189 protein-coding genes, 4 tRNA genes and 1 riboswitch (1 of these 194 running past the window's edge) are annotated in these 189,507 nt (G+C 68.1%); of the genes, 72 read left to right on the forward strand and 121 right to left on the reverse strand.

What is annotated here, in order from left to right; translation table 11 throughout:
- Positions 1-349, reverse strand: the 5' end (the start) of a protein-coding gene (gene ugpB / locus VH569_RS06725) for a sn-glycerol-3-phosphate ABC transporter substrate-binding protein UgpB (RefSeq protein WP_423314673.1). The gene continues 1,007 nt to the left of window position 1, outside the view; only the first 349 of its 1,356 coding nucleotides appear in the window; it begins with the start codon at positions 347-349; its stop codon lies beyond the left edge, outside the window.
- Between the two features lie 308 nt (positions 350-657).
- A complete protein-coding gene (locus tag VH569_RS06730) occupies positions 658-2,265 on the reverse strand; it encodes an ATP-binding protein (RefSeq protein ID WP_423314674.1) in 1,608 nt (535 codons plus the stop codon).
- 264 nt (positions 2,266-2,529) lie between these two features.
- Here VH569_RS06730 and VH569_RS06735 point away from each other — a divergent pair, with 264 nt between their 5' ends.
- Positions 2,530-3,288, forward strand: coding sequence for a M48 family metallopeptidase (locus VH569_RS06735; RefSeq protein ID WP_423314675.1), 759 nt, complete (start codon positions 2,530-2,532; stop codon positions 3,286-3,288).
- Between the two features lie 22 nt (positions 3,289-3,310).
- Here the strand turns inward: VH569_RS06735 and VH569_RS06740 are convergent, their stop codons facing one another.
- Positions 3,311-6,583 (reverse strand): bifunctional diguanylate cyclase/phosphodiesterase, encoded by a 3,273-nt coding sequence (locus tag VH569_RS06740; RefSeq protein ID WP_423314676.1) that lies wholly within the window; start codon positions 6,581-6,583, stop codon positions 3,311-3,313.
- 433 nt (positions 6,584-7,016) lie between these two features.
- On the opposite strand from VH569_RS06740, the gene purB reads away from it, so the two are divergent.
- The 4 genes from purB (at position 7,017) to rarD (ending at position 10,254) form a co-directional block, all read left to right on the forward strand.
- Positions 7,017-8,312 (forward strand): adenylosuccinate lyase, encoded by a 1,296-nt coding sequence (gene purB / locus VH569_RS06745; RefSeq protein ID WP_109051283.1) that lies wholly within the window; start codon positions 7,017-7,019, stop codon positions 8,310-8,312.
- 162 nt (positions 8,313-8,474) lie between these two features.
- A complete protein-coding gene (locus VH569_RS06750; protein WP_012973287.1) occupies positions 8,475-8,714 on the forward strand; it encodes a BolA family protein in 240 nt (79 codons plus the stop codon).
- Positions 8,715-8,800: 86 nt separating this feature from the next.
- Positions 8,801-9,136, forward strand: a complete 336-nt coding sequence (gene grxD, locus VH569_RS06755) for a Grx4 family monothiol glutaredoxin (RefSeq protein ID WP_085088255.1) — start codon at positions 8,801-8,803, stop codon at positions 9,134-9,136.
- A gap of 191 nt (positions 9,137-9,327) precedes the next feature.
- The gene (gene rarD, locus VH569_RS06760) at positions 9,328-10,254 is read left to right on the forward strand and encodes an EamA family transporter RarD (protein ID WP_423314677.1); all 927 of its coding nucleotides are present in this window, start codon (positions 9,328-9,330) and stop codon (positions 10,252-10,254) included.
- 3 nt (positions 10,255-10,257) lie between these two features.
- Here rarD and VH569_RS06765 read toward each other — a convergent pair whose 3' ends face one another.
- Complete coding sequence (locus VH569_RS06765) at positions 10,258-10,920, reverse strand: TetR/AcrR family transcriptional regulator (protein WP_423314678.1); 663 nt, start codon at positions 10,918-10,920, stop codon at positions 10,258-10,260.
- Between the two features lie 165 nt (positions 10,921-11,085).
- On the opposite strand from VH569_RS06765, the gene VH569_RS06770 reads away from it, so the two are divergent.
- On the forward strand, positions 11,086-12,216 hold the full coding sequence (locus VH569_RS06770) for an alkene reductase (RefSeq protein WP_423314679.1): 1,131 nt from the start codon (positions 11,086-11,088) through the stop codon (positions 12,214-12,216).
- 193 nt (positions 12,217-12,409) lie between these two features.
- Here the strand turns inward: VH569_RS06770 and VH569_RS06775 are convergent, their stop codons facing one another.
- Positions 12,410-12,922 (reverse strand): hypothetical protein, encoded by a 513-nt coding sequence (locus VH569_RS06775; RefSeq protein ID WP_423314680.1) that lies wholly within the window; start codon positions 12,920-12,922, stop codon positions 12,410-12,412.
- A 312-nt stretch (positions 12,923-13,234) separates the two neighbouring features.
- Here VH569_RS06775 and VH569_RS06780 point away from each other — a divergent pair, with 312 nt between their 5' ends.
- The 6 genes from VH569_RS06780 to nifW all read left to right on the forward strand — a co-directional run bounded on the left by VH569_RS06780 (position 13,235) and on the right by nifW (position 18,339).
- A complete protein-coding gene (locus VH569_RS06780) occupies positions 13,235-13,630 on the forward strand; it encodes a HesB/IscA family protein (protein ID WP_423314681.1) in 396 nt (131 codons plus the stop codon).
- A gap of 71 nt (positions 13,631-13,701) precedes the next feature.
- The gene (gene nifU / locus VH569_RS06785) at positions 13,702-14,625 is read left to right on the forward strand and encodes a Fe-S cluster assembly protein NifU (protein ID WP_423314682.1); all 924 of its coding nucleotides are present in this window, start codon (positions 13,702-13,704) and stop codon (positions 14,623-14,625) included.
- A gap of 15 nt (positions 14,626-14,640) precedes the next feature.
- Positions 14,641-15,870 (forward strand): cysteine desulfurase NifS, encoded by a 1,230-nt coding sequence (gene nifS / locus VH569_RS06790; RefSeq protein ID WP_423314683.1) that lies wholly within the window; start codon positions 14,641-14,643, stop codon positions 15,868-15,870.
- Positions 15,871-16,005: 135 nt separating this feature from the next.
- A complete protein-coding gene (gene nifV, locus VH569_RS06795; RefSeq protein WP_423314684.1) occupies positions 16,006-17,127 on the forward strand; it encodes a homocitrate synthase in 1,122 nt (373 codons plus the stop codon).
- Between the two features lie 38 nt (positions 17,128-17,165).
- On the forward strand, positions 17,166-17,990 hold the full coding sequence (gene cysE, locus VH569_RS06800; protein WP_423314804.1) for a serine O-acetyltransferase: 825 nt from the start codon (positions 17,166-17,168) through the stop codon (positions 17,988-17,990).
- A 13-nt stretch (positions 17,991-18,003) separates the two neighbouring features.
- Complete coding sequence (nifW, locus tag VH569_RS06805) at positions 18,004-18,339, forward strand: nitrogenase-stabilizing/protective protein NifW (protein WP_376958403.1); 336 nt, start codon at positions 18,004-18,006, stop codon at positions 18,337-18,339.
- Between the two features lie 55 nt (positions 18,340-18,394).
- On the opposite strand, the gene VH569_RS06810 is transcribed toward nifW, so the two are convergent.
- Positions 18,395-18,697 carry a hypothetical protein gene (locus VH569_RS06810; protein ID WP_423314685.1) on the reverse strand — a complete coding sequence of 101 codons (303 nt, stop codon included), beginning with the start codon at positions 18,695-18,697 and terminating at the stop codon, positions 18,395-18,397.
- Between the two features lie 286 nt (positions 18,698-18,983).
- On the opposite strand from VH569_RS06810, the gene VH569_RS06815 reads away from it, so the two are divergent.
- Positions 18,984-19,394 carry a response regulator gene (locus VH569_RS06815; protein ID WP_423314686.1) on the forward strand — a complete coding sequence of 137 codons (411 nt, stop codon included), beginning with the start codon at positions 18,984-18,986 and terminating at the stop codon, positions 19,392-19,394.
- A gap of 100 nt (positions 19,395-19,494) precedes the next feature.
- Here VH569_RS06815 and VH569_RS06820 read toward each other — a convergent pair whose 3' ends face one another.
- From VH569_RS06820 to VH569_RS06840, 5 genes are all read right to left on the reverse strand, one after another.
- The gene (locus tag VH569_RS06820) at positions 19,495-19,788 is read right to left on the reverse strand and encodes a ferredoxin family protein (protein WP_109452087.1); all 294 of its coding nucleotides are present in this window, start codon (positions 19,786-19,788) and stop codon (positions 19,495-19,497) included.
- On the reverse strand, positions 19,785-21,086 hold the full coding sequence (locus VH569_RS06825; protein WP_423314687.1) for an FAD-dependent monooxygenase: 1,302 nt from the start codon (positions 21,084-21,086) through the stop codon (positions 19,785-19,787). The genes VH569_RS06820 and VH569_RS06825 overlap by 4 nt, the downstream gene beginning before the upstream one ends.
- 28 nt (positions 21,087-21,114) lie before the next feature.
- A complete protein-coding gene (locus tag VH569_RS06830; RefSeq protein ID WP_423314688.1) occupies positions 21,115-22,194 on the reverse strand; it encodes an electron transfer flavoprotein subunit alpha/FixB family protein in 1,080 nt (359 codons plus the stop codon).
- 25 nt (positions 22,195-22,219) lie between these two features.
- Positions 22,220-23,071 (reverse strand): electron transfer flavoprotein subunit beta/FixA family protein, encoded by an 852-nt coding sequence (locus tag VH569_RS06835; RefSeq protein WP_423314689.1) that lies wholly within the window; start codon positions 23,069-23,071, stop codon positions 22,220-22,222.
- Positions 23,072-23,297: 226 nt separating this feature from the next.
- On the reverse strand, positions 23,298-26,396 hold the full coding sequence (locus VH569_RS06840; protein WP_423314690.1) for a response regulator: 3,099 nt from the start codon (positions 26,394-26,396) through the stop codon (positions 23,298-23,300).
- A 210-nt stretch (positions 26,397-26,606) separates the two neighbouring features.
- Here VH569_RS06840 and VH569_RS06845 point away from each other — a divergent pair, with 210 nt between their 5' ends.
- Positions 26,607-27,452, forward strand: coding sequence for a BglII/BstYI family type II restriction endonuclease (locus VH569_RS06845; RefSeq protein ID WP_423314691.1), 846 nt, complete (start codon positions 26,607-26,609; stop codon positions 27,450-27,452).
- A gap of 40 nt (positions 27,453-27,492) precedes the next feature.
- Here VH569_RS06845 and VH569_RS06850 read toward each other — a convergent pair whose 3' ends face one another.
- The 7 genes from VH569_RS06850 to VH569_RS06880 form a co-directional block, all read right to left on the reverse strand.
- Positions 27,493-28,155, reverse strand: a complete 663-nt coding sequence (locus VH569_RS06850) for a LysE family translocator (RefSeq protein WP_377809931.1) — start codon at positions 28,153-28,155, stop codon at positions 27,493-27,495.
- 34 nt (positions 28,156-28,189) lie between these two features.
- The gene (locus tag VH569_RS06855; protein WP_423314692.1) at positions 28,190-29,086 is read right to left on the reverse strand and encodes a lauroyl acyltransferase; all 897 of its coding nucleotides are present in this window, start codon (positions 29,084-29,086) and stop codon (positions 28,190-28,192) included.
- Positions 29,070-30,068 carry a tetraacyldisaccharide 4'-kinase gene (lpxK, locus tag VH569_RS06860; protein ID WP_423314693.1) on the reverse strand — a complete coding sequence of 333 codons (999 nt, stop codon included), beginning with the start codon at positions 30,066-30,068 and terminating at the stop codon, positions 29,070-29,072. The genes VH569_RS06855 and lpxK overlap by 17 nt, the downstream gene beginning before the upstream one ends.
- 14 nt (positions 30,069-30,082) lie before the next feature.
- Positions 30,083-31,369: a 3-deoxy-D-manno-octulosonic acid transferase gene (locus VH569_RS06865; protein ID WP_423314694.1), complete on the reverse strand. Its 1,287-nt coding sequence runs from the start codon at positions 31,367-31,369 to the stop codon at positions 30,083-30,085.
- A gap of 135 nt (positions 31,370-31,504) precedes the next feature.
- The gene (locus VH569_RS06870; RefSeq protein WP_423314695.1) at positions 31,505-32,116 is read right to left on the reverse strand and encodes a LysE family translocator; all 612 of its coding nucleotides are present in this window, start codon (positions 32,114-32,116) and stop codon (positions 31,505-31,507) included.
- Between the two features lie 94 nt (positions 32,117-32,210).
- Positions 32,211-33,209 carry a glycosyltransferase family 4 protein gene (locus VH569_RS06875; RefSeq protein WP_423314696.1) on the reverse strand — a complete coding sequence of 333 codons (999 nt, stop codon included), beginning with the start codon at positions 33,207-33,209 and terminating at the stop codon, positions 32,211-32,213.
- Entirely contained in the window at positions 33,206-34,054 is an 849-nt protein-coding gene (locus VH569_RS06880; protein ID WP_423314697.1) for a UDP-2,3-diacylglucosamine diphosphatase, read from the reverse strand. The genes VH569_RS06875 and VH569_RS06880 overlap by 4 nt, the downstream gene beginning before the upstream one ends.
- A gap of 220 nt (positions 34,055-34,274) precedes the next feature.
- On the opposite strand from VH569_RS06880, the gene VH569_RS06885 reads away from it, so the two are divergent.
- Positions 34,275-35,246 carry a diacylglycerol/lipid kinase family protein gene (locus tag VH569_RS06885; RefSeq protein WP_423314698.1) on the forward strand — a complete coding sequence of 324 codons (972 nt, stop codon included), beginning with the start codon at positions 34,275-34,277 and terminating at the stop codon, positions 35,244-35,246.
- A 6-nt stretch (positions 35,247-35,252) separates the two neighbouring features.
- Here VH569_RS06885 and VH569_RS06890 read toward each other — a convergent pair whose 3' ends face one another.
- The 4 genes from VH569_RS06890 to VH569_RS06905 all read right to left on the reverse strand — a co-directional run bounded on the left by VH569_RS06890 (position 35,253) and on the right by VH569_RS06905 (position 38,114).
- Entirely contained in the window at positions 35,253-35,885 is a 633-nt protein-coding gene (locus tag VH569_RS06890) for a DNA-3-methyladenine glycosylase family protein (protein ID WP_423314699.1), read from the reverse strand.
- 48 nt (positions 35,886-35,933) lie between these two features.
- Positions 35,934-36,176 carry a phosphoribosylformylglycinamidine synthase subunit PurS gene (gene purS / locus VH569_RS06895; RefSeq protein WP_014246942.1) on the reverse strand — a complete coding sequence of 81 codons (243 nt, stop codon included), beginning with the start codon at positions 36,174-36,176 and terminating at the stop codon, positions 35,934-35,936.
- A gap of 54 nt (positions 36,177-36,230) precedes the next feature.
- Entirely contained in the window at positions 36,231-36,995 is a 765-nt protein-coding gene (gene purC, locus VH569_RS06900; RefSeq protein WP_042697247.1) for a phosphoribosylaminoimidazolesuccinocarboxamide synthase, read from the reverse strand.
- A 345-nt stretch (positions 36,996-37,340) separates the two neighbouring features.
- Positions 37,341-38,114, reverse strand: coding sequence for an NRDE family protein (locus VH569_RS06905; protein WP_423314700.1), 774 nt, complete (start codon positions 38,112-38,114; stop codon positions 37,341-37,343).
- Positions 38,115-38,367: 253 nt separating this feature from the next.
- Between VH569_RS06905 and VH569_RS06910 the strand changes: the two genes are divergently transcribed.
- Entirely contained in the window at positions 38,368-38,688 is a 321-nt protein-coding gene (locus VH569_RS06910; RefSeq protein WP_109051309.1) for a DUF1476 domain-containing protein, read from the forward strand.
- 58 nt (positions 38,689-38,746) lie between these two features.
- Here VH569_RS06910 and VH569_RS06915 read toward each other — a convergent pair whose 3' ends face one another.
- Complete coding sequence (locus VH569_RS06915) at positions 38,747-39,613, reverse strand: N-formylglutamate amidohydrolase (RefSeq protein WP_423314701.1); 867 nt, start codon at positions 39,611-39,613, stop codon at positions 38,747-38,749.
- A gap of 283 nt (positions 39,614-39,896) precedes the next feature.
- On the opposite strand from VH569_RS06915, the gene VH569_RS06920 reads away from it, so the two are divergent.
- On the forward strand, positions 39,897-40,850 hold the full coding sequence (locus VH569_RS06920; RefSeq protein ID WP_423314702.1) for a succinylglutamate desuccinylase: 954 nt from the start codon (positions 39,897-39,899) through the stop codon (positions 40,848-40,850).
- Positions 40,851-41,077: 227 nt separating this feature from the next.
- On the opposite strand, the gene VH569_RS06925 is transcribed toward VH569_RS06920, so the two are convergent.
- Positions 41,078-41,605 (reverse strand): CreA family protein, encoded by a 528-nt coding sequence (locus VH569_RS06925; protein ID WP_098740458.1) that lies wholly within the window; start codon positions 41,603-41,605, stop codon positions 41,078-41,080.
- A gap of 221 nt (positions 41,606-41,826) precedes the next feature.
- Here VH569_RS06925 and VH569_RS06930 point away from each other — a divergent pair, with 221 nt between their 5' ends.
- On the forward strand, positions 41,827-42,891 hold the full coding sequence (locus VH569_RS06930) for an AI-2E family transporter (RefSeq protein WP_423314703.1): 1,065 nt from the start codon (positions 41,827-41,829) through the stop codon (positions 42,889-42,891).
- Positions 42,892-42,919: 28 nt separating this feature from the next.
- Here VH569_RS06930 and VH569_RS06935 read toward each other — a convergent pair whose 3' ends face one another.
- Both VH569_RS06935 and VH569_RS06940 read right to left on the reverse strand, forming a co-directional pair.
- Complete coding sequence (locus tag VH569_RS06935; RefSeq protein ID WP_423314704.1) at positions 42,920-43,933, reverse strand: DUF6352 family protein; 1,014 nt, start codon at positions 43,931-43,933, stop codon at positions 42,920-42,922.
- 30 nt (positions 43,934-43,963) lie between these two features.
- Positions 43,964-45,013, reverse strand: coding sequence for an alpha/beta hydrolase (locus tag VH569_RS06940; RefSeq protein WP_423314705.1), 1,050 nt, complete (start codon positions 45,011-45,013; stop codon positions 43,964-43,966).
- A 169-nt stretch (positions 45,014-45,182) separates the two neighbouring features.
- Here VH569_RS06940 and VH569_RS06945 point away from each other — a divergent pair, with 169 nt between their 5' ends.
- The 5 genes from VH569_RS06945 to VH569_RS06965 all read left to right on the forward strand — a co-directional run bounded on the left by VH569_RS06945 (position 45,183) and on the right by VH569_RS06965 (position 49,298).
- On the forward strand, positions 45,183-45,761 hold the full coding sequence (locus VH569_RS06945) for a septal ring lytic transglycosylase RlpA family protein (protein ID WP_376958380.1): 579 nt from the start codon (positions 45,183-45,185) through the stop codon (positions 45,759-45,761).
- A gap of 465 nt (positions 45,762-46,226) precedes the next feature.
- On the forward strand, positions 46,227-46,676 hold the full coding sequence (locus VH569_RS06950; protein WP_012973248.1) for a MaoC family dehydratase: 450 nt from the start codon (positions 46,227-46,229) through the stop codon (positions 46,674-46,676).
- A 142-nt stretch (positions 46,677-46,818) separates the two neighbouring features.
- Complete coding sequence (locus tag VH569_RS06955) at positions 46,819-47,760, forward strand: bifunctional riboflavin kinase/FAD synthetase (protein WP_423314706.1); 942 nt, start codon at positions 46,819-46,821, stop codon at positions 47,758-47,760.
- A gap of 15 nt (positions 47,761-47,775) precedes the next feature.
- Entirely contained in the window at positions 47,776-47,952 is a 177-nt protein-coding gene (locus VH569_RS06960) for a hypothetical protein (protein WP_377809948.1), read from the forward strand.
- Between the two features lie 143 nt (positions 47,953-48,095).
- Complete coding sequence (locus VH569_RS06965; protein ID WP_423314707.1) at positions 48,096-49,298, forward strand: multidrug effflux MFS transporter; 1,203 nt, start codon at positions 48,096-48,098, stop codon at positions 49,296-49,298.
- Here VH569_RS06965 and VH569_RS06970 read toward each other — a convergent pair.
- A complete protein-coding gene (locus VH569_RS06970) occupies positions 49,264-49,830 on the reverse strand; it encodes an MgtC/SapB family protein (RefSeq protein WP_423314708.1) in 567 nt (188 codons plus the stop codon). The genes VH569_RS06965 and VH569_RS06970 overlap by 35 nt on opposite strands.
- Before the next feature lie 439 nt (positions 49,831-50,269).
- Here VH569_RS06970 and VH569_RS06975 point away from each other — a divergent pair, with 439 nt between their 5' ends.
- Positions 50,270-51,406, forward strand: coding sequence for a type III PLP-dependent enzyme (locus VH569_RS06975; protein ID WP_377809951.1), 1,137 nt, complete (start codon positions 50,270-50,272; stop codon positions 51,404-51,406).
- 214 nt (positions 51,407-51,620) lie between these two features.
- On the opposite strand, the gene VH569_RS06980 is transcribed toward VH569_RS06975, so the two are convergent.
- The gene (locus VH569_RS06980) at positions 51,621-51,833 is read right to left on the reverse strand and encodes a DUF1127 domain-containing protein (RefSeq protein WP_098740467.1); all 213 of its coding nucleotides are present in this window, start codon (positions 51,831-51,833) and stop codon (positions 51,621-51,623) included.
- 313 nt (positions 51,834-52,146) lie between these two features.
- On the opposite strand from VH569_RS06980, the gene VH569_RS06985 reads away from it, so the two are divergent.
- Together VH569_RS06985 and VH569_RS06990 are read left to right on the forward strand one after the other, a co-directional pair.
- A complete protein-coding gene (locus tag VH569_RS06985) occupies positions 52,147-52,860 on the forward strand; it encodes an HAD family hydrolase (RefSeq protein WP_423314709.1) in 714 nt (237 codons plus the stop codon).
- Between the two features lie 12 nt (positions 52,861-52,872).
- Complete coding sequence (locus tag VH569_RS06990) at positions 52,873-53,235, forward strand: cupin domain-containing protein (protein WP_423314710.1); 363 nt, start codon at positions 52,873-52,875, stop codon at positions 53,233-53,235.
- A 111-nt stretch (positions 53,236-53,346) separates the two neighbouring features.
- Here VH569_RS06990 and VH569_RS06995 read toward each other — a convergent pair whose 3' ends face one another.
- The 3 genes from VH569_RS06995 to VH569_RS07005 all read right to left on the reverse strand — a co-directional run bounded on the left by VH569_RS06995 (position 53,347) and on the right by VH569_RS07005 (position 55,674).
- Positions 53,347-53,580, reverse strand: coding sequence for a hypothetical protein (locus tag VH569_RS06995; RefSeq protein ID WP_423314711.1), 234 nt, complete (start codon positions 53,578-53,580; stop codon positions 53,347-53,349).
- A gap of 118 nt (positions 53,581-53,698) precedes the next feature.
- The gene (locus tag VH569_RS07000) at positions 53,699-55,201 is read right to left on the reverse strand and encodes a tripartite tricarboxylate transporter permease (RefSeq protein WP_423314712.1); all 1,503 of its coding nucleotides are present in this window, start codon (positions 55,199-55,201) and stop codon (positions 53,699-53,701) included.
- A complete protein-coding gene (locus tag VH569_RS07005; protein WP_098740472.1) occupies positions 55,198-55,674 on the reverse strand; it encodes a tripartite tricarboxylate transporter TctB family protein in 477 nt (158 codons plus the stop codon). Before VH569_RS07005 ends, VH569_RS07000 begins: the two co-directional genes overlap by 4 nt.
- 404 nt (positions 55,675-56,078) lie before the next feature.
- On the opposite strand from VH569_RS07005, the gene VH569_RS07010 reads away from it, so the two are divergent.
- A complete protein-coding gene (locus VH569_RS07010) occupies positions 56,079-57,083 on the forward strand; it encodes a tripartite tricarboxylate transporter substrate binding protein (protein ID WP_423314713.1) in 1,005 nt (334 codons plus the stop codon).
- 41 nt (positions 57,084-57,124) lie between these two features.
- Here VH569_RS07010 and queC read toward each other — a convergent pair whose 3' ends face one another.
- From queC to VH569_RS07030, 4 genes are all read right to left on the reverse strand, one after another.
- Positions 57,125-57,853 carry a 7-cyano-7-deazaguanine synthase QueC gene (queC, locus tag VH569_RS07015; RefSeq protein WP_423314714.1) on the reverse strand — a complete coding sequence of 243 codons (729 nt, stop codon included), beginning with the start codon at positions 57,851-57,853 and terminating at the stop codon, positions 57,125-57,127.
- Positions 57,854-57,941: 88 nt separating this feature from the next.
- Positions 57,942-59,858, reverse strand: coding sequence for a PAS domain S-box protein (locus tag VH569_RS07020; RefSeq protein WP_423314715.1), 1,917 nt, complete (start codon positions 59,856-59,858; stop codon positions 57,942-57,944).
- Positions 59,859-59,991: 133 nt separating this feature from the next.
- Entirely contained in the window at positions 59,992-60,807 is an 816-nt protein-coding gene (locus tag VH569_RS07025; RefSeq protein WP_423314716.1) for an alpha/beta fold hydrolase, read from the reverse strand.
- Between the two features lie 10 nt (positions 60,808-60,817).
- Positions 60,818-62,143 carry an O-acetylhomoserine aminocarboxypropyltransferase gene (locus tag VH569_RS07030; protein ID WP_423314717.1) on the reverse strand — a complete coding sequence of 442 codons (1,326 nt, stop codon included), beginning with the start codon at positions 62,141-62,143 and terminating at the stop codon, positions 60,818-60,820.
- A gap of 314 nt (positions 62,144-62,457) precedes the next feature.
- On the opposite strand from VH569_RS07030, the gene VH569_RS07035 reads away from it, so the two are divergent.
- The 3 genes from VH569_RS07035 to VH569_RS07045 all read left to right on the forward strand — a co-directional run bounded on the left by VH569_RS07035 (position 62,458) and on the right by VH569_RS07045 (position 66,289).
- Positions 62,458-63,501: an iron ABC transporter substrate-binding protein gene (locus VH569_RS07035; RefSeq protein ID WP_423314718.1), complete on the forward strand. Its 1,044-nt coding sequence runs from the start codon at positions 62,458-62,460 to the stop codon at positions 63,499-63,501.
- A 248-nt stretch (positions 63,502-63,749) separates the two neighbouring features.
- On the forward strand, positions 63,750-65,210 hold the full coding sequence (locus VH569_RS07040) for an ABC transporter permease (protein WP_423314719.1): 1,461 nt from the start codon (positions 63,750-63,752) through the stop codon (positions 65,208-65,210).
- A complete protein-coding gene (locus VH569_RS07045; RefSeq protein ID WP_423314720.1) occupies positions 65,207-66,289 on the forward strand; it encodes an ABC transporter ATP-binding protein in 1,083 nt (360 codons plus the stop codon). Before VH569_RS07040 ends, VH569_RS07045 begins: the two co-directional genes overlap by 4 nt.
- Positions 66,290-66,315: 26 nt before the next feature.
- Here VH569_RS07045 and VH569_RS07050 read toward each other — a convergent pair whose 3' ends face one another.
- Both VH569_RS07050 and VH569_RS07055 read right to left on the reverse strand, forming a co-directional pair.
- Positions 66,316-67,479, reverse strand: coding sequence for a carboxylate-amine ligase (locus VH569_RS07050; protein ID WP_423314721.1), 1,164 nt, complete (start codon positions 67,477-67,479; stop codon positions 66,316-66,318).
- An 18-nt stretch (positions 67,480-67,497) separates the two neighbouring features.
- Complete coding sequence (locus VH569_RS07055; RefSeq protein WP_423314722.1) at positions 67,498-68,355, reverse strand: N-formylglutamate amidohydrolase; 858 nt, start codon at positions 68,353-68,355, stop codon at positions 67,498-67,500.
- 119 nt (positions 68,356-68,474) lie between these two features.
- Here VH569_RS07055 and VH569_RS07060 point away from each other — a divergent pair, with 119 nt between their 5' ends.
- The 3 genes from VH569_RS07060 to VH569_RS07070 all read left to right on the forward strand — a co-directional run bounded on the left by VH569_RS07060 (position 68,475) and on the right by VH569_RS07070 (position 71,161).
- Positions 68,475-69,179 carry a hypothetical protein gene (locus VH569_RS07060; RefSeq protein ID WP_423314723.1) on the forward strand — a complete coding sequence of 235 codons (705 nt, stop codon included), beginning with the start codon at positions 68,475-68,477 and terminating at the stop codon, positions 69,177-69,179.
- A 127-nt stretch (positions 69,180-69,306) separates the two neighbouring features.
- On the forward strand, positions 69,307-70,224 hold the full coding sequence (locus tag VH569_RS07065) for a DMT family transporter (RefSeq protein ID WP_423314724.1): 918 nt from the start codon (positions 69,307-69,309) through the stop codon (positions 70,222-70,224).
- Between the two features lie 163 nt (positions 70,225-70,387).
- On the forward strand, positions 70,388-71,161 hold the full coding sequence (locus VH569_RS07070; protein WP_423314725.1) for a FadR/GntR family transcriptional regulator: 774 nt from the start codon (positions 70,388-70,390) through the stop codon (positions 71,159-71,161).
- Positions 71,162-71,254: 93 nt separating this feature from the next.
- On the opposite strand, the gene VH569_RS07075 is transcribed toward VH569_RS07070, so the two are convergent.
- The 26 genes from VH569_RS07075 to VH569_RS07200 form a co-directional block, all read right to left on the reverse strand.
- Positions 71,255-71,902 carry an adenylate kinase gene (locus tag VH569_RS07075; RefSeq protein ID WP_423314726.1) on the reverse strand — a complete coding sequence of 216 codons (648 nt, stop codon included), beginning with the start codon at positions 71,900-71,902 and terminating at the stop codon, positions 71,255-71,257.
- Positions 71,902-73,242, reverse strand: coding sequence for a preprotein translocase subunit SecY (gene secY / locus VH569_RS07080; RefSeq protein WP_098740484.1), 1,341 nt, complete (start codon positions 73,240-73,242; stop codon positions 71,902-71,904). The genes VH569_RS07075 and secY overlap by 1 nt, the downstream gene beginning before the upstream one ends.
- A 123-nt stretch (positions 73,243-73,365) precedes the next feature.
- Complete coding sequence (gene rplO / locus VH569_RS07085; RefSeq protein ID WP_098740485.1) at positions 73,366-73,851, reverse strand: 50S ribosomal protein L15; 486 nt, start codon at positions 73,849-73,851, stop codon at positions 73,366-73,368.
- Between the two features lie 4 nt (positions 73,852-73,855).
- Positions 73,856-74,047, reverse strand: coding sequence for a 50S ribosomal protein L30 (rpmD, locus tag VH569_RS07090; RefSeq protein ID WP_042694084.1), 192 nt, complete (start codon positions 74,045-74,047; stop codon positions 73,856-73,858).
- A 2-nt stretch (positions 74,048-74,049) separates the two neighbouring features.
- The gene (gene rpsE / locus VH569_RS07095; RefSeq protein ID WP_014246902.1) at positions 74,050-74,619 is read right to left on the reverse strand and encodes a 30S ribosomal protein S5; all 570 of its coding nucleotides are present in this window, start codon (positions 74,617-74,619) and stop codon (positions 74,050-74,052) included.
- Between the two features lie 12 nt (positions 74,620-74,631).
- Positions 74,632-74,994: a 50S ribosomal protein L18 gene (rplR, locus tag VH569_RS07100; protein ID WP_098740487.1), complete on the reverse strand. Its 363-nt coding sequence runs from the start codon at positions 74,992-74,994 to the stop codon at positions 74,632-74,634.
- A 5-nt stretch (positions 74,995-74,999) separates the two neighbouring features.
- Positions 75,000-75,533, reverse strand: coding sequence for a 50S ribosomal protein L6 (rplF, locus tag VH569_RS07105; protein WP_109154399.1), 534 nt, complete (start codon positions 75,531-75,533; stop codon positions 75,000-75,002).
- Between the two features lie 13 nt (positions 75,534-75,546).
- Entirely contained in the window at positions 75,547-75,945 is a 399-nt protein-coding gene (gene rpsH, locus VH569_RS07110) for a 30S ribosomal protein S8 (RefSeq protein ID WP_085088120.1), read from the reverse strand.
- 13 nt (positions 75,946-75,958) lie between these two features.
- Positions 75,959-76,264: a 30S ribosomal protein S14 gene (rpsN, locus tag VH569_RS07115; RefSeq protein WP_098740488.1), complete on the reverse strand. Its 306-nt coding sequence runs from the start codon at positions 76,262-76,264 to the stop codon at positions 75,959-75,961.
- Positions 76,265-76,279: 15 nt separating this feature from the next.
- Positions 76,280-76,822, reverse strand: coding sequence for a 50S ribosomal protein L5 (gene rplE / locus VH569_RS07120; protein ID WP_098740489.1), 543 nt, complete (start codon positions 76,820-76,822; stop codon positions 76,280-76,282).
- A 10-nt stretch (positions 76,823-76,832) separates the two neighbouring features.
- On the reverse strand, positions 76,833-77,150 hold the full coding sequence (gene rplX, locus VH569_RS07125) for a 50S ribosomal protein L24 (RefSeq protein ID WP_014246896.1): 318 nt from the start codon (positions 77,148-77,150) through the stop codon (positions 76,833-76,835).
- Positions 77,150-77,518 (reverse strand): 50S ribosomal protein L14, encoded by a 369-nt coding sequence (gene rplN / locus VH569_RS07130; RefSeq protein ID WP_012973215.1) that lies wholly within the window; start codon positions 77,516-77,518, stop codon positions 77,150-77,152. The genes rplX and rplN overlap by 1 nt, the downstream gene beginning before the upstream one ends.
- A 19-nt stretch (positions 77,519-77,537) precedes the next feature.
- Positions 77,538-77,792, reverse strand: coding sequence for a 30S ribosomal protein S17 (rpsQ, locus tag VH569_RS07135; protein WP_014246895.1), 255 nt, complete (start codon positions 77,790-77,792; stop codon positions 77,538-77,540).
- 12 nt (positions 77,793-77,804) lie between these two features.
- The gene (gene rpmC, locus VH569_RS07140; RefSeq protein ID WP_098740490.1) at positions 77,805-78,011 is read right to left on the reverse strand and encodes a 50S ribosomal protein L29; all 207 of its coding nucleotides are present in this window, start codon (positions 78,009-78,011) and stop codon (positions 77,805-77,807) included.
- Complete coding sequence (rplP, locus tag VH569_RS07145) at positions 78,008-78,439, reverse strand: 50S ribosomal protein L16 (protein ID WP_014246894.1); 432 nt, start codon at positions 78,437-78,439, stop codon at positions 78,008-78,010. The genes rpmC and rplP overlap by 4 nt, the downstream gene beginning before the upstream one ends.
- 12 nt (positions 78,440-78,451) lie before the next feature.
- Positions 78,452-79,201, reverse strand: a complete 750-nt coding sequence (rpsC, locus tag VH569_RS07150) for a 30S ribosomal protein S3 (RefSeq protein ID WP_098740491.1) — start codon at positions 79,199-79,201, stop codon at positions 78,452-78,454.
- Entirely contained in the window at positions 79,201-79,596 is a 396-nt protein-coding gene (gene rplV, locus VH569_RS07155) for a 50S ribosomal protein L22 (protein WP_014246892.1), read from the reverse strand. The genes rpsC and rplV overlap by 1 nt, the downstream gene beginning before the upstream one ends.
- Positions 79,597-79,599: 3 nt before the next feature.
- Positions 79,600-79,878 (reverse strand): 30S ribosomal protein S19, encoded by a 279-nt coding sequence (gene rpsS / locus VH569_RS07160; protein WP_012973209.1) that lies wholly within the window; start codon positions 79,876-79,878, stop codon positions 79,600-79,602.
- Between the two features lie 12 nt (positions 79,879-79,890).
- A complete protein-coding gene (rplB, locus tag VH569_RS07165) occupies positions 79,891-80,718 on the reverse strand; it encodes a 50S ribosomal protein L2 (RefSeq protein WP_098740492.1) in 828 nt (275 codons plus the stop codon).
- A 16-nt stretch (positions 80,719-80,734) separates the two neighbouring features.
- Entirely contained in the window at positions 80,735-81,052 is a 318-nt protein-coding gene (locus tag VH569_RS07170; protein ID WP_012973207.1) for a 50S ribosomal protein L23, read from the reverse strand.
- Entirely contained in the window at positions 81,049-81,669 is a 621-nt protein-coding gene (gene rplD, locus VH569_RS07175) for a 50S ribosomal protein L4 (protein WP_098740493.1), read from the reverse strand. The genes VH569_RS07170 and rplD overlap by 4 nt, the downstream gene beginning before the upstream one ends.
- A gap of 5 nt (positions 81,670-81,674) precedes the next feature.
- Positions 81,675-82,385, reverse strand: coding sequence for a 50S ribosomal protein L3 (gene rplC / locus VH569_RS07180; protein ID WP_098740494.1), 711 nt, complete (start codon positions 82,383-82,385; stop codon positions 81,675-81,677).
- Positions 82,386-82,445: 60 nt separating this feature from the next.
- On the reverse strand, positions 82,446-82,754 hold the full coding sequence (rpsJ, locus tag VH569_RS07185; RefSeq protein WP_012973204.1) for a 30S ribosomal protein S10: 309 nt from the start codon (positions 82,752-82,754) through the stop codon (positions 82,446-82,448).
- A gap of 542 nt (positions 82,755-83,296) precedes the next feature.
- Complete coding sequence (gene tuf / locus VH569_RS07190) at positions 83,297-84,487, reverse strand: elongation factor Tu (protein WP_109051341.1); 1,191 nt, start codon at positions 84,485-84,487, stop codon at positions 83,297-83,299.
- An 80-nt stretch (positions 84,488-84,567) separates the two neighbouring features.
- Positions 84,568-84,641, reverse strand: a tRNA-Gly gene (locus tag VH569_RS07195).
- A gap of 62 nt (positions 84,642-84,703) precedes the next feature.
- Positions 84,704-84,789: transfer RNA gene (locus VH569_RS07200), tRNA-Tyr, on the reverse strand.
- Between the two features lie 132 nt (positions 84,790-84,921).
- Between VH569_RS07200 and rlmB the strand changes: the two genes are divergently transcribed.
- The 4 genes from rlmB to VH569_RS07220 all read left to right on the forward strand — a co-directional run bounded on the left by rlmB (position 84,922) and on the right by VH569_RS07220 (position 89,045).
- On the forward strand, positions 84,922-85,857 hold the full coding sequence (gene rlmB, locus VH569_RS07205; RefSeq protein ID WP_423314727.1) for a 23S rRNA (guanosine(2251)-2'-O)-methyltransferase RlmB: 936 nt from the start codon (positions 84,922-84,924) through the stop codon (positions 85,855-85,857).
- 83 nt (positions 85,858-85,940) lie between these two features.
- Positions 85,941-86,016: transfer RNA gene (locus VH569_RS07210), tRNA-Thr, on the forward strand.
- Between the two features lie 555 nt (positions 86,017-86,571).
- Positions 86,572-87,897, forward strand: a complete 1,326-nt coding sequence (locus tag VH569_RS07215; protein WP_423314728.1) for an MBOAT family O-acyltransferase — start codon at positions 86,572-86,574, stop codon at positions 87,895-87,897.
- A gap of 11 nt (positions 87,898-87,908) precedes the next feature.
- Positions 87,909-89,045 carry an alginate O-acetyltransferase AlgX-related protein gene (locus VH569_RS07220; protein WP_423314729.1) on the forward strand — a complete coding sequence of 379 codons (1,137 nt, stop codon included), beginning with the start codon at positions 87,909-87,911 and terminating at the stop codon, positions 89,043-89,045.
- A gap of 19 nt (positions 89,046-89,064) precedes the next feature.
- On the opposite strand, the gene VH569_RS07225 is transcribed toward VH569_RS07220, so the two are convergent.
- Positions 89,065-89,412: a hypothetical protein gene (locus tag VH569_RS07225; protein ID WP_423314730.1), complete on the reverse strand. Its 348-nt coding sequence runs from the start codon at positions 89,410-89,412 to the stop codon at positions 89,065-89,067.
- A 150-nt stretch (positions 89,413-89,562) separates the two neighbouring features.
- Here VH569_RS07225 and VH569_RS07230 point away from each other — a divergent pair, with 150 nt between their 5' ends.
- Positions 89,563-89,823 carry a hypothetical protein gene (locus tag VH569_RS07230; protein ID WP_109051349.1) on the forward strand — a complete coding sequence of 87 codons (261 nt, stop codon included), beginning with the start codon at positions 89,563-89,565 and terminating at the stop codon, positions 89,821-89,823.
- Positions 89,824-89,927: 104 nt separating this feature from the next.
- Here VH569_RS07230 and VH569_RS07235 read toward each other — a convergent pair whose 3' ends face one another.
- A complete protein-coding gene (locus tag VH569_RS07235; RefSeq protein WP_423314731.1) occupies positions 89,928-90,512 on the reverse strand; it encodes a polysaccharide biosynthesis/export family protein in 585 nt (194 codons plus the stop codon).
- 350 nt (positions 90,513-90,862) lie between these two features.
- Positions 90,863-92,131: an outer membrane beta-barrel protein gene (locus tag VH569_RS07240; protein ID WP_376958344.1), complete on the reverse strand. Its 1,269-nt coding sequence runs from the start codon at positions 92,129-92,131 to the stop codon at positions 90,863-90,865.
- Positions 92,132-92,534: 403 nt separating this feature from the next.
- Here VH569_RS07240 and VH569_RS07245 point away from each other — a divergent pair, with 403 nt between their 5' ends.
- The 6 genes from VH569_RS07245 to VH569_RS07270 all read left to right on the forward strand — a co-directional run bounded on the left by VH569_RS07245 (position 92,535) and on the right by VH569_RS07270 (position 98,311).
- Positions 92,535-92,708: a hypothetical protein gene (locus VH569_RS07245; protein ID WP_158285612.1), complete on the forward strand. Its 174-nt coding sequence runs from the start codon at positions 92,535-92,537 to the stop codon at positions 92,706-92,708.
- Positions 92,709-93,076: 368 nt separating this feature from the next.
- The gene (locus VH569_RS07250) at positions 93,077-93,517 is read left to right on the forward strand and encodes a MarR family winged helix-turn-helix transcriptional regulator (RefSeq protein WP_109051352.1); all 441 of its coding nucleotides are present in this window, start codon (positions 93,077-93,079) and stop codon (positions 93,515-93,517) included.
- Between the two features lie 154 nt (positions 93,518-93,671).
- A complete protein-coding gene (locus VH569_RS07255; RefSeq protein ID WP_109051353.1) occupies positions 93,672-94,955 on the forward strand; it encodes an ABC transporter substrate-binding protein in 1,284 nt (427 codons plus the stop codon).
- Positions 94,956-94,986: 31 nt separating this feature from the next.
- On the forward strand, positions 94,987-96,834 hold the full coding sequence (locus tag VH569_RS07260) for an ABC transporter permease (protein ID WP_423314732.1): 1,848 nt from the start codon (positions 94,987-94,989) through the stop codon (positions 96,832-96,834).
- Positions 96,831-97,601, forward strand: a complete 771-nt coding sequence (locus tag VH569_RS07265) for an ABC transporter ATP-binding protein (protein ID WP_423314733.1) — start codon at positions 96,831-96,833, stop codon at positions 97,599-97,601. Before VH569_RS07260 ends, VH569_RS07265 begins: the two co-directional genes overlap by 4 nt.
- The gene (locus tag VH569_RS07270) at positions 97,598-98,311 is read left to right on the forward strand and encodes an ABC transporter ATP-binding protein (protein ID WP_423314734.1); all 714 of its coding nucleotides are present in this window, start codon (positions 97,598-97,600) and stop codon (positions 98,309-98,311) included. The genes VH569_RS07265 and VH569_RS07270 overlap by 4 nt, the downstream gene beginning before the upstream one ends.
- A gap of 31 nt (positions 98,312-98,342) precedes the next feature.
- Here VH569_RS07270 and VH569_RS07275 read toward each other — a convergent pair whose 3' ends face one another.
- From VH569_RS07275 to VH569_RS07305, 7 genes are all read right to left on the reverse strand, one after another.
- Positions 98,343-99,392 carry an ABC transporter substrate-binding protein gene (locus tag VH569_RS07275; protein WP_423314735.1) on the reverse strand — a complete coding sequence of 350 codons (1,050 nt, stop codon included), beginning with the start codon at positions 99,390-99,392 and terminating at the stop codon, positions 98,343-98,345.
- Positions 99,393-99,441: 49 nt separating this feature from the next.
- Entirely contained in the window at positions 99,442-100,269 is an 828-nt protein-coding gene (locus VH569_RS07280) for an ABC transporter permease (RefSeq protein WP_423314736.1), read from the reverse strand.
- On the reverse strand, positions 100,262-101,035 hold the full coding sequence (locus VH569_RS07285) for an ABC transporter ATP-binding protein (RefSeq protein ID WP_109051359.1): 774 nt from the start codon (positions 101,033-101,035) through the stop codon (positions 100,262-100,264). The genes VH569_RS07280 and VH569_RS07285 overlap by 8 nt, the downstream gene beginning before the upstream one ends.
- Positions 101,036-101,211: 176 nt before the next feature.
- Positions 101,212-101,559, reverse strand: a complete 348-nt coding sequence (locus VH569_RS07290) for a hypothetical protein (RefSeq protein ID WP_423314737.1) — start codon at positions 101,557-101,559, stop codon at positions 101,212-101,214.
- A 70-nt stretch (positions 101,560-101,629) separates the two neighbouring features.
- Positions 101,630-102,790: an ABC transporter permease gene (locus tag VH569_RS07295; RefSeq protein ID WP_423314738.1), complete on the reverse strand. Its 1,161-nt coding sequence runs from the start codon at positions 102,788-102,790 to the stop codon at positions 101,630-101,632.
- On the reverse strand, positions 102,787-103,650 hold the full coding sequence (locus VH569_RS07300) for an ABC transporter permease (RefSeq protein ID WP_423314739.1): 864 nt from the start codon (positions 103,648-103,650) through the stop codon (positions 102,787-102,789). Before VH569_RS07300 ends, VH569_RS07295 begins: the two co-directional genes overlap by 4 nt.
- Entirely contained in the window at positions 103,643-104,506 is an 864-nt protein-coding gene (locus tag VH569_RS07305; protein ID WP_423314740.1) for an ABC transporter ATP-binding protein, read from the reverse strand. The genes VH569_RS07300 and VH569_RS07305 overlap by 8 nt, the downstream gene beginning before the upstream one ends.
- 596 nt (positions 104,507-105,102) lie before the next feature.
- Here VH569_RS07305 and VH569_RS07310 point away from each other — a divergent pair.
- Positions 105,103-105,732, forward strand: coding sequence for a hypothetical protein (locus VH569_RS07310; RefSeq protein ID WP_395458531.1), 630 nt, complete (start codon positions 105,103-105,105; stop codon positions 105,730-105,732).
- Positions 105,733-105,885: 153 nt separating this feature from the next.
- Here the strand turns inward: VH569_RS07310 and VH569_RS07315 are convergent, their stop codons facing one another.
- A complete protein-coding gene (locus VH569_RS07315) occupies positions 105,886-106,149 on the reverse strand; it encodes a DUF3126 family protein (protein ID WP_098740518.1) in 264 nt (87 codons plus the stop codon).
- 333 nt (positions 106,150-106,482) lie between these two features.
- Between VH569_RS07315 and VH569_RS07320 the strand changes: the two genes are divergently transcribed.
- The gene (locus VH569_RS07320) at positions 106,483-108,222 is read left to right on the forward strand and encodes a caspase family protein (protein ID WP_423314741.1); all 1,740 of its coding nucleotides are present in this window, start codon (positions 106,483-106,485) and stop codon (positions 108,220-108,222) included.
- Between the two features lie 43 nt (positions 108,223-108,265).
- Here VH569_RS07320 and VH569_RS07325 read toward each other — a convergent pair whose 3' ends face one another.
- Positions 108,266-110,713, reverse strand: coding sequence for an ankyrin repeat domain-containing protein (locus tag VH569_RS07325; protein ID WP_423314742.1), 2,448 nt, complete (start codon positions 110,711-110,713; stop codon positions 108,266-108,268).
- Between the two features lie 218 nt (positions 110,714-110,931).
- Here VH569_RS07325 and VH569_RS07330 point away from each other — a divergent pair, with 218 nt between their 5' ends.
- The 4 genes from VH569_RS07330 (at position 110,932) to VH569_RS07345 (ending at position 114,280) form a co-directional block, all read left to right on the forward strand.
- Positions 110,932-111,822 (forward strand): ROK family protein, encoded by an 891-nt coding sequence (locus VH569_RS07330; RefSeq protein WP_423314743.1) that lies wholly within the window; start codon positions 110,932-110,934, stop codon positions 111,820-111,822.
- A 207-nt stretch (positions 111,823-112,029) separates the two neighbouring features.
- Positions 112,030-112,269 (forward strand): hypothetical protein, encoded by a 240-nt coding sequence (locus VH569_RS07335; RefSeq protein WP_246307340.1) that lies wholly within the window; start codon positions 112,030-112,032, stop codon positions 112,267-112,269.
- An 874-nt stretch (positions 112,270-113,143) separates the two neighbouring features.
- Positions 113,144-113,944 carry a trehalose-phosphatase gene (otsB, locus tag VH569_RS07340; RefSeq protein WP_423314744.1) on the forward strand — a complete coding sequence of 267 codons (801 nt, stop codon included), beginning with the start codon at positions 113,144-113,146 and terminating at the stop codon, positions 113,942-113,944.
- Between the two features lie 99 nt (positions 113,945-114,043).
- Entirely contained in the window at positions 114,044-114,280 is a 237-nt protein-coding gene (locus VH569_RS07345) for a hypothetical protein (RefSeq protein ID WP_098740522.1), read from the forward strand.
- A gap of 25 nt (positions 114,281-114,305) precedes the next feature.
- On the opposite strand, the gene VH569_RS07350 is transcribed toward VH569_RS07345, so the two are convergent.
- Both VH569_RS07350 and prfB read right to left on the reverse strand, forming a co-directional pair.
- On the reverse strand, positions 114,306-114,632 hold the full coding sequence (locus VH569_RS07350) for a peptidoglycan-binding domain-containing protein (protein ID WP_423314746.1): 327 nt from the start codon (positions 114,630-114,632) through the stop codon (positions 114,306-114,308).
- A 141-nt stretch (positions 114,633-114,773) separates the two neighbouring features.
- A protein-coding gene (gene prfB, locus VH569_RS07355; protein WP_423314747.1) for a peptide chain release factor 2 occupies positions 114,774-115,905 on the reverse strand; the annotation gives its coding sequence in 2 pieces (ribosomal slippage) (positions 114,774-115,835 and positions 115,837-115,905; 1,131 coding nt in all).
- A 384-nt stretch (positions 115,906-116,289) separates the two neighbouring features.
- Between prfB and VH569_RS07360 the strand changes: the two genes are divergently transcribed.
- Together VH569_RS07360 and VH569_RS07365 are read left to right on the forward strand one after the other, a co-directional pair.
- Entirely contained in the window at positions 116,290-117,726 is a 1,437-nt protein-coding gene (locus VH569_RS07360) for an MBOAT family O-acyltransferase (RefSeq protein ID WP_109051371.1), read from the forward strand.
- Positions 117,727-117,744: 18 nt separating this feature from the next.
- Complete coding sequence (locus VH569_RS07365; protein ID WP_423314749.1) at positions 117,745-118,869, forward strand: hypothetical protein; 1,125 nt, start codon at positions 117,745-117,747, stop codon at positions 118,867-118,869.
- Positions 118,870-118,940: 71 nt separating this feature from the next.
- Here VH569_RS07365 and VH569_RS07370 read toward each other — a convergent pair whose 3' ends face one another.
- Positions 118,941-121,478 carry a penicillin-binding protein 1A gene (locus tag VH569_RS07370; protein WP_423314750.1) on the reverse strand — a complete coding sequence of 846 codons (2,538 nt, stop codon included), beginning with the start codon at positions 121,476-121,478 and terminating at the stop codon, positions 118,941-118,943.
- 215 nt (positions 121,479-121,693) lie between these two features.
- Entirely contained in the window at positions 121,694-123,193 is a 1,500-nt protein-coding gene (locus tag VH569_RS07375; protein WP_423314751.1) for an N-acetylmuramoyl-L-alanine amidase, read from the reverse strand.
- A gap of 716 nt (positions 123,194-123,909) precedes the next feature.
- Between VH569_RS07375 and VH569_RS07380 the strand changes: the two genes are divergently transcribed.
- Both VH569_RS07380 and greB read left to right on the forward strand, forming a co-directional pair.
- On the forward strand, positions 123,910-126,933 hold the full coding sequence (locus VH569_RS07380) for an Rne/Rng family ribonuclease (RefSeq protein WP_423314752.1): 3,024 nt from the start codon (positions 123,910-123,912) through the stop codon (positions 126,931-126,933).
- Between the two features lie 102 nt (positions 126,934-127,035).
- Positions 127,036-127,587 carry a transcription elongation factor GreB gene (greB, locus tag VH569_RS07385; protein WP_423314753.1) on the forward strand — a complete coding sequence of 184 codons (552 nt, stop codon included), beginning with the start codon at positions 127,036-127,038 and terminating at the stop codon, positions 127,585-127,587.
- Positions 127,588-127,620: 33 nt separating this feature from the next.
- Here greB and thiC read toward each other — a convergent pair whose 3' ends face one another.
- The 15 genes from thiC to ffh all read right to left on the reverse strand — a co-directional run bounded on the left by thiC (position 127,621) and on the right by ffh (position 140,564).
- Complete coding sequence (thiC, locus tag VH569_RS07390) at positions 127,621-129,348, reverse strand: phosphomethylpyrimidine synthase ThiC (protein ID WP_423314754.1); 1,728 nt, start codon at positions 129,346-129,348, stop codon at positions 127,621-127,623.
- A gap of 130 nt (positions 129,349-129,478) precedes the next feature.
- Positions 129,479-129,613, reverse strand: a riboswitch (TPP riboswitch).
- Between the two features lie 77 nt (positions 129,614-129,690).
- Positions 129,691-130,674 carry a magnesium transporter CorA family protein gene (locus tag VH569_RS07395; RefSeq protein WP_423314755.1) on the reverse strand — a complete coding sequence of 328 codons (984 nt, stop codon included), beginning with the start codon at positions 130,672-130,674 and terminating at the stop codon, positions 129,691-129,693.
- A gap of 39 nt (positions 130,675-130,713) precedes the next feature.
- Positions 130,714-130,998 carry a hypothetical protein gene (locus VH569_RS07400; protein ID WP_423314756.1) on the reverse strand — a complete coding sequence of 95 codons (285 nt, stop codon included), beginning with the start codon at positions 130,996-130,998 and terminating at the stop codon, positions 130,714-130,716.
- A 32-nt stretch (positions 130,999-131,030) separates the two neighbouring features.
- On the reverse strand, positions 131,031-131,930 hold the full coding sequence (gene argB / locus VH569_RS07405; RefSeq protein WP_098740533.1) for an acetylglutamate kinase: 900 nt from the start codon (positions 131,928-131,930) through the stop codon (positions 131,031-131,033).
- An 82-nt stretch (positions 131,931-132,012) separates the two neighbouring features.
- Positions 132,013-133,311 carry a cation:proton antiporter gene (locus VH569_RS07410; RefSeq protein ID WP_423314757.1) on the reverse strand — a complete coding sequence of 433 codons (1,299 nt, stop codon included), beginning with the start codon at positions 133,309-133,311 and terminating at the stop codon, positions 132,013-132,015.
- Between the two features lie 12 nt (positions 133,312-133,323).
- Positions 133,324-134,007, reverse strand: coding sequence for a ribosome biogenesis GTP-binding protein YihA/YsxC (gene yihA / locus VH569_RS07415; protein ID WP_423314758.1), 684 nt, complete (start codon positions 134,005-134,007; stop codon positions 133,324-133,326).
- Between the two features lie 105 nt (positions 134,008-134,112).
- Entirely contained in the window at positions 134,113-135,840 is a 1,728-nt protein-coding gene (gene yidC, locus VH569_RS07420) for a membrane protein insertase YidC (protein ID WP_098741149.1), read from the reverse strand.
- A 55-nt stretch (positions 135,841-135,895) separates the two neighbouring features.
- Positions 135,896-136,225, reverse strand: coding sequence for a membrane protein insertion efficiency factor YidD (gene yidD / locus VH569_RS07425; protein WP_174472678.1), 330 nt, complete (start codon positions 136,223-136,225; stop codon positions 135,896-135,898).
- Positions 136,226-136,240: 15 nt separating this feature from the next.
- A complete protein-coding gene (gene rnpA, locus VH569_RS07430) occupies positions 136,241-136,627 on the reverse strand; it encodes a ribonuclease P protein component (RefSeq protein ID WP_098740537.1) in 387 nt (128 codons plus the stop codon).
- Positions 136,628-136,635: 8 nt separating this feature from the next.
- Positions 136,636-136,770, reverse strand: a complete 135-nt coding sequence (gene rpmH / locus VH569_RS07435) for a 50S ribosomal protein L34 (RefSeq protein WP_098740538.1) — start codon at positions 136,768-136,770, stop codon at positions 136,636-136,638.
- A gap of 101 nt (positions 136,771-136,871) precedes the next feature.
- Entirely contained in the window at positions 136,872-137,267 is a 396-nt protein-coding gene (gene rplS, locus VH569_RS07440; RefSeq protein ID WP_098740539.1) for a 50S ribosomal protein L19, read from the reverse strand.
- A gap of 41 nt (positions 137,268-137,308) precedes the next feature.
- The gene (gene trmD, locus VH569_RS07445) at positions 137,309-138,055 is read right to left on the reverse strand and encodes a tRNA (guanosine(37)-N1)-methyltransferase TrmD (RefSeq protein WP_423314805.1); all 747 of its coding nucleotides are present in this window, start codon (positions 138,053-138,055) and stop codon (positions 137,309-137,311) included.
- A gap of 59 nt (positions 138,056-138,114) precedes the next feature.
- Positions 138,115-138,696, reverse strand: coding sequence for a ribosome maturation factor RimM (gene rimM / locus VH569_RS07450; RefSeq protein ID WP_423314759.1), 582 nt, complete (start codon positions 138,694-138,696; stop codon positions 138,115-138,117).
- Between the two features lie 64 nt (positions 138,697-138,760).
- Positions 138,761-139,117: a 30S ribosomal protein S16 gene (gene rpsP / locus VH569_RS07455; RefSeq protein ID WP_063633821.1), complete on the reverse strand. Its 357-nt coding sequence runs from the start codon at positions 139,115-139,117 to the stop codon at positions 138,761-138,763.
- Positions 139,118-139,178: 61 nt separating this feature from the next.
- Entirely contained in the window at positions 139,179-140,564 is a 1,386-nt protein-coding gene (gene ffh / locus VH569_RS07460; protein WP_098741150.1) for a signal recognition particle protein, read from the reverse strand.
- 333 nt (positions 140,565-140,897) lie between these two features.
- Here ffh and VH569_RS07465 point away from each other — a divergent pair, with 333 nt between their 5' ends.
- Entirely contained in the window at positions 140,898-142,250 is a 1,353-nt protein-coding gene (locus VH569_RS07465) for a pentapeptide repeat-containing protein (RefSeq protein WP_423314760.1), read from the forward strand.
- A gap of 25 nt (positions 142,251-142,275) precedes the next feature.
- Here VH569_RS07465 and VH569_RS07470 read toward each other — a convergent pair whose 3' ends face one another.
- The 4 genes from VH569_RS07470 to VH569_RS07485 all read right to left on the reverse strand — a co-directional run bounded on the left by VH569_RS07470 (position 142,276) and on the right by VH569_RS07485 (position 146,783).
- Positions 142,276-142,920, reverse strand: coding sequence for a hypothetical protein (locus tag VH569_RS07470; protein ID WP_423314761.1), 645 nt, complete (start codon positions 142,918-142,920; stop codon positions 142,276-142,278).
- A 146-nt stretch (positions 142,921-143,066) separates the two neighbouring features.
- Positions 143,067-143,699 (reverse strand): hypothetical protein, encoded by a 633-nt coding sequence (locus tag VH569_RS07475; RefSeq protein ID WP_423314762.1) that lies wholly within the window; start codon positions 143,697-143,699, stop codon positions 143,067-143,069.
- Positions 143,700-143,730: 31 nt separating this feature from the next.
- Positions 143,731-145,059 carry a DUF2336 domain-containing protein gene (locus tag VH569_RS07480; RefSeq protein WP_423314763.1) on the reverse strand — a complete coding sequence of 443 codons (1,329 nt, stop codon included), beginning with the start codon at positions 145,057-145,059 and terminating at the stop codon, positions 143,731-143,733.
- The gene (locus VH569_RS07485) at positions 145,056-146,783 is read right to left on the reverse strand and encodes a sensor domain-containing diguanylate cyclase (RefSeq protein ID WP_423314764.1); all 1,728 of its coding nucleotides are present in this window, start codon (positions 146,781-146,783) and stop codon (positions 145,056-145,058) included. The genes VH569_RS07480 and VH569_RS07485 overlap by 4 nt, the downstream gene beginning before the upstream one ends.
- Before the next feature lie 235 nt (positions 146,784-147,018).
- Here VH569_RS07485 and VH569_RS07490 point away from each other — a divergent pair, with 235 nt between their 5' ends.
- The 4 genes from VH569_RS07490 (at position 147,019) to VH569_RS07505 (ending at position 150,618) form a co-directional block, all read left to right on the forward strand.
- Positions 147,019-147,774 carry a pyrimidine 5'-nucleotidase gene (locus tag VH569_RS07490; protein WP_423314765.1) on the forward strand — a complete coding sequence of 252 codons (756 nt, stop codon included), beginning with the start codon at positions 147,019-147,021 and terminating at the stop codon, positions 147,772-147,774.
- 122 nt (positions 147,775-147,896) lie between these two features.
- Positions 147,897-148,739: a 2,3,4,5-tetrahydropyridine-2,6-dicarboxylate N-succinyltransferase gene (gene dapD / locus VH569_RS07495; RefSeq protein WP_109047290.1), complete on the forward strand. Its 843-nt coding sequence runs from the start codon at positions 147,897-147,899 to the stop codon at positions 148,737-148,739.
- A gap of 138 nt (positions 148,740-148,877) precedes the next feature.
- Positions 148,878-150,026 carry a succinyl-diaminopimelate desuccinylase gene (dapE, locus tag VH569_RS07500; protein WP_423314766.1) on the forward strand — a complete coding sequence of 383 codons (1,149 nt, stop codon included), beginning with the start codon at positions 148,878-148,880 and terminating at the stop codon, positions 150,024-150,026.
- Positions 150,027-150,048: 22 nt separating this feature from the next.
- Entirely contained in the window at positions 150,049-150,618 is a 570-nt protein-coding gene (locus tag VH569_RS07505; RefSeq protein WP_423314767.1) for a hypothetical protein, read from the forward strand.
- Between the two features lie 47 nt (positions 150,619-150,665).
- Here VH569_RS07505 and cobT read toward each other — a convergent pair whose 3' ends face one another.
- Both cobT and VH569_RS07515 read right to left on the reverse strand, forming a co-directional pair.
- Entirely contained in the window at positions 150,666-151,691 is a 1,026-nt protein-coding gene (cobT, locus tag VH569_RS07510) for a nicotinate-nucleotide--dimethylbenzimidazole phosphoribosyltransferase (protein WP_174472664.1), read from the reverse strand.
- Between the two features lie 82 nt (positions 151,692-151,773).
- Positions 151,774-152,820 carry a transglycosylase SLT domain-containing protein gene (locus tag VH569_RS07515; protein WP_423314768.1) on the reverse strand — a complete coding sequence of 349 codons (1,047 nt, stop codon included), beginning with the start codon at positions 152,818-152,820 and terminating at the stop codon, positions 151,774-151,776.
- A 228-nt stretch (positions 152,821-153,048) separates the two neighbouring features.
- Here VH569_RS07515 and VH569_RS07520 point away from each other — a divergent pair, with 228 nt between their 5' ends.
- Both VH569_RS07520 and VH569_RS07525 read left to right on the forward strand, forming a co-directional pair.
- Complete coding sequence (locus VH569_RS07520) at positions 153,049-154,845, forward strand: acyl-CoA dehydrogenase (protein ID WP_423314770.1); 1,797 nt, start codon at positions 153,049-153,051, stop codon at positions 154,843-154,845.
- A gap of 213 nt (positions 154,846-155,058) precedes the next feature.
- Positions 155,059-155,505 carry a GFA family protein gene (locus tag VH569_RS07525; protein WP_423314771.1) on the forward strand — a complete coding sequence of 149 codons (447 nt, stop codon included), beginning with the start codon at positions 155,059-155,061 and terminating at the stop codon, positions 155,503-155,505.
- Positions 155,506-155,514: 9 nt separating this feature from the next.
- Here the strand turns inward: VH569_RS07525 and VH569_RS07530 are convergent, their stop codons facing one another.
- The 9 genes from VH569_RS07530 to ykgO all read right to left on the reverse strand — a co-directional run bounded on the left by VH569_RS07530 (position 155,515) and on the right by ykgO (position 166,954).
- Positions 155,515-156,831 (reverse strand): hydroxyacid-oxoacid transhydrogenase, encoded by a 1,317-nt coding sequence (locus VH569_RS07530; RefSeq protein ID WP_423314772.1) that lies wholly within the window; start codon positions 156,829-156,831, stop codon positions 155,515-155,517.
- Positions 156,832-156,914: 83 nt separating this feature from the next.
- Entirely contained in the window at positions 156,915-159,707 is a 2,793-nt protein-coding gene (locus VH569_RS07535) for a DUF2339 domain-containing protein (protein WP_423314773.1), read from the reverse strand.
- 133 nt (positions 159,708-159,840) lie between these two features.
- Positions 159,841-160,590, reverse strand: a complete 750-nt coding sequence (locus VH569_RS07540; protein WP_423314774.1) for a DUF72 domain-containing protein — start codon at positions 160,588-160,590, stop codon at positions 159,841-159,843.
- Positions 160,590-161,567, reverse strand: coding sequence for a cation diffusion facilitator family transporter (locus tag VH569_RS07545; protein ID WP_423314775.1), 978 nt, complete (start codon positions 161,565-161,567; stop codon positions 160,590-160,592). Before VH569_RS07545 ends, VH569_RS07540 begins: the two co-directional genes overlap by 1 nt.
- Positions 161,568-161,646: 79 nt before the next feature.
- Positions 161,647-162,354 carry a phosphatidylcholine synthase gene (gene pcsA / locus VH569_RS07550; protein ID WP_098740557.1) on the reverse strand — a complete coding sequence of 236 codons (708 nt, stop codon included), beginning with the start codon at positions 162,352-162,354 and terminating at the stop codon, positions 161,647-161,649.
- A gap of 189 nt (positions 162,355-162,543) precedes the next feature.
- On the reverse strand, positions 162,544-163,869 hold the full coding sequence (gene glcF, locus VH569_RS07555; RefSeq protein ID WP_423314776.1) for a glycolate oxidase subunit GlcF: 1,326 nt from the start codon (positions 163,867-163,869) through the stop codon (positions 162,544-162,546).
- 17 nt (positions 163,870-163,886) lie between these two features.
- A complete protein-coding gene (glcE, locus tag VH569_RS07560) occupies positions 163,887-165,089 on the reverse strand; it encodes a glycolate oxidase subunit GlcE (protein WP_423314777.1) in 1,203 nt (400 codons plus the stop codon).
- Positions 165,090-165,105: 16 nt separating this feature from the next.
- Complete coding sequence (locus tag VH569_RS07565) at positions 165,106-166,593, reverse strand: FAD-linked oxidase C-terminal domain-containing protein (protein ID WP_423314778.1); 1,488 nt, start codon at positions 166,591-166,593, stop codon at positions 165,106-165,108.
- Between the two features lie 235 nt (positions 166,594-166,828).
- Entirely contained in the window at positions 166,829-166,954 is a 126-nt protein-coding gene (ykgO, locus tag VH569_RS07570; RefSeq protein ID WP_012973122.1) for a type B 50S ribosomal protein L36, read from the reverse strand.
- Between the two features lie 664 nt (positions 166,955-167,618).
- On the opposite strand from ykgO, the gene VH569_RS07575 reads away from it, so the two are divergent.
- Positions 167,619-168,587, forward strand: coding sequence for a tripartite tricarboxylate transporter substrate binding protein (locus VH569_RS07575; RefSeq protein WP_423314779.1), 969 nt, complete (start codon positions 167,619-167,621; stop codon positions 168,585-168,587).
- Positions 168,588-168,675: 88 nt separating this feature from the next.
- Here the strand turns inward: VH569_RS07575 and VH569_RS07580 are convergent, their stop codons facing one another.
- Positions 168,676-169,620: a tripartite tricarboxylate transporter substrate binding protein gene (locus VH569_RS07580; RefSeq protein WP_423314780.1), complete on the reverse strand. Its 945-nt coding sequence runs from the start codon at positions 169,618-169,620 to the stop codon at positions 168,676-168,678.
- A 436-nt stretch (positions 169,621-170,056) separates the two neighbouring features.
- On the opposite strand from VH569_RS07580, the gene VH569_RS07585 reads away from it, so the two are divergent.
- The 9 genes from VH569_RS07585 (at position 170,057) to tyrS (ending at position 178,248) form a co-directional block, all read left to right on the forward strand.
- Positions 170,057-170,725, forward strand: coding sequence for a 4-carboxy-4-hydroxy-2-oxoadipate aldolase/oxaloacetate decarboxylase (locus VH569_RS07585; RefSeq protein ID WP_423314781.1), 669 nt, complete (start codon positions 170,057-170,059; stop codon positions 170,723-170,725).
- A 40-nt stretch (positions 170,726-170,765) separates the two neighbouring features.
- Positions 170,766-171,719: a hydroxyacid dehydrogenase gene (locus VH569_RS07590; RefSeq protein WP_377810031.1), complete on the forward strand. Its 954-nt coding sequence runs from the start codon at positions 170,766-170,768 to the stop codon at positions 171,717-171,719.
- A gap of 236 nt (positions 171,720-171,955) precedes the next feature.
- Positions 171,956-172,669 carry a response regulator transcription factor gene (locus VH569_RS07595; protein ID WP_423314782.1) on the forward strand — a complete coding sequence of 238 codons (714 nt, stop codon included), beginning with the start codon at positions 171,956-171,958 and terminating at the stop codon, positions 172,667-172,669.
- Positions 172,666-174,123, forward strand: a complete 1,458-nt coding sequence (locus tag VH569_RS07600; RefSeq protein WP_423314783.1) for a sensor histidine kinase — start codon at positions 172,666-172,668, stop codon at positions 174,121-174,123. The genes VH569_RS07595 and VH569_RS07600 overlap by 4 nt, the downstream gene beginning before the upstream one ends.
- A gap of 75 nt (positions 174,124-174,198) precedes the next feature.
- Entirely contained in the window at positions 174,199-174,420 is a 222-nt protein-coding gene (locus tag VH569_RS07605) for a hypothetical protein (protein ID WP_423314784.1), read from the forward strand.
- A gap of 17 nt (positions 174,421-174,437) precedes the next feature.
- Complete coding sequence (locus tag VH569_RS07610; protein ID WP_423314786.1) at positions 174,438-175,001, forward strand: cytochrome b; 564 nt, start codon at positions 174,438-174,440, stop codon at positions 174,999-175,001.
- 162 nt (positions 175,002-175,163) lie between these two features.
- Positions 175,164-175,991 carry a RadC family protein gene (gene radC / locus VH569_RS07615; RefSeq protein ID WP_423314787.1) on the forward strand — a complete coding sequence of 276 codons (828 nt, stop codon included), beginning with the start codon at positions 175,164-175,166 and terminating at the stop codon, positions 175,989-175,991.
- Positions 175,992-176,108: 117 nt separating this feature from the next.
- Positions 176,109-176,768, forward strand: a complete 660-nt coding sequence (locus VH569_RS07620; RefSeq protein WP_098740568.1) for a YcbK family protein — start codon at positions 176,109-176,111, stop codon at positions 176,766-176,768.
- 217 nt (positions 176,769-176,985) lie between these two features.
- Positions 176,986-178,248: a tyrosine--tRNA ligase gene (tyrS, locus tag VH569_RS07625; RefSeq protein ID WP_423314788.1), complete on the forward strand. Its 1,263-nt coding sequence runs from the start codon at positions 176,986-176,988 to the stop codon at positions 178,246-178,248.
- Between the two features lie 18 nt (positions 178,249-178,266).
- Here the strand turns inward: tyrS and VH569_RS07630 are convergent, their stop codons facing one another.
- The gene (locus VH569_RS07630; RefSeq protein WP_423314789.1) at positions 178,267-179,217 is read right to left on the reverse strand and encodes an MBL fold metallo-hydrolase; all 951 of its coding nucleotides are present in this window, start codon (positions 179,215-179,217) and stop codon (positions 178,267-178,269) included.
- Positions 179,218-179,407: 190 nt separating this feature from the next.
- On the opposite strand from VH569_RS07630, the gene VH569_RS07635 reads away from it, so the two are divergent.
- Positions 179,408-179,911 (forward strand): lytic transglycosylase domain-containing protein, encoded by a 504-nt coding sequence (locus VH569_RS07635; RefSeq protein WP_423314790.1) that lies wholly within the window; start codon positions 179,408-179,410, stop codon positions 179,909-179,911.
- A 6-nt stretch (positions 179,912-179,917) separates the two neighbouring features.
- Here the strand turns inward: VH569_RS07635 and VH569_RS07640 are convergent, their stop codons facing one another.
- The 10 genes from VH569_RS07640 to VH569_RS07685 all read right to left on the reverse strand — a co-directional run bounded on the left by VH569_RS07640 (position 179,918) and on the right by VH569_RS07685 (position 189,471).
- Positions 179,918-180,310 (reverse strand): hypothetical protein, encoded by a 393-nt coding sequence (locus tag VH569_RS07640; protein WP_423314791.1) that lies wholly within the window; start codon positions 180,308-180,310, stop codon positions 179,918-179,920.
- Between the two features lie 20 nt (positions 180,311-180,330).
- Positions 180,331-181,512 carry a type II secretion system F family protein gene (locus tag VH569_RS07645; RefSeq protein WP_423314792.1) on the reverse strand — a complete coding sequence of 394 codons (1,182 nt, stop codon included), beginning with the start codon at positions 181,510-181,512 and terminating at the stop codon, positions 180,331-180,333.
- Positions 181,513-181,525: 13 nt separating this feature from the next.
- On the reverse strand, positions 181,526-183,046 hold the full coding sequence (locus tag VH569_RS07650) for a type II secretion system protein GspD (RefSeq protein ID WP_423314793.1): 1,521 nt from the start codon (positions 183,044-183,046) through the stop codon (positions 181,526-181,528).
- A complete protein-coding gene (locus tag VH569_RS07655) occupies positions 183,034-183,540 on the reverse strand; it encodes a hypothetical protein (protein WP_423314794.1) in 507 nt (168 codons plus the stop codon). The genes VH569_RS07650 and VH569_RS07655 overlap by 13 nt, the downstream gene beginning before the upstream one ends.
- A gap of 125 nt (positions 183,541-183,665) precedes the next feature.
- Entirely contained in the window at positions 183,666-184,382 is a 717-nt protein-coding gene (locus VH569_RS07660) for a hypothetical protein (RefSeq protein ID WP_423314795.1), read from the reverse strand.
- A gap of 183 nt (positions 184,383-184,565) precedes the next feature.
- Positions 184,566-185,033, reverse strand: a complete 468-nt coding sequence (locus VH569_RS07665) for a hypothetical protein (protein ID WP_423314796.1) — start codon at positions 185,031-185,033, stop codon at positions 184,566-184,568.
- A gap of 27 nt (positions 185,034-185,060) precedes the next feature.
- Positions 185,061-186,590 (reverse strand): GspE/PulE family protein, encoded by a 1,530-nt coding sequence (locus tag VH569_RS07670; RefSeq protein WP_423314797.1) that lies wholly within the window; start codon positions 186,588-186,590, stop codon positions 185,061-185,063.
- Positions 186,578-188,215 (reverse strand): hypothetical protein, encoded by a 1,638-nt coding sequence (locus VH569_RS07675; RefSeq protein ID WP_423314798.1) that lies wholly within the window; start codon positions 188,213-188,215, stop codon positions 186,578-186,580. Before VH569_RS07675 ends, VH569_RS07670 begins: the two co-directional genes overlap by 13 nt.
- Positions 188,216-188,374: 159 nt before the next feature.
- Entirely contained in the window at positions 188,375-189,034 is a 660-nt protein-coding gene (locus VH569_RS07680; RefSeq protein ID WP_423314799.1) for a hypothetical protein, read from the reverse strand.
- A 360-nt stretch (positions 189,035-189,394) separates the two neighbouring features.
- Positions 189,395-189,471 (reverse strand) — tRNA-Met (locus VH569_RS07685).
- Between the last annotated feature and the right edge of the window lie 36 nt (positions 189,472-189,507).

The raw sequence follows: 189,507 nt of genomic DNA on the forward strand, positions 1-189,507 counted from the left end.
GGTAGACCGGCTTCACCGCCGGACCGGCGGCCATCATGGTGGCGGTCCCGACCTCGAACATCTGCACGATGTGCGGCGCGTTGCCGGCGCGGAAGGCGGCGATGGCCGCCTGCATCGTCTCCGGATAGCTGCCCTTGTAGGAGGCGTTGACCTGGACCGCCTGCTGGCTGTCGTTGAAGTCCTTGGCGATCTGCTCCAGCTGGCCGCCCAGCGGCTGCGGCAGGCCGTGCCAGAAATCGATCACGGTCTTCTGCTGCGCGAGAGCCGAGCCCGGCAGTGCGGCGGCGAACAGCAGGGCGGAGGTGGCGGCGGCGCCCGACAGGAGGGCAAGCTTGCGGCGGGTCAACATGCGGTGGGTCTCCCTATCCCGGTATGGTTCGCGGTTGTCATGAGGGCAACGGGTTGCCGTCCGGCGACGCTTTCGTGAAGTTTTGGTGGCAATCGCAGAGGCCGCTGCACACGCCAATGTGCGCGACGTTGTGTGCGATTGCGAAAAAGACCGGCAGCGCGATGATCGCTTTCGAAACTGTTTGGTTGCTCTAACCGTCACACTGCGCACGCATACGCGGGTCTGTCAAGACGCCGCATTACAGTTTTATGACGTGAAAATCGCAGCGATGGAATGTTGCAGAGCGAAAACGCGCAAGTGCGGAACGGCTAACGCTGACAGACGGCATCCGGCCAGCGGGCGGACGGCAGGGAACCGGCCCGTCCGGCCATCAGGCTGCGGCTCAGCAGGCGGCGCAGGGCGGCCGGATCGCAGGGTTTATGGACCAGGGGAAAGCCGCTGCGGTCGACGCTGCGCAGCCGGTCGGGATCGGTGTCGCCGGTGACGATGACGCCCGGCACCCGCCGGCCGCAGCGGGCACGGACCGCCTGGATGGCGTCGATGCCGGTCTCCGGCCCCGACAGGCGCAGGTCGGACAGCACGAGGTCGGGCGCCGCCGCACCGCCCTCCAGCCCGGCACAGGCTTCGTCGATGCCGCGGGCGGGGATGACCGCATAGCCCCAGCCGCGCAACAGCAGCCCGATCCCCTCAAGCTGCACCGCGTCGTCCTCGATCACCAGCACCGTGCCGGTCTCCATGGGTGTGGCAGCGGCGAAGGACGACTGGCCGGCCACCGGCTCCGGCTCGCTGTCGCCGGAGTTGTCGCCCGAGCGGTCGCCGTCATTGCCGGCCAGCGGCACCTCCACTGCAAAAACGGAGCCCTTGCCGAGCCTGGAGCGCACCGTCACCGGATGCCCCAGCACCTGCCCCAGCCGACGCACGATGGCGAGGCCTAGGCCAAGCCCCTGCTTGCGGTCGCGCCCCGGATTGCCGAGCTGGTGGAAATCCTCGAAGATCACGGCATGGTTGGACGGGTCGATGCCGACACCGGTGTCCCACACCTCGATGCGCAGGAACTCGCCGCGCCGCCGCGCCGCCAGCAGGACGCCGCCCTTCAGCGTGTAGCGCAGGGCGTTGGCCATGATCGGCCGCAGCAGCCGCTCCATCAGCGCCGGGTCGCTGGTGATGTCGGCGTCGAACGGGTGGATGTTGAGGCGCAGGCCCTTCGTCTCCGCCTCCGGGCCGAACTCCTCCAGCATCTTGGCGAACAGTTCGTCGACCGGGAAGGTCTGCGGCTTGGCGGTGACCAGCCCGGCCTCCAGCGCCGAGACCTCCAGCAGGGCGCGCAGCAGCGCCTCGCCGCCGAGGATCGCCTGCTCCAGCTTGTTCGCCAGCTCGATGGAGGCCGGATCGGTCAGCCGGCCGCTCAGCAGATGGTGGAACAGGTGCATCGCCTGGAAAGGCTGGCGCAGATCGTGGCTGGCCGCCGACAGGAACTTGCCCTTGGCGGTGCGGGCGCGCTCGGCATCGGCGCGGGCCTGTGCCGCCTCCGCCCTCGCTTCCGCCAGGGCGGCGGCCCCGGCATCGGCGACAAGAGCCACCGCGCCGGTGCGGCCATCGGCGTCCGGGACGGGCGTCAGCGCCAGCATGCAGGGAAAGCCGGGAAGCGGTCCGGTGGTTGAGGCCAGCGTACCGGTCGCCATCACCCGCCGCCGCAGTCCGTCGATCCCTTCGGCCGTTTCGGCCGGCAGCCCGGCCTCTGCCAGCGACAGCCCCTCCACCCCGCCCGGCGCATGGCCGGTCAGGGCGGCGAAGGCCGGATTCGCCACCAGCACGCGCCCGTCCTCGCCAAGCAGGGCCTGGGGAGAACCGTTGGCCGACAGCAGGGCGTCCAGCCAATCCTCACGTGACGGAGTTTTTCCAGGGATGAGGGGCATGGCATGTACTCGGCAATGCTAAGGGGGCGACCATAAGCAAACGAACATGTGAACCGGCAGCAAATGGGAGGTCTGGCGACCACCGCGTTACCTCTGCTTTATCTTGTGCCCCGATCGATCGTGTCAAATGTGACCTCAGTCGACCCCATAGGCAGGGATCGTTCGAAAGCCCTAATGCTTTAAGCCGAAACTGGGCCGCGGCACCATTCCGACAAAGGGCGGAGGATGCTTCCGCAGCCGGCGCCGGCCGCGCTATAAGACGGCATGGTGCAACGCCTCCCCGCCCTTTTGCGTCGCCGCAAGCGATCCGCCGCCCGGCCGCCCCAGCCGCCCCGCGCGCTGGAGATATCCGGCCTGCCGATTCCGCTGGAGCTGCGGGAAAGCGCGCGCGCGACCCGCATGACCCTGCGGGTCGATGCCGGGCGCGGGCTGGTCCAGGTGGTGGTGCCGGTCGGCGTGTCGGAAACCGATGCCCGCCAGTTCGTCGGCCGGCATGACGGCTGGCTGCGGGCGCGGCTGGCGGCGATGCCGCCGTCCCTGCCCTTCGCCGACGGCGCCAGCGTGCCCTATCTCGGCATCGAGCATGTCATCCGCCACGACCCTGCCATGCGCGGCCCGACGCGGATCGAGGATGGCGCCCTGCTGGTCGGCGGCCAGCCGGACCATGTCTCCCGCCGCATCCGCGATTTCCTGACCGCGGAGGCCAAGCGCGAGCTGGCGACCCGTGCCCGGCTGAAGGCCGCGACCATCGGCGCCCGCGTGGCGGCGGTCACGATCCGCGACACCAAAAGCCGCTGGGGCAGCTGTTCGTCCACCGGCCGGCTGTCCTTCTCCTGGCGGCTGATCCTGACGCCGGAACCGGTGCTGGATTATGTGGTCGGGCATGAGGTGGCCCATCTGCGCGAGATGAACCACTCGCCGCGCTTCTGGGCGCTGTGCGCCAGCCTGACGGACGGCAGCGGCGTGGACTGGCCGCGGGCCTGGCTGAAGGCGAACGGCACGCGGCTGCTGCGGTACGGGTGACGCCCGGCCCCCGATCGACCGCCTAACCCACCGGTTCGGCCACCCGCGGCTCGGCTGCGGCGGCATCGCGCCGGACGAACTCCAGGAAATCCTCGTAGGGCATCGGACGGCCCAGCAGATAGCCCTGGCACTGGTCGCAGCCCATCTCGGCGAGGCAGCCATACTGCTCCTCCGTCTCCACCCCTTCGGCCAGCGTCTGCATGCGCAAGCTGCGCGCCATGCCGATGACCGCCTCGGCGATGGCGCCGCTGTCCGGGTTGCCGGCGCGCAGGCCGCTGACGAAGCTGCGGTCGATCTTCAGCTTGTCGACGCGGAAGCGCTTCAGATAGGCCAGCGAGGAATAGCCGGTGCCGAAATCGTCGATGGCGACCGGCACGCCCAGCTCGCGCAGCCGCGCGAAGGTTTCCGACACCACGTCGGACTCGTCCATCAGGACGCTTTCCGTCACCTCCAGCTCCAGGGCCGAGGGCGGGATGCCGTAGGCCGACAGCCAGCCGGCCACCCGCTCCGCCAGTCCCGGACGGCGCACCTGCACCGCCGACAGGTTGACGGCGATCAGCAGATCGTGGTGGCGCAGCAGCTCGGCCGCGCGGCGGCAGGCCTCGCCCAGCACCCAATCGCCCAACGGCAGGATCAGGCCGGTATCCTCGGCCACCGGAATGAACTGGCCGGGCATGATCAGCGTGCCGTCGGGCTGGCGCCAGCGCACCAGCGCCTCCGCCCCGATCAGCCGGCGGCCGTCCATGGAGAACTGCGGCTGGAAATGCAGCTCCAGCTCGTTGTTGGCGAGCGCCCGGCGCAGGTTGCTTTCGGTCCACATCCGGTCGGAGGCGCGGCGGTTCAGCTCCGGCGTGAAGAACTGGTAGGTGGCGCGTCCGGCCTCCTTCGCGGCATACATCGCCATGTCGGCGCTTTTCAGCAGCCCGTCGATGCCGGTGCCGTCGTCGGGGTAGATGGCGATGCCGATGGAGGGCGTGACCTGCAACTCGTGCCCGTCGATCAGATAGGGTTCCGACAAAGCGTGCAGAACCTTGCGCGCGACGATGCCGGCGGCGTCGGGGCCGTCCATGTCGTTGATCAGGATGATGAACTCGTCGCCGCCCTGGCGGCTGACGGTGTCGCTCGCCCGCACGGTGGCGGTCAGCCGCCCGGCCACCTCGCGCAGCAGGTCGTCGCCGACCTGATGGCCCAGGCTGTCGTTGATCGTCTTGAAGCGGTCGAGATCGACGAACAGCAGCCCGACCCTGGTGCCGTGGCGCCCGGCGGCCAGCATGGCGCGCTCCAGCCGGTCGCGCAGCAGGAAGCGGTTGGGCAGGTCGGTCAGGAAATCGAACTGCGCCAGATGGCGGATACGCTCCTCCTGCGCGCGGGTCGCGGTGATGTCGCTGAAGGCGGCGATGTAGTTGGCGACGGCGCCGTCCTCGTTGCGGACCAGCTTGACGCTCAGCCACTCTGGAAACACCTCGCCGTTCTTGCGGGTGCTCCAGATCTCGCCGGCCCAATGGCCGCTCTCGCGCAGCTGAACCCACAAATCTTCGTAGAAGCCCGACGGGTTGCGGTCGGAGCGCAGGAAGTCGGGACCGCGGCCCAGCACCTCGTCGCGATCATAGCCGGTGATGCGGGAGAAGGCGTCGTTGGCGGCGACGATCTCCAGCTCTTCGTTGGCGACGAACATGCCCTCCGCCGCGTTGTCGAACACCTTGGCCGACAGGCGCAGCTGCCATTCCGCCCGCTTGCGCTCGCTGATGTCGCGGGCGATGGCCGAGTAATAGACGTCGCCCTCGTAGGTGATGCGGCTGGCGGTGACCTCAAGCTCCAGCGTGCGGCCGTCGGCGGTGCGGTAGGCGGTCTCGTAATGGCTGGCCGCATCCTCGCCCTCGGCGGCGAAGCGCTTCAGCAGGTCGGCCTGCCCCATCACGAGGTCTTCCAGCGTCCCGCCCAGGGCTTGGCAGCCGAAGGGATTGATGTAGGCGATGCGCAGGCCGGCGTCGGCGAGCACGACGATCTCCGACACATGGTCGATGAAGAAGTTGGCGAGATACAGCTGGCGCGCCCGTTCGCGCAGCATGCTGTCGCTGTGCCTGACCCGCAGCTGATAGCCGCCGACGATGCGCCGGATCCAGCCGGTGACCAGCCATGACACGCCGACCGACGCGGCCAGCGCCACGGCCAGCACCGCCACCGTGGTCCAGACGCGCTGGTTGACGCCGCGGCTGATCTCCGCCCGGCGGACCTCCATCTCCTTGCCGACATCGTCGATGTAGAAGCCGGCGACCAGGATCCAGCCCCAGACGCTGGGGGCCGAGACATAGGCCATCTTCGGCGTCGGCCGCGCGGTGACCGGGTGGATCCAGTCGTAGCGCAGTTCGCCGCCGCCCTGGCGTCCGAGTTCCAGCAGCCGGGTGACGAGGTCGCGCTCGGTCTTCCACGGCAGGTCGCGGGCGTTCATCCCCTCCGACGCCGGGGCGGTGGGCGACAGCAGCACCTGCCCGTCCTGGCGCAGCACGCCGACATAGCCGGTTTCCCCGAAGCGGAAGGCGCGCAGACGCTCCAGCGATTCGTGCTGCAACCGCGCCTCCACCGCCCCCAGCGCGTCGCTGGCGCCGATCACCCAGTCATAGGGTTCGAAACGGCGGACGAAGGCCAGCTTGTCCACCGCCGATCTGTCGCCGGTTTGGACCGGATCGTCCGGCATGCGCCAGCGATAGCGGGCGAAGCCGCGCAGGCTGGGATCCTGGACGGCCCGCATCAGCTCGCGCATCACGGCGGCCCCCTGCGGATCGGGGGCGGAGAAGGGAGAGGTCCCCTCCCGCGACGGGTCGACCGGCATCAGCACCGATTCGCCGTTCAGGTCGTTGATGAAGTAATAGCCGCGCCCGCCGGAGAAGCGCAGCGGCCGCAGCGTCTGCTTGATCGATTCCTTCACCGACGCTTCGGGCAGGATGTCCTTTTCCCGGTCATGGACGCTGCGGGCGATGGAATAGGCCTCGTCGACCTGGGCGCGCAGCTGTTCCTTCAGAAGCGGTTCGACGCGGGAGCGCATGTAGGCGAGGTAGGACTGCGCGTTCTCCACCTCCTGCACCAGGGCCTGATGCTGCTCCTCGACATAGCGCGCCTCGCTCTGCTGGAGGTCGTGCTCCAGGTCGGCCCAATGCTGCCAGACGAAGTAGAAGCCAAGCCCGAGGACGAGCGCCGACACCAGCGCCATCGACGCCAGGAATTGCAGGCGGTAGAGCCGGGCCTCGTCGGACGAGCGCGACGGCGCACGGACCAGCTCGGCGACGGGGTCGGACAAGAAGGGCTCCCTTCGGATGGCCTGTTCGGTGGAACTCGCGGAAACCGGCTGGGGCCGGTCCCGATGCGCTGTGCAAGTGTTGCTTAATGCTCGCGCGGATTCAACTGCAAGCAAATCAAATCCACCCGGGCGCGACTCTTTGACTGTTTTCCTCGCGTCTGGATGGACGACAGCGTACGGATCCGCATGTTGACAGGGAATTGACGGAAAGTGCGCCCGCGCAACGTTAGGCGCGGATTCCCTTAGGCTGGCAAGGATTCGCCCGTGAAGATTAATGCCGCCAACAGCGGAGCGGATCGGGCTGGGGGGCGGGCGGACGGATCGGGCCATCGCGAGGCTTTAAAACGCCCCCCGGCACCGCTATGGTCGCGCGCGCGTGCCGTCAGACCGCAGCCGCTCCTTTTCCAGCGCCAGCATCCTCCGGAGAGTGCCGATGATCCCCCGCTATACCCGCCACGAAATGGCCCGCATCTGGGAGCCGGAAAACCGCTTCCGCATCTGGTTCGAGATCGAGGCGCACGCCTGCGACGCGCAGGCCGAGCTGGGCGTGATCCCGAAGGAGGCCGCCAAGGCGGTGTGGGAGCGCGGCAAGTGGGAGATCGACCGCATCGACGAGATCGAACGCGAGACCCGGCACGATGTCATCGCCTTCCTGACCAACCTCGCCGAATATGTCGGTCCGGAAGCCCGCTTCGTCCACCAGGGCATGACCTCGTCGGACGTGCTGGACACCTGCCTCGCCGTCCAGCTGACCCAGGCCGCCGACCTGCTGCTGGCCGACATGGACGCCCTGCTGGCCGCGCTGAAGCGCCGGGCGTACGAGCACAAGAACACCGTCACCATCGGCCGCAGCCACGGCATCCATGCCGAGCCGACGACCTTCGGCCTGAAGCTGGCCGGCCACTACGCCGCCTTCGCCCGCGGGCGCGAGCGTCTGGTCCAGGCGCGCCAGGACATCGCCACCTGCGCCATCTCCGGCGCCGTCGGCACCTTCGCCAACATCGACCCGCGGGTGGAGGAGCATGTCGCCGCCAAGCTCGGCCTGTCGGTCGAGCCGGTGTCGACCCAGGTCATTCCGCGCGACCGCCACGCCTTCTTCTTCTCCGTGCTGGGCGTGATCGCGTCGAGCGTCGAGAATCTGGCGACGGAAATCCGCCACCTCCAGCGCACCGAAGTACGTGAGGCGGAGGAGTATTTCCACCCCGGCCAGAAGGGCTCGTCGGCGATGCCGCACAAGCGCAACCCGGTCCTGTCGGAGAACCTGACCGGGCTGGCCCGCATCGTGCGCTCCGCCGTCGTCCCGGCGCTGGAGAACGTGGCGCTGTGGCACGAGCGCGACATCTCCCACAGCTCGGTCGAGCGGATGATCGGTCCCGACGCCACCGTCACCCTGGACTTCGCCCTGGTGCGCCTGACCGGCATGATGGAAAAGCTGGTGGTCTACCCGGAGCGCATGCAGAAGAACCTGGACGACCTGGGCGGGCTGGTCTTCTCGCAGCGCGTCCTGCTGGCCCTGACCCAGGCCGGCATGAGCCGCGAGGACAGCTACAAGGCGGTGCAGCGTAACGCCATGCAGGTGTGGGAAAAGGGCGGCAACTATCTGGACCTGCTGTCGAACGACGCCGACATCGCCAAGCACATCGGCCGCGACAAGCTGGAGCCGATGTTCGACATGACCTACCACACCAAGCATGTCGACACGGTGTTCAAGCGCGTGTTCGGCGAATAACAGGCATCTCCTGTTGAACGAGGGGCATCCGGGCCGTTACGGCGTCTTCCGCAGGGCGGCAAAGACTTGCCGGTGGATGACAAACGGCCCGGCCGCACCTACTCTATTCCGATAAGCGTGTGCCCGGGCGGGGCAATCCTGAACAGAGCGAGGACCAGACCCATGGCGATGGAAGCCGCCACGATCGAAAAGCTCATCAAGGAGGGCATCCCGGACGCGGTCGTCGAGATCGCGGACCTGCGCGGCGACGGCGATCACTATGCCGCGCTCGTCACCTCCGCCGCCTTCAAGGGCAAGAGCCGGGTGCAGCAGCACCAGATGGTCTACGCATCCCTCCAGGGAAAGATGGGCGGCGAACTGCACGCCCTGGCGCTGACCACCGCGGTGCCTGAGGGCGCCTGACGCAAGGTGCCTGAGGGCGCCTGATCAAAGTTGCAACGGACAAGGCCCCGGCGCAGCCGGGCCTTAATCGGAAGGGTTATCAGGTCATGGTCGATCAGAACGTCGTCGAGCGCATCGAGCAGGACATCAAGAACAACGATGTCGTGCTGTACATGAAGGGGACCCCGGTGTTCCCGCAGTGCGGCTTCTCCGCCGCCGTCGTCCAGGTGCTGAGCCACACCGGCGTCAAGTTCAAGGGCGTCAACATCCTGGAGGACCCGGGCCTGCGCCAGGGCCTGAAGGAATACTCGAACTGGCCGACCTTCCCGCAGCTCTACGTCAAGGGCGAGCTGGTCGGCGGCTGCGACATCGTCCGCGAGATGTACGAGTCGGGCGAGCTGCAGACCCTGATGGCCGACAAGGGCGTCGCCACCGCCGCCTGACCGCAGCGCCGGTCCGGTGAGCAATGGAAAAGCCCCGCTCCGGCGGGGCTTTTCCATGCCCGGCACCTTTTCCATGCTGGGCACCGTCGATGCCCGACACCAGGATGACGTGCAGCGATGCCGGCCGCGCAGCCCGGCCATGCCCGGCGGCCCGCTGCCAGATTGCACAAACAATGTGCTAAACGGACGGTATGGCTCAGACCCCGCCGCCCGCCCAGGCCCCGACCTCCACAACCGCCGCGTTCGTCGCGGCGCTTGCCTCCTACCTGATCTGGGGGCTGGTCAACCCCGTCTTCTTCAAATCCCTGGGCGATGTCGGCGCGGTGGAGATCGTCGCCCACCGCGTGGTGTGGACCGTGGTGCTGGTCGGCGTCGGCGTGCTGGCGACCCGCGGGCCGGCGGCCGTCGTCGCCGCGGTCGGCAACTGGCGCCGGCTGGGCATTCTGGTGGTCACCACCCTGCTGGTCACCGTCAATTGGACCGTCTTCATCTGGGCGGTGGTGAACAGCCGGCTGGTCGAGGCCAGCCTGGGATACTTCATCAACCCACTGGTCAATGTGCTGCTGGGCGTGCTGTTCCTGAACGAACGGCTCAGCCGCGGCCGGATACTGGCGGTCGCCATCGCCGCGGCCGGCGTCGGCAGCCTCGTCGTCAGCTATGGCGCCGTGCCCTGGGTCGCGCTGTCACTGGCGCTGTCCTTCGGCTTCTACGCCCTGGTGCGCAAGAAGGCGGCGATCGATCCGGTGATCGGCCTGCTGGTGGAAACCGCCCTGCTGCTGCCGGCAGCGCTGGGCTATCTGCTGTGGCTGGGCAGCGATGGCGCCTTCGGCCATGGCTGGGGGGAGAGCACCCTGCTGGTGCTGGCCGGACCGATGACGGCGGTGCCGCTGGTGCTGTTCATGATCGGCGCGAGCAAGCTGACCATGACCACCCTCGGTCTGCTGCAATATGTCGGGCCGACCGGACAGCTTCTGCTGGGCGTGCTGGTCTATGGCGAGGCCTTCACCCACAGCCACGCCATCACCTTCGCCTGCATCTGGGTGGCCCTGGCCGTCTTCACCGCCGACGCGGTGCACAGCCACCGCGCCACCACCCGCGCCGCAGCAGCAGCGGAGTAGGCGTCAGCGCGGCGTCAGGCCATGGGCGATGGTGTGGGCCAGCGTGCCGACCATCGCGCAGATGCCGGCGTCGTCGCGGCCGAACACCACCTGATCGAGGAAGCCCAGCCCGAAGCTGAGCGTCGCGATGCCGGCCGCCACGTTGGCGAGGTCGGCGTCGGCGGCGATGGCGCCGCGCTCGCGATAGCCCTCCAGCCGTTTCAGCAGGCAGGGGATGCGGCTCTCCGACAGGGTGCGCGCCATCTCGTCCGCCACCGCCTGATCGACCAGGGCGCGGGCCAGCACGACGCGGGTGAAGTCTCGGCATTTCCAGCTGTGCTTCAGCTGCGCGTGCAGGAAGCGGCCAAGGTCGGTTTCCAGATCGTCGTCCGGCGGCGGCAGGTCACAGCCGCCCGCTTCCTCGCGCCAATAGCGCTCGACCACCGCCAACAGCAGCCCGCTCTTTCCTGAGAAATAGCGCTGGATCAGTTGTTCGTTGACCCCGGCACGGCCGGAGATCTCCCGCGTCGTCGCCGCGTCGAAGCCACGCTCGGCGAACACCACCTTGGCGGCGTCGAGCAGCGCGCTTTCCGTCGCGGCGCGGTCGCGCTTGCGCGCTCCGCCCTCGCAGGCGCCCTCGGTGCCGTTTCCGGGGCAACAGCCGTCGGCGTCAGTGCTTGCGTCCAAGACCCGTCCCTCTCCAGTCCGCCCCATCCGCGTCACGATAGGCGGCTTCATAATAAGTATGCAGATACATACTTGACAAGCGGCAGGCGTCGGTTCAAGTATGTACTCACATACATACAAGACCTCACCCCAAAAGCCTATTGCCCAACAGGGGGTATTCCCGCCATGCCGCACGGCAACGACACGCACAGCACCGCCACCCCGGATCTGTTCACCCCGCTGCGTCTCGGCGCAATCGAACTGCCGAATCGCGTCGTCATGGCGCCGATGACCCGCAGCCGCGCCGGCGACGGCAACTGCCCAACCGCGCTCACCGCCGAATATTATGCGCAGCGCGCGTCCGCCGGCCTGATCATCACCGAGGCGACGCAGGTCTGCGACACCGCCCAGGGCTATCCCAGCACGCCGGGCATCCACACCGACGCCCAGACCCTGGCATGGCGCGCAGTCGCCGATGCCGTGCACACGGCCGGCGGGCGGATCGTCACCCAGCTCTGGCATGTCGGCCGCATTTCCCACCCGCGCTTCCAGCCGAACGGCGCCGCCCCGGTCGCCCCGTCGGCCATCGCGGCGAAGGGCCAGCTCTACACCGGCGCCGGCATGGAGCCCTTCCCGGTTCCGCGCGCTCTTGAAACCGCCGAGATCCCTGCCCTGGTCCGCCATTTCGCCGATGCCGCCAAGCGCGCCGTCTTCGATGCCGGCCTGGACGGCGTCGAGATCCACGCGGCCAACGGCTATCTGATCGACCAGTTCCTGCGCGACAGCACCAACACCCGCACCGACCAGTATGGCGGAACGGTGGAGAACCGTTGCCGCTTCCTGCTGGAGATCCTGGAAGCGACGGCCCATGCGGTCGGCGCCGACCGCATCGGCGTCCGCCTGTCGCCGACCGGCGTGTTCAACGACATGAAGGACAGCGACCCGCTGCCGCACTTCCTGGCGATCACCAAGGCGCTGAACCCCTTCAACCTCGCCTATCTGCATGTGATTGAGGGCAAGCCCGGCCACCACATGGCCCCGCCGGAGGGGACGCCGCACGTGGCGTCGACCCTGCGCGCCGCCTACAGGGGTCCGTTCATCCTGAATGGCGGCTACGGCCGCGGTGACGCCGTCGCGGCGCTCGCCAACGGCGAGGCCGATGCAGTCAGCTTCGGCGAGGCCTTCATCTCCAACCCGGATCTGCCCGTGCGCTTCCGTGCCGGCGCCTCGCTGGCCGAACCGGACCGCACCACCTATTACGGCGGCGATGCCAAGGGTTACACCGATTACCCGGCGCTGGAATCCATCGCCGCCTGACAGGTTTGCGGCCCCGAATTCCGCCCCCCCGGAATCCCCAATCGGGAATCCCCAATCGGGGCCGCAATTCCTCTCGACGTGAGAGAGCGCGTCGTGAGCGCGTCGTGAGACGCAAATCCCCCCTGCCCCCGGCCCGGTTCCCCCCTGGGCCGGGGGGCTTCTTTTGGGGGGCTGCCTTATCGGGCCGGGTCGCTCACGCCGCCCCGCCCTCTCCCTCCAACCCGCGGGCAAGTGCTGCGATGGTGCCGTAGCCGACCTGATCGGCCGGGTCGATCTCCGCCATCTTGGCGAGGATCGCCAGCGCCTTGCCGCGGTTGTGGCGGCGCAGTTCGATGAAGGCCAGCGCCTTCATGGTGAACAGGAAGAAGCGCGCCGGTCCAGCCGCCGTCCAGTCGGTGGAACCGGCGGTCAGTTGCGACCAGTCGGCCGGAAAGCCGCCCTGGAGTGCCGCGGCATCCAGCCCGATGCGGGCCACCCGCTCCGCCTCCCCCAGCTTCTTGCGGTTGAAGTAGAATTTGTAGAGCGCGTAGAAGACCGGCAGCACCCGCGGTCCCTTGCGGTGGGCCTCCCACAGCAACGCCTCGCAGGCGTCGGGCACGTCGCGGACCTTCACCGCCTCCTGCAAAAGCTCGTCGATCTGTTCGGGCACGTCGCCGAAGGCCATGCGGCCGTTCGACATCCGGAGTTCGATCGGTTCGTCGCTCATCGCTTCCCTCGCCTGAATTTTTCCGCTGCTGCAATCAACCATCCGACGCACCGACGACGCCCCCATGGTAGGCGCGGGCGCGCCGGGAAAAACCACATTATTTTTGTGCGGCGAAGTGTCGCGGCTGTCGCGAATCCGACACGCGCCAAACCCGACAAAACCGTTTGTAGGCGAAACATTGTCGGACTTTCGCCATACCGATCCGACCAGGCAATCCTTTTACTTCAATAACTTGCCTATCTGGCACACCCCTTGCTTATGTCTCGTCAGATTGGCCGGCACCCCCGGCAACGCGGCTTGAGGAGGCGGGACATGGTGACTCTGACGGATGCGGCGGTCTCCACCCTGGAACGGGTTCTGGAAAAGTCCGGTGGCGCGGCGGCGGGCTTGCGGATCGCGGTGACCGATGGTGGCTGCGCCGGCCTGAAATACCAGATGGGGCTGGAGGCGACGGCCGGCGACGACGACACGGTTCTCAGCTTCGGCCCCGTCACCATCTTCGTCGACGCCAACAGCCAGCCCTTCCTGTCGGGCGTGGTCGTCGATTTCGTCGAGGGCATCGAAGGCTCGGGCTTCAAGTTCGACAACCCGAACGCGACGAGCAGCTGCGGCTGCGGCAAGTCCTTCTCGGCCGGCGACGGCAGCGGGGGCTCCTGCTCGACTTCGTCGTCGGGCTGCGGTTCGTCCGCCCCCTACTCGACCCACTGAACGTCCCCCGAACGGCTCTTCCAAGACAGCTCTTCCCCTAGGCGCGCACCCCACGGAAAGGCAGCAGCGACATGTGGAACTACACCGACAAGGTCAAGGAACACTTCTTCAACCCGAAGAACTCCGGTGTCCTGGACAGCGCCAACGCGGTCGGCGAGGTCGGCTCCATCACCTGCGGCGACGCGCTGCGTCTGATGCTGAAGGTCGATCCCGACACCCAGATCATCCTGGATGCGAAGTTCCAGACCTTCGGCTGCGGATCGGCCATCGCGTCCTCCTCGGCACTGACCGAGATGATCATCGGCAAGACGGTGGACGAGGCGCTGACCCTGACCAACCGGGACATCGCCGAGTATCTGGGCGGCCTGCCGCCGGAGAAGATGCACTGCTCCGTCATGGGGGCCGAGGCTCTGCGCGCCGCCATCGCCAACTACAAGGGCGAGGAGTGGGTCGACGACCACGAGGAAGGCGAGCTGATCTGCAAGTGCTTCGGCATCGACGCCGCCATGATCGAGCGCGCGGTGACCGTCAACGGCCTGACCTCGCTGGAGGAGGTCACCCACTACACCAAGGCCGGCGGCTCCTGCCAGACCTGCCACGAGAAGATCGAAGAGGTGCTGGAAGCGGTGATGGCGAAGACCGGCGCGCTGAAACCGGCCGCGAAGCACACCCCCGGCACCGTCGGCCTCGACGCCATCAAGCCGTTGCCGGCCAAGCCGGAGCCGGCCGCCGCACCCAAGCTGACCAACGTGCAGCGGATGCAGGCGATCATGGGTGCGATCGAGGAGATGCGTCCGCAAATCCAGCGCGACGGCGGCGACGTGGAACTGGTCGACATCGACGGCAAGGACATCTACGTCCGGCTGACCGGCGCCTGCTCCGGCTGTTCGCAGTCGGCCGGCACCATGATGGGCGTGCAGATGAAGCTGGTCGAGGCGCTCGGCGAGTTCGTGCGGGTCAAGCCCGCGTCCCTCATGCCGGCCCATGCGGGCTAAGGGGAGGAACCGGCGATGACCATTCCGAACGTGACCATTCCCAACCGGGGCGTCTATCTCGACAACAACGCCACCACCCGCGTCGATCCCGACGTGCTGGCGGAAATGCTGCCGCTCTTCACCGAACATTTCGGCAACCCGTCCTCGATGCACGCCTTCGGCGCCGCGGTCGGCGGCAAGATCGAATGGGCGCGCAAGCAGGTCCAGGCCCTGCTGGGCGCGGCGCACGACAGCGAGATCATCTTCACCTCGGGCGGCACGGAAAGCGACAACACCGCCATCCTGTCGATCATCGAGGCCTATCCGAAGAAGCGCGAGATCGTCACCAGCGTGGTCGAGCACCCCGCCGTGCTGGCGCTCTGCGACTATCTGGAGAAGAAGCGCGACTACAAGATCCACCGCATCCCGGTGGACAACAAGGGCAACCTCGACATCGACGCCTACCGGGCGGCGCTGTCGGATCAGGTCGCCATCGTATCGATCATGTGGGCCAACAACGAGACCGGGACGATCTTCCCGATCGAGGAGCTGGCGCAAATGGCCAAGGCGGTCGGCGCCATCTTCCACACCGATGCCGTCCAGGCGGTCGGCAAAATCCCGATGAAGCTCGCCGACAGTGCGGTCGACATGCTGTCGCTGTCCGGCCACAAGCTGCACGCCCCGAAGGGCATCGGCGCGCTGTACGTCAAGCGCGGCCTGCGCTTTCGTCCGATGCTGCGTGGCGGCCACCAAGAGCGCTCGCGCCGCGCCGGCACCGAGAACGCGCCGGCCATCGTCGGCCTGGGCGCCGCCGCCCACCTCGCTCTCACCCACATGGGCGAGGAGAACACGCGGGTGAAGGCACAGCGCGACCGTCTGGAACAGGCGATCCTGGCCGCCGTGCCGGCCTGCTTCGTCACCGGCAACCCGGACAACCGGCTGCCCAACACCTGCAACATCGCCTTCGAATACATCGAGGGCGAGGCCATCCTGCTGCTGCTGAACGAGCAGGGCATCGCCGCATCCTCCGGATCGGCCTGCACCTCGGGATCGCTGGAGCCGAGCCACGTGATGCGCGCCATGGGGGTTCCCTACACGGCGGCGCACGGCGCCACCCGCTTCTCGCTGTCGCGCGACACCACCGACGCCGAGATCGACCACGTCATCGCCGTGGTGCCGGGCATCATCGCCAAGCTGCGCAGCCTGTCGCCCTACTGGCAGCAGGAAGCCGGCAAGCCCAAAGAGTTCGCACCCGTTTATTCCTAACACCGAGATCGCAGGCCGGGTCGGTGGCCCGTCCCGGCACCCCGCCCGACGACACCCCGTCGGGGCGGGTCCCCGCCCCGGCCTGCGACACTTTTCAAAGGGGACAGGTCTTCCCCGCGCGCGAGGTGCCCCCCCATGCCCATCACCTTCGCCACCATCAACGACACCACGCTGCGCGACGGCGAGCAGACCGCCGGCGTCGCCTTCACGCTCGACGAGAAGATCGCCATCGCCAAGGCGCTCGACGCCGCCGGCGTGCCGGAGCAGGAAATCGGCATTCCCGCCATGGGCGAGGAGGAGCGCGAGGGCATCCGCGCCGTGGCGTCCTTGGGGCTGAAAGGCCGGCTGATGGTGTGGTGCCGCATGCACGACGCCGACCTGAAGGCGGCACTGTCCTGCAACGTCGGCTTCGTCAACCTGTCGATGCCGGTGTCGGACATCCACATCACCAGGAAGCTGAAGCGCAGCCGCGCCTGGGCGTTGGCCGAGATCGAGCGCCGGGTGAAGCAGGCGCGCGACCAGGGGATGGAGGTCAGCGTCGGCGGCGAGGATTCGTCGCGCGCCGACATGGATTTCCTGATTACTGCCGCCACGGTGGCGCAGGAGGCCGGCGCCCGCCGCTTCCGCTTCGCCGACACGCTCGGCGTGCTCGATCCCTTCCAGACGCGCGCCTGCATCGAGCGGCTGCGCCGGGCCACCGACCTGGAGATCGAGATCCACGCCCATGACGATCTGGGCCTCGCCAACGCCAATTCGCTGGCGGCGGTGCTGGGCGGCGCCACCCACGTCAACACCACCGTGAACGGGCTGGGCGAGCGCGCCGGCAATGCGCCGCTGGAGGAGGTGGTGGTGTCGCTGAAGCACCTCTACCACATCGACACCGGCGTCGAGACGCGGTCGCTCGGCACCATCAGCGATCTGGTGGAACGGGCCTCCAACCGGCCGGTGGCGGTCAACAAGTCGATCGTCGGCGCCGCCGTCTTCACCCACGAGGCCGGCATCCATGTCGACGGGCTGCTGCGCGACCGCAGCACCTACCAGAATTTCGACCCGGCCGAGGTCGGGCGCGAACACCGCATCGTGCTGGGCAAGCATTCCGGCACCGCGGCGGTGAAGCTGGCCTATGAGCGGCTCGGCATCGCCTGCGACGACGCCACCGCACAGGCGGTGCTACCGCGCGTCCGGGCGCTGGCCACCCGCGCCAAGCGGCCGCCGACGGCCGAGGAACTGCACGCCTTTCTGGAGGCGGCGACATGAGCAGATCCGAGCCCGGGAAATCCGAGTCGGGGGCCGGCATCGTCGCCCTGCTGCGCGAGGACGTCGCCTGCGTGTTCGACCGCGACCCGGCGGCGCGCAACGTCCTCGACGTGCTGACCTGCTATCCCGGCATTCATGCGCTGGTGATCCACCGCGTCGCCAACGCGGCCTGGCGGCGGGGGCTGCGCTGGCCGGCGCGTTTCCTGTCCTATGTCGCCCGCGCGGTGACCAACATCGACATCCATCCCGGCGCCCGCATCGGCCGCCGCTTCTTCATCGACCATGGCGCCGGCGTGGTGATCGGCGAGACGGCGGAGATCGGCGACGACGTGACGCTCTATCACGGGGTGACGCTGGGCGGCACGTCCTGGACCAAGGGCAAGCGGCATCCGACGCTGATGGACGGCGTGCTGGTCGGTGCCGGCGCCAAGATCCTGGGACCGATCACCGTCGGCGCCAGCGCGCGGGTCGGCGCCAATTCGGTGGTGACCAAGCCGGTGCCGCCGGGCATGACCGTGGTCGGCATCCCCGGCCGGGTGGTGCGGCCGGAAGCGTATAGCAAGCTGTCCGATCCCCATCTTGCCAATCACGGCATCGATCTGGAGCATCACCTGATGCCCGATCCGGTCGGCAAGGCCATCGCCTGCCTGATCGACCACATAAACCGCATCGAAGCCCGGCTCGAGGCCCACACCGCAGCGGAAACGTCACAGTTTCCTGCTAAAAGCATCCGCCTGTCGGAATTTCGCCTGAACGATATACGCGGCGATATACGTTTGGACGGTGTGGCCTGCAGCTCCTGCGGCAACATTTGCGACCAGGAGGGGTGCGCCCCCTCGCCTTCCACCCAGCAGCACGCGTGAGGAGCCTTCGACGATGAGCGATTTCACCGACGACCTCGACGATCTGGAAACCGCGGAAGACTTCCTGCGCTTCTTCCACGTCATCTACGACCAGCGTGTTGTGAACGTGAACCGTCTGCACATCCTGCAGCGCTTCCACGATTACCTGTCCGACGACATCGGCATGGAGGGGCTGGACGACGAAGGCACGGCGGCGCGTTACCGTTTCCATCTGGAACGCGCGTACCAGGATTTCGTCGTCTCCAACGCCATCGCGGAGAAGACCTTCAAGGTCCACAAGGAAGAGGCGCGCAAGATGGCCGACCGCTTCGTCCCGCTGGACAGCCTGCTGGGCACGCCGGTCGGCTGAACGCCGGCGCCGTCTGAGCGAACAGGTGGGGGCGCTTGGTGCGCCCCCTTTGTCGTCAGTGGATTTTGCTCTCGTTCGGGCTGCCGTCGCGCCGGTAGACATGGACGTGGTAGGCCGCCATCGGATTTTCATCGAGATAGCGCAGCAGCTCCTGCTCCGTCCGCGGCGTGGCGCCGCGGATCAGCACCTGCCAGGCGGGCTCCATCGTCGCGCGCATGGTCTCGCTGTGCGGCAGCATGATGAAGCCGGCCCATTCCGGGTCGAAATCGGCCAGATAGCTCTTGGTGTAGTGCTTCATCATCGCCGCGTCGTTGACGTTGACGTTTTCCATGTTCTCGAAACAGACACGCAGATCCATCGCCGGTCTCCTCATGCAAAAAGGCCGCAAACCCACCGATAGTCCCCGCCCAACAGCCTGCAAGGGACGGGTGCAGGTCCGCGATGCTCGCTCGTGAAAACAGCCGTAACAGTGAGATGGTACGCCGCAGGTGTGAAAAACAAGGGTTCGCCGACAGCCCAGGCGACGCTTTTCCACCGTCACCCATGCAAGGGACGCAGGCTGCACCATTGGTCATAATCCCGCGTTTTCAGGTTCGCCGATTGCACGACTCCTGTAAAATCGCTGTGACACTCCTTGCACGATCATGATGACCGACCCTTCGCCTGCCTCCGACACTCCCATCCGCATCCTTATCGTCGAAGACGAGAGCCTCGCCGCCATGGCTTTGGAGGAGGTTCTGGGCATGCTCGGATTCGCCGTCGTCGGGATCGAGGACAATGCGGACGATGCGGTCGCGGCGGCGGAGCGGCTGCGTCCGGACATCGTGATGATGGACATCCGCCTGCTGGGGCCGCGCGACGGGATCGAGGCCGCGGTGGCGATCCGCAAGCGGACCGGCATCCGCTGTATCTTCACCTCGGCCTTCGGCGACGCCGAAACCCGCCACCGCGCCGCCGAATGCGATCCCTTCGGCTTCGTCCGCAAGCCCTACTTCCCGGCCGAACTGCAACGGGCGCTGGGTCAGGCGACGGAGACGTTGCGGGGACGGGTTTAGAAAAGCGTCGGCGCAAGCCTGCTTCCCAAACACAAATCGGCCCCCGCGCGTCGCCGCGCGGAGGCCAACCGGTTCCGGGGAAAGGCACCGAAAGACCGGATCAGCCGAACTTGTAGCTGATGCCGTAGCCGCCACGCGGATAATCCCAGGCGATGTTGCCCTTGTCCTGGCAGACGACGCGGCAGGTGCCGCATTCCAGGCAGCCGTCAGTCACCAGCGTCACGCCGCCTGTTTCGTTCTTGCTGTAGCAGGCGGCCGGGCAGCAGAAGGTGCAGGCCTGCTTCTCGCAGGTCTGGCAGGCCTCCACGCTCTTGATCTGGATGTGCGGCCGACTCTCGTCGACGATGTAGCGGTTCTGATAGAGCTTCTCTTCGACCTTCACCATCATGGTCATCGCACGGCCCTCACCAGCTTGATTGCGTCACCGACCAGTCCCATCACCGAGCGACGCTTGATGAAGGACTTCATGATCTGCTTTTCCTTCGTCTTCTTGTCGATGCTGTCCACGGTGAACCAGTTGTGTGCAGCCGCGGTGATTTCGTCGGGATAGGCGCCGAAGAACTGCTTGTTGCCGTGCATGATGCCGGGCAGCTCGCGATACTTCTTCAGGTCCTTCATGATGAAGCTGTCGTCCAGCTTCTTCTTGTAGACGGCAAGGTTCGACGCGGTGAAGCCCTTGCCGGCGGCCTTCAGCTCGATCACCGTCTCCGCCGCCATGCGGCCCGACGCCATCGCGAGGTTGGAGCCTTCGCGGTGGGCGGCGTTGTTGAAGTGGGCGGCGTCGCCGACCACCATCCAGCCGTCGCCATAGAGCTGCGGAACCGCCTTGTAGCCGCCTTCCGGGATCATGTGGGCGGCGTATTCCTTCATCTCCGCCCCTTCGATCAGCGGCTTGATGACGGGATGCTTCTTCAGATCCTCGAGCATCTTGTAGGGCGGGCAGTCGCCGTTCTTGAAGTCGGAGATCAGGCAGCCGATGCCGATCGTCAGCGATTCCTTGTTGGTGTAGAGGAAGGCGGTGCCGACCATCCCTTTGGTCACCTTGCCCATGATCTCGATGACGACGCCTTCGTCCTCCTTGATGCCGAAGCGCTGCTGGATCAGCTCCGGATCGATGAAGAGGATTTCCTTGACCGCCAGCGCCACATTCTCCGGCGCGGCCTCGTCCTGCAACCCGGCGCGCTTGGCGAGCAGGGCGTTGACGCCGTCGGCCATGATGACGATTTCGGCGTGAATCTCGCCGCCCTCGCGGTCGGTGCGCACGCCGATGACCTTGCCCGACGCATCGCGGATCAACTCGGTCACCGTCGTCTCGCAGATCTGGAGACCGCCGACCTTGCGGATCTGCTCGCCCCACCATTTGTCGATGTTGGCGCGGATGATGGTGTAGCGGTTCGGCTTGTCGCTGTTGAAGGCTTCCGAGCGGTAGTTGGTGCCGACGTAATTGTCGTCGCCCAGCAGCCAGACGCGCTGTTCGATGATGTGGCGCTCGGTCGGGCAATCGTCCCGGAAATCCGGGATGATCTTCTCCAGCTCATGGGCGTACATGATGCCGCCCTGGACATTCTTGGCGCCGGGATACTCGCCACGTTCGAGCTGAAGCACCTTCAGCCCCTGCTTGGCCAGCGTGTAGGTCGCGGCGTTGCCGGACGGGCCGGCACCGATGACGATGGCGTCGAACTTTTCGACCATGTCGACAGGCTCCTTTCTCGTCCGGCGGTCAGCCGGCCATGCGGTTGACGGAGAGGCGGCGGCCGAAGGCGTCGGTCAGCGCCGGCAGGATCTTCAGCGCGTCGCCGACCAGACCCAGATGGGCGAAGTCGAAGATCGTCGCGTTCGGATCGGTGTTGATCGCCAGGATCAGGTCCGACTTCTCCATGCCGACCCGATGCTGGATGGCGCCGGAGATGCCGGCGGCGATGTAGAGCTTCGGCCGCACCGTCTTGCCGGTCTGCCCGACCTGACGGTCGTTGGTCGCCCAACCGGCCTGGACCAGCGGGCGGGTCACCCCGACCTCGGCGCCCAGAACCTTGGCGAGGTCGAAGACCAGCTTCATGTTCTCGACCTTGCCCAGCCCCTTGCCGGCCGACACGATGATGTCGGCGAAGGCCAGCTGCGCCTCGTTCTGCTCGCGGTCGGCGATGAAGTTCAGGACCTTGGTGACGATGTCCTCTTCGCGGAGATCCGGCTGGATTTCGATGACGCGGCCGGTGCGGGCGTCGTCGCGCTCCGGCATCGCCATCACGCGGGGGCGCACCGTCGCCATCTGCGGCCGGTAGGCCAGGGTTTGGATGGTGCAGAGCAGCGTGCCGCCGAAGGTCGGCCGGGTGGCGGCCAGCGAACGGTTGTCGGCGTAGATGTCCAGCTCGGTGCAGTCGGCGGTCAGACCGGTCGCCAGCGTGGTGGCGATGGCGCCGGCCAGATCGCGGCCCAGCGTCGTGGCGCCCAGCAGCACGATCTCCGGCTTGTGGGTGTTCACCACGTCGGTCATGACGCGGCAATAGGGGTCGGTGCGGTAGTCGGCCAGCGCCGGGTCGGTCACCTTGTAGACGATGTCGGCGCCATAGCCGATGGCGTCGCCGCAGATGCGGTTCAGGTCGGGGCTTTCGGCGCCCAGCACCACGGCGCCGACCTCCACCCCCAGCTTGTCGGCCAGCTTGCGGGCTTCGCCCAGCAGCTCCAGCGACACGGAGTGGACGATGCCGCGCTCCTGCTCCACGATCACCCAGACGTTCTGGTAAACCTTGAGGTGTTCGGGAAGCTGGAACTTGCGGCCCTGGGGCTTGCTCGGTTCGCTCATCGTCGGGTCTCCCGCGGATGGATCGTCAAAGCCCGGCCGCGGCGCGGGCGAGCAGGTCGCCAGCCAGCTTGGGCTGGGCGGCGAAGATGGCGTCGATGGCGGCAGCGGCCATCGCGTCGGGGGTGTCCGCATCGGCGACGATCATCTTCGCCTTCTCCGCCCGCGGCTTCGGCACGAACACCTTCGACACCACGGTCGGCGAGCCCTTCAGGCCGACGCGGCCCTCCTCGGCGCCGGTGAAGTCGCGGCTCCAGGTCTTCAGCTCGTAGCGGGCGGCGCGGAACAGATCGTCCATCTTGCCGAAGCGGATGGTGTTGGTGCCTTCCAGCATGGTGATCATGCAGGGGAGCTTCGTCTTCAGCACCTGCACGCCGCCTTCGGAGCGGCGCTGCACCACGATCTCCTTGGACGCGGTGTCCAGATCCTCAATCCTGGTGATGTAGGTCAGCTGCTCGAAGCCGAGGCGGGTGGCGATGCCGGGGCCGACCTGGGCGGTGTCGCCGTCCACCGTCTGCTTGCCGCAGAAGACGATGTCGACCGGATCCTCCTCCGCCAGCTTCTGGATGGCCGAGGTCAGGGCGTAGGAGGTGGCCAGCGTGTCGGAACCGGCGAACTTGCGGTCGGTCAGCAGCACCGCATCGTCGGCCCCCAGCGACAGCGCCTTGCGCAGCGAGGTCTCCGCCATCGGCGGCCCCATGGTCAGCACGGTGACGCGGGCGCCCACCTTGTCCTTCAGCCGCAGCGCCTCTTCCAGCGAGAACAGGTCGAAGGGGTTGATGATGGCGGGCACGCCCTGCCGCATGATGGTGTTGGTGACGGGATGGATGCGGATCTGGGCGCTGTCGGGCACCTGTTTGATACAGACGACGATGTGCATCCCGCTCTCCTTGGCTTCCGCTCTCGCTGTGACGCGCATGTGGGTTTGGGGCCGGCACCGGGCCGGGATACATCCCAGACAGCAAGCAGCGTGCCAGCCGGACGAGACCGGCCAAGCCACGGGAAACACTGGAGATTTTTAAAAGTCGGAAAGCGCCCTCCCCGTGTCGCAAAGGCGACAAGGGAACGCTGATGTCGGTTTCGCTACAGCCGCGGCGGGTGGGGACTCAGACCGTCTCGATGTGGGCGACGACCCGGTCCAGCTCCACGCCGACGCGGGCGACCATGTCGGCGATGCCGTCCAGCCGGTGGTCGATCACCGCCAGCTCCACCGCATCGGCGGCGGCGGCGAGGTCGCGGGCGCCGACGGTGCGCGAGGACCCCGCCAGCTTGTGGGCGGCCTGCCGCACCTCGTCCCAGATTTCGCCGGCCAGCGCGTCGACCAGCCAATGGTGCGAGGCGCTGTTGGAGGTCACGAACTCGCCAAGCAGATGCCGGACGAACTCGCTGTCGCCGTCGAACAGCGCGGTCAGCGCCTCGAGGTCGAGCGGCGGCAGGTCGGCAATGGCGGGGGCGGGGGCGGGCCGGGGCGAGGGCTGAGGTAGCGGTTGCTGCAACCCGCCGGTCACCGGCTCCCTGTTCTGCAACGGATCGTCCAATTCCTCTCCCTCCCCGGTTTCGCCGTCCGCCGGCGGCAGGAAACGGTCCACCACCCGGCGCAGGTCGGCAAGGCTGACCGGTTTCGCCAGCGTGTCGTCCATGCCCGCGAGAAGGCAAAGCTGGGCCTCGTTCTCCGTCGCGTTGGCGGTGATGGCGACGATGGGCAGGCGAGCGCCGCTTTCCCCCTCTGCGGCGCGGATGCTGCGGGCCAGTTCCATGCCGTCCATCTCCGGCATCTGGCAGTCGGTCAGCAGCAGGCCATGGCCGCCGGCCCGCCACAGGGCCAGCGCCTGGGCGCCGTCCTCCGCCGTCTCCATCACATGGCCGAGCAGGGTCAGCTGGCGCTGGATGACCTGACGGTTGGTCGGATGGTCTTCCGCCACCAGAATCAGCCGGCCACGCGCCCGCGCCTCCTCCACCGTGGGCAGGCGGCGGCGGCCGGCGGCCGGGGCGGCGGGCTCCGGCGCGGGTTGCCGGTCGGTGCGTCCACCCTCCCCCGCCGCCATCCGGCCGGCAGCGGCCAGGACGGCACGGACCAGCCCGACCCGCCGCACCGGCCGGCCGAGCACCACGGTGCCGGCACCGGAGGCCCCCAGTTCCGCCGCATCGCCGGAACTCAGCGCGTCGCCGCCGATCACCACGCGCCCGCGCACCCGGCCGCGCGGGTCGCGGTCCAGCGCCGCGGTGTCGCTGCCGAGCGTCGAGACCAGCACGTCGCAGGCGGCGGTCGGCAACAGGGTGCGCAAGGCGGCGGCCGCGTCGGCCGCCTCCACCACCTGGGCGCCGTCGGCATTCAGGTAGCGGGCGAGAAAGCCGCGCTCCTGCGCATCCGCCGCCAGGAGCAGGACGGTCACCCCCTGAAGCGGCGCCCGCTGCATCACCGCCAGCTCGTCCATCGCAACCAGATCGGCGGCGAAGGTGAACCAGAAGGTGGAGCCGACATTCACCTCGCTGTTGACGCCGATGTCGCCGCCCATCAGCTCGGCCAGGCGCCGGCAGATCGACAGCCCCAGCCCGGTGCCGCCGAAGCGGCGGGTGGTCGACGCCTCCGCCTGGGTGAAGGGGCGGAACAGGCGGGTCTGGTTCTCCCTGGAGATGCCGATGCCGGTGTCGGTCACCGCGACGCGGATGATGACGCGGTCGCCGTCGAACTGCGCCAGTTCCACCCGCACGGTGACCGAGCCCGACTGGGTGAACTTCACCGCGTTGCCGGCGATATTGAACAGCACCTGCCGGATGCGGACCGGATCGCCGACGACTTCCGCCGGCAGGTCGGGGTCGATGTAGGTGACAAGCGACAGCCCCTTGGCCCTGGCACCCGGCGCCAGCGTGTCGGCCACCCCCTCCACCACATTGGCGAGCGCCACCGGCACCCGCTCCAGGTCGAGCCGGCCCGCCTCGATCTTGGAGAAGTCGAGGATGTCGTTGATGATGGTCAGCAGGGCGCCGGCCGATTCCCGCACCACGCTGACCAGCTCGCGCTGGTCGCCGGTCAGGCTGGTGTGCTCCAGCAGTTCCAGCATGCCCTGGATGCCGTTCATCGGCGTGCGGATCTCGTGGCTCATGGTCGCCAGGAACAGCGACTTCGCCTGGTTGGCCGCCTCCGCCTCTGACCGCGCCGCCTCGGCCGCCACGCGCGCCGCCACCAGATCCTGCGTGCGCTCCGCCACCTGCCGTTCCAGGCTGCGGTTCAGCTCGGTCAGTTCCTCGTAGAGGTGGACATTGTCGAAGCCGATGGCGACCTTGGCGCAGAACACCTCCAGCAGCCGCCGCTCGTCGGCCGTCAGGGCGCGGCCATGCCCGAGATAGACCACGGTGTCGTGCCGGCGGGTGGCGGAGCGGAAGACCAGAACGCTGTGCCCGCGCTCGTAGCGGTTGCGGCCATCGGCCAGCGCCGCGATCACCGCCTGCGCCGCGTCGGGCGGCAACGCCAGGAAGAGCGGGATCCCTTCCATCCCGACATGGCAGCCGGCACCGCCCAGCACCAGCGGCTCCGCCGGCCGCGGCCCGTCGCACAGGCGGCTGACCAGCGCCACCCCGCCCGACGTCGGTCCATTGGCCGGCGGGCAGACGCCGACGATCTGGGCCACGGCATGGCGGACGAACTCCGCCATCGTCCGTTTGCCCAGCAGGGTCGAGGAGGAGTCCAGGATGCGCTCCAGCCCCTCCCGGTGATCCTCGATGGCGGTGATGTCCTGATAACCGCGCAGCGCGGCAACGACCGAGGTGAACAGCTTCTGCGCCGTCAGTTCGGTCTTCGATTTGTAGTCGTTGATGTCGTAGCTGAGGATGACGTCGCGTTCCGGCGCCTGCCCCGGCTGGCCGGTGCGCAGGATGATGCGCACACGGCGGTTGCTCAGCTCACTGCGGATGTAGCGGACCAGCCGCAGGCCGGCATCGTCGGATTCCATCACGACGTCCAGCAGGATCACCGCGATGGCCGGGTTGTCGCGCAGCACCCCGCGCGCCTCCGCCGCGGTGGCGGCCGACAGGAACTGCGCCGGGCGTCCTTCGAAGGTGAAGCCGCGCAGCACCATCTTGGTGGTGGCATGGATGGCCGGGTCGTCGTCGACGATCAGGATCAGCCAGGGTTCGACCGGCTCCGCAGCCTCGGCAACCGCCTCGACGGCGGGCTCCTCCTCCGCGAACAGGAATTCGTCGCTCATCACGGTCCCCCGGCGAACTTGCCGCGCCTTTTCCACCCCGACGCGCGGCCCAAAGCGCGCCCCAACGCGCTGGCGACCTTAGCATATGTCGGGGAATGACCGCCAGTCGGCCCCCTCCCATCGCCATCGGGTGGCCATCGGGCGGAAACGGTGGATTTGCCCGACGGCAGCCGCCATGGTGGCGCCGTTTTCCATCGCGCATGTGCCGTCATGACCCTGCTTGCCTGCATCCACGACAAGGCTCCGCTGATCGAGGCGCGGGATCCCGATCTGGGCGACCTGTTTCCGCCCGGCTTCCTCGACCTGTACGAGGTGCACAGCTATCGCAACGCCGCGCGTATCCTGGCCCATGCCTGCACGGCCGAGTTCCGCGAGATCACCGAACGGCTGATGGAGTTCCGCATCCGCACCGAGGACATCGTGGCGTCCGGCGGCAACAAATCGCAGATCGCCAAGACGATGGAGCGGATGCTGAACCCGCTGGGCTGGAACGAGACACGCATCCGCGGCGACCTGTTCATCACCAAGATGATCGTGACGCACGAGGAGAAGCGCCGCGTCGCCGGCAAGAACCGCGGCCAGACCGTCACCGAGCAGCGCCAGCGCGAGGAGCTGTACAAGGTCAACGGCTTCATCGACGGGCACAAGATCGACTTCGTGAAGGGGCGGGTGTCCTTCGATCTGGAATGGAACAGCAAGGACCAGACCTTCGACCGCGACCTCTACGCCGCCCGCACCTTCTACGAATGCGGCATCATCAATGCCGGCGTCCTGCTGACCCGCAGCGCCGAACTGATCCCGCTGTTCACCGAGGTGGCGCGGCGGGTCGAGATGAAGAACTTCCAGAACAAGTACGGTGCCAGCACCACCTGGATGAAGAAGCTGCTCTACCGCCTGGATGCCGGCCGCGGCGGCGGCTGTCCGGTGCTGGCGCTCGGCATCCGCCCGGCGCTGGTGTCGGATTTCGACGAATGGAAGGACAGCCACCCGGTGGTGCGGCAGGCGGCGACCTTCGACGTCGACACCGGGGCGGAGGACGAGGACGATCTGTGGTGAGGACGCCAGGGAGCCCTGTCCAGGGCCCTCACCGGCCTTCTCACGCGAACTTGCGGTCGGTCAGCAGCAGCCGCACCGCGAACCCAAGGAACAGCACACCGGCGATGCCGTCCAGCACCGTGCGGACCCGCGGGCTGGACAGGACGCGCCGTGCGGCCCCGGCGCTGAGCGCGGCGATGCCGACCAGATAGACACCGCCCAGCACCGAGATGATGTTGCCGAGGATGAAGGTCTGCAACGCCACATGGCCCAGGTCCGGGGCGATGAACTGGGGCACGAAGGCCAGTTGGAACAGGATGATCTTCGGGTTCAGCAGATTGGTCAGCAGCGCCTGGACGAAGACGCGGCCCGTGCCCGCCGGGGCCGGGGCCTCGATGGATGGAGCGGGCTCGGCACCGCGGCTGGTCCAGACGCTCCACAGCGACCGCAGGCCGATCCAGGCGAGATAGGCGCCGCCGGCATAGCGCAGCAGGTCGAACAGCGACGCCGACGCCGCGATCAGGGCGGAGATGCCGGCGGCGGCCAGCAGCGAATGCACGGTGTTGCCGACGCAGATCCCAATGGTGGCCACCACGCCCGCCTGCCGGCCATCGGCGATGCTGCGGGTCAGCACCAGAAGCGAATCCGGTCCCGGCGCCAGGACCAGCACGCAGACGGCGACCATATAGAGTTGCAGCAGGTGGAGGTCGAGCGGCAGGGTCATGGGGGGACGAACCTTGGGCGGGAGATTTGGGTGCTCAGTCGGGCCAGCGGCGGTGGATCCACAGCCATTGCGCCGGCTTGTCGCGGATCCAATCCTCCAACAGACGGTTCAGCCTTTCCATAAGAATTCGCGCATCCGCATTGCGGTCGCCGCTGGTCGGGTATTCCTCCGGCGGCAGGACGGTGAGGCGGAAATTGGCACCCTCCAGCCGCTCGGTCCGTGTGGGGCAAAGCGGCAGGTTCAGCTTGATACCCAGGACGGCCGCCGCCGGAGCGGTCATCGCGTCGCGGCCGAAGAAGGGCACCGGGATGCCGTCGTTCATCTTCTGGTCGATCAGCATGCCGACATGGCCGCCCCTGGTCAGATGGCGCAGCAGCATGCGCGCGCCGTCCGGCCCCTTGGGGATCTGGGGTCCCGACGCCACTCCGCGCAGCTTCAGCAGCAGCTCGGCGACGATCGGGTTGTTTGGGGCGCGGTAGACCGCACCGACCTCCAGCCCATGCAGGCGGGCGGCGACCGGCTGCACCTCCCAGTTCGCCAGATGGCCGGTAACGATGATGCCGGCCTTGCCGTCCTCGCGCAGCCTGTCGACGTGTTCCGCGCCGACCACCTCGACCCGCTCACGGCCGATCTGCTCCAGATGCGGGTATTCGGCGATGGTGCGGCCGAGATTGTCCCACATCCCGCGAACGATCGCCTCGATCTCCGCCCTGCCCTTCTCCGGAAAGGCGCGGGCCAGGTTGCGCCGGGCACGGGCGCTGTTGGGCAGCCACGGCCCCACCGTCCGGCCGATCCAGCCGCCGAGCGCCGATGCGCGGTCGAGCGGCAGCGCCCGGAACAGGCCGCAGACGCCATGGACCAGCATTCCCTCCACCGGGTAGCCGATGCGGCGCGTCAGCCATTTCTGCAACGGGCTACGCGGCTTGGCCATCGGGGCTTCCTTTCAGCGAGACATGTGTCAGCAACGCGGCGAGCGCGCCCTCGTCCGCCCAGCGCACCGACACCGGCAGGACGGCGATTTTCGCCCGCAACTCCGGCGGCAGGCGGACGGCGTCCTTGGCGGTGGTGACGGGCAAGGCGCCCAGCGCCGCGGCGCGGTCGATCAGCGCCGCCACCTCGGCCGGGCGGTAGGGATGGTGGTCGGCGAAGGGCACACGCTCCGCGATGCGGGCACCGAGCGCCTCCAGCGTCGCGAAGAACTTCTCCGGCCGGCCGATGCCGGCGAAGGCCAGCACGTCGCGGGCAACCAGACGCGCGGCGGCCTCCGGATCGGGCTCCAGCCGGGCCGCCAGCACCGGGAGCCCGCCGGCCAGCTCCGCCAGGGCGTGGCGGTCCTCGCCCAGGATCACCAGCGCATCGGCGCGGGCAAGGCCGTCGGCCACCCGCTCCCGCAGCGGCCCCGCCGGAACCAGCCGGCCGTTGCCGAAGCCGACCGCACCGTCGGCGACGATCAGCGACAGATCCTTGTGCAACGCCGGGTTCTGGAACCCGTCATCCATGACGATTGCCTTGGCACCGGCGGCAACCGAGCGCTCCGCCCCGGCCAGCCGGTCGCGCGCCACCCAGCAGGGCGCCGCCCCGGCCAGCAGCAGCGCCTCGTCGCCGACATCGGCGGCGGTATGGCGGCCAGGATCGACCGCCAATGGACCGGCCTCCCGCCCGCCATGGCCGCGGGTCAGCGCATGGACGGCGACGCCACGGGCCTGCAAGGCCGCGATCAGGGCCAGCCCGACCGGCGTCTTGCCGGCGCCGCCCGCCACCAGATTGCCGACGCAGACCACCGGAACGCCGACCCGGCGCGGAACGGTCCCGGCGATGCGCCGCCGCCCGGCCAGCCCATAGAACGCCCCCAACGGTGCCAGCAGTGTGGAGGCGAGGCCGGGTGGCCGGTACCAGAAGGCGGGGGTCTTCACGGCGGCGCGTCCCCTCAGGCAGCCGTCCGGATGCCGGCTGCGCCCAGCACCGGGGCCAGCGCCGCCAGCGCCCGGTCGATGATCCGCCGGTTGTCCGCGGTCACCCGCGCCGCACCTGCGACGATGCGGTCCCGCGCCCGGTCGTCGGTCAGCAGCCGGCGCGCCTCGCGGGTCAGCGCCTCGCCATCCGCCACCGGCAGGGCGCCGCCGGCAGCCTCCAGCATGTGGGTGATCTCGCCGAAATTGAACATGTGCGGACCATACAGCACAGCACAGCCGAGCTGCGCCGGCTCCACCGGGTTCTGTCCGCCATGGGGGATGAAGGAGCCGCCCATGCACACCACCGGCGCCGCACGGTAGAACAGCCCAAGCTCGCCCATGGTGTCGGCGACATAGACGGCATGCTCAGGCCCCGGCAGGCGATGCCCGGCGGTCCGCTGAAGAACCGGCAGTCCGCGCGCCCGCATCAGCTCCGCGATGGCATCGCCGCGATGGGCATGGCGCGGGGCGACGACTGTCAGCAGGCCGGGCAGCACAGGAGCCAGCGCGGCATGGACCGCCGCGGCGATCTCGTCCTCTCCCGGATGGGAACTGGCGAGCAGCCAGACCGGCCGGCCGGCCAGGGATGCCCGCAGCGGCTCCATCGCATCGGCAACGGCGGGGGGAGGCTCGGCGGAGAATTTCAGGTTGCCGACGCTGGCAACGCCGGAGGCGCCGAGCCGGCGCAGCCGTTCCGCATCGCCTTCGGTCTGGGCCAGCGTCACCTGGAAGGTCGACAGCAGGCCGCCGATCAGCCCGGGCACGTTGCGCCAGCGCGAGAAGCTGCGTTCGGACATGCGGGCATTGACCAGCGCGGCCGGGATGGAGCGGGCGCGGATGCCGGCCAGCAGGTTCGGCCAGATCTCCGATTCCGTCCACAGCACCGCGTCGGGCCGCCAATGGTCGAGGAAACGGTCGACCGCGCCCGGCAGATCGACCGGCACATATTGGTGGATCGCACGCTGCGGCAGCCGCCGGCCCATCAGCTCGGCCGAGGTGACGGTGCCGGTGGTCATCAGCACGGTCAGGTCGGGCGCGCCGTCCAGCAGCCGGCCGACCAGCACGAGGACCGAGTTCGCCTCCCCCACGCTGGCCGCGTGGATCCAGACCAGCGGACCGGCCGGCCGGGCTTGCGATGCCACGCCGAACCGCTCCGCCTGGCGCACGGAGTCTTCCTTGCCGGCGGCACGGCGCCGGTCGAGATAAAGGCGCACCGCCGGCCCGGCAACGGTCGTCAGGCCACGGTAGAGGGAATGCAGCATCAAGGTCCGGAACAGGAGACTTACGACAACGGGCGCGTTGCCGGTACCCCTGATACGGACCACCGGCGACGCGCCCGGCGGCACCTTAGCACGCGGCAGCGGTTCCGTAACAGGGGCCGGTGCGACGCAGATCCCTCAACGTTCCGCCAAAGCCAGCTTGGCGCCGAGCGCCGCGAAGGCGGCGGCAAAGCTGCGGCGCATCCAGGCCATCACCCGCGGACGGGAAACCACCTGATCGCGCACCGCGGCGGCGAACAGACCATAGACGACGAAGACCGCGAAAGTCAGCGCCATGAACACAGCACTGAGTTCCAGCATGCGCGCCAGAGGCTGAGGATCGGACTCGCTGACGAACTGCGGCAGGAAAGCCAGGAAGAAGATCGACAGCTTCGGGTTCAGCACATTGACCAGCACCGCCCGCAGGATCATGCGACCGGCCGTGCGGTGCGTCCGGTCCGCCTGGACACTGAGCGCGCCCTGCTCCTTCAGCGTCGCCCAGGCCATGTAGAGCAGATAGAGCACGCCCAGGATCTTCAGCCCCTGGAATGCCATCGCGCTGGTGTGCAGCAGGGCGGCCAGTCCCAGCACCGCCGCCGCCATGTGCGGCAGGATGCCCAGCGTGCAGCCGAACGCCGTCACCGCGCTAGCCCGCGCGCCCTGGGACAGCCCCGCCGCCAGCGTCAGCAGCACCCCGGTGCCGGGCGAGGCGACGACGATCAGGGAGGTGATCAGGAAGTCGGGGGTCATGGCCGGGGACCTCGCGCGGGTTGTGGTTCCGCGAAATGGAACCACGCCGCAGGGCCGCAGCCAAGCCGAATGAGCGGGGCTGTGCCCTCCCCGCTTATGCAAACGGCCGCAAGTTCGACAGGAACTGTTCTGCCGAGCGGCGCCAGGAGTAGCCCAGCGCATAGTCCCGGCAGGTCTGCGCCGGGATCGCCAGCGCCCCTTCGACCGCGCGCTTCAAATCCTCGTCCAGGCAGCCGGCGCCGGAACCGTCCACCACGTCCAGCGGTCCCGGCACCGGATAGGCCGCCACCGGCACGCCGGATGCCAGCGCCTCCAGCAGCACCAGCCCGAAGGTGTCGGTGCGCGAGGGGAAGACGAAGACGTCGGCGGCGGCGTAATGCCTCGCCAGTTCCTCGCCATGCTTGGCGCCGACCCAATGGACGGCCGGATACTTGCGCTGCAATTCCTCCCGCGCCGGGCCGTCGCCCACCACCACCTTGGTGCCGGGCAGGTCGAGGCGCAGGAAATCCTCCAGGTTCTTTTCCACCGCCACGCGCCCAACATACATCGACACCGGGCGCGGCAGATCGAGGAAGTCCTTGTCGCGGGGCCGGAACAGCTCGGTGTCGACGCCGCGGGTCCAGCGGCGGATGTTGGCGAAGCCGCGGGTCGTCAGCGCGTCCTCGATGGTCTGGGTCGCCACCATCACCGCCGAGGACGGCTTGTGGAAGCGGCGCACCACCGCATAGGACAGCGCCAGCGGGATCGGCGCGCGGTCGCGCACATATTCGGGAAAACGCGTGTGGTACGCGGTGGTGAAGGGCTTGCCGTGCTTCAGGCAATAGGACCGGGCGGCAAAGCCCAGCGGCCCTTCGGTGGCGATGTGGATGCAGTCGGGCAGCAGGCCGTCGATCATCGCCCACAACCGCCGCTTCGCCCCCAGCGCCAGCCGGATTTCCGGATATGTCGGCATCGGCAGGGTGCGGAAGCGATCGGGGCCGATCACCTCGACGCTGTGGCCCATCGCCTCCAACTCCCCGCGCACGGTGCCGATGGTGCGCACGACGCCGTTCACCTGCGGGTGCCAGGCGTCGCTGACGATCAGGATGTTCACGCCGCTTCCCGTTCCTTCGCCGTGAGTTCCTTCGCCTTGATCTTGCCGCCGGTGGGGCTGCTGCCGGGGCCGGTGGTGGCAAGCCGCTGCGCCATGACCTCCGTCCAGTGGATGATTTCCAGCGCGCCACTGTCGTGCTCGACCAAGGCGGTGCAGGACTCGACCCAATCGCCGTCGTTGCAATAGAGGATTCCTTCGATGTCGCGCATCTCGGCGGTGTGGATGTGGCCGCAGACGACACCGTCGACCTTGCGGCGGCGAGCTTCCTCACCCAGGGCTTCTTCGTATTTGCCGATGAATTCGACCGCGGTCTTCGCCTTGTGCTTCAGGTAGGCCGACAGCGACCAGTAATTGAAGCCCAGCTTGCGGCGCACCCAGTTGAACAGGGTGTTGACGTGCAGCAGCGTGACGTAGGCGTGGTCGCCGAGCAGGGCCAGCCACTTGGCGTAGCGCACCACCGCGTCGAACTTGTCGCCGTGGGTGATCAGCAGGCGGCGGCCGTCGGCGGTGGTGTGGACCCATTCGTCCACCACATGCACGCCGCCGAATTGCAGCCCGACATAATCGCGCGCCGCCTCGTCATGGTTGCCGGGGATGTAATAGACCTCCACCCCCTTGCGGGCGCGGCGCATGATCTTCTGCACCACGTCATTGTGGGCCTGCGGCCAGTACCAGCTTTTCTTCAGCCGCCAGCCGTCGACGATGTCGCCGACCAGGAACAGGTGATCCGATTCGGTGTGCTTCAGGAAATCGAGAAGCAGTTCCGCCTGACAGCCGCGCGTTCCAAGATGAACGTCGGATATCCAAATGCTGCGGTAACGCTTGACCGCTGGGACGGCGTCCATCTTCCGCTCCGTCGTCGCCATGGCCGATGGCCATCAAGACAACTGCCGTATAAAGGAAAGAGGCATGCCTTGACAACTATTTGAAACAGCCGCACCTATTCGTCACAACGATTTGGGCTATCGTCATACCGTCGCAGTTTTACTGTAATGGAACCGCCGCAAGCCCTTCACTGTTCTGCAACAGAAGGCGCACTTCGCGCCGGTCAGGGAGAGCGAATCGGTGCGCGACACGGTTCTGGTGGGCGAAAGCCCGGCGGTTGGCATGGGCAGCGGCGAGGATGCGGCCATCGACGTGCGGCGGCTGCTGGTGATCCACAACCCGACCGCCGGCGGCCGGCGGGCACGGCGGCTTCGCGCGGTGGTCGCCCGGCTGGAGGCGCGCGGCATCGGCGTCACGGTCAGGCCGACCGGCAGGCGCGGCGATGCGGAAGAGTTCGCCCGCGCGGCCGATCCCGCCGAGGTGGATGCGGTGGTGGCGGCCGGCGGCGACGGCACCATCAACGAGGTCATCAACGGGCTGGCCGCCCATGCCGAGGCGGGTCGGCCACTGCCGCTCGGCATCGTGCCGATGGGCACCGCCAATGTGCTGGCGGCCGAACTGGGCCTGACGATGGATGCGGAGCGCATCGCGACGGCGATTGCGGGCGGAAGGCGGACGATGATCTGGCCGGCGCAGGCGAACGGGCGGGTGTTCTCGCTGATGGCCGGGGTCGGGCTGGACGCGCGGGTGGTGGAGCGGGTCGATCCCAGGGTGAAGCGGCTGATCGGCAAGGGCGCCTATGTCGCCGAGACGCTGGTGCAACTGGCGACCCGGCCCGACCACCGCTATCGGGTCACCTTGGACGACGGGGAGGCACAGGAACTGGCGTCTGTCATCGTCGCCAAGGGGCATTTCTACGGCGGCCGCTTCATCTGCGCGCCCGATGCGCGGCTGACGGAGCCGGAACTGCATGTCTGCCTGTTCCCGCGCGGCGGGCGGCTGAACGCGCTGCGCTATGTCTGGGGCGTCACCGCCGGGCGGCTGGCGCGCTTTCCGGACTATCGGGTGGTGACGGCCAGGCGCGTGCGGATCGAGGGACCGGCCGGCGACGGGCTGTTCGCCGACGCGGTGCAGGGCGACGGCGACGTACTGGCTCGGCTGCCGGTGGAGATCGCGCTGGCGGGGTGGCAGTTGCCGGTGCTGGTGGGGTGAGAGCGATCACCGCGATGGCGGCAGCCCCCGCGCCGCCCTCGCCTGCTCCTGCAACGCCACGTAATGATGCCAGACCAGCCGCGCCGCCAGCGAGCGATGGGGCCGCCAGGGTTCGGCCACCTCAATCAGTTGTTTCGGCGTCGGCTTGTCAGCCCAGCCCTTCAGCCGCTGGACGCCCAGTTGGATCGCCAGATCGCCGATGGGCCAGATGTCGGGCCGGTCGAGCGTGGTCATCAGATAGACCTCCGCACTCCAGCGGCCGATGCCCTTCAGCGCGACGAGCTGGGCAATCGCCTCCTCGTCGGGCAGATCATGGATGATGTCGAAATCGAGCCGGCCGCTCGCCACCGCCTCGGCAAGGCCGCGGGCGTAGCCGATCTTCTGGCGGGAGAACCCGCAGGCGCGCAAGCTGTCGTCGTCCAGCGCCAGGATGGCGTCGGGGGTGACGGTGCCGCCCAGCCGGTCCTGCAGCTTGGCCCAGAGCGCCAGCGCCACCTTGGTGGAGAGCTGCTGCTCCATCACCATGCGCAGCAGGCCGACGAAGCCGGTCGGCCGGGTGAAGTCGCGGATCACCGGGCCGCCGACACGCAGGCATTCGGCGAAAATGGGGTCGAGCGCGGCCAGATGTTCAATGCTCATCTGCCGCGCTCCACTCCAGCAAACCGCTCAATCAAGGCTGACGGCGGATCAGGCCACCAGCTCGATGGCGTAGTCCTCGATCACGGTGTTGGCGAGCAGCTTGCTGCACATCGCCTCGACCTCTTTGCGGGCGGTCGCCTCGTCGGTGCTCTTGAGCTGCAGCTCGATCACCTTGCCGGCGCGGACGTCCTCGACGCCGTCGAAGCCCAGCGTGTGCAGCGCGTGCGCGATGGCCTTGCCCTGGGGGTCGAGAACGCCGCGCTTGAGGGTGACGTGAACCTTGGCCTTCATCGGATGTCCGCTCGCTTTACGGTGTTGGGTGGAGGGGTGGTTACTGGATGGCGGTCACTGGATCGTCTTTGGACCCTTGACGTCGCTCGGCCCGCCTTCCGGCAGGATGCCGAGGCGCCGCGCGACCTCCTGATAGGCTTCCTCGACACGGCCCAGATCCTGGCGGAACCGGTCCTTGTCCAGCTTCTCGTTGGTCTTGACGTCCCACAGGCGGCAGTTGTCGGGGCTGATCTCGTCCGCCAGGACGATCCGCATCTCCTCGTTCTCCCACAGCCGGCCGAACTCCAGCTTGAAGTCCACCAGCTTGAGGCCGATGCCGAGGAAGAGGCCGGACAGATAGTCGTTCACGCGCAAGCTGAGCGCGACCATGTCGTCGAGATCCTGGGGAGCCGCCCAGCCGAAGGCGGTGATGTGCTCCTCCGAGACCATCGGGTCGTTCAGCTCGTCCGACTTGTAGTAGTATTCGATGATCGACCGCGGCAGCGGCGTGCCTTCGGGAATGCCGAAGCGGCGCGACAGGCTGCCGGCGGCGACGTTGCGGACGACGACCTCGATCGGGATGATCTCCACCTCGCGCACCAGTTGCTCGCGCATGTTCAGGCGGCGCATGAAGTGCGTCGGCACGCCGATCTCGGAGAGACGGCTCATCAGATACTCGGAGATGCGGTTGTTCAGCACCCCCTTGCCGGTGATGACGCCCTTCTTCTGGTTGTTGAAGGCGGTGGCATCGTCCTTGAAGTACTGCACCAGGGTGCCCGGCTCCGGCCCTTCGAAGAGTACCTTGGCCTTGCCTTCGTAGATGCGCCGGCGTCGTGTCATCGCGTCTTCGTCCAAATACGTAAGGACCGGTCAAGCGAGCTTGCCGGCCCAGGAATGTGCCTGAGTGATATAGCAAGCCGGGTGCGCGAACACAACGACGGGGGCTGGAGGGCAGGATTGTGCGGTCGCGGATCCTGTGGGGTGCAGCGGCGGGGGACAAGATCTCCACGGATTTCACGGATGCGAACACGGATTTCACGGATGTGGCGTTCCGAACTCATGGCTTTCGGAAAAGGCCGAGATCTCGGCAAGCTCAGGAAAATCCGTGTAATCCGTGTTTAAATCCGTGACATCCGTGTCAATCTTGCCCGACGGCACGCAACCGACCCAGCAATCGAGCCCCTTTCACAGCTCCACCGGCGCATAGTCCACTGCATGCGGGCGGCCGGGGGCGAAGTGCCAGATCGGGTTCAGGTCGGGACGCTCCACCCGCGGCACCGCCAGAAGCGAACTGGACGAGGTTCCGAAGCCGCTGGGCAGCAGGAAATCCATGGCGCCGCGCTCGTCCGGCGTGCCCTCCCAGATGCGGCTGCCCATCAGCTCCGGCCAGCCGCCCCAGGCGAAGGTCTCCGCGTCGAGCGCGTCGAGGGTCGGCGGAATGGCGTGCTCGAACAGCGGGCGGTAGAAGGCGGTGCGCGGGTCCTGCGGGTCGTCCAGCTCGAAGGCGGTCAGCATGTGGACGCCGGCGGGGATCGACGACACCTCCGGCCGGTGGCGCGGGTTGGCGCCGCGGTGGACGACCAGGAAAGCGTCGCGGTTGTCAGCGATCACCAGATTGAACGGGCGGTAGGCACGGATGTCGAGATCGGCGAAGCTGCGCGCCGCATCGACGGCGTCGGCATGGTCGAGCGCATCCAGCACCAGTTCGCCGCGCGACCGCTTGCCGGCCTCCGGCCCCAGCGTGCCGAAGCGGTTGAGGATGACCGCCACCACCCCCTCGTCGTTCAGCCCCATCCAGGAGCCGCTCGCCAGCTCGTCCAGCCCGGCGACCACGTTGGGGCGGTCGGGCCAGTGGCGGGCCGGGGGCAGCCAGGGGCGTCCCACCATCTCGTCACGGTTTCCGGCGACGACCAGCGGCCAGGTTGCATCGGGTCGCCGCAGGAGAATCACACTGCACATGCCTTGCCCTGTCTTCAGTTGCGTTTGTGGGGGGTTGCGTCTGTGGGGGGTGCGTCTCTGGGGATGCCGGTCTTCGGCGGCGTCGGTATTCGGTGGTGACAGCCTTGGATGTCGCTTGGGGGTATCCCGCCACCCGGGGAGGACACTGCAGAATATCCGCGGGCGCGACGCGGCGGGAGAGTGACGACAGCCGCCTTCGGGCTATATTATCCTTATATAAGGGAGCGAAACCAATAAAGGAGCCTGGGTCCCCATGACGACCTTCGACGACCGCGAAAAGGCCTTCGAGAACAAGTTCCAGCACGACGAGGACCTGCTCTTCCGCATCCGCGCCCGGCGCGACCGGCTGGCCGGCGAATGGGCCGCCGACCTGATGGGGCTGTCCGGTGCCGACGCCGAGGCCTATGCCCGCCAGATCGTGGACACCGACATCGCAACCCCCGGCCCGCACGACATCCGGGACAAGCTGAGCGCCGACCTGCACGCCCGCGGGGTCGACATCTCCGACCACCGCGTCGAAAAGCAGATGGCGCATTTCCTGGACATCGCGCGCCAGCAGGTGACGCAAGCCTGATCGGATCGGGCCTCTGCACGTCCTTAGCGACCCCGCCGACCCGATCCCGGCGGGGCGCCTATTCCGCTGCGCGGTGCAGGACGCGCTGGCCGGCATAGTCGGCGATGCGGCGGATCAGCGTGTCGATATCACCCTTCAGCCGGGCGAACCCATCGTGGCGCTCCAGCGTCTCCTCGTTCATGTAGAGGCGCCGGTTGATCTCCAGCTGGATCGAATGGCGGCCGCGCGCCGGCTCGCCATAGCGCGCCAGCAGTTCCACGCCCTTGTAAGGATCGTTGATCGCCACCCGATGGCCGAGGCCGCGCAGGGTGTCCGCCACCAGCCGGACGAAACCCGGCTCGCTGGTGGTGCCGTCGCGGTCGCCGATGACGAAATCCACCGCCAGCGGATCGCGCCCGTCCGGCCGCAGTGACGATGGCATGGAATGGCAGTTGACGTGCCACGCAGCCCCGAACCGATCCGCCAGACCGTCCAGCGCCATCCGCATCTGGGCATGGTAGGGGCGGTAATAGCGGTCGATGCGGTCGGCAACCACCGACGCCGGCAGCTTCCCGTCATAGAGCGGAACGCCCGGCCGCAGCATGGCCCGGATCAGCCCCATGCCCAGCGTGCTGCGCGGGGTCGGACGCACTGGCAGCGGCAGGTCGCCGTCGATCATCGCCAGATCGATGTCGTCGATGGCACGGTTCACATCGATGCAAGTGCGCGGGAACAGCGCGCACAGCAGGGTGGCGCCATGGTCGGGTGCCGTGGCGAACAGCTCCTCGACATGGGTGTCCTCGGCCTGACGCAGCAGCGGATGCGGGCAGATCACCCGGAAATCGTCGGGATAGATGCTGCCGCTGTGCGGCGAATCGAACAGCACCGGAAGGCGCCGGCCGACCGGGTCGTTGCGGACCAGAACGTCATCGATCACGAAGCTCATCGACCGACCCCGACCAGATAGCCCCCAACCAGATAGCCGGAGTGGAACAACCGCCAGTTCAATTGCCGCAACGTCCACCGCCGCCCTTATCGATCCGGCGGATCCTATAACCCATGCGTCAACCCGCAGTCGACGGCCATTCGTCATGATGCTGCCATGCCGCCGCAACATTGCGCCAGGCGCATCAGCCAAAAAAACCACGGCGGCGCACCGGCCCGCACTGGCGTGGAGTCGCTTGGTTCGCCATACTGTTCGGAGCGCCCACCGCTGGCGAGCTTGCCGCTTGACCGACCCGCTCTTCGCCCCCGTAGAACTCACGCCACCGGACATCGCGCCCTACCGGCGCGGCAACACCGGCATCGATTACGTCACCAGCCTGTCGGCGGCAGAGCCCGGGCCGCATGTGGTGCTGAACGCGCTCGTCCACGGCAACGAACTGTGCGGCGCCATAGCGCTGGACGCCCTGCTGCGCATGGGACTGCGGCCGACGCGCGGACGGCTGACCTTCGTCTTCGCCAACACCACGGCCTACGCCACCTTCGACCGCCAGAACCCCTACGCGTCGCGCTATCTGGACGAGGATTTCAACCGGCTGTGGTCGCCGGAGCATCTCGACGGCCGGCGCGACAGCATCGAGCTTCGGCGCGCCCGCGCCCTGCGGCCCGTCTATGAATCGGCTGATCTGCTGCTCGATCTCCATTCGATGACGGCGGACACGGCACCGCTGACCCTGTGCGGACGGACCACGCGCGGGCGCGATCTGGCGCTCGGCCTTAGCTATCCGGCCTGGGTGGTGGCGGACGGCGGTCATGCCGGGGGCAAGAGGCTGATCGATTACGGCAACTTCGCCAAGCCCGAGGGGTCGCACACCGCCATCCTGGTCGAATGCGGCCAGCATTGGCGGGCGGAAACCGCGACGGTGGCGCTGGAAAGCTGCCTGCGCCTGCTTCTCGGGCTGGAGATGATAGACCAGCCGGCGAACGGTCCGCGCCTGCGCCCGCGAACCGATCCGCAGCGGCTGGTCGAGGTCACCGAGGCCATCACCGCCGCCAGCGAGCGCTTCCGCTTCACCGCCCCCTTCGTCGGGATGGAGGTGATCGGCCGCGCCGGCACCGTCATCGGCTGGGACGACGCCCGCGCGATCCAGACCCCTTACAACGACTGCGTTCTCATCATGCCCGCCCGCCGCGTGAAATCCGGCCAGACGGCGGTGCGGCTGGGGCGGATCGTCGGGTGAGGCTGGTCGATCCTTGCTAGGTCCTGCGGATGCGGGCAAAATCGACACGGATTTCACGGATTTAAAAACAGGGATTTCACGGATGTGGCATCCCTGAGCCTGGGTTTCCGGAACAAGCCTGAGCGGCCGCAAGCTCCGAAAAAATCCGTGTAATCCGTGTCTAAATCCGCGACATCCGTGTCAATGTTGCTCCCGGATCAGAGCCCTGCCAAATCGCCGGAAACCACTCATTTCACGGCCGGCTTGCCCTTCGTCCAGGTCGCATTCGCGCTGAACAGCGGCACGGTGGAGATCGAGGTCTTGGCCGAGGCGTCCTTCACCTGTCGGCTGTACACCACATAAACCAGCGTGTCGTTCGGCCGGTCATAGATGCGGCGGATGGCGATCGACTTGAAGATCAGGCTTTTCCGTTCGGAGAAGACCTCCTCCCCCTTCTGCGACAGGTCGATGTCACCGACGGTGACCGCCCCGGTCTGGCGGCAGGCGATGGAGGCGTTGGACGGATCCTCGAACCAGTTGCCCTTGCTCAGCCGGTCGATCAGGCTGCGATCGAAATCGACCAGATGGCAGGTGATCCCCTTCACCTTGGGGTCCTCGATGGCCTGGACCTGCAGGCCGTTGCCGGTCCAATCGTTGGAGAAGCGGCCGATCACGTCGTCCGCCGCCGCCGGTGACGGCAGCGTCAGCCCGGCAGTCAACAGGCCCAGAACCAAAAGGCCGGCGGAAACGTTCATCAGGGGAAACGGGCTGCGCATCGCGACTGGGTCTCCGGCAAGGACGGGCGGGGACCGCGGGCCGCGCGGTCCGGCAAAACACTCCCCTAGATCGGAGGATCGGGCGCCACCGTCAAGCGCCCACCTTCGGAGGTCCGGCCACCGCGATGACAGACCGCAGCCAGTTCGCCTCGATTCCCCCCGCGCATCCTCCTGCGCCAGAGGCTCCGCTCGCCGGAACGCCGGAACCGGCGACCGAGCCCGTGCCCCCGCCCGGTCATCGCCGCAATCCGCAAACCATCGCCACCGTTGGCCTGTTCGTCATCGCCCTGCTGTTCGCGCTGTATTTCGGGCGCGACGTGCTGCTGCCGATCATGCTGGCGCTGATCCTGAGTTTCCTGCTGCGGCCTCTGGTCCGCGCCCTTTATCGCGTCCGCGTGCCGGAAGGCATCGGCGCCGCCATCATGGTGGTATCGCTGTTCGGCGGCGTGCTGCTGGCGGTCTACACCCTGTCGGGACCGGCGGCGGAGTGGGTCAACCGCATGCCCCGGGTCATGCACGAGCTGGAGTTCAAGCTGGGCGACATCCGTGCCGGCATCGACCGCGCCCGCGAAGCATCGCGCCAGATCGAGCAGATCACCAAGGAGACCGGCAACCAGGCCGGACCGGCGCGCGAGGTGGTGGTGCGCGGTCCGACGCTGATGGAGCAGGCGGTCAGCCAGGTCGAAACGGTGCTGGCCAATGTCGTGATCCTGCTGGTGCTGCTCTACTTCTTCCTCGCCCGCGGCCGGCATTCGCTGGAGGCGCTGATCGGCACCATGCGCAACGTCGACGACCGCGTGCATTACGCCATGGTCGCGGCGACGCTGCAGCAGAACATCGCCGCCTATCTGCTGACCATCACCGTCATCAACGCGATCCTGGGGCTGGCGACCGGCCTGTTGATGTGGCTGTGGGGGCTGCCCAATCCGGCGCTGTGGGGGGTGATGGTGGCGCTGGCCAACTACATCCCCTTCATCGGCCCGGCGGTGATGACCGGTGTGCTCTTCCTAGTGTCGGTCCTGACCTTCGACGGCCTCGGCACCATCATCCTGCCGCCGCTGTCCTTCGTCGCGCTGACGACGATCGAGGGCAATTTCCTCACCCCGATGATCGTCGGCCGCCGGCTGTCGCTGAACCCCATCGCGGTGTTCGTGTCGATCCTGTTCTGGGGCTGGCTGTGGGGCATCCCCGGCGCGCTGCTGGCCGTGCCGATCCTGGCAATCCTGAAGATCCTGTTCGACGCGCACGAACCGCTGAAGCCGGTCGGGGCCCTGCTGGGGGACTGAGCGGGGCCAAGGCCCCCTCAAACCCCTTTCACGCCACCGAAGCCAGCGGCAGGTTCACCAGCAGGTTCTGCGGCTTCAGCTTCAGCCGCCGCGCTTCCGTCATCGCCAGCCCGAGATAGACCGGCCGGCCGGCGAGGTCAGGGCGCATGGCGGCGGGATCGGCGAAGTCCAGGCGGAACAAAGCGAGGATGCGGGCCAGCCGCTCCTCCCCCACATCGACCCCGTTGTAGAGGTCGTTGAGGATCGCGGTGGCGGCGCTGTCCAGCCCGACATGCCAGACCCAGCGGTCGTCGCGGATGTTCTGCACCGGCTGGATGCTGACCGCGACGCCCAGGAAATGCCCGACCCAGACCTCCAGCACGCGGGCCAGCGCGTCCAGCCCGGCGGCGGCGAAGGTGATGTCCAGCACGGTGTCGTGCCGGCCGTCGCGGCCCCAGTAGAGCGGGTGGTTGGTCTCGTCCAGAATGTCCAGCTCGACACTGCGCGGGGCGGTGCCGGCCTCCACGACGAGACGGCCGAGCGAGCCGAAGCCGCCGGAGGCCGCCATCGTCTCCACGATCTCGGCATCGGCGACGCGGACGCGACCATCCTCCACCGACACCGTCTGCTCGCGAAAGAACAGCTCCCCCGCCCGCGCCCGCAGGCCAGACGGCGTTTCGTCGAGGATGCCGCGCAGGATGGCGTGGACCAGCTGGTCGATGAACAGGCCGGGCACGCCGCGGGCGCCCTCGCGGAACAGGCGGATGTAGCAGCCCTCCAGCGTCCCGGCGGCGAGCAGCCGGTCGCGGAAGGCCAGCCAGACCTGGAAATTCTCCCGCGCGTCCGCATCGGCGATGGCATCGATCAGCGGAGCCGGCACGATCCGCGCCGGATCGTCCAGCAGGGCGGCGTGCAGCGTGCGCTCGGCGTCGCAGGCCTCCTCCGGCGGGCGCATCTCGGGCCGGAGCAGGTAGGCGCGCAGGAAATCGGGCGTCACCGCCAGATGGTTGTCGGCGTCGCGGGTCAACAGGTGGAAACCGGACGCCGTCCAGAAATCGGTCATGCTGCGGGGCACCTTTGGTCCTGAAGGCGCCTATCCGACGACAGAGCCGCCGGCCGGCGCAAGTGTCTTGTGCGAGGCCCCAGTGCCGAGGGTCCTGTCGAGAAAGGCGTCGATGTCCGCCCACACCCGGTCGCGGATGGCGTCGCCTTCCATCAGCAGCTCGTGCCGGGCGCCGGGATAGCCGACGAGATGGGCATCGCCGAGCCGGGCGGCCACCACGCGGTGGGCCTCCGCCCGCACCACCCGGTCCTCCGGCGCGCTCAGCAGCATCACCGGCGTGCGCACCCGTTCCAGCGGCAGGACGTGGCGCAACGCATCCTCGGCATCCAGGGCGGCGGCGACCCAGGCGAAGCTGACCCCACCGACGCGCAGTTCCGGCCGCTCGGCATAGGGGGTGTGGAAGGCGGCGTAGCGTCGCGGGTCGGTCGTGATCTTGTTGTCCGGACCGAAGCTCCCCTCCGCCGGGTCGTAATCGCCCTGGCCCAGCGCATAGCGCGCGCCCCAGCCGCAGGCGAGCCCGAGGCTGGCCAGCACCCGCACCAGCCAGCGCGGCAGCGGCCCGCTGTGAATGGCGTACATCGGCGCCGCCAGCAGAACGGCGGCGTAGCGGTCCGGATCGTCATCGGCATGGCGGACAAGCGCCAGCGTCGCCACCAGCCCGCCCATCGAATGGGCCAGCACGATCACCGGACCGCCCGTCTCGGCCGCGACCGGCGCCACCACCTGCCGATGGACCTCGTCGAGATCGTCCACCAGCGTCGCGAAATCGGTCAGGTGATGGATCTGCCGGTTGGGCAAGGGCCGGTCGGACAGTCCCTGGTTGCGCCAGTCGAACGCCACGACGCGGAAGCCGCGGGCAATCAGCGCCTCCGCGGTTTCGGCATATTTCTCGATGAACTCCGCCCGGCCGGTCAGCACCAGCGCCGTGCCGCGAGCCCGCTCCGGCATCGGCCAGACGGCGACGCGCAGCCGAACCCCGTCGGGCATCGCCACATGACGCATCTCAGCCGGGGCGGCAACACCATTGGCGAGGCGATCCGCCGCAAATTCGGATGCAGTCCAGGCGGCATCGTCGGCCATGCTTTCTCCCCTGACCGTTGTGTTGCGGACCGGAATGGCACCCCCGAGGGCAACCCACTCCGAATTCGTCAAGATATTAGAAACCAGAAATAGTGGCGATGTCTTGTATCGACTCCGCGAGGGAACTCTTTTCCTTGAATGGCGTTGGTCCGCCGTTGGAGGTGTACAGATGAAGACAACACACATCATCGTCCTGGCGCTGACCGCCGCGACCCTGAGCGGGACTGCCGTCCCTGTGCTGGCGAACGAGAAGGCCAAGGTTCCGCCCGTGCATGTAGAGCATGAGGATGGCGAGGAGATCCTCGTCCACAAGGGGGAAGCGTCGTTCTACAGCCAGAAGTTCCACGGCCGCACCACGGCGAACGGCGAAACGATGAACCAGAATAAGGCGACCGCCGCCTCGCGCACCCTGCCGCTGGGTTCCAAGGCCACCGTCACCAATCAGGAAAATGGCAAGAGCGTCGACGTCATCGTCAACGACCGCGGCCCCTATGTCGATGGCCGCGTGATCGACCTGTCGCGCTCCGCCGCCAAGAAGCTGGACATGATCGAAGACGGCACCGCCCCGGTGAAGGTCGAGGTCAAGCCGTCGGAACAGCCGACCGACACCGCCCGCGAAAAGGTGGAGGAGAAGGTCGACCAGCTGACCCCCGGCAATCAGGTCGCCCAGGGCGAGGGCAACCGGAACAGCGGAAACAGCGGCGGGAGCAGAAGCGACACAGTGTCGCACTCCGGCTCCGGCAAGTAATGCTGCGGCGCGGCGAAAAGGGCTTCCGATTCGCCGCGTCCACCGCCCTGATTTTATTGCATCGCCGAACCAACAGTCACCATACGGTCAAACCGTTGAAAAGAACGGGACTTCGCCATCGGTGCCTCAGCCGGTGGCAAAACAGTCGCACCCATGGCGCCACACCGGTCGGAGCGGTCCGAGTTTTTGCGATAAGCCCATGATCCGCCGTATTTTCTCCCGCAATACCTCGGTCCGTAAGTAATCCCTTACCGCCATGCCGGCTTCCATTGCGGCGAAGCCTGCCGGACGGAGCGGCCGGCTTCCTCGCCGACTTGTGCGGAACGTTAGAGATTTTTTTGCATTTTTGGAGGAGACGTGGTGCCATTCCCATCGCTGCGGTGCACACGACGCATTGCAGCGAACGGCACGGCGCCCGGGCGTCAGATGCCGGAACAGGCACCGAGAGAAAGAGGAATTGCTGCGATGGACGACGTGCGTCAGGTCCGCAAGGATACCGAAGGCTACTGCATCGAAGACCTGTCCGTCGGCATGACGGCCAGCTTCGCCAAGACGGTGACGGAAGCCGACATCGTCCTGTTCGCGGGTATTTCCGGCGACACCAACCCGGTCCACATCAACCAGGAATATGCCGCCACCACCATGTTCCAGGGCCGCATCGCCCACGGCATGCTGACGGTCGGCTTCATCTCGGCCGTTCTCGGCACCAAGCTGCCGGGGCCGGGCTGCATCTACATGAGCCAGACCTTGAAGTTCAAGGCGCCGGTCCGCGCCGGCGACACCGTCACCGCCCGCGCCACCATCACCGAGCTGATCCCGGAAAAGCGCCGCTGCGTCATCAAGACCGTCTGCACCGTCGGCGAGACCGTGGTGGTCGAAGGTGAAGCGCTGCTGATGGTTCCGTCCCGCGGCTGATCGCCTACGGCCAATACCCAGGCCAATCGGCCTGCCTGCGAGCGTAAAACACGCCGGCGCGTTTACCCCGCGCCGGCGTCGGTCTATATAGACGCCCGAGCAAGCGGACCCGCCGGGGTCCGCCCACAGCACCGGGGCGCGCATGCGACTGTACAGACACACCGCCGACCTGCCGGCCGAAGAGCGGGGCGCCGTCGTGGCGCTCGGCAATTTCGACGGCGTCCATCGCGGGCATCAGACGGTCATCGGCACCGCCCAGCGCCTTGCCGCGGAGCTGGGGGCGCCGTCGGCCGTCGTCACCTTCGAACCGCACCCGCGCAGCGTCTTCCGTCCCGACGACCCGCCCTTTCGCCTGACGCCCTTCCGCGTCAAGACCCGCCACATCGAGGCGCTGGGCGTCGACCAGCTGATCGTCTGCCATTTCGACGACGGCTTCCGCCACAAGACCGCGCAGGCCTTCGTCGACGAAATCCTGGTCGGCGGGCTGGGCGTGCGGCATGTCGTCTGCGGCTACGACTTCCTGTTCGGGCACAGGCGGTCGGGCGATCCCGCCTTCCTGCTGCAGGCCGGGCGCGCCCAGGGCTTCGGCGTGACCGAGGTCGGGCCGGTGTCCGACGAACAGGGCGGCGTCTATTCCTCCACCCGCGTGCGCGACGCGCTGACCGCCGGCCGGCCGCGCGAGGCCGCCCATGTGCTGGGTCATCCGTGGGAGATCGAGGGGCGAGTCGTCCATGGCGACCAGCGCGGCCGCACCATCGGCTTCCCCACCGCCAACATCGAGCTGGGCGAGTATCTGCGCCCGGCCTTCGGCGTCTATGCGGTGCGCGCCGGCATCGACCGCGCCGGCGAGACGGTCTGGCTGCCGGGCGTCGCCAATCTCGGCGCCCGCCCTACGGTGGACGGCACGGTGGCACGGCTGGAGGCCCACCTGTTCGATGTCGATCTCGACCTGTACGATCTGCATCTGCGCGTCCAGATGATCGATTTCCTGCGGCCGGAGATGAAGTTCCCCAGCTTCGATGCGCTGAAGGACCAGATCGTGCAGGATGCCGCCGCCGCCCGCACCGTGCTGGCGGCCGGCTGACAGGAGGGAAATCGGATGGAACGGGTCCTGATGCTGCTGTTCATGCTGAACCAGGGCGGCCCGACCACGCTGGAGTTCGCCAGCATGGAGCAGTGCAAGGCGGCCGAGCCGATCATCATCCAGAATTACCGCGAGATGACCGGCAACACCGTGCTGTCGCGCTGCATCCGCATGACGCTGCCGGCCAACTGACCGGGCTGGACGCGCGACAGGCTTGGCGACGGCATTGAACAGGCGGCCTGCGATCCGCGCTGGCGGCGGTGGTTTCCTCTGATACAGTGCCGCCCCGCCCCAGGCTTCCCGCCGCAAGCCGCCCCGAATCCCCCCGAATCCCCATGCCCCGTCCAGACTCCCTGACCATCCGCATCCTGCTGACGGCGCTCGTCGCCTTCGGCCCGCTGTCCACCGACCTGTATCTGCCGTCGCTGCCGACGCTGGTGCGGGTGTTCGGCACCGACGTCGCCACGGTGCAGCTGACCCTGTCGATCTTCCTGGTCGGCTTCGCAGTGTCGCAGCTGGTCTATGGGCCGATGTCGGACCGATTCGGCCGGCGCCCCACCCTGCTGGTGGGGGTGACGATCTATCTGGCGGCCAGCGCCGTCTGTGCCATGACCAGCAGCATCGATGCGCTGATCGCCGCCCGCTTCTTCCAGGCGCTGGGCGCCTGCTGCGGCCCGGTGGTGGCACGCGCGGTGGTGCGCGACGTGTTCGGGCGCGACCGGGCGGCGACGGTGCTGGCCTATATGTCGATGGCGATGGCGCTGGCCCCGGCGGTGGGGCCGATGCTGGGCGGCGTGCTGACGGAATGGTTCGGCTGGCGCGCCAACTTCGTGCTGCTGACCGTCTTCGCCTGCGGCATCCTGGCCGCCGTCTGGTCGTTGCTGGGCGAGACCAACGCGCATCGCGACGAGGACGCCCTGAGGCCAAGCCGGCTGGCGGCGAACTATCTGCTTTTGCTGCGCAACCGCGGCTTCCTCGGCTATGTGCTGGTGGTCGCCTTCTCCTACAGCGGCATCTTCTCCTTCATCTCCGGCTCCTCCTTCGTGCTGATCGAGCAGATGCACCTGACCCCGGCCCAGTATGGCGCCAGCTTCGGCGCGGTGGTGCTGGGCTACATGCTCGGCACCTTCCTGGCCGGGCGGCTGACGCCGCGGCTGGGCGGGGCGCGGATGATCCGGATCGGCACGCTGCTGTCGATGGGCGGCGGGCTGGTCGGCGGGGCGCTGGCGCTGGCCGGGGTGCTGCACCTGCTGGCCATCGTGGTGCCGGTCTTCCTGTTCATCCTGGGCACCGGACTGACCCTGCCGAACGCCAGCGCCAACGCCGTCGGTCCCTACGCCACCATGGCCGGGCTGGCCTCCTCACTGCTGGGCTTCGCGCAGATGGCCATCGCCGCGATCATCGGCATCGTCGTCGGCCACATGAACGACGGCACCGCCCTGCCGATGATGGGCGCCATCGGGCTGGTCGCCCTGGGTGCCCTGCTGGCGCACCGGCTGCTGGTCATCCCCGCGGCGACGAGCGGGCGATCCGCCTGATCCGGCCCTGACGGGAGGCGTGACGGGAAGTAGCGCGGCGCTTCCGGGTTTTCCCGGCATCGTCGCCGTCCTCCTTTCCCAACTGCGGGAAACGATCCAGCAGAAAGGTGAACAGGATCGTCACGACCAGGCATAGGCCCAGCGTCATCCCCGCCAGCATATAGTATCCGGCGCCGCAGGCGATCCCCAGCGCACCGGCCACCCAGATCACCGCCGCGGTGGTCGCCCCGCGCACGCTGTCGCCCGAGCGGAACATCACGCCGGCGCTGATGAAGCCGACCGCCTGGGCCACGCCCTGGATGACGCGGACGGGATCGCTCGGCCGCTCGTCCCCCGTCGCCTGCAGCCCGGCGTAAAGCTCCAGTGCGACCAGCGTGGTCAGGGCACAGCTGATGGATATCAGCGTATGCGTGCGCAACCCCGCCGCTTTGCCCCGCATCTCGCGGTCGAGTCCAAGCAAAGCGCCGCACAGGGCCGCCGCCAGCAGCCGTAGCCCGATTTCCCCGGCAGTCAGAACACTGGTCAAGCCCATGAAATTGCTCCGGTTTTTCTGCCCTCCAAACGGTCTGCCACTTTTTTGGGGCAGACGGCATTTTTCACTTTGCAATCGTTCGCGTTGGATCTATGTAACGCGAACTCGCAAGCGCACGTGCCGCTGGCCCGCCCCTCGGCGTCTCCGAGATGTGGTTATGCAACGACGTAACGCGTGATCCCCGACCGTCCCTTAAACAAGGCGGCGACTTGGAGGTTACGATGGTTGATGTTGTTGTGGGTGGGCGCGTGCTCACCCGTCTCCGAAATTTGCCGCTCCTGGACCATACGGACAGAACAGGGTTCTGTACGGGGAAATCCAGTATTGGCGGCTTGAGCGCCTGATCAGCTTTTTCAGTTGCTGATCGGCCCGCTCGGCCGCTCCGTTCCCCCCGACTTCGCCCGTTCCGTTCCATCATCTTGCGTCCCAGGAGACCTCGATGACCCAGAAGATTGCGCGCTTTTTCGAAGAGCAGCGCCCGCAGACCCCTTGCCTCGTCATCGATCTGGATGTCGTCGAGCAGAACTACAACGATCTGCACGACGCCCTGCCCGACGCCCGTATCTTCTATGCGGTGAAGGCGAACCCGGCCGCGGAAATCCTCAGCCTGCTGGCCCGTCTCGGCTCGGCCTTCGACTGCGCCTCGGTCCCGGAAATCCAGATGGCCCTGGCCGCCGGCGCCACCCCGGACCGCATCTCCTTCGGCAACACCATCAAGAAGGAAAGCGACGTCCGCCGCGCCTTCGAGCTGGGCGTGCGCCTGTTCGCCTTCGACAGCGAGCCGGAACTGGAGAAGATCGAGCGCGCCGCCCCCGGCGCCCGCGTGTTCTGCCGCATCCTGACCTCGGGCGAGGGTGCCGAATGGCCGCTGTCGCGCAAGTTCGGCTGCGACCTGAAGATGGCGCGCGAGCTGCTGCTGAAGGCCCGCGACATGAACGTGCAGCCCTATGGCGTGTCGTTCCATGTCGGCTCGCAGCAGAAGGACCTGATGCAGTGGGACCACGCCATCTTCCAGGTGGCGCAGTTGTTCCGCGAGCTTGAGGTGCTGGGCGTCGACCTGGGCATGATCAATCTGGGCGGCGGCTTCCCCACCCGCTACCGCACCGACGTGCCGGAATGCACCGCCTACGGCCAGGCGATCTTCGACTCGCTGCGCACCCACTTCGGCAACCACCTGCCGGAGACCATCGTGGAGCCCGGCCGCGGCATGGTCGGCAGCGCCGGCATCATCGAGAGCGAAGTGGTCCTGGTGTCGCGCAAGTCGGCCGAGGATCCGAAGCGCTGGGTCTATCTCGACATCGGCAAGTTTGGCGGTCTGGCCGAGACGATGGACGAGGCGATCCAGTATCCGATCGAGGTGCTGGGCGATGATCTGGAGAGCGACCGCGAGGCGGTGATCCTGGCCGGACCGACCTGCGACAGCGCCGACGTGCTGTACGAGCGTGCCGACTACAAGATGCCGGTGGACCTGAAGTGCGGCGACCGCGTGCGCATCCACGCCACCGGCGCCTACACCACGACCTATTCGGCCGTCTGCTTCAATGGCTTCGAGCCGCTCAAGCACTACTGCATCTGAGGATACGGGCGGGGAGTTGCCCTGCCCGGCTTCAGTCCGCCAAGAGAAAGCCCGCCTGCCGGTTCACCCGGCAGCGGGCTTTCTCTTTTTTGGCCGGCTGATTTTTGTGCAGCCTATTTTTTGAGCATTCCCAAGTATCGGACAAAGAAAAAGGCCGCCTCCGATCAACGGAAGCGGCCTTTTTCAGTGCGTTCGCCGGCCGGCGTACAGGCGCTCATTCGCGCCAGAACGGCTTCGACATCTCGCGCTCGGCATCCAGGCGGCTGAAGCCGATGTCCTGGAGCATACGGTCGTCCAGATAGCCCAGCTCGCGGCGGGTGACGACGCGCTGGCGCCACAGACCCAGCAGGTTCGAAGCGATTTCGACGACGTGGCCGAAGGTGGTGTTGGCGTGGCCGGTCTCGGCGGAGTGCAGAAGGGTTGCCATGATGGAGATTCCTGAGATGTCTTGTTTTGGAGGGTCCGCCGGTCGGCGATCACGTCCTCCTTGTGTGGAAATATAATTATGCTTCTTTGAGCCATGTTGCCACCCCCGACGGCAACATGCCCGCTTTGCAGGCAGCGAAGAACTCGCCATGGAATGTCACCGATCTGTGGCAAATTCGTCATTGCGGATACTTACCGTTCGTCAGACTGACAATAAAGGACCCCCACACCGGCACCCGCTGGACAAGGCAGACCGACTTGGGCGATGTATTGTTTTACTTACGGATCAATCCAGCAGACCAGTGGACAGGCTCATGAGCAGCATCCCCAGCCCCGCCGGCCAGCAGTTCGAGACCATCGGCTTCGATGGCGACGACACGCTCTGGCACAATGAATCGCTGTTTTCGATGACGCAGGACCGCTTCCGCGCCCTGCTGGCCCACACCGCCGACCCGACCGACCTGGATCGCCGCCTGCTGGAGGCGGAACGGGCGAACCTCAGCGTCTATGGCTATGGCATCAAGGGCTTCGTGCTGTCGATGATCGAGACGGCGATTGCCGTCACCGACGGCCATGTCCCCGCCCGTGACCTGCAAAGCCTGATCGACTTCGGCAAGGCGATGCTGGAGCATCCGGTGGAGCTTCTGCCCGGCGTGAAGGAGGTGGTGGAGACGCTGGCCGGCCGTCACCGGCTGGTGCTGATCACCAAGGGCGACCTGTTCGACCAGGAAAGCAAGATCGCGCGCTCCGGCCTGTCGGACCTCTTCCACGCGGTGGAGATCGTCAGCGAGAAGGACCCGGCCACCTACCGCCGGGTGATGGATCGCCACGGCATCGATCCGGCCCGCTTCCTGATGGTCGGCAACTCGGTGCGTTCCGACATCCTGCCGGTGCTGGCGACCGGCGCCCATGCCGTCCATATCCCCTATGCCATCACCTGGGCCCATGAAGAGGCCGAGGTGCCCGATGAGCATTACCGCCGGCTGGAGTCGGTCCGCGACCTGCCGGCATTGCTGGCCGACTGGTGAGGAACCCTGACGATGACCCTGTCCACTCCACTGTCGCTCTTGGCCGAGCTCGACGGCATCACGCCCGAAACCGGCGCACCGGCGGCCGAGCGCATCCTGTCGGGTGCGCCGGTCTTCACCAGTTGGAACAGCTACGAGTCGCCCGACGGCAAGCGGTTCGCCGGCACATGGCATTCGACGCCCGGCTCCTGGCGCATCGTCTATGACGAGTGGGAGTATTGCGAGATTCTGGAGGGCGAGAGCATCGTCGCCCATGACGATGGCCGGTCATGGGCCTTGAAGGCCGGGGACCGTTTCGTCATCGAACCGGGATTCCAGGGAAGCTGGACGGTGATCGCGGCCACCACCAAGCGCTATGTGGTGATCCTGCCCTGACCCGCCCGCCTAGAGTCTGTCTGGTGCTTATTGAAGCACCAGACAGACCGCAAGCTTTTGGTTTTCCGTGTGATTCACGCTTCAAGCGATTCCGCTTGAACCGACCACACTCTAGCCGGTGTTCTCGACCGACTGCTGGGCGGTGTTGTGGCTGAGGATGGTGACGGCCTTGCGCCCGATTTCCACCGCCAGCACGCCCAGGATGAGAACGGAGGCGACCAGCATCAGGCGGGCGATGTCGCGGGACCAGCCGCGCTTGCGGGCATTGGCACGGCGATGTGCGCGCTCTACGGCCCGCGCGGCGCGGCCAGGCAGACGCTGTCCCATCCAGGCGGTGGCGGCCATGATGCGCTCCCTCACCGTTCTCAACAATCGATATGCTTTTATATAAAATTTTATCTTGTTTGGCAAGGAGCGAGTCCCGCAGCGGATTGCCGCAGGACACGCTCACCAGAGGCGACGCTTACTCCTTGAAGGCCACCTCGCGCTGGCGGCGGAAGGCCGGCAGCAGGATCAGGGCCAGCAGGCTGGCAGCCACCGCCATCAGGCCGGCGCTGATCGGCCGGGAGACGAAGATGCCCAGGTCGCCATGCGACAGCAGCATCGCCCGGCTCAGATTCTCCTCCAGCAGCGGGCCGAGGACGAAGCCGAGCAGCAGCGGCGCCGGTTCGCAGTCCAGCTTCTTCAGCACATAGCCGAACAGACCGAAGCCGGCCATCATCACCACGTCGAAGACGTCGTTGCGCAGGCTGTAGGTGCCGATGCAGCAGAAGACCAGGATGGCGGGAAACAGGTAGGCGTAGGGAACGCGCAGCAGCCGCACCCAGATGCCGATCAGCGGCAGGTTCAGCACCACCAGCATGATGTTGCCGACCAGCATGCTGGCGATCATGCCCCAGAACAGGTCGGGCTGCTTGGTCATGATCTGCGGGCCCGGCGTGATGCCGTGGATCATCATCGCGCCGATCATCAGCGCCATCACCGCGTTGGACGGGATGCCGAGGCTGAGCATCGGGATGAAGCTGGCCTGGGCGCCGGCATTGTTGGCGGCCTCCGGCCCGGCGACGCCCTGGATCGCGCCCTTGCCGAAGGCGGCCGGATCGCGCGCCACCTTCTTTTCCAGCGCGTAGGAGGAAAAGGCGCTCAACGTCGCCCCGCCGCCCGGCAGGATGCCGAGGAAGGCGCCGAGAGCCGTGCCGCGCACGGCGGCCGGCCAGGCGTCCTTGAAGTCCTGCCAGCTCGGCCAGAGCCGGTGGATCGGCGACGGTTCGATGCCGCGCCCCTCCGTCTCCTCCAGATTGATGATGATGTCGGCCAGACCGAACAGCCCCATGGCGAGCGGCACGAAGTCCAGCCCGTCATAAAGCTGCGGGATGTCGAAGGTGAAGCGCATCTGGCCGGAATTGACGTCGGTGCCGACCATGGAGAGCAGCAGCCCGATCAGGATCATCGCCACCGCCTTGACGACGGATCCATGGGCGAGGATCACCGCGCCGATCAGGCCGACCAGCATCAGCGCCACATATTCCGAGGGCCCGAAGGCCAGCGCCACCCCGGCCAGCGGCGGACCGGCGACGGCGATGACCAGCGTTGTCACGACACCGGCGAACAGCGAGGCCAGCGCCGCGGTCGCCAGCGCCACGCCGCCGCGGCCCTGGCGCGCCATCGCGTTGCCGTCCAGGCAGGTCATGACGGACGAGGATTCGCCCGGCAGCTTCACCAGGATGGCGGTGGTCGAGCCGCCATACTGGGCACCGTAGAAGATGCCGGCCAGCATGATCAGCGCGCCGACCGGCGGCAGGTAGAAGGTGATCGGCAGCAGCAGCGCCACCGTCGCCGTCGGCCCCAGCCCCGGCAGAACGCCGATCAGCGTGCCGATCAGCGCGCCGAGGAAGCAATAGAGCAGGTTCATCGGCTCGACCGACACGCCCAGCCCGAGCCAGAGATTGGCGAAGACGTCCATCATGGCCAGATCTGGAGCGGCAGGCCCAGTCCCCAGGAGAAGATGGCGACGCAAGTGGAGGCCAGCGTGGCCCACAGCGCGGTGAAGGGACCCGGACGCAGCGGCCGGCCGGCCAGTCCGCCGATGCCGATCAGCGCCAGGATGGCGAGCACCAGCCCCAGCTTGTCGAGCAGGGCGGCGAAAGCCACCACAGCGACGGTGATGGCGACCGACGGCCGCCATGCCCAGGCCAGCGCCGCCGGCGCATCGGCGGTCAGGGCGCGAAACATCGTCGCGAGCCCGGATGCCAGCAGGAAATAGCAGACGAGCCGCGGGAAGAAGCCGGCCTGCATCATGGCCAGCGACCCGGCCTCCCAATTGCGCGCCAGCCACAGCCCGCCGAGTGCGATGGCCGCGAGCAGCAGCCCGGCCGCAAGGTCCTGGGGCGATCTCAGCCGGAAGGCAGCCGGCCGTGGCGATCTCAGGGTATGTGTCATTGGATGGATGTCCGCTCTCTCAGGCACGCGACGGCGAGTAGGCCGGATGCAGCGCTCTCGCTTCGTGGAACGAGTTCATCGGACGAGGGGCACGGGAGGGAGCGGGTCCGCCCCCAACCGGGCGCAGTCCACACTGGCCGCTCCGAACCCTCGGCACCCGAATCCGCGGGTTGCATTATTGCCCCGCGCCTCATCTCCGTCGAGTGTCATATGCATGCCGTTGCGCGCTTTAATTCGCGACATAAGGGAATTCTCAAACTTTATCCGCGGCATTTTGCGCCAGAACACCCTTTTAGATATCAATAAATTTAGTCAATACACGCATAAGCGCCGATGTGGACGCGGCTGCCAAAGCGAGCGGGGCCGGCGTCGGACGCATCGGCACGAAAGCAAGGGATGGAACGATGACAGCAGCGACCCGATTACTGCGCAAGGCCGGTGGCCGTGCCGCATCCCTTCTCGGCACGGTGCTGGCGGCGCTGGTTCTGTGCGCCGCGGCCGGCCCGGTGGCGCAGGCCGCCTATCCGGAGAAGCCGATCACCATGATCGTGGCCTATGGGGCCGGCGGATCGACCGACGTGACGGCCCGCATGCTGGCGCCCTATATCGAGCGGTATCTGGGCGGCGCCCGGATCGTCATCCTGAACCGCCCGGGCGCCGGCGGGGAAATCGGCTTCGCCGCCATCGCCGACGCCGTGCCCGACGGCTACACCATCGGCTTCATCAACACGCCGAACCTCATCACCATCCCGATCGAACGGCAGGCGCGCTATGGCCTCGACCGGCTGGACCCGCTGGTGAACATCGTCGACGATCCCGGCGTGATGACCGTCCGCGCCGACAGCCCCTTCCGCTCGGTCGCGGACGTCGTCGCCAATGCCAAAGCCAATCCGCGCGTTCTCACCGTCGGTTCGACCGGCATCGGCTCCGACGACCATCTCGCCATGCTTCTGCTGGAACGGCAGGCCGCGGTTCACCTCACCCATGTGCCGTTTCCCGGCAGCGCCGAGAACTACCGGGCGATGCTGGGCCAGCACATCCAGATCTGCGACCAGAATCTGGGCGAGGGGCTGCGCGGAATCGCCGGTGGCGATCCGGTGCGGATGCTGGGCGTGATGAGCCGCTCGCGCTGGGACATGGCGCCGGACCTGCCGACCTTCCGCGAGCAGGGCTATGCCATCGATATGGTGTCGATGCGCGGCATCGGTGCTCCGAAAGGCCTGCCGCCGGAGATCCGCCGCACCCTGATCGAGGCGGTCACCAAGGCCGCCATGGATCCGGAATTCCAGGCCAAGGCGCGCGAGACCTTCCAGCCGCTGCGCATCGTCGGCCCCGACGCCTTCGCCGCCGAGCTGAAGCAGCTGGACGGCGAGTTCCGCAGCCTGTGGACCGAGATGCCCTGGAAGTGACGGCCTGGATATAAGAACCGATTGCGAAACGATCCGGTCTGTTAAGCTTTCATTCCGGCATCGTAACGGATCGGGTCGGTCATTCCGGCTTCGGAAAAGCCCTTGAGACGCAGCAGGCAGCTGTCGCAGGCGCCGCAGGACAGCCCCTCCGGCGTCGGGTCGTAGCAGGAGTGGGTGAGGCTGTAGTCCACCCCCAGCTCCAGCCCGCGGCGGACGATGGCGGCCTTGTCCAGCGTCATCAGCGGCGCATGGATCTTGAAACGGCTGGTGCCTTCGACCCCGGCCTTGGTGGCGAGGTTGGCGAGTGTTTCGAAGGCCGCGATGTATTCGGGGCGGCAGTCGGGATAGCCGGAGTAATCCAGCGCATTGACGCCGATGAACAGGTCGGATGCCCCCAGCGTTTCCGCCCAGGCCAGCGCGAAGGACAGGAAGACGGTGTTGCGCGCCGGGACATAGGTGACGGGGATGCCCTCGCCCAGCCCGGCTTGCAGGTCGGCGGAGCTGTCGTGCTTCGGCACGGCGATGGAGTCGGTCAGGGCCGAGCCGCCGAAGGCGCGCAGGTCGATGTCGGCGATCACATGCCGCTCCACCCCCATCGCCGCGACCACCCGCCGCGCCGCCTCCAGCTCCACCGCATGGCGCTGGCCGTAGCGGAAGCTGAGCGCATTGACCCGATAGCCCTCGGCCTTGGCGATGGCGAGCACCGTCGTCGAGTCGAGCCCGCCGCTGACCAGCACCACCGCGTCCCTGACACCGTTCCGATCCGCCATCGCACACCTCTGCCTTTCCGAAACCGTCCGCCCGGCAGGGCGGACATCCCGCGACAGCTTCTGGCACATCCGGACGGCACAGGCCAGTTCAGGACATCGACGCCAGCAACTCCGCGATGGTCATGATGCGCGACGGCGGCAGCCGGATGGTGGCGGTACAGCCCTGCCCCGGCGCACTGTCCAACGTCAGCGTGCCGCCATGCGCCTCAACCAGACGCAGCGCCAGCGGCAGGCCGAGACCGATGCCTTCATGACGGCGGGTGACGGTCTGGTCGATCTGGCCGAAGGGGGTGAGCGCCTGCGCGACGTCCTCCTGCCGCATGCCGACGCCGCGGTCGCGCACCGTCAGCTCCACCCAGCCATCGGCGGCGAGCCCGGCGGACAGGCTGACCGCACCACCCGGATGGCTGAACTTGATGGCGTTGGACAGCAGATTCCTCAAGGCCTGCCCAAGGCGGCGGTCGTCGCCGCGGATCGGCGGCAGGTCGCCGTCGGCCGCCACATCGACCGTCACGCCCTGACGGGTGGCGTGGAAGCGCAGATCCGCCACCACGCGCTCGATCAACGCCGACAGGTTCACCGACCCTTCGACCAGCGAGAACCCGCCGGCATCGACGCGCGCCATGTCGAGGATGTCGTCGATGATCGCCAGAAGCTGTTCGCCGGCCTGGCGGATCGCCCCGACGCAGTCAGTCACCAAGTCATTTTGCCGCCCACCCGCCACGGCAGTCCCGGCTTGCGTCTCCAGCAGTTGGGAGAAGCCGATCACCGCGTTCAGCGGGGTGCGCAACTCGTGGCTCATCGTCGCGATGAAGGTCGATTTCGCCTGGTTGCCGGCCTCCGCCGCCTCTTTGGCGGCCAGAAGCTCGGCCTCGGCCCGCCGGCGCTCGGTCACGTCGCGAAGAATGGCGGTATAGACCCGCCGCCCCTCCACCTCGCTGGCGCTGACCGACAGTTCGACCGGAAAGCGGATGCCGTCGGCACGTTCCGCCTCCGCTGCGCGGTCGCGGGCGACCAGGGCGGTGGTCTGGCCGGGCGCGAACTCCAGCCGGATGCCGCCCTCCTCCCGCAAATCGGCCAGCGGGATCAGGCGGTCGAGCGGACGCCACAGCAGGTCGCCCGCCGCGACGCCGAACATGGCCTCCGCCGCACGGTTGAAGCTGAGCAGCACGCCCGCCTCGTCGACGGTCAGGATCGCGTCGGCGGCGGTGTCGAGAACCGCCTCGTTGCGCGCCTCCGACAGGCGGAGCGCGTTGGCGGTGAGCACATATTCGCTGACATCGGTGATGGTGGCGATGGTGCCGCCATCCTCCAGGCGGATGCGCTGGCACAGCACCCGGCGGTCGGCGCCCGTGCCGTCGGGATCGTGGAAGCGGAAATCGGTCGCCGCGGCATCGCAGCCCGAGTCCAGCCGCCAATCCGCCGCCACCCGCTCCCGGTCCTCCGGATGCACGGCATCGAGCCAGCCCCTGCCAAGCAGCCGGTCGGGCTCCAGCCCGGTGATCCCGGCCAGACGGGCATTGGCGAACTGCACCTGCCCGGCGGAATCGGCCTGCAATATGCCGACCGGCACCGCCTCCGCCAGGGTGCGGTAGCGCGCCTCGCTGGCGCGCAGCCGTTCCGACAGGGCGATGTGGTCGCTGATGTCGCGGATGTTCAGCACAAGCCCGCCGATGGCCGGGTCGGCCAGCTCGTTGCGGGTGGTGACCTCCAGCCAGCGCCAGCCGCCATCGGCATGGCGGAAGCGGAAAACGGCGCGGCCGCTGCTGCCCGCGGGAGCGTTCACGCGGAGTTGCAGCCGGTGCTGCGCCTCCTCCACATCGTCGGGATGGATATGCTCGCCGAGCGACGCGCCGGTCAGGGTCTCCGGCGCATAGCCCAGCAGATCGCCCGCGGAGTCGCCGATATGGCGCACACGCCCGTCCGGCGACAGCACCGCGACAAGCTCGCGGCGATCCTGGAACAGGCCGCCGATCCTGAGTTCCCTGGACAGGCCATCCTGCAAGACGACACCCCCGACCCTGATGCGGACGGCGGGATTGCGCTCGATCCCGCCGTCCGCAGGGTAATCAGAGGGCGTTAACGGTTCATGTCAGGATTAACCCGACTCCGGGTGCATGATTTCCGCGTTGAAACCCCTATCCCCGCCGCAGGGACAGGAAGGATGCCAATGATTCCAGCACCGCATCGGGGGACTCGGTCATCACCATATGCCCGGTCTGCGGCAGGACGACGACCTGCGATGTCTTGACGCGGGCGGCCAGCGACCGTCCGGCCTTCGCCGGGGTCATCTTGTCGAGCGCGCCCAACAGGAACAGCGCCGGACAGCCGACCATCGCAGCGGCATCGGCCCCCTGCCCATAGTCGTTGCAGGCGGCGAGATCGACGCCCAGCACGCCCGGACGCACCGAAGCCATCAGCTGGCGTCCGCCGGGGATCAGCGCCAGCCCCGGCGTCGGGCAACCGCCACCCTGGGCGCCGCCATGGCCGCGCGGGCCGGAGCCCCAGCCGATCACCATCTCGATGGCCGACTGTTCGCCGGCATGGGCCGCGGCCAGCAGGTCCGGATGGACCGGCATCCGTTCCGCCACGCCCAGCAATGCCACCGCCTCGACCCGCCCCTCATGGCGGGCGGCGGCGTCCAGCGCCACCAGCGCACCCATGGAGTGGCCGACCAGCACCGCCCGCTCCAGCCCGGCGGCGTCGAGCAGGGCGATCACCCAGTCGGCGATGGCGGCGATGCTGTCCAGCGGCTCGCCGCCGGAGCGGCCATGGCCGGGCAGATCGACCGCCAGGACGGAGCGGCCATGGTGGGCGAGATAGCGGCTTTGCAGGCTCCACACGCTGTGGTCCATGCCGGCGCCGTGGATCAGCACGACAGCCGGACGCGCGGGGTCGATGTCCCGGCCGCCGGTGTGGACGAAGACGGGGTTTCCGTTGACGGTCAGTTGCATGGCGCGGCCCTCAGCCCTTGGTGGCGGCGCGCAGCGCCTGCTTCAGATCGTCGATCAGGTCTTCGCAATCCTCCAGCCCGATGGACAGGCGGATCATGTCCTCCCCCACCCCGGAGGCGGCGAGCGCTTCGGCATCGAGCTGGGCGTGGGTGGTGCTGGCCGGATGGATCACCAGCGACTTGGCGTCGCCGACATTGGCGAGGTGCGAGAACAGCGTCAGCGACTCGATGAAGCGCCGTCCAGCCTCGCGGCCGCCGCCCTGCGCACCGGCCCGGATGCCGAAGGAGATGATCGAACCGGCGCCATGCGGCAGCAGCCGGGCGGCCAGCGCATGGTCGGGATGGTCGACAAGCTCCGGATAGGAGACCCAGGCGACCGCACCCTTCTCCGAATTCAACTCCCCTTCCAGGAAGCAGACGACCTTGCGGGCGTTGTGGATGTGGCACTTCATCCGCAGCGGCAGCGTCTCCACGCCCTGCAGGATCTGGAAGGCGTTCATCGGGCTCATGCAGGCGCCGAAGTCGCGCAGACCCTCGGCACGGGCACGGGCGATGAAGGCGGCCGGGCCGTACTCCTCGGCGAAATCGATGCCGTGATAGCCGGCATAGGGCTCGGTCAGGGTCGGGAACTTGCCCGACGCCTCCCAGTCGAAGCGACCGCCGTCGATCACCACGCCGCCGATGGCGGTGCCATGCCCGCTCAGCCACTTGGTGCAGGAATGCATGACCAGATCGGCGCCATGCTCGAACGGCCGGCAGAGATAGGGGGTGGTGAAGGTCGAGTCGATCAGCAGCGGAATGCCGGCATCATGTGCGATGGCCGCGACCTTCGGCACGTCCAGCACCTCCAGCCCGGGATTGCCCAGCACCTCGCCGAAGACCAGCCGGGTTTCCGGACGGATCGCGGCGCGGATGCCGTCGAAGTCGCGCGGATGGACGAAGGTCGTGGTGATACCGAAGCGCGGCAGGGTATAGGCCAGCAGGTTGCGGCTGCCGCCGTAGATGGAAGAGGAGGCGACGATGTGCCCGCCCGCCCCCATCAGCGTCATGATCGCGAGCGTCAGCGCCGCCTGTCCGCTGGCGGTGCAGACCGCGCCCACCCCGCCTTCCAGCGTCGCCAGCCGCTCTTCCAGCACCGCGACGGTGGGGTTGGAGATGCGCGAATAGATGTGGCCAGGCCGCTCCAGGTTGAACAGGGCCGCCGCCTGATCGACGTCGCTGAAGACGTAGGAGGAGGTCAGGTGGATCGGAACCGCCCGCGCCCCGGTTGCCGGATCGGGCTTCTGCCCCGCATGCAGGCTCTGCGTGTCGAACTTCAGGAACTTGGCGCCAGCCATGCTCCCCCCTCCCCTCGAAGTTGGCACCGAAAATTAAAAGAGGGCCGCCTGCGATGGAGCGGCCCTCTTTGCTTTTCAGCGTCTTATTTGCCAGCCCTGTTCAACCCGCATTCCTGCGGCATCGACGGTGCGGAAGCGTATGGAGACGTGACGCGCGCGTCAAGGCGGTTGGATCGACGAAAAAGCCCGCCAACGGACAAGTTTACGCGAATGAGAACAAGTTGCAACAAGTACCGGGAGGGACTAAAAGGCGGCGATGGCTCTGCCCACCGGGCTTGGCCCCCAGGCCAGGCCTGTCCGAAGAAGAGGTTGGAATGAAGATCTCCCGTTCCCGGTTCGTCCGGTCGCTCGCCCTTGCCTCCGCTCTCGCCGCCCTGCCGGTCGTGGCCCTCACCGGCACCGCTTCCGCCCAGGCGACGCCGAGTAACGACGGCATCACGGTCTACAACGCCCAGCACGCCAGCCTGACCAAGGAGTGGGTGGAGCGCTTCACCCGCGAAACCGGCATCAAGGTGACGGTGCGCAACGGCAGCGACATGGAGCTGGGGAACCAGATCGTGCAGGAGGGTGCCGCCTCCCCCGCCGACGTTTTCCTGACGGAGAATTCGCCGGCGATGGCCCTGGTCGATAATGCCGGGCTGTTCGCACCGCTCGGCGCCGAAACGCTGGCCCCGGTGCCCGAGAGCTTCCGCCCGGCCAACGGCCATTGGGTCGGCATCGCCGCCCGCTCCACCGTCTTCGCCTACAACACCGGCAAGCTGACGCAGGACAAGCTGCCGAAGTCGCTGCTCGACCTCGCCAATCCGGAGTGGAAGGGCCGCTGGGCCGCCTCGCCCGCCGGAGCCGATTTCCAGGCCATCGTCGGCGCGCTCCTCCAGCTGAAGGGCGAGGCGGCCACCGCCTCCTGGCTGAAGGCGATGAAGGAGAACGCCAAGCCCTACCGCGGCAACAGCGTCGCCATGAAGGCGGTGAATGCCGGCGAGGTCGAGGGCGCGGTGATCTACCATTATTATTACATCGGCGATCAGGCCCGCACCGGCGGCGAGAACAGCAAGAACGTCGCCCTGCACTATTTCCGCAACGGCGATCCCGGCGCGTTCGTCAGCATCTCCGGCGCCGGCGTCCTGGGCTCCAGCAAGAACAAGCGCGAGGCCGAGACCTTCGTGAAGTTCCTCACCGGCAAGGGCGGGCAGGAAGTGCTGCGCGACGGCGATTCCTATGAATACGCCGTTGCCGGCGGCATCGCCTCCAATGCGAAGCTGGAGCCGCTCGACAAGCTGCAGGCGCCGAAGGTCAAGCCGGAGGCCCTCAACAATAAGGCCGTCACCGACTTGATGACTGCGGCCGGCCTGCTGTAATCCAATCTGCCGTCGCCCGCGGCATCGAACCCGCGGGCGGCGGCAGTTCAGGCCCGTCCATCCGGACGGACCCGGAGCCGGTTCCGGAGTTCACCGTCATCGCTCTTCACCCGCACTCTTCCCAGCCGCAGGCGGACCGCGACCGCCCCACGCTCCACGCCGCGGCCTCCCTCGTCGTCGCGCGCCGTCCGCAGCGGGCGGGGCTGCCTGTCCTCGCCGTCACCTCGGTGGTCGCGGCGCTTGCGCTGATGCCGCTCGCCTTCGTCGTCTGGATCACCATCCAGACCGGATGGGACACGGTGGTCGAACTGGTGTTCCGCCGCCGGGTCGGCGAATTGCTGGTGAACACGCTGCTGCTGGTGCTGCTGACCCTGCCGCTTTCGATCCTGGTGGCGGTCACGCTGGCCTGGCTGACCGAGCGGTCCGACCTGCCGGGACGGCGGTTCTGGGCCTGGCTGGCGGTGGCGCCGCTGGCCGTACCCGCCTTCGTCCACAGCTATGCCTGGGTCACCGTTGCGCCCGGCCTGCATGGGCTGGCGGCGGCGGTTCTGGTCTCGGTGCTCGCCTACTCGCCGTTCCTCTATTTGCCGGTGGCCGCCCAGCTGCGCCGGCTCGATCCGACGATGGAGGATGTCGCCGCCTCGCTCGGCCACGGACCGTGGCGGGTGTTCCTGACGGTGGTGTTGCCCCAGCTGCGTCTGGCGGTCTGCGGCGGCTCGCTGCTGATCGGCCTGCATCTGCTGGCCGAATACGGCCTCTACGTCATGATCCAGTTCGACACCTTCACCACCGCCATCGTCGACCAGTTCCAGTCGGCCTACAACGGCCCGGCGGCGAACATGCTGGCCGGCGTTCTGGTGCTGCTCTGCATGGGACTGATGGGCGGCGAGGTGCTGCTGCGCGGGCAGGAACGCTACGCGCGCGTCGGCAGCGGCGCCGCAAGGCGGGCCGCCCCGGCCGAACTCGGCCGCGCGACCTTGCTTTGCCTGCTGATCCCGCTGCTGTTCGCTGCGCTCTCGCTCGGCGTCCCACTGCTGACGCTCGGCCGCTGGCTCGCCATCGGCGGCTCCCGCATCTGGCAGGGTGCCGACATCGGCGGCGCCATCGTCCAGACCGTCGCCCTGGCGCTGGCCGGCGCGCTGCTGACCACGCTCGCCGCCGCACCGATGGCCTGGCTGTCGGTGCGTGCCCCCGGCCGGCTCCAGCGGGTTCTGGAAGCCTGCCATTACTATGTCGGCTCGCTGCCGGGGGTGGTCGTCGCGCTTTCGCTGGTGACGATCACCGTACGGGTCGCGCTGCCGCTCTACCAGACCGTTGGCACGGTGCTGCTGGCCTACCTGCTGCTGTTCCTGCCGCGGGCCCTGGTCGGACTGCGGGCCAGCCTCGCCCAGGCGCCGGTCGAACTGGAGCGGGCGGCCATGGCGCTGGGCCGGACGCCGTTGCAGGCGGTGCGCCAGATCACCTTCCGGCTCGCCGCCCCCGGCGCGGCGGCCAGCATGGCGATGGTGGCGCTCGGCATCACCAACGAGCTGACGGCGACCCTGATGCTCGCCCCCAGCGGCACGCGCACGCTCGCCACCGAATTCTGGTCGCTGACCAGCGAGATCGACTATGCGGGGGCCGCCCCCTATGCGGTGATGATGGTCGCCGCGTCGTTGCCGATGACGATCCTTCTCCACATCCAATCGAAACGGGCCGCCGGACGATGAGCTTCCTTCAGGTTCAGGGACTGGGAAAACGGTATGGCGAGGCGGTGGCGCTGGAGGATGTCGACCTCTCGGTGCATGCCGGCAGCCGCACCGCCATCGTCGGCCGCTCCGGGTCGGGGAAGACCACGCTTCTGCGCATCGTCGCTGGCTTCGAATCCGCCGACAGCGGCCGGATCCTGCTCGACGGGCACCCGCTGATGGACGGCGCTGGCGTCGTGCCGGCCCACCGCCGCGGCATCGGCTATGTGCCGCAGGATGGTGCGCTGTTCCCGCATCTCAGCATCGCCGACAACATCGGCTTCGGGCTGGAGCGCGGCGATGCCGGCCGGCGGAGCCGCATCCTGGAACTGCTGGACGCGGTGGAACTCGATCCGCAAATGCTGGAGCGCCGGCCGCACGAGCTGTCCGGCGGCCAGCAACAGCGCGTGGCGCTCGCCCGCGCGCTCGCCCGCAAACCGGCCCTGATGCTGCTCGACGAGCCTTTCTCGGCGCTCGACACCGGCTTGCGCGACTCCCTGCGCCGCACCGTCGCCCGGGTGCTCTGCGAAGCCGGAATCGCGACGATCCTCGTCACCCACGACCAGGCCGAAGCGCTGTCCTTCGCCGATCAGGTGGCGGTGATGCGCGAAGGCCGCCTGACGCAGGTCGGCTCACCCCAGGAGCTGTATCGACGGCCGCGCGACCGCGAGACGGCAGCGTTCCTCGGCGATGCGATCATCCTGCCGGCGGATGTCGAAAACGGCTGGGCGAGTTGCAGTCTCGGCCGGCTGCCGGTGACCGCCGGCCCCCGACGCGGCGCGGGCGAGATCATGCTGCGCCCCGAGCAGCTCCGGCTGGTGATCGACGACCGCGACGCCCCGCCAGACACCAGAGAAAGCACTGCGGAAAGCTGGGGCCGGGTCATCGACGTCGAGTTCGGCGGCTCCGTCTGCAAGGTCGCGGTGGCGCTCGGCAATGTGCCGGGGCAGCGCAACCCGCTGCTCCTGCGCCATTCCAGCCTGGACCTGCCGAGGATCGGCAGCCGCGTCCGCATCCATGTCGAGGGCGAGGCGCATCTCTTCGACACGCCCCTGCGCTGACAAGTCTGTGGACGCCGGGGGGCGGATCAGGCGGTGACGCCCGCCGGTGACGGCTCGTCCCGCACCCCCACCATCGTCTCCTCCGCCAGCCAGTCCACCACCCGCCGCAAAGCCTCGTCCTCGCTGGCGCCATCGGCGAGCGCCGCCTGGAAGATCTCAATCTGCCGGTGCGCGCTGGTGCCGCGCCTGAGGATATCGCGCGCCCGCCCGACCTCGGCGGTGCATCCGAAATGCTCGGCATCTTCGCGGGTCAGGTCGATGATCTCATCCAGCAGGTCGGCATAGGGCACGATGCGGCCCTGCCCGAAATCGACCAGCCCGCTGTCCAGCCCATAGCGCTGGGCGCGCCAGCGGTTTTCCTCGATCAGCAGGTTCTTGTAGGGCCTCCAGGTGACGTTGCGCAGCTTCAGCCGCCACAGCATGCGCAGCAGGCAGCGATACAGCGCCGCCACCGTCACCGCATCGTCCAGCCGGGTGCAGATGTCGGTGATGCGCATCTCCAGCGTCGGGAAGCGCGAGGACGGGCGGATGTCCCACCACAGCTTGCTGGCATCCTCGATCACCCCGGCATTCACCAGCACCGCGACGTGGCTCTGGTACTCGCCATAGCTCTGGAAGCCGGCGGGCATGCCGGTGCGCGGCAGCTCGTGCCAGACGCTGAGCCGGTAGGAGCGGCGCTCCATGTCGCGCCCGCGCCAGAAGGGCGAGGAGGTCGACAGCGCCAGCAGGTGCGGCAGGAAATAGCGGACCTGATTCATCAGATCGATGCGCAGGTCGTCATCCTCGATCCCGACATGGACATGCATGCCGCAGATCATCAGCCGGCGGGCCGGCGCACCGAGGTCGCGGGCCAGCATGTTGTAGCGGTCGCGGTTGGTGTGCTTCTGCGGCTCCCACGCGGCGAAGGGATGGGTGGAGGCGGCGATGGGCGCCAGCCCGTAGCGGTCGGCCACCCCGGCCACCGTGCCGCGCAGTGCAGCCAGCTCGGCCCGCGCCTCGTCCAGCGTCTTGCAGACCGGCGTTCCCACCTCGATCTGGCAGCGCAGGAATTCCGGATGGATGCGGCCGGGCGCCTGTTCCTGGCAGGCTTCCAGCATCTCGTCCGGCGGGCTGGGCACGATGTCGCGCGTGCCGCGGTCGACCAGCAGATATTCCTCTTCCAGGCCGAGGGTGAAGGACGGTTCGGTCACGGTGCTTTCCATGCGGTGTCAGGCCCGGGGATAATGGTGGACGACCGTCAGCGACGGCAGGGAGAGCAGAGGTTCCAGCGCATCGCCGATCACCTGCGCCCAGAGATCGGCGCCCTCCGGCGTGGCGATCAGATCCTGCCGCACCTCAAGCAGGACATTGGGGTAGCCGGCGGGGGTCGCATGGGTCTCCACCGTGCCGCCCAGCGTGCCGCGGCCGGAATAGGGCTGGTTGTCGCCGACGCACCAGCGGTTGTCGGCCTTCAGCGCCTCGATCAGCGGCACCGGCAGGCGCGGATCGTTGTCCCACAGCACGCCGATGTGCCAGGGCCGCGCCACCCCGCGCATCGCCGGGGTGAAGCTGTGCACCGAAACCAGCACCGGCACCTGCCCGCGGGCGCGGATCGAGGCCACCGCAGCCGCGACCGCGGCGTGGTAGGGCTTGAACAGCGCCTCAACCCGCTGCGCCTGTGCCTCGGCGTCGAGCGCACGGTTGCCGGGGATCACCACATCGTCGCTGACCACCGGGATGGCGGTCGGATCATCCAGAGCCCGGTTCGGATCGATCACCAGCCGGGAGAATCCGGAAAGCACCGCGGTGGCGCCGAACCGCTCCGCCAGCCGCCGCGTCACCTCGGCAGCGCCGATGTCGTAGGCGATGTGGCGGCAGAGCTGCTCCTCCGGCAGACCGAGGTCGCCCAGCGACCGCGGAACCGCGCGCGATGCGTGGTCGCACAGCAGCAGCAGCGGTCCCCCGGCATCCGGGTTCAGCGTTGTCGCCGGCGGCGGATCGTCGGGGCCCAGCAGCGGAGGGAGACTGCGCGGCGCCGGTGCGGGCGCGGTGACGGGCTGGCGATGTTCGGAGGGTGATGTGGCCATATGCCACACTAACGCAACCGCCACGCCGGGCGGAAGCGCGGCCGATGGTGGTAGCTCGAACGGCAAGCTGGTAGGCTGTCCTTCCCTCTCCGCGCGAACCCACCCGGAAGACGACCCGCATGCTTCGCCTGCTTTCCCTCTGCCTTGCCGTGATGGCGCTGCTCAGCGCTTGCGGACCCGTTTATGAGACGCAGTACAGCCTCGTCCCGCCAAGCTCGGCCGAAGGTCGGCTCTGCGTCAACCAATGCCAGCAGAACCGCAACTATTGCCGGCAGAATTGCGGCATGTCGCAACAGGCCTGCGTGAACGAGGCACGGTCGCGCGCCCTCTACGAATATCAGGCCTACGTCAACCGCCAGCAGGCGGAGAAGAAGCCGATCAAGAAGTCGGTCGGCGATTTCGACCGCTCCTACTCCTGCGGCAACAGCAGCTGCGAAGCGCGCTGCGAATCCGACTATCGCGACTGCTTCGGCGGAAGCTGCGGCGGACAGGTGGTCGCCAAACGCGTCTGCACCGCCTTCTGCGACCAGGAAAAGCCGGCGCCCGTCGCACCGATGCTGAGCCCGGTGCCGCCGGGCGGCGTCCAGGCGCCGATGATGCAGGCACCGACGGGGGCCGCTCCGATGTCCAACAACGGTGGCTATGCCGCCGGTTCGTCGCTGTGCCAGCCCGGCATGCGGGTGTCGGTGGAATGGAAGGGCGACTGGTATCCGGCCACCGTCAAGGACCATCCCCGCAAGGACGGCCGCTGCCCGGTCCACTATGACGATTTCGGCTCGGAAGACGACGAGTCGGTCGCACTGCGCCGCATCCGTCCGCGCTGATCCACCGTTTCCCGGCCACTGTTTCCCCGGCCGCCGCCGGCAGCCTCCGGGAGAGTCCCGGAGGCGCACGGCAGCCATGACTTGCGTCCCGCTGGCCCGGTAACCGGGCGGCCGTTATAAGCGGTCCATGCCAGACGCCAGTGCCTTCCCAGCCGATCATGCGTACCGGACCCAGCGCATCGCCCTGATCGCGCTGCTGGTCGGCGCCTTGGGCATCGCCTTTGCCCCCATCTTCGTCCGGCTGTCGGAGGTCGGACCGGTCGCCACCGGCTTCTGGCGGACCGCGTTGGCGATGCCGGCACTGGGGCTATGGATGGCTGCCGAGTCGCGGCAACGGGACGGGCGTTCCAGCCGCCGCCCCTCCTCGGTCTCCGACTATGCCCGCCTGTCGTTGGCCGGCCTGTTCTTCGCCGGCGACCTCGCGATCTGGCACACCTCGATTCGCTACACCTCGGTCGCCAACTCCACGCTGCTGGCGAACTTCGCCCCGCTCTACGTGGCGCCGGCCGCCTGGTTCCTGTTCAAGGAGCGGATCACCCGCCGCTTCGTCATGGGCATGCTGCTGGCGCTGGCCGGCGCCATCGTGCTGATGGGCGAGAGCTTCCAACTCGATGCCGACCATCTGTTCGGCGATGGGCTGGCCCTGCTCACCGCCGCCTTCTATGCCGGCTACATCCTGTCGGTCGGGCGGCTGCGCGCGGAATTCTCCACCGCCACCATCATGACCTGGAGCGGCGCGATATCCGCCTTGGTGCTGTTGCCGATCGGCCTGTATGACGGCGAAGCGATGCTGCCGGCGAGCGCGTCCGGCTGGGCCGTTCTGGCCGGCCTCGCCCTGTTCAGCCATGCCTGCGGCCAGAGCCTGATCGCCTACGCCCTGGCGCATCTGCCGGCGTCCTTCTCGTCGGTCAGCCTGCTGCTTCAACCGGCGGCGGCGGCCATCCTCGCCTGGATTCTCCTGAGCGAGCCGCTGGGCCCCTTGCAGGCACTGGGTGCCGCGGTGATCCTCGTGGGCATTCTACTCGCCCGTCCCGGCGGCCGCTGACGCCCAGGTCCGGGCAGTTGCCCATTGCCATCGCCGCCATAGTTTTCCATCCCGTGGGCAAGGCGCCGCAGCACGGCGGTCGGGCATTGACCGCACCCGCCGGGACCGCTACCGGTATGACCATTCAGCAATGAACCGCCTTCCGACCAAAGGGGAACAACCCGTGCCCGGCACCGACGACAGCGTTCACGTCCCCTCCTCTTCCCAGCGCATTTCGGAATGGGTGGCCCAACAGCTCCTCGACCGCATTGCGCGTGGCGAGCTGGTGCCGGGGGAACGTCTGCCGGGCGAGCGTCAGCTGGCGGAACAGCTGCATGTCAGCCGGGTCTCCGTCCGCGCTGCGCTGCAGAAGCTGAAGACGCAGGGCTTCCTGACCGCAGTCCAGGGCGGTGGCACCCGTGTCGTGTCATCGGCCGGCATGATGGACGGCGCGCTGACGGCGATGGTGCGCAGCACCCACCAGAACCTGTGCGACCTCGTCGAAATCCGCATGGCGCTGGAGAGCTGGGCCGCCCGCCGTGCCGCGGAACGCGCGACACCGGAGCAGATCGACACCATCGGCCGCATCCTGGCGGCGATGAGCGAGACCAACCGCGACGGCGGACGTGCGGCGGATGACATGGACTTCCATGTCGCGGTCGCCCAGGCGTCCGGCAGCCCGGTCTACCTCCATCTGCTGTCGACCATCCGCGACATCCTCGGCAACATGGTCGAGATGAAGCACACCGAGCCCTTCATGGAAAACCATGAGTCGCTGATGATCGAGCATCACCGCGCCATCCATCAGGCACTCGTCCGCCGTGACCCGGACGGCGCCGCGAGCGCCGTCACCGCCCATCTCGGCTGGATCCTGGCGCGCTACCGCACGATGTCCGACCATTCCACCGGCGGCACCGACAGCGCGACCGACGCCTCCCCTTCGCCCAGCGCCGGCTGAAGCCGGCGGCCCGACAACAAGCCGGCAAAAAGAAAAGGCCGCAGCCATCCCGAAAGAGGCTGCGGCCTTGTCCTATTCGAACGGTAACGACCCTCAGCTGGCGAGGATCGCCCCGATCTGTTTGGTAACCTCATCGATGTCGGCCATGCCGTCCACCACATTCAGAACGCCGCGGCCCTGGTAATAGGGCAGGATCGGCGCAGTCTGCTGGTGGTACTGGCCCAGGCGGGTGGTCACCGTCTCCGCATTGTCGTCGGCGCGCCGCTTGAACTCGGTGCTGCCGCAGACATCGCAGACGCCCTCGACCTTCGGCTTTTCGAAGCTGTCGTGATAGCCCTTGCCGCACTTGGCGCAGGTGTAACGGCCGGTGATGCGGTCCACCAGCACGTCGTCGACCACCCGCATCTCGATCACGTGATCGAGCTTCAGGCCCTTCTCGTCCAGCATCCGATCCAGCGCCTCGGCCTGAGCGACCGTGCGCGGGAACCCGTCGAGGATGAAGCCGTTCTTCACGTCGGGCTTCGAAATGCGTTCGGCGATCATGCTAACCATCAACTCGTCCGGCATCAGCTTGCCGGCGGCCATGATCTCCTTCGCCTGCTGCCCGAGCGGCCCGCCTTCCGCCACCATGGCGCGGAGCATGTCGCCGGTCGACAACTGCACCAGACCACGAGTGTCTTCCAGACGGCGCGCCTGGGTCCCCTTCCCGGCGCCCGGCGGACCGAGCAGTATGAGGTTCATTACTTTCTCCCCCGAAGCTTCGATTTCTTGATCAATCCCTCATACTGGTGGGCCAGCAGGTGGGAATGAATCTGCGCAACCGTGTCCATCGTGACGGTGACCACGATCAGCAGGCTGGTGCCGCCAAAATAAAACGGAACCGAGTGCTGGGATATCAGGATTTCGGGGAGGAGACAAACCGCCACAAGGTAGGCGGAGCCGATGACCGTCAGCCGCGTCAGCACATAGTCGATGTGGTCGGCGGTGTTCTTGCCCGGACGGATGCCGGGGATGAAGCCGCCATACTTACGCAGGTTGTCGGCCGTCTCCGTCGGATTGAAGACGATGGCGGTGTAGAAGAAGCAGAAAAACACGATCAGCGAGGCGTAAAGCAGCATATAGAGCGGCGTGCCGTGCGCGACGTAGCGCGACACCGCCTGCAGCCACTCCGGCCCTTCGCCGCCGGCGAAGCCGACCGCGGTCAGCGGCAGCAGCAGCAGCGACGAGGCGAAGATCGGCGGAATGACGCCGGCCGTGTTCATCTTCAGCGGCAGGTGCGACGCTTCGCCGCCGAACACCCGGTTGCCGACCTGACGCTTCGGGTACTGCACCAGCAGACGGCGCTGGGCGCGTTCCATGAAGACGATGAAGAACACAACGCCGACCGCCATCACCAGCATCAGGATGATGAAGACGGTGGACAGCGCGCCCTGGCGGCCGAGTTCCAGCGTGTTGACCAGCGCGCGCGGCAGTTCCGCGACGATGCCGGCGAAGATGATCAGCGAAGTGCCGTTGCCGATGCCGCGGGCGGTGATCTGCTCGCCCAGCCACATCAGGAACATGGTGCCGCCGACCAGCGTGATGACCGTGGCGATGCGGAAGAACAGGCCGGGGTCGATGACCGCCGCACCGGTGGAACCGCGCATCGACTCAAGCCCGACCGCGAGACCGTAGGCCTGGACGGTGGCGAGAACGACGGTGCCGAATCGGGTGTACTGGTTCAGCTTCTTGCGCCCGGCCTCGCCTTCCTTCTTCATGGCCTCCATCTGCGGCGACACGGCGGTCAGCAACTGCACGATGATGGAAGCCGAGATGTACGGCATGATGTTGAGCGCGAAGATGGTCATGCGGTGGAGCGCACCGCCGGCCAGCATGTCGAACATCCCGAGGATGCCGCTGCCCTGCTGCTTGAAAACGTCCTGCAGGATGTGCGGATCGATGCCCGGAATCGGGATGTAGGTGCCCAGCCGATAGACGATCAGGGCCGCCAAGGTGAACCAAATCCGCTTTTTCAGCTCGGTCGCCTTGGAGAAAGCCCCGAAATTGATGTTGGCGGCAAGCTGCTCGGCCGCTGATGCCATGGTCCAATCCCTGTCCCGTAAGCGCGAACAGGGCGGCACTGCATGACGCAGGCCGCCCCTCGCGACTTCGCTTTTTGTAGTGCCCCGAAAGCCCGCGCGCAAGCACGGGCTTGTCGTGGAACTTTACTCGGCGGCTTCGGCGGCGGTAGCGGTCAGCGTGACGCTGCCACCCGCCTTCTCGACGGCTTCGATCGCCGACTTGGACGCGCCGGCGACCGTGAAGGAAACCTTCGCGGTCAGCTCGCCCTTACCCAGCAGACGGACACCGTCCTTCTTCACCTTGCCGGTGACGCCGGCGGCGTTGAGCGCCGCGGCATCGATGGTCTCGGCGGCGTTCAGCTTGCCCAGGTCGATGGCCTTTTGGACCATGCCCAGGTTAACCACCGAGTATTCCTTGGCGAAGATGTTCCGGAAACCGCGCTTCGGCAGGCGGCGGTGCAGAGGCATCTGCCCGCCTTCGAAGCCGTTGATCGCCACACCGGTGCGCGAGGTCTGACCCTTCACGCCGCGGCCAGCGGTCTTGCCCTTGCCCGAACCGATACCGCGACCGACGCGCATGCGCGCCTTGCGGGCACCGGCGTTGTCACGCAGGTCATTAAGCTTGGTCATGATCTCAGCCCTCGTTCTCGACGCGGACCAGGTGCGCGACCTTGGCGATCATGCCCCGCACGGCCGGAGTGTCCTCCAGCTCGCGGGTCCGGTGCAGCTTGTTGAGACCCAGACCGACCAGCGTTTCGCGCTGGTCGTGCTTGCGGCCGATCGGGCTGCCGATCTGGGTCACGACGACGGTCTTCTTCTCGCTCATGATCAGGCCTCCTGACCGGCGCCGGCCTCGCGACGACCGAGGATGTCGCTCACGCGACGACCACGGCGCGCCGCGACGGACCGCGGGCTGGTGACCTGGGTCAGGGCGTCGAAGGTCGCCTTGATCATGTTGTGCGGGTTCGACGTGCCGATCGACTTGGTCACGACGTCAGCGACGCCGAGAGCTTCGAAGATCGCGCGCATCGGACCACCGGCGATGATGCCGGTACCGGCCGGAGCGGCCCGCAGCACAACCTTGCCGGCACCGAAGTGGCCGTTGGTGTCATGATGCAGCGTACGGCCTTCGCGCAGCGGGACGCGGATCATGCCGCGCTTGGCCTGATCGGTCGCCTTGCGAATGGCTTCCGGGACCTCGCGGGCCTTGCCCGAGCCGACGCCGACACGACCCTTGCCATCGCCAACGACGACCAGAGCGGCGAAGCCGAAGCGACGACCACCCTTGACCACCTTGGCAACGCGGTTAATGCCGACGAGCTTTTCGATCAGCTCGCTTTCTTCCCGCTCGCGCGGCTGCCGGTCGCGGTTGTCCCGCTCCCCACGTTCACGTGCCATATCCGGGCCTCCTTAGAACGACAGCCCGCCCTCACGGGCGGCGTCGGCCAGGGCCTTGACCCGGCCATGGTAAATGTAACCACCGCGGTCGAACACGACCTCGGTAATCCCAGCGGCCTTGGCGCGCTCGGCGATCAGCTCGCCGATGCGCTTGGCAGCATCGACGTTGCCGCCGTGCTTGAGCTGCTCGCGCAGCTCCTTCTCGAGCGACGAGGCCGACGCGAGCGTCTGGCCGTTCACGTCGTCGATGATCTGGGCGTAGATGTGCAGATTGGACCGGAAGACCGAGAGGCGAACACGCCCGCCGGCCTTCTTGGCAATCTGCGCGCGCACGCGCTGCTTGCGGCGCTCGTGGAGTTGCTTTGGCTTCAGCATGGCGGTTACTTCTTCTTACCTTCCTTGCGCAGGACGGTTTCGGTCTCGTACTTGATGCCCTTGCCCTTGTAGGGCTCCGGCTTCTTCCAACCACGGATCTCGGCGGCGACCTGGCCGACCTTGTGCTTGTCGTAGCCGCTGACCGAGATGGCCGTCGGCTTGTCACACTTGATCGTGATGCCTTCCGGGATCGGGTACTTCACGTCGTGCGAGAAGCCGAGCTGGAGAACCAGCTCCTTGCCCTGCACGGCCGCGCGGTAGCCGACGCCGTTGATTTCCAGGTTGATCGTGTAGCCCTGGCTGACACCGGTGACCATGTTGTTGATCAGGGTGCGCGAGGTCGCCCACATGACGCGGGCGCGCTTGCTGTCGTTTGCCGGCTTCACCACCACCTTGCCGTCTTCCAGCGAGGCGGTGATGTCGTCGATCAGGGTCATGCTGAGTTGCCCCAGCTTGCCCTTGGCCGTGACCTGCTGACCGTCGACCTTTACGTCGACGCCAGCCGGGACCGGCACGGGATGCTTGCCAATGCGCGACATCTGCCAATCCCCCTTAGAACACGCGGCAGAGGACTTCACCGCCAACGTTGGCGGAGCGGGCCTCATTGTCCGACATCACGCCGCGCGGGGTCGACAGGATCGACAGACCGAGCCCGTTGTAGACACGGGGCAGGTCGGCGATCTTCGAGTAGACGCGACGGCCGGGCTTCGACACACGGGCGATCTGCTTAATGACAGGCTCGCCTTCGTGGTACTTCAGCTCGATCTTCAGGTTCTTGACGCCCGGACGCAGTTCTTCCTCGGACCAGCCGCGGATGAAGCCTTCACGCTTCAGAACTTCCAGGACGTTGACGCGCAGCTTAGACGCCGGGGAAACCACAACGGACATGCGGGCGTGCTGACCGTTGCGGATGCGGGTCAGCATATCGCCGAGCGGATCGCTCAAAGACATTCTCGGACCCTCCTTACCAGCTCGACTTCGTCATGCCCGGAATCTGGCCGGTCGAGGCCAATTCGCGGAGCGTGACGCGGGACAGCTTGAACTTGCGATAGAACGCGCGCGGACGCCCGGTCATTTCGCAGCGGTTCCGGATGCGCACCTTCGAGGAGTTGCGCGGCAGTTCGGCCAGCTTGAGGCGGGCAGCGAATTGCTCTTCCGGCGGGAGGGCCTTGTCGTTCGCGATTGCCTTCAGGCGCGCACGCTTGTTCGCGTACTGCTTGGCCAGCTTGGCGCGACGCTTGTTCTTTTCGATGGCACTGGTCTTAGCCATGGTCGTGCTCCAGCCTCAGCTCACGAACGGCATGTCGAAGCCCTTCAGGAGAGCCTTGGCTTCCTGATCGGTCTTCGCCGAAGTGACGATGATGATGTCCATGCCGCGGATCTGATCGATCTTGTCGTAATCGATCTCCGGGAAAATGATCTGCTCCTTGACACCCATGGCGTAGTTGCCACGGCCATCAAAGCTGTCACCCGGGATACCGCGGAAGTCACGGACGCGCGGCAACGCAATCGTCACCAGGCGATCCAGGAACTCGTACATGCGGTCGCGACGGAGCGTGACCTTGCAGCCGATCGCCATGCCCTCGCGCAGCTTGAACTGGGCGATCGACTTGCGCGACTTGGTCACCACCGGCCGCTGGCCGGTGATGGCGGCCATCTCGGCCACGGCGAGCTGGATCTTCTTGGAGTCGGCGACAGCCTCGCCGACACCCATGTTGACCACGATCTTCTCGATCCGCGGAACTTCCAGGTCGTTCTTGTAGCCGAATTCCGACTTCAGAGCGGCGCGGATCTTGGAATCGTAAACTTCTTTCAAACGTGCGGTCATGCCCGGGTCCTCACAGGTCAATGACTTCGCCGGACCGCTTGGCGACACGCACCTTGCGGCCATCCTCAAGGATCTTGAAACCGACGCGGGTCGGCTTGCCATCCTTGGGATCGACGTGAGCGAGATTGGAGACGTTGATCGGCGCCTCCATCTCGATGATGCCACCCTGCGAGCGGGCGCTGGCACGCTGGTGCTTCTTCACCACGTTCACGCCCTGCACAACGGCACGGTTCTCCTTGGGGAAAACCTTCAACACCTCGCCGGTCTTGCCTTTGTCGCGGCCGGTCAGGACAACAACCTTGTCCTTGGTCTTGATCTTGGCGGCCATTACAGCACCTCCGGCGCCAGCGAGATGATCTTCATGAACTTCTTGCCGCGCAGCTCGCGAGTGACCGGCCCGAAAATACGGGTGCCGATCGGCTCGCCCTGCTTGTTGATCAGCACGGCGGCATTCCGGTCGAAACGGATCGCCGACCCGTCCTCCCGACGCAGTTCCTTCGCGGTGCGGACGATGACGGCGCGATGCACGTCACCCTTCTTGACGCGGCCCTTCGGAATGGCCTCCTTGACCGAGACGACGATGACGTCGCCCACGGTCGCGACCTTCCGCTTGGACCCGCCAAGCACCTTGATGCACTGCACCCGGCGCGCCCCGCTGTTATCGGCGACTTCCAGGTTGGTTTGCATCTGGATCATTGTTTACGACCTTTCGTTATCACGCGGCGCCGCTGTCGGCGGCGGACTCCGTCACGACCGTCCAACGCTTGGACTTCGAGATCGGGCGGCATTCGATGATCGAAACGGTATCGCCGACCTTGAACAGGTTGCCCTCGTCGTGGGCGGCGTACTTCTTCGACTGACGAATGAACTTCTTGTACACGGGGTGCATGACACGGCGCTCGACAAGAACCGTAACGGTCTTGTCGCACTTGTCGCTGACCACCGTGCCCTGCAGAACGCGGCGAGGCATGGATGATCCCCCTTACTTGCCGGCGTCGGCGGAGCGGGCACGCTCGCCGAGGATGGTCTTGATGCGGGCGATGTCGCGGCGCACCGTGTTCACCCGCGCGGTGTTCTCCAGCTGGCCGGAGGCCCTCTGGAAACGCAGGTTGAACTGTTCCTTCTTGAGCTGGATGAGCTGATCGTTCAGCTCATCCGCGCTCTTCGTACGAATGTCTACGGCCTTCATGCCGCGGTCTCCTCGACACCGCCCAGGCGGGTCACCAGCTTCACCTTGATCGGCAGCTTCGCGGCCGCCAGAGCGAAGGCGGTTTTTGCCACATCTGCCGGCACGCCGTCCAGCTCAAACAGGATGCGGCCCGGCTTCACGCGAGCCGCCCAGTACTCCGGCGAACCCTTACCGGAACCCATGCGGACTTCGGCAGGCTTGGTGGAGACGGGGAGGTCCGGGAAAATGCGGATCCAGACGCGGCCCTGACGCTTCATCGCACGGGTGATCGCGCGGCGGGCCGCTTCGATCTGACGGGCGGTGATGCGCTCCGGCTCCAGGGCCTTGAGGCCGAAAGAGCCGAAGTTCAGGGCGGTACCGCCCTTAGCGTTGCCGTGGATGCGGCCCTTGTGGGCCTTACGGAATTTCGTGCGCTTGGGAGAAAGCATCGCTCGGCCCCTTTACTCGCGTTCGGAGCGCTCGGAGCGCTCGCGACGGTCGCGGCGATCGTGCCGATCACGGCGCGGCTCGCCGTCGGTCGACACCGGCTCGGTACCCATGCGCTTGTCCTGCGCCATCGGGTCGTGAGCCATGACCTCGCCCTTGAACACCCACACCTTGACACCGCAGGTGCCGTAGGTGGTCTTGGCAGTGCCCACACCGTAGTCGATGTCGGCACGCAGGGTGTGCAGCGGAACACGGCCTTCGCGGTACCACTCCATGCGGGCGATTTCCGCACCGCCGAGACGGCCCGAGCAGTTGATCCGGATGCCCTGGGCGCCCAGACGCATGGCGGACTGCACAGCGCGCTTCATGGCGCGACGAAATGCCACACGGCGCTCGAGCTGGCTGGCGATGTTCTCGGCGATGAGGCGAGCGTCGATTTCCGGCTTGCGGATTTCGACGATGTTCAGGCTCACCTCGCTGCCGGTCATCTTCGACAGCTCAAGACGCAGCTTCTCGATGTCCGCGCCCTTCTTGCCGATCACCACGCCCGGACGAGCCGAGTGAATGGTGATGCGGGCCTTCTTGGCCGGACGTTCGATGACGACGCGCGAGCAACCGGCCTGCTGCAGGCGACCCTGCAGATAGCCACGCAGCTTCAGGTCCTGGTGCAGCAGATTGGCGTAGTCGCGCTTGGCGAACCAACGGCTGTCCCAGGTCCGGTTGATGCCGAGGCGCAGCCCGATCGGATTGATTTTCTGACCCATTACTCGGCCCCCTCGGCAACGGCGGCGTCACGCTCGCGGACGATGATCGTCAGGTTGCTGAACAGCTTCTCGACCCGGGCGCCACGACCGCGGGCACGGGCGTGGAAGCGCTTCATCACCAGAGCGCGACCGACCGTCGCCGACGACACGTACAGACGGTCGACGTCGAGCTGGTGGTTGTTCTCGGCGTTCGCGATCGCGGCCTGCAGGACCTTCTTCACTTCGCCGGCGATGCGGCGCTTGGAGAAGGTCAGCTCGGCCACGGCACGGCTGGCATCCATGTTCCGGATGAGCTGGGCGACGAGGTTGAGCTTCCGCGGGCTGGTGCGGATCATCGGATTGCGGGCCAGAGCCTCGTTCTCCGCGATCCGGCTGGGATTGGCAGACTTGCCCATGGCTTACTTCCTCTTCGCCTTCTTGTCCGCCGCGTGGCCATAGAAGGTCCGCGTCGGAGCGAACTCGCCGAACTTGTGACCGATCATGTGCTCGGTAACCAGAACCGGCAGGAACTTGTGGCCGTTGTAGACGCCGAACGTCAGACCGACGAACTGCGGCAGGATGGTCGAACGACGCGACCAGATCTTGATGATCTCGTTGCGGCCCGAAGCCCGGCTCTTGTCCGCCTTCTTCAGCAGATAGCCGTCGACGAACGGGCCCTTCCAAACGGAGCGTGCCATCGTTCGACCTCCTTACTTCGAATGACGGCGGCGCAGGATCAGGCCATCCGTCTTCTTGTTGTGACGAGTCTTCTTGCCCTTGGTCGGCTTGCCCCACGGCGTGACCGGATGACGGCCGCCCGAGGTGCGACCCTCACCACCACCGTGCGGGTGGTCGATCGGGTTCATGGCGACGCCACGGACCGACGGACGCTTGCCCAGCCAGCGGTTGCGACCGGCCTTGCCAAGGTTGGTGTTCATCTGGTCCGGGTTGGACACGGCACCCAGGGTGGCCATGCACTCGCCACGAACCATACGCAGCTCGCCGGACGGCAGCTTCAGCTGGGCGTAGCCGCCGTCGCGGCCGACCAGCTGCAGGTAGGTACCGGCGGAACGAGCCACCTGACCACCCTTGCCGGCCTTCAGCTCGACGTTGTGCACGATCGAACCGACCGGGATGTTCTTCAGCGGCATCGCGTTGCCGGGCTTCACGTCGGTGCGCTCGCCGGAGATCACGGTGTCGCCGACCTTCAGGCGCTGCGGCGCCAGGATGTAGGACAGGGTCCCATCCTGGTACTTGATCAGCGCAATGAAGGCCGTGCGGTTCGGATCGTATTCCAGCCGCTCGACGGTGGCCGGAACGTCGAACTTGCGACGCTTGAAGTCCACCAGACGGTAGGTACGCTTGTGACCGCCACCCATGCGGCGCGCAGTGATGCGGCCGGTGTTGTTGCGGCCACCAGACTTGGTCAGGCCCTCGGTGAGGGTCTTGACCGGCTTGCCCTTCCACAGCTCCGAGCGGTCAACAATGACCAGCTGGCGGAGCGAGGGAGTAATCGGGCGGTATTGCTTCAGAGCCATCGGATCACACTCCCGCTCAGATGCCCGTGGTCACGTCGATCTTGTTACCCTCGGCGAGGGTGACGACGGCCTTCTTAAAGTCCGAGCGACGGCCGATGGTGCCGCGGAACCGCTTGGTCTTGCCCTTGGAAACCAGGGTGTTGACCGCGGTCACCTTGACGTTGAAGAGACCTTCAACGGCGGCCTTGATCTCCGGCTTGGAGGCCGTGAGCGGCACGCGGAACGTGACCTGGTTATGCTCCGACACCAACGTCGACTTCTCGGTGATGACGGGAGCGAGGATCAGGTCGTACATCCGCTCCTGGCTCACCGCAGGTTTCGACTGCTTGCTCATTTCAGGCGAGCCTCCAGTTGCTCGACCGCGTTGCGGGTCAGGACCAGCGTGTCGCGGCGGAGAATGTCGTAGACGTTCGCACCCTGCTCCGGCAGCACGTCGATCAGCGGGATGTTGCGCGAAGCCTTGGCGAAGTTGTCGTCCAGGTTCGAGCCATCGATGATCAGCGCCGAAGTCAGGCCGAGGGTGGCGAGACGGGCCGCCAGTTCCTTGGTCTTGTGCGTCTCGGCGGCCGCGGCCTCCAGGACGATCAGCTTGCCCTCGGCGGCCTTGGCCGACAGGGCGGTCTTGAGCGCCAGCTTGCGGACCTTCTTGGTCAGGTCGTGGGCATGCGAACGCACCACCGGCCCGAAGATGGTCGCACCGCCGCGGAACTGCGGCGAACGGATGGAGCCCTGACGAGCGCGGCCGGTGCCCTTCTGCCCATAGGGCTTCTTGGTCGTGCCGCTGATCTCGCTGATGCCCTTGGTCTTGTGGTTGCCGGAGCGGCGCTTGGCCAGCTGCCAGTTCACCATGCGGGCCAGCAGGTCGTTGCGGGTCGGCAGACCGAACACGGCGTCCGACAGCTCGATCTCGCCGACGGCTTCGTTGTTCAGATTCTTGATCGTGGCCTTCATGGCGCTCACTCCTGCGTCTCGGCCGGGGCTTCCGCCGCCGGAGCAGTCTTGATGCCGGCCGGGAAGGGCAGGCCTTCCGGAGCCTTCTTCTTGACGGCGTCACGGATGCGCAGCCAACCGCCCTCGGCGCCGGGGACGGCACCCTTGAGCAGGATCAGACCACGGGCTTCATCGACGGACACGACCTGAAGGTTCAGGACCGTGACCCGCTCGTCGCCGAGATGACCGGCCATCTTCTTGTTCTTGAAGACCTTGCCGGGATCCTGGCGGTTACCCGTCGAACCGTGCGAGCGGTGCGACACCGACACGCCGTGCGTGGCGCGCAGACCACCGAAGTTCCAGCGCTTCATCGCACCGGCAAAGCCCTTGCCGATGGAGGTGCCGGTGACGTCGACGAACTGGCCGGCGACGAAGTGCGACACCGACAACTCGGCACCGACCTCGATCAGGGCATCGGCATCGACGCGGAACTCGACAAGCTTGCGCTTGGGCTCCACACGCGCCTTGGCGAAATGCCCGCGCTCAGGCTTGTTGACGTTCTTGACCTTGATGGCGCCCGCGCCGAGCTGGACGGCGGTGTAGCCATCCTTTTCCTCGGTGCGAACGGCGACGACCTGGCAGCTGTCGACTTTCAGCACAGTGACCGGAACATGCTGGCCGTCGTCCGTGAAGACGCGGGTCATGCCGACCTTCTGCGCGATCAAACCGGATCGCATTGTTCTTTATCTCCTGACCAGGGACATCCGATTACCGGAGAGGTCCCTTACCAACCAAAATCAGAGCTTGATCTCGACATCGACGCCGGCGGCGAGGTCGAGCTTCATGAGCGCATCCACGGTCTGCGGCGTCGGATCGACGATGTCGAGCAGGCGCTTGTGGGTGCGGATCTCGAACTGCTCGCGCGACTTCTTGTCGATGTGCGGCGAACGGTTCACGGTGAACTTTTCGATGTGCGTCGGCAGGGGGATCGGGCCCCGCACGCGCGCGCCGGTCCGCTTGGCGGTGTTGACGATCTCGCTGGTCGACTGGTCGAGCACGCGATGATCGAACGCCTTCAGACGGATGCGGATGTTCTGGCTGTCCATGTCCAAACGTCCCTTGCACCTTCTAGCGATGACGCGGACGCGTCACCGGAACTCCACGAGCTAGCTTCGGGGCATCGCCGACAGCGCAAGGCCGCGCGCCGAACCACCGAAACGGGGGCCGACGGGCGACGCTGTGACCGATGCGACGGGCCGATACGAAAAAGAACATCCCCTGCGCGGGAAGCGCTGAGGGGATGTTCCGATCAGCAGACGGCGCGCCTCCCGTGGAGGCGCGCCGTGCTGTTCGTCTCGGGCTGCGTCTAGGCCGAAGCTGCCTACCACCAACCCAAAATCCAGAGGGCGTAATCTCTAGGCGTTCAGCGCCCGCGTGTCAATCCTGAATCTCCCCCCGGATCGGAGGAAGCTGGGTTGACAGGCGGACGGCTCCGAACACCGACGCCCGATGGCTAGAACCGGGCGGGCCGCCCTTCCTGCTCGCGCGGGGAAGACGGCCCGTCTCTTACATCCGACGGCGGGATCGCTCCCGCCGCCCTACCCGTCCACCTCCGGCGACCGCCTTGCAGCGGCTGCCGGATGGGTCATCACTCGACGATCTTGGCAACGACGCCGGCGCCGACGGTGCGGCCGCCCTCGCGGATGGCGAAGCGCAGGCCTTCGTCCATGGCGATCGGGGCGATCAGCGTCACTTCCATGGCGACATTGTCGCCCGGCATCACCATCTCGACGCCTTCCGGCAGCGCCACCATGCCCGTCACGTCCGTCGTCCGGAAGTAGAACTGCGGACGGTAGTTCGTGAAGAACGGGGTGTGGCGGCCGCCCTCTTCCTTCGTCAGGATGTAGGCTTCGGCCTTGAACTTGGTGTGCGGGGTGATCGAACCCGGCTTGGCCAGAACCTGGCCGCGCTCGACGTCCTCGCGCTTSGTGCCGCGCAGCAGAGCGCCGATGTTGTCGCCGGCTTGCCCGGAGTCRAGCAGCTTGCGGAACATTTCGACGCCGGTCACCGTCGTCTTSACCGTCGCCTTCAGRCCGACGATCTCGACTTCYTCRCCGACCTTCACGATGCCACGCTCGACACGGCCGGTCACAACCGTGCCRCGGCCCGAGATCGAGAACACGTCTTCGATCGGCATCAGGAACGGACGGTCGACCGGACGCTCCGGCTGCGGGATGTACTCRTCCACCGTCTTCATCAGCGCCAGGACGGCGTCGCGGCCGATCTCCGGCTGACGGTCTTCCAGAGCGCACAGCGCCGAACCCTTGGTGATCGGAATRTCGTCGCCAGGGAACTGGTAGGACGACAGAAGCTCGCGAACTTCCAGCTCGACCAGCTCAAGCAGCTCCGGATCGTCGACCATGTCGACCTTGTTCATGAACACCACCAGCGCCGGAACGCCGACCTGGCGCGCCAGCAGGATGTGCTCGCGGGTCTGCGGCATCGGGCCGTCGGCGGCCGACACGACCAGGATCGCGCCGTCCATCTGGGCGGCRCCCGTGATCATGTTCTTCACGTAGTCGGCGTGGCCCGGGCAGTCGACGTGCGCATAGTGGCGGTTCGACGTCTCGTACTCGACGTGCGCCGTCGAGATCGTGATGCCGCGCGCCTTCTCTTCCGGCGCCTTGTCGATCTGGTCGTAAGCGGTGAAGGTGGCGCCGCCGGACTCCGCCAGCACCTTCGTGATCGCCGCCGTCAGCGACGTCTTGCCGTGGTCGACGTGGCCGATCGTGCCAACGTTGCAGTGCGGCTTGTTCCGCTCAAACTTTGCCTTCGCCATCGCTTTGGTCTTTCGTTCCCGACGTTCCGGACGCACACAATGGCCCGGCCGAGATCGGTTTTCCGTGGCGCACGCGGGATTGGAGCGGGTGAGGGGAATCGAACCCCCGTCGTAAGCTTGGAAGGCTTCTGCTCTACCATTGAGCTACACCCGCAAGCATCCCGCCGGCGCGACCGTCCGGGGCAAACGCGATCACGGACAAGCCGTGGAAAGTAATGGTGGAAGGGGCTGGATTCGAACCAGCGTACGCGTACGCGGGCAGATTTACAGTCTGCTGCCTTTAACCACTCGGCCACCCTTCCAGTCCGCGGCCTGGCGATGCCCGCCGCGGAGTTCGGCAATATGCGAATTTTTCAGGCCTTGTCAACACGGGTTAAGCGGTTCACACCAGAAAAAATTCGGCCGCAGTCCGCTGCGGACCCCTCCCCTTCTTCGTGGGTATCATGACGCGCTCCAGACATCCCGGTTCCGACCCCTCCTCCGCCCGTCCCTCAGACCGCAACAGCGACCGCAGCGGCGACCGGTCCGGCGGCAGGCAGCAGCAAGGCGCATCTCCGCGGCAGGACGACGGGGACGAGGGAGCGCGTGGCGGCCGCAAGGCGGCAAAGGGAGGACGGGGGCCGGCGGCACGCGGCGTGCTTCTTTACGGACTGCACCCGGTGGCCGCTGCCTTGACCAACCCCGAACGGCGCATCCACCGCCTGATGGTGACCGACTCGGGCCGCGCCGCGCTGGAGCCGGCGATCGCCGCCGCCCGCGCCCAGGGTCTGCAAAGGCCGGAGGCCTCGCCGGCCGACCGGATGGAGCTCGACAGGATGCTGCCACCGGGTGCGGTGCATCAGGGCGTCGTCATCGATGCGTCTCCACTGCCCGATCTGGGCATCGAGGATCTGTGCAACGAGCTGGCCGGGGAAACATCGGCGATCATCGTGGCGCTCGATCAGGTGACGGACCCGCACAATGTCGGCGCCATCCTGCGTTCCGCTGCCGCCTTTGGCGCCCGGGCCGTCGTGGTGACCGAGCGCCATGCTCCGGAGACGACCGGCGTTCTCGCCAAGAGCGCTTCGGGTGCCTTGGAGGCGGTGCCGCTGATCCGCGTCACCAATCTGGCCCGGGCGCTGACCGATCTGCAACAGAACGGCTTCTGGTCGGTCGGGCTCGCCGAATCGGGGCCGTCGACGCTGGCCAAGCTGAATTTGACCGGCAAGACGGTGCTGGTGATGGGGGCGGAAGGCAGCGGCCTGCGCCGGCTGACCATGGAGCGCTGCGACGCCATCGCCCGACTGCCGACCGGCGGACCCGTCGGCAGCCTCAACGTCTCGAATGCCGCCGCGGTGGCGCTGTACGAGGTTGCCCGCCTGCGCGAGTGACCGAACCGCAAGGCTGTCTCGGTCAAGCGCTTGTTTACGCGGAAAAGGGACGCTAAGGTGTGCGTCCCGCAAGCGGCGGGCGCGCCGGATTAGCTCAGCTGGTAGAGCAGCTGATTTGTAATCAGAAGGTCACGGGTTCGATTCCTGTATCCGGCACCAGATTTTTCAACGGCTTAGCGCACCCCGCGCTAGGCCGTTTTGCTTTCCCAGGAAAAACTCGGCCGGGTGCCGGTCTGTCGAGGCGGGTTCGATCCGCCGACACGACGGACTCATCGGACATCTGGGCCGTCCAGTCGCTTGGAGTCCCACGCAGGGCAGTCCTCTTATCTGTCCCGCATCGCCCCGGCATACTGACGTTTCTGCCAAGCATCCGGCATCGACGCCCCATCCGGTTGCAACCAGAGGGCTTTCCGACCCTTTGCAGTCGCCAGGATGGCAACGCGCGCCGGGAAGCTCTTCCGGCCTGTCGCTGTAGGGTTGCACTGTTCCCGCATAGGTCTGGATACGGTACCAGATCTGGGTTATACCCCATGCCGCTCTGGACCGAAATGCCGCTTGAATTTGGAGTTCCGGAACCACAAGCGCGCAGCAGGTATAGCATAAGGGTGGATGATGGTTTTCAGCTCTATCGTATTTATCTTTTATTTTTTGCCAATTTTTATCTTTTGCTATTATTCCCTGCCGCTGAAGCACGGAACGCTGCTTTTCTTCAGCTTGGTTTTCTATGCGTATGGCGAGGTGATCTATACCTACGTCATGCTGTTGTCGATCCTCGTCAATTATGCCTTCGGGCTGTGGATCGCCGGCCAGGAGGGGCGGGGCCGCAAGCTCGCCATGGGTGCCGGCGTCGTCGTCAACCTGGGCATTCTCGTCTATTTCAAGTATCTGGGCTTCTTCTACGGGATGGTGGCCGCGCTGGTGCCCAACCTGTTCTCCGGTCCGCCGCAGGTGCATCTGCCGCTCGGCATCTCGTTCTTCACTTTCCACGCGCTGTCCTACCTGATCGACGTCTACCGCCGTCAGGTTCCGGTCGAGCGCAGCCTGATCTATGTCGCCGTCTACATCACCATGTTCCCGCAGCTCGTGGCGGGGCCGATCATCCGCTTCCATGACATCCGCGACGAAATCCACAACCGCAGGGTCAGTGCCGGGTTGTTTGCCGAAGGCATTCAGATCTTCGTGATCGGCCTCGCGCAGAAGGTGCTGATCGCCAACACGGTGGCGGTGGCGGCGGACCAGATCTTCGCGCTCGACCCGACGGGGCTGAGCCTGCCGATCGCCTGGCTGGGAATCGTCTGCTACACTCTGCAGATTTTCTTCGATTTCTGCGGCTATTCGACCATGGCCATCGGGCTGGGGCTGATGATCGGCTTCCATTTCCCGCTGAACTTCAACTACCCCTACATCGCCCAGTCGATCACCGAATTCTGGCGCCGCTGGCACATCTCGCTGTCGATGTGGTTCCGTGACTATCTCTACATCCCGCTGGGCGGCAACCGCGCCGGTCCGCTGGCCACCTACCGCAACCTGCTGATCGTCTTCTTCCTGTGCGGCCTGTGGCATGGCGCCAGCTGGACCTTCGTCGTCTGGGGCCTGTGGCACGGCGCCTTCCTGGTGTTCGAACGGCTGGGCATCGCCCGGATGCTCGACCGGTCGGTGCCGGCGGTCCGCCATGTCTACACGCTGCTGGTGGTGATGATCGGCTGGGTCTTCTTCCGTGCCGACACGCTGGACCATGCCTGGATCTTCCTGAAGGCCATGGCCGGCGCCGGCCAGCCCAGTCCTCTGGCGCCGCATGTCCTGCAGTTCCTGACGCCGGAAACCGTCACCGCGCTGGTCATCGGCGCGGTCGCCGCGACGCCGCTGCTCGGCCGGCTGGTGCGGGGCGGGCTGGATGCGGTGCGGAACGCGGCCGGCGGGCGCATGCTGGTCGGCACCGGCGAGGCGCTATACCTTGCCGGCCTGCTCGGCATGTTCGCACTGGCCGTCATGAGCCTCGCGGCCGGCACCTACAACCCGTTCATCTACTTCCGGTTCTGACCATGCGAGCGATGTCTCTCGGGATCGTGCACAGCACGCTTTTGCAGAAGCTGTGCATCGGGATTTTCCTGGCGCTCCTCCTGCTGCCCATGATCGGCCAGACGCTGTCCGTCGGAACCGGCGTGACGGCGACCGAGATGCGGGCGCCGAACGAGTTGCCCGGCCTGCCCGCCACCTTCAATGAGTTTTCCGTCCTGCCGCAGCGCTTCGAGGCGTGGCTGAAGGACCATTTCGGCTTCCGCAACGATCTCGTCCTCGCCAACAACTTCATCCGGGTCAAGGTCTTCGGGCAGAGCACCTCGCCGCTGGTCGTTCTCGGCCGGAACGGCTGGCTGTTCTACACGGGCGAGCATGCGCTTGAGCAGACGCGCGGCATCGACCGCTTCTCGCCGGAGGAGCTGGACCGCTGGATCGACGTGATGGAGCGGCGGCAGGCATGGCTGGCGGAGCGCGGCATCCCTATGTTGATGGTCGCGATCCCCAACAAGGAGCGCGTCTATCTCGAGGATCTGCCGGCCTGGGCCACCCAGGTGAATCCGGAAAGCCGGATGGACCAGATCGTGCGGCGGCTGGCGGAGCGTCGCTCGCCGCTGGTGTTCAAGGACATGACCGCCGACCTGGTCGCCGCGAAGAAGAGCATGAAGGTCTACCTCCAGGCCGACACGCACTGGACGGGCGATGCCGCCTTCGCCATCGGCTATCGGCGGATCGTGGAGTGGATCAAGACGGTCCGCCCGGATTTCACGCCGCTGACGCCGGCCGACATGAAGCAGGTCCACGTCATGCGCCAGGGCGTCGACCTCGACCTCGCCCGCATGCTGGGACTGGCCGCGGTTTATCAGGAAGAGGAAGTCCGCTACGAGTCCCTGAGGCCGCCCAAACTGCGCTCCAACGACGTCTCGATGCCGAACGGCATCGTCCAGAACATCCTGCGCGCCGACCTGCCGACGGCCCCCAGCGTGGTGTGGTTCCGCGATTCCTTCACCATCCCAATGTTCCCGTACATCGCCGAAAGCTTCAGCAAGGCGGTGGTCACGGAGCACAAGGGGCTGCGCTTCGACAAGGCGTTGATCGAGGAGCAGAAGCCGGATGTCGTCGTCTACCAGTTCGTCGAGCGCTCGCTCAACAACCCCGTCCCGGCGGAGTGAGCAAGGGTAGGCCGGGAGCCTACCCTCGCCAATTTGCGCCCCGGCGCTGACGCAGACGGGCCCTGCCCACGACGAGCATCAGGCCGAGCAGGGCCCCGCCGCATCCCATGAACGCCACCATCAGTCCGGCTCCGAAAGTCGGCGGCATTTCTCCGCTGATGGACCCGTCGGGCAGCACCGTCGGAGGCAGGCAGCACAGGACACTGGCCGCCCCTGCACTGCCGCCGGCGATCGGGATCGCGCAGCAGGCCCAATAGAGCCGCCGCCATCCGCGGACACGGACCGTCAGGACCGTCGCCGCAAGCAACAAAATCACTGCAATCGCCAGGATGCCGAACGCCAACAGCGTCAGTCCGGTGTCGGGCATCGGGCGCTCCCATGGCGTGGGGTGGTCTGGCCGGGTCTTACGATCACCGATAGCCTACCGATATGTCCCGGCGGGGAACCCCCGGCAGGGCGCGGCGGTTGGTGAAGGCATCGGAATGCCCCTCACGGCAGTTTGCGCGAAAGGCCGATCATGACCAAGCCCCATCCCGAGTCGGACGACCGGACGCCCACCACCCCCAGCGCGGAAGCGAATCGGATGCGCGCGGACATCGACCGCGGCCTGACCGGCGACAAGGTTCCCGCCACCGATCCCGCCGCAGCGCCGCTCGGCACCGATGACGAAGCCGCCGGCACCACCCCGCCGCATGGCATCTCCCGCGATGCGGTCGTTCCCGGCAGCCAGCGCATGCCGCCGGGGCAGAAGAAGGGCGGCGACACGCTCGACACCTGATCGGGAGCCCCGATCCGCAGACGGCAGAAAGCCCGGCCGGGTGTTCCCCGGCCGGGCTTTCTTGCGATTCGGCGGCGCACTGCCGCCGGCCTGGAAAGCGATGCTTAGAAGTAGCGCTCCGGAATGCGGACCACGTCGTCCGGCATCACCGAGGTGGTGATCGGAGCCTTGCGGATTTCCTTCTTGGGATCGCTGCCGCGGGTGATGAGGACGAAATCCTCCTTGGCGCGATAGGTGTAGCCGCCGGCCATCGCCACCGCCGACAGGGCGGTCATGCCGTTGACATACTGGTACTGGCCGGGATTGCGCACCTCGCCCAGGATGAAGAACGGACGATGGTTCAGCACCTCGACGCTGACCTTCGGGTCCTTCACATAGCCGGCGGACAGCCGGGTCGCGATTTCCTTCTCCAGGTCCCGGGTGTTGCGGTCCTTGGCCGAAACCTCGCCGATCAGCGGCATGGCGACCTTGCCGGTGCCGTCGACGCGGAATTCGCCGGACAGCTGCTCTTCGCCGAACACGATGACGCGCAGCGCGTCACCCGGGCCGAGACGGTATTCGCCGATCTGACCGGCGCTGGCGGTCTCCATCGGCGCGTCGTTGCCGCCGGCACAGCCGACCATTGCAACGGCGAGCGCGGCCAACCCGATCCCCTGGCCCAGCGCACGGATCACCTGACGTCGATTCATCCCTAAACCCTTTCCCTGGCTGGTGGATGCCTGCCACAGCGCCGGTCCGGCCCCTTCGACGGGTCGGTTCCGAGGAACCGCCCCATCCGCCGGCCGCCTTGCAGCGGCGCCCTTTGGTCACGCACCTGAATTCGGGTGGAGACTAGCAACTCGCAAGCGCTTGGGAAAAAGTGGAGAGGAATTACCGCCTTCGGATCTGTTCAGTACATCGCCATCGTTCATAAGAGCAGGCATAAGAAAAGGGCGCCCGTCATAGGACGGACGCCCTGCCCTGTTCAGCGGAACCTTTAGGACCTTCGGCCGGGACTTTCCCGGTCGGCCAACCCGATTCCGCCGGATTACCTGCTGGATTACATCTGGGCGCCGAGTCGCAGATAGATCAGGTTGTCGCTGTACTCGGCGGAGCTGATGTTGGAATTGCGCTTTTCGTAGGTATAGCCGCCGGTCAGATACAGGTTGCGGTTCATCTGGTAAGTGCCGCCGACGCCGGCCGTATAGACCTTGTCGTTGCGGTCGTTGCCGTTGAAGTCGTCCTGGCGGTATTGCAGGCGGCCGTTCAGCACCAGCGAGCGCAGAAGCTCGTGGTCGACACCCAGGGCGACCAGGGTGCGGGTGTAGCTGGAGGCGGTGCCGAAGCCGGGGCTGGCCGACGTCTCGCGCACCTGGCGGCTGGCGGTGGCGCTGATGCCGGTCAGCTGGGTGACCGCCCAGTTCACGCGCCCGCCGAAAGACAGGCCGCTGAAATCCTCCAGCCGCGAATCCTTGTAGTTGCGGACGAGGTAGCCGGCGAAGACCTCGCCGGTGATCAGGCCGGTCAGGTCGGTGGCCAGACCGCCAACCACCTCGTAGCCGTCCGAGTCGCGGTCGAGACCGAAGGAGTCGCGGTCGTTCTTGTGGCGGGTCCAGGAATAGGTGCCCTGGACGAAGGCCTCATAGCCTTCGATGAACTCATAGCCGACACGGCCGACCGACGCGTATTCCCAGCGGTCGCGGTCGCCCTGGCGGGCGACGCCGCCGCCGATCAGGTCGACGTCGTCGTAGGAGATGTACTGGGCCGAACCGGAAACGCGGGCGCGCAGGCGGTTGAAGCGCTGGGTGTAGCCTGCCTCGCCGCCGCTGGTGAGGAAGGTCACCGGCTCGGCATAGCCCTGCAGGCTGTTGATGTCGCCGCGGCCTTCGTGATTGCGGCGGTGGAACAGCTGGCCGTCCAGCGCACCGCCCTTGTTCACGTCGAAGCGGCCGTCGGCCTGCACGGCATAGTCCGTGTAGTTCTCGCCGGAATGGTCGCTGTAGCGGCCGGCATCGGCCGAGGCCGAGAAGTTCAGCGCGTGGGCCGAGAAGTCCGACTTGATGTCCAGCCGCGGCCGGACCGTCCAGATGACGTCGTCCTCGTGATTGTCGCGCGTGGCGTAGACGTTGGTGTCATAGGTGGCACCGGCTTCCACGCGCGGCAGGAACAGGAAGGAGCCGGCGCGCAGCCCAAGCTGCTCCAGTTCCGGCCGGCGGCGCTCCAGCACGGTTTCGCCACGCTGCAGGTCGTCCTGGGCGGCGGCGGGAAGCGACGTCAGCCCGGTCGAGGCGAGAGCGAGAGCGAGAAGGGAAAGGGTGCTGGTCTTCATGGAGTCACCGCGCTTGGCTGGGTTCGGTCGGCTCACTGGGCCGGGGGTCCGGCTCCTTGGTGGGAGGCGCGCCGCCGCCGGTCTTCGGCCAGAACCCCGGCCGGGACCGCTGCGGACGCATCCTCGGCAAAGACACAACAAACCGTGCTTCCCACGCAACAGTGAAGCCCATGCACCGCTGCTTTTGCCGACCCCTGTGGTGTGGCCGCAACAAAAAGCTGCCGGCCGGTCAGTGTCGCCTGAAACGGTGCTCTGCTTGATTTCAGCGTCTTTTTCAAATGGTCCTAAGATGAAGGTCATAGAGCAAAGAGGCGAAGCCGATGACGCAACAAGGGTCCTGCTTTGGAACCGCCCGCCCGGCGATGGGTTGTTCATCACGTTTCTTGACCCGCAAAGGTGCCGCATGACCCGCCGACTCGACACACCGCCCCCGCCGCCCTCGACCAAGCGCCCGCCCGACGCCACCACCCCGCCCTACACGCCGGGCGGCGTGACTCCCCCTGAAAAGGACGATGCGGCCAGCCCGGCCGAAAAGACCGCTCCGCCCGACAGCTACCCGCCCAAACGGACGCCCTGACCGAAAGCAGCCGGTGAAATGCGGCGGCGGCGGACGCGTATCGCGCCGCCGCGGTCATGAACCGGCGGTGCAGACCCTCCGAATTGCGACAGAATCCGTTCGCCGCTTATTTTCAGGCTTGCGGCGCTTCTTTTGTTGCGCAAGCGATGACATTCGCATTCCTGTGGCTCTATGCCGCATCTGCGAAGATTGCACTGCGCCCATTGTGTTTTCTACCCTTTCCATGAGGAACGCATGATGGACGCATCGGATGGTGACAGGCGGGAAACGCCGCGCCATCCCTGCCCACGCAGCCGGGAGCGGCGGTCCGTGTCCGCCCCAGCCTTCGCCCCGGACCGAAGGCGGGCGCGAACCACGGGCCCGTTGACATGGACGACTTCGGACGACTGCCTCCCGACGATTACCAGTTGGCCGGCCAGGTTCACCACCGCCTTCGCCGCGCCCATCAGCGTGCCTCGGCGATCTTCATAGACCTGATCGGCGATCAGCTGCTGACGCCCACCCAATGGGGGGCGCTGGCCACGCTGCATGCCGAAGGTCCGCTGTCGCAGAACCAGCTCGGCCGCCTGACCTACATGGATCCCGCCACGACCCAGGGCGTGATCCTGCGGCTGGTGGAACGCAATCTGGTGGAACGCCAGCCCGACCCGCAGGACCGCCGCCGCACCAGCGTCCGGCTGACCCGGATCGGCCAGGCCCTGGTCATAGACCTGATGGCGAACGCCGCCGCCGCCCACGAACAGACGCTGACCCCGCTGAGCGAGGAGGAGCGGGTGCAGTTCATGTCGCTGCTGGCCCGCCTGATGTAGGCGGCATCCGAGAGGGCACCTGCGGGAGGGGCACGGGCGGGAAAACCCCGATCAGTCGGTGACTTTTGCGCCGGGTTTGCTATGAACGCGGTGTGTTGCGTCGCACCGCGACCGGACACGCCGCTGGTCTCTTACGAACCGGGGTCCCCGCAGGATGAAGCACCGCCACCCGACCGCCTCGCCGCTGGCGAAGCTCCTCCGCCCCGCCGCTCTGGGCGCCACCCTGTCCGTCGCACTTGCGGCGGCGGCTCTCACTGCCGGTCCCGCCGCGGCTCAGTCAGCGAAGGAACCGGTGAAATTCTCCGGCGCACCCGTGCGGGTGGGCGAGATCAACAGCTACACCGGCCTGCCCGCCTTCACCATTCCCTATCGCCAGGGCTGGCAGCTGGCGCTGGAGGAGATCAACGCCGAAGGTGGCGTGATCGGCTGCTGCGAGCTTCAGGTCGTCTCGCGCGACGATGCCGGCAAGCCCGACGACGCCGTGCGCGTCGCGCAGGAACTGGTGACGAACGAGGCGGTCGACGTGCTGGCCGGCACCTACTTCTCCCACATCGGGCTGGCGGTCGCCGACTTCGCCGCGCGCAACAAGATGCCCTTCGTCGCGGCCGAGCCGTTGACCGACGCCATCACCTGGTCGAAGGGCAACCGCTACACCTTCCGCCTGCGCCCCAGCACCTACATGCAGGCGGCGATGCTGGTGGAGGAGGCGGCGAAGCTGCCGGCCAAGCGCTGGGCCACCGTCGCCCCCAACTACGAATACGGCCAGTCGGCGGTGGCGTGGTTCAAGCAGCTGCTGAAGGAAAAGCGCCCGGACGTCGAGTTCGTCGCCGAGCAGTGGCCGGTGCAGGGCAAGCTGGAGGCCGGACCGACGGTGCAGGCTCTGGCCGCCGCCAAGCCCGACGCCATCTTCAACGTCACCTTCGGCGCCGATCTCGCCAAGTTCGTGCGCGAGGGCGAGGGCCGCGGCCTGTTCCGCAACCGCAAAGTCGTCAGCCTGCTGACCGGTGAACCGGAATACCTTGAGCCGATGAAGGACGAGGCGCCGGAAGGCTGGATCGTCACCGGCTATCCCTGGGACCAGATCGACACGCCCGCCCACAAGGCCTTCGTCGCCGCCTACACCGCGCGCTTCAAGGAATCGCCCAAGGCGGGGTCCATCGTCGGCTACATCACCATGAAGGCGGTGGCCGCCGCCATCACCAAGGCCAAGTCGGCCAATTCCGAGCCGATCGTCGATGCGCTGGCCGGCCTGACCATCGACAGCCCGGTCGGCCCGGTGACCTTCCGCGCGTCCGACCATCAGGCGACCATGGGCGCCTATGTCGGCACCACGACCGTGAAGGACGGCCGCGGCACCATGAAGGACTGGCGCTACGCCGACGGTGCCAACTACCTGCCGCCCGACGACGCGGCACGCAAGATGCGGCCGGCGGAGTAAGGCGCCCGGTTTCCGGCGCCTCACCCCCCCCATGTCCTTCCTTCTCGTCCAGGCCCTCAGCGGCCTCGCGACCGCGGCGACGCTGTTTCTGGTGTCGTCGGGGCTGACCATTGTGTTCGGCGTGACGCGGATCGTGAATTTCGCGCACGGCTCCTTCTACATGGTCGGCGCCTATGCCGGCTGGTCGCTGATCGAACGGTTCGGCGGCACCCCGGCCGGCTTCTGGGGTTCGGTCGCAGCCGCGGCGCTGGCGATGGGCGTGCTGGGTGCGGCGATGGAGATCGGGCTGCTGCGCCGGCTCTACCGCTCGCCGGAGCTGTTCCAGCTGCTGGGCACCTTCGGTGTCGTTCTGGTGGTTCAGGACCTGACCGCCTGGGCCTGGGGGCCGGAAGATCTGCTGGGCCGACGCGCGCCGGGGCTGAAGGGCTCCATCGACATTCTGGACCAGCCCTTCCCGCTCTACGACCTCGTGCTGATCGGGCTCGGGCCGCTGGTGCTCGGGCTGTTGTGGCTGCTGTTCAACCGCACCCGCTGGGGCACCTTGGTGCGTGCGGCGACGCAGGACCGCGAGATGACCAGCGCGCTCGGCGTCGATCCGGCGCGGCTGTTCACCGGCGTGCTGTTCCTGGGCTGCGCGCTGGCCGGGCTGGGCGGCGCCCTGCAGGTCCCGCGTGAGTCGGTGACCCTGCAGATGGACATGGCCATCGTGGTCGAGGCCTTCGTCGTCGTCGTGGTCGGCGGCATGGGCAGCCTGACGGGCGCTTTCCTCGCCTCGCTGCTGATCGGGCAATTGCAGGCCTTCGGCATTCTGGTCTTCCCGCAGATCACGCTGGTGCTGGTCTTCCTGTTCATGGCGGTGGTTCTGGTGCTGCGCCCGCACGGTCTGCTTGGCCGGGCCGAGGAGGTGCCGCCGACCGCACCGGCCACGGTGACCGTGCCGCTGTCGGCCGGGCGCCATGCCGGGCCGTGGGCGCTGGCGCTGCTGGCACTTCTCGCCGCGGCACCGCTGGTCGCCGGCGATTACGCGCTGATCCTGCTGACCGAGGTGGTGATCCTCGCTTTGTTCGCCGCCAGCCTGCATCTGCTGATCGGGCTGGGCGGGCTGGTCTCCTTCGGCCATGCGGCTTGGTTCGGGCTGGGCGCCTATGGTTCGGCCCTGCTGGTCAAGCATCTGAGCGCGCCGATGCCGCTGGCACTGGCCGGGGCGCCGGTTCTGGCCGGGCTGGGGGCGCTGGTGGCCGGCTGGTTCTGCGTGCGGCGGTCGGGGTTGTATTTCGCCATGCTGACGCTGGCCTTCGCCCAGATCGTCTGGTCGATCGCCTTCCAATGGTATGCGGTGACCGGCGGCGACAACGGCATCCTCGGCGTCTGGCCGCCGGGCTGGGCGGCGGGCAAGGCGACCTATTACTGGCTGACGCTGGGCTTGTGCGGCGGCGCGCTGTGGCTGCTGCGCCGGGCGGCCTTCGCCCCCTTCGGCTACGCGCTGCGGGCCGGTCGCGACTCGGGATTGCGCGCCGAATCGGTGGGCATCGACGTGCGCCGCTTCCAATGGATGGCCTTCGTGCTTGCCGGTACCGCGGCGGGGCTGGCCGGCGGCCTCTATGCCTTCGCCAAGGGCAGCGTCTTCCCCACCCTGCTGGCGGTGCCGCAGTCGGTCGACGCGCTGGTGATGGTGCTGATGGGCGGCATCCAGACCGTCGCCGGGCCGCTCGCCGGTGCGATGGTGTTCCACCTGCTGGAGTCGGAAGTGATGAGCCTGACCGACTGGTGGCGGCTGGTGCTGGGCCTGATCATCGTTGCGCTGGTGCTGGTGTTCCCCAAGGGGATCGTTGGCTTCCTGTCCGGCCTACGGTCTTCCTTCGGGAGGAGGCGGGCATGAGCGAACCGCCCCTGAAGCCGCCTGGGAGCGAGTTGGTGGTGCGCGACCTGCAACGTTCCTTCGGCGGGGTGCAGGCAGTCGGCGGCGTGTCCTTCACCCTGCGGTCCGGCGACCTGCTGGCGCTGATCGGTCCGAACGGCGCCGGGAAGAGCACCTGCTTCAACCTGCTGAACGGGCAGCTGCGCCCCGACTCAGGATCGGTCAAGCTGGACGGCACCGAGCTGGTCGGGCTGCCGCCCCGGCGCATCTGGGCGCTGGGGGTCGGCCGCACCTTCCAGATCACCGCGACCTTCGCCTCGATGACGGTGGCGGAGAATGTGCAGATGGTCCTGCTGTCGCGCGCCCGCCGGCTGTTCGGGCTGTGGCGCCCGGCCGCCGCCCAGTTTTGCGAGCCGGCGCTGGCCCTGCTGGAGCGCGTCGGCATGGGACCCCAAGCCGACCGGCCCTGCGGCGTGCTGGCCTATGGCGACGTGAAGCGGGTCGAGCTGGCGATGGCGCTGGCGAGCGAACCGACGGTGCTGCTGATGGACGAGCCGACCGCCGGCATGGCGCCGGCCGAACGCCTCGCCCTGATGGCGCTGACGGCGGAACTGGTGCGGGAGCGCGGCCTCGCCGTTCTGTTCACCGAGCATGACATGGACGCCGTCTTCGGCCATGCCACCCGCGTGCTGGTGCTCGACCGCGGCCGGCTGATCGCGGAGGGCCCGCCGGATCGGGTGCGCGCCGACCCGCGCGTGCAGTCCGTCTATCTGGGAGGCGAGGCGTGAGCGAACCCCTGCTGACGGTCGACGGCCTCCAGGCCTGGTACGGCCGCGCCCACATCCTCGACGGCATCGCCTTGACGATGGGCCGGGGCGAGGTGGTGGCGCTGATGGGCCGCAACGGCGCCGGCAAGACCACCACGCTGAAGGCGATCATGGGTCTGGTGGAGCGGCGTGCCGGGGTGTTGCGCTTCGACGGGCGCGACCTGTCCGCCCTGCCCGCCCACCGCATCGCCCGGCTCGGCGTCGGCTATGTGCCGGAGGATCGCCGCATCTTCGCCGATCTGACGGTGGAGGAAAATCTGGAGGTCGGCCGCCAGCCGCCCCGCCCCGACGCGCCGGCCTGGACGCCGGAGAAACTCTTCGCGCTGTTCCCCAACCTCGCCGAGATGCGCGGACGCCGCGGCACCCGGATGAGCGGCGGCGAGCAGCAGATGCTGACGCTGGCCCGCACGCTGATGGGCAACCCGTCGCTGCTGCTGCTGGACGAACCGTCGGAAGGGCTGGCGCCGCTGATCGTCAGGCAGATGGCCGAGGCGGTGCGGCGGCTGAAGGCGGAGGGGCTGTCGGTGCTGCTGTCCGAACAGAGCCTGTCCTTCGCCTCATCGGTAGCCGACCGCGCCTGCGTCATCGAAACCGGCCGCCTGCGCTGGACCGGCACGATGACGGAGCTGATGGCGGACGATGGGGTGAGGGCAGCCTATCTGGCGGTATGACCGCCCCTCCCTCGCCCCCAGGAGAGGGATGTCACTGCCCGGCGACGCTGAGATCCATCACCGACTTCGGATCCAGCGCCTTGTCGACCTGACCTTCCGACTGCCAGAACTTCACCTGATTGACGATGTCGTCCACCAGCAGGCGGGCCTGCGGATCGACATAGGGCAGGCCGGCGGCGACGATGTCGGGCTTCTGCTTGGTGGCGTCGGCGATGATGCCCAGCAGCTCGTCATAGCCGGGGCCCTTCACCAGATTGCCGGACGCGTCCTTGCCGTTGAAGGCGGCGTGGTATTCGGCCAGCGCGGTCTTGTAGGCGCGGACGAACTTCTCGACCAGCAGACGGCGGTCCTTCATCGTCTTCGGCGCGGTGAACAGGGCGCCGAGCTGCCAGGGCGTCTCGTCGCCGACCCAACCCAGCATCTTGCCGGCGCCGTCGGCCACCAGCTGCCGCGACACGGTGGACGGCGCGATGATGGCGTCGACCTGTCCGCCCTTGAAGGCGGCGACCATCTTCGGCACGTCCTGCAACGGCACCATGGTCACGTCCTTGACCGTGAAGCCGTGCTTCTGCGCCAGCAGCCCGATCATGTAATGGAAGGTCGAGCCGACGGTGGTGATGGCGACACGCTTGCCCTTCAGGTCGGCCGGCGTCTTCAACCCGGCATCATAGGCGGCGTTGGTCGCGAGATAGGCGCTGAGGGGGAAGCCCGGCTCGTCGCGGCTCTGCGCGGCGATGATGGTGACCGCGCCTTTGGAGGCGAGGTTGTAGAAGCCGGCGGTCAGGCCGGTGACGCCGAAATCGGCATCGCCCGAGGTGACGGCGACCGGCACCTGCTGGGCCGAGGTGAACATCTTCAGATCGACGTCGAGCCCTTCCTTCGCGAAATAACCCTTGGCCTTGGCGATGAAGATCGGCCCGGAGGAGGACAGCGCCAGCACGCCGACCGTCGCCTTCTCCAGCGGCTGCGCCAGCGCGGTGGACATCAGGGTACCGGCGGCGAAGGCGGCCCCGGCGGCCAGGGACACGGTGGCGATCACGGCGCGCCGGGTGAGGCGAGCCACGGTCATGGCGGCGGTCATGGACGGAAATCCTCCCGATGGATGGTTCGGTTTCTTGGGGAAAAGCCGGTCAGCGCCAGTTCAGCAGGCGCCGTTCAAGCTGCGACAGCACCGTGCCGATGGCGAGACCGAGCAGCGACAGCACCAGCACCCCGGCCAGCAGCGTGTCGGTCTGCATCAGGTTGCCGGCCATCAGCACGAAGGCGCCGATGCCATATTCGGCGCCGATCATCTCCGCCGCCACCACCAGGATCAGCGCAATCGACGCGGTGATGCGGAAGCCGGCCAGGATGCCCGGCAGGGCGCCCGGCAGAACGATGGAGCGCAGGATCGACCGCCAGGGCAGGCCGAAGCTCTGCGCCATGCGGATCAGGTTGCGCGGCACCGAATCGATGGCGCTGTAGGTGGCGATGACGGTGGGAAAAAAGACGCCGAAGCCGATGGTGGCGAATTTCGACGGCTCGCCGATGCCGAACCACAGGATGAACAGCGGCAGAAGCGCGATCTTCGGGATCGGGAAGAAGGCCGACACCAGCGGCACGCCGACCGCACGGGCGGTGGAGAAGATGCCCATGGCGAAGCCGACCAGCATGCCGCCCGCCGTGCCCAGCACCCAGCCGACGGCGATGCGCCCCAGCGACGCCTTCAGGTTCACCCACAGCGATCCGTCCGTCACCATGCCCGACAGCGCATGGGCGACGGCACTCGGCGGCGGCAGGAACAGCGGGCTGGCGAGGCCGAGGCGGCTCACCCCCTCCCACACCGCGATCAGCACGGCGAAGGCGGCCAGCGCCGCCCAGGGATGGCGTTTCACGGTAAAACCGCCGCCACGGAAGCGGACGGGCTGGCCCATCGTGGACGCAGCGGCTGCGGTGGACGGGTTCAGGCTGTCAGGCACGGGCGATCTCCCGGTCGGCCATTTGGGCTTCGGCCTTCATCAGGTGCCACAGACGGTCGCGCACTTCGGCAAGATGGGCCTGGGCCGACGGCTCCTGCCGGCGCTCCCGCGGCTCCTCGATGGTGACCAGTTCGCGGATGCGGCCTGGACGGCGGCTCAGCACGCAGACACGGTCGGCCAGCCGCAGCGCCTCGTCCAGATTGTGGGTGACATAAAGCGCAGTGGTCTTCTCCCGCCGCCAAAGCTCGAGGAAATCGTCCATCAGCAGCTCGCGCGTCTGGGCGTCCAGCGCCGACAGCGGTTCGTCCAGCAGCAGCATTGCCGGACGCACCGCCAGCGCGCGGGCGATGCCGACCCGCTGGCGCATCCCGCCGGACAGCTGCTTGGGCAGCGCCTTGCGGAACTCCCACAGCCCCATGCGGCGGAGACCGCTGTCGATGCGCTCGCGCCGCTCGGCGGCGGACAGCTTGTGATGCTCCAGCACCAGGGCGACATTGTCCTCCACCGTGCGCCAGGGCAGCAGGGCAAAGTCCTGGAAGATGAAGGTGATCGGGTTCAGGCAGCCGTCCGGCACCTCCCCCTCCACCCGGATGCTGCCGGAGGTCGGGGCGACGATGCCGCCGGCGATGCCGAGCAAGGTCGACTTGCCGCAGCCGCTGGGGCCGATCACCGCCAGGATTTCCCCCTCCGCCAGGGTCAGGTCGATGCCGTCCAGCACGGTCAGATCGTCATAGCGGTGGGTCAGATCGGAAACGAGAAGCCTCATCGCGCCCTTATCAAGCCTGATGCTTTGTCGGTGGAGTCCGACTGTTCGTTGGGCCTGCCACTATAGCGCGGCGATCCGGCGGCGGAGAGGGGAAAGGCGTTCCGCATCCCAGCCATACGGCAGTATGGTAGTGGCCGGAAGGCGTCAAGGCGCTGTCGGCTTCGCGACAGCGGTCGTCAGGCGGTCCCGCTGACCGGCCCGCTGCCTGCTGGCCCACTGCCTGCCGGCAGATCGAGCACCCGCAATGCGGCGGCGCAGCGACCGACCGCCGCTTCCGCCAAAGCATGGCGCTCGCTCAGCCCCGCCTCGTCCACCTCGTCGGGGGTCATCGCCTGCAACAGGACGCGCAGAGTGCGGACATAGGTGCGCAGAAGCGTAGCTTCCTCGGCATAATCGCCCAGCAGGCCGGCCTGTCCGGCGGTGCGCAGGGCGACAAGCTCGCCGTCCAGCGACGCGGCGGCCATCTCGATGGCGAGCAGGGCCCGCGTCAGGCGGACATGCTTCAGAACGACGACATCGGCCATGCCCACCTCCCTTGCCGGCTGGAATGGCCGGGTGAAAGCAATGGCCGTGCCAGCGGCGTCGTAAGGCCGGTCAGCGCCCCCGCATCGACGGATGCCAGGCCGTGGTCGCCCGCTCCAGCAGCGCCAGCGCGCCATACAGGCCGGAACCGGTCAGTGCCGCCACGGCGATGGTGGCCCAGACGATGTCGAGATTCATCCGCGCCACTTCGGTCGAGATGCGGAAGCCCATCCCCACCACCGGCGTGCCGAAGAACTCGGCAACGATGGCGCCGATCAGGGCCAGGGTCGAGTTGATCTTCAAGCCGTTGAACAGGAAGGGCAGCGCGTTGGGCAGCCGCAGCTTGACCAGCGTGCGGCCATAGCCGGCGGCATAGCTGCGCATCAGGTCGAGTTGGATGCGCTCCGAATTGCCGAGGCCGGCCAGCGTGTTGATCAGCATCGGGAAGAAGGTCATGACGACGATGACCGCCGCCTTGGACTGCCAGTCGAAGCCGAACCACATCACCATGATCGGCGCGATGCCGACCACCGGGATGGCACTGGCAAGATTGCCGAGCGGCAGCAATCCGCGGGCAAGAAACGGCACGCGGTCGGCAAGGATTGCCACCAGGAAACCTGCACCGCAGCCCATGATGTAGCCGCGCAGGACGGAAGTGAGCACCGTCTGGCGGAAATCGTCCCACAGCACCGGCGCGTTGGCGGCCAGCGCCGCGGCGATGCGGCTGGGCGGCGGCAGCAGGATCGCCGGCACCTGGAAGCCGCGGACCAGCACTTCCCATCCCACCAGCAGTCCGAGCCCAAACAGGCCGGGCACGATGACGGAGCGGGTCCAGCCCGGCACCCCGGCCAGCACCCCCATCACCCGCCACAGCAGCAGCGTTGCCGCGGCCAGGAACAGCCACAGCCCCCAGCCGGCAGAGAGATCCAGCCCTTCGTTCAGCAGGTGCAGCGGCAGGAGCCAGGCCAGCGCCACGCCGGCCAGTTCCACCCAAGCGCCCCAGACCCGCTTCGGTGCCGACGCACCGGCGACGACCGCCAGCACCACACCGATCAGGAACAGCGGCGCCATGGTTCCGCCGAACCATCCAACAACGGCGCCGCTCTGGACACCCACCGGCAGGGCCAGTGCCGCCAGCGCCGGCAGGGCGATGGCGACCAGCCCCCAATCGGCGGCGGTGCGCAGGCTGGTGCGGTAGGGGTTCGTCGCCTCATCGCTCGTCGAATCGCTCATCGCGCCCCCGCCCGGCCCAGCAGGACCAGTTCCAACCCGCGCACCACGGCGATCAGCGCCACCGACAGCAGCGAGGCCATGATCAGTGCCGCCCAGATCTGCACGGTCTGGCCGTAATAGGACCCCGACAGCAGCCGCGCCCCCAACCCGGCCTGACCGCCGGTCGGCAGCTCGCCGACGATGGCGCCGACCACACTGATGGCGACCGACACCTTGAGGCTGGCGAACAGGAAGGGCATGGAGGCCGGAAGCCGCAACGACCAGAAGGCGCGCAGCCCGCTCGCCGAATAGGTCCGCATCAGGTCGAGCCACAGCGGATCGGCGGAGCGCAGCCCTTTCACCATGCCGACCGTGATCGGGAAGAAACAGAGATACATGCAGATCACCGCCTTCGGCAGCAGCCCGGTCAGCCCGATGTTGCCGAGGATGACGACGATCATCGGGGCAATCGCCAGAATCGGGATGGTCTGCGACGCGATCACCCAGGGCAGCAGGCTGGCCTCCAGCGTCCGGGTATAGACGATGCCGGCGGCCAGCAGGATGCCCAGCGCCAGCCCCATCGCCAGCCCGGTCAGCGCCGCCTCCGCCGTCACCCAGGCATGGAACAGCAGGTTGCGCGGGCTGGTTGGCGCGTAGCCGGTCAGGGAATTCCACAGCTCCACCACCACCTGATCGGGGGTGGGCAGGATCGGCCGCTTCATCGCATAGGCCTGGGCCAGCACGTCCGCGAAGCCGGCCGGCTTGTTGGCGCGCACCAGCGTTTCAGCCGCTTGCGGCCAGTTCAGCCACGCCGCCCCGATGTACCAGGCCGCCAGCAGGAGCAGCGTCATCACGGTGACGGGAAGCGCGCGCCTAGTCATCGTAGCTGTGCCCCTCCTTCAGCCCCTCGCGCACGCGGTGGGCGATGGCGGCGAATTCCGGCGACTCGCGGATGTCCAGCGTGCGCTCGCGCGGCAGGCTGTTGCAGTCGATGACATCGAGGATGCGGCCCGGCCGCGGGCTCATCACCACGATGCGGGTGGAGAGGAACACCGCCTCGGCAATCGAATGGGTGACGAAGACGCAGGTCTTGCCGGTCGCCCGCCACAGCTGGGTCAGATGCAGGTTCAAATGGTCGCGGGTGATCTCGTCCAGCGCGCCGAACGGCTCGTCCATCAGCAGCAGGTCCGGCTGCAAGGCGAGAGCGCGGGCAATGGAGACACGCTGCTGCATGCCGCCCGACAGCTGCCAGGGGAACTTGCGCTCGAAGCCCGACAGGCCGACGCGCTCCAGCTGCTCGCGGGCCCGTGCCTGCCGGTCTACGCGGGCGATCCCCATGATCTCCAGCGGCAGCATGACGTTGCGCTCCACCGTCCGCCACGGGTAGAGCGCCGGAGCCTGGAAGACGTAGCCGTAGAGCCGTTTCAGCCGCGCCTGCTCCGGCGTCATGCCGTCGATGGCGATCCGGCCGGAGGTCGGACGTTCCAGATCGGCGATCACGCGCAGCAGCGTGGTCTTGCCGCAGCCACTGGGACCGATCAACGACACGAAATCGCCCCTGGCGATGGTCAGATCGACCTCGCTCAGCGCCATCACCGGCTTGTCTGCTGTAGGATAGACCAGCGAAAGCTTGCGTGCCTCGACAACCACCGGGGACTTGGCCGAAGAAGCGGCCCGGTCCGAGCCTTGCCTGGAAGCGGACGCCCCCCGGACATCGAGCGGATTTGGGAAGGTCACGGGCAGCGGTCCTTCACAGGGCGGATATGGGGCGGACTTGGGAAAGCGGATCTGACGGTTTGGTCAGAAATCGTCCACCCCGCAAACTATCACCACCCCGATCAGGGCACCAGGGTTGCAAAAGCCCAGCCCTCTCGCCCAAGGGCATCGGAACACAACTTTGAGGAAAATTTTCGCCAGAGCGCAATTGGCATGCACATGCATGCCCTGCATTCTCGCGCAGCCGGAAACGCATCGCGCGTCGATGGCAACCGGAAGGAGGTGACGCGAGTGAGAAAATTCCTGAAGTGGCTCGGCCGCTTCTGGTTCAAGCTGAAGGTCGAGTTCGAAGCCGGCTTCAACACGGACCAGGACAGGTAAGCCAACATTGGCGGGGCTGGGAAACCGGTCCCGCCATTCAGGAAAACGGCTCGCGTCACCTCCTGCCCCGCAGATTACCACGCCCCCTGCCATTTTCAAGGCATGGGCGAGGGGCCGACCCGCCCGGACACGCAGCGCGGGTGCGGAAGCCCCGTAATTAGGACAGGGCGAAAGAACTGGACGGGCGGCACTCCGCCGGAACAGGATCACCCCCCATTCACGACCGCGCCAGCGACATGCCCGCCGCCAAGCCGCCCCCCAGTCTGGAAGTCACGCGCGAAGACGGCGCGGCCGGCGCCGTGTTCGTGGCGACACCGGTGCTGACGCCGGTGATCCGCACGCGCTATCTGCTGATCGCGGGGTTGCTGGCGACCGGCTTCATCGCCGGGGCCGGGCTGGCGCCCGACGAGCTGTCCGGCATGCTGCAATGGCTGGCCGCCTTTTGCGCGGTGCCGGTGCTGCTGCTGTGGGTGGTGACCCTGTCGGAAACGGTGCAGCGCCGCGCCGTACGGCTCGGCGTGACGGAACGCGGGTTGACGGTGGACGGCGCGCGCATCCATCCGCACGAGACGATCCGGGATCTGGCGCTTTATCCTATGGTGGGCGGCAAGCCGCTGTTCGTCGCCTGGATCGATCCGGCGCACGACTACCGTCACAAGGCGGAGATGACGCTGGTCGCCGGCAACGTGGCGCCCAACGATGCGGTGAAGGCGGAATTGAAGGCTGCCGGCAGCCGCAATGTGCGGCTGGTCATGCACCGGCGCGGCGGGCACAAGGCGATTGTCCTCGTCCGCGGCCTGACCCTGTCGGGCGGGCAGACCCTGCTGGCCGCCCTGGCAGCGGAGCTTCGCGCTCGCAGCCGCTAGATCGGATCGCGTAAAATCGGACTCGATTTGAAGCGTGAATCCGATCGCCAAACATGAAGCTGCCAAACATAAAGCTATAGCGTCGTGCGTTTCACATCAAACGCACGACGCTATAGAGCGCCTCAGGGCGATAAACTGGAAAAGACCGGGAAATCAGCGGCGCGGAATGGCCGGCGGCTCCGGCAGGTCCTCTTCCAGGATGACGACGTTCAGGGCATAGGACACCTCGCCCTCGTCCTCGTCACGGTTCAGCGTGCCGAAAAACTCGCCATCCACCGTCACTTCGGCCGACTGGCCGGGCTTGGCCGGCGGCTCGATCACGATCTTGGGATTGCCCAGCGTCTTGCGCAGGTACATCTGCACGCGGGCGATTTCGGTGTCGGACATCCGGACGGCGGACGGCTTGGCGGGCGGCATGGCGAACCTCGTTGTCTGCGAAGGAGCGTCATATAGGCGGCTTCGCCGCGAAGGGAAAGCGATACATCGCCGGAACTCCCGCCGCTGCCGGAGGTGTGGCGCGTGCGCCAGAGCCGCCCCCACCTACGCCCTCGCCCACGCGGGGTAACGCCGGCATAGTCCGACGCTCCGAATGAGCGGCGCTCCCGGCTGGCGGAAAAGGCTATGCTCCCCGCGGCGGTACGTTTCCCGGCAACGGGCGGCGCCCAGGGTCATGCCCGTGGGGGTCATGGCCGTGGAGTTCAGCCCATTGCCATGGCGACAGGCTGCCGCGATTACGAAGGATGGAACGCCGTGACGAAGACCGCACTCCCGACCGCAAGCCATGCAGACCGCCGCCCGGCCGGCCGGTGGAGGCGCCGGCTCGAGGCGACCGTCCTGACGGCGGCACTGCTGGCCGCCCTGCCCTTCGGCGGCATGCAGGCGGGCGGTGCCCGGGCGGAGACCGGCAAGCGCGTGGCGCTGGTCATCGACAACGGCCGCTACACCGCGCTCGACGGCCGGTCCGATCAGGCGGCCGCCAACGCCTCGGCCATGACGTCGGCCTTGCGCAGCGCCGGCTTTTCGGTGACGCGGGCCGACAATGTCGGACGGGTCGCCATGGAATCGGCGCTGGAGCGTTTCCGCGAGGCGCTGTCGGGAGCCGACCTCGGCTTCGTCTATTACACCGGCCTCGCCGTCGGGCTGGGGGAGCGGGAATTCCTGCTGCCCGCCGATGCCGCCCCCACCGGAGCGGACGACCTGCCGCGCAACGCCCTCGACCTCGACGGCTTGCTGAGCGACCTGCGCGACAGCGGGCGCAAGTCCATCGTGGTGATCGATCCCGGCGTCGCCGAGGCTCTGGCCCAGCGGGTCGGCGGCGGTGCGCTGGGCACGCCGATGGAGGCCGACGGCCTGTTCGTCGTCTATGCCCACCGTCCGGGCGTGCCGCCGGTGCCGCCGAAGTCGGGCAAGGGACCCGATGCCTTCACCGCCGCGCTGGCGCGCGAGATGGTCAAACCGGGCGTCGCCTTCCGCGATTCGCTGGCCGAGGTCGCGCGTTCGGTCGCCCAACGCAGCGACGGCCGGCAGTTGCCCTGGCTCCAGGATAGGCTGGGCAGCACTCTGGTGCTGGTGCCGGCCGTCGCCGCCCCTGCCAAACCACCGGCCACCCCGCCAGCCACGCCTCCGGCAGCACCCACGCCCTCCGCCTCCGCCGCCGCTCCGGCGAAGGAACCGCCGGCGGTGACCGGTTCCAGCCTCCCGCCCGGCAATTATGAAATGGCGAAGTCGGGCGTCCTGTTCGACCGGCCGGCGGTCGGCGCCCGCGGTGTCGCCCAGTTGGCGGCGGGCAGCGCCGTGACGGTGCTGGAATCCGTGCCGGAAGGAAGCTGGTTGCGCGTGCGCGACTCGGCCGGGCGAACCGGCTATCTCACCGCAGGGGCGCTGTCGGCCCGCTGGGCCGACCCGTCGCCGCAAGCTGCCCGTGGCCGTGGCCCGGTGGAGGCCGGACCGTCCTTCGGCGATCCCGGTATAGAGCAAGGCAGCGAGCCGCCCGCCGCAGGCAACTCCGACCCGGTCCTGACCGAGCAGCGCAGCTTCCCCACCGCACCGGCCGGAACCGGCTTCTCAACCCCGGACGGCCCAGCGGTGGAGGCGGAGCAACAGGCGATGCGCGCGCTGGGCGATGCCCGCACTGCAGCAGAGCGGGCGCGCAGCCGCCCCGACAGCCGGTTCTGGAGCTATGGCTTTTCCGGAGGCGACCGCTATGAGGGGGGCTGGGCACAGCCCTCGTCGAATTCGGGAGCCAACACGGCACTGGGCCGCCCGATCCGCCAGGGAACCGGCGTCTACCATTTCGCCAACGGGCAGACCTATGAAGGGGAATGGTCGGGCGACCTGATGTCCGGTTTCGGCGTGATGACCTTCAACGACGGCAGCCGCTTCGCCGGACGGTTCCGCAACGGCCAGCCGGACGGCCCCGGCATCTTCCACTACGCCAATGGCGGACAGAGCGCCGGGATGTGGCGCGGCTCCGTCCGCCTCGACCAGTAGACGCTACCGGGGAGATCCGACGGTAGGATCAACCCGGCTTCGATCAGCGCGGCTTCAGGGCTTCCACCACCTGCACATGCCCCTGCAACGCGCCCAGCGTCAGGGCGGAGTTGCCGTTGGCATCCATGCGGTAGGGGTTCGCCCCGCTGTCGAGCAGCAGCTTCGCCACCGCCTCGTGCCCGTTGTTGGCGGCGTACATCAGCGCCGACCAGCCATAGGCGGTGGTGCGGTCGACCATCACCCCGCGCTGGATCAGCGTGCGCGCCACCTCCTGGTGACCGCGGGCGGCGGCGGCCATCAGCGCGGTCTTGCCGTCGCTGTTGGTGGTGTCGAGGTCGGCACCGCCCTCGGCCAGCGCCCGGACCACCCCGTCATGCCCGCCCCAGGCGGCATACATCACCGCGGTGGCGCCGTCGGAGGTACGCAGGTCGGTGCGGGCGTGGCGGTCCAGCAGCACGCGCACCGCGTCGGCCAGCCCCTGTTCGGCGGCGATCATCAGCAGGGTCTTGCCGTTGTCCAGCCGCGTGTCGGCGCTGGCGCCCGCCTGGAGCGTGCGCGACAGCTCCGCCGGATTGCGCAGCAGGGCCAGAACCGACTCGCGGTCGCCCAGCCCCGGCGTCGCGTTCACCGGCGCCGCGGAGCTTCCCGGCACGGTGCCGACCGCAGTGCCGGTGGCGGGGCCGACGGAAGGACCGGTGTAGACCCGCTGTTCGCTCGCAGCACGGATGCGCTCGGCCAGATCGGGGCTTTCCGGCGCGATCATCTGCGCCCGCTCGTAGAAGCGCTTCGTCTCCGACCAGTCGCCGTCCCGTTCGGCCAGCATCGCCCAGCGACGATAGGTGTCCGTCATGGTGGTCAGCAGTTCCGCCGCCTCCGGCGACGACGGCGCGATCTGGCGGATGCGCTGCACCGTCTCATAGGCGTTGTCGCCCGGCGGGGTGGTCAGGCGCTTGCCGGCGATCTGGCGGCGGGCCTGATCGACCATCGTCCGCACGCGCTGGGCGGTATCGGCATCCGGAACGGCAGGCTGGGGAGCAGGAGGAACCGCGGCGGTCGTCGACGGGTCTTCCAGCGGCGGCAGCGAGGCGACGCCCGGCGCCGCTTCCGTGTTGCCGGTCGCAGAGGCCTTGGCGGCGGACGGTTGCGCCTGGGCCGGCGGCAACGCCGCGGTTTCAACCGGAGCCGCCGCTGTCGGCACAGTCGTCGAGGCAAGCGTCGCCGGCTTCGACACCGTCTGGGTACCGGCAGCGGCGGGCGGCGGCGCGGCGGGCGCCTGGACAGCTGTCTGCGTGGTCGGGGCCGTCGGCGCGGTGGCAGGAGCGACCGCGGGAGACACTCTCATTTCGGGAGCCGGTGCGACCGGCACGGTGACGGCATGCTGCTGCTCGGCCGGTGCTGCGGCCCCGGTCAGGCCCTGCACGGTCCGTTCGACCGCATCGCGCGCCTTGGCCCAGCTCTCCTCGACCATGGCCAGAGCACGGTCGGGGAAGGCGCCCGGCATGGCGGTGGCAATGGCGGCACCGGCAGCCCCTAGCAGGACCAGCGTGGTCAGGGCCGCCCCGGCATAGAGCGCGGTCCGCCGCGGCGCCCGCATGGCACCGGCCTGACCGCCGTCCGGCGACCAGCCCTGGCCCTCTGCGCCGGCCATCGGACCAGCCATCGGCCCAGCGCCGCGGTCGGTCCAGCCCTGGTCGCCCTGCCAGCGCTCCTCCTGCGGCAGGTGTTCCCGGCGCTGCCCCACCGACCAATCGTTCGCGGGCGGAATCGCGGCGGATTGCACCGGAACCTGCTGTGGTTGGGGCTGGGGCGGTACCGCCAGCATCGGCCCGGGATGGGGTGCAGGCCGGGGCACGGGCTGAGGCGCCGGAGCAGGTTCCCGCACGTCGTCGACGAAGCCGCCGCCAGCCGTCATCCGGTAGATCACGCCCATGTCGCGCAACTCGTCGGTCAGACCGGCGCGCGCCAATGTGCCTTCCAGTTCGGGCGTGCCGCAGAGCAGCACCTGCATGAAGCGGCCGGCCGGCGTCTCCGCCCTCGTCAGATCGACCAGATCGGCCAGCACCGGCGGCGCCAGCACGGCGGCGTTGTCCACCGCCAGCAGCCCCGATCCGGCAAGTTCCAGCCGCTCTTCCAGCGCCGCGATCAGCGCGTCGAAATCGGTCTCGCCGTCCTCCCCCGGAACCAGATCGGGCAGAGCGCCGGTGCCGGCGGCGGCGACCAGATCCTCCACCTCCGATCCGACCGACGCCGCGACCGGCAGTGCCATGGCGCCGTCGGCCTCGACATGCTCGACCAGCTGGCGGAACAGGGCGGGACGGCCCGAGCCGGCGTCGCCCACCAGCACCAGCAGCCTTTTGCGCGCCAGGAAGGCGAGCACCAGTCCATCGCGAATCTCGGCCGCCGTGGCACCGGCGGACTCGGAAACGGGATCGTGGTGGCCCGGAGCGGCGCGCCGGGCGCGCGAGGAATGTTTCGGGGCAGAACGGTCCATGGACATCTCAAGACGCCGATCAGTGAAGGATGCGCTGATGAGACTCTAGTGATGCGCCCCCCAAGCCCCGACGGAGCAAAGGGCGGTTGCCCCCTCTCTTCCGGGGTGGGTGGACTGACCCTTCCGGCACGAAAGCAACCCTGGTCCGCCGGACGGGGGAGGGGTATAGGGTTGCCGCCGAAATTCGGTCATATCCCACCATCCGGACAGCGACAGTCATGCGAGTCGGAATCGATTTGGGCGGCACCAAGATCGCCGCCGTGGCGCTGGACCGCGACGGGACGGAACTCGCCCGCCACCGCCGTCCGACCCCCCGCGGCTACGACGTCACGCTGGACGCCCTGGCGGAGACGGTGAACGCCCTCGACCCGGCTGGAACCGGCGGTGTCGGCATCAGCCTTCCCGGTCTGGTCGACGCCACGGCCGGACGGGTGCGCGCGGTCAATTTGCCCTGGCTGGAGGGCCATAGCTTCGTCGCGGACGCCACGCGGCGGCTCGGGCGGCCGGTGCGGATCGCCAACGATGCCAACTGCTTCACCCTGTCGGAGGCGACCGATGGGGCGGCTGCCGGAAGCGGAGCCGTGGTGTTCGGCGTCATCCTCGGCACCGGGGTCGGCGGTGGCATCGTCGTGGACGGCCGCATCCTGCCCGGCGCCACCGGGCTGGCCGGCGAATGGGGCCATGCGCCGCTGCCCTGGCGCGAGGAGGCGGACGGCCCGCCGGTGCCCTGCGGCTGCGGCCGGATGGGCTGCCTGGAAACCATGCTGTGCGGGGCCGGGCTGTCGCGCCTGCACCGCCATCTGACCAGCGAGACGCTGGACCCGCCGGATATCGCCGCCCGCGCCCAGGCCGGGGGTGCCGCGGCGGCCGCAACGCTGGCCCGGCATGCCGATGCCCTGGCCCGCGCGCTGGCGCCGGTGCTGAACCTGCTGGATCCCGACATGGTGGTGGTCGGTGGCGGCCTGTCCGCCCTGCCCGGCCTGTGCGAGGCGGTGACGCGGCGCTGGGGCGCCTGGACGCTGGCCGCCGATCCGCGCACCCGGATGGCCGTCGCCCGCCATGGCGCGGAAAGCGGCATGCGCGGCGCCGCCCGCCTGTGGCCGGACTGACCGGCATTCCGGCCAAAGCACCACTTTCGAGACAGCTGCCGCAACCAACGGTCACGGGTGGCACGGGACTTGCGCATTCTCCGCTCAGACCGAACGGGGGATATGCCCATGATGCGGAAGAAATTGGGGACGCGAGCCACGGGCAGCAGCGTTCATTTGCATTTTGCAAACCGGAACGCGACACGGGCCGGAAAACCGGCTGCGCGTTTGCATTCTGCAAATGATCCCGGCGCAAGCGCTCAGCAGGCAGGCCTGGGCACCGGCCTCCATCTGGAGCATGCCTGTGCGCGTTTGCAGGACGCGGCGGTCGAACTGGAGACGGTGCTGGCGACCTTGCCCGGCGACGAGCAGGCCGACCTGCATGAGGCCATCGGCTCGATCATGGAGACGTTGCAACTGATCGCGTCGGCCCATGCCCGGCTGGAACCGCCCATCGCCGCTGACTGACGCGCCGTCACGCCGATTGGCGGCATGGAATTGGCGACATGGAAAAAGGGCGGCCCGATGGGACCGCCCCTTCCGTTCGCCTGACCGTCGGATGCCGCTTCGGTCGGCAATGCGCTCAGTCGGTGATGGTCTGCCAGAAGAAGAACGCGACGGCGAGAACCATGATGGCGATGTCCATGGGAACGGCTCCTGTGGATGACGGCGGATAAGTGTTTCGCTTCGATCTATACGACAGTTCGCCCCCCGGCGGCAGTGCCTCCGTTCCCCCTGCGGCGGTTTTTCGCTCCCCTGCCCGCTCCGCACGAAAAAAATCTGCGGGCGCATGCCGGCCAGTGATGCCGACAAACTTGGGGACGCGGCCTTTCCGCTGGCGTCGGCCGCCCGGCGGTCCGGACCGAAGAGTCGGAGAACCGCGCTTCATCTATTTGTAAACAAAAGGAATTTTGAAGTCGCCGGACCTACGCCGCTGCGATGGCCCCGTCCGGCTCTCGCGCCGGTCTGCCGGCTCCAGACCGGAAGATCGCAGCGCTATGACTTTTGTCAGGGGTTGCCTTACCAGGGGGCTTTCTGGCAAGAAAAAGGCCGCTGGAAACAGCGGCCTTGAGTTTAGGGAGGAAACGCCCAAGAAGGGCGAAGCAGCAATCGCTTGCTGCACTGCAACAGTACCAGAAGCGGGGGGCGCTGCAACCCCCAAAGCCGGCCCCTGCGTGGGGCCGCAGCTTTTGGAGGGGTCTGTTGCGCATCGGCCACAGCCGGGTCATTCCTTTTTCTGGAACGGAAGTCAGTCCCGCAGTCCGGCCGTTACACCAACGCAGCGTGCCGGCATCGGTCGGCCGCCGCATTCTCGACCGGCAGCGGCGCTGAGGACCCAGCCTTGACCCTCATTCCCCCCTCCGCCTTGGCGGAATTCGACGCCTTCACCGCATCCCTGGACGGCCGCACCCCCGCGCTGTTCCTCGACTATGATGGAACGCTGGCCGCCATTGCGCCGCGTCCCGAACTGGCGGCGATGCCCGACGAGGCGCGCGCGGTGGTGCAGCGGCTGTCGGCGCTCTGCCCGGTCGCCTTCGTCAGCGGCCGCGACCTGGACGACCTGACCGCGATGGTGGCGGTGGATGGCTTGGTCTATGCGGGCAGCCACGGCTTCGACCTGCGCGGTCCGGACCTGCGCCGGCAGGTGGGGGTGGAGTATGTCCCCGACCTCGACATTGCCGATGGGAGTCTGCGCGACCGGCTCGGCGGCATTGCTGGCGCGCTGGTGGAGCGCAAGCGCTTCGCCATCGCCATCCACACCCGTCAGGTCGCGCCGCCGGAGAAGCCTCGGGTCGCCGACGCCGTCCGCGCGGTGGTGGAGGCCCAGCCGCGCCTGCGCATGACCGGCGGCAAGGAACTGTTCGAGCTTCGCCCCAACCTGCCCTGGGACAAGGGCCGCGCCGTCCTCGCCCTGCTGGAGGCGCTGGGGTTGGAGGGGAACGGCACCATGCCGATCTATCTCGGCGACGACGAAACCGACGAGGATGCCTTCCGGGCCCTGGCCGGCCGGGGCGACGGCAACGGGATCGGCATCCGTGTGATGGACGGCCCGGCGGAGACGGCGGCGATCTGGAGCCTGCACGACCCGGCAGAGGCCGCGGCCTTCCTGGGACGGCTGGCCGACTGGCTGGCGCAGGGGTGATGGCGGACAGTTGACGGTCTGGGGGAGCGCCTCTCCCATTCACCAACCCTAAACCCCTGCCGCCTTATGCTGGCCGCTCAACCAGCCGGACAGCGCGCCATGGACATCGGATCGGCCACCACCGCCACGCCCTACCGGCCGCAGGCCAGCGCCGTCGACGGCCTTCAGGACGCGCAGGCGCGCACCGAAGCGGCGTCGGAACAGATCGCCGCCGGCAACCTGGACCCCGCCGTGGTGCTGGACCTGACCTCGGCCCAGGTGGATTTCGCCGCGAACGCCAAGGTGCTCCAGGCCACGCAGGAGAACAGCAAGCGCCTGCTCGACATGCTGGCCTGACCTTGGCCTGAGCCCTGCCGCCGGATCAGCGCGGCTTGTTGGGGCCGTAGATCTTGGGCTGGCTGAAATTCAGGTGATCGAGAAGACCCTGGGTGGCACAGCCGTCCACCGGCAGCTTGGCCGCGCGCTGGTAGGAGCGGATCGCCGTGCGGGTGCGCGATCCCATCTGGCCGTCGACCGAACCGGCGTTGAAGCCATGCTCGTTCAGCGCTTCCTGAGCGCCGGAGATGAAGGCCCGGCGCATCTCGTCGGGCAGATTGTCCGTTTCGCAGGCGGCAAAGGCCGGGGTCGCCAGCAGCATGGCGCCGCACAGCACGGCACCGCTCAGGGCCGGAAGAAGACGTCTTTTCATGGATCGGTCGCTCCGCATCGTTGGAGTAGCAGCCTGTTGAAACAGCCGGGCCCACCCTTCCATTCCATGGATGGACATTCCAAAAACGCACCGAATCGAAAAGGGCGGCCGCAAGCGACCGCCCTTTTCCGTTCCGACCGGTCAGCCCCCGGCGGCGTGCGCGTCGTCGCTCTGCCCCTTGATCCGGGCGGCGAGTGCGGCCTCCAGGAAGGGATCGAGCGCACCGTCCAGCACCGCCTGGCTCTGCGAGGTTTCCACCTCCGTCCGCAGATCCTTCACCATCTGGTAGGGGTGCAGGACATAGGAGCGGATCTGGTGGCCCCAGCCGATGTCGGTCTTGGTGGCTTCCAGCGCGGCCGCGGCATCCTCGCGGATCTTCAGCTCACGCTCGTACAGGCGGGCACGCAGCATGTCCCACGCCTTTGCGCGGTTCTTGTGCTGCGACCGTTCCTGCTGGCAGCTCACCGCGATGTTCGTCGGGATGTGCGTGATGCGCACCGCCGAGTCCGTCTTGTTGATGTGCTGGCCGCCGGCGCCCGACGCCCGGTAGGTGTCGATGCGGCAGTCCTTCTCGTTGATCTCGATGTCGATCTTGTCGTCGATCACCGGGGAAATCGAGACGGCCGAGAAGCTGGTCTGGCGCCGCGCCTGGCTGTCGAACGGGCTGATGCGCACCAGACGGTGCACGCCGGCCTCGGTCTTCAGCCAGCCATAGGCGTTGTGGCCCTTGATCTGAACGGTCGCTGACTTGATGCCGGCCTCTTCGCCCGGCGTCTCGTCCAGCCATTCCGTCTTGTAGCCGTGCTGTTCCGCCCAGCGGGTGTACATGCGCATCAGCATCAGCGCCCAGTCCTGGGCCTCCGTGCCGCCGGCGCCGGCATTCACCTCGACGAAGCAGTCGTTGGCATCGGCCTCGCCAGACAGCAGGCTTTCGATCTGAAGCTTGTTGGCGCGGTCGCGCAGGCCGTAGAGCTGGGCCTCCGCATCTGCAACGACGGTGGTGTCCCCCTCCAGCTCGCCCATCTCGATCAGCTCCAGGCTGTCGGACAGGTCACGCTCCAGCGCGCGGTAGCCGGCGACGGAGGTGTCGAGCTGGGTGCGCTCGCGCATGATGGTCTGGGCCCGCGTCGGATCGTCCCAAAGCTTGGGATCCTCGGCGAGGTTGTTCAGTTCGTCGAGACGCCGCAGTGCATTGTCCCAGTCAAAGATGCCTCCTCAGCAGCGCCAGCGATTCTCTGATCTCGCCGGCGGCCGCTTCGATCTCGGCCCGCATGGCGGTGCCTCCTCGTCAGCCAGATGTTGAAGGGTGTGTCGGCTATATGTAGCCGCTCGCCCCCCGCCTTGCACCCCCTTAATGAGCAGGGCCGTCCCGGACCGCGCCGCCACACCGGGACGGCTTGCCACTTTCGAGTATGGCCGAGCCCCTGCTTGGCGGTCCTATCCGTTTGGAATCATCGGACAGGTTCATTTCAGAGTACGTCCCATATCCGGCCGCACAACCCTACCGCGGCGGCCGGGATTCCCCGAAATCGAGCTTATCTTCTGCGTCGTTCCTCACCTTTCTTGCGCGATTCCGCCGGGCATCCCCTGGCACGGTTCCGCGCAGGGCATTCCTTGCGCGAACGCCTGGACGCGCGACACCTCTGCCGGGGGCACGATGAGCTTCACCAGCCTGAATTTCCTGCTGTTCATCACCGTGTTCAGCGCCGGCTTCATGGCGCTGGCCCGCACGCGCGCCTTCACGCCCTTCCTGCTGGTGGCCAGCTATATCTTCTACGGCTATTGGGATTACCGGTTCTGCGGGCTGCTGGCGCTCAGCACCTTCATCGACTTCTATTGCGGGTTGAAGATCGCAGACTCGCCCGACCGCAGCACGAAGAAGATGTACCTGTTCATCAGCCTGGGCGCCAACCTGGGCATGCTGTTCTTCTTCAAATACTACAACTTCTTCGCCGACAGCGCCGAGATCGCCCTGGCCTCGCTGGGGGTGGAGATCGGGCGGCGGACGCTGGACATCCTGCTGCCGGTCGGCATCTCCTTCTACACCTTCCAGAATCTCAGCTACGGCATCGACCTCTACACCGGCGAGGTGAAGGAGCCGGAGCGCTCGCTGATGCGCTACGCCACCTTCGTCGCCTTCTTCCCGCAGCTGGTGGCCGGCCCGATCGTGCGGGCGCGCGACCTGCTGCCGCAAATCCAGCAGCGCCCGCGCGAGATTCCGTTCGAGGAACGCTTCGCCGGGCTGGAAAAGGTGATCTGGGGCTATTTCCTGAAGATCGGACTGGCCGACAACGCCGCCGTGGTGGTCGACGCCCGCTTCCATCAGCCGGAGTTCTTCAATGCGCTCCAGCATGTGATCGGGCTGTTCTGCTTCTCCTTGCAGATCTACGGCGACTTCGCCGGCTATTCGCTGATCGCCATCGGGCTGGCGCAGATCTTCGGCTACACCATGTGCGAGAATTTCGCCCGCCCCTACTTCGCCACCGGCATGCGCGATTTCTGGCGGCGCTGGCACATCTCGCTGTCCACCTGGTTCCGCGACTACGTCTATGTGCCGATGGGCGGCAGCCGCACGCGCTGGCTGCGCATCCGCAACGTCGTCATCACCATGCTGATCTCCGGCCTGTGGCACGGCGCCAACTGGACCTTCGTGCTGTGGGGCGCGATGCATGGCGGCCTGATGCTGGTTGAGGACGGTGCCCGCCGGCTGGCCGCCGCCAGCCCGGTGCGCCTCAGCGGTCCGATGCTGGCCGCCGGGCGGCTGGTGATGATCGGCCTCGTCTTCATGGTGGTGACGCTCACCTGGCTGCCCTTCCGCGCCGACAACCTGCAAACCGTCTGGACCATCCTCGGCATCATCGGCCATGGCGATTTCGGCCTCCAGCAGGGCAACCAGCAGGCCAGTTCGCTGATCCGCGTCGCCGTCACCGGCCTGATCGTTCTGCTGGTCGATGCGCTGGTCGAGCGCGGCGCCGGCCGCCGCTATGCCGGGACGAATGTGGTGGCCCGCTCGATGGCCTGCTCGGCCCTGATCCTGGTGATGCTGCTGTTCGGCAGCTTCGCCAACCACGCCTTCATCTACTTCCAGTTCTGACCGGACGGAGACCTCCCCATGTACCGCCTTCTGGCTTGCATCGCGCTGATCCTCGTCACCGTCACCGCGATGGACCGGGTTCTGGCCTCGGCGCTGGGCGATCTGCTGCTGCGCTCCAGCGATCGCTTCATGACGGTCTACCGCCCGTTCGAGGCGGAGGCGCAGCCCGCCAGCGGCCCAGGGACCAATCCGGGCGCCAAACCCGATATCAAGCCCGGCATCAAGCCGCCCGCCGGCCAGGAGGAGCAGCCGAACGCCCTGCTGGTGAAGGCCGCCCTGACGACGCAGCCGCGGCCGGCCAACGCCCCGGCGACCGGCCCCGCCGCCAAGCCGGCCAGCGGCCCGGCCGACGTGCTGGTGCTCGGCAACTCGCGGGCGGACAACCACTTCCCGGTCTCCGCACTTCAGGACATGACCTGCGGCCGGGCGCTGAACCTCGGCATGGGCGGGGCGCCGACCGTCCTGTCGGCCCTGCTGTGGGACGATTACGTCGAGCGGCACGGCGCACCGCGCCTGCTGGTGTTGGAGCCGACCGGCCTGGTCGACAACCCGCACGATCTGGCCGACCTGCCGCTGCTGGCCTACTACTCGCAGCGGATCGACGCCTTCGTCCGTCAGGAAAACCAGGAACTGTGGATGGCCAACCACGCCTTCAACCTGATGACCTTCAACAACAACCAGACCATGCGGCTGATCGCCGGACTGGTGAAGCCCGCCGCCGACCGCACCCTGGTGGGCGCCATCCCGGACCCGATGAAGGCGCAGCTCGCCGCCGCACCGGAGGAGACGATGACCGCCGATGCCGCCAACTGGCAGGCGCTGGACCACATCATCGCCAGCGCCCAGGCGCAGGGCACCCGGGTGGCGGTGGTCATCACCCCCTATTTCCCGACCTATGCCGGCAAGCTGAAGAATTTCGACGCCTTCTTCGCCGACCTGAAGGGCCGCCTGCCCGCCGGCGTCACCGTGATCGACGCCCGCCGCGCGGTGGACAAGGACGAGCTGTTCATGGACGCCCTGCACGTCAACGAGGACGGCGTGCGTGCGATGTTCGCGGCGATGGAACCCGACCTGCGCCCGCTCGGCAGCTGCCCGGTCGATGCGATGGCGTCGCTGTCGGGAACCGGAAACACGACGCACTGATCGCCTGAATATCGCCGCTGTGGCGAATGAAAAAGGGGCGCCCGCGGTGGGCGCCCCTTTCTCTTTTCGCCTCAGTACAGCCCGCCGGTTCCCAGCGTCGCCGCGGCGGGCGGGGCCGGTATCCCCGGCTGCTGGGCCCCGAAACCGGCGTTCGGATCGCCGCCCATCATGGCGCCGGCCCCCTGCGAGGACCCGTCCAGCACCATCTGCGGCTGGTCGGGGTTGGGCTCGGTTCCCGGCAGGAAGGCTTCCCAGATGGCCCGGCTGTCGCCGAACTGGGCCAACTGGCCGTTGGCCGGGTTGACGCGGACGAGGCGCAGGCCGGGCGGCACGCGGAACGGCGTCGCCGGCTTGTCCTTCAGCGCCACCTGCATGACCTCCTTGAACACCGGCACGGCGGCGGACCCGCCGGTCTCGTGGCTGCCCAGCGAGCGCGGCTGGTCGAAGCCGATGTAGGTGCCGACCACGAGATCGGGCGAGAAGCCCATGAACCACGCGTCGTGGCTGTCGTTGGTGGTGCCGGTCTTGCCGGCCAGCGGCTTGCCCAGCGACTTCAGCGCCGCCGCGGTGCCGCGCTGGACCACGCCTTCCAGGATCGAGACGATCTGGTAGGTGGTGCGCGGGTCGTTCACCTGCTCGCGGGTGTCGGGCACGGCGGGGACCGTCATGCCGTCCTTCCAGCTGACGTTGGTGCAGCCCTCGCACGCGCGGTTGTCGTGGCGGAAGACGGTCTTGCCGTTGCGGTCCTGCACACGGTCGATGAAGGTCGGCACCACCCGCTTGCCGCCATTGTCCAGCATGGCGTAGGCGGTGGCGAGCCGCAGCACCGTCGTCTCGCCGGCACCCAGCGACATCGGCAGATAGGGCTGGAGATTGTCGACGATGCCGAACTTCTCGACCAGCGCCTTGACCTTGTCCATTCCGATCTGCTGGGCGAGGCGGACGGTCATGACGTTGCGCGACTTCTCGATGCCGACGCGCAGCGGGGTCGGGCCGTAGAATTCATGGCTGTAGTTCTCGGGCCGCCAGACCGGCTGCCCGCCGCCCGGATCGAAGGAGAAGGGCGCGTCCATCACCAGCGACGACGGGGTGAAGCCCTGGTTCAGCGCCGTCAGATAGACGAAGGGCTTGAAGGACGAACCGGGCTGGCGCAGCGCCTGGGTGGCGCGGTTGAACACGCTCATCGCCGGAGAGAAGCCGCCGACCATCGCCAGCACGCGGCCGGTGTGCGGGTCGAGCGCCACCAGACCGCCCTGAACCTGCGGGATCTGGCGCAGGCCGTAGCTGCCCGGCGGCAGTTCCTTGGCGGCGGACTTGTCATTCTTCTTGGCCGGCTTCTCGTCCTCGTCCTTGGCCGGCGGGCCGCTCACCGCCTCGACCAGCAGGATGTCGCCCAGCTTGGCCACGTCGGACGGCTTGCGGATCGCCGGACCGGCGACGTCGCCGTCCTTGGAGGCACGGGCCCAGCGCAGCTCGGACAGCGGGATGCGGCCGCGGGTGCCGTCGGCCACCCCGATGTCCAGCCCGTCCGACTGGTCGTCCTTCAGCACGACCGCCAGCTTCCAGCCCTCGGAGCCCGCTGGCGGCGGCATGGCGGCCAGCTTCTTCGGCCAGTTGTCGAAATTCTCCATCTTGGCGACCGGGCCGCGCCAGCCATGGCGGCGGTCGTAGGCGATCAGCCCGTCGCGCAGCGACTTGGTGGCGGTGGCCTGCAGCACCGGGTCCATCGAGGCACGGACCGACAGCCCGCCCTCGTACAGCGCCTGATCGCCATAGAGCTTCACCAGCTCGCGCCGGATCTCCTCGGCGAAATATTCGGAGGTCACCACCTCCTGCTCGTCGCGCTTGCGGGTGACCAGCGGGCGCCCCTGGGCGGCCTTCGCCTCCTCCGGCGTGATGTAGCCGTCTTCCGCCATGCGGCCGATCACCCAGTTGCGGCGGGCGATGGCCGCGTCATGCTGGCGGTCGGGGTTGTAGTTGGACGGTGCCTTGGGCAGGGCCGCCAGGAAGGCGACCTCCTCGATGCTCAGCTCGTCCAGCGCCTTGTTGAAATAGTTCAGCGCCGCCGCCGCCACGCCGTAGGACCGGTTGCCCAGGAAGATCTCGTTCAGGTACAGCTCGATGATGCGGTCCTTGGTGAAGGCCCGCTCGATGCGGACCGCCAGGATCGCTTCCTTGATCTTGCGGGCGAACGACACCTCGTTGGTCAGCAGCATGTTCTTGGCGACCTGCTGCGTGATCGTGCTGGCGCCCACCGGCCGGCGCTCACGGCCGAAATTCTCGATGTTGGTCAGGATCGCGCGCAGGATGCCGATGGGGTCGACGCCCTGATGGCCATAGAAATTCTTGTCCTCGGCCGCCATGAAGGCGTTCATCACCTGACGCGGCATGGCGTCGATGGGTACGAAGATGCGCCGTTCCGACGCGAATTCGGCCATCAGGCGCCCGTCGCCGGCATAGATGCGCGTGGTTACCGGCGGCTCGTAATTGGCCAGCTTGGTGTAGTCGGGCAGGTCGTGGTCGTAATGCTCGAACAGGAAGACCAGCCCCCCGGCGCCGGCAAGAGCCAGCATCACGAAAGCCATCAGCAAGGACAGAAGGAGACGCATGACCGATCCCGCAAGAAACGACGAAGGGCGTGGCTGAAGCCCGCCCCTTTCCGGGTTGGGGCCGCGAGCCATGCCTGACAGGGCGGCGCATCCTACACCGCTGCGCGGGGAAGTGCCGCCCCCGTTCCCGTCATGTCAGGAAAATGTGACGCGCAGAGGGCGCGAACAAGAATTCGCCGGCGCAGAAGGGGTAAGCCGCCCCTCGCCGGCACGTCTCAGCTGCGCTGCGAGCCGTGCAGCCAGCGGAAATAGCTGTCGATGGTCCGGGCCAGCGACTTGCCCAGCCGCTCGCGGTGCGTGCCGGAGGTCAGCAGACCGACGTCCTGCCGGTTCGACAGATACCCCATCTCGATCAGCGCCGACGGCACGTCGGGCGCCGTCAGCACGGCGAAGCCGGCCTGCCGGTGCGGCCGGCTGGAGATCAGCGGCACGTCGCGCCCCAGAGTCTGCAACGCCAGCGTCGCGAAACGCTTGGAATGGTTCATCGTGTCACGCTGGGCCAGATCGATCAGGATGTTGGCGACCAGCTGGTTCTCGCCCGACAGGTCGAGACCGACCAGGGCGTCGGCCTTGTTCTCCTTGGCTGCCAGCATCTCCGCCTCGCGGTCGGACGCCTTGTCGGACAGGGTGTAGATCGACAGGCCGCGCATGTCGCCGCTGCTGATGCTGTCGGCATGCAGCGAGATGAACAGGTCGGCCCCAGCCTCGCGCCCGATGGCGACGCGGTCGCGCAGGCGGATGAACACGTCGCTGTCGCGGGTCAGCTTCACCCGGTAGCGGCCGGTCGCCTCCAACTGGCGCTTCACCTCCCTGGCGGTGGCGAGCGTGATGTCCTTCTCATAGATGCCGCCGACGCCGATGGCGCCGGGGTCCTGGCCGCCATGGCCGGGGTCGAGCACGATCAGCGGCTTTTCCGCCACCGTCGGCGGCTTGTTGTCCGGCAGCGGCGGAGCGACGGGCAGAGCGGCCGGGATCAGCTGGGCCGGCGGGATCGGCGGCAGCGGGGCGAAGGGCGGCGGAGCCGAAACCGTGCTGGCGGGATCGGCGGCGGGCGGCGAAGGCTGCGGGGCCGGAACCGGGGCCGGAACCGCCATCGCCGACGACACGATGGACGACATCGTCAGCTGCCCCTTGCCGCCGACCTCCTTCGCATCCCTGCCGGCCGCGGCCAGCTGCCGGAACTCGGCCGGCGTCGTCTTTTCCAGGTCGAGGACGAGACGCGGCTGATGGCCGTCGCGCGCCGGGATCATGTAGCCCTCGCGCAGCCGGGCGGGACCGACCGTCTCGAAGGTCAGCCGCGTGCCGCGCGGGCCTCCGGCATGGTGGTAGCGCGCGACCACCCCCTTGCCCTCCACCGGCAGCGACCCGCCGGGCCAGATCAGGTCGGGCAGATCGACGACGATGCGGTAGGGATCGGCGGCGACCGACACGGTGAAGGACACCGGGTCGCTCAGCTCCAGCACGAAGCGGGTCTTGTCCGGATGGATGCCCAGCCGGGCATCGACCACCGCCGTGCGCGGCGGCGCCGACGGCAGCGCCGCCGTGGTCTGCGCCGTCACCGGCCCGGCCGTCATCCCGGCCGATCCGAAGCCCAGCAGCACAAGCGCCAGCAGAAGCACCCCGAGGACACGGCCAACCGATCTCCGCGGCGAACGGGCGGAATGCGGCTGGCGGTCGGGTGCGGCGGCGGCGGGCAGGCTGGGCGGCCGTGGCATCAAATCTCCTCGGCGGCAGAGGGTGTGCGGCAATGGGCAAGCGACGGAAACACGCGCTGGACGACCAGCTATAGCCCAGCCAATTCAACGCTCTCAACGCGGATCGTCATGCCCTTAGTCAATTCCGGCCGGGGGTGCCGTTCCTGCAACAGTGAACAGGACGGCAAGCCTCGGCGTGGCCGGATCATACCCCGGACGGGTTGCCCCGGTGGAAGGTGGCAGCCCGGCTTCCCCGCGACGAACTTGTTCGCCGAATCGGCGCATTTCCGCGTTGTGCAAGAGGGATCGCTTGTCTATGGTATCTTTGCGACAGACCGCAATTCGCCAGACCAGGGTCGGACTCCCAAGGTGAGCGCCGATTCGCTGATCCCCGGACATCGATCCCATCGAGCCGAAGGTCAGCCGATCGCCGGTCACGGGGCTTACCCAAGGGGCTGCGGCGTCGCCCTCGACACCGCCTGTCCGGCCATCCGCGCCGGAGGGACGTCGCGGGGTGGCGCGTTCGGGTTGGCGGTGAGAGGACGAAACCTCGAAGCTGGCTGTGGCCGCAAGGCGGCAGCCCGGCGCGTGTCGACCGGGCCGTCCTGGCTGCTCTCGTCAGCGCCGTTCGGCGGTTCCGGTCCGTCGTGCCGTATGCTTCGCCCACAACAGACGCTGCGTCCAGGCGGCCCGACCGGTCGCGCGGGTTCCCTGGGTCGCGCCGTTGAGGATCGTATATGGCCAAGCGCATGCTGGTGGACGCCACGCACCCGGAAGAAACCCGGGTCGCAGTGGTCAATGGCAACCGGCTGGAAGAACTCGATTTCGAGATCGCCAGCCGCAAGCAGCTGAAGGGCAACATCTACCTGGCGAAGGTGACGCGGGTCGAGCCTTCGCTCCAGGCGGCCTTCGTGGAGTATGGCGGGAACCGCCACGGCTTCCTCGCCTTCTCCGAAATCCATCCCGACTATTACCGCATTCCGATGGCCGACCGCGAGGCCCTGCTGGCCGAGGAACGCCGGCTGGAGGAGCAGGCGGAAGCCCGGGCCGAGGCCGCCGCCGACGGCGCCGTGATGGCCGAGCCGATCCGCCCCGAGCAGGTGGTCGAGGAATGGTCGCCGATGCCCTCCCCCATCGCGCCCGAGGCGTCCGATGAGGAAGACGGCGACGACAGCGGCGAAGACGCCGAGGCCGGCGACGAGCAGGCCGTCCCGTCCGAGGGCGCCGCTCCCGACACGCTCGGCGGCGACGAGGACGAGGAGGCGGAGACCCAGCGCCGCCGCTCGCGCCCGCTGCGCTCCTACAAGATCCAGGAAGTGGTGAAGCGCCGGCAGGTCATGCTGGTGCAGGTGACGAAGGAGGAGCGCGGCAACAAGGGTGCGGCGCTGACCACCTACCTGTCGCTGCCCGGCCGCTACTGCGTCCTGATGCCCAACACCGGCCGTGGCGGCGGGATTTCCCGCAAGATCACCAACCCGGCCGACCGCAAGCGCCTGAAGGAAATCCTGTCGGATCTCGACATTCCCGACGGCATGGCGGTGATCCTGCGCACCGCCGGGCTGGAGCGCTCCAAGCCCGAGATCAAGCGCGACCTGGAATATCTCCTGCGCCTGTGGGACGACATCCGCGAACAGACGCTGAAGTCGTCGGCGCCCTGCCTCATCTATGAAGAGGCGAACCTGATCAAGCGGTCGATCCGCGATCTCTACGCCAACGACATCGACGAGATCTGGGTCGAGGGCGAGGCCGGCTTCCGCACGGCGCGCGAGTTCATGGACATGCTGATGCCGGGCCATTCCCAGCGCGTCCAGCTGTACCGCGACAGCCAGATCCCGCTGTTCCACCGCTATCAGGTGGAAACGCAGATCGACGCCATCCACAGCCCGGTGGTGCAGCTGCGCTCCGGCGGCTACATCGTCATCAACCCGACCGAGGCGCTGGTCTCCATCGACGTCAACTCCGGCAAGTCGACCCGCGAGCGCAACATCGAGGAAACCGCCTACAAGACCAACCTGGAGGCCGCCGACGAGGTGGCGCGCCAGCTGCGTCTGCGCGATCTGGCCGGCCTGATCGTCATCGACTTCATCGACATGGAGGAGCCGCGGAACAACGCCGCCGTCGAGCGCCGCATGAAGGAGGCGATGAAGAACGACCGGGCGCGCATCCAGCTCGGCCGCATCTCCGCCTTCGGCCTGCTGGAGCTGTCGCGCCAGCGTCTGCGTCCGTCTCTGCTGGAGACCAACTTCGAGCGCTGCCCGCACTGCTCGGGCACCGGCGTCGTCCGGTCGGTCGAATCCGCTTCGCTGCACGTCCTGCGCGCCATCGAGGAAGAGGGCATCCGCAAGCGCTCGGCCGAGATCACCATCTTCGTCCCGACCTCCATCGCGCTCTACATCCTCAACCAGAAGCGCGGTGAACTGGCCAAGATCGAAGAGCGTCACGCCTTCAGCGTGATGGTCCAGGCCGACGACACGCTGATCGCCCCGGATCACCGTCTGGAGCGCAACAAGGCCCGCCTGGCCGACGAGGACGCCCCGCTGGTCAGCGCCGACCGCGTGATGGCCGAGACCGACCGCGCGCTGGCCGCCGAGCCGGTCGACATGGTGGAAGAGCCGGAAGTCGAGACCGAGGCCGTCCAGGTCGAGGAGACCGGCGAGCGTGCCGAAACCAACGGCGAGGGCAATGGCGAAGATCGCCGCCGCCGCCGCCGCCGCCGCCGCGGCCGTGGCCGTGACCGCGAGGACGGCCGGACCGACGGCGACAACGCCGAGGGCGATGCCGAGACGGACGAGGGCGATCAGGATGCCGGCCAGGACGCTGGCCAGGACGCCGATGAGAGCGTTCTGCCGGTTGCCGCCGAAGCCATCCCCGGTGCCGCCATCTCCGAACCTGCGGCCGACTCCGCCGACGCCGACGCTGAAGGCGACGACGAGGATGAGGATGACGGCGAGGACGAGACCGGTGCCGATGCCGGCGAGCGCAACGGCGATGGCCGCAAGAAGCGCCGCCGCGGCAAGCGCGGTGGCCGTCGCCGGTCGCGCCGCGAGGGTGCGGAAGGCCTGGAGGGCGGCGAGGACGCCGGCGACCAGCAGCCCGCCGCCGCTCCGGTCCAGGGCGCTCCGGTCCAGACGGCGCAGGCTTCGGCCGAGGCGAGCGATCTCGACTGGATCCTGGCCGGCGAAGCCGCTCCGGCGGTCGAGGAAGCTCCGGTTCCGGTGACCGCGCCGGCCCCGGCTCAGGCCGAGACCGCCGCCAAGGCGCCCGCCAGGAAGGCGTCGCGCAAGCGCAAGGCCGCCGCCGAGGCTCCGGTCGAAGCCGCGCCCGAGCCCACCCCGGCGGTCGTCGCCGAAGCGCCGGCCAAGGGCCGCAAGCGCAAGGCCGCTGCCCCGGTCGAAGCGCCGGTGGAAGCCGTTGCCGAAGCCACGCCGAAGAAGGCGGCGCGCAAGCGCAAGGCCGCCGCCGAGGCTCCGGTCGAAGCCGCGCCCGAGCCCACCCCGGCGGTCGTCGCCGAAGCGCCGGCCAAGGGCCGCAAGCGCAAGGCCGCCGCTGCGGTCGAAGCGCCGGCGGAGACCGTTGCCGAAGCCGCGCCGAAGAAGGCGTCGCCGCGCAAGCGCAAGGCTGCTGCCGAGGCCCCGGCCGAAGCCGCCGCCAAGCCCACCCCGGCCGCCACGCCGGCCCCGGCTCCCGAGCCGGCTGCGGCTGACAACGACGCCGATGCCGACGCCGATGCCAAGCCGCGCCGCGGCTGGTGGAAGCGGTAAGCCCAACGGCCCAACCGGGACCTCTGGAACGGGAAAAGGCGCCGCAAGGCGCCTTTTCCTTTTCCCGGACGTTATCACCCCTGCCACAGGACAGGTCGGACCATGAGCAAGGCCTTCACCCGCGAGAACGACACGCAGGACGACGACGACCTCGACGATCCGGCACCGTTGCCGCAGGGCTTCAAGAACTACATGACCCCGCCCGGCTTCCAGCGCATGCAGGAGGAACTGCGCCACCTGCTGCGGGTGGAGCGGCCGAAGGTGGTGGAGGTGGTGTCCTGGGCCGCCGGCAATGGCGACCGCTCGGAGAATGGCGATTATCTCTACGGCAAGAAGCGCCTGCGCGAGATCGACCGCCGCATCCGTTTCCTGAACAAGCGGCTGGAATCGGCGGTGGTGGTCAATCCGCAGGACCAGAAGAACCGCGAACAGGTCTTCTTCGGCGCCACCGTCACCTATGCCCGCGAGGATGGGGCGGAGAACACCATCACCATCGTCGGCGCCGACGAGGTCGACCCCGACCGCGGCCATGTCAGCTGGATTTCCCCCATGGCCCGCGCCCTGCTGAAGGCGCGGAAGGGCGATCTGGTGGATGTCCGCACCCCGGCCGGGATGGAGCAAGTCGAAGTGCTGGAGATCCGGTACGCGGACTGACGGAAGGGGCGGCAACCCGCCCCCCGCCAGACTTTATTCTGCTGCCGGCTGGTAGATTTCCCCGCCCGACTGGCGGAACTTCTCCGACATCTCGGCCATGCCGGATTCCGCGGCGTCGCGGATTTCCTGCGTGATCTTCATCGAGCAGAATTTCGGCCCGCACATCGAACAGAAATGCGCGGTCTTGGCGCCTTCCGCCGGCAGGGTCTCGTCGTGATAGGCCATCGCCGTGTCGGGATCGAGCGACAGGGCGAACTGGTCGAGCCAGCGGAAGGAGAAGCGGGCGCGCGACATGGCATCGTCGCGCAACCGCGCCGCCGGGTGACCCTTGGCAAGGTCGGCGGCATGGGCGGCGATCTTGTAGGCGATGACGCCGGCCTTCACGTCGTCGCGGTCGGGCAAACCGAGATGCTCCTTCGGCGTGACGTAGCAGAGCATCGCCGTGCCGAACCAGCCGATCATCGCCGCACCGATGGCGCTGGTGATGTGGTCGTAACCCGGCGCGATGTCGGTCACCAACGGCCCCAGCGTGTAGAAGGGCGCCTCGCCGCACAGCGCCAGCTGCTTCTCGACATTGTGCTTGATCTTGTGCATCGGCACATGGCCCGGCCCTTCGATCATCACCTGCACGTCGCGCGCCCAGGCGATCTTCGTCAGTTCGCCCAGGGTCTCCAGCTCGGCGAACTGGGCGGCATCGTTGGCATCGGCCTGGCTGCCCGGCCGCAGCCCGTCGCCCATCGAGAGCGCCACGTCATAGGTCCGGCAGATCTCGACGATGTCGGCGAAATGGTCGTAGAGGAAATTCTCGCGGTGATGCGCCAGGCACCATTTGGCGATGATCGAGCCGCCGCGCGAGACGATGCCGGTCACCCGCTTGGCCGTCAGCGGGATGTGGGCCAGCCGCAGGCCGGCATGGATGGTGAAGTAATCGACGCCCTGCTCCGCCTGCTCGATCAGCGTGTCGCGGAACAGCTCCCAGGTTAGGTCCTCGGCCTTGCCCTTGACCTTCTCCAGCGCCTGATAGATCGGCACGGTGCCGATCGGAACCGGGGAGTTGCGCAGGATCCATTCACGGGTCTGGTGGATGTCGGCGCCGGTGGACAAATCCATCACGGTGTCGGCGCCCCAGCGGATCGACCAGACCATCTTCTCCACCTCCTCCTCGATGGAGGAGGTCACGGCGGAGTTGCCGATGTTGGCGTTGATCTTGGTCAGGAAGTTGCGGCCGATGATCATCGGCTCCGACTCGGGGTGGTTGACGTTGGACGGGATGATCGCCCGCCCGCGCGCCACCTCGTCACGGACGAACTCCGGGGTGATGAAGTCGGGGATCTCGGCACCGAAATCCTCGCCGTCGCGGGTAGCCTCAAGTGCTGCGGCGCGGCCGAGATTCTCGCGCACGGCGATGTACTCCATCTCCGCGGTGACGATGCCGGCGCGGGCGTAGGCCATCTGGGTCACCGCCACGCCGTCCTTGGCGCGCAGCACGCCGTTGTCGGCGGGCTCGACATCGCCGCGCGCCAGGATCCAGTCGCGGCGGTGCTTGGACAGGCCGGCCCGCACGTCGATGGCGACCGACTCGTCGGTGTAGGGGCCTGAGGCGTCATAGACGGTCAGCGGCGGCTCGCCGCCCGACAGCGCGATCTCGCGCAGGGCGACGCGCAGGTCGGGAAAGCGCGTGCCGGGCACATGGATTTTCCGCGACGACGGCAGCGGGCCGGTCGAAATGCGGATGGCGTTCTCGTTGAAGTCCTTAGGCATTGGGTTTCTCCGTCGGAGTTGGGCGGACAAACCCGGGACTGCGGACGGAGGTGCGGTATCTTCGTGCGGGCCGTTTCGGAATGGTTCCCCGACATGGCGGGGCCGATACGGCCGGACGGGGCGAGATTCGGCCCGTCACGAGGTCCCTCCCTTCGCCGGTATGACCCGGATCAGGTTCGAAGGGTCACCACGCTGCCGGCTTGCGCAGTGCGCCGTCCGGCCGTTGGTATCTCAGCCCCCTGTCGGGACCCCCCTGGAATGCGGCCCATCCTGCCGCCGACGGACGGTCGTGTCAAAAGGAAAGCGCTGCGGACGATCCGCCTGCCATATTGTGGAAATGCGTTACATCCAGCGCTTCGACCGCACATAGACCATCGGCAGCAAGGCCGACAACAGCATCAGCCCCAAGGCGCTGGCATAGCCGAAGGGCGACTGGCTGCCCGGCATTTCGGTGAAGTTCATGCCGCCGATGCTGGCGACCAGGGTCGGCGGATAGAGCAGGACGGTCAGGACCGACACGATCTTGACGATCTCGTTCTGCTCGACATTGATCTGGCCCAGAGCGGTGTCGAGCGCCAGGGCAACCTTGCCGGAGAGGAAGCGGGCATATTGGTCCAGCCCGCGCAGATCCTGCAGCGTGGTCTTGGCCCAGCGCCGAGTCGCCTTGCCGGCGTTCCAGCCATCGCCGCGCGCCAGGAAGTCGGTCATCCGGGTGAGGCTGGCCAGACTGATCCGCGCCTTGCCGATCAGATGGCCGGCATGGCCGATGCGCTTCAGCGTCTGCGCGTCGTCCAGCGTCTCGCCGCGGGAGCGCAGCTTGCGCCCGCGGAAATAGCGGCGGTTCAGCGCATCCATCTCCACTCCGGTCCGCCGCAGCACGACCGACGTGCGGTCGATCATCCCGTCCACCAGTGCGGCCAGCACCAGTTCGCCGCGGGATGCGGACACCTGCCCATGGGTGGCGCGGCGGCGGAAGGCCAGCAGGGCCTGCGGATCGATGTCGTGGATGGTCACCAGCCGCCGGCCGGCCAGCACGAAGCTGACGGTGGCGATGCGCGGCTCGTCGGTGTCGGCCCAGACCAGTGCGGTGACGGTCATGGTCAAGGCACCGCCGGCCACGCGCAGGCGGCTCGACTCCTCGATCTCCGCCATCTGCTCGCGGGTGGGCAGGCCGGTGCCGATCAGCGCCTCCGCCCGCGTCAGCTCGTCGGGCGTCGGGTTGATCAGGTCCAGCCACACGGCGGACTCGGGGAACGGGACCGACTCGTCCGCGGCCTCCCTGTCCCAGCGCAGCAGACCGCCGTCATTGACGAAAACATGCAGCAAGGCTGTGCTCCTTGCATTGGCGCGGTTCGGGCGCCCGACCTAGGTGACGCGGCCACCGCGCCGCGGCTTCGCCGGGGGCGGCGCCTTCTCCCCATCGAGGTCGAGCGACGCGCCCTCGTCCTTCAGCGCCTGCTCCAGCTTGCGGCGGAAGGCGCCGCCGTCCCGCTTGGCGTCGAGGAAATGGCCGACCGCCTCCTTCGCCGCATCGCTGTCATAGGGGACCTTGCCCAAAGCGGCCAGCCTGGCACGCTCCACCAGCTTCGGGTCCATCCTCTCCCGGATGGCCTTCATCTGGCGGAGCAACTCCTTGCGCAGATCGCTCATCGGTCCCCCATGACAGTCCCCTTCGGACAGCGTCAGGCCTTGCCGATCAGGGTGCCGGCGCCGCCCTCGGTGAAGATCTCCAGCAGCAGCGCATGCGGCACGCGGCCATCCAGGATAACAGCGGCATCGACGCCCTGCTCCACCGCGCCGATGCAGGTCTCGATTTTCGGGATCATGCCGCCCGAAGCGGTGCCGTCGGCGATGGCCTTGTGGGCATCCTCCAGTGACATCTTCTCGATCAGCTTCTTTTCCTTGTCGAGCACACCGGCGACGTCGGTCAGCAGGAAGAAGCGCGCCGCCTTCACCGCCGCCGCGACCGCGCCGGCCGCCGTGTCGGCATTGATGTTGTAGGTGTCGCCGTTCACGTCGAAGCCGACCGGCGCGATCACCGGGATGATGTCCGACTGGGCGAGCGCATGCAGGATCTGCGGGTTCACCTTGTAGGGCTCGCCGACGAATCCCAGGTCCAGCACCCGCTCGATGTTGCTGTCGGGATCGCGCTGAACGCGCTCCAGACGGCGGGCGGTGATCAGGTTGCTGTCCTTGCCCGACAGGCCGACGGCACGGCCGCCGGCGCTGTTGATGGCGGCGACGATCTGCTTGTTGATGGAGCCGGCCAGCACCATCTCGACCACCTCGACCGTCTCCTTGTCGGTGACGCGCAGGCCGTCGATGAAGCTGGACTTGATCTTCAGCCGCTCCAGCATCTGGCCGATCTGCGGGCCGCCGCCATGGACGACCACCGGGTTGATGCCGACCTGCTTCAGCAGGACGATGTCGCGCGCGAACAGCTCCGCCAGGCTGGCGTCGCCCATGGCGTGGCCGCCGTACTTGATGACGAAGGTGCTCCCGGCATAACGGCGCATGTAGGGCAGCGCTTCGGACAGGGTACGGGCCTTGGCGAGCCACTCGTCACGGGTGGGAGTCTGCACGGGAGGATGCCCTTTGTCGGGGTGGAGTGTCGGGCTTCTTTAACGGAAAGGCCGGCCGGTTGCCTAGGGGGCAATTTAACGGTCACACACCCCCGTGACGGCCTCCCGCGGCTGCGGTGGCCGTGCCGCCGGCTGGACGCCACAATCCGGCCAGCCGCGTCATCGGCTGCGTCAGCGCGGTCACCGCCACCGCCATCAGCACCATCGCCGAGAAACAGGGGCCGGACAGCACGCCGGCCTCCAGCAGGAGGGTCAGGACGATGACCTCCATCAACCCCTTGCACGGCATCAGCGTGCCGAGCCGGAGCGCATCGGGCCAGCTTTCGCCGGTCCAGCGGGCGGGGAGCGTGGTGCCGGCCATCTTGCCGGAGATGGTGGCGAGGCTGGCGAGGGCGAAGACGGTCCATTGCGCCGGATCGTCCAGCGTCAGGTTCACCTTCAGCCCGGTCAGGGTGAAGAAGAAGGGCAGCAGGATCAGCGTGGCGAAATGCTCCAGCCGGTCGAGGATCGCCGCCGCATAGCGGCGCGGCATCGCACTGCCGGCAATGAAGGCGCCCAGGATGTAATGCAACCCGATCAGTTCGGTCACCGCGGCCGACGCCAGCAGCGCCGCGCAGGTCACCACCACCGCGGTGTCGCCCATCCGCCCGTCCGGGGCCACCCGCTCCAGCAGGCGGTCGAGCAGCGGGCGCACGAGCAGGACCGTCGCCCCGACATAGGCGAAGCCCAAGAGGCCGACCTTCGCCACCGCCCAGGCATCGCCGCCGCCGTTCTCCCCGTCGGCAGTCGACCAGGCCAGCACCGCGGTGATCAGCAGCCAGAGCAGCGCGTCGTTCACCGCGGCATAGCCCAGCGCCAGCCGCCCCACCCGGTCGCCCAGCAAATCCATCTCGCGCAGGATGGCGCCCAGCACCGGCAGGGCGGTGACGCCGACGCAGATGCCGAAGCCGGCGGCGAACAGGCCGGGGGTGGCGTGCTTGCCGGTCATGGCGGGAAAGGCGCCGGCCAGCCACCAGCCCAGGGCTCCGCCCAGCAGGGTCGGCACCAGCATGCTGGACAGCGCCACGGTGGCGAAGGCCCCGCCCCGCCCGCGGAACTCGGCGGGATCGAGATGCAGGCCGGTCAGGAAGGCGAAGAACACCACGGCCATCAAGGCCAGCCCGGACAAGGGCGCAAGCGCCGCCGGCGCGAACAGCACGCCCCACAGATCGGGAACCAGCCGGCCGAGCAGCGACGGACCCAGCGCCACCCCGAACAGAATCTGGACCACCACCATCGGGGCGATGTGACGGCCGCCGCCGAGCCGCCACAGCAGAAACGGCCCGGCGATCAGCAGCAGGGCCTGCATCAGGAACAGCAGCGCGGGAGACAGACCACCCATCGCTGCCGCCCCTTACTCGGCGCCGAGGGCGAGCGCCGCCAGACTGGCGCGCAGCTCCGCGATGCCGGTGCCCTTCTCGGAGCTGGTGACGTGGATATCGGGGAAGGCTGCCGGATGCTTCTTCAGCCCCGCCTGGGTTTCACGCCGGACCCTGTCGAGATCCGCAGCCTTGACCTTGTCCGCCTTGGTCAGCACGACGACGTAGGGCACCGCCGTGCGGTCGAGCATCTCCATGATCTCATGGTCGTGGGGTTTCATCCCATGGCGCGAGTCGATCAGCACCAGCGCCCGGCGCAGGGTGACGCGGCCGCGCAGGAAGCGGCGGACCATGTCGTTCCACGCCTCCACCTTCTCCTTCGACTCCTTGGCATAGCCATAGCCGGGCATGTCCACCAGCTTCAGACGGTTGCCGAGGTTGAAGAAATTGAGCTGCTGCGTGCGGCCCGGCGTGTTGGAGGTGCGGGCCAGCGTCTTGCGTCCGGTCAGCGCATTGACAAGGCTCGACTTGCCGACATTCGAGCGGCCGGCGAAGGCGACCTCCGGCAAGTCGGCCTCGGGCAGCTGGTTCAGCGCATTGGCGCCCCAGACGAAGTCGCACTCCTTGGCGAACAGCAGCCGGCCGGCCTCCAGCGCGGCCTCGTCGAAGCCGGAAACGATGCTGGGGGTGTCGGGGGTCGGCGTGGCGGGGCTGGTCATGACGGGCGCTCTCGTTGGGATCGGCTAAAAAACATACCGCCGGCAGAGGCCCGTCAAGGGTCTTTGCCGGCGGCAGGTCTCAGGCATTCGGCAGAGGCTGAGGGATCAGGCCTTCACGCCCATGCGCTTCATGATGGTCCACTGCTGCAGGACCGACAGCGTGTTGTTCCAGGCCCAGTAGATCACCAGACCCGCCGGGAAGCCGGCGAGCATGAAGGTGAAGACGATGGGCAGGAACTGGAACACCTTCTGCTGGATCGGGTCCGGCGGGGCCGGGTTCATCTTCTGCTGGAACCACATCGTCACGCCCATGATCAGCGGCCACAGGCCGAGATGCAGCATGGCGGGCGGATCCCAGGGGATCAGGCCGAACAGGTTGAAGATGGTCGTCGGATCGGGCGAGGACAGGTCGTGGATCCAGCCGAAGAACGGCGCATGCCGCATTTCGATGGTCACGAACAGCACCTTGTAGAGCGAGAAGAACACCGGGATCTGGATCAGGATCGGCAGGCAGCCCGACACCGGGGAGACCTTCTCGCGCTTGTACAGCGCCATCAGCTCCTGGTTCATGCGGGCCTGATCGTCGCTGAACTTCTCGCGCAGCTCCTGCATCTTGGGTTGCAGGGCCTTCATCTTGCTCATCGCCTGATAAGACTTGTTGGCGAGCGGGAAGAAGACGGCCTTGACGCAGACGGTCAGCACCAGGATGGCGATGCCGAAATTGCCGATGATGCGGCCCAGGAAATCCAGCGCATAGAAGAACGGCTTGGTCAGGAAGTAGAACCAGCCGAAGTCGATCGCCAGATCGAAGTTCTTGATGTTCAGCTTCTCGGAGTAGCTGTCCAGCAGCTTCACCTGCTTGGCACCCGCGAACAGGCGGCCGGTGTTCTCGGCAGAGGCGCCCGGCGCCACCGTGACCGGGGCACCCATGGTGTCGGTCTGGTAGCGGTCGGTGTTGGCGACCTGGTTATAGAGGAAGCGCGCCGTGACCTTCTCGTTCGGGTCGGGCACCAGCGACACCAGCCAGTACTTGTCGGTGATGCCGACCCAGCCGCCGGTGGTGTCCTTGGCGATCGAACCGGCCTTGCGGACGTCGTCGTACTTCTCTTCGGTCAGCGAGCCGTTGAAGACGCCGAGCGGGCCCTCATGCAGGATGTAGTAGCCGGACGTGTGCGGCGTGCCGCTGCGCGACACCAGGCTGTAGGGCAGCAGGGTGACCGGGGCGGCGCCGGTGTTGCGAACGGTCTGCGTCACCGTGAACATGAAGTCCGGATCGACGGCGATCTTGCGCTCGAACACCAGCCCCTGGCCGTTGTCCCAGGTCAGGGTCAGCGGCTTGTCCGGGGTCAGCGCGGCGCCGTCGGCGGTCCAGCGGGTGGTCGCGGTCGGGGCGGCGATGCCGGCGCCCTGCGGGACCCAGCCGAACTCGGCATAGTAGGCGGCGGGCGTGCCGGCCGGGGCCAGCAGCACGATCTCCGGGCTCTTGGGGTCCGGGGTCTCGTGGTACTGGGCCAGCGTCAGGTCGTCGATGCGGCCGCCGACGAGGTTGACGGAGCCGTGCAGGGCCGGCGTGTCGATCTTCACGCGGGTGCCGGCCGCCAGCTGCTCGGCGAGCAGGACGGGGCGCTCCTTCGCGACCTCAGCCGTGGCCGGAGGCTGCTGGGCGGGCACGCCGGGGGCCGGCACCGGCACCGACTGCTCCGTCTGGGCGGCCTGCTGGGCGGCGAGTTGCTTCTGCTGCTCCACCCGCGGCTTCTCGTAGAAAAACTGGAAGCCCAGAAGGATGGCGATCGACAGGGCAATCGCGATGATGAGGTTGCGTTGGTCGGTCATGGCGTCCCGGTTGCCGTGGGGCCTTTGGAAGAAGGGCGGCGTGTGCGCGGCCTTGTTACGGGTTTTCGCCGGGCTGGGCAACCGCCGCATGCCCCTTTTCCCGCAGTCCGCAGCGATGCGGCGCCATCGGCGCCGGCCGCGGCACGGGATCGGGCACGGGATCCCAGCCAGACCCGCCCCAGGGATGGCAACGCCCGAGCCGGCGCACAGTCAGCCATCCCCCCCGGATGGCCCCATGCTTTTCCAGCGATTCGATGGCGTAGCAGGAGCAGGTCGGCTGGAAACGGCACTGCCAGCCCACGAAGGGCGACAAGGTCCAGCGATAGAGATAGACGAGCGCGCGGAGCAGGTGCGCGAGCGGGCTGAGGCCGGCGATGCGAAACATGACGTCGCGAGCCTCCTACCCTTCCGCCTCGCGCCACAGGCCGAGGCGCTTCAGCCCGGCGGCAAGGTCGCCGAGCAGGTCGGTCCACGGCCGTTCGGCCGTGCCGCCGCGGGCGACCAGCACGAAGTCGTGGCCGGGCGCCGCATGAACGGTCAGAATCTGCCGCGCGGCCTCACGCAAACGGCGGCGGGCGCGATTGCGCACCACCGCGTTGCCGACCTTGCGGCTCGCCGTCAAACCGAGACGGATAGGCGGACCGCCTTCGGCGGGCCGCTGCTTGTCGTCGTGCCGGCGCACCTGGAGGATCAGGCCGGGAGCCACATGCTTTCGCCGTGTCCCGGCCACGGCCAGAAACTCCGGCCGCCGCATCAGGCGCCCGACCTCGTGGCCCGGCGCCGCCATAGCGGGGATCAGGCGCTCAGAACCTTGCGGCCGCGGGCGCGGCGGCGGGCGATCACCTTGCGGCCGCCGACAGTCGACATGCGGTGGCGGAAGCCGTGGCGACGCTTACGCACGATTTTGGACGGCTGGAACGTGCGCTTCATGGCGCCTACTCCTTAAGCTTTTCTGATGGTGACGGGAAGAAGACGCCCAGCCGATCGGCCGGGCGCCGGATCTATGAACCTGAACCGAACCGAAAGGCGCCTTACTCGGCAGCCCGGCGGCCGTTGACCATGCCGCGGCCGCTGGTGCGCTCGGAGATGCGGGCGGCCTTGCCGCGCAGATCGCGCAGATAGTACAGCTTGGCGCGACGGACGGCGCCCCTGCGGACCAGCTCGATCGAGTCGATGCGCGGGGAGTACAGCGGGAACACGCGCTCCACGCCCTCGCCGTAGCTGATCTTGCGGACGGTGAACGAGGAGTTCACGCCGGCGTTCTTGCGGGCGATCACGACGCCCTCATAGGCCTGGACGCGCTCGCGCGTGCCCTCGACGACCTTCACGTTCACGCGGACGGTATCGCCCGAGGAGAACTCCGGGATCGTCTTGCCACCGAGGGCCTTCTCGATCTGCTCCTGCTCGAGCTGCTGCAACAGGTTCATAGCACTACCCCTTTTCTATCGGCGCGCCTCGCGGCGGACCGTCACTCCGGTTTCGGGTCGCGCCGGCGAGCCTGCCGCCGACCCTTGTTCGTAACAGTTACTGCCGGACGGCTTGCCTGGTAGAGCGACCACAGGTCCGGCCGTCGGGCCTCCGTGATCTTCTCCGCCTCGGCCAGCCGCCAGGCCTTGACCTTCCCATGGTGACCGGACAGCAGAACCTCCGGCACCGCGCGCTCCACACCCTGCCCGTCGGTCCAGACCGCCGGCCGGGTGTAGTGGGGGTATTCGAGCAACCCCCGTTCGAAACTCTCTTCGCCCGCCGTCTCAATGTTGCCCATGACGCCGGGGAGCAAGCGCACCACGGCATCCATCAGGCTGAGCGCGGCGAGTTCCCCGCCGGACAGCACGAAATCCCCGAGGCTGACCTCTTCGAGGCCGTGCGCATCGAGGACCCTCTGGTCCACCCCTTCGTACCGGCCGCAGAGCAGCGTCACCACCGGGGTGGCGGCCAGCTCCTTGACCAGCTCCTGGTTCAGCACCCGTCCGCGAGGCGACAGATAGATCGCCCGGCCGCGTCCCGGTGCCCCCACAGGTCCCGCCGTCGCAGTCAAAGCCGCGTCCAGCACGTCGGGCCGCATGACCATGCCGGCCCCTCCGCCGAAGGGGGTCTCGTCGACGGAGCGGTGTTTATCGCGCGCGAACGAGCGAATGTCCACCGATTCCAGCGCCCAGACTCCATTTTCCAACGCCTTGCCCGCCAGCGAGTGGCCGAGAGGCCCCGGAAACATTTCCGGGAACAGCGTCAGAACCTTGGCCGTCCAGACCCGCGGACCGTCGGCGCCGTGATTCACGGCCCCTCCTCCCCGCTCCGGTCTCCGTCCTCTTCACCCCCGGCCTCCTCCGCCTCGTCACCGGAACCCTCGCGGGCCTCGATCACGGCGGGAAGGTCGACGACGATGCGACCGCCCCGGACATCGACCACCGGCACGCAGGCCTTGGAGAAGGGAAGCATCTCCAGCGGCCCGCCTGCGGTCCTGATCTCCAGCACGTCGCCGGCGCCGAAGTCGTAGATCGCCTTCACCGTGCCATAGACGGTCCCGTCGGCGAGTTCCGCACGCAGGCCAATCAGATCGGCATGGTAGAACTCGTCCTCGTCCTCCGTCGCCGGCAGGGCGCCACGGTCCACGTAGAGCCGCACACCTGCCAGGGCCTGCGCCTGTTCGCGGCTGGTCACCCCGTCGACCTTGGCCAGGAAGTTGTCCTTGACCATGCCCTGGAGCGTCACCGTGAACCGGCGGGTCCCCGCCTCGTCCGACAGCGGGCCGTAGGTCATGACGTCGGCGGGTTCAGCGGTGAAGCTGCGAAGCTTCACCAGCCCCCGCACACCGTGCGATCCCGCGAACTGGCCGACACAGATTTTGGCGGTCATCGAAGGAGCACCCGGCACGTCGTCACGACCTCAACCCTGCGGGCCAGATGGCCCACCCTCAACCTCAGCCCTCGGCGGCAGCCGCGGCAGCGGCGGCCTCGGCCTTCAGACGCTCCTGCGCCTTGGCCTTCGGAGCCGACTTCTTCGGGGTCTCGCGGACGGCGGGCTTCTCGACCAGGCCGGCATTGGCCAGGAAGTGAACGACGCGGTCCGTCGGCTGGGCGCCGACCGACAGCCAATGCTTGGCGCGCTCGGCGTTCAGGATGATGCGCTGCTCATGCTCGCGCGGCAGCATCGGGTTGTAGGTGCCGATCTTCTCGATGAAGCGGCCGTCACGCGGGCTGCGGGCGTCCGCGATGACGATCGAGTAGAACGGACGCTTCTTCGCACCACCGCGAGCCAGACGAATCTTCAAAGCCATTGGTCGAAACTTTCTCTTCTCAAGTCAAACAGGTATCGGGTGATTTCGAGAGGCGGTCAGGTCAGCCGAAAGGCCCCTTCCCGCCAAAGCCGCCGAGTCCCTTCGGCAGCAGGTTTCCGAGGCCGCCGCGCAGCATCCCCTTCTTCCCAAGCTTCTGCACCTGCTTCATCATTCCGCGCATGGTCTCGAACTGCTTCAGCAGCTTGTTGACCTCCTGCACCGAGGTGCCGGAACCGGCGGCGATGCGCTTGCGGCGCGAAGCCTTGATAAGGTCGGGGTTCTTGCGCTCCGCCTTGGTCATCGAGGAGATGATCGCCTCCTGGCGCTTGATCATCCCGTCGTCGACGTTGGCGTCCTTCAGCTGGTCCTTGATCTTGCCGATGCCCGGCAGCATTCCCATCAGGCCGGACATGCCGCCCATCTTGCGGAGCTGCTTCAGCTGCATCGCCATGTCGTCGAGGTCGAAGCCCTGGCCCTTCTCCATCTTGCGGGCGAGCTTTTCGGCCTCGTCCTTGTCGATGGTCTCGACAGCCTTCTCCACCAGCGACACCACGTCGCCCATGCCGAGGATTCGGCCGGCGATGCGGTCGGGATGGAAGGGCTCCAGCGCGTCGATCTTCTCGCCGACGCCCAGCAGCTTGATCGGCTTGCCGGTGATCTGGCGCATCGACAGGGCGGCACCGCCACGCGCGTCGCCGTCGATGCGGGTCAGCACGATGCCGGTGATGCCGACCTTGTCGTTGAAATTGGTGGCGACGGTGACGGCGTCCTGGCCGGTCATCGCGTCGGCGACCAGCAGGGTTTCCACCGGCTTCGTCGCGTCGCGGACCGCCGCGACCTCCGCCATCAGCTCCTCGTCGATGGCGAGGCGGCCGGCGGTGTCGAGCATGACGACGTCGTAGCCTTCGAGACGGCCGGTCTCGATGGCGCGCTTGGCGATGGCGACCGGGTCCTGGCCCGGCACGATCGGCAGCGTGGCGACGCCGGTCTGCTCGCCGAGAACCTTCAGCTGCTCCTGGGCGGCCGGACGGCGGACGTCCAGCGAGGCCATCAGGACCTTCTTGCGGTCCTTCGTCTTCAGGCGCAGCGCGATCTTGGCGGTGCTGGTGGTCTTGCCCGAGCCCTGGAGACCGACCATCAGGATCGGCACCGGAGCGGCGGCGTTCAGGTTGATCTCGGCGCCTTCGCCCAGCATCTCCACGAGATTGTCGTGGACGATCTTGATGACCTGCTGGCCGGGGGTGACCGACTTCAGCACCTCCTGCCCGACGGCGCGTTCCTTCACCTGGGTGACGAACTGCTTGACGACGGGCAGGGCGACGTCAGCCTCCAGCAACGCCACGCGAACTTCGCGCAGTGCGGCGGAGACGTCCTCCTCGGTCAGCGCGCCACGGCGGCGCAGCTTGTCGAAGATGTCGCCCAGGCGTCCGGTCAGGCCTTCGAACATGCGATACTCGTTCCCCAGTTCCGGGTCCAGCGTCAGAGCCGCCACCCGCACAAGCACGAAAGCGCCAGTGCGCGAATTTCGCGGACTGGCGGAGATACCCGGCGTTGGGCCGGGGTACCCGGTCTATCGACTTTGCGGAAGACAGGTCGGCGGACCATAGAGAAGCCGGCAGGCCGAGTCAACCGTCGCAGTCGGTCTTTTGCCGTCGTCCTTACGTCTGCCTTGCCCGGTGGCGGTTATCGGCCCCAAGCTTGTCACAAGCCATCAACCCTTAACCAAATTTTGGCGACTCTTTCGGATTATGAGTCATCAAATAGAGAAGGTATGCCGGCGATGTCGTCCGCCCAGGGCTTTGGGTCCAACAGCCCGCGAACCAAGCTGACCCAGAGCCAGCTCAACGCGATCCTGTTGCGACACCAGGCATTCCGCAAAAGCCAGCCCGGCGGCGTGCGCGCCAACCTGAAGATGCGCGACCTGTCGCATCTCGATCTCTCCGGCATCGACCTGTCGGACGCCGACCTGTCGGGGGCGAAGCTGTTCAGCGCCCGGCTGACCGGCGCCAACCTCGCCAACGCCAACCTCTATGCCGCCGACCTGCGGCTCGCCAACCTGGAGAAGGCCGATCTGCGCCGGGCCGACCTGCGCGGCGCCTGCCTGCGCGGTGCCGTGCTGAGCGAGGCGACGCTGGTGGAGGTCGACCTGCGCGACGGCACGCTGCTGCATTACGACTCCAGCGGCGAGATGTACGCCCACGAGTATGAGGATTCCGTCCTGACGTCGGAACTGACGGCGGCGACCATCCGCGGCGCCGACCTGTCGCGGGCCAAGATCGCCAACGCCTTCGTCATGCAGACCGACCTGACCGACGCCGTCCTGCGCGGTACCAAGTTCATGCGCGCCAACCTGACCGGCTCCAACCTGACCGGCTGCGACCTGACCGACGCCGACCTGACCGAGGCGAACCTGTCGGGCGCCCGGCTGTCCGGGGCGGTGATGACCGGCTGCGCCATCAACCGCACCAATTTCAGCGGCGCCACGCTGATCGGCGCCATTCTGGACGCGGCGCAGATGCGCTCGCCCAACCTGCAGGCGGCGGTGCTGGCCAAGACGCTGGAGAACCCGGAAGACGATCTGCGCGAAATGCTGATGGAGCATCTGAGCTGGATCGACAGCGGCGGCAAGGCCGGCAAGCGCGCCGACCTGTCGGCGCTGGACCTGTCGGGGCGCAAGCTAGACGGCATCAACCTGTCGGCGGCGATCCTGCAATGCATCGCGTTGCGCGGCGCCAACCTGTCCGGCGCGTCGATGGCGATAGCCGACATGTCGCTGGCCGACCTGCGCAAGGCCGACCTGTCGAAGGCCGATCTGCGCGGGGTGAATTTCGAACGCGCCACCCTGACCGGCGCCAACCTGACCGGCGCCCAGCTCGGCCCCGTCCATATCCAGACGATGAGCGGCCATGTCTGGCGGGCCAACCTGCAACGCGCCCGGCTCGGCATGGCGCTGCTGTGCAAGGCCGACCTGCGCAAGGCCAATCTTTCCGGTGCCAATCTCGCCGGGGCCGACCTGACCGGCGCCAACCTCAGCGAGGCCGACCTGACCGGCGCCGACCTGACCGGTGCGGTGCTGGACGGCGCCACGATGGACCAGGCGATCGTCGAGGAGGCGATCGGACTGGCCAGCTGAGCGGTCGGTTCAGGGCTCCGATTTCTCAGGCGGAAGGCCCGCCCCGCCGGGCCATCCAGTCGCCGGAGCCGTAGACGCTGCGGACATGGTGAACCAGCAGGTTGCGGGCGTCGATCAGCTGGCCCATCCGCTCGCGACAGGCGACGATGCCGGTGTCCGGGTGATAGACCGGCGCCAGTTCGCGGAAGCGCCGCCGCACCTGATCCTCGTCGAAGCACCATTCATTGACGAAGCCGAACAGCTGGGCGGCGTCGCGCACATGCGTGATGCGGCCGTCGAGCGGCTGGAAGGACAGGCGTTGCAGCGCGTGGGCCAGCGTCTTGTTGCGGTAGCCCAGCGTCTCCACCGCGGCTTCGAGCCGGCGGACATCCTCGCCCGGCAGGATGCGGGCGCCGGGATCGGCAAGCGCCAGGGCGGCGGCCAGCGCCTTGCGGATCGCAGCGTCGCTGGCGTCGGTCTCCCCGACCTCCAGCAGCGCCTCTCCCTCCGGATCGTGCAGGCCAGGATCGGCTCCCGCCTTCGGCGCCAGCAGCAGGGCGGCGGCGACAAGCATCGGCACCCCTGCCCCGCGGGCGGCGGCAAGCTCCAGAACGGCGGCACGGAAACGGGCGCCGCAGGGCACGGCCCGGCCGGGGGTGGGTGAGGAAACGGTCTCTTCCGGTGCGGTCATCGTCGGCGCCAACACTTGGTGGAAGCGGGCGCGAGTCTACGCAATCGCCGGAGTCGCCGCAATCGCACCGATGGATGCGGGCCCAGGGATAAATGAGGCTGGATAAAAGTGGGTGGATGACGGGGATGTGAGGATCCGCTTCTGGATCACTGCGCCTTCATCGCCCCGGGCTTGGCCGGCAGCCGGTCGAGCAGTTCGCCGATATAGGCGGTCTCGTCCTTGCCGGCCATGGCGGCGAAACCCTTCAGCATCTGGCTGCCGAAGGTGAAGACGCTGGCGAGGTCGATGCGCCACGCCCCGCCCTCGCGGACGAAATCGGCAGGGACCAGCGCCGGCCGGTTGTCGACCATCAGCAGGCCCGACGCCCGGTCGCCCTTGACCCGCACCGGCCCCAGCGCGCTGCGGGAGATGACGTTGGGTCCGAGCCAGCCGGCTTTCAGCGCATGGTTGGCGATGTCGCCGACCGACATGCGCCGCAATTCCGCCGGGCCGAGATAGCGGCGCAGCCCCATGGCGGCGAAGCGCTCCGCCGGCTCCAGCCGTTGCAGGGGCGCATCGCCGGGCTGGCGGGCGGCGTCGCGCACCGACTCCAGCGCCTTGACCGAATTGCGGGTGAGCAGCGGGATCACCGCCGATCCGCGCTTCTCGGACAGCGCCGTGCGGGCGGCGTCGAAGGTGGCGGCGACCTCGCGCTCCTCCGGCGTTTCGCGCGGTGGGGCGGCGAAGCTGGTGGCGGCGGCGATCAGGACGACGAAGAAGGCGAGAAAGGCGACACGCATACCGGAGGGAACCCGAAAACAGAGGAAAACGTCACGCCTTCTCCTCGACACCGAAAAATTCGAGCTGCCAGCGCATCTCTTCATCGGTCATCGGATAGTGCGTGCCGTCCCGAGCATTAAGCGCTGTTTTTGGCGGAATCTGGGCGAGCCGCAACTGCACCTGCCGGGCGAAGCGCATGGTCAGCCCGGCGCGCCAGACCAGGGCGGTGACGGCGCGCGGCGCATGGGTGGCAACGATGCGGTCCACCACCGGCAACGGAATCTGCGAAAGCTCCGCCAGGGCGGCCATGACGAAGCCGCGGTCGCCCTCCACCATCGAGCCCTCGATCAGCTTCTCGGTCAGCTTGCCTTCCTTGTTCAGGCGTGCCGCCTTGTCGCTGGGGCGTTCGACCGGCTTCTCCGGCCCGGCGGCGCCGCCGACCGCCTCCTCGCCGAAATCGACAGGGCCGAGCGGCAGGCCGGGTGCCGCGCCGCCCGCCGCCTGCCCCACCCGCTGGCGCACCGCCTCCACCAGCCCGCGCGCGGCAGCCGGATCGAGGTCGTCGCGGTCCTGCAGGACCTTCAGCAGATTGTCGGCGACGAAGCTGGCCAGCCGCGCCACCGCGCGGGCCGGCAGCCGCGGGCGGCGGACCAGCGGCGAATGCCAGGGCTCGTGCTGCGGCGCCTGATCGAGGATGCGGTCGAGCGTCTCTTCGCGGATCTGGGCCGACGGGTTGCCGAGCAGCGCCGTCACCGCCGCCTCGTCGTCCGAACGCGCGATGGCGTCGGCGACGGAGGCGCTGACATTGTGCCGGCTGGCGATGGCGGTCATCGCGCCGCGCACCGGCCCCTTCATGATGATATCGGTCAGATCCTCCTCGGTGAGGATCGGCGAATGCTGCAACACGGGCCCGCAGACCGACAGCTCGACGTCGCGGGCCAGCCGGTTGATCACGCCGTGCGGGGCGTTGGGCAGGTCCTTCAGCGCTTCGGCCAGGATGCCGCGCACCTCCGTCGCCTGATCGCGGGCCAGCGTTTCCAGGCATTCCACTGTCAGCCGTTCGATCTGCATCGCCTGGTCGGCCGACAGCTCCGGCAGCAGGCGGGCGATCTTGCGCGCCACCGCCTGCCGCACCATGACCTCGCGGTCCTTGGCCAGCAGCAGGTCGGCCTGCCGCGGGGTGCCGGCATTGGTGGCGATGGCGCGCCGCACCTCGGCCGCGGCATCGGCGGCAAGGAAATACAGCAGCTCCGGCCGGGTCTTGGGATGTTCGGCGACCTTCCGGCGAACCGCCGGATCTTCGCTCTGCACCATCCGCTTGGCGGATTCGTAGTCGGCGGGGTCGAGGGTCTCGGGACGCGGATTGGCAGGCGGGGTCACGGGATGGGCTCCGCGGCGGAAACATCGGAGGAGGGTGGCTGAGCGGCCGCCCGATAGGCAGGGGCCAGGGCGAAATGGCCCTTGCCGCTCTTCTTGGCGTCGTACATGGCGGCATCGGACCGGTCGGTCAACTCCCGCACCGATTCGCCGCGGCCGGGGGTGTGGACGGCAATGCCGATCGACAGGCCCAGCGGTTTTTCAGGACTGGCCGACAGGTGGGCCAGATCGCGCATGCCGTTCAGCAGCCGTTCGGCGACGATGCGGGCCTTCGCCTCGTCGGTGCGGCCCAGCCACAGCACGAACTCGTCACCGCCCAACCGGCCCGGCAGGTCGCCCGGCCGCACCCCGGTGCTCAGCAGCGTGCCGATGGCCTTCAGCACGGCATCGCCCTGCTGGTGGCCGTGCAGGTCGTTGACCGCCTTGAAATTGTCGAGGTCGACATAGAGCAGGGCCGACGGTCCGCTGTCCGGCCGGGAGATCGATTCCTCCAGCCGTTCGAAGAAGGTGCGGCGGTTGAACAGGCCGGTCAGCCCGTCGCGCTCCGACAGGCGGCGCAGCCGCTCCTGGTAGGCGAGATGGGCGTGCGCGATGCCGATATGGTCGGCCACGCCCGACATCAGATGGCGGTCGTCCTCGTCCCACGGCTCCGAATCGCCGGTACGCCAGACCAGCAGCGCACCGTTCGCCGCCTGCCGGTACTCCGTCCGCTCGCCGATCAGCTGCACGTCGCCCAGCCGGTCGGTCACCAGCCCTTCGTTGTTGGCGATGCGGTCGAGCAGGGCGGTGCCGACCTCCGGCAATTTCGCCCCGAACTCCGCAACCAGCGACAGGACGACACGGCCGCCGGCGGCGCCCTCCTCCGCCCGATAGATGCGGCAGCCGTCGGCGCTGAGCGCCCGCGCCGTTTCGGTCGCGGCAACGGCCAGCGCTTCCGCGGCGTCGAGCCGGTCGCGCAGGGTGTGGACGATGTGGCCGAGCAGCCGTTCGCGGTTCCGGATGCGCGCCAGCTCGTTGGAGCGCAGCACCTGCTCGGTCACATCGCGGCAGACGCCGCGGGCGCCGATCCAGTCGCCCTGCACCCCGAACAGCGGCAGGGCGGAGGCGACGACGCAGGCCTGCGTGCCGTCGGCGCTCTTCAGCCACAGCTCGGTCTGGTCGATCGCCCGGCGGCAGTCGAACGGCATCGGCAGGTCTTCCGCCTCCTCCAGCGCCAGGCTGCGCGGGTCGCGGCCGATCAGCGCGTCGGCGGGATAGCCCAGCGCGCCCTTGTGGCTGACGAAGACGAAGGTGCCGTCCGGCCCGGTCTCCCAGGCGAAGTCGGAGGAGACCTCCACCAGATCCTTGTAGCGCCGCCGCGATTCGGTCAGCGTGTGGCGCAGCTGGCGCTCCAGCGTGTCGTCGCGGCCCAGCAGCAGGAACCCGCCGTCGGGCAGCGGCACGCCGGCCCATTCGACGATCATGATCCCGCGCAGCGATTCCACCGGCACCGACCGCAGCCCCGGCGCCACGCTGGACGCCGACAGCCAGTTGCGCAGCTCCGGCAGCCAGCGCGGATCGCTGTCCATCATGTCTTCCGCCTCGGCATTCGCTTCGGCGACGGCCAGCGCCGAATCCAGCCGCAGGGCCGGGCCGGGATACAGCGCGACCAGCGTCACGGGGCCGGTCTGGCCGCCGGTGGAGGCGGAAGCGGTGGCGAAGGTACCGGTGGTCAGAAGAAGGTCCACGGCAATCCCAGAGGGCAATCCACGAGGCTTGCGGGCCACGAGGCAGGCGGAGCGGAAACCTTTGGCTGTAAACCATTACAAGGTCTGGTCCATGCTACCTCTTTAGGGGTTAATCTTCAATCAACCAACGACGCGGGGAACTCCCCATAGCGGCGGCTTGGCCAAAGGGCGGCTGCGCGCCTGCGACCATGTGAAGCGCCTTGCGGCCGGCTGGCGGCGGCCCCATTCTTGGGGGATGACCGTCCCGACCTCCCCCCAGGACAAGGCCGCCGCACCGGCGCCCAGTTCCACGACCGACTCCACGTCCGGCCCCGCGACCGATCCCCTCGCCGCCCTGCGCGACCGCGCCGTGTGGATCTTCGACCTCGACAACACGCTCTATCCGGCGTCCTGCAACCTGTTCGCCCAGGTCGACCTCCGGATCAACGAGTTCATCGCCGCCCATTTCAACATCGGGATGGACGAGGCGCGGGTGCGGCAGAAGCACTTCTTCCGCGAATACGGCACCACGCTGCGCGGCTTGATGATGGAGCATGACGTCGATCCGGTCGCCTACATGGACTATGTCCACGACATCGACGTGACCGGGGTCCAACCCTCCGCCCTGCTGGCCGACGCGCTGGCGCGGCTGCCCGGCCGCAAGATCATCTACACCAACGGCTCGGTCCGCCATGCCGAGAACGTTGCCGGCCGACTCGGCATCCTCGACCGGTTCGACGCGGTGTTCGACATCGCCGCCGGCGGCTTCGTGCCGAAGCCCGATCCCCGCCCCTATGTCACGCTGGTGGAACGCCACGGCGTCGATCCGGCCGACGCCTGCATGGTGGAGGACATCGCCCGCAACCTCGCCCCCGCCCACGCGCTGGGCATGACCACCGTCTGGGTCCGCGGCGAGAAGGAGTACGAGAAGGCCGGCGTCGGCGCCGGGGTCCACATCGACCACACCGTCGACGACCTGCCCTCCTGGCTGGCCGCGGTGGCGGGGGTTTAAGGGAGGAGTTCGGGGGCTTTGTCGCAAACCGGCCGATGCCGGCCGCGGGTATGGTTGACAGGGGCCGCGATGCGGCTCCATGGTGCCGTCCCTTGGACAATCGACAGCAGAACGACCGCGCCATGAGCCACGCCAGCCTGCAAGCCATCATCGACGCCGCCTGGGAAAACCGCGCCGATCTCACCACCGCCACCACCGGTTCGGTCCGCGACGCCGTGAATTCGGCGCTCGACGCGCTGGACGCCGGCGACCTGCGCGTCGCGGAGAAGACCGCGGACGGCTGGAAGGTCAACCAGTGGCTGAAGAAGGCGGTTCTGCTGTCCTTCCGCCTGAACGCCAACGAGATGATCCCCGGCGGCCCCGGCGGCTCCTCCTGGTACGACAAGGTGCCGCCGAAGTTCGAGGGCTGGAGCGAAGGCCAGTTCCAGAACGCCGGCTTCCGCGCCCTGCCCGGCGCCATCGCCCGCAAGTCGTCCTACGTCGCCCCCGGCGTCATCCTGATGCCGAGCTTCGTCAATGTCGGCGCCTATGTCGACAGCGGCACCATGGTCGACACCTGGGTCACCGTCGGCTCCTGCGCCCAGATCGGCAAGAACGTCCACCTGTCGGGCGGCGTCGGCATCGGCGGCGTGCTGGAGCCGTTGCAGGCCGATCCGGTCATCATCGAAGACAACTGCTTCATCGGTGCCCGCTCGGAGATCGTCGAGGGCGTGATCGTCGAGGAAGGTGCGGTCATCTCCATGGGCTGCTACATCGGCGCCTCGACCAAGATCATCGACCGCCACACCGGCGAGATCTTCATGGGCCGCGTCCCGGCCTATTCGGTCGTCGTCCCCGGCTCGCTCCCCGGCAAGCCGCTGCCCGACGGCACCCCGGGCCCGAGCCTGTACTGCTGCGTCATCATCAAGCGCGTCGACGAGAAGACCCGCTCCAAGACCGCGATCAACGACCTGCTGCGGGATTGATCCGACAGCAGGTCCAGCGTCACCCCCGCGAAGGCGGGGGTCCAGGCGTCGCATACAGCACTCCGGCCCCTGCACCTGGATCCCCGCCTTCGCGGGGATGACGACCGGCGGAGGCCGGGCCGGTTGGAAAAGAGCCGCATGACCATCGACCCCGTTGCCCTCGCCCAGGATCTGATCCGCTGCCCCAGCGTCACGCCGCGCGACGACGGTGCGTTGGGCGTGCTGGAGGCGGCGCTGGCGCCGATGGGCTTCACCTGCCACCGCCTGCGCTTCCAGCAGGAGGGAACCGAGCCGGTGGAGAATCTCTATGCCCGGCTCGGCACCGAGGGTCCGAACTTCTGCTTCGCCGGCCACACCGACGTGGTGCCGCCGGGCGACCGGGGCTGGACGGTCGATCCCTTTGCGGGCGAGGTGATGGGCGGGCGCCTGTTCGGCCGCGGTGCGGTGGACATGAAGGGCGCCATCGCCGCCTTCGTCGCCGCCGTGTCGCGCCGGCTGGAGGACGGGCCGCCCGCTGGCTCGATCAGCCTGCTGATCACCGGCGACGAGGAAGGGGTTGCGATCAACGGCACCCGCAAGGTGTTGGACTGGCTGGCCGAGCGCGGCGAACGCATCGATGCCTGCGTGGTCGGCGAGCCGACCAACCCCAAGGCGCTGGGCGACATGATCAAGATCGGCCGGCGCGGCAGCCTGACCGGATTCCTGACCGTGTTCGGCGCGCAGGGCCACGTCGCCTATCCGCATCTGGCCGACAACCCGCTGCCGCGGCTGGTCCGCATGCTGGCCGCCATCACCGAACACCCGATGGACGAAGGCACGGCGCATTTCCAGCCCTCCACCCTGGCGCTGACCACCATCGACGTCGACAACACGGCGACCAACGTCATTCCGGCGCAGGGCAAGGCGACCTTCAACATCCGCTTCAACGACGCCCACACCCCGGCCGGCATCGAGGCGTGGCTGCGCCAAACCTTTGATACCGTCGGCGGCGCCTATGAGCTGGAGGTCTACTGCTCCGGCGACAGCTTCGTCACCCCGCCGGGTCCGCTGACCGAGCTGGTGGCCGAGGCGGTGGAGGGGGTGACCGGACGCCGTCCGGACTATTCGACCACCGGCGGCACGTCGGACGCACGCTTCATCAAGAATGTCTGCCCGGTGGTGGAGTTCGGGCTGGTCGGCCAGACCATGCACAAGGTGGACGAATATTGTTCGGTGGAGGATCTGCGCCAGCTGACCGCCATCTACGAGTCGATCCTGAAGGGCGTGTTCACGCGCCTTGCCGGGTGAGAGGTCTGACCGGGACACCACGATGCCGCTGACCACGCCCGCCATCCTGTCCGCGCTGACCGGCGCCTGGCGGCTGGCCCGCTTCGACCGCACGGGGATGGAGTTCTTCGACCGCACGCCGGACGGTGCGCTGAATTCCTTCTACGCCGCCCTGGTGGTTCTGCCGGCCTATGCGCTGCTGCTGGCGATCCGCCTGTGGGACCAGCTGGACGGCACCCCGGTCCTGCAACTGGTGACGGTGGAGGGCATCGCCTACGTCGTCAGCTGGACCGCCTTCCCGCTCGCCCTGTTCCGCATAGCGGCGCTGCTGGGCAAGGAGCAGCTCTATCCCGGCGCGCTCGCCGCCTACAACTGGTCGGCGGTGGTGCAGATGGGGATCTACCTGCCTGCCATCCTGCTGTCCGCCACCGGCCTGCTGCCGTCGGGCGTGTCCGAAGCGCTGGTCTTCGGCGTCATGATGGCGATGCTGACCTACCAGTGGTTCGTCCTGCGCACCGCCCTGTCGCTGTCGGGTCTGGTTGCGGTCGCCCTGGTGATGCTGGACCTGTTCCTGTCTGCCGCGATCAGCGATCTGGCGGACGGAATGCTGTGAACGGGATGTCGTGAGGGCCAGGGAAGCCCTCACGACACCCTGACCCATTACCCTTGCGTGCTGACGCCCGCGTCGGCGAAAGTCGCCATGCCGGCGTGGCAGGCGACGGCGGACTTGACGATGTTGATCGCCAGCGCCGCACCGGACCCCTCGCCCAGCCGCATGCCGAGATCGAGCAGCGGCTCCTTGCCGATCAGCTGCATCAGGCGGGTGTGGCCCGGCTCGACCGAGCGGTGCGCGACCATGCAGTGGTCGAGCGCGCGGCGGTCGGCCTTGTAGAGCACCGCGGCGGCGGCGGTGCAGGCGAAACCGTCGAGCAGGACCGGAACGCGGGCGACGCGGGCGGCCAGGATGGCGCCGGCGATGGCGGCGAACTCGTAGCCGCCGAGGCAGCGCAGCGCCTCGAACGGGTCGTCCTTGGCCTGCGGGTTGGCGGCGACGCCGGCCTCCACCGCGGCGATCTTGCGGGCGAGCCCCTCGTCGTCGATGCCGGTGCCGCGGCCGGTCCAGTCGGCCGCCTCGCCGCCGAACAGGGCGAGGCAGAGCGCCGCCGCCGAGGTCGAGTTGGCGATGCCCATCTCGCCCAGCGACAGCAGCTGGACGCCCATCTCCACCGCCATCATGCCGTAGGCCATGGTGCGGCAGCATTCCTCCTCACCCATGGCCGGGCCCTGGGTGAAGTCGGCGGTCGGGTTCTCCAGGTCCAGCTCGTAGACGCGCAGGTCGGCGTCGGCGACCTCGCAGAGCTGGTTGACCGCCGCCCCGCCGTTCTGGAAGTTGGCGACCATCTGCACCGTCACCTCGGCCGGATAGGCCGAGACGCCGCGGGCGGCCACGCCATGGTTGCCGGCGAAGACGGCGACGCGCGGACGGCGGGCTTCGGCCGGATGCTGGCCCTGCCACGTCGCCATCCACTGCGCGATCTCCTCCAGCCGGCCGAGCGAGCCCGCCGGCTTGGTCAGCTGCCGTTCGCGCTGGAGGGCCGCGGTGCCGGCCTCCAGGTCGGGGCCGGGCAGGTTGCGCACGAGCGCGCGGATTTCCTCGAAGGTGACGGCAGGCTGCTGGTTGCTCATGATCGGTCCTGAGGGGTGAGCGCCAAAAACGGCGCGACCTTGCACCCATCCGGCCATCAAGTCAAAGCGCCAGCGTAGGGCATTATGCCGCCTTGGCGACCGCGTCGGTTCCGGCAGCGCCCGCGGTGGCGCCGGCGACCGGCGTCGCCGATTCCGACCCGACGATCCGGCCCAGTCCCAGGCCGAAGCCCATGGCGACGCCGGTGCCCGACGACTGGTCGGTGCGCACCGGCTCGTCGCGCATGCGGCGATGCTCCTTGTCGCGCAGGCGGGCCGGGCGGCCGCTGACGCTGTCGACCTCATCCGGCGTCTCCAGCGCGTTCAGCGCCAGCACCTGATAGATCGACAGCGGCGTGCCGTTCAGCGCCTTGGCCGGTGCCGTCGGCACCTGGGTGGTGAAGCCGTCCGGCATGTCCTGCTTGCGCACCGCGTCGTTCGCCACCTGGGCCGGGGCGAAATTCGCCATCGGGTTTTCGGAGAATTTCGAGGCGAAGCGGTCGTAGATCTCCTTCAGCGACTTCGCCTTGCCGGTGGCCTTGTCGTAGAAGACGTTCTTGTTGGCGGCGGCGGCGTCGGGGAAGACGTCGCGGGCGGTGCGGCCGGGGTTCTCCTGCATCGCGTTCAGGAACTTCGACGCGCCGCCGGCCCCCAGGAAATGCGCCATGTACAGCTCGGTCGAGCCGATCTTGCCGTCGACCGTCTCCTCCAGATACTCCTTGTTGTCGCGGGTGTATTCCGCGGCCATCAGGGCCGACGCGGTCGGATCCTTGCGCAGATCCAGGATCTCCTTCTTCATCTCCGGATCGGAGACATAGGGCCGGCCGTCGCCGCGGGTCTGGATGGCGTTGGCGTATTTGCCATAGCCGTGGTCGGCGCCATGCTCCTTCATCGTCTGCAGCCAGGTGCTGTCGATGAACTGGTAGAGCCCCGTCGCCGAGGAGGAGGAGGACTTTACGTCCGTGCGGTAGCCGCTCTCCACGGCAGCTTTTTCCATGAGGTAGGAAAAATCGACCCCCGTCTTCGCACTGGCATTGCGCACAGCAGCCTCCACAGTGGCCGGCCCGCGCGAGGCGCTGGCGGCCTGGGCGGCGGCGTTGCTGGGATTGCCGAGGGCGGAAGCGTAGGTCATGGGTCGATCCCCGTGTGAAGGCCCCGATGGGAGGCAGCCTCTCCTATGCAGACGCCGTGCCAGTCGGGAGAAGGCTTGATGCCGCCCTGCCGCGGGCCTAGCCTTGACGATGGAGATGGACGCGGCATCCCGCCCTCTCGCCAAGCGCCATCCGATGCTGTATGTTAACCTATAGGTAAACCAAACAATTCGCCCCCTACAAATCTGCCCTGGGAGACTCGCCCCGCCATGACCTACACCGCTCCGGTCGACGATCTGCGCTTCGTCCTGAACGAGGTGGTCGGCCTCGACGCCATCGCCGCCCTGCCCCATTGCGACAGCGCCGCCCCCGATCTGGTCGACGCCATCCTGGAGGAGGCCGGCAAATTCGCCTCCGGCGTGCTCGCCCCGCTGAACCGGGTGGGCGACAAGGAAGGGGCCAAGCTGGAGAACGGCGTCGTCCGCACCGCGACCGGCTGGAAGGAGGCCTACGGCCAGTTCACCGAAGCCGGCTGGAACAGCCTGCCCTTCGAGCCGGAGTATGGCGGACAGGGCCTGCCCTGGACGGTCGCCTTCGCGGTCAACGAGATGTGGCAGGCCGCCAACCTGTCCTTCGGCCTGTGCCCGCTGCTGACCCAGGGTGCCGTCGATCTGCTGACCGAGCATGCGAGCGACGAGCAGAAGGCGGTCTATCTGTCGAAGATGATCTCCGGCGAATGGACCGGGACGATGAACCTGACCGAGCCGCAGGCGGGCAGCGACCTCGCCGCGGTGCGGACAAAGGCGGTGCGGGCCGGCGACGGTAGCTATCGCATCACCGGCCAGAAGATCTTCATCACCTATGGCGAGCATGACCTGACGGAGAACATCGTCCATCTGGTGCTGGCCCGCCTGCCCGACGCCCCGGCCGGCATCAAGGGCATCAGCCTGTTCATCGTGCCGAAATTCCTGCCCAACGCCGACGGCACGCCGGGCCAGCGCAACGACCTGCGCTGCGCCAGCCTGGAGCACAAGCTGGGCATCATGGCCAGCCCGACCGCTGTCATGGCCTATGGCGACGACGAGGGCGCCATCGGTTACCTCGTCGGCGAGGAGAACCGCGGCATCGAATACATGTTCACGATGATGAACAACGCCCGGCTCGGCGTCGGCATCCAGGGCGTCGCGATTGCCGAGCGCGCCTATCAGCAGGGCCGCGCCTACGCCAGGAGCCGCGTGCAGAGCAAGGATCTGGCCGATCCCAGGGGCTCCGGCGTCGCCATCATCAAGCATCCGGACGTGCGCCGCATGCTGCTGGACATGCGCGCCAAGACGGAAGCCGCCCGCGCTCTGGCGCTCTATGCCGGCACGCAACTGGACATTTCCCGCCACCACGAGGATCCGGCGGTGCGGGCTGCCGCCACGGCGCGGGTCGATGTGCTGACCCCCATCGTCAAGGCGTGGTCGACCGACATCGGCTGCGAGGTCGCCTCCACCGGCGTGCAGATCCATGGCGGCATGGGCTTCATCGAGGAGACGGGGGCGGCCCAGCATTACCGCGACGCCCGCATCACCCCGATCTACGAGGGCACCAACGGCATCCACGGCAACGACCTGACCTTCCGCAAGACCGGCCGCGACAAGGGGGCGGCGGCCCGTGCCTTCGTCGCCGACATGCGGGCGACGGTGGAGGAGCTGGGCGCCGCCCCCGGCGACGACCTCGCGGTGATCCGGACCGAGCTGTCGGCCGGGCTCGATGCGCTGGACCGCGCCATCGACTGGATGGTCGCGACCCAGGCGGAGGGCGACCTGCAAGGGGCCGCCGCCGGTGCCGTGGCCTACCTGAAGCTGTGGGGTACGGTTGCCGGCGGCTGGATGCTCGCCCGCTCGGCAATGAAGGCGATGGCGGGCCTGCGCCAGCCCGGCGCCAACGCCTCCTTCCTGGAAAGCAAGCTGATCGTCGCCCGCTTCTACGCCGAGCAGGTTCTGGCGACCGCCCCGGCCCTGCTGCCGACCATCGCCAGCGCCCGCAACACGGTGATGGCGCTGAGCGAGGAGCAGTTCTGACCGAAGTGTCCGGCCCCTCTCTCCAGGCGGGAGAGGGGCCTTCCCTGCGTTGCCCAACCCGATCCTTCCGTCGGCTCCCGACAGCCCCGCTTTTTCGGGGAGCTTTGTTATCGCCTATCGAATGAGCATGGTCCTAATGGCCAACTGAACATCCTTGTTATCGGTGATAGCGTCCCATTGTTCGCATCACAAACAAAGATGAAGTCGAAAGCCATGACAAGCACGGAGACCGAGACACGGACTCATTCGGGACGCTGCTTCTGCGGTGCGGTGGAAGTGGAGGTCACCGGATCGCCGGAGGCCATGGGCTATTGCCACTGCCGGTCCTGCCGCTCCTGGTCCGGCGGACCGGTCAACGCCTTCACCCTGTGGAAGCCCGACGCGGTGCGCGTGACCGCGGGAGCCGAACATCTCGCGACCTTCCAGAAGACCCCGCTCAGCCAGCGCCAGTATTGTGCGAAGTGCGGCGGGCATCTGATGACCAGTCACCCGCCGCTCGGCCTCGTGGACGTTTTCTCCGCGACCCTGCCGACCCTGCCCTTCGCCCCCGCCGTCCACGTCAACTATGCCGAGACCGTGCTGCCGATCCGCGACGGCCTGCCGAAGCTGAAGGACTTCCCGGCCGAGTTCGGCGGTTCCGGCGAAACGATGGCGGAATAGCGGCTCCCCTCACCAGTAGCGCATCGCATCCGCGTACAGCCCGCGCAGGTCGTCCTCCGACACCGGGCGCGGGGCGATGGTCAGCAGGCGCTGCTGGGCAGCGGCGCCCCTGACCAGCCCCGGAATGTCGGCCTCGCCATAGCCGAGCGCCGACAGCCCGTTCGGCAGGCCGGTCGCCCGCATCATGCCGATCAGCCGGGTCGCCAGCAGTTCGCCGCCGTCCTCCGGCGACGCGCCGCGCGTGTCGGCGCCCAGCGCCTCGGCGGCGCGCAGATGCGCTTCGGGGGAGGCCGGTCCGGTGAAGCGGAAGGCGGCCGGGGCGTTCAGCACCACCGAGATGCCGTGCGGCACCATCGGCTCCACCGTCTCATAGCCGGTGGCGGTGAAGCTGTGGTTCATCCCCGCCACCGAATAGGACATGGCGTGCGGGATGTGGACGCCGGCATTGCCGAAGGCCAGACCGGCCAGCGTCGCCGCAAACATCAGCGCATCGCGGGCTTCCGAGCAGTCGGGATCGTTGACCGCCCGTTCCAGCCACTGTCCGCCCAGCCGGATCGCTTGCAGGCTGCCGATGTCCGACCACGGGTTGGCGCCTTGGTAGGGCGGGCGCGCCGTCGGCGACTCAGGTCGTGGGCGGGAGCGGAAAGGCCGCGCGGTGTGGCTCTCGATGGCGTGGGTCAGCACGTCGAAGCCGGTGGCGGCGATGGCGCCGGGCGGCAGGCTGTCGATCGTGCGCGGATCGACGACGGCGAGGCTCGGCCTCAGGTAGCGCGACGAGATGCCGGTCTTCACCTGCTTTTCCACATGGTCGAAGATGGCGACGCCGGTGGTCTCGCTGCCGGTGCCGCAGGTGGTCGGGCAGGCGATGTGCGGCTTGACCGGGCCGGGCACCGGGACGCCCTCGCCCAGCGGCTTGTTGACATACGCGAGGAAGTCGGCCGGGTGGGTGGCGTAGAGGTTCGCCGCCTTGGCGGTGTCGATCACCGAGCCACCGCCGATGGAGACATAGCCATCGAAGCCGCCGTCCCGCGCGAAATCGGCGGCGTCGAGGAAGGAGGCGCTGGTCGGCTCTACCCGGCAGCGGTCGAAGACCACCGGATCGACGCCGGCCCGCTTCAACGAGTCGAGCGCCATGGCGAAGGGAGCCGTCGCCGCCACCCGCGGGTCGGTGAACAGCGCCACCCGCGTCATGCCCAGCGACAGCGCGTCGCCGCCCAGCTCCGCCAGCATGCCGGGGCCGAACTTCATCCGCGCCGCCTCGACGGTGAAGCCCTCCTCGCCGTCGGGCAGGATGGGATAGGCGTTGCCGTGCGTGTCGCCTGCCATGAGCGCTGCTCCTCCGGTGGCGGGGGCCGGATTTCCGCTCCGGCCCATCCTTCACCGTATGGGAGCGCCCTCCGCCCGGCCTGTCAATGCGTCCGTTGGTCCAACAGAGTGTCCGTGGGCGACAGCGGCGGTTCCAGCGGCAACTCGGGCGGCGCATCCGGCGGCGTGCCGGGCGCGGGCGGCCGCAGCAGCCGCTGATAGAGCCAGCCGGTGCCGACCAGACAGAGGCCGAGGCCGAGGAAGGAGGCGACGCGGTACATCCCTTCCAGGTCCGACATGTCGCTGAGGAACACCTTGGCGACGACCGCCAGCACGAGAACAAGCCCGGCATGGCGCATCCAGCCCCAGCCGAAGCGGATGCCCGCCACCAGCATCGCCACCGCGAACAGCAGGAAACCGGCCGAATAGCTGTACCATTCGGCGTCCGACATCTCGTAGCCGGACAGGACCGGCCCCTGGAAGGAACGGCGGATCTCCAGCGCCAGATTGGTGGCGATCAGCAGCAGCGGCAGCACCGGGGCGGCACTGCGCAGGGCCGTCGACGGCGGCGGGTCGTACCACAGATAGACCAGCCCCAGCAGGGCCGGCGCGCCATAGGCCAGCAGCAGCCGGTTGACCACCGGCCAGTTCCCCACCCACTCGTCGTTCCACAGCGGGTTCAGCGCCAGCAGATGCAGGAACAGGGCCGCCGTGGCGGCCATCAGCACCAGGAAACGCCGGCCCCATACCGCGACGGGCCGCGCGCTCCACCGCCGGTCGGCCGCCAGCAGCAGGGCAAGGCCGAGCCAGGACAGGGTGTGCAGCGCCACCTCCGCCAGACTGGACGGTGCCACCTGCAGGCTGCCGGCCATCCAGCGGTGGATGCCCAGCGACAGCATCAGCGTGGTGAAGATCAGGGCGCCGGCCTCCAGCACCATCACCACCAGATCGTCGCCCTTCCCGCCGGGAGCGGTCCGCATCCAGCGCGCCGCCACGAGGAAGCCCAACGCCGGCAGGCCATAGCCGTAGGCGATCCAGCCATAGCCCTCGTAATCCAGCACGGAGGGGTTGATCGCCAGCCGGACCAGCACGGCGACCGCCACCAGCAGGGTGACGCCGCGCAGCTCGCGCAAGCTCAACTGCCGCTCCAGCCATGCCAGCACCGGAACCTGCATCGCCAGCGCGACGGTCAGCCACGCCTCCTGCAAGACCATGGTGGCGCCGAGCGCGATGGCGCCGGTGGCCCCGGCGGCGAAGGCGGCCAGCCCCAGCGAGGCGCCCGGCCGGTGGCGGTGACGGCCCAGCGGCGTGGTGGCGCCGACCAGCAGCGCCGCCAGCCCCAGCGCCGCCGCCGGCCAGCCGATGGCGGTCTCCGGCGGCTCCACCAGCGCATAGGCCAGCGTCAGCAGGGCGAGCGGCACCAGCGCCGAGATCGAGGCCCACAGCGCCGCCCGCCGCGCGTCCCACAGGGCGACGAAGCCGCCGATCCCGAACAGGGCGGCGAATCCGCCGGCGATCCACAGGAAATGCGCGACCGCCGCCGGATAGCCGGCCGGATCGACGACAATCAGCGGCTGGCCGTCGGCATTCAGCGGCGGCGGACTGGCCGGCACATAGGGCAGGCTCCAGGGCGCCAGCGACAGCAGCACGCTCAGCGCCGCGATCCAGGCGACGCCGGCGATCCGTTCCGTCCGCCGACCGCCGATCATCGCCAGCAGGGCGAACAGCCCGAGGACGATCAGCGAGACCGAGCCGTGGGAGTCGATCCAGGTGACGGCGGCGACCAGCACACCGAAGACCGTCGTCGCTGTCATAGCCAGCCGGTCGGCAGGATGGCGCTGCTTGCGCCGGGCCCAGTCGGGCAAAGCCGTGCGCCAGCCGGTGGCGGGGGACGGCTCCGGCAGCGTCAGGTCCAGCACGCCGCGCACCGCCGGCACCAGGAACAGCGCCGAGGTCAGCAGCAGATAGACGCCGGTCGGCAGTTCGTCGCCGCTGCGCCAGGGATCGATCATCCACAGCAGCGGCCACAGCGCGGCACCGGCCAGCGCGCCCCAGCCGAGCCAGCGCCAGCCGCGATACAGCACCACCCCCATCCCGGCGCCGTTCAGCGCCAGCAGATAGGCGAACAGGCTCCAGGCGTCCGGGTTGCCGGTGGACACCAGAAGGGGCGAGACATAGCCGGCCAGCAGCCCCAGCGCGGCGATGAGCGGTCCTTGCAGCAGCGACAGGCCGATGGCGGCCAGCGACAGGCCGGCCAGCAGCACGAAGGCGACCAGCGGGTCGAACAGGCCGAACAGGGCGAAGCCGCCATAGACGCTGATGAAGGCGGTGAACAGGCCGGCGGCGGTCAGGGCCGGCGGCACGTAATCCGGCTGCAAAGCGGCGACGGCGCGCTGCATCGGCCGGCGGCGCAGCCACTCACCCCCCACCATCAACCCCAGGCCGGCAAGCAGCCCCAGCGCGACGCGGACCGACGGCCCGAGCCAGCCGTGATCGACCGACAGCTTGATGAAGAAAGCCGCCGCCAGCGCCATGGTGCCGCCGCCGAGCCAGATCAGCCAGCGCGAGGCCAGCGAGTCCTCCAGCTCGCGCCACCCCGTCCGCGCCGCCGCCGGAGCCGCGGGTTGCGGGGTGGTCTGCGGGGTTGGTGGCGGCACCGGCTCTTCCGCCCCGGATGCGAAGACCGGTTCGCCGACCGCCTCCGGCGGCGCCTCGACCTCCGGGACCGCGGCCTCGGCGGGTTCGGCTTCCGCTGCCGCTTGCGGTGGCAGGCCCCCGCTCAGCGCCTTGTCCAGCCTGCCGCGCAGAAGGGCGATCTCCGCCGCCTGCGCCTTCAGCCGCCGGTCGAGCCGGTGGGTGAGGAAGCCGAAAATCAGCAGTAGGACAACGAACTCCATGACCGCACCGCCTGCACGCCGTTGCCCCGACTTCGGGGACGTTTCGTCGCAGGATAGCTGTGCAACAATGCACTGTCTCGGTCGTGCTGGAGGCTCCCCCAATGGAGAGTCCCGCCGATGAACGGCAACCGGTTCAGATCTGGAGCGCTTGCAGCCGCGCCATCGTCGCCAGCGCGTCGTCGACGGCATGGAAGTCGGCGGTGTTGTCGAAAACGCACCAGACCGGCCGCAGCGCCGCCTCCGCCACCAGCCTCTCGGCCAGCGCATCCAGCACCGCCGGTTCGTAGGCCGAGCGGTACATCACCGGCGATCCATGCAGCCGCCAGTAGCGCAGGCCGTCCCAGCCGCCCGGCTCGCCCGCCTCCGGCACCGGAGCGGGATCGGCGGCGACACGGGCGACGCGGTGGGCGACCAGCAACGCCTCGGCCGCGTCGGTGAACCAAGTAGCGTGGCGCGGCTCGCACACCAAATCGCCATCGAATCGGGCGCGCAGCAGCGTGAAGAAATCCTCCGCCACCGCCCGGTCGAAGCGCAGGCTGGGCGGCAGCTGGACCAGCAACGGACCGAAACGGTCGCCCAGCATGCCCGCCTCGGCCAGGAAACGGTCGAGCGCCGCCTCCGCGCCGACCAGCCGGGCCTCGTGGCTGATCGCCTTGGGCAGCTTCACCGCGAAGCGGAACCCGAGCGGGGTCGAGGCCGCCCAGCGCGCCCAGGTCTCCGACTTGTGCGGGCGGTAGAAGCTGCTGTTCACCTCGGTCATCGGCATGACGCGGGCGGTGCGCTCCAGATGGGTGCCGTCCACGGGAAAGGCGGGGGCCGAGAGCTTCGGGATGCTCCAGCCCGCGGTGCCGATCCGGATCGGGTGCCCGTTGGCCTGCGGCATCACTCGGCCGGGAGTCCCTGGGGCGGAAGTCCCTGGGCCGTGGCGGCTCCGTCAGTGTCACGGCCGCGGCGGGCGCGCAGCGACTCGGCCTCCACGAAGATGCGGCGGATGATCGGGTATTGGCTGCGGATGCGGCTTTCCAGCGAACAGACGGCGTCCTCCACCTCGCGGGCGTTCAGGCTGTCCTGGAACTCCACCGACAGGTTCAGCAGCACGTCGTCCGGCCCCATATGCATGGTCAGCACGTCGAGCGGGCGCTTCACCCGCGCCTCCTCGCCGACGATGCGGCGGATGCCCTCGACAACGCGGCGGTCGGCCGACTCGCCGATCAGCAGCCCCTTCGACTCGTAGGCCAGCAGCGCCGCAACGACCGCCAGCACCACGCCGATGGCGATGGAGGCGTAGGCGTCGAAGACCGGGTTGCCGGTCACCTCGCCCAGCGTCAGGCCGATGCCGGCCAGCAGCAGGCCAATCAGAGCCGCGGTGTCCTCCAGCAGCACGACGAAGACCGACGGGTTCTTCGAGCGGTGGACGGCGGACAGGATGCCGACGCCGCTCTGGCCGCGGCGGAACTCGCGCAGCGCGACGATCCAGGAAAAACCTTCGAACAGCACCGCGAAGCCCAGAACGGCGAAATTCACCCAGGGGCTTTCCACCGGCTCCGGATGGGACAGCGCGTGCCAGCCGTCATAGATGGACAGGCCGGCGCCGATGCCGAACAGCAGGACCGCGACGACGAAGGACCAGAAATACACCTCGCGCCCATGGCCGAAGGGATGCTGGGGCGTCGGCGGGCGGCGGGCGCGGCGGATGCCGTAGAGCAGCAGAAGCTGGTTGCCGCTGTCGACGACGGAATGGATCGCCTCGCTGAACATGGCGGCGCTGCCGGTCATCGCGGCGGCGACGAACTTGGTCAGCGCGATCATCAGGTTGCCGCCGAGCGCTGCGAGCACGACCTTGGTGGAGCCTTCGGCCAAAACGGGACCCCTTCGCTGGAACGGACGGACTTGCGCAGGAGCAACGTCCATCCGCCGCGGCGGGTTCCCTAAGGGGTCGTCAAGGACCGCGCAGAGTCCGCCAGGCGCAGACCGCGGCGTAATAGACCGAGGTCGCCAGCCACAGGCCGAACAGCCAGCCCGGCCGCGCCGGCTCCAGCACCACCAGCGCGATGCAGCAGAGCAGCCAGACCGTGGTCACCGCGATGTTCAGCGCCATCAGCGCCTTGACACGGAAGGGATGCAGGAACTTGACCGTGGTGAAGGTCAGCAGCCCCAGCGCCACCACCACCGCAGCGTTGAACCAGGGATTGAGGTCGAGCAGCCAGAGATAGAGGGCCACGACGTTCCAGATCGCCGGGAAGCCGACGAAGTAGTTGTCGCCGCTCTTCATCCCGACATTGGCGAAGCAGTAGAGCGCCGTCAGCAGGACCCAGGCCGCCAGCGCGATGCTGACCAGCCCCTCCGGCAGCAGGCCGAAGCGGTGCATGAACACCGCCGGCACCACGACATAGGTCAGGTAGTCGATCACCAGATCCAGCGCCGAGCCGTCGATGCCCGGCAGCACCTGCTTGACCGAGACGCGCCGGGCCAGCGTGCCGTCGACGCCGTCGACGACCAGGGCGATGCCCAGCCACATCAGGCACAGCTTCGCATCGCCCGCCGCCGCCGCGAGAAGGCCGAGCAGCCCCAGCACGGCACCGCTGGCCGTGAAGATGTGAACGCCCCAGGCCGACAGGCGGTGGGTGATTCCGTAGGCGGCGCTCATGCCGATGTTTTCCGTGGGTGGCGAGGACAAGGCGATGACCTGAACGGAGCGGGGCTGGAACGATAGGCGGTGAGGCGGGCGGATTTTCTGACACAGATGGACGCAGATAAACACAGAATTGTGGGGGTCCGAAACCCCCCGGTTCCGCCCACGCTGACCTGCGGGCCCTCTTCTCCCGGCCCCCGATGGTCAGGCCGCCCGCACCCCGCCCTGCCGGAAGGCCGGACGTCCGGCCAGCGCCTCGGGCATCGGGCCGCCGGTCGCCCAGTCCAGCAGTTCCACCGTATGGACCACCGGCAGTCCCGTCCCACCGGCAATCTGGGTGATGCAGCCGAGATTGCCCGCCGCCACCGCCTGGGCCTGGGTGCTTTCGATGGCCGCGACCTTGCGGGCCCGCAGCTCCCCCGCCAGCTCCGGCTGCAACATGTTGTAGGTGCCGGCCGACCCGCAGCACAGATGCGCGTCGGGAATCTCCTTGACCAGGAAGCCGGCGGCGCGCAGCAGGGCGCGCGGCGGCTCCTTGATGCGCTGGCCGTGCTGCATGGAACAGGCGGAGTGGTAGGCGACCGCCTGCCCGGTCTCCACCACCGGCCGGGCCAGCCCGATCTCGTCCATCAGTTCGGTGACATCCCGAGCGAGACCAGCCACCCGTGCCGCCTTGGCGGCGTAGGCGGAATCCTCGCGGAACATGTGGCCGTAATCTTTCACGCTGGTGCCGCAGCCCGACGCATTGATGACGATGGCGTCGAGTCCCCCGCTCTCGATCTCTTTCGTCCAGGCGTCGATGGTCTTCTTCGCGGCGGCGTGGGCGAGATCCTCCTTGCCCATATGGTGCGTCAAGGCGCCGCAGCAGTCGGCCCCCTTCGACACCACCACCTCGACCCCGTGGCGGGTCAGCAGGCGGATGGTCGCCTCGTTGATCTGCGGGGCCAGCACCTGCTGGGCGCAGCCGATCAGCAGGGCGACCCGCTTCTTCCGCGGACCCTCGGCCGGATGCACGCCGGGCCGGTCGCTGTAGCTCGGCGCCGGGACGCTGGAGGGGGTCAGCGCCAGCATGGCGGACAGCCGCTTCGGCAGCATCGCGCGGAAAGGCCGGCCGATGGATGCCCCAAGCACGGCCATGCGGAACAGCCGCGGGTTGGGAAGCACCCGCGCGATCAGGTCACGCAGCGCCCGGTCGGCCGGCGGACGGCTGTGCGTCGCCTCGATATGGGCGCGGGCATGATCGACCAGATGCATGTAATGGACGCCCGACGGACAGGTCGTCATGCAGGACAGGCAGGACAGGCAGCGGTCGATGTGCTTGACCGTGGTTTCGGGCGGCGGGCCTCCCTTCTCCAGCATGTCCTTGATCTGGTAGATGCGGCCGCGCGGGCTGTCCAGCTCGTCACCCAGGATGGTGTAGGTCGGACAGGTCGCGGTGCAGAAGCCGCAATGCACGCATTTGCGCAGGATCTGCTCCGAGTCGCGGATCGCGGCGTCGGCCAGCTGGGCCAGCGAGAAGTTGGTTTGCATCGAGATCGGTCTTCCCGTTACAGACCCGCATACATGCGGCCGGGGTTGAGGATGCCCTTGGGGTCGAAGCTTTCCTTGACCCGGCGGCTGAGCGCCATCAGCGGCTCGGGCAAGGGCTGGAACACGTCCGTCGCCGCGCGCACCGACTCGGGCGCCCGCACCAGCGTGGCATGGCCGCCGACGGAGAGCGCGCCGCGGATCGCCGCGCCTGAGTCGGGCGGTGCCAAATCGGATCGAAGCGCCAGCCAGACCAGCCCGCCGCCCCAGTCATAGAAGGCTTCGACATCAAGCTTCCGGCGGATGGCCTCGACGGTGGCGGGACCGGCCGACGGGGGAACCGAGAGTTTCCAGAGATGGGCGTCGCCGCCCTCCCCCAAGCAGGCTCCCAGCCCTGCCCCGTCCCGCACCTCGCGCCAGACCGCCAGCGACTCGTCGCGACCGAGCACGGCGTCGGCCCGCAGCTCCTCGCGCAGCATGGTGACGCGCGCGGCGACCGATGGGCCGAAGCCCTCCAGCCGCACCAGCGTCGCCGCCCCGCCCGCCCCCGACACCGCGGACACGCCCGACCGCGCGGCGATCCCGGCCGGCAGATGGGCGGCTCCCGACACCTCGTAGGGACTGCGCAGCGCGCGGTCGAGCATCGCCACCGCCGCCTGGTCGTCCAGCCCGGACAGCAGAAGCGTTGCGGTGTCCTCCGGCGCCGGCAGCACCTTCACCGTGATCTCGGTCAGCGCGGTCAGGGTGCCGAACGACCCCGCCATCAGCTTCGGCACGTCGTAGCCGGTGACGTTCTTCACCACCTTGCCGCCGCCCTTGTAGGCCTCGCCCCGGCCGCTGACCCCGGCGATCCCCAGCGTATGGTCGCGGGCCGACCCGGCGGAGATGCGGCGCGGCCCGGCCAGCCCGCTGGCGACCAGACCGCCGAGCGTCCCTCCCTCCGGCGGCTCGAAGGCGAGATGCTGCCCGCGGTCCGCCAGCATGGCGCGAATCGGGTCCATGCGCGTGCCGGCCAGCGCCGTCAGCACCAGCTCCTCCGGCTCATAGGCGATGACGCCGGACAGGCCCGACAGGTCGAGCGCGTGGCCGGCCTGCACCGGGCGCCCCAGCCCGCGGCGGCTGCCGCTGCCGAGGATCTCCAGCGGCTCACCGGCCGACAGCGCCCAGCGCACCGCGTCGGTCACCTGCGCGGCGGTTTCCGGCTTCAAGGTGGTGATGGTCATGGCGAGCGGCGGCCCCTCAGAAACGCGGGATGTCGGGGAAGCGCAGTTCCCCCTGGTGGACGTGCAGCCGGCCAAGCTCGGCGCAGCGGTGCAGCGTGGGGAAGACCTTGCCGGGGTTCAGCAGACCGTCGGGGTCGAAGGCGCATTTCAGCCGCTGCTGCTGCTGCAAATCGGCCTCGTCGAACTGATCGGTCATCAGGTCGCGCTTCTCGACGCCGACGCCATGTTCGCCGGTCAGCACGCCGCCGACCTCGACGCACAGGCGCAGGATGTTGTTGCCGAACTCCTCCGCCGCCTCCAGCTCGCCCGGCTTGTTGGCATCGTAGAGGATCAGCGGATGCAGATTGCCGTCGCCGGCATGGAAGACGTTGGCGACGCGCAGGCCGCAGCGGTCCGACATCTCCTGCATCCGTTGCAGCACCAGCGGCAGCGCCTTGCGCGGGATGGTGCCGTCCATGCAGTAATAGTCGGGGCTGATCCGCCCCACCGCCGGGAAGGCGGCCTTGCGCCCGGCCCAGAAGGCCAGCCGCTCCTCCTCGCTCTTCGACACGCGGGCATAGCAGGCGCCCTTGTCGCGGGCGATGGCCTCGACCCGGTCGATCAGATGGTCGACCTCCGCCGCCGGCCCGTCCAGCTCGACGATCAGCAGCGCCTCGACGTCCAGCGGATAGCCGGCATGGACGAAGGCCTCCGCCGCATGGATGGCCGGGCGGTCCATCATCTCCATGCCGCCGGGGATGATGCCGGCGGCGATGATCGCCGCCACGCAGTCGCCACCCTGCTCGCTGCTGGGAAAGCCGAGCAGCACCGCACGGGCGGTCGCCGGCTTCTTCAATATGCGCACGGTGACCTCGGTCACCACGCCGAGCAGCCCTTCCGACCCGGTGACGATGCCCATCAGGTCGTAGCCGCCGGCATCCAAATGCTTGCCGCCCAGCCGGATGATGGTGCCGTCGATCAGCACCATCTCCAGCCCCAGCACATTGTTGGTGGTCAGCCCGTATTTCAGGCAGTGCACGCCGCCGGAATTCTCGGCGATGTTGCCGCCGATGGTGCAGGCGATCTGGCTGGACGGATCGGGGGCGTAATAGAAGCCCTCATGCGCGACCGCGTTGGAGATGCCGAGGTTGGTCACCCCCGGCTGCACGGTGACACACCGATTCGCATAGTCGATATCGAGGATGCGCTTGAACTTGCCCATGCCGAGCAGCACGCCGTCGGCCAGCGGCAGGGCGCCGCCCGACAGCGAGGTGCCGGCGCCACGCGGCACCACCTTCACTCCCATCGCCTTGCAGGCTTTGAGGATCTGCGACACCTGCTCCACCGTGCTGGGCAGCACGGCGACCATCGGCAGCTGGCGGTAGGCGGTCAGCCCGTCGCACTCGTAGGCGCGCAGCTCGTTCTCGTCGACGATCACGCCTTCGCCGGGAACGATGGCGCGCAACGCCTCCACGATCTCCCGGCGGCGGGCGATCACCCCGCTGTCCGGCACCGGCATCTTCATGGCGGGCGGTCCTTATCCCGTTGCGGCGAACTCGTCCGCCACACGTACCATCCGCCGCAACCTTAAGACAAGACGATGCCGCTCCCGACCCATCCGGCCGGAACCGTCCCGCGGAAAGCGCAGGCCACAAAACGCAAGAGCCGCACCCGAAGGCGCGGCTCTTGCGTAAACACCCGATGACGGAGAGGCTGGGCGCGATGCCCGGCCTCGCAGTCGATCGACCCTTGCGGATCGATCAGCCCTGGCGGGCCTTGAAACGGGGGTTCTGCTTGTTGATGACGTAGACGCGGCCCTTGCGGCGGATCACGCGGCAGGCCTTATGGCGCGTCTTCATCGACTTCAGGGAGTTGACGATTTTCATGATGCTGTTCCTGAACGCTCGGCGGCTCGATTGAAGGCGCGCACCATAGTGCGGTGCCCACCAACTGTCAACGCTCGGGAACGCTCCGAAAAAGACCTCCCTGCCGCCCGGCATTTCCCACCCCATCCGCCCCGCCGGACCGACAGATGCGGGAGAACGGGTGGGCAGAGGATATTTCTGAGACACAATGTAGACACCATCTCTCCAATAAAGAGAAATCCGTGGGGCGGATCGGCAAATTGTATGGAAGATATACAACTTCGCGTTAGACGGTGCCGATGGGCGGCGGGCCGGAGATGACTGTCCGCCCGCGATTCTCGACTTTCTTCCCTCTAAAAAATCCCAACAAGAACCGCCACACAATCGAGCCGATACACAGTATTTACTTATAGCCCCCTGATAGTTTCATCAATTCTTCGCAATATTCTGCGGTGTATTGACGCGACGATCCGAAATCGTATGCTGCGGAGTTGAAGGGCTGTTCTTGCTGATGTAGGAACATCCTCAGATATTCAGCGGTATCCTGGCCGCCATCGCGCACGATTACAGCCGATCCCGTCGGAGAGGCTGTCGATTCATGCCGGATCGGCCCGGACTCCGTCCCGTTCCGCGCATGGCACGCCGCATGCGGCCGCCTGCGCAGCGCATCATCGATGGGGGGATCATGAAGTTCTGGAAAGCTCTCTCTCTGGCAGCCGCGGCCGGCGCGCTGTTCATGTCGGCCACAAACGCCGAGGCGGCCTATCCGGAGAAGCCGATCACGATGATCGTGGCCTTCGGCGCCGGCGGCGGCACCGATCTGCTGATTCGCGCCCTGGCACCCTTCCTGGAAAAGCAGCTGGGTGAGGGCAGCCGGGTCGAGGTGGTGAACAAGCCCGGCGCCGGCGGCGAGATCGGCTTCGCCGCCATCGCCGACGCCGCCCCCGACGGCTACACCATCGGCGCCATCAACTCGCCGAACGTCAACGCCATCCCGATCGAGCGCCAGGCCCGCTATTCGCTGGACCGCCTCGACCCGCTCTACAATCTGGTCGACGATCCCAGCTCCTTCGCGGTCAACAACGAAGGTCAGTTCAAGACGCTGACCGACGTCGTCACCTTCGCCAAGGCCAACCCGAACAGCGTGACGGTCGGCACCACCGGCATCGGCTCCGACGACCATCTGGCGATGCTGGTGTTCCAGCGCCAGGCCGGCGTGACCTTCACCCATGTGCCCTTCCAGGGCTCCGCCGCCAACGAGGCGGCGCTGTCCAACAAGAAGATCATGCTGAGCGCCGTGAACATCGGCGAGGCGATGCAGTACAAGCAGAAGGACCCGATCGCCGTCCTGGGCGTGATGGCCGAGAAGAAGGTGGAGCAGGCCCCCGGCGTCGGCACCTTCAAGGAGCAGGGCTTCAACGCGCTGATGTCGTCGCTGCGCGGTATCGCGGCGCCGAAGGGTCTGCCGCCGGAGGTGCGGACCAAGCTGGTCGACGCGCTGGGCAAGGCCGCCAACGATCCGGGCTTCCAGGCCAAGGCGAAGGAGCTGTACCAGCCGATCCGCCTGCTGGCGCCGGACCAGTACGCCGCCGAACTGGCCGAGTCGACCAAGGAACTGCGCGAGCTGTGGGCCACCAACCCGTGGCTGAAGTAAGACCCGCCGCAGGGTTCGGACGATAAGGAAAGGGCGCCGGCTTGCACCGGCGCCCTTTTTCCGTCCAACGCTCCCTCTGGTCTGCCCCTCACTTCAGCCAGGGCGTCTCCTTCCAGATGGTGCGGAAGGTCGCCTCCTGGGTCTTCAGCTCCGCCGCATACTGGTCGGAGGGCAGCAGGCGCAGCGGCTGGTAGGCCTTGCGGGCGATGTCCTGGAACTCCGGATGCTGGACCGCCTTGGCGATGGCGTCGACCAGCCTGGTCCGCACCTCCGGGGGCAAGCCCATCGGGGCGGCGAGGCCACGCAGCGACGACATCTTCACGTCGAAGCCGAGTTCCGTGAAGGTCGGCACGTCGGCGGCCTGCTCCGACCGCTTTTCCGTCATCACGCCCAGGATGCGGATCGGGTCGCCTTCACGGGCCCGCGCCGATTCGCCGATGTTCATCGAGGTGACCTGGATGTGCCGGCCCAGCAGGGCGCGGTGGGCGTCGGCGCTGCCCGGGAAGGGCACATGGGTCAGCTGGGTCTGGGTCAGGCGCTGGAACATCAGCATCGCCAGATGGTCATCGGAGCCGATGCCGGTGGTGCCCACCGTCACATTGTTGGGGTTGGCCTTGGCGAAGGCGGCAACGTCGGCCAGCGTCTGGAACGGGCTGTCCTTGTGAACGACGAAGGAGCCGGGATCGTCGACCAGATTGTAGAGCGGGTCGAGCCGGTCGAGCGAGAAGCGCGCATGCCGCTCGATGGGGATCGTCACGACGTTGGGCGAGTTGATGAGGCCGATGGTGTAGCCGTCGGGGGTGGCGTCGGCGATGGCGGCGAAGCCGATCTCGCCGCCTGCACCCGGACGGTTCATCACGATCACCCGGGCGCTGCCGCCCAGTTCCTTCTCGATGAAGGGAGCGAGCGACCGGACGATGAAATCGGACCCGCCGCCGGCGGCATAGCCGACGATCAGGCTGATCGGCTTCTCCGGATAGGCGGCCAGGGCCGCGCCCGGCGCCGCCAGCGCGACGGCCGCCGACAGTCGCACCAATCCTCCCAACAGGATCCGTCGCGACAAGGCGCCGAATCGGCCGATCCCAGCCGCAGGGGCGGCGGGGCCTGTCGATCCATCCTGAACGGCGGAATGCGCCTTCATATCCATACATCGCCTCCTTCGGTTCGCATCCGCGCCACGGCCGGGACCACGATCCAGCGTTGTGCCCGGAACCGCCCCAGAAACCGCCGCGCCTGCCGATGCGGCATCTTCCAATTGCTTTTTATCGGTCGCCAGACGCCATTACGGCGCCTTCTTGCGGCATGATCCATCGTAAAGGCGATTTTCCAGCAATCAACCTCCGTTTCGTTGTTTTCAGTTACAGGCAAATATTCTAATACTTGTCTATCTGTCGTTCTACACCCGTCATAAGGATTATCCGGGGCACGTCGCACCGGATTCCGTTCATTCGCGAAAGGCTGTTCCCGGCATGACCGTTCACAAGGATTTCGCCCGCCCCGACGCCGCCACGCTGGAGGCGCTGCGTGCCCAGTCCCCTGCCACCCTGCACGAGGCGATGGGCAAGAAGGGCGCCATGGGCTACCCGATCAAGCCGCTGTTCCCCGGCATGCGGCTTTGCGGTCCGGCGCTGACCGTGTCCTGCGGGCCGACCGACAACCTGATGATCCATATCGCGGTGGCGCTGGCCAAGCCGGGCGACGTGCTGGTGGTGGATTTCAAGGGCATGACCGATGCCGGCCCCTGGGGCGACATCCTGACCGCGTCGGCCATCGCGCGCGGGCTGGGCGGGCTGGTGATCGACGGCTGCGTGCGCGACGCCGCCGCCATCCGCGACATGGGCTTCCCGGTCTTCTGCCGCGGCACCAACATGAAGGGCACCAACAAGACCGACGCCAAGGGCGACGTCAACACGACCGTCGTGGTCGGCGGCGTGATGGTCTCGCCGGGCGACATCGTGGTCGCCGACGACGACGGCGTGGTGGTGGTGCCGCAGGGTCTGGCCGCCGACACACTTGCGAAGGCCGCCGCCCGCGAGGCCGCGGAAGAGGCCTACCGCCACAAGCTGGAGGCCGGCGAGACGACCATCGAGCTTCTGAATCTGAAGCCCTATCTCGACGCCGCCAACATCGCGCTCTGATCCACCCGCCGACCGCCCCCTCCAGCGAAGTCCCCCCGCCATGCCCGACATCATCATTTCCGAATTCATGCAGCCCAGCGCCGTGGACGACCTGCGCCGCGACTTCGACGTCCATTACGACGAGACTCTCTACAAGCGCCTGGACGAGCTGTATGCGATGGGCCGCGACGCCCGCGCCATCTGCATCCGCAACGAGACGGAGATCCGCGGCGCCTTCTTCGACGCCTTCCCCAACCTGAAGGCGGTGGGCCGGCTGGGCGTCGGGCTGGACAACATCGACGTGCCGGCCTGCCGGGAGCGCGGCATCGCCGTCCTGCCGGCCACCGGCGCCAACGAGGTGTCGGTCGCGGAACTGGCGATTGCCGGCCTGATGATGCTGGTGCGCGGCACCACCTATTTCGCGACGCCCGACGTGGCCGCCGGCAAATGGCCGCGCGGCCGGCTGATCGGGCGCGAGGTGTCGGGCAAGATTCTGGGCATCGTCGGTTTCGGCCGCATCGGCCGCCATGTCGCCCGCCGCGCCCAGGGGCTGGACATGACCGTGATCGCCGCCGACCCGCATGTGCCGGCCGACGATCCGGTCTGGGCCCGCATGGGCGTGGAGAAGGTGTCGTTCGACCGTATCTGGGACAGTGCCGACGCGCTGTCGCTCCACCTGCCCTACACGCCGGACACCCACAATCTGGTCAGCGCCGAGGTGATCGCCCGGCTGAAGCCCGGCACCATCCTGGTCAACGTCGCCCGCGGCGGCATCGTCGACGAGGCGGCGCTGGCGGCGGCGCTGAACAGCGGCCATCTCGGCGGCGCCCTGCTGGACGTCTATGCGACGGAGCCGCTGCCGGCCGACAACCCGTTCCAGGGCGTGCCGAACCTGATCCTGACCCCGCACATCGGCGCCACCACCGACGAGGCGCGCATCCGCACCGGCCACATGATCGCCGACAACGTCCGCGCCGTGCTGACCGGCACCATCCCGGACACCGCCATCGTGTGAAGATCAGCGTTCCTGGCGATGCAGGACTGAATCCCCTCTCCCCCCCCCGAGGAGAGGGTTAGGGTGAGGGGGACGCGCGGCGAGGATTCTCGAAAATCCACCCATGTGCATCCCCCTCACCCCGCCCCTCTCCCCGGGGGGAGAGGGAGATTTTCCCGAACGCTGCCCGGCTTGCGGTCGTGCAGCAAAAGGCGGAGAGTCGCGGCCACCCGCCCACCGGTTCTGGAACCCCTCCTTTGCGGCTGCTGCTGATCGAAGACAACCGCCGGCTGGCCGCCCTGACCGCCGAAGGGCTGGGCAAGGCCGGCTTCGCCGTCGACCTCGTCCACAGCGCGGAGGATGCCTCGGCCGCCCTGGCCGTCGCCGGCTTCGATGCGGTGCTGCTCGACCTCGGACTGCCTGATGCCGACGGGCTGACGCTGCTGTCGGCCCTGCGCGCCCGCGCCGACGCCACCCCGGTGCTGATCCTGACCGCCCGCGACGGGGTCGATGACCGGGTCAGAGGGCTGAACCTGGGGGCCGACGACTATCTGGTGAAGCCCTTCGCACTGGAGGAACTGGTCGCCCGCATCCGCGCCCTGCTGCGCCGGCCGGGGGCGGCACTGGGCATGGTGCTGCAACAGGGGAACCTCGCCTTCGATTCGGCGGCCCGGCTGGCCAGCGTCGCCGGCAAGCCGCTGGACCTCAGCCGGCGCGAGCTGGACGCGCTGGAGTTGCTGCTGCGCCGCGCCGGCCGGGTGGTGTCGAAGGCGGCGCTGGAGAACGGCCTCTACGGCTTCGGCGAGGAGGTCGGGTCGAACGCGGTCGAGGTGCTGATCCACCGCCTGCGCAAGCGGCTGCTTGCCGCGGGCGCCACCGCCGGCGTCCAGACCCTGCGCGGCATCGGCTACATCCTGACCGAAGTGCCTGCGGAGAAGGGGGCGGAGGCCGGTGCGGAGAGCGGGGAATGAGCGGCGCCCAGGGTGAACACCGCCCACCGTCGCTGCTGGCGTCCATCGCGCGCTGGCTGGTGCTGGTTACGCTGCTGGCAGTCGCAACCACGGCGCTGCTGCTTTATGTCGAGTTCAAGGGCACCCACGACCGGATGCGCCAGCGCACCCTGTCCGGCGTCGTCCGCGTGATCGAGAAGGCGGTGCGCGGCCCCGACGGCACGCTGAACACCGCCCTGTCGGAGCCGGTCCAGGCGATGCTGCGGGTGAATGCCGCCTCCTTCGCCCTGGTCGATGGGGAGGACCGGCTGCTGCTCGGCTCCAGCGGAGTCGATGGTCCGCTCGACCCGACGGCAACCGAACGGCCGCGCAGCGTCTTCCGCGTGCCGGCGCAGAACGGCGAGCCGCCGCTCTACGGCCTCAGCCACCGCATCGAGGTCGGCGGCCTGCCCTATTGGATCCAGGTGGCCTCCGGCGAGGAGGAGCTGCACATCGAATGGCTGCTGGAGGAGTTTGTCGAGCATTTCGGCTGGATCTGGCTGCCCTTCGCCCTGGTGCTGATCCTGGTCAATCTGGTCATCATCCACCGCGGCCTTCGCCCCCTGCGCCGCGCCTCGGCCCGTGCCGCGGAGATCGGACCCGACAGCGTGTCGGAACGGCTGCCGGAACAGGGCATGCCGCGCGAGGTGCTGCCGCTGGTCCGCGCCGTCAATCAGGCGCTCGACCGGCTGGAAGCCGGTTACGAGGCGCAGCGCGGCTTCATCGCCGACGCCGCGCACGAGCTGCGCACACCGCTGGCGGTGCTGGACGCCCATCTGGCGCTGATCGGCGCCGCGGGCGCCCCGATTCGCGCGGATGTCGCCGGCATGGCGCGGCTGGTCGACCAGCTGCTCGATCTGGCCCGGCTTGACGCCCTGCGCATCGCCCCCGACGAGTCGGTCGACCTGTCCCGGCTTGCGGTGGAGGCCGCCGCCCATCTGGCTCCGCTGGCGCTCGGCAAGGGCCGCATGATCGAGGTGATCGGCGACGACCGGCCGCTGCCGGTGCGCGGCGCCCATGACCCGCTGTTCCGCGCCCTGCGCAATCTGGTGGAGAACGCCGTCTGCCATGCCCCGGCCGGCAGCACGGTCAGCCTGGAGCTGGCGCAGTCCGCCGACGGCGGGCCGCTGCTGCGGGTGATCGACCGCGGCCCCGGCATCCCGCCGGACCAGCGCGCCCGCGTGTTCGAGCGCTTCTGGCAGGGCGGGCGCGACAGCCGCCATGGCGCCGGACCGGATGGCAACGGAACCGGCGGGGCCGGGCTGGGCCTGTCCATCGTCGCCCGCACCATGAAGGCGCATGGCGGCAGCATCGCGGTCGAGGACACCCCCGGCGGCGGCGCCACCTTCACCCTGCGCTTCCCGCCCATGCCGCGGCGAAGCGACGCAGTGCGGCCGATTCCGGCTGCCACCGGCGTGCCGCAAGCCCCCCTGTAAGCCCGCCGTAAGCCCCCTGTAAGCTGGGCAGTCTAGACCGGTGGGGACTCTTCGCCCCTGCCAGGATGACCGCCAATGCTGTCCGCCATCTCCCCGACCGCCCTGCCGACGATGCCGTCACCGCTCCAGAGCCGCCCGTCCGCAACGGCCACGGCCACGGCCGGGATCGACAGCGATGGCGACCGCGACAACGACACCCGCGAGAGCCCCGCCGCCCAGGCCGCCGAGCAGCGCAGCGCCACCCCCAGCCTGCCGGCGGACCCCAACCGCGGCCGCACGCTCAACATCACCGCCTGACCGGAGGCGCCTTTCAGATGCCCACCACCTACAGCACCACCCAGAAGACCCTGCACTGGCTGATCGCCCTGCTGATCGTCGGCCTCTATCTGCTGACCTTCGGCGAGGATTTCTACGAGCGCGGGCACCCGATGCGGGCGACGATCTGGTGGCTGCACATCTCCTTCGGCCTCGGCCTGCTCGGGCTGGTGCTGGCGCGGATCGTGCTGCGCCTGACCCGCGGCACCCCGGCCCTGCCGCCGGAAATGACGCCGGCCGAACGCGGCGCCTCGCAACTCGTCCATTTCGGCCTCTACGCCCTGATGCTGGCGATCCCGCTGGTGGGTGTGGTGCTGACCTGGCTGCGCGGCGACACGCTGACCTTCTTCGGCCTGTTCACCATCCCCTCTCCCTTCGAGGCCGACCGCACGTTGGGCCGCTCGGTGAAGGATATCCATGAGCTTGGCGCCAACCTGATCCTCGCCCTTGCCGCCCTGCATGCGGCGGCGGCGCTGTGGCACCATTTTATCCGCCGCGACGGCGTGCTGGCCCGCATGCTGCCGGGCCGCCATGGACGCAGCCAGCCTGGCCTCGCCGACTGATCCCGCAACCCTCTTTCTCCACCCATGCGAGCGCCGCCCCTGGGCGCTCGCGCATCCAGACGCTATAGTCGTTGCCATACATATGCATGGCGATGGGCGATGGCAGAACGCAAGACGACAGGGCGCGGCCGGAAAACCGGAAGCTCAGCAGGCGGAGCGGAAATGGACGATGCCGGCCAAAGCGCCGGCCTCCTGCCCTTCCCCGACCTGCCGGCATCGAGCGCCGGTCCCGCCTCCAATCCCGACACCGATCCCCTCTCAGATCCAGCTGGCGACGCCGACGATGAGGCCACCGCCGAGAATCCCCATTATATCGACCACCGCGAACGGCTGCGCCGCCGCTTCCTCGACCGCGGACCGGACGCGCTGGAGGATTACGAGCTGCTGGAGATGGTGCTGTTCGCTGTCAGTCTGCGGCGCGATGTGAAGCCCCTGGCCAAGCTGCTGATCCGGACCTTCGGCGACCTGTGGGGGGTGGTCAACGCCCCGCCCGAACGGCTGCGCGGCCTGAAGGCCGACGGCGTGTCGCTCGGCACCGACAACGCCATCGCCACCGTGCGCATCGTCGGGGCGGCGGCCCTGCGCGCCTTGCAGCAGCGGGTGATCGACCGGCCGGTGCTGGCCTCGTGGCAGGCGCTGATCGACTATTGCGCCGCAGCCATGGCGCATGAACCGACCGAGCAGTTCCGCCTGCTGTTCCTCGACCGCAAGAACAAGCTGATCGCCGACGAGGTGCAGCAGCGCGGCACCATCGACCACACCCCGGTCTACCCGCGCGAGGTGGTGAAGCGCGCGCTGGAGCTGTCCGCCGCCGCCGTGATCCTGGTGCACAACCACCCCTCCGGCGACCCCACCCCCAGCCGCGCCGACATCGAGATGACCAAGGAGATCGTCCGCGCCGCCAACGCCGTGGGGCTTGTCGTGCACGACCATCTGGTGATCGGCAAGGGCGGCCGGCACACCAGCTTCAAGGCGCAGCGCCTGCTGTAGCCCGCTCCTCATCCCCTGCTTGCCATGCAGCCGCGCCATGCGCCGCCACTTTGCATTTGCGAATCGGTCGCCATTTTGTTGACCTGACGATGCCCCGCCGAAAGATCGACCGACCGCATGTCCTCCTCGCCCCTCTCCCTGAAGCGCCGCAGCCTGCTGATCGGCTGCGGAGCCCTGGTGCTGATGTCCGACCGCGCGATGGCCGCCCCCGCCGCCCCGCGCCGCCTCACCCTGACGAATCAGCACACCGGAGAGACCTTCGACGGCCCCTACCGCGACGCCGACGGCCCGCTGCCCGACGCGATGGCCGACCTCGGCAAATTCCTGCGCGACCACCGCGCCAACAAGGAGGGGCCGGTCGACGTCGGCACGCTCGACTTCCTGGCCGATATCCTGGAGGCGGTTGGCCAGTCCAAGGCGACCATCCTGTCGGCCTTCCGCACGCCGGAAACCAACGCCATGCTCGCCGCCCGCAGCCTGGGCGTGGCGGAGCACAGCCAGCACCTGCTGGGCCGCGCGCTGGACGTAACCCTGCCGTCGCGCCTGCCCGACGCGCACCGCAGCGCGCTCGACCTGAAGCGCGGCGGGGTGGGCTGGTATCCGCGCTCCCACTTCCTGCACATCGACACCGGCCCGCTGCGCAGCTGGGAGATGTTCGGCCAGAATCTGGACGGGCTGTTCGCCCCCGGCGCCCGCAGCACCCGCCTGCGCACGGTGTCGCAGCGCATGCAGCTGCACCGGGCAATCGCCCGCCGCCAGATGCTTGGGCGGAAGTGACCTTCCAAGGCTGGATCTTTCCCTTACACCGGTGTAGGGAGTGCACCATGACCGACCGCATCGCCCTCACTGCCCCGATGTATTATCCGCCGCTCCCATAGCGCGGCGTTGATCGGTCATACCCGAAACCATGCCGTCGCAAGTCCGGCGGCCATGGTTCTCTCACCCATACAGAGACAGTCTCCGGACGGCCCGGCCAACCGTAGAGACGTCTTCCATGCCGACCCGATCCAACGCCAATCAATCGCCCGCAGCCGACTTCCTGCACATCCTGCGCGAGCGCGGCTTCCTCCATCAATGCAGCGATCCGGCCGACGACCTGTCCGGCCTCGCCGCCGCGGCACCGGGCGGGGCGCTGACCGCCTATGTCGGCTACGACGCCACGGCGGCCAGCCTGCATGTCGGGCACCTGCTGTCGATCATGGCGCTGCGCTGGCTTCAGCGCACCGGCAACCGCCCCATCGTGCTGATCGGCGGCGGCACCACCCGGATCGGCGATCCCAGCTTCCGCGACACCAGCCGCCCGATGCTGGACGAGGCGCAGATCGCCGCGAACGCCGCCGGCCTGCGCAGCGTCTTCGGCCAGTACCTGACCTTCGGGGACGGCCCGGCCGACGCCGTCATGGTCGACAATGCCGACTGGCTGGACGGGCTGGACTACGTGCCCTTCCTGCGCGACGTCGGCCGCCATTTCACCATCAACCGCATGCTGAGCTTCGAGTCGGTGCGCCAGCGGATGGAGCGCGAGCAGCCGCTGACCTTCCTGGAATTCAACTACATGATCCTCCAGGCCTATGATTTCCTGGAGCTGTCGCGCCGCCACGGCTGCCTGTTGCAGATGGGCGGGTCGGACCAGTGGGGCAACATCGTCAACGGCATCGAGCTGGCCCGGCGGGTCGAGCGGCGCGAGTTGTTCGGCCTGACCACGCCGCTGCTGACCACCGCCTCGGGCACCAAGATGGGCAAGACCGCCGGCGGTGCGGTGTGGCTGAACGCCGACGCGCGCAGCCCCTTCGACTTCTGGCAGTTCTGGCGCAACACCGAGGACGCCGATGTCGGCCGCTTCCTGCGCCTGTTCACCGAACTGCCGCTCGACGAGATCGCTCGGCTGGAGCGGCTGGGGGGTGCGGAGATCAACGAGGCGAAGATCGTCCTGGCGACGGAGGCGACCCGCCTCTGCCATGGCACCGCGGAGGCGGAACGGGCGGCGTCGGCCGCCGGCAGCCCCTTCGCCCCCGGCGGCGACGGACTGCCGGAGATCGCCCTGAGGCTTGCGGAGGGGACCGGCGGCGTGCCGCTGGTCGATGCGCTGGTGGCCGCCGGCCTGTCAGCCTCCAAGGGGGCGGCGCGCCGCCTGATCCGCGAGGGCGGCGCCCGGCTGGACGGCCAGCCGGTGACCGACGAGGCGGCGACGCTGACCGCACCGGCCGTACTGTCGGCCGGCCGCAAGCGTCATGTCCGCCTGATCGTCACCGCGTGACGATGGGGAACGGTGGCGTCAGCCCTCCAGTTGGCGCCACATCTCCATGTCGCGCTCGGCGGTCCAGATGCGCGGATCGACGTGGCCGGTCGCCTCGTCATAGGCGCGGGTGACGTTGAACGGCATGCAATGGTCGAAGATCACCCAGTGGCTGAACTTCGGCTTCAGCGCGGCATAGGTGTCCTTGTAGATGGCGCGCAGGTCCTTCCCCGCCGCGACGCCCTGCTTGACCAGTTCGAACAGTTCGGCGGTGAAGGCGCGGGTGCCGCGCAGCCCCTCCTGCACCTGTTCCGCCGTGGTCAGGGCGGCACCGCGGCCGGGCACCAGCTTTTCCGGCTTCAGCGCGGCAAGGGCGTCGAGCGTCGCCGGCCAGTCGGTGAAATAGGCGTCGCCGCAATAGGGCGTCGCGCCATATTCGACGAGGTCGCCGGAGAACAGGATCTTCTGCTGCGGCAGCCAAACCACCGTGTCGCCCTTGCTGTGGCCACGGCCGAGTTGCAGCAACTGCACCTCCAGCGAGCCCAGCCACATCGTCATGTGGCGGCGGAAGGTGATGGTCGGCCAAGTCAGGCCGGGGACGGACTCGACGGCGCGGAACAGGCGCGGGAAGCGGCCGATCTCGCTCGCCATGTCGGCCTCGCCGCGCTCGACGATCAGGTCGCGGGTGTCCTCGCTGGCGATGATCTGCTCCGGCGCATAGCCCGACGCGCCCAGCACGCGCACCGCATGGTAATGCGACAGCACCACATGGCGGATCGGCTTGTCGGTGACCTCGCGGATGCGGCGGATGACGTCCTGTGCCATCACCGGCGTCGCCTGGGTGTCGATCACCATCACCGCATCGTCGCCGATGACGATGCCGGTGTTGGGATCGCCCTCCGCCGTGTAGGCATAGGCATTGTCCGACAGCTTGTCGAAACTGACGGTCTTTTCGTCCAGGTCGGCGTGCGAAGCGAAGTTCTTGGACATCCGTTTTCTCCACAGGCGCGGCCGATACCGCCCAACCCTCCAGGGAAGCACGGCCGTCATTGATCGGTTGGGCAAACCATATCGTTTCACTTGAAACCATGCAACGCGTTTGAATTAACCGGTTGTTAGCGGGCGCCGCCACTTCCTTTCTGCGTCGGGTCGCCGGGGGAGGCATCGGGTGAAGCGGTGGGTGCGTTTCGATTTTGCCGGACTGCCGGCCACACTGCTGGCATCCGCGCTGCTGGTTGCCGCAACCCCGGCCCTGGCCGACCGCGCGCCGAAGGGCATCGCCGCCGTCCCGCCGCAATGCCTGGACATGGCGGCGGTCGAATGGCAGGTGCCGGCCGATGCACTGCGGCTGATCCTGGCGGTGGAACAGGGGACGCCCGGCGCCTGCTCCGCCAACAGCAACGGCACCAAGGATTGCGGGCCGGGGCAGATCAACAGCATCTGGTTCCCGGTGATCGCCGCCGGCCGCGTCCCGCCGGAGGTGGTGCAGCAGGCGCTGACCTTCGACCCCTGCTACAACATCCGGGTCACCGCCTGGATCCTGCGGCGGGAGATCGACGCCGTCGGCTGGGAGAATTTCTGGACCGCCGTCGGCAACTATCACAGCCGGACGCCGGAGTTCCACGCCCGCTACCTGCGGCGCGTCATCGAAGCCGCGAAGTCGCTGTCCAACCAGCCCAAATGAGCCCCGCTAAAGCGCCTTGCGGGTCAACTCCACCTGCATGCTGACCTTTCCATTCGGGCCGCCGGGGCCGCAGGACAGCCCCATGCAGAAATAGGACAACGTCATGTCCGGGCAGAAGGCCAGCAGGCCCGACGCGTCGGTCAGCGAGGTCCGCTGGTCGACTGCGTCCGGCAGCACAACGCGCAACCCCTCCGGCGTCACCGTCAGTTCCCCGCCCATCCGGCGGGCGGCACCGAGGCAGACGCCGTCCGACCGGCTGCCGCCCTCGGCCACCGCCTCGCCCAGCAGATAGCTGCGGACATGCAGGGCGGCCCCAACCCCGGCGAACAGGACACCGCAGACCGACAGAGCGATGCAGGTTGTGCGGACCGATCCGGGGGCGAAGAGAGGGCCGGGCATGGCGGTGGAGTTTCCTCGGCTTAAAAGGGTTGCCGCGCGATGTGCTCGGCGAGTTGCAGGATCGGCACGATGGTCAGGCCGAACATGACGATGCCGGCCACCCCGACCACCACCACGGACAGGCCGCGCAGCACCGGTTCCGCCACCGCGACGGCGTGCAGGTAGAGATCGCGGTACTGCTCGGCCAGCGCCGACAGGCTCTGCGCCAGCTCCACCCGGTTCTCCGCCGCGGCGATGGAGGCGCGGTCGGTGCCGGGCAGCGCCCGCATGGCGTCGGTCCAGGGCAGCCCGGCGGCGACCGCCCGCGTCGCATCAATGAGGTCGGCAGCCAGCGCACCGGCGGGGGCGCCATCGGCGGTCAGCCGCAGCGCCCGGTCGATCGGCACGCCGCCGGCCACCAGCAGCGACAGCTCGCGGAAGATCACATGGTGCTGGATGCCCAGCGCGATGTCGCGGTAGAGCGGAATCCGCATCACCAGCCGGTCGACCCGCTCGGGCGCCGCCCGCCGGCCGGCCGTCGCCAGCCCGCCCAGCACGGCCAGCGCGGCCAGCACAATCGCGACCAGCCCGGTGGTCAGGTTCGACAGCAGATAGACCCAGTCGACATTCACCTCCTCCCCCGCCCGCCGGAACACCTCGGTCTCGAGCAGGAGCGGGGTCAGGACGAAGGAGGTGCCGACCATCACCACGCCCGCCGTCACGACATAGAGCACCGCCAGCGCCAGCCCGGAGCGGAAGCCCTGGCGTGCCCCGGCGAGTTGCCGTTCGAACTCGGCGGCGGTGCGGAGCGCAGCCGGCGTGCCCTCGCCGAAGCCGCCGGCCCGCACCAGCGCCACCAGCACCGGCGGAAAGCTGCGCGGCTGGCGCAGCATGGCGTCGGCAAGGTCGTCGCCCAGTTCCACCGCGTCGGCCATGCGCTCGGCCGTGCGGCGGATGCGCCCGCGGAAGGCGGCGGCGATGCGGCGCAGCGCCTCGGCCAGCCCGACGCGCGAGTCGAGCATCGCCGCCAACCGGATGAACAGGATGTGCCGTTCGTTGCGGTCGAGCGGCCGGCCCCAGCCGCCGACCTTGAGCCGTCGCCGCACCGACAGCACGCGGCCCCGGCCGCTGATGGCGTCGCGGGCGCGGCGTTCGTCGGCAGCCTCGACCTCGATGGAGCGGGCGCGGCCGCCGGCGAGCAGCCTGACCTCGAACCACGCCATCGCCGCCGTCCCGTCAGCGCGCCGCCGGACGGAAGACCGTCACGGTGGGCCGCAGGATCAGGAAAAGCGCGTCCTTGCTGATGTCCTGCGCCTGCTTGCCGATCACCCCCTTGTCGATCGCCCCGCGGGTCATCGTCGGCTGGTTGCCGCTGAAGCCGCGGCTGTCGGTCTGCAGGCCGCCCAGCACCACCGTGTTGCCGGCCACCACCCGGACGATGTCGTTCAGCGCCTGCTCCTGCGTCACCGGCTGGGTCAGGATGCCCACCTGATTGCCGGCGTTCAGGTCGCGGAACTCGATCAGGTTGTTCAGCAGCAGGTTCAGGTCGATGGTGACGATCTGGTTGTCGGCGTCGAAATGCGGCGTCAGCTTGATGGTCAGCCCGGTCTGGACCGTGCCGGTCTGCGCCGACCCCACCACCCCCGGCGAGTTCAGCGCGGCATTGCCGGTCGCGGCGGTCGTGGTGCCGAGCCCGCCGACGGCGGTGACGCCGACCCCGGTGACATAGGGGATGGTCTGGCCGCTGCGCAGCGTCACCTCCGCCCCCGACAGGGTGTGCACCTCGACATTCTGGCGGGTGTCGGTGTTGCCGAACTTCGACAGGAAGGAGATGGCGCCGGCGACATTGAACACGCCGCTGACCCCCAGCAGCGTGCCGGGGTTGGAGATGTTGACGGAGATCGGCGCCTGGGCCGCCGAGACGGTGCCGCCGAGCCCGCCATTGACCGTCGTCGTCCCGTTGGTGGTGGTCGTGGTGGCACCCGATTGCAGCCGGTTGAACTGCAAAGCCAGCGCGTTCCAGTCGAAGCCGCTGGCCGACTGGTCGGTCAGGCCCAGGCTGACCACCGCCAACTGGATGCGCACCATCGCCATGTTGCGGTGCAGCCGGTCGATGTAGGGCTGGATCACCTCGCTGTAGACGGTGGGCGAAGCCGAGAAGACCACCTGCCCGCCGCGCAGGGACTGGGTGATGTCGGTGGCGCCCAGCGTCTTCAGATCGGTCATCACCGAATCGATGACGGCCTGGTTCTGCGGCACGGTGAAGGCGAAGCGGTCGCGGTTGCTGAGGAACAGCGTGCCGTTCTGCCACCACGCCACCACGCCCATGCCGGTCTCCAGCACGCCTGCCAGATCGGTGAAGCTGCCGGTGAAGGCGCGGATCGGCAGGGTCTGGCGCAGCATCGCAGCCCCGTCGGTGCCCTCGAAGCGGGTGGCGACCGGCACGCCGGAATAGGTCATCATGCTGGTCAGCCGGTCCAGCGTGTTCTCGCCCGACGGGAAGCTGACCGAGATCTGGCGCGCCGCGAGGCTGGCCGGCAGCGGCTGGCGCAGGGATTGGGCGACCAGCATGCCGCGGCCCACCGGCACCTCGGTCACCGCCGGGGAATTGTCCTCGGTCAGGCGCTGTTCGGCGGCGGCGACCACCGTCTCGCGCTTCGGCAGTTCGGCCACCTCCGGCAGCGAACAGGAGGCCAGCAGCCCCGCCATGGCGGGCAGCAGAAAGCCGCTCTTGCGGACAACGGTCATCTTGCGCATGTGGCGGGTCCCCCGCCCGTCGCCGGGAAGGCGCGCGGGTCGATCAGGAACGGCGTGCCGGCGCGGTCCTGGAAAAAGGCGCGGCCATCGAGACAGCCGACGAAGGTGGCGCCCGACGGCACCAGATCAGCCGCCGACATGGCGGACCCCGGCATGTTGGGCAACGGCGGCAACGGCGGCGCCCCCGGCGGGCTTCCGGCCAGAGCCGCCCCCTGGCGGCGTCCGCCCGGCGCCGCCATCCGGCGGGCCAGCGCATCCTCGACCGCCCGCGGCAGGGCGCCGTCGCGCGCCCGTCCGTCGAGGGCATCGACCATCGCCTTGGCGACCCGCTCCTCCAGCCCGGACACCGCGGTGTCGATGCGCTGTTGCAGGCGCCGCTCCAAATTGTCCTGGCGCGCCGATGGCGGCAGGAACGGGCTCTCCTCCGCCAGCGCGGCAGCGGGGAGCAGCGGGCCGGCCGACAGCGACGCCGCCAGCAAGACCGCTCCCACCATCTGTCTCATCATTCCGGAAACCCGGTCCGCCATCATTCCCGCCCGCCGGTTGCGACCATCAGGTCCGGCGGCAATACTCCCGGCACTATGCTTGAGAATGGGTAAATCGGCGAACGTCAGCGGCATCAGCGGGCACCCGCGCCCGGGCCCGCAATCGGGCCGGCAACCTCAATGGTCCACTTGCCGTCGCGGTATTCCAGCTTGCTGACGTAATTGTCCGGACCGATGGCGGCCAGCGCCGCCTCCCACTGCCGGTGGGGCATCTGTTCCAGCGTCAGGGCCTGCGGCTGCGGCACGCGGTGCGGCGACCAGTAATACAGCCCGCCGCCGGTGGTCAGCAGCCCCAGCCCGGCGGCGAAGCCGACCGACGACAGCGCCAGCGGCACCGAGACCGGAGCCGCCACCCGCCGCATCCGCCGTGTCGCCCGGATGGTGCGCAGCCTGACCTGATCGGCGGTCACCCAGGGCGGGATCACCACGCCATAGGCCTTGCCGTCGACCGGCACCGTCGGCCGGATCGCCGCCATCTGAAGCTGGACCTGCCGGCTCTTGGCCTCGGGCAGCAGCCCGCCGACCGGACGCCCGTTGCGCACCGTCAGCTCGAACACCCGGCGGCCCGACGGAACCAGCGCGATGCCGCCGGGATTGGCGTCGAGTTCCGTCACCAGATCGGGCAGGAAGGACCGGCCGGGGCCGCCCTCGTGGATTTCATAGAGGAAGCCGGTCCACAGCGGCTCGACCGCGTACCAGCAGCGTTCGGAGCTTCCCACCGTGCGCCGCGCGAACGAGCGCGCATAGGCGAGGGCGTCGCGGCGCTCCACGCCTTCCAGGAAGCCGTACATGACATTGGTCGCGAGACCGCCGCTGCCCAAGAACGCCCCTGCCTTCCCGACTCGACCGAAAGAGGTGGCGACAGTCCGTCCAAGTTACCACGTGCGGACAGGGCGCCGCAGCATCTCTATGCCCGCCAACGCCCCGCGGTCAATGGCCGGGGCTGAAACAACGTCATGACCACGGCCAGCCCCCTATCGCGCCGTCCGCTGCATCCACAGGGTGGCGGCCACCGTTCCCGCCGGCTCTCCCCCCGCCCCGCCGCAGGTGCGCGTCACCTCGTACAGTCCTTCCGGCCGCCGGGTGGCGAGGGAGGTCAGCGCCCCCGTCACCGGATCGCCAGCAGAGCCGCCGGACAGCGGTCCGGACAGGCAGAACCAAGTCCCCTCCGCCTGCACGCCATAGGACCAGGACAGCCCCAACACCGCCGCCGGCATCGTGCCGAAGGCGGGGAACAGCGCCGCCTGCCACCCGTCGGCGGTCGGCACCGCGGCACCGCTGGCCTGCCTGCTGCGATAGGCGCCCTCCAGCACGGAAAAGCCGGAATCGGCCTGCGACGCGACCCGGCTTTTCGCCATGGCCGACGGGTTGACGTACTGGATGCCGCCCGCCACCACCATGCCCATCAGGGCAAGGGCGAAGATCGCCTGGATGATGTTCATCGCTGCCGACGTTTCATGTCTTCGACCTTACTTTTTCGGCCGCGGCGCCGGCATGCGCTGCTCCACACCCTTGGCCTCGCTGCCGAAGACGCGGCGCAGTTCGGCCGCGGTGGTGACGCCGGCATGGAATTTGGCGACCGCATCCTCATACAGCGACCGCCAGTTCCGCGCGCCCTTCGCCGCGGCGACCACGGCGGCGGGCTCGTCGAACACCGCGCATTCGCTGACCGCCGTCCGCCCGGCATAGCCGGCATTGCCGCAAGCCGCGCAGCCGGCGCCATGGCAGGCCCGGCAGATTGTGCGAACCAGCGACTGGACCAGAACGCCGCGCAGCAGCGACTTGATGTCGTGGGCCGGCACGCCGAGATGGCGCAGCCGGTCGATGGCCCCGTTCACCGATCCCGTGTGCAGGGTGGTCAGCACCATATGGCCGGTGTCGGCGGCGCGCACCGCGATCTGCGCCGTCTCCTCGTCGCGCACCTCGCCCAGCACGATCACGTCGGGATCGGCGCGCATGAAGGTGCGGACGACCCGGGCAAAGTCCAGCTTCACCGCCGGGTTGACGTTGACCTGCCCCGTATAGGCCATGCGGTATTCCACCGGATCCTCGATGCTGTAGATGGCGCGGCCCAGCCGGTCCATCTCGCGCACGGTCGCGGTCAGGGTGGTCGATTTGCCGGACCCGGTCGGCCCGCAGACCAGGCACAGCCCATGGCGCCGGTCCACCGCGCGGCGCCAGTCGCCGACATGGCTGATGCCCAGCCTGTCCAGGTTCGGCTGCACCCGCTCCACATCCAGGATGCGCATGACGATGATCTCGCCATCCACCGACGGCACGGTGGTCACGCGCAGATCGACCGGCCGCCCGCGATGCTCGACCTCGAAGCGTCCTTCCTGCGGCAACCGCCGTTCCGCCAGATCCATGCCGGAGCGGTCCTTGATCCGGGCGACGATGGTGGCGGCAGTGGCCGCCGCCGTCTCGTCCATCAGGCGGCGGATGCCGTCCACCCGCAGGAAGATGCTGCAGGTCTTGCGGCGCGGCAGGATGTGGATGTCCGACGCCCCGGCCTCCACCGCGCGCGACACCAGCTGCTCCACCGGGTCGCTGTCCTCCAGCCCGGACTGGGCGCGGCGGACGCGGTCGAGGAACTCGTCGAACTGGTCGGGGACGAAGCTGCTGAAGCGCACCGTCCGCCCAGGGTAGTAACGGGCGGCCACCCGGCCAGCCACCGATTCGTCGTGCAGCGTCGCCACATGCACCGCGTCGTCGCTGAGCCCGGTGACGATGATCGCGTGCCGCTCCAGCAACGGCAGCGGGATCGGCGTGCCGCCCATCGCCTCCGGCGTTTCCAGGGCGGTCTCATGGCTGATCTTCGCCTCGTCCAGATCGGCGCGGGCAAGGAAGCCGTTGCGCACCAGGATGGCGCCCAGCGACTCGCCGGTCACCCGCTGCTCCGCCATCGCGGCGTCGAGGATGCCGCGCGTCACCAGCCCCTTGCGCAGCAAATAGCCGGCAAGTTCCTCGCGGAACGCCGCGGACGGCTTCAGGACCGGCATGTCCAGCTCGCCCGGTTGGCGACCGACGGCGGGATCGCGCCCGATGCGGCGGCCCCGGAAACGGCGCGCCCCCCCTCCCCCGCGGCAGCCTGCTGGGAAAACAGCGCCCCCTGGGCGCACCTGCCGCCGGGCGCCGACCAGATGTGGCTGTTGGGATCCGCCACCGCGTGTGACCCGCCGAGGTCGAGGACACCGGCACTGCCCGGGCGCGCCGCCGGCCCGCCGATGACGGAGGACTTCATCTCCAGCTGCCCGTTCTCGATGACGATGCCGAAGGGCGTGCCGTTGTCGACGGCAACGTCGGTCCGGTCGAGGATGGCTTGGCCGCCGCCGCTGCGCAGCGCCGCCATCGGCAGTCCCCTGCCATGGACTTGCAAAGACGGACGCCGCGACTCGGCCGTGAAGGTGACGCCGGCCCCCAGCGAGGACACCAGCGCACTGCGGCCGGCCCCCACCGTGACCTCGACGGCGGCGTCGCGGAACAGGGCGGTACCGCCATCGACCAGCACACCGTCGCCGCCGGGCGCCGTCACTGTCAGTTTCCCGCCCGCGACGTCGAGCCGCGCATGCGCCACCCGCAGCCCGGCGGCCCGGTTGGTGGAGATGGCGTTGTTGCCGGCGAAGGTCAGCCGGGTGCCGGGAAGCGCCTCGACCGGCATCTCGAAGCCGATATTCTCGATCCGGGTATCGGTCGGCAGCCGCAGCGCCATGTCCGGCGGGTTGGTCGACACCACGACTCCGGGTGCCTCCGCCTTCAGCACCAGCCGCACCGCCCGGCCACCGTCCTGATCGGCGGCCAATGCCTGCACCTGCGCCGCCGGAAGCTCGTGCCGGCCGGGAGCAAGGCGCAGCACCATGGTCGAGGGCCGGGTCGCCTGCCAATGGCCGAGCGCGGCCGACAGGGTCATGGCGTCGGCCGGGCTGGTCCCGGTCGCATCGCCCTGCGCGGTCGGTGCCACATGGCGCGTGACGGTCGCCGAGGCGGCCAGTGCTGCGAGATCGGCCGAGGCCCCGCGGGTGACGGCGACGGCGCTGCCCTCGGCAATCTCGATCCGGCCGTCGCGGAAGGTCAGGGCCGTGCAGTCCGGCAGAGCGGTCGAGCCGATGGGCGGCGCCACGATTGCGGCGATCACCCCGGCACGGGCCAGTTCCGCCGGAGCCGCGGGTGCGGCCGCCACGTAGCTGCGCCCACCGCTGGCCGCCCCCGCCGGCCAGGACGCCGTGCGGAGCTGCGCCGCCGCCCGGTCCGATGCCGGAGCGAACACACAATAGCCGTAGACCGCTCCCCAGGGTGTCCGGGTGCCCGGCATCAGCCAGCGCGGCAGGGTGCCGGCCGGTTGCACCGGTTCCTTGGCCGCGGCCTTGCCGGTCGACGCCTGCGCCTTTGCGGATGCAGCACTTGCCGCACGGGGCGGCGGATCCTCGGGCGCCGGCGGGCTGGCGACTCCGTCATTGTCGAGAACGCGCAGGTTCGCCTCGACCAGCGCCGCCAGCCGATGCATGTCGGCGGCACTTCGCTGCGCCTGGCTGATCCGGTTCGAGGCGTCGACCATGGTGTAGGCGGTGTAGCCGGTCGTCGCCACCAGCGAGATGGCCATGATCGTCATCAGGATCAGCGATGTCATGGCATGGCCTCCAAATCGGGCCCACTCTATCTTGCAGCCCGGTCGCGAACCAATGCCGTTGCCGCGCTTTCCGGAAAAAGACCCGGAAAATCACAAGAAAACGCCCCGGCCGCAGGGGTCGGGGCGTTTCGGTCAGCAACAGGGCGTTTCGGACGACGCTTAGAACTTGTAGTAGGCGACGTACTTGTTGTTGTCACCGGCGATGCCGGTCACGTTGTTGAAGGTCAGCGCGGTCGCCGTGGTGATCTGGACGCAGCCGAACTTGTAGCCGGTGAAGGCGGTGTTGAAGGCGGCCGGGGTGGCGACGGTCAGCGTCAGACCGGTGCCGGGAACGGCCAGCGTGCCGGTGGCAGAGATCTGGCCGCCGGCACGGGCGATTTCCGTGCACTGCGACAGGGCCGTGGTGCCCAGCACCAGGAAGATGCCGCCGTTGGCAAAGCTGCTGAACTGGGTGATGCCGGTCGCCGTCGCGGTGTTGGTCAGGTCGAGCGTGTAGGCACCGGCGACGCCGTTCCAGGTGGCGGAAATCGTCGGAGCGGTCGGCACGGCGGCGAGATAGCCGGTGTTGATCAAGTCGGTCTGCGTCGCCGCGCCGGACATGGTCGGGAACGTCGAACCTGCGGCACCCAGGGTCGTGGTGTTACCGTTACTGCCATACAGCGTCCAGGCCGCATCGACCTGCGACAGCGCCTGGATGATGCCGACGGCGGCGGCCTTCGGACCGGCGGTGGTGAAGGCGCTACCCACGTAGAACACGCCGGCGGCTCCCATCACCGCCGTGAGGGCGACCGAAATAATGACGGTCAAAATATTGAACATTTATGTCTCCTGGGGAGGCCGGCACACGGCTGGTGATCGCGCGACAAGAGATCGGCCCACCAGCCCCTTCCCGGCCCGGCGACCTTCCCTCTGCCTTGCTTTTGTCTAAAATAGGTTCGTCGCGAAGGCGTTTATGAGAGGTTAATTTCGCGCGGGCGTTGATTTATGCGCTGACCGTAAAGCTTCAGCTTTACCGTGCGGCACAGTCGTTTTGAGGAGCGCGGGGTCCACACAGCGCGACAACCGACCGCATGCTCCGGCCAAAGCGGCTTTTTTTTGCGGAGGAAAGGTCGCAAACGGCAAAGACTGGAAACAGCAAGAAGCCCGCCGTGCGTGAGCGCGGCGGGCTTCTTGTTGATTTGGTTGCGGGGGCAGGATTTGAACCTGCGGCCTTCAGGTTATGAGCCTGACGAGCTACCGGGCTGCTCCACCCCGCGGATGTATCATTGTCGGGTGATGGACTTCGTGAAGAT

Source organism: Azospirillum sp. 11R-A, assembly GCF_049472615.1.
GTDB lineage: Bacteria > Pseudomonadota > Alphaproteobacteria > Azospirillales > Azospirillaceae > Azospirillum > Azospirillum palustre.

What these genes read in the sequence shown, in the direction of transcription:
- VH569_RS06730 (WP_423314674.1), bottom strand. Translation starts at nt 2,265, where the DNA reads ATGCCCCTCATCCCTGGAAAAACTCCGTCACGTGAGGATTGGCTGGAC.
- VH569_RS06735 (WP_423314675.1), top strand. Translation starts at nt 2,530, where the DNA reads ATGGTGCAACGCCTCCCCGCCCTTTTGCGTCGCCGCAAGCGATCCGCC.
- purB (WP_109051283.1), top strand. Translation starts at nt 7,017, where the DNA reads ATGATCCCCCGCTATACCCGCCACGAAATGGCCCGCATCTGGGAGCCG.
- VH569_RS06750 (WP_012973287.1), top strand. Translation starts at nt 8,475, where the DNA reads ATGGCGATGGAAGCCGCCACGATCGAAAAGCTCATCAAGGAGGGCATC.
- grxD (WP_085088255.1), top strand. Translation starts at nt 8,801, where the DNA reads ATGGTCGATCAGAACGTCGTCGAGCGCATCGAGCAGGACATCAAGAAC.
- rarD (WP_423314677.1), top strand. Translation starts at nt 9,328, where the DNA reads ATGGCTCAGACCCCGCCGCCCGCCCAGGCCCCGACCTCCACAACCGCC.
- VH569_RS06770 (WP_423314679.1), top strand. Translation starts at nt 11,086, where the DNA reads ATGCCGCACGGCAACGACACGCACAGCACCGCCACCCCGGATCTGTTC.
- VH569_RS06775 (WP_423314680.1), bottom strand. Translation starts at nt 12,922, where the DNA reads ATGAGCGACGAACCGATCGAACTCCGGATGTCGAACGGCCGCATGGCC.
- VH569_RS06780 (WP_423314681.1), top strand. Translation starts at nt 13,235, where the DNA reads ATGGTGACTCTGACGGATGCGGCGGTCTCCACCCTGGAACGGGTTCTG.
- nifU (WP_423314682.1), top strand. Translation starts at nt 13,702, where the DNA reads ATGTGGAACTACACCGACAAGGTCAAGGAACACTTCTTCAACCCGAAG.
- nifS (WP_423314683.1), top strand. Translation starts at nt 14,641, where the DNA reads ATGACCATTCCGAACGTGACCATTCCCAACCGGGGCGTCTATCTCGAC.
- nifV (WP_423314684.1), top strand. Translation starts at nt 16,006, where the DNA reads ATGCCCATCACCTTCGCCACCATCAACGACACCACGCTGCGCGACGGC.
- nifW (WP_376958403.1), top strand. Translation starts at nt 18,004, where the DNA reads ATGAGCGATTTCACCGACGACCTCGACGATCTGGAAACCGCGGAAGAC.
- VH569_RS06810 (WP_423314685.1), bottom strand. Translation starts at nt 18,697, where the DNA reads ATGGATCTGCGTGTCTGTTTCGAGAACATGGAAAACGTCAACGTCAAC.
- VH569_RS06815 (WP_423314686.1), top strand. Translation starts at nt 18,984, where the DNA reads ATGATGACCGACCCTTCGCCTGCCTCCGACACTCCCATCCGCATCCTT.
- VH569_RS06820 (WP_109452087.1), bottom strand. Translation starts at nt 19,788, where the DNA reads ATGACCATGATGGTGAAGGTCGAAGAGAAGCTCTATCAGAACCGCTAC.
- VH569_RS06825 (WP_423314687.1), bottom strand. Translation starts at nt 21,086, where the DNA reads ATGGTCGAAAAGTTCGACGCCATCGTCATCGGTGCCGGCCCGTCCGGC.
- VH569_RS06830 (WP_423314688.1), bottom strand. Translation starts at nt 22,194, where the DNA reads ATGAGCGAACCGAGCAAGCCCCAGGGCCGCAAGTTCCAGCTTCCCGAA.
- VH569_RS06835 (WP_423314689.1), bottom strand. Translation starts at nt 23,071, where the DNA reads ATGCACATCGTCGTCTGTATCAAACAGGTGCCCGACAGCGCCCAGATC.
- VH569_RS06840 (WP_423314690.1), bottom strand. Translation starts at nt 26,396, where the DNA reads ATGAGCGACGAATTCCTGTTCGCGGAGGAGGAGCCCGCCGTCGAGGCG.
- VH569_RS06845 (WP_423314691.1), top strand. Translation starts at nt 26,607, where the DNA reads ATGACCCTGCTTGCCTGCATCCACGACAAGGCTCCGCTGATCGAGGCG.
- VH569_RS06850 (WP_377809931.1), bottom strand. Translation starts at nt 28,155, where the DNA reads ATGACCCTGCCGCTCGACCTCCACCTGCTGCAACTCTATATGGTCGCC.
- VH569_RS06855 (WP_423314692.1), bottom strand. Translation starts at nt 29,086, where the DNA reads ATGGCCAAGCCGCGTAGCCCGTTGCAGAAATGGCTGACGCGCCGCATC.
- VH569_RS06865 (WP_423314694.1), bottom strand. Translation starts at nt 31,369, where the DNA reads ATGCTGCATTCCCTCTACCGTGGCCTGACGACCGTTGCCGGGCCGGCG.
- VH569_RS06870 (WP_423314695.1), bottom strand. Translation starts at nt 32,116, where the DNA reads ATGACCCCCGACTTCCTGATCACCTCCCTGATCGTCGTCGCCTCGCCC.
- VH569_RS06880 (WP_423314697.1), bottom strand. Translation starts at nt 34,054, where the DNA reads ATGGACGCCGTCCCAGCGGTCAAGCGTTACCGCAGCATTTGGATATCC.
- VH569_RS06890 (WP_423314699.1), bottom strand. Translation starts at nt 35,885, where the DNA reads ATGAGCATTGAACATCTGGCCGCGCTCGACCCCATTTTCGCCGAATGC.
- purS (WP_014246942.1), bottom strand. Translation starts at nt 36,176, where the DNA reads ATGAAGGCCAAGGTTCACGTCACCCTCAAGCGCGGCGTTCTCGACCCC.
- purC (WP_042697247.1), bottom strand. Translation starts at nt 36,995, where the DNA reads ATGACACGACGCCGGCGCATCTACGAAGGCAAGGCCAAGGTACTCTTC.
- VH569_RS06905 (WP_423314700.1), bottom strand. Translation starts at nt 38,114, where the DNA reads ATGTGCAGTGTGATTCTCCTGCGGCGACCCGATGCAACCTGGCCGCTG.
- VH569_RS06910 (WP_109051309.1), top strand. Translation starts at nt 38,368, where the DNA reads ATGACGACCTTCGACGACCGCGAAAAGGCCTTCGAGAACAAGTTCCAG.
- VH569_RS06915 (WP_423314701.1), bottom strand. Translation starts at nt 39,613, where the DNA reads ATGAGCTTCGTGATCGATGACGTTCTGGTCCGCAACGACCCGGTCGGC.
- VH569_RS06925 (WP_098740458.1), bottom strand. Translation starts at nt 41,605, where the DNA reads ATGCGCAGCCCGTTTCCCCTGATGAACGTTTCCGCCGGCCTTTTGGTT.
- VH569_RS06935 (WP_423314704.1), bottom strand. Translation starts at nt 43,933, where the DNA reads ATGACCGATTTCTGGACGGCGTCCGGTTTCCACCTGTTGACCCGCGAC.
- VH569_RS06940 (WP_423314705.1), bottom strand. Translation starts at nt 45,013, where the DNA reads ATGGCCGACGATGCCGCCTGGACTGCATCCGAATTTGCGGCGGATCGC.
- VH569_RS06945 (WP_376958380.1), top strand. Translation starts at nt 45,183, where the DNA reads ATGAAGACAACACACATCATCGTCCTGGCGCTGACCGCCGCGACCCTG.
- VH569_RS06950 (WP_012973248.1), top strand. Translation starts at nt 46,227, where the DNA reads ATGGACGACGTGCGTCAGGTCCGCAAGGATACCGAAGGCTACTGCATC.
- VH569_RS06955 (WP_423314706.1), top strand. Translation starts at nt 46,819, where the DNA reads ATGCGACTGTACAGACACACCGCCGACCTGCCGGCCGAAGAGCGGGGC.
- VH569_RS06960 (WP_377809948.1), top strand. Translation starts at nt 47,776, where the DNA reads ATGGAACGGGTCCTGATGCTGCTGTTCATGCTGAACCAGGGCGGCCCG.
- VH569_RS06965 (WP_423314707.1), top strand. Translation starts at nt 48,096, where the DNA reads ATGCCCCGTCCAGACTCCCTGACCATCCGCATCCTGCTGACGGCGCTC.
- VH569_RS06970 (WP_423314708.1), bottom strand. Translation starts at nt 49,830, where the DNA reads ATGGGCTTGACCAGTGTTCTGACTGCCGGGGAAATCGGGCTACGGCTG.
- VH569_RS06975 (WP_377809951.1), top strand. Translation starts at nt 50,270, where the DNA reads ATGACCCAGAAGATTGCGCGCTTTTTCGAAGAGCAGCGCCCGCAGACC.
- VH569_RS06980 (WP_098740467.1), bottom strand. Translation starts at nt 51,833, where the DNA reads ATGGCAACCCTTCTGCACTCCGCCGAGACCGGCCACGCCAACACCACC.
- VH569_RS06985 (WP_423314709.1), top strand. Translation starts at nt 52,147, where the DNA reads ATGAGCAGCATCCCCAGCCCCGCCGGCCAGCAGTTCGAGACCATCGGC.
- VH569_RS06990 (WP_423314710.1), top strand. Translation starts at nt 52,873, where the DNA reads ATGACCCTGTCCACTCCACTGTCGCTCTTGGCCGAGCTCGACGGCATC.
- VH569_RS06995 (WP_423314711.1), bottom strand. Translation starts at nt 53,580, where the DNA reads ATGGCCGCCACCGCCTGGATGGGACAGCGTCTGCCTGGCCGCGCCGCG.
- VH569_RS07000 (WP_423314712.1), bottom strand. Translation starts at nt 55,201, where the DNA reads ATGATGGACGTCTTCGCCAATCTCTGGCTCGGGCTGGGCGTGTCGGTC.
- VH569_RS07005 (WP_098740472.1), bottom strand. Translation starts at nt 55,674, where the DNA reads ATGACACATACCCTGAGATCGCCACGGCCGGCTGCCTTCCGGCTGAGA.
- VH569_RS07010 (WP_423314713.1), top strand. Translation starts at nt 56,079, where the DNA reads ATGACAGCAGCGACCCGATTACTGCGCAAGGCCGGTGGCCGTGCCGCA.
- queC (WP_423314714.1), bottom strand. Translation starts at nt 57,853, where the DNA reads ATGGCGGATCGGAACGGTGTCAGGGACGCGGTGGTGCTGGTCAGCGGC.
- VH569_RS07025 (WP_423314716.1), bottom strand. Translation starts at nt 60,807, where the DNA reads ATGCAACTGACCGTCAACGGAAACCCCGTCTTCGTCCACACCGGCGGC.
- VH569_RS07030 (WP_423314717.1), bottom strand. Translation starts at nt 62,143, where the DNA reads ATGGCTGGCGCCAAGTTCCTGAAGTTCGACACGCAGAGCCTGCATGCG.
- VH569_RS07035 (WP_423314718.1), top strand. Translation starts at nt 62,458, where the DNA reads ATGAAGATCTCCCGTTCCCGGTTCGTCCGGTCGCTCGCCCTTGCCTCC.
- VH569_RS07040 (WP_423314719.1), top strand. Translation starts at nt 63,750, where the DNA reads ATGCCGCTCGCCTTCGTCGTCTGGATCACCATCCAGACCGGATGGGAC.
- VH569_RS07045 (WP_423314720.1), top strand. Translation starts at nt 65,207, where the DNA reads ATGAGCTTCCTTCAGGTTCAGGGACTGGGAAAACGGTATGGCGAGGCG.
- VH569_RS07055 (WP_423314722.1), bottom strand. Translation starts at nt 68,355, where the DNA reads ATGGCCACATCACCCTCCGAACATCGCCAGCCCGTCACCGCGCCCGCA.
- VH569_RS07060 (WP_423314723.1), top strand. Translation starts at nt 68,475, where the DNA reads ATGCTTCGCCTGCTTTCCCTCTGCCTTGCCGTGATGGCGCTGCTCAGC.
- VH569_RS07065 (WP_423314724.1), top strand. Translation starts at nt 69,307, where the DNA reads ATGCCAGACGCCAGTGCCTTCCCAGCCGATCATGCGTACCGGACCCAG.
- VH569_RS07075 (WP_423314726.1), bottom strand. Translation starts at nt 71,902, where the DNA reads ATGAACCTCATACTGCTCGGTCCGCCGGGCGCCGGGAAGGGGACCCAG.
- secY (WP_098740484.1), bottom strand. Translation starts at nt 73,242, where the DNA reads ATGGCATCAGCGGCCGAGCAGCTTGCCGCCAACATCAATTTCGGGGCT.
- rplO (WP_098740485.1), bottom strand. Translation starts at nt 73,851, where the DNA reads ATGACCAAGCTTAATGACCTGCGTGACAACGCCGGTGCCCGCAAGGCG.
- rpmD (WP_042694084.1), bottom strand. Translation starts at nt 74,047, where the DNA reads ATGAGCGAGAAGAAGACCGTCGTCGTGACCCAGATCGGCAGCCCGATC.
- rpsE (WP_014246902.1), bottom strand. Translation starts at nt 74,619, where the DNA reads ATGGCACGTGAACGTGGGGAGCGGGACAACCGCGACCGGCAGCCGCGC.
- rplR (WP_098740487.1), bottom strand. Translation starts at nt 74,994, where the DNA reads ATGCTGAAGCCAAAGCAACTCCACGAGCGCCGCAAGCAGCGCGTGCGC.
- rplF (WP_109154399.1), bottom strand. Translation starts at nt 75,533, where the DNA reads ATGTCGCGCATTGGCAAGCATCCCGTGCCGGTCCCGGCTGGCGTCGAC.
- rpsH (WP_085088120.1), bottom strand. Translation starts at nt 75,945, where the DNA reads ATGTCTTTGAGCGATCCGCTCGGCGATATGCTGACCCGCATCCGCAAC.
- rpsN (WP_098740488.1), bottom strand. Translation starts at nt 76,264, where the DNA reads ATGGCTAAGACCAGTGCCATCGAAAAGAACAAGCGTCGCGCCAAGCTG.
- rplE (WP_098740489.1), bottom strand. Translation starts at nt 76,822, where the DNA reads ATGACCGCACGTTTGAAAGAAGTTTACGATTCCAAGATCCGCGCCGCT.
- rplX (WP_014246896.1), bottom strand. Translation starts at nt 77,150, where the DNA reads ATGGCCGCCAAGATCAAGACCAAGGACAAGGTTGTTGTCCTGACCGGC.
- rplN (WP_012973215.1), bottom strand. Translation starts at nt 77,518, where the DNA reads ATGATCCAGATGCAAACCAACCTGGAAGTCGCCGATAACAGCGGGGCG.
- rpsQ (WP_014246895.1), bottom strand. Translation starts at nt 77,792, where the DNA reads ATGCCTCGCCGCGTTCTGCAGGGCACGGTGGTCAGCGACAAGTGCGAC.
- rpmC (WP_098740490.1), bottom strand. Translation starts at nt 78,011, where the DNA reads ATGAAGGCCGTAGACATTCGTACGAAGAGCGCGGATGAGCTGAACGAT.
- rplP (WP_014246894.1), bottom strand. Translation starts at nt 78,439, where the DNA reads ATGCTTTCTCCCAAGCGCACGAAATTCCGTAAGGCCCACAAGGGCCGC.
- rpsC (WP_098740491.1), bottom strand. Translation starts at nt 79,201, where the DNA reads ATGGGTCAGAAAATCAATCCGATCGGGCTGCGCCTCGGCATCAACCGG.
- rplV (WP_014246892.1), bottom strand. Translation starts at nt 79,596, where the DNA reads ATGGGCAAGTCTGCCAATCCCAGCCGGATCGCGGAGAACGAGGCTCTG.
- rpsS (WP_012973209.1), bottom strand. Translation starts at nt 79,878, where the DNA reads ATGGCACGCTCCGTTTGGAAGGGCCCGTTCGTCGACGGCTATCTGCTG.
- rplB (WP_098740492.1), bottom strand. Translation starts at nt 80,718, where the DNA reads ATGGCTCTGAAGCAATACCGCCCGATTACTCCCTCGCTCCGCCAGCTG.
- VH569_RS07170 (WP_012973207.1), bottom strand. Translation starts at nt 81,052, where the DNA reads ATGAGCAAGCAGTCGAAACCTGCGGTGAGCCAGGAGCGGATGTACGAC.
- rplD (WP_098740493.1), bottom strand. Translation starts at nt 81,669, where the DNA reads ATGAAGGCCACGATCAAGAATCTGAACAACGAAGCCGTCGGCGAGATC.
- rplC (WP_098740494.1), bottom strand. Translation starts at nt 82,385, where the DNA reads ATGCGATCCGGTTTGATCGCGCAGAAGGTCGGCATGACCCGCGTCTTC.
- rpsJ (WP_012973204.1), bottom strand. Translation starts at nt 82,754, where the DNA reads ATGGACAGCCAGAACATCCGCATCCGTCTGAAGGCGTTCGATCATCGC.
- VH569_RS07220 (WP_423314729.1), top strand. Translation starts at nt 87,909, where the DNA reads ATGTCTCTCGGGATCGTGCACAGCACGCTTTTGCAGAAGCTGTGCATC.
- VH569_RS07225 (WP_423314730.1), bottom strand. Translation starts at nt 89,412, where the DNA reads ATGCCCGACACCGGACTGACGCTGTTGGCGTTCGGCATCCTGGCGATT.
- VH569_RS07230 (WP_109051349.1), top strand. Translation starts at nt 89,563, where the DNA reads ATGACCAAGCCCCATCCCGAGTCGGACGACCGGACGCCCACCACCCCC.
- VH569_RS07235 (WP_423314731.1), bottom strand. Translation starts at nt 90,512, where the DNA reads ATGAATCGACGTCAGGTGATCCGTGCGCTGGGCCAGGGGATCGGGTTG.
- VH569_RS07240 (WP_376958344.1), bottom strand. Translation starts at nt 92,131, where the DNA reads ATGAAGACCAGCACCCTTTCCCTTCTCGCTCTCGCTCTCGCCTCGACC.
- VH569_RS07245 (WP_158285612.1), top strand. Translation starts at nt 92,535, where the DNA reads ATGACCCGCCGACTCGACACACCGCCCCCGCCGCCCTCGACCAAGCGC.
- VH569_RS07250 (WP_109051352.1), top strand. Translation starts at nt 93,077, where the DNA reads ATGGACGACTTCGGACGACTGCCTCCCGACGATTACCAGTTGGCCGGC.
- VH569_RS07255 (WP_109051353.1), top strand. Translation starts at nt 93,672, where the DNA reads ATGAAGCACCGCCACCCGACCGCCTCGCCGCTGGCGAAGCTCCTCCGC.
- VH569_RS07260 (WP_423314732.1), top strand. Translation starts at nt 94,987, where the DNA reads ATGTCCTTCCTTCTCGTCCAGGCCCTCAGCGGCCTCGCGACCGCGGCG.
- VH569_RS07265 (WP_423314733.1), top strand. Translation starts at nt 96,831, where the DNA reads ATGAGCGAACCGCCCCTGAAGCCGCCTGGGAGCGAGTTGGTGGTGCGC.
- VH569_RS07275 (WP_423314735.1), bottom strand. Translation starts at nt 99,392, where the DNA reads ATGACCGCCGCCATGACCGTGGCTCGCCTCACCCGGCGCGCCGTGATC.
- VH569_RS07285 (WP_109051359.1), bottom strand. Translation starts at nt 101,035, where the DNA reads ATGAGGCTTCTCGTTTCCGATCTGACCCACCGCTATGACGATCTGACC.
- VH569_RS07290 (WP_423314737.1), bottom strand. Translation starts at nt 101,559, where the DNA reads ATGGCCGATGTCGTCGTTCTGAAGCATGTCCGCCTGACGCGGGCCCTG.
- VH569_RS07295 (WP_423314738.1), bottom strand. Translation starts at nt 102,790, where the DNA reads ATGAGCGATTCGACGAGCGATGAGGCGACGAACCCCTACCGCACCAGC.
- VH569_RS07300 (WP_423314739.1), bottom strand. Translation starts at nt 103,650, where the DNA reads ATGACTAGGCGCGCGCTTCCCGTCACCGTGATGACGCTGCTCCTGCTG.
- VH569_RS07310 (WP_395458531.1), top strand. Translation starts at nt 105,103, where the DNA reads ATGCCCGCCGCCAAGCCGCCCCCCAGTCTGGAAGTCACGCGCGAAGAC.
- VH569_RS07315 (WP_098740518.1), bottom strand. Translation starts at nt 106,149, where the DNA reads ATGCCGCCCGCCAAGCCGTCCGCCGTCCGGATGTCCGACACCGAAATC.
- VH569_RS07325 (WP_423314742.1), bottom strand. Translation starts at nt 110,713, where the DNA reads ATGGACCGTTCTGCCCCGAAACATTCCTCGCGCGCCCGGCGCGCCGCT.
- VH569_RS07330 (WP_423314743.1), top strand. Translation starts at nt 110,932, where the DNA reads ATGCGAGTCGGAATCGATTTGGGCGGCACCAAGATCGCCGCCGTGGCG.
- VH569_RS07345 (WP_098740522.1), top strand. Translation starts at nt 114,044, where the DNA reads ATGGACATCGGATCGGCCACCACCGCCACGCCCTACCGGCCGCAGGCC.
- VH569_RS07350 (WP_423314746.1), bottom strand. Translation starts at nt 114,632, where the DNA reads ATGAAAAGACGTCTTCTTCCGGCCCTGAGCGGTGCCGTGCTGTGCGGC.
- VH569_RS07360 (WP_109051371.1), top strand. Translation starts at nt 116,290, where the DNA reads ATGAGCTTCACCAGCCTGAATTTCCTGCTGTTCATCACCGTGTTCAGC.
- VH569_RS07365 (WP_423314749.1), top strand. Translation starts at nt 117,745, where the DNA reads ATGTACCGCCTTCTGGCTTGCATCGCGCTGATCCTCGTCACCGTCACC.
- VH569_RS07370 (WP_423314750.1), bottom strand. Translation starts at nt 121,478, where the DNA reads ATGCGTCTCCTTCTGTCCTTGCTGATGGCTTTCGTGATGCTGGCTCTT.
- VH569_RS07375 (WP_423314751.1), bottom strand. Translation starts at nt 123,193, where the DNA reads ATGCCACGGCCGCCCAGCCTGCCCGCCGCCGCCGCACCCGACCGCCAG.
- VH569_RS07380 (WP_423314752.1), top strand. Translation starts at nt 123,910, where the DNA reads ATGGCCAAGCGCATGCTGGTGGACGCCACGCACCCGGAAGAAACCCGG.
- greB (WP_423314753.1), top strand. Translation starts at nt 127,036, where the DNA reads ATGAGCAAGGCCTTCACCCGCGAGAACGACACGCAGGACGACGACGAC.
- thiC (WP_423314754.1), bottom strand. Translation starts at nt 129,348, where the DNA reads ATGCCTAAGGACTTCAACGAGAACGCCATCCGCATTTCGACCGGCCCG.
- VH569_RS07400 (WP_423314756.1), bottom strand. Translation starts at nt 130,998, where the DNA reads ATGAGCGATCTGCGCAAGGAGTTGCTCCGCCAGATGAAGGCCATCCGG.
- VH569_RS07410 (WP_423314757.1), bottom strand. Translation starts at nt 133,311, where the DNA reads ATGGGTGGTCTGTCTCCCGCGCTGCTGTTCCTGATGCAGGCCCTGCTG.
- yihA (WP_423314758.1), bottom strand. Translation starts at nt 134,007, where the DNA reads ATGACCAGCCCCGCCACGCCGACCCCCGACACCCCCAGCATCGTTTCC.
- yidC (WP_098741149.1), bottom strand. Translation starts at nt 135,840, where the DNA reads ATGACCGACCAACGCAACCTCATCATCGCGATTGCCCTGTCGATCGCC.
- yidD (WP_174472678.1), bottom strand. Translation starts at nt 136,225, where the DNA reads ATGTTTCGCATCGCCGGCCTCAGCCCGCTCGCGCACCTGCTCCGCGCG.
- rnpA (WP_098740537.1), bottom strand. Translation starts at nt 136,627, where the DNA reads ATGGCGGCGCCGGGCCACGAGGTCGGGCGCCTGATGCGGCGGCCGGAG.
- rpmH (WP_098740538.1), bottom strand. Translation starts at nt 136,770, where the DNA reads ATGAAGCGCACGTTCCAGCCGTCCAAAATCGTGCGTAAGCGTCGCCAC.
- rplS (WP_098740539.1), bottom strand. Translation starts at nt 137,267, where the DNA reads ATGAACCTGTTGCAGCAGCTCGAGCAGGAGCAGATCGAGAAGGCCCTC.
- trmD (WP_423314805.1), bottom strand. Translation starts at nt 138,055, where the DNA reads ATGTTTCCGGGGCCTCTCGGCCACTCGCTGGCGGGCAAGGCGTTGGAA.
- rimM (WP_423314759.1), bottom strand. Translation starts at nt 138,696, where the DNA reads ATGACCGCCAAAATCTGTGTCGGCCAGTTCGCGGGATCGCACGGTGTG.
- rpsP (WP_063633821.1), bottom strand. Translation starts at nt 139,117, where the DNA reads ATGGCTTTGAAGATTCGTCTGGCTCGCGGTGGTGCGAAGAAGCGTCCG.
- ffh (WP_098741150.1), bottom strand. Translation starts at nt 140,564, where the DNA reads ATGTTCGAAGGCCTGACCGGACGCCTGGGCGACATCTTCGACAAGCTG.
- VH569_RS07465 (WP_423314760.1), top strand. Translation starts at nt 140,898, where the DNA reads ATGTCGTCCGCCCAGGGCTTTGGGTCCAACAGCCCGCGAACCAAGCTG.
- VH569_RS07470 (WP_423314761.1), bottom strand. Translation starts at nt 142,920, where the DNA reads ATGACCGCACCGGAAGAGACCGTTTCCTCACCCACCCCCGGCCGGGCC.
- VH569_RS07475 (WP_423314762.1), bottom strand. Translation starts at nt 143,699, where the DNA reads ATGCGTGTCGCCTTTCTCGCCTTCTTCGTCGTCCTGATCGCCGCCGCC.
- VH569_RS07490 (WP_423314765.1), top strand. Translation starts at nt 147,019, where the DNA reads ATGACCGTCCCGACCTCCCCCCAGGACAAGGCCGCCGCACCGGCGCCC.
- dapD (WP_109047290.1), top strand. Translation starts at nt 147,897, where the DNA reads ATGAGCCACGCCAGCCTGCAAGCCATCATCGACGCCGCCTGGGAAAAC.
- dapE (WP_423314766.1), top strand. Translation starts at nt 148,878, where the DNA reads ATGACCATCGACCCCGTTGCCCTCGCCCAGGATCTGATCCGCTGCCCC.
- VH569_RS07505 (WP_423314767.1), top strand. Translation starts at nt 150,049, where the DNA reads ATGCCGCTGACCACGCCCGCCATCCTGTCCGCGCTGACCGGCGCCTGG.
- cobT (WP_174472664.1), bottom strand. Translation starts at nt 151,691, where the DNA reads ATGAGCAACCAGCAGCCTGCCGTCACCTTCGAGGAAATCCGCGCGCTC.
- VH569_RS07515 (WP_423314768.1), bottom strand. Translation starts at nt 152,820, where the DNA reads ATGACCTACGCTTCCGCCCTCGGCAATCCCAGCAACGCCGCCGCCCAG.
- VH569_RS07520 (WP_423314770.1), top strand. Translation starts at nt 153,049, where the DNA reads ATGACCTACACCGCTCCGGTCGACGATCTGCGCTTCGTCCTGAACGAG.
- VH569_RS07525 (WP_423314771.1), top strand. Translation starts at nt 155,059, where the DNA reads ATGACAAGCACGGAGACCGAGACACGGACTCATTCGGGACGCTGCTTC.
- VH569_RS07530 (WP_423314772.1), bottom strand. Translation starts at nt 156,831, where the DNA reads ATGGCAGGCGACACGCACGGCAACGCCTATCCCATCCTGCCCGACGGC.
- VH569_RS07535 (WP_423314773.1), bottom strand. Translation starts at nt 159,707, where the DNA reads ATGGAGTTCGTTGTCCTACTGCTGATTTTCGGCTTCCTCACCCACCGG.
- VH569_RS07540 (WP_423314774.1), bottom strand. Translation starts at nt 160,590, where the DNA reads ATGCCGCAGGCCAACGGGCACCCGATCCGGATCGGCACCGCGGGCTGG.
- pcsA (WP_098740557.1), bottom strand. Translation starts at nt 162,354, where the DNA reads ATGAGCGCCGCCTACGGAATCACCCACCGCCTGTCGGCCTGGGGCGTT.
- glcF (WP_423314776.1), bottom strand. Translation starts at nt 163,869, where the DNA reads ATGCAAACCAACTTCTCGCTGGCCCAGCTGGCCGACGCCGCGATCCGC.
- glcE (WP_423314777.1), bottom strand. Translation starts at nt 165,089, where the DNA reads ATGACCATCACCACCTTGAAGCCGGAAACCGCCGCGCAGGTGACCGAC.
- VH569_RS07565 (WP_423314778.1), bottom strand. Translation starts at nt 166,593, where the DNA reads ATGAAGATGCCGGTGCCGGACAGCGGGGTGATCGCCCGCCGCCGGGAG.
- ykgO (WP_012973122.1), bottom strand. Translation starts at nt 166,954, where the DNA reads ATGAAAATCGTCAACTCCCTGAAGTCGATGAAGACGCGCCATAAGGCC.
- VH569_RS07575 (WP_423314779.1), top strand. Translation starts at nt 167,619, where the DNA reads ATGAAGTTCTGGAAAGCTCTCTCTCTGGCAGCCGCGGCCGGCGCGCTG.
- VH569_RS07585 (WP_423314781.1), top strand. Translation starts at nt 170,057, where the DNA reads ATGACCGTTCACAAGGATTTCGCCCGCCCCGACGCCGCCACGCTGGAG.
- VH569_RS07590 (WP_377810031.1), top strand. Translation starts at nt 170,766, where the DNA reads ATGCCCGACATCATCATTTCCGAATTCATGCAGCCCAGCGCCGTGGAC.
- VH569_RS07600 (WP_423314783.1), top strand. Translation starts at nt 172,666, where the DNA reads ATGAGCGGCGCCCAGGGTGAACACCGCCCACCGTCGCTGCTGGCGTCC.
- VH569_RS07605 (WP_423314784.1), top strand. Translation starts at nt 174,199, where the DNA reads ATGCTGTCCGCCATCTCCCCGACCGCCCTGCCGACGATGCCGTCACCG.
- VH569_RS07610 (WP_423314786.1), top strand. Translation starts at nt 174,438, where the DNA reads ATGCCCACCACCTACAGCACCACCCAGAAGACCCTGCACTGGCTGATC.
- radC (WP_423314787.1), top strand. Translation starts at nt 175,164, where the DNA reads ATGGACGATGCCGGCCAAAGCGCCGGCCTCCTGCCCTTCCCCGACCTG.
- VH569_RS07620 (WP_098740568.1), top strand. Translation starts at nt 176,109, where the DNA reads ATGTCCTCCTCGCCCCTCTCCCTGAAGCGCCGCAGCCTGCTGATCGGC.
- tyrS (WP_423314788.1), top strand. Translation starts at nt 176,986, where the DNA reads ATGCCGACCCGATCCAACGCCAATCAATCGCCCGCAGCCGACTTCCTG.
- VH569_RS07630 (WP_423314789.1), bottom strand. Translation starts at nt 179,217, where the DNA reads ATGTCCAAGAACTTCGCTTCGCACGCCGACCTGGACGAAAAGACCGTC.
- VH569_RS07640 (WP_423314791.1), bottom strand. Translation starts at nt 180,310, where the DNA reads ATGCCCGGCCCTCTCTTCGCCCCCGGATCGGTCCGCACAACCTGCATC.
- VH569_RS07645 (WP_423314792.1), bottom strand. Translation starts at nt 181,512, where the DNA reads ATGGCGTGGTTCGAGGTCAGGCTGCTCGCCGGCGGCCGCGCCCGCTCC.
- VH569_RS07650 (WP_423314793.1), bottom strand. Translation starts at nt 183,046, where the DNA reads ATGCGCAAGATGACCGTTGTCCGCAAGAGCGGCTTTCTGCTGCCCGCC.
- VH569_RS07655 (WP_423314794.1), bottom strand. Translation starts at nt 183,540, where the DNA reads ATGGTGGGAGCGGTCTTGCTGGCGGCGTCGCTGTCGGCCGGCCCGCTG.
- VH569_RS07660 (WP_423314795.1), bottom strand. Translation starts at nt 184,382, where the DNA reads ATGTACGGCTTCCTGGAAGGCGTGGAGCGCCGCGACGCCCTCGCCTAT.
- VH569_RS07665 (WP_423314796.1), bottom strand. Translation starts at nt 185,033, where the DNA reads ATGAACATCATCCAGGCGATCTTCGCCCTTGCCCTGATGGGCATGGTG.
- VH569_RS07670 (WP_423314797.1), bottom strand. Translation starts at nt 186,590, where the DNA reads ATGCCGGTCCTGAAGCCGTCCGCGGCGTTCCGCGAGGAACTTGCCGGC.
- VH569_RS07675 (WP_423314798.1), bottom strand. Translation starts at nt 188,215, where the DNA reads ATGACATCGCTGATCCTGATGACGATCATGGCCATCTCGCTGGTGGCG.
- VH569_RS07680 (WP_423314799.1), bottom strand. Translation starts at nt 189,034, where the DNA reads ATGTTCAATATTTTGACCGTCATTATTTCGGTCGCCCTCACGGCGGTG.